225 protein-coding genes, 8 pseudogenes and 2 riboswitches (1 of these 235 cut by a window edge) are annotated in these 230686 nt (G+C 36.9%); of the genes and pseudogenes, 132 read left to right on the forward strand and 101 right to left on the reverse strand.

Annotated features, from left to right (window positions below; genetic code table 11):
- Positions 1 to 708: 708 nt before the first annotated feature.
- The 3 genes from ACOMCU_RS02305 to ACOMCU_RS02315 all read left to right on the forward strand — a co-directional run bounded on the left by ACOMCU_RS02305 (position 709) and on the right by ACOMCU_RS02315 (position 4273).
- Positions 709 to 1395, forward strand: a complete 687-nt coding sequence (locus tag ACOMCU_RS02305; protein WP_010858590.1) for a response regulator transcription factor — start codon at positions 709 to 711, stop codon at positions 1393 to 1395.
- Positions 1382 to 3403, forward strand: a complete 2022-nt coding sequence (locus tag ACOMCU_RS02310) for a histidine kinase dimerization/phospho-acceptor domain-containing protein (RefSeq protein WP_421049363.1) — start codon at positions 1382 to 1384, stop codon at positions 3401 to 3403. The genes ACOMCU_RS02305 and ACOMCU_RS02310 overlap by 14 nt, the downstream gene beginning before the upstream one ends.
- A 504-nt stretch (positions 3404 to 3907) precedes the next feature.
- Positions 3908 to 4273 carry a hypothetical protein gene (locus tag ACOMCU_RS02315; RefSeq protein WP_010858592.1) on the forward strand — a complete coding sequence of 122 codons (366 nt, stop codon included), beginning with the start codon at positions 3908 to 3910 and terminating at the stop codon, positions 4271 to 4273.
- 374 nt (positions 4274 to 4647) lie between these two features.
- Here the strand turns inward: ACOMCU_RS02315 and ACOMCU_RS02320 are convergent, their stop codons facing one another.
- Positions 4648 to 5094: a helix-turn-helix domain-containing protein gene (locus tag ACOMCU_RS02320; protein WP_010858593.1), complete on the reverse strand. Its 447-nt coding sequence runs from the start codon at positions 5092 to 5094 to the stop codon at positions 4648 to 4650.
- 449 nt (positions 5095 to 5543) lie between these two features.
- On the opposite strand from ACOMCU_RS02320, the gene ACOMCU_RS02325 reads away from it, so the two are divergent.
- The 3 genes from ACOMCU_RS02325 (at position 5544) to ACOMCU_RS02335 (ending at position 9064) form a co-directional block, all read left to right on the forward strand.
- On the forward strand, positions 5544 to 5984 hold the full coding sequence (locus ACOMCU_RS02325) for a cell wall hydrolase (protein WP_219361112.1): 441 nt from the start codon (positions 5544 to 5546) through the stop codon (positions 5982 to 5984).
- Between the two features lie 633 nt (positions 5985 to 6617).
- A complete protein-coding gene (locus ACOMCU_RS02330) occupies positions 6618 to 6869 on the forward strand; it encodes a phage holin (RefSeq protein WP_010858595.1) in 252 nt (83 codons plus the stop codon).
- A gap of 107 nt (positions 6870 to 6976) precedes the next feature.
- Complete coding sequence (locus tag ACOMCU_RS02335) at positions 6977 to 9064, forward strand: DUF2339 domain-containing protein (RefSeq protein ID WP_421049364.1); 2088 nt, start codon at positions 6977 to 6979, stop codon at positions 9062 to 9064.
- 57 nt (positions 9065 to 9121) lie between these two features.
- Here the strand turns inward: ACOMCU_RS02335 and ACOMCU_RS02340 are convergent, their stop codons facing one another.
- Genes ACOMCU_RS02340 through ACOMCU_RS02350 form a run of 3 tightly spaced genes read right to left on the reverse strand, consistent with a single transcriptional unit; the run spans position 9122 to position 11563 of the window.
- Complete coding sequence (locus tag ACOMCU_RS02340) at positions 9122 to 10666, reverse strand: DUF7305 domain-containing protein (protein ID WP_421049365.1); 1545 nt, start codon at positions 10664 to 10666, stop codon at positions 9122 to 9124.
- Positions 10666 to 11100, reverse strand: coding sequence for a PilW family protein (locus ACOMCU_RS02345; RefSeq protein WP_010858598.1), 435 nt, complete (start codon positions 11098 to 11100; stop codon positions 10666 to 10668). Before ACOMCU_RS02345 ends, ACOMCU_RS02340 begins: the two co-directional genes overlap by 1 nt.
- Before the next feature lie 10 nt (positions 11101 to 11110).
- Positions 11111 to 11563 carry a prepilin-type N-terminal cleavage/methylation domain-containing protein gene (locus ACOMCU_RS02350; RefSeq protein ID WP_155242380.1) on the reverse strand — a complete coding sequence of 151 codons (453 nt, stop codon included), beginning with the start codon at positions 11561 to 11563 and terminating at the stop codon, positions 11111 to 11113.
- A gap of 350 nt (positions 11564 to 11913) precedes the next feature.
- Between ACOMCU_RS02350 and ACOMCU_RS02355 the strand changes: the two genes are divergently transcribed.
- The 10 genes from ACOMCU_RS02355 to ACOMCU_RS02400 all read left to right on the forward strand — a co-directional run bounded on the left by ACOMCU_RS02355 (position 11914) and on the right by ACOMCU_RS02400 (position 21724).
- Positions 11914 to 13239 (forward strand): VanW family protein, encoded by a 1326-nt coding sequence (locus ACOMCU_RS02355; RefSeq protein ID WP_421049366.1) that lies wholly within the window; start codon positions 11914 to 11916, stop codon positions 13237 to 13239.
- A gap of 18 nt (positions 13240 to 13257) precedes the next feature.
- The gene (locus tag ACOMCU_RS02360; RefSeq protein WP_421049367.1) at positions 13258 to 14928 is read left to right on the forward strand and encodes a GspE/PulE family protein; all 1671 of its coding nucleotides are present in this window, start codon (positions 13258 to 13260) and stop codon (positions 14926 to 14928) included.
- A 12-nt stretch (positions 14929 to 14940) separates the two neighbouring features.
- Positions 14941 to 15987, forward strand: a complete 1047-nt coding sequence (locus ACOMCU_RS02365; protein ID WP_010858602.1) for a type IV pilus twitching motility protein PilT — start codon at positions 14941 to 14943, stop codon at positions 15985 to 15987.
- Entirely contained in the window at positions 15984 to 17189 is a 1206-nt protein-coding gene (locus ACOMCU_RS02370) for a type II secretion system F family protein (RefSeq protein WP_421049368.1), read from the forward strand. The genes ACOMCU_RS02365 and ACOMCU_RS02370 overlap by 4 nt, the downstream gene beginning before the upstream one ends.
- Before the next feature lie 146 nt (positions 17190 to 17335).
- A complete protein-coding gene (locus ACOMCU_RS02375; protein WP_010858604.1) occupies positions 17336 to 17794 on the forward strand; it encodes a prepilin-type N-terminal cleavage/methylation domain-containing protein in 459 nt (152 codons plus the stop codon).
- A 110-nt stretch (positions 17795 to 17904) separates the two neighbouring features.
- Complete coding sequence (pilM, locus tag ACOMCU_RS02380) at positions 17905 to 18879, forward strand: type IV pilus biogenesis protein PilM (RefSeq protein WP_421049369.1); 975 nt, start codon at positions 17905 to 17907, stop codon at positions 18877 to 18879.
- Positions 18879 to 19472, forward strand: a complete 594-nt coding sequence (locus ACOMCU_RS02385) for a PilN domain-containing protein (protein WP_421049370.1) — start codon at positions 18879 to 18881, stop codon at positions 19470 to 19472. The genes pilM and ACOMCU_RS02385 overlap by 1 nt, the downstream gene beginning before the upstream one ends.
- Positions 19469 to 20158 carry a hypothetical protein gene (locus ACOMCU_RS02390; protein ID WP_421049371.1) on the forward strand — a complete coding sequence of 230 codons (690 nt, stop codon included), beginning with the start codon at positions 19469 to 19471 and terminating at the stop codon, positions 20156 to 20158. Before ACOMCU_RS02385 ends, ACOMCU_RS02390 begins: the two co-directional genes overlap by 4 nt.
- 58 nt (positions 20159 to 20216) lie before the next feature.
- Positions 20217 to 20969, forward strand: a complete 753-nt coding sequence (locus tag ACOMCU_RS02395; RefSeq protein WP_421049372.1) for a prepilin peptidase — start codon at positions 20217 to 20219, stop codon at positions 20967 to 20969.
- Positions 20970 to 21001: 32 nt separating this feature from the next.
- A complete protein-coding gene (locus ACOMCU_RS02400) occupies positions 21002 to 21724 on the forward strand; it encodes a gamma-glutamyl-gamma-aminobutyrate hydrolase family protein (protein WP_421049373.1) in 723 nt (240 codons plus the stop codon).
- Positions 21725 to 21766: 42 nt separating this feature from the next.
- Here ACOMCU_RS02400 and lexA read toward each other — a convergent pair whose 3' ends face one another.
- A complete protein-coding gene (lexA, locus tag ACOMCU_RS02405; protein ID WP_010858610.1) occupies positions 21767 to 22384 on the reverse strand; it encodes a transcriptional repressor LexA in 618 nt (205 codons plus the stop codon).
- Between the two features lie 163 nt (positions 22385 to 22547).
- Between lexA and yneA the strand changes: the two genes are divergently transcribed.
- Together yneA and ACOMCU_RS02415 are read left to right on the forward strand one after the other, a co-directional pair.
- Positions 22548 to 22862 (forward strand): cell division suppressor protein YneA, encoded by a 315-nt coding sequence (yneA, locus tag ACOMCU_RS02410; protein WP_010858611.1) that lies wholly within the window; start codon positions 22548 to 22550, stop codon positions 22860 to 22862.
- Positions 22859 to 23524 carry a YneB family resolvase-like protein gene (locus tag ACOMCU_RS02415; RefSeq protein ID WP_421049374.1) on the forward strand — a complete coding sequence of 222 codons (666 nt, stop codon included), beginning with the start codon at positions 22859 to 22861 and terminating at the stop codon, positions 23522 to 23524. The genes yneA and ACOMCU_RS02415 overlap by 4 nt, the downstream gene beginning before the upstream one ends.
- 28 nt (positions 23525 to 23552) lie before the next feature.
- On the opposite strand, the gene ACOMCU_RS02420 is transcribed toward ACOMCU_RS02415, so the two are convergent.
- Positions 23553 to 24062: a GNAT family N-acetyltransferase gene (locus tag ACOMCU_RS02420; RefSeq protein ID WP_421049375.1), complete on the reverse strand. Its 510-nt coding sequence runs from the start codon at positions 24060 to 24062 to the stop codon at positions 23553 to 23555.
- A 244-nt stretch (positions 24063 to 24306) separates the two neighbouring features.
- Here ACOMCU_RS02420 and ACOMCU_RS02425 point away from each other — a divergent pair, with 244 nt between their 5' ends.
- The 4 genes from ACOMCU_RS02425 (at position 24307) to tkt (ending at position 29186) form a co-directional block, all read left to right on the forward strand.
- A complete protein-coding gene (locus tag ACOMCU_RS02425; protein WP_421049376.1) occupies positions 24307 to 25176 on the forward strand; it encodes a GNAT family N-acetyltransferase in 870 nt (289 codons plus the stop codon).
- A gap of 773 nt (positions 25177 to 25949) precedes the next feature.
- Positions 25950 to 26522 (forward strand): aminoglycoside adenylyltransferase domain-containing protein, encoded by a 573-nt coding sequence (locus ACOMCU_RS02430; protein ID WP_421049377.1) that lies wholly within the window; start codon positions 25950 to 25952, stop codon positions 26520 to 26522.
- Between the two features lie 309 nt (positions 26523 to 26831).
- Positions 26832 to 27065 carry a DUF896 domain-containing protein gene (locus tag ACOMCU_RS02435; protein ID WP_010858616.1) on the forward strand — a complete coding sequence of 78 codons (234 nt, stop codon included), beginning with the start codon at positions 26832 to 26834 and terminating at the stop codon, positions 27063 to 27065.
- 126 nt (positions 27066 to 27191) lie between these two features.
- Positions 27192 to 29186 carry a transketolase gene (gene tkt, locus ACOMCU_RS02440; protein WP_010858617.1) on the forward strand — a complete coding sequence of 665 codons (1995 nt, stop codon included), beginning with the start codon at positions 27192 to 27194 and terminating at the stop codon, positions 29184 to 29186.
- 41 nt (positions 29187 to 29227) lie between these two features.
- Here the strand turns inward: tkt and ACOMCU_RS02445 are convergent, their stop codons facing one another.
- Positions 29228 to 29575 (reverse strand): hypothetical protein, encoded by a 348-nt coding sequence (locus ACOMCU_RS02445; RefSeq protein WP_010858618.1) that lies wholly within the window; start codon positions 29573 to 29575, stop codon positions 29228 to 29230.
- Positions 29576 to 29821: 246 nt separating this feature from the next.
- Between ACOMCU_RS02445 and ACOMCU_RS02450 the strand changes: the two genes are divergently transcribed.
- On the forward strand, positions 29822 to 30805 hold the full coding sequence (locus tag ACOMCU_RS02450; protein WP_421049378.1) for a serine hydrolase domain-containing protein: 984 nt from the start codon (positions 29822 to 29824) through the stop codon (positions 30803 to 30805).
- 33 nt (positions 30806 to 30838) lie between these two features.
- Positions 30839 to 30970 (forward strand): annotated as a pseudogene (locus ACOMCU_RS02455) (HAD family hydrolase); the annotation flags it as partial.
- A 243-nt stretch (positions 30971 to 31213) separates the two neighbouring features.
- On the opposite strand, the gene ACOMCU_RS02460 reads toward ACOMCU_RS02455, so the two are convergent.
- The 5 genes from ACOMCU_RS02460 to ACOMCU_RS02480 all read right to left on the reverse strand — a co-directional run bounded on the left by ACOMCU_RS02460 (position 31214) and on the right by ACOMCU_RS02480 (position 34658).
- The gene (locus ACOMCU_RS02460; protein ID WP_010858622.1) at positions 31214 to 31846 is read right to left on the reverse strand and encodes a response regulator; all 633 of its coding nucleotides are present in this window, start codon (positions 31844 to 31846) and stop codon (positions 31214 to 31216) included.
- Positions 31821 to 32858 carry a sensor histidine kinase gene (locus tag ACOMCU_RS02465; RefSeq protein ID WP_421049379.1) on the reverse strand — a complete coding sequence of 346 codons (1038 nt, stop codon included), beginning with the start codon at positions 32856 to 32858 and terminating at the stop codon, positions 31821 to 31823. Before ACOMCU_RS02465 ends, ACOMCU_RS02460 begins: the two co-directional genes overlap by 26 nt.
- Entirely contained in the window at positions 32855 to 33535 is a 681-nt protein-coding gene (liaF, locus tag ACOMCU_RS02470) for a cell wall-active antibiotics response protein LiaF (RefSeq protein WP_421049380.1), read from the reverse strand. Before liaF ends, ACOMCU_RS02465 begins: the two co-directional genes overlap by 4 nt.
- Positions 33536 to 33650: 115 nt before the next feature.
- A complete protein-coding gene (locus ACOMCU_RS02475) occupies positions 33651 to 34289 on the reverse strand; it encodes a PspA/IM30 family protein (protein ID WP_010858625.1) in 639 nt (212 codons plus the stop codon).
- A 15-nt stretch (positions 34290 to 34304) separates the two neighbouring features.
- Complete coding sequence (locus tag ACOMCU_RS02480) at positions 34305 to 34658, reverse strand: hypothetical protein (RefSeq protein WP_010858626.1); 354 nt, start codon at positions 34656 to 34658, stop codon at positions 34305 to 34307.
- Between the two features lie 229 nt (positions 34659 to 34887).
- Between ACOMCU_RS02480 and sirA the strand changes: the two genes are divergently transcribed.
- From sirA to ACOMCU_RS02495, 3 genes are all read left to right on the forward strand, one after another.
- On the forward strand, positions 34888 to 35313 hold the full coding sequence (gene sirA, locus ACOMCU_RS02485; protein ID WP_010858627.1) for a sporulation inhibitor of replication protein SirA: 426 nt from the start codon (positions 34888 to 34890) through the stop codon (positions 35311 to 35313).
- A gap of 100 nt (positions 35314 to 35413) precedes the next feature.
- Entirely contained in the window at positions 35414 to 35632 is a 219-nt protein-coding gene (locus ACOMCU_RS02490; RefSeq protein WP_010858628.1) for a YneF family protein, read from the forward strand.
- A 164-nt stretch (positions 35633 to 35796) separates the two neighbouring features.
- Positions 35797 to 36267 carry an S-ribosylhomocysteine lyase gene (locus tag ACOMCU_RS02495; protein WP_010858629.1) on the forward strand — a complete coding sequence of 157 codons (471 nt, stop codon included), beginning with the start codon at positions 35797 to 35799 and terminating at the stop codon, positions 36265 to 36267.
- Positions 36268 to 36357: 90 nt separating this feature from the next.
- On the opposite strand, the gene ACOMCU_RS02500 is transcribed toward ACOMCU_RS02495, so the two are convergent.
- The gene (locus ACOMCU_RS02500; RefSeq protein ID WP_010858630.1) at positions 36358 to 37329 is read right to left on the reverse strand and encodes an alpha/beta hydrolase; all 972 of its coding nucleotides are present in this window, start codon (positions 37327 to 37329) and stop codon (positions 36358 to 36360) included.
- Between the two features lie 272 nt (positions 37330 to 37601).
- Between ACOMCU_RS02500 and ACOMCU_RS02505 the strand changes: the two genes are divergently transcribed.
- Both ACOMCU_RS02505 and ACOMCU_RS02510 read left to right on the forward strand, forming a co-directional pair.
- Complete coding sequence (locus ACOMCU_RS02505; protein ID WP_421049381.1) at positions 37602 to 38786, forward strand: acetyl-CoA C-acetyltransferase; 1185 nt, start codon at positions 37602 to 37604, stop codon at positions 38784 to 38786.
- Between the two features lie 137 nt (positions 38787 to 38923).
- Positions 38924 to 39190 (forward strand): YqkE family protein, encoded by a 267-nt coding sequence (locus ACOMCU_RS02510; protein WP_010858632.1) that lies wholly within the window; start codon positions 38924 to 38926, stop codon positions 39188 to 39190.
- A 76-nt stretch (positions 39191 to 39266) separates the two neighbouring features.
- On the opposite strand, the pseudogene ACOMCU_RS02515 reads toward ACOMCU_RS02510, so the two are convergent.
- Together ACOMCU_RS02515 and ACOMCU_RS02520 are read right to left on the reverse strand one after the other, a co-directional pair.
- A pseudogene (locus ACOMCU_RS02515) lies at positions 39267 to 39404 on the reverse strand (DUF3888 domain-containing protein); the annotation flags it as partial.
- Between the two features lie 361 nt (positions 39405 to 39765).
- Positions 39766 to 39966 carry a hypothetical protein gene (locus ACOMCU_RS02520; protein WP_010858634.1) on the reverse strand — a complete coding sequence of 67 codons (201 nt, stop codon included), beginning with the start codon at positions 39964 to 39966 and terminating at the stop codon, positions 39766 to 39768.
- Positions 39967 to 40171: 205 nt separating this feature from the next.
- Here ACOMCU_RS02520 and ACOMCU_RS02525 point away from each other — a divergent pair, with 205 nt between their 5' ends.
- Entirely contained in the window at positions 40172 to 40699 is a 528-nt protein-coding gene (locus tag ACOMCU_RS02525; protein ID WP_421049382.1) for a GNAT family N-acetyltransferase, read from the forward strand.
- 213 nt (positions 40700 to 40912) lie between these two features.
- Positions 40913 to 41416: a GNAT family N-acetyltransferase gene (locus ACOMCU_RS02530; protein ID WP_421049383.1), complete on the forward strand. Its 504-nt coding sequence runs from the start codon at positions 40913 to 40915 to the stop codon at positions 41414 to 41416.
- 330 nt (positions 41417 to 41746) lie between these two features.
- On the opposite strand, the gene ACOMCU_RS02535 is transcribed toward ACOMCU_RS02530, so the two are convergent.
- Together ACOMCU_RS02535 and ACOMCU_RS02540 are read right to left on the reverse strand one after the other, a co-directional pair.
- Positions 41747 to 42226, reverse strand: coding sequence for a VanZ family protein (locus tag ACOMCU_RS02535; RefSeq protein WP_010858637.1), 480 nt, complete (start codon positions 42224 to 42226; stop codon positions 41747 to 41749).
- On the reverse strand, positions 42223 to 43122 hold the full coding sequence (locus tag ACOMCU_RS02540) for an aldo/keto reductase (protein ID WP_421049384.1): 900 nt from the start codon (positions 43120 to 43122) through the stop codon (positions 42223 to 42225). Before ACOMCU_RS02540 ends, ACOMCU_RS02535 begins: the two co-directional genes overlap by 4 nt.
- A gap of 76 nt (positions 43123 to 43198) precedes the next feature.
- Between ACOMCU_RS02540 and ACOMCU_RS02545 the strand changes: the two genes are divergently transcribed.
- From ACOMCU_RS02545 to ACOMCU_RS02600, 12 genes are all read left to right on the forward strand, one after another.
- Positions 43199 to 43735 (forward strand): NUDIX domain-containing protein, encoded by a 537-nt coding sequence (locus ACOMCU_RS02545; protein ID WP_421049385.1) that lies wholly within the window; start codon positions 43199 to 43201, stop codon positions 43733 to 43735.
- 74 nt (positions 43736 to 43809) lie between these two features.
- Positions 43810 to 44322 carry a hypothetical protein gene (locus tag ACOMCU_RS02550; protein ID WP_010858640.1) on the forward strand — a complete coding sequence of 171 codons (513 nt, stop codon included), beginning with the start codon at positions 43810 to 43812 and terminating at the stop codon, positions 44320 to 44322.
- Between the two features lie 124 nt (positions 44323 to 44446).
- The gene (locus tag ACOMCU_RS02555; protein ID WP_010858641.1) at positions 44447 to 44911 is read left to right on the forward strand and encodes a Fur family transcriptional regulator; all 465 of its coding nucleotides are present in this window, start codon (positions 44447 to 44449) and stop codon (positions 44909 to 44911) included.
- A 252-nt stretch (positions 44912 to 45163) separates the two neighbouring features.
- Positions 45164 to 46066 (forward strand): site-specific tyrosine recombinase XerD, encoded by a 903-nt coding sequence (gene xerD / locus ACOMCU_RS02560; RefSeq protein ID WP_010858642.1) that lies wholly within the window; start codon positions 45164 to 45166, stop codon positions 46064 to 46066.
- 86 nt (positions 46067 to 46152) lie between these two features.
- On the forward strand, positions 46153 to 47334 hold the full coding sequence (gene deoB / locus ACOMCU_RS02565) for a phosphopentomutase (protein ID WP_010858643.1): 1182 nt from the start codon (positions 46153 to 46155) through the stop codon (positions 47332 to 47334).
- A gap of 13 nt (positions 47335 to 47347) precedes the next feature.
- Positions 47348 to 48598, forward strand: coding sequence for a thymidine phosphorylase (locus ACOMCU_RS02570; RefSeq protein ID WP_010858644.1), 1251 nt, complete (start codon positions 47348 to 47350; stop codon positions 48596 to 48598).
- A 412-nt stretch (positions 48599 to 49010) separates the two neighbouring features.
- Positions 49011 to 49364 carry an anti-sigma F factor antagonist gene (spoIIAA, locus tag ACOMCU_RS02575; protein WP_010858645.1) on the forward strand — a complete coding sequence of 118 codons (354 nt, stop codon included), beginning with the start codon at positions 49011 to 49013 and terminating at the stop codon, positions 49362 to 49364.
- Positions 49357 to 49797 carry an anti-sigma F factor gene (gene spoIIAB / locus ACOMCU_RS02580; protein ID WP_010858646.1) on the forward strand — a complete coding sequence of 147 codons (441 nt, stop codon included), beginning with the start codon at positions 49357 to 49359 and terminating at the stop codon, positions 49795 to 49797. The genes spoIIAA and spoIIAB overlap by 8 nt, the downstream gene beginning before the upstream one ends.
- 10 nt (positions 49798 to 49807) lie before the next feature.
- Positions 49808 to 50599 carry an RNA polymerase sporulation sigma factor SigF gene (gene sigF / locus ACOMCU_RS02585; RefSeq protein ID WP_010858647.1) on the forward strand — a complete coding sequence of 264 codons (792 nt, stop codon included), beginning with the start codon at positions 49808 to 49810 and terminating at the stop codon, positions 50597 to 50599.
- 15 nt (positions 50600 to 50614) lie between these two features.
- Entirely contained in the window at positions 50615 to 52057 is a 1443-nt protein-coding gene (locus ACOMCU_RS02590; protein ID WP_010858648.1) for a spore germination protein, read from the forward strand.
- Positions 52058 to 52272: 215 nt separating this feature from the next.
- A complete protein-coding gene (gene lysA, locus ACOMCU_RS02595; protein ID WP_010858649.1) occupies positions 52273 to 53592 on the forward strand; it encodes a diaminopimelate decarboxylase in 1320 nt (439 codons plus the stop codon).
- A gap of 200 nt (positions 53593 to 53792) precedes the next feature.
- Positions 53793 to 54164, forward strand: a complete 372-nt coding sequence (locus tag ACOMCU_RS02600; RefSeq protein ID WP_010858650.1) for a GNAT family N-acetyltransferase — start codon at positions 53793 to 53795, stop codon at positions 54162 to 54164.
- A gap of 213 nt (positions 54165 to 54377) precedes the next feature.
- Here ACOMCU_RS02600 and ACOMCU_RS02605 read toward each other — a convergent pair.
- Positions 54378 to 54679, reverse strand: a pseudogene (locus ACOMCU_RS02605) (IS5/IS1182 family transposase); the annotation flags it as partial.
- A gap of 480 nt (positions 54680 to 55159) precedes the next feature.
- On the reverse strand, positions 55160 to 55663 hold the full coding sequence (locus ACOMCU_RS02610; protein WP_010858652.1) for a DUF309 domain-containing protein: 504 nt from the start codon (positions 55661 to 55663) through the stop codon (positions 55160 to 55162).
- 169 nt (positions 55664 to 55832) lie between these two features.
- Between ACOMCU_RS02610 and ACOMCU_RS02615 the strand changes: the two genes are divergently transcribed.
- The 13 genes from ACOMCU_RS02615 (at position 55833) to ACOMCU_RS02675 (ending at position 70880) form a co-directional block, all read left to right on the forward strand.
- Positions 55833 to 56612, forward strand: a complete 780-nt coding sequence (locus ACOMCU_RS02615; RefSeq protein WP_010858653.1) for a segregation/condensation protein A — start codon at positions 55833 to 55835, stop codon at positions 56610 to 56612.
- Positions 56584 to 57177: an SMC-Scp complex subunit ScpB gene (scpB, locus tag ACOMCU_RS02620; RefSeq protein WP_010858654.1), complete on the forward strand. Its 594-nt coding sequence runs from the start codon at positions 56584 to 56586 to the stop codon at positions 57175 to 57177. Before ACOMCU_RS02615 ends, scpB begins: the two co-directional genes overlap by 29 nt.
- Before the next feature lie 215 nt (positions 57178 to 57392).
- Positions 57393 to 58463 (forward strand): D-alanyl-D-alanine carboxypeptidase family protein, encoded by a 1071-nt coding sequence (locus tag ACOMCU_RS02625; RefSeq protein ID WP_421049386.1) that lies wholly within the window; start codon positions 57393 to 57395, stop codon positions 58461 to 58463.
- Between the two features lie 451 nt (positions 58464 to 58914).
- Entirely contained in the window at positions 58915 to 59646 is a 732-nt protein-coding gene (locus ACOMCU_RS02630) for a pseudouridine synthase (protein WP_010858656.1), read from the forward strand.
- Positions 59647 to 60012: 366 nt separating this feature from the next.
- Positions 60013 to 60546 carry a thiol-disulfide oxidoreductase ResA gene (resA, locus tag ACOMCU_RS02635; protein ID WP_010858657.1) on the forward strand — a complete coding sequence of 178 codons (534 nt, stop codon included), beginning with the start codon at positions 60013 to 60015 and terminating at the stop codon, positions 60544 to 60546.
- 13 nt (positions 60547 to 60559) lie between these two features.
- Positions 60560 to 62233 carry a cytochrome c biogenesis protein ResB gene (gene resB, locus ACOMCU_RS02640; protein ID WP_010858658.1) on the forward strand — a complete coding sequence of 558 codons (1674 nt, stop codon included), beginning with the start codon at positions 60560 to 60562 and terminating at the stop codon, positions 62231 to 62233.
- Positions 62230 to 63411 (forward strand): c-type cytochrome biogenesis protein CcsB, encoded by a 1182-nt coding sequence (gene ccsB / locus ACOMCU_RS02645; protein ID WP_421049387.1) that lies wholly within the window; start codon positions 62230 to 62232, stop codon positions 63409 to 63411. Before resB ends, ccsB begins: the two co-directional genes overlap by 4 nt.
- A 114-nt stretch (positions 63412 to 63525) precedes the next feature.
- Positions 63526 to 64242, forward strand: coding sequence for a response regulator transcription factor (locus ACOMCU_RS02650; protein ID WP_010858660.1), 717 nt, complete (start codon positions 63526 to 63528; stop codon positions 64240 to 64242).
- The gene (locus tag ACOMCU_RS02655) at positions 64235 to 66007 is read left to right on the forward strand and encodes an ATP-binding protein (protein ID WP_421049388.1); all 1773 of its coding nucleotides are present in this window, start codon (positions 64235 to 64237) and stop codon (positions 66005 to 66007) included. Before ACOMCU_RS02650 ends, ACOMCU_RS02655 begins: the two co-directional genes overlap by 8 nt.
- 169 nt (positions 66008 to 66176) lie before the next feature.
- Positions 66177 to 66710, forward strand: a complete 534-nt coding sequence (gene sigX, locus ACOMCU_RS02660; RefSeq protein ID WP_219361062.1) for an RNA polymerase sigma factor SigX — start codon at positions 66177 to 66179, stop codon at positions 66708 to 66710.
- Positions 66707 to 68014 (forward strand): RNA polymerase subunit sigma, encoded by a 1308-nt coding sequence (locus ACOMCU_RS02665; RefSeq protein WP_421049389.1) that lies wholly within the window; start codon positions 66707 to 66709, stop codon positions 68012 to 68014. The genes sigX and ACOMCU_RS02665 overlap by 4 nt, the downstream gene beginning before the upstream one ends.
- Before the next feature lie 207 nt (positions 68015 to 68221).
- Positions 68222 to 68420: riboswitch (FMN riboswitch) on the forward strand.
- A gap of 226 nt (positions 68421 to 68646) precedes the next feature.
- Positions 68647 to 69234, forward strand: coding sequence for an ECF transporter S component (locus ACOMCU_RS02670; protein ID WP_010858664.1), 588 nt, complete (start codon positions 68647 to 68649; stop codon positions 69232 to 69234).
- A gap of 299 nt (positions 69235 to 69533) precedes the next feature.
- The gene (locus tag ACOMCU_RS02675; RefSeq protein WP_010858665.1) at positions 69534 to 70880 is read left to right on the forward strand and encodes a sodium-dependent transporter; all 1347 of its coding nucleotides are present in this window, start codon (positions 69534 to 69536) and stop codon (positions 70878 to 70880) included.
- 62 nt (positions 70881 to 70942) lie between these two features.
- On the opposite strand, the gene ACOMCU_RS02680 is transcribed toward ACOMCU_RS02675, so the two are convergent.
- From ACOMCU_RS02680 to ACOMCU_RS02695, 4 genes are read right to left on the reverse strand one after another with little or no spacing between them, the layout of a single operon-like run.
- Positions 70943 to 71329, reverse strand: a complete 387-nt coding sequence (locus tag ACOMCU_RS02680; RefSeq protein WP_010858666.1) for an STAS domain-containing protein — start codon at positions 71327 to 71329, stop codon at positions 70943 to 70945.
- 48 nt (positions 71330 to 71377) lie between these two features.
- Positions 71378 to 73072 (reverse strand): methyl-accepting chemotaxis protein, encoded by a 1695-nt coding sequence (locus ACOMCU_RS02685; protein ID WP_421049390.1) that lies wholly within the window; start codon positions 73070 to 73072, stop codon positions 71378 to 71380.
- 21 nt (positions 73073 to 73093) lie between these two features.
- A complete protein-coding gene (locus ACOMCU_RS02690) occupies positions 73094 to 73513 on the reverse strand; it encodes an ATP-binding protein (RefSeq protein WP_421049391.1) in 420 nt (139 codons plus the stop codon).
- 6 nt (positions 73514 to 73519) lie between these two features.
- Positions 73520 to 74650, reverse strand: a complete 1131-nt coding sequence (locus ACOMCU_RS02695) for a SpoIIE family protein phosphatase (protein WP_421049392.1) — start codon at positions 74648 to 74650, stop codon at positions 73520 to 73522.
- A 510-nt stretch (positions 74651 to 75160) separates the two neighbouring features.
- Between ACOMCU_RS02695 and glnA the strand changes: the two genes are divergently transcribed.
- Entirely contained in the window at positions 75161 to 76495 is a 1335-nt protein-coding gene (gene glnA / locus ACOMCU_RS02700) for a type I glutamate--ammonia ligase (protein WP_421049393.1), read from the forward strand.
- 212 nt (positions 76496 to 76707) lie between these two features.
- Here the strand turns inward: glnA and ACOMCU_RS02705 are convergent, their stop codons facing one another.
- Together ACOMCU_RS02705 and ACOMCU_RS02710 are read right to left on the reverse strand one after the other, a co-directional pair.
- Positions 76708 to 77868 carry a DUF418 domain-containing protein gene (locus tag ACOMCU_RS02705; protein WP_421049394.1) on the reverse strand — a complete coding sequence of 387 codons (1161 nt, stop codon included), beginning with the start codon at positions 77866 to 77868 and terminating at the stop codon, positions 76708 to 76710.
- A gap of 516 nt (positions 77869 to 78384) precedes the next feature.
- Positions 78385 to 78951, reverse strand: a complete 567-nt coding sequence (locus ACOMCU_RS02710) for a GNAT family N-acetyltransferase (RefSeq protein ID WP_010858672.1) — start codon at positions 78949 to 78951, stop codon at positions 78385 to 78387.
- A 616-nt stretch (positions 78952 to 79567) separates the two neighbouring features.
- On the opposite strand from ACOMCU_RS02710, the gene ACOMCU_RS02715 reads away from it, so the two are divergent.
- Positions 79568 to 80431, forward strand: coding sequence for an AraC family transcriptional regulator (locus ACOMCU_RS02715; RefSeq protein WP_421049395.1), 864 nt, complete (start codon positions 79568 to 79570; stop codon positions 80429 to 80431).
- Positions 80432 to 80533: 102 nt separating this feature from the next.
- On the opposite strand, the gene ACOMCU_RS02720 is transcribed toward ACOMCU_RS02715, so the two are convergent.
- The 3 genes from ACOMCU_RS02720 to ACOMCU_RS02730 all read right to left on the reverse strand — a co-directional run bounded on the left by ACOMCU_RS02720 (position 80534) and on the right by ACOMCU_RS02730 (position 82600).
- The gene (locus ACOMCU_RS02720) at positions 80534 to 81064 is read right to left on the reverse strand and encodes a GNAT family N-acetyltransferase (protein ID WP_010858674.1); all 531 of its coding nucleotides are present in this window, start codon (positions 81062 to 81064) and stop codon (positions 80534 to 80536) included.
- Positions 81065 to 81217: 153 nt separating this feature from the next.
- A complete protein-coding gene (locus ACOMCU_RS02725; RefSeq protein WP_329600434.1) occupies positions 81218 to 81484 on the reverse strand; it encodes a Parvovirus coat protein VP1-like protein in 267 nt (88 codons plus the stop codon).
- A 579-nt stretch (positions 81485 to 82063) separates the two neighbouring features.
- Positions 82064 to 82600, reverse strand: coding sequence for an NAD(P)H-dependent oxidoreductase (locus ACOMCU_RS02730; RefSeq protein WP_421049396.1), 537 nt, complete (start codon positions 82598 to 82600; stop codon positions 82064 to 82066).
- A 159-nt stretch (positions 82601 to 82759) separates the two neighbouring features.
- On the opposite strand from ACOMCU_RS02730, the gene ACOMCU_RS02735 reads away from it, so the two are divergent.
- Entirely contained in the window at positions 82760 to 83119 is a 360-nt protein-coding gene (locus ACOMCU_RS02735) for a winged helix-turn-helix transcriptional regulator (RefSeq protein WP_010858676.1), read from the forward strand.
- Positions 83120 to 83225: 106 nt separating this feature from the next.
- On the opposite strand, the gene ACOMCU_RS02740 is transcribed toward ACOMCU_RS02735, so the two are convergent.
- Entirely contained in the window at positions 83226 to 84107 is an 882-nt protein-coding gene (locus ACOMCU_RS02740; RefSeq protein ID WP_421049397.1) for a LysR substrate-binding domain-containing protein, read from the reverse strand.
- 97 nt (positions 84108 to 84204) lie between these two features.
- Between ACOMCU_RS02740 and ACOMCU_RS02745 the strand changes: the two genes are divergently transcribed.
- From ACOMCU_RS02745 to ACOMCU_RS02765, 5 genes are all read left to right on the forward strand, one after another.
- On the forward strand, positions 84205 to 84972 hold the full coding sequence (locus tag ACOMCU_RS02745; RefSeq protein ID WP_421049398.1) for a sulfite exporter TauE/SafE family protein: 768 nt from the start codon (positions 84205 to 84207) through the stop codon (positions 84970 to 84972).
- Positions 84973 to 85149: 177 nt separating this feature from the next.
- Positions 85150 to 86193, forward strand: a complete 1044-nt coding sequence (locus ACOMCU_RS02750; RefSeq protein WP_421049399.1) for a DUF418 domain-containing protein — start codon at positions 85150 to 85152, stop codon at positions 86191 to 86193.
- A 529-nt stretch (positions 86194 to 86722) separates the two neighbouring features.
- Positions 86723 to 87244 carry a YwhD family protein gene (locus tag ACOMCU_RS02755; protein WP_421049400.1) on the forward strand — a complete coding sequence of 174 codons (522 nt, stop codon included), beginning with the start codon at positions 86723 to 86725 and terminating at the stop codon, positions 87242 to 87244.
- Positions 87244 to 87480, forward strand: coding sequence for an indolepyruvate ferredoxin oxidoreductase subunit alpha (locus tag ACOMCU_RS02760; protein WP_010858682.1), 237 nt, complete (start codon positions 87244 to 87246; stop codon positions 87478 to 87480). The genes ACOMCU_RS02755 and ACOMCU_RS02760 overlap by 1 nt, the downstream gene beginning before the upstream one ends.
- Positions 87481 to 87609: 129 nt before the next feature.
- Entirely contained in the window at positions 87610 to 88560 is a 951-nt protein-coding gene (locus ACOMCU_RS02765) for a rhodanese-related sulfurtransferase (RefSeq protein ID WP_421049401.1), read from the forward strand.
- Positions 88561 to 88616: 56 nt separating this feature from the next.
- Here ACOMCU_RS02765 and ACOMCU_RS02770 read toward each other — a convergent pair whose 3' ends face one another.
- Together ACOMCU_RS02770 and ACOMCU_RS02775 are read right to left on the reverse strand one after the other, a co-directional pair.
- On the reverse strand, positions 88617 to 88736 hold the full coding sequence (locus tag ACOMCU_RS02770; RefSeq protein WP_080647716.1) for a 4Fe-4S binding protein: 120 nt from the start codon (positions 88734 to 88736) through the stop codon (positions 88617 to 88619).
- Positions 88737 to 88908: 172 nt separating this feature from the next.
- Positions 88909 to 89385 carry a YbaK/EbsC family protein gene (locus tag ACOMCU_RS02775; protein ID WP_421049402.1) on the reverse strand — a complete coding sequence of 159 codons (477 nt, stop codon included), beginning with the start codon at positions 89383 to 89385 and terminating at the stop codon, positions 88909 to 88911.
- Positions 89386 to 89520: 135 nt separating this feature from the next.
- Between ACOMCU_RS02775 and ACOMCU_RS02780 the strand changes: the two genes are divergently transcribed.
- From ACOMCU_RS02780 to ACOMCU_RS02790, 3 genes are all read left to right on the forward strand, one after another.
- Positions 89521 to 90660, forward strand: coding sequence for a PstS family phosphate ABC transporter substrate-binding protein (locus tag ACOMCU_RS02780; RefSeq protein WP_421049403.1), 1140 nt, complete (start codon positions 89521 to 89523; stop codon positions 90658 to 90660).
- A gap of 31 nt (positions 90661 to 90691) precedes the next feature.
- Positions 90692 to 90789: riboswitch (guanidine-I (ykkC/yxkD leader) on the forward strand.
- Between the two features lie 274 nt (positions 90790 to 91063).
- Positions 91064 to 91405 (forward strand): DMT family transporter, encoded by a 342-nt coding sequence (locus ACOMCU_RS02785; protein WP_010858687.1) that lies wholly within the window; start codon positions 91064 to 91066, stop codon positions 91403 to 91405.
- Positions 91405 to 91719, forward strand: a complete 315-nt coding sequence (locus ACOMCU_RS02790) for a DMT family transporter (protein WP_010858688.1) — start codon at positions 91405 to 91407, stop codon at positions 91717 to 91719. Before ACOMCU_RS02785 ends, ACOMCU_RS02790 begins: the two co-directional genes overlap by 1 nt.
- 65 nt (positions 91720 to 91784) lie before the next feature.
- Here the strand turns inward: ACOMCU_RS02790 and ACOMCU_RS02795 are convergent, their stop codons facing one another.
- The 4 genes from ACOMCU_RS02795 to ACOMCU_RS02810 all read right to left on the reverse strand — a co-directional run bounded on the left by ACOMCU_RS02795 (position 91785) and on the right by ACOMCU_RS02810 (position 95807).
- The gene (locus ACOMCU_RS02795; RefSeq protein ID WP_010858689.1) at positions 91785 to 92657 is read right to left on the reverse strand and encodes a glycine betaine ABC transporter substrate-binding protein; all 873 of its coding nucleotides are present in this window, start codon (positions 92655 to 92657) and stop codon (positions 91785 to 91787) included.
- A gap of 136 nt (positions 92658 to 92793) precedes the next feature.
- Positions 92794 to 93648, reverse strand: coding sequence for an ABC transporter permease (locus tag ACOMCU_RS02800; RefSeq protein WP_010858690.1), 855 nt, complete (start codon positions 93646 to 93648; stop codon positions 92794 to 92796).
- Entirely contained in the window at positions 93641 to 94840 is a 1200-nt protein-coding gene (locus ACOMCU_RS02805) for a quaternary amine ABC transporter ATP-binding protein (protein WP_010858691.1), read from the reverse strand. Before ACOMCU_RS02805 ends, ACOMCU_RS02800 begins: the two co-directional genes overlap by 8 nt.
- A gap of 331 nt (positions 94841 to 95171) precedes the next feature.
- A complete protein-coding gene (locus ACOMCU_RS02810) occupies positions 95172 to 95807 on the reverse strand; it encodes a TrkA C-terminal domain-containing protein (protein WP_010858692.1) in 636 nt (211 codons plus the stop codon).
- A gap of 272 nt (positions 95808 to 96079) precedes the next feature.
- On the opposite strand from ACOMCU_RS02810, the gene ACOMCU_RS02815 reads away from it, so the two are divergent.
- Genes ACOMCU_RS02815 through ACOMCU_RS02830 form a run of 4 tightly spaced genes read left to right on the forward strand, consistent with a single transcriptional unit; the run spans position 96080 to position 99597 of the window.
- Positions 96080 to 96811: a GTP cyclohydrolase II gene (locus ACOMCU_RS02815; protein WP_010858693.1), complete on the forward strand. Its 732-nt coding sequence runs from the start codon at positions 96080 to 96082 to the stop codon at positions 96809 to 96811.
- A 15-nt stretch (positions 96812 to 96826) separates the two neighbouring features.
- On the forward strand, positions 96827 to 97936 hold the full coding sequence (gene ribD / locus ACOMCU_RS02820; protein WP_421049404.1) for a bifunctional diaminohydroxyphosphoribosylaminopyrimidine deaminase/5-amino-6-(5-phosphoribosylamino)uracil reductase RibD: 1110 nt from the start codon (positions 96827 to 96829) through the stop codon (positions 97934 to 97936).
- Positions 97933 to 99018, forward strand: coding sequence for an FAD-dependent monooxygenase (locus tag ACOMCU_RS02825; RefSeq protein ID WP_421049405.1), 1086 nt, complete (start codon positions 97933 to 97935; stop codon positions 99016 to 99018). The genes ribD and ACOMCU_RS02825 overlap by 4 nt, the downstream gene beginning before the upstream one ends.
- A 15-nt stretch (positions 99019 to 99033) precedes the next feature.
- Positions 99034 to 99597: a 5' nucleotidase, NT5C type gene (locus ACOMCU_RS02830; RefSeq protein ID WP_421049406.1), complete on the forward strand. Its 564-nt coding sequence runs from the start codon at positions 99034 to 99036 to the stop codon at positions 99595 to 99597.
- A 100-nt stretch (positions 99598 to 99697) separates the two neighbouring features.
- Here the strand turns inward: ACOMCU_RS02830 and solA are convergent, their stop codons facing one another.
- Together solA and ACOMCU_RS02840 are read right to left on the reverse strand one after the other, a co-directional pair.
- The gene (solA, locus tag ACOMCU_RS02835; protein ID WP_421049407.1) at positions 99698 to 100816 is read right to left on the reverse strand and encodes an N-methyl-L-tryptophan oxidase; all 1119 of its coding nucleotides are present in this window, start codon (positions 100814 to 100816) and stop codon (positions 99698 to 99700) included.
- Between the two features lie 1007 nt (positions 100817 to 101823).
- Positions 101824 to 102456, reverse strand: a complete 633-nt coding sequence (locus ACOMCU_RS02840; protein ID WP_036130001.1) for a nitroreductase family protein — start codon at positions 102454 to 102456, stop codon at positions 101824 to 101826.
- A gap of 132 nt (positions 102457 to 102588) precedes the next feature.
- On the opposite strand from ACOMCU_RS02840, the gene ACOMCU_RS02845 reads away from it, so the two are divergent.
- Positions 102589 to 102930, forward strand: a complete 342-nt coding sequence (locus ACOMCU_RS02845; RefSeq protein ID WP_010858700.1) for a winged helix-turn-helix transcriptional regulator — start codon at positions 102589 to 102591, stop codon at positions 102928 to 102930.
- Between the two features lie 211 nt (positions 102931 to 103141).
- Here ACOMCU_RS02845 and ACOMCU_RS02850 read toward each other — a convergent pair whose 3' ends face one another.
- The 4 genes from ACOMCU_RS02850 to guaD all read right to left on the reverse strand — a co-directional run bounded on the left by ACOMCU_RS02850 (position 103142) and on the right by guaD (position 108445).
- A complete protein-coding gene (locus ACOMCU_RS02850) occupies positions 103142 to 104317 on the reverse strand; it encodes an MFS transporter (protein ID WP_010858701.1) in 1176 nt (391 codons plus the stop codon).
- A gap of 841 nt (positions 104318 to 105158) precedes the next feature.
- Complete coding sequence (locus ACOMCU_RS02855) at positions 105159 to 105470, reverse strand: ArsR/SmtB family transcription factor (protein ID WP_036132006.1); 312 nt, start codon at positions 105468 to 105470, stop codon at positions 105159 to 105161.
- Positions 105471 to 105644: 174 nt separating this feature from the next.
- Positions 105645 to 106997 carry a uracil-xanthine permease family protein gene (locus tag ACOMCU_RS02860; protein ID WP_421049408.1) on the reverse strand — a complete coding sequence of 451 codons (1353 nt, stop codon included), beginning with the start codon at positions 106995 to 106997 and terminating at the stop codon, positions 105645 to 105647.
- 77 nt (positions 106998 to 107074) lie between these two features.
- The gene (guaD, locus tag ACOMCU_RS02865; RefSeq protein WP_421049409.1) at positions 107075 to 108445 is read right to left on the reverse strand and encodes a guanine deaminase; all 1371 of its coding nucleotides are present in this window, start codon (positions 108443 to 108445) and stop codon (positions 107075 to 107077) included.
- Between the two features lie 690 nt (positions 108446 to 109135).
- Here guaD and ACOMCU_RS02870 point away from each other — a divergent pair.
- The 3 genes from ACOMCU_RS02870 (at position 109136) to ACOMCU_RS02880 (ending at position 111534) form a co-directional block, all read left to right on the forward strand.
- Complete coding sequence (locus ACOMCU_RS02870) at positions 109136 to 109885, forward strand: class I SAM-dependent methyltransferase (protein WP_421049489.1); 750 nt, start codon at positions 109136 to 109138, stop codon at positions 109883 to 109885.
- Positions 109886 to 109915: 30 nt separating this feature from the next.
- Entirely contained in the window at positions 109916 to 110437 is a 522-nt protein-coding gene (locus ACOMCU_RS02875) for a DUF6886 family protein (protein ID WP_421049410.1), read from the forward strand.
- 641 nt (positions 110438 to 111078) lie between these two features.
- Positions 111079 to 111534 (forward strand): DUF523 domain-containing protein, encoded by a 456-nt coding sequence (locus tag ACOMCU_RS02880; protein WP_010860753.1) that lies wholly within the window; start codon positions 111079 to 111081, stop codon positions 111532 to 111534.
- A gap of 151 nt (positions 111535 to 111685) precedes the next feature.
- Here ACOMCU_RS02880 and ACOMCU_RS02885 read toward each other — a convergent pair.
- Positions 111686 to 111902 (reverse strand): annotated as a pseudogene (locus ACOMCU_RS02885) (transposase); the annotation flags it as partial.
- The gene (locus tag ACOMCU_RS02890; protein WP_421049411.1) at positions 111857 to 112012 is read right to left on the reverse strand and encodes a hypothetical protein; all 156 of its coding nucleotides are present in this window, start codon (positions 112010 to 112012) and stop codon (positions 111857 to 111859) included. The gene ACOMCU_RS02890 and the pseudogene ACOMCU_RS02885, both read right to left, overlap by 46 nt.
- 764 nt (positions 112013 to 112776) lie before the next feature.
- Here ACOMCU_RS02890 and ACOMCU_RS02895 point away from each other — a divergent pair.
- The 4 genes from ACOMCU_RS02895 to ACOMCU_RS02910 all read left to right on the forward strand — a co-directional run bounded on the left by ACOMCU_RS02895 (position 112777) and on the right by ACOMCU_RS02910 (position 118335).
- On the forward strand, positions 112777 to 113820 hold the full coding sequence (locus tag ACOMCU_RS02895) for a Fic family protein (RefSeq protein ID WP_010860754.1): 1044 nt from the start codon (positions 112777 to 112779) through the stop codon (positions 113818 to 113820).
- A gap of 752 nt (positions 113821 to 114572) precedes the next feature.
- Positions 114573 to 115892 (forward strand): HBL/NHE enterotoxin family protein, encoded by a 1320-nt coding sequence (locus tag ACOMCU_RS02900; protein WP_010860755.1) that lies wholly within the window; start codon positions 114573 to 114575, stop codon positions 115890 to 115892.
- Positions 115893 to 115947: 55 nt separating this feature from the next.
- Positions 115948 to 117192 (forward strand): HBL/NHE enterotoxin family protein, encoded by a 1245-nt coding sequence (locus tag ACOMCU_RS02905; RefSeq protein WP_421049412.1) that lies wholly within the window; start codon positions 115948 to 115950, stop codon positions 117190 to 117192.
- 30 nt (positions 117193 to 117222) lie between these two features.
- A complete protein-coding gene (locus tag ACOMCU_RS02910; RefSeq protein WP_010860757.1) occupies positions 117223 to 118335 on the forward strand; it encodes an HBL/NHE enterotoxin family protein in 1113 nt (370 codons plus the stop codon).
- Between the two features lie 183 nt (positions 118336 to 118518).
- Here the strand turns inward: ACOMCU_RS02910 and ACOMCU_RS02915 are convergent, their stop codons facing one another.
- Both ACOMCU_RS02915 and ACOMCU_RS02920 read right to left on the reverse strand, forming a co-directional pair.
- Complete coding sequence (locus ACOMCU_RS02915; RefSeq protein WP_421049413.1) at positions 118519 to 120903, reverse strand: ABC transporter permease; 2385 nt, start codon at positions 120901 to 120903, stop codon at positions 118519 to 118521.
- A 3-nt stretch (positions 120904 to 120906) separates the two neighbouring features.
- Positions 120907 to 121665: an ABC transporter ATP-binding protein gene (locus tag ACOMCU_RS02920; RefSeq protein ID WP_010860759.1), complete on the reverse strand. Its 759-nt coding sequence runs from the start codon at positions 121663 to 121665 to the stop codon at positions 120907 to 120909.
- Positions 121666 to 121863: 198 nt separating this feature from the next.
- Here ACOMCU_RS02920 and ACOMCU_RS02925 point away from each other — a divergent pair, with 198 nt between their 5' ends.
- The gene (locus ACOMCU_RS02925; protein WP_010860760.1) at positions 121864 to 121971 is read left to right on the forward strand and encodes a DUF4184 family protein; all 108 of its coding nucleotides are present in this window, start codon (positions 121864 to 121866) and stop codon (positions 121969 to 121971) included.
- Positions 121972 to 122002: 31 nt separating this feature from the next.
- Positions 122003 to 122458, forward strand: a pseudogene (locus ACOMCU_RS02930) (DUF4184 family protein).
- 282 nt (positions 122459 to 122740) lie between these two features.
- Here ACOMCU_RS02930 and ACOMCU_RS02935 read toward each other — a convergent pair.
- The 6 genes from ACOMCU_RS02935 to ACOMCU_RS02960 all read right to left on the reverse strand — a co-directional run bounded on the left by ACOMCU_RS02935 (position 122741) and on the right by ACOMCU_RS02960 (position 128539).
- Positions 122741 to 124180, reverse strand: a complete 1440-nt coding sequence (locus tag ACOMCU_RS02935) for a sensor histidine kinase (RefSeq protein WP_010860763.1) — start codon at positions 124178 to 124180, stop codon at positions 122741 to 122743.
- A 13-nt stretch (positions 124181 to 124193) separates the two neighbouring features.
- Positions 124194 to 124901: a response regulator transcription factor gene (locus ACOMCU_RS02940; protein WP_421049414.1), complete on the reverse strand. Its 708-nt coding sequence runs from the start codon at positions 124899 to 124901 to the stop codon at positions 124194 to 124196.
- A 62-nt stretch (positions 124902 to 124963) separates the two neighbouring features.
- Positions 124964 to 125674 (reverse strand): hypothetical protein, encoded by a 711-nt coding sequence (locus tag ACOMCU_RS02945; protein ID WP_036131997.1) that lies wholly within the window; start codon positions 125672 to 125674, stop codon positions 124964 to 124966.
- A gap of 22 nt (positions 125675 to 125696) precedes the next feature.
- Positions 125697 to 126575: an ABC transporter ATP-binding protein gene (locus ACOMCU_RS02950; protein WP_421049415.1), complete on the reverse strand. Its 879-nt coding sequence runs from the start codon at positions 126573 to 126575 to the stop codon at positions 125697 to 125699.
- 222 nt (positions 126576 to 126797) lie between these two features.
- Positions 126798 to 127814, reverse strand: coding sequence for an ABC transporter permease (locus ACOMCU_RS02955; protein WP_421049416.1), 1017 nt, complete (start codon positions 127812 to 127814; stop codon positions 126798 to 126800).
- Positions 127811 to 128539: an ABC transporter ATP-binding protein gene (locus ACOMCU_RS02960; RefSeq protein ID WP_010860768.1), complete on the reverse strand. Its 729-nt coding sequence runs from the start codon at positions 128537 to 128539 to the stop codon at positions 127811 to 127813. Before ACOMCU_RS02960 ends, ACOMCU_RS02955 begins: the two co-directional genes overlap by 4 nt.
- Before the next feature lie 149 nt (positions 128540 to 128688).
- Between ACOMCU_RS02960 and ACOMCU_RS02965 the strand changes: the two genes are divergently transcribed.
- Positions 128689 to 128916, forward strand: a complete 228-nt coding sequence (locus ACOMCU_RS02965) for a hypothetical protein (RefSeq protein ID WP_421049417.1) — start codon at positions 128689 to 128691, stop codon at positions 128914 to 128916.
- Between the two features lie 285 nt (positions 128917 to 129201).
- Here ACOMCU_RS02965 and ACOMCU_RS02970 read toward each other — a convergent pair whose 3' ends face one another.
- On the reverse strand, positions 129202 to 130104 hold the full coding sequence (locus ACOMCU_RS02970) for a hypothetical protein (RefSeq protein ID WP_010860769.1): 903 nt from the start codon (positions 130102 to 130104) through the stop codon (positions 129202 to 129204).
- Between the two features lie 296 nt (positions 130105 to 130400).
- Here ACOMCU_RS02970 and ACOMCU_RS02975 point away from each other — a divergent pair, with 296 nt between their 5' ends.
- Positions 130401 to 130979, forward strand: coding sequence for a class I SAM-dependent methyltransferase (locus tag ACOMCU_RS02975; protein WP_421049418.1), 579 nt, complete (start codon positions 130401 to 130403; stop codon positions 130977 to 130979).
- Positions 130979 to 131566: a DedA family protein gene (locus ACOMCU_RS02980; protein WP_010860771.1), complete on the forward strand. Its 588-nt coding sequence runs from the start codon at positions 130979 to 130981 to the stop codon at positions 131564 to 131566. The genes ACOMCU_RS02975 and ACOMCU_RS02980 overlap by 1 nt, the downstream gene beginning before the upstream one ends.
- A gap of 22 nt (positions 131567 to 131588) precedes the next feature.
- Here the strand turns inward: ACOMCU_RS02980 and ACOMCU_RS02985 are convergent, their stop codons facing one another.
- On the reverse strand, positions 131589 to 131978 hold the full coding sequence (locus ACOMCU_RS02985) for a hypothetical protein (protein ID WP_421049419.1): 390 nt from the start codon (positions 131976 to 131978) through the stop codon (positions 131589 to 131591).
- A gap of 216 nt (positions 131979 to 132194) precedes the next feature.
- On the opposite strand from ACOMCU_RS02985, the gene ACOMCU_RS02990 reads away from it, so the two are divergent.
- Together ACOMCU_RS02990 and ACOMCU_RS02995 are read left to right on the forward strand one after the other, a co-directional pair.
- Complete coding sequence (locus tag ACOMCU_RS02990) at positions 132195 to 132896, forward strand: response regulator transcription factor (protein WP_010860772.1); 702 nt, start codon at positions 132195 to 132197, stop codon at positions 132894 to 132896.
- Complete coding sequence (locus ACOMCU_RS02995) at positions 132880 to 134397, forward strand: sensor histidine kinase (RefSeq protein ID WP_010860773.1); 1518 nt, start codon at positions 132880 to 132882, stop codon at positions 134395 to 134397. Before ACOMCU_RS02990 ends, ACOMCU_RS02995 begins: the two co-directional genes overlap by 17 nt.
- 346 nt (positions 134398 to 134743) lie before the next feature.
- On the opposite strand, the gene ACOMCU_RS03000 is transcribed toward ACOMCU_RS02995, so the two are convergent.
- Complete coding sequence (locus ACOMCU_RS03000) at positions 134744 to 135046, reverse strand: hypothetical protein (RefSeq protein ID WP_010860774.1); 303 nt, start codon at positions 135044 to 135046, stop codon at positions 134744 to 134746.
- A 1006-nt stretch (positions 135047 to 136052) separates the two neighbouring features.
- On the opposite strand from ACOMCU_RS03000, the gene ACOMCU_RS03005 reads away from it, so the two are divergent.
- Positions 136053 to 137654, forward strand: a complete 1602-nt coding sequence (locus tag ACOMCU_RS03005; protein ID WP_421049490.1) for a Na/Pi cotransporter family protein — start codon at positions 136053 to 136055, stop codon at positions 137652 to 137654.
- Positions 137655 to 137923: 269 nt separating this feature from the next.
- On the opposite strand, the gene ACOMCU_RS03010 is transcribed toward ACOMCU_RS03005, so the two are convergent.
- Positions 137924 to 138784 carry a YitT family protein gene (locus ACOMCU_RS03010; RefSeq protein ID WP_010860776.1) on the reverse strand — a complete coding sequence of 287 codons (861 nt, stop codon included), beginning with the start codon at positions 138782 to 138784 and terminating at the stop codon, positions 137924 to 137926.
- 112 nt (positions 138785 to 138896) lie between these two features.
- Complete coding sequence (locus ACOMCU_RS03015; protein ID WP_010860777.1) at positions 138897 to 139436, reverse strand: helix-turn-helix domain-containing protein; 540 nt, start codon at positions 139434 to 139436, stop codon at positions 138897 to 138899.
- 186 nt (positions 139437 to 139622) lie between these two features.
- On the opposite strand from ACOMCU_RS03015, the gene ACOMCU_RS03020 reads away from it, so the two are divergent.
- Genes ACOMCU_RS03020 through ACOMCU_RS03045 form a run of 6 tightly spaced genes read left to right on the forward strand, consistent with a single transcriptional unit; the run spans position 139623 to position 144239 of the window.
- On the forward strand, positions 139623 to 139877 hold the full coding sequence (locus ACOMCU_RS03020) for a PLD nuclease N-terminal domain-containing protein (RefSeq protein WP_010860778.1): 255 nt from the start codon (positions 139623 to 139625) through the stop codon (positions 139875 to 139877).
- Positions 139858 to 140766 (forward strand): ABC transporter ATP-binding protein, encoded by a 909-nt coding sequence (locus ACOMCU_RS03025; RefSeq protein WP_421049420.1) that lies wholly within the window; start codon positions 139858 to 139860, stop codon positions 140764 to 140766. The genes ACOMCU_RS03020 and ACOMCU_RS03025 overlap by 20 nt, the downstream gene beginning before the upstream one ends.
- A complete protein-coding gene (locus ACOMCU_RS03030; RefSeq protein ID WP_421049421.1) occupies positions 140763 to 141542 on the forward strand; it encodes an ABC transporter permease in 780 nt (259 codons plus the stop codon). Before ACOMCU_RS03025 ends, ACOMCU_RS03030 begins: the two co-directional genes overlap by 4 nt.
- Before the next feature lie 18 nt (positions 141543 to 141560).
- A complete protein-coding gene (locus ACOMCU_RS03035) occupies positions 141561 to 142262 on the forward strand; it encodes an ABC transporter ATP-binding protein (protein WP_421049422.1) in 702 nt (233 codons plus the stop codon).
- Entirely contained in the window at positions 142252 to 143829 is a 1578-nt protein-coding gene (locus ACOMCU_RS03040; RefSeq protein ID WP_421049423.1) for a hypothetical protein, read from the forward strand. Before ACOMCU_RS03035 ends, ACOMCU_RS03040 begins: the two co-directional genes overlap by 11 nt.
- Positions 143830 to 143867: 38 nt before the next feature.
- Positions 143868 to 144239 (forward strand): GntR family transcriptional regulator, encoded by a 372-nt coding sequence (locus ACOMCU_RS03045; RefSeq protein WP_421049424.1) that lies wholly within the window; start codon positions 143868 to 143870, stop codon positions 144237 to 144239.
- A 105-nt stretch (positions 144240 to 144344) separates the two neighbouring features.
- On the opposite strand, the gene ACOMCU_RS03050 is transcribed toward ACOMCU_RS03045, so the two are convergent.
- On the reverse strand, positions 144345 to 145742 hold the full coding sequence (locus ACOMCU_RS03050; RefSeq protein ID WP_421049425.1) for a hypothetical protein: 1398 nt from the start codon (positions 145740 to 145742) through the stop codon (positions 144345 to 144347).
- A 291-nt stretch (positions 145743 to 146033) separates the two neighbouring features.
- Here ACOMCU_RS03050 and ACOMCU_RS03055 point away from each other — a divergent pair, with 291 nt between their 5' ends.
- Positions 146034 to 146828 (forward strand): nicotianamine synthase family protein, encoded by a 795-nt coding sequence (locus tag ACOMCU_RS03055; protein WP_421049426.1) that lies wholly within the window; start codon positions 146034 to 146036, stop codon positions 146826 to 146828.
- Between the two features lie 23 nt (positions 146829 to 146851).
- The gene (locus tag ACOMCU_RS03060; RefSeq protein WP_421049427.1) at positions 146852 to 148159 is read left to right on the forward strand and encodes an opine metallophore biosynthesis dehydrogenase; all 1308 of its coding nucleotides are present in this window, start codon (positions 146852 to 146854) and stop codon (positions 148157 to 148159) included.
- 289 nt (positions 148160 to 148448) lie between these two features.
- On the opposite strand, the gene ACOMCU_RS03065 is transcribed toward ACOMCU_RS03060, so the two are convergent.
- Complete coding sequence (locus ACOMCU_RS03065; RefSeq protein WP_010860787.1) at positions 148449 to 149012, reverse strand: histidine phosphatase family protein; 564 nt, start codon at positions 149010 to 149012, stop codon at positions 148449 to 148451.
- A 431-nt stretch (positions 149013 to 149443) separates the two neighbouring features.
- Here ACOMCU_RS03065 and ACOMCU_RS03070 point away from each other — a divergent pair, with 431 nt between their 5' ends.
- The 13 genes and pseudogenes from ACOMCU_RS03070 to ACOMCU_RS03130 all read left to right on the forward strand — a co-directional run bounded on the left by ACOMCU_RS03070 (position 149444) and on the right by ACOMCU_RS03130 (position 163964).
- Positions 149444 to 150574, forward strand: coding sequence for a CamS family sex pheromone protein (locus tag ACOMCU_RS03070; protein WP_010860789.1), 1131 nt, complete (start codon positions 149444 to 149446; stop codon positions 150572 to 150574).
- 299 nt (positions 150575 to 150873) lie between these two features.
- Positions 150874 to 151771 (forward strand): annotated as a pseudogene (locus ACOMCU_RS03075) (glycoside hydrolase family 5 protein); the annotation flags it as partial.
- Between the two features lie 170 nt (positions 151772 to 151941).
- A complete protein-coding gene (locus ACOMCU_RS03080) occupies positions 151942 to 152511 on the forward strand; it encodes a glycoside hydrolase family 73 protein (protein WP_421049428.1) in 570 nt (189 codons plus the stop codon).
- Positions 152512 to 152523: 12 nt separating this feature from the next.
- Positions 152524 to 153162: a response regulator transcription factor gene (locus ACOMCU_RS03085; RefSeq protein ID WP_010858704.1), complete on the forward strand. Its 639-nt coding sequence runs from the start codon at positions 152524 to 152526 to the stop codon at positions 153160 to 153162.
- Positions 153159 to 154493, forward strand: coding sequence for a histidine kinase dimerization/phospho-acceptor domain-containing protein (locus ACOMCU_RS03090; protein WP_421049429.1), 1335 nt, complete (start codon positions 153159 to 153161; stop codon positions 154491 to 154493). Before ACOMCU_RS03085 ends, ACOMCU_RS03090 begins: the two co-directional genes overlap by 4 nt.
- Before the next feature lie 730 nt (positions 154494 to 155223).
- On the forward strand, positions 155224 to 156291 hold the full coding sequence (locus ACOMCU_RS03095; RefSeq protein ID WP_421049430.1) for a sensor histidine kinase: 1068 nt from the start codon (positions 155224 to 155226) through the stop codon (positions 156289 to 156291).
- 387 nt (positions 156292 to 156678) lie between these two features.
- On the forward strand, positions 156679 to 158040 hold the full coding sequence (locus ACOMCU_RS03100) for an ethanolamine ammonia-lyase subunit EutB (RefSeq protein ID WP_010858707.1): 1362 nt from the start codon (positions 156679 to 156681) through the stop codon (positions 158038 to 158040).
- Between the two features lie 15 nt (positions 158041 to 158055).
- Positions 158056 to 158913, forward strand: coding sequence for an ethanolamine ammonia-lyase subunit EutC (eutC, locus tag ACOMCU_RS03105; RefSeq protein ID WP_421049431.1), 858 nt, complete (start codon positions 158056 to 158058; stop codon positions 158911 to 158913).
- 212 nt (positions 158914 to 159125) lie between these two features.
- On the forward strand, positions 159126 to 159590 hold the full coding sequence (locus tag ACOMCU_RS03110) for an ANTAR domain-containing response regulator (RefSeq protein WP_010858709.1): 465 nt from the start codon (positions 159126 to 159128) through the stop codon (positions 159588 to 159590).
- 702 nt (positions 159591 to 160292) lie between these two features.
- The gene (vanR, locus tag ACOMCU_RS03115; RefSeq protein WP_010858710.1) at positions 160293 to 160985 is read left to right on the forward strand and encodes a VanR-ABDEGLN family response regulator transcription factor; all 693 of its coding nucleotides are present in this window, start codon (positions 160293 to 160295) and stop codon (positions 160983 to 160985) included.
- A gap of 7 nt (positions 160986 to 160992) precedes the next feature.
- Positions 160993 to 162099 (forward strand): sensor histidine kinase, encoded by a 1107-nt coding sequence (locus tag ACOMCU_RS03120; protein ID WP_421049491.1) that lies wholly within the window; start codon positions 160993 to 160995, stop codon positions 162097 to 162099.
- Between the two features lie 88 nt (positions 162100 to 162187).
- Positions 162188 to 163111, forward strand: a complete 924-nt coding sequence (locus ACOMCU_RS03125) for a D-alanyl-D-alanine carboxypeptidase family protein (protein WP_421049432.1) — start codon at positions 162188 to 162190, stop codon at positions 163109 to 163111.
- A 247-nt stretch (positions 163112 to 163358) separates the two neighbouring features.
- Positions 163359 to 163964, forward strand: a complete 606-nt coding sequence (locus ACOMCU_RS03130) for an undecaprenyl-diphosphatase (RefSeq protein ID WP_010858713.1) — start codon at positions 163359 to 163361, stop codon at positions 163962 to 163964.
- A 162-nt stretch (positions 163965 to 164126) separates the two neighbouring features.
- On the opposite strand, the gene ACOMCU_RS03135 is transcribed toward ACOMCU_RS03130, so the two are convergent.
- The 4 genes from ACOMCU_RS03135 to ACOMCU_RS03150 form a co-directional block, all read right to left on the reverse strand.
- Positions 164127 to 165395, reverse strand: a complete 1269-nt coding sequence (locus tag ACOMCU_RS03135; protein ID WP_010858714.1) for a PTS ascorbate transporter subunit IIC — start codon at positions 165393 to 165395, stop codon at positions 164127 to 164129.
- Between the two features lie 132 nt (positions 165396 to 165527).
- Positions 165528 to 165791, reverse strand: coding sequence for a PTS sugar transporter subunit IIB (locus ACOMCU_RS03140; protein WP_010858715.1), 264 nt, complete (start codon positions 165789 to 165791; stop codon positions 165528 to 165530).
- Complete coding sequence (locus tag ACOMCU_RS03145) at positions 165791 to 166246, reverse strand: PTS sugar transporter subunit IIA (RefSeq protein ID WP_010858716.1); 456 nt, start codon at positions 166244 to 166246, stop codon at positions 165791 to 165793. The genes ACOMCU_RS03140 and ACOMCU_RS03145 overlap by 1 nt, the downstream gene beginning before the upstream one ends.
- Before the next feature lie 254 nt (positions 166247 to 166500).
- The gene (locus ACOMCU_RS03150) at positions 166501 to 167406 is read right to left on the reverse strand and encodes a LysR family transcriptional regulator (protein ID WP_421049433.1); all 906 of its coding nucleotides are present in this window, start codon (positions 167404 to 167406) and stop codon (positions 166501 to 166503) included.
- A 137-nt stretch (positions 167407 to 167543) separates the two neighbouring features.
- Here ACOMCU_RS03150 and ACOMCU_RS03155 point away from each other — a divergent pair, with 137 nt between their 5' ends.
- The 9 genes and pseudogenes from ACOMCU_RS03155 to ACOMCU_RS03195 all read left to right on the forward strand — a co-directional run bounded on the left by ACOMCU_RS03155 (position 167544) and on the right by ACOMCU_RS03195 (position 176799).
- Positions 167544 to 168509, forward strand: coding sequence for an ABC transporter ATP-binding protein (locus ACOMCU_RS03155; protein WP_421049434.1), 966 nt, complete (start codon positions 167544 to 167546; stop codon positions 168507 to 168509).
- Positions 168506 to 169537, forward strand: a complete 1032-nt coding sequence (locus tag ACOMCU_RS03160) for an ABC transporter substrate-binding protein (protein WP_421049435.1) — start codon at positions 168506 to 168508, stop codon at positions 169535 to 169537. The genes ACOMCU_RS03155 and ACOMCU_RS03160 overlap by 4 nt, the downstream gene beginning before the upstream one ends.
- Before the next feature lie 193 nt (positions 169538 to 169730).
- Positions 169731 to 171392, forward strand: a complete 1662-nt coding sequence (locus tag ACOMCU_RS03165) for an ABC transporter permease (RefSeq protein ID WP_421049436.1) — start codon at positions 169731 to 169733, stop codon at positions 171390 to 171392.
- Positions 171385 to 172497, forward strand: coding sequence for an MBL fold metallo-hydrolase (locus ACOMCU_RS03170; protein WP_421049437.1), 1113 nt, complete (start codon positions 171385 to 171387; stop codon positions 172495 to 172497). Before ACOMCU_RS03165 ends, ACOMCU_RS03170 begins: the two co-directional genes overlap by 8 nt.
- On the forward strand, positions 172481 to 173290 hold the full coding sequence (locus ACOMCU_RS03175) for a hypothetical protein (RefSeq protein ID WP_421049438.1): 810 nt from the start codon (positions 172481 to 172483) through the stop codon (positions 173288 to 173290). Before ACOMCU_RS03170 ends, ACOMCU_RS03175 begins: the two co-directional genes overlap by 17 nt.
- Before the next feature lie 353 nt (positions 173291 to 173643).
- Positions 173644 to 173814: pseudogene (locus tag ACOMCU_RS03180) on the forward strand (transposase); the annotation flags it as partial.
- 218 nt (positions 173815 to 174032) lie between these two features.
- Positions 174033 to 175328, forward strand: coding sequence for a M48 family metallopeptidase (locus tag ACOMCU_RS03185; RefSeq protein WP_421049492.1), 1296 nt, complete (start codon positions 174033 to 174035; stop codon positions 175326 to 175328).
- Between the two features lie 118 nt (positions 175329 to 175446).
- Complete coding sequence (locus tag ACOMCU_RS03190) at positions 175447 to 176262, forward strand: YitT family protein (protein WP_421049439.1); 816 nt, start codon at positions 175447 to 175449, stop codon at positions 176260 to 176262.
- A gap of 177 nt (positions 176263 to 176439) precedes the next feature.
- On the forward strand, positions 176440 to 176799 hold the full coding sequence (locus ACOMCU_RS03195) for an MmcQ/YjbR family DNA-binding protein (protein ID WP_421049440.1): 360 nt from the start codon (positions 176440 to 176442) through the stop codon (positions 176797 to 176799).
- Positions 176800 to 177285: 486 nt separating this feature from the next.
- Here ACOMCU_RS03195 and ACOMCU_RS03200 read toward each other — a convergent pair whose 3' ends face one another.
- The 6 genes from ACOMCU_RS03200 to ACOMCU_RS03225 form a co-directional block, all read right to left on the reverse strand.
- Positions 177286 to 177642: a GIY-YIG nuclease family protein gene (locus ACOMCU_RS03200; protein WP_421049441.1), complete on the reverse strand. Its 357-nt coding sequence runs from the start codon at positions 177640 to 177642 to the stop codon at positions 177286 to 177288.
- 16 nt (positions 177643 to 177658) lie between these two features.
- Positions 177659 to 178414, reverse strand: a complete 756-nt coding sequence (locus ACOMCU_RS03205) for a DUF2087 domain-containing protein (RefSeq protein ID WP_010858727.1) — start codon at positions 178412 to 178414, stop codon at positions 177659 to 177661.
- Between the two features lie 186 nt (positions 178415 to 178600).
- On the reverse strand, positions 178601 to 179476 hold the full coding sequence (locus ACOMCU_RS03210) for an ABC transporter permease (protein ID WP_421049442.1): 876 nt from the start codon (positions 179474 to 179476) through the stop codon (positions 178601 to 178603).
- The gene (locus ACOMCU_RS03215; RefSeq protein ID WP_421049443.1) at positions 179476 to 180396 is read right to left on the reverse strand and encodes an ABC transporter ATP-binding protein; all 921 of its coding nucleotides are present in this window, start codon (positions 180394 to 180396) and stop codon (positions 179476 to 179478) included. The genes ACOMCU_RS03210 and ACOMCU_RS03215 overlap by 1 nt, the downstream gene beginning before the upstream one ends.
- 5 nt (positions 180397 to 180401) lie before the next feature.
- Positions 180402 to 180806, reverse strand: coding sequence for a DUF3021 domain-containing protein (locus tag ACOMCU_RS03220; RefSeq protein ID WP_010858730.1), 405 nt, complete (start codon positions 180804 to 180806; stop codon positions 180402 to 180404).
- 1 nt (position 180807) lies between these two features.
- The gene (locus ACOMCU_RS03225) at positions 180808 to 181257 is read right to left on the reverse strand and encodes a LytTR family DNA-binding domain-containing protein (RefSeq protein WP_421049444.1); all 450 of its coding nucleotides are present in this window, start codon (positions 181255 to 181257) and stop codon (positions 180808 to 180810) included.
- Positions 181258 to 181513: 256 nt separating this feature from the next.
- Here ACOMCU_RS03225 and ACOMCU_RS03230 point away from each other — a divergent pair, with 256 nt between their 5' ends.
- Positions 181514 to 182542 carry an AbrB family transcriptional regulator gene (locus ACOMCU_RS03230; protein WP_421049445.1) on the forward strand — a complete coding sequence of 343 codons (1029 nt, stop codon included), beginning with the start codon at positions 181514 to 181516 and terminating at the stop codon, positions 182540 to 182542.
- A gap of 259 nt (positions 182543 to 182801) precedes the next feature.
- Here ACOMCU_RS03230 and ACOMCU_RS03235 read toward each other — a convergent pair whose 3' ends face one another.
- Both ACOMCU_RS03235 and ACOMCU_RS03240 read right to left on the reverse strand, forming a co-directional pair.
- Positions 182802 to 183443, reverse strand: coding sequence for a methyl-accepting chemotaxis protein (locus tag ACOMCU_RS03235; RefSeq protein ID WP_421049446.1), 642 nt, complete (start codon positions 183441 to 183443; stop codon positions 182802 to 182804).
- Between the two features lie 79 nt (positions 183444 to 183522).
- Positions 183523 to 183765 (reverse strand): HAMP domain-containing protein, encoded by a 243-nt coding sequence (locus ACOMCU_RS03240; protein WP_421049447.1) that lies wholly within the window; start codon positions 183763 to 183765, stop codon positions 183523 to 183525.
- 206 nt (positions 183766 to 183971) lie between these two features.
- Between ACOMCU_RS03240 and ACOMCU_RS03245 the strand changes: the two genes are divergently transcribed.
- From ACOMCU_RS03245 to ACOMCU_RS03260, 4 genes are all read left to right on the forward strand, one after another.
- Positions 183972 to 184112, forward strand: coding sequence for an RAxF-45 family protein (locus ACOMCU_RS03245; protein WP_010858735.1), 141 nt, complete (start codon positions 183972 to 183974; stop codon positions 184110 to 184112).
- A 103-nt stretch (positions 184113 to 184215) separates the two neighbouring features.
- Positions 184216 to 186015 carry a ribosomal protection-like ABC-F family protein gene (gene abc-f / locus ACOMCU_RS03250; RefSeq protein WP_421049448.1) on the forward strand — a complete coding sequence of 600 codons (1800 nt, stop codon included), beginning with the start codon at positions 184216 to 184218 and terminating at the stop codon, positions 186013 to 186015.
- Positions 186008 to 186799: a GNAT family N-acetyltransferase gene (locus ACOMCU_RS03255; protein WP_010858737.1), complete on the forward strand. Its 792-nt coding sequence runs from the start codon at positions 186008 to 186010 to the stop codon at positions 186797 to 186799. The genes abc-f and ACOMCU_RS03255 overlap by 8 nt, the downstream gene beginning before the upstream one ends.
- Positions 186800 to 187043: 244 nt before the next feature.
- A complete protein-coding gene (locus ACOMCU_RS03260; RefSeq protein WP_010858738.1) occupies positions 187044 to 187778 on the forward strand; it encodes a hypothetical protein in 735 nt (244 codons plus the stop codon).
- Between the two features lie 92 nt (positions 187779 to 187870).
- Here ACOMCU_RS03260 and ACOMCU_RS03265 read toward each other — a convergent pair whose 3' ends face one another.
- The 28 genes and pseudogenes from ACOMCU_RS03265 to ACOMCU_RS03400 form a co-directional block, all read right to left on the reverse strand.
- Positions 187871 to 188251 (reverse strand): hypothetical protein, encoded by a 381-nt coding sequence (locus ACOMCU_RS03265; RefSeq protein ID WP_010858739.1) that lies wholly within the window; start codon positions 188249 to 188251, stop codon positions 187871 to 187873.
- 429 nt (positions 188252 to 188680) lie between these two features.
- Positions 188681 to 189175, reverse strand: a pseudogene (locus ACOMCU_RS03270) (N-acetylmuramoyl-L-alanine amidase family protein); the annotation flags it as partial.
- The gene (locus ACOMCU_RS03275) at positions 189159 to 189455 is read right to left on the reverse strand and encodes a phage holin (RefSeq protein ID WP_010858741.1); all 297 of its coding nucleotides are present in this window, start codon (positions 189453 to 189455) and stop codon (positions 189159 to 189161) included. The gene ACOMCU_RS03275 and the pseudogene ACOMCU_RS03270, both read right to left, overlap by 17 nt.
- Positions 189456 to 189473: 18 nt before the next feature.
- Positions 189474 to 189887: a hypothetical protein gene (locus ACOMCU_RS03280; protein WP_010858742.1), complete on the reverse strand. Its 414-nt coding sequence runs from the start codon at positions 189885 to 189887 to the stop codon at positions 189474 to 189476.
- Between the two features lie 83 nt (positions 189888 to 189970).
- Positions 189971 to 190417, reverse strand: coding sequence for a hypothetical protein (locus ACOMCU_RS03285; RefSeq protein ID WP_421049449.1), 447 nt, complete (start codon positions 190415 to 190417; stop codon positions 189971 to 189973).
- 26 nt (positions 190418 to 190443) lie between these two features.
- Entirely contained in the window at positions 190444 to 192345 is a 1902-nt protein-coding gene (locus tag ACOMCU_RS03290) for a DNRLRE domain-containing protein (protein ID WP_421049450.1), read from the reverse strand.
- A gap of 31 nt (positions 192346 to 192376) precedes the next feature.
- Positions 192377 to 194689, reverse strand: coding sequence for a LamG domain-containing protein (locus ACOMCU_RS03295; protein WP_010858745.1), 2313 nt, complete (start codon positions 194687 to 194689; stop codon positions 192377 to 192379).
- Positions 194690 to 194733: 44 nt separating this feature from the next.
- Positions 194734 to 195669 (reverse strand): LamG domain-containing protein, encoded by a 936-nt coding sequence (locus tag ACOMCU_RS03300; RefSeq protein WP_010858746.1) that lies wholly within the window; start codon positions 195667 to 195669, stop codon positions 194734 to 194736.
- Position 195670: 1 nt separating this feature from the next.
- Positions 195671 to 196855, reverse strand: a complete 1185-nt coding sequence (locus ACOMCU_RS03305; protein WP_421049451.1) for a discoidin domain-containing protein — start codon at positions 196853 to 196855, stop codon at positions 195671 to 195673.
- 49 nt (positions 196856 to 196904) lie between these two features.
- Positions 196905 to 198041 (reverse strand): discoidin domain-containing protein, encoded by a 1137-nt coding sequence (locus ACOMCU_RS03310; RefSeq protein ID WP_010858748.1) that lies wholly within the window; start codon positions 198039 to 198041, stop codon positions 196905 to 196907.
- Positions 198042 to 199250, reverse strand: a complete 1209-nt coding sequence (locus ACOMCU_RS03315; RefSeq protein ID WP_421049452.1) for a discoidin domain-containing protein — start codon at positions 199248 to 199250, stop codon at positions 198042 to 198044. It lies immediately after the preceding gene.
- 23 nt (positions 199251 to 199273) lie between these two features.
- Positions 199274 to 200338: a hypothetical protein gene (locus tag ACOMCU_RS03320; protein WP_010858750.1), complete on the reverse strand. Its 1065-nt coding sequence runs from the start codon at positions 200336 to 200338 to the stop codon at positions 199274 to 199276.
- Between the two features lie 36 nt (positions 200339 to 200374).
- Entirely contained in the window at positions 200375 to 200704 is a 330-nt protein-coding gene (locus ACOMCU_RS03325) for a hypothetical protein (RefSeq protein ID WP_010858751.1), read from the reverse strand.
- 23 nt (positions 200705 to 200727) lie between these two features.
- Positions 200728 to 201324 carry a hypothetical protein gene (locus ACOMCU_RS03330; RefSeq protein ID WP_010858752.1) on the reverse strand — a complete coding sequence of 199 codons (597 nt, stop codon included), beginning with the start codon at positions 201322 to 201324 and terminating at the stop codon, positions 200728 to 200730.
- Between the two features lie 101 nt (positions 201325 to 201425).
- Positions 201426 to 202169: a hypothetical protein gene (locus ACOMCU_RS03335; protein WP_010858753.1), complete on the reverse strand. Its 744-nt coding sequence runs from the start codon at positions 202167 to 202169 to the stop codon at positions 201426 to 201428.
- Positions 202170 to 202225: 56 nt separating this feature from the next.
- The gene (locus ACOMCU_RS03340; protein WP_010858754.1) at positions 202226 to 203392 is read right to left on the reverse strand and encodes a hypothetical protein; all 1167 of its coding nucleotides are present in this window, start codon (positions 203390 to 203392) and stop codon (positions 202226 to 202228) included.
- A gap of 27 nt (positions 203393 to 203419) precedes the next feature.
- Positions 203420 to 203905, reverse strand: coding sequence for a PAAR domain-containing protein (locus tag ACOMCU_RS03345; protein WP_421049453.1), 486 nt, complete (start codon positions 203903 to 203905; stop codon positions 203420 to 203422).
- 12 nt (positions 203906 to 203917) lie between these two features.
- Positions 203918 to 207712 carry a phage tail spike protein gene (locus ACOMCU_RS03350; RefSeq protein ID WP_421049454.1) on the reverse strand — a complete coding sequence of 1265 codons (3795 nt, stop codon included), beginning with the start codon at positions 207710 to 207712 and terminating at the stop codon, positions 203918 to 203920.
- Between the two features lie 24 nt (positions 207713 to 207736).
- Positions 207737 to 208378, reverse strand: coding sequence for a hypothetical protein (locus ACOMCU_RS03355; RefSeq protein ID WP_421049455.1), 642 nt, complete (start codon positions 208376 to 208378; stop codon positions 207737 to 207739).
- A gap of 10 nt (positions 208379 to 208388) precedes the next feature.
- Positions 208389 to 209078 carry a hypothetical protein gene (locus ACOMCU_RS03360; RefSeq protein ID WP_155242385.1) on the reverse strand — a complete coding sequence of 230 codons (690 nt, stop codon included), beginning with the start codon at positions 209076 to 209078 and terminating at the stop codon, positions 208389 to 208391.
- Positions 209032 to 209643 (reverse strand): distal tail protein Dit, encoded by a 612-nt coding sequence (locus ACOMCU_RS03365; RefSeq protein ID WP_010858759.1) that lies wholly within the window; start codon positions 209641 to 209643, stop codon positions 209032 to 209034. Before ACOMCU_RS03365 ends, ACOMCU_RS03360 begins: the two co-directional genes overlap by 47 nt.
- Positions 209643 to 215681 (reverse strand): peptidoglycan DD-metalloendopeptidase family protein, encoded by a 6039-nt coding sequence (locus tag ACOMCU_RS03370; protein ID WP_421049456.1) that lies wholly within the window; start codon positions 215679 to 215681, stop codon positions 209643 to 209645. Before ACOMCU_RS03370 ends, ACOMCU_RS03365 begins: the two co-directional genes overlap by 1 nt.
- 157 nt (positions 215682 to 215838) lie before the next feature.
- Positions 215839 to 216360 (reverse strand): hypothetical protein, encoded by a 522-nt coding sequence (locus ACOMCU_RS03375; RefSeq protein ID WP_010858761.1) that lies wholly within the window; start codon positions 216358 to 216360, stop codon positions 215839 to 215841.
- A 67-nt stretch (positions 216361 to 216427) separates the two neighbouring features.
- On the reverse strand, positions 216428 to 217426 hold the full coding sequence (locus tag ACOMCU_RS03380) for a hypothetical protein (protein WP_010858762.1): 999 nt from the start codon (positions 217424 to 217426) through the stop codon (positions 216428 to 216430).
- Positions 217427 to 217448: 22 nt separating this feature from the next.
- On the reverse strand, positions 217449 to 218219 hold the full coding sequence (locus ACOMCU_RS03385) for a hypothetical protein (protein ID WP_010858763.1): 771 nt from the start codon (positions 218217 to 218219) through the stop codon (positions 217449 to 217451).
- The gene (locus ACOMCU_RS03390) at positions 218216 to 218758 is read right to left on the reverse strand and encodes a hypothetical protein (RefSeq protein WP_421049457.1); all 543 of its coding nucleotides are present in this window, start codon (positions 218756 to 218758) and stop codon (positions 218216 to 218218) included. Before ACOMCU_RS03390 ends, ACOMCU_RS03385 begins: the two co-directional genes overlap by 4 nt.
- 367 nt (positions 218759 to 219125) lie before the next feature.
- Positions 219126 to 219602 carry a hypothetical protein gene (locus ACOMCU_RS03395; RefSeq protein WP_010858765.1) on the reverse strand — a complete coding sequence of 159 codons (477 nt, stop codon included), beginning with the start codon at positions 219600 to 219602 and terminating at the stop codon, positions 219126 to 219128.
- A gap of 77 nt (positions 219603 to 219679) precedes the next feature.
- Positions 219680 to 220189, reverse strand: a complete 510-nt coding sequence (locus ACOMCU_RS03400) for a hypothetical protein (RefSeq protein WP_010858766.1) — start codon at positions 220187 to 220189, stop codon at positions 219680 to 219682.
- 298 nt (positions 220190 to 220487) lie between these two features.
- Here ACOMCU_RS03400 and ACOMCU_RS03405 point away from each other — a divergent pair, with 298 nt between their 5' ends.
- Positions 220488 to 221801: a hypothetical protein gene (locus ACOMCU_RS03405; RefSeq protein WP_421049458.1), complete on the forward strand. Its 1314-nt coding sequence runs from the start codon at positions 220488 to 220490 to the stop codon at positions 221799 to 221801.
- A 14-nt stretch (positions 221802 to 221815) separates the two neighbouring features.
- Positions 221816 to 222802: a hypothetical protein gene (locus tag ACOMCU_RS03410; protein ID WP_421049459.1), complete on the forward strand. Its 987-nt coding sequence runs from the start codon at positions 221816 to 221818 to the stop codon at positions 222800 to 222802.
- 117 nt (positions 222803 to 222919) lie between these two features.
- On the opposite strand, the gene ACOMCU_RS03415 is transcribed toward ACOMCU_RS03410, so the two are convergent.
- Entirely contained in the window at positions 222920 to 223186 is a 267-nt protein-coding gene (locus ACOMCU_RS03415) for a hypothetical protein (protein WP_421049460.1), read from the reverse strand.
- Positions 223187 to 223438: 252 nt separating this feature from the next.
- Between ACOMCU_RS03415 and ACOMCU_RS03420 the strand changes: the two genes are divergently transcribed.
- The 7 genes from ACOMCU_RS03420 to ACOMCU_RS03450 all read left to right on the forward strand — a co-directional run bounded on the left by ACOMCU_RS03420 (position 223439) and on the right by ACOMCU_RS03450 (position 228073).
- Positions 223439 to 223903 (forward strand): hypothetical protein, encoded by a 465-nt coding sequence (locus ACOMCU_RS03420; RefSeq protein WP_010858770.1) that lies wholly within the window; start codon positions 223439 to 223441, stop codon positions 223901 to 223903.
- 57 nt (positions 223904 to 223960) lie between these two features.
- Complete coding sequence (locus ACOMCU_RS03425) at positions 223961 to 224164, forward strand: hypothetical protein (protein WP_219363542.1); 204 nt, start codon at positions 223961 to 223963, stop codon at positions 224162 to 224164.
- A 290-nt stretch (positions 224165 to 224454) separates the two neighbouring features.
- A complete protein-coding gene (locus ACOMCU_RS03430; RefSeq protein WP_421049461.1) occupies positions 224455 to 224766 on the forward strand; it encodes a hypothetical protein in 312 nt (103 codons plus the stop codon).
- 18 nt (positions 224767 to 224784) lie between these two features.
- Positions 224785 to 224967, forward strand: a complete 183-nt coding sequence (locus ACOMCU_RS03435) for a hypothetical protein (RefSeq protein ID WP_421049462.1) — start codon at positions 224785 to 224787, stop codon at positions 224965 to 224967.
- Between the two features lie 165 nt (positions 224968 to 225132).
- Positions 225133 to 225786, forward strand: a complete 654-nt coding sequence (locus ACOMCU_RS03440) for a 3D domain-containing protein (protein WP_421049463.1) — start codon at positions 225133 to 225135, stop codon at positions 225784 to 225786.
- Positions 225787 to 225976: 190 nt separating this feature from the next.
- Positions 225977 to 226507 carry a hypothetical protein gene (locus ACOMCU_RS03445; RefSeq protein ID WP_010858775.1) on the forward strand — a complete coding sequence of 177 codons (531 nt, stop codon included), beginning with the start codon at positions 225977 to 225979 and terminating at the stop codon, positions 226505 to 226507.
- Between the two features lie 15 nt (positions 226508 to 226522).
- Positions 226523 to 228073: a flotillin family protein gene (locus ACOMCU_RS03450; RefSeq protein WP_010858776.1), complete on the forward strand. Its 1551-nt coding sequence runs from the start codon at positions 226523 to 226525 to the stop codon at positions 228071 to 228073.
- A 171-nt stretch (positions 228074 to 228244) separates the two neighbouring features.
- Here the strand turns inward: ACOMCU_RS03450 and ACOMCU_RS03455 are convergent, their stop codons facing one another.
- Together ACOMCU_RS03455 and ACOMCU_RS03460 are read right to left on the reverse strand one after the other, a co-directional pair.
- Positions 228245 to 228790, reverse strand: coding sequence for a GNAT family N-acetyltransferase (locus tag ACOMCU_RS03455; protein ID WP_421049464.1), 546 nt, complete (start codon positions 228788 to 228790; stop codon positions 228245 to 228247).
- Positions 228791 to 229034: 244 nt separating this feature from the next.
- Entirely contained in the window at positions 229035 to 229859 is an 825-nt protein-coding gene (locus tag ACOMCU_RS03460; protein WP_010858778.1) for a methyl-accepting chemotaxis protein, read from the reverse strand.
- Between the two features lie 636 nt (positions 229860 to 230495).
- Here ACOMCU_RS03460 and ACOMCU_RS03465 point away from each other — a divergent pair.
- Positions 230496 to 230686 carry the beginning of an MFS transporter gene (locus tag ACOMCU_RS03465; protein WP_421049465.1) on the forward strand. 1015 nt of this gene lie beyond the right edge of the window, so only the first 191 of its 1206 coding nucleotides appear in the window; the start codon lies at positions 230496 to 230498; the stop codon falls past the right edge of the window.

The raw sequence follows: 230686 nt of genomic DNA on the forward strand, positions 1-230686 counted from the left end.
AGTTGAATATGGTCTTTGTTTTATCTATTAACTATAGAGATTGATGGTCAAAGAGAAGAGAAGTAATACAATTTAAGATTAGCTTCGATGAACCGTTTCATAAGTAAGTGAAGTTTTTATTTTTCCATTGAGTGATAATCCCATGGAATAAGGGTGCCTCAGTTAAAGTTAATCGGTTGTGAATAACTAATTTGAAACTGAGGATGCCTTTAATTTTAATAGCTTTATAGAAAAAGTAATTTTGTTTGAAGATTATCTATTGCAAGTTCAATATCGTCTAAATCTTCTTTTGTAGCATTTTGGATCCGCTCTAAAAATATGATTCTTTAGCTTCGTTCATTAAAAATTCCCCATCTTGTGATAAACAAATATATTGTTTTCATTTATCTTTACTATCACTTATTTTTTTAATAATTTTCTAAGTTCACGACTTGTATTTGGCATAGACATTTGAATACAGTCATTAATTTCATTGGGTGTTACGGGTTGGCTAATTGCAATATTTTCTAGGATTTTATATTGAACTTGTGTAATTGAATCAGGAAAAACAGAATCGTCTGTTCGGCATAATTAATGTACATAGGAAAACACTAAGAAAATCTTAAGAATTGGTGTGTGGGTTTGTTAAGATTTAATTAGTATTATATCCTTATACGAATCCTATAGGGGTGATCACATGAGCCGAAAGAGATGGAGGAGTGAATGTAGTTGAACATTTTGATTTGTGATGATGATAAAGAAATTGTAAGGGCGATTAGCATTTATTTAGAAAATGAGGGATATCAAGTATTCAAAGCTTACAATGGTATGGAAGCAATCGATCTTATTCGAGATCACGTGATTCACCTCATTATTATGGATATTATGATGCCAAAAATGGATGGAATTACGGCGACGATGAAGATTCGGCAAGATCATATGATTCCGCTAATTATGCTTTCTGCTAAGTCGGAGGATTATGACAAAATACTCGGATTAAATATCGGCGCAGATGATTATATGGCCAAGCCGTTTAATCCATTAGAACTTGTGGCCCGAGTGAAATCGCAGCTAAGAAGGTATACGACATTTGGGAGTCTTGAGGTGAGTAACAATGTATTGCAAACGGGCGGGCTCATGATTGATGATGAAAAGAAAGTCATTACCATTGATAAACAAGAGGTTCATTTGACACCAGTGCAGTATAAAATTTTAAAGCTTCTCACAGCAAATGCTGGGAGAGTATTCACAATTGAAGAGATTTATGAAAAGGTCTGGAATGAAAAGGCCATTAATCCAGAAAATACGGTTTCGGTTCATGTTCGAAAGATTCGAGAAAAAATTGAAATTAATCCGAAAGAGCCGAAATATTTAAAAGTTGTATGGGGAGTTGGGTATAAAGTTGAGAAATATTAGTCATGCACTCATTACGAAAGTAGTTGTGTTTGTGATTGCCGTCGTTTGTTTAACAGGTACAGCGAAGGCAATTTTCAACATGGAATTGAATGAGGTTCATCTAAGTAGTATAAATCAAGATAATTATTTTGAAAGCCGCGCATTCGCTGATGAAAGTTACAGCCTTATTTCCTCCTTGGCGCAATTAATCGGCAATTACAAAAGTGAAGAACATATTTTAAGCGGCAAGACATTAACAGAAGACGATATTTTCAGTTATTCATACAATTATAATCCGAATTTGAGTAGAGAGGAAAATAAGCGCATCTATCAAGAACAATATGCAGATGAAATAAATAGTGAAAAAGACGAAATCATGAGAGAACAAGTAAGAGAATTTCATCGGTTACGCAGCACACTAGAAGCATATGAAGGCATCGTGTTTTATGCGAGTGACGGTGAACATGTATTCTCCAATAGTGAACTAAATACGAAAGAGCAATTTGAATCATTTGGTGCATATATGCTATTTGAGGATTTTCAACAAACGCTTTATCCAAATGAAGTGAAAGAAAGCAGATACTTGGATTACTTTACACACCATGTTGAAGAGTTGAATCCACAAACAGACGTCTTTTATGTAGCGTTTAAAAAACCTTACTTAGAACAAAAAATGAAGGAATGGGAAAATAACAAAGCGATTGCCAAAAATTTTCTTAATGAATTCATTGTATTTCTAGCAGGGTTTATTGTATCTTTTGTTTATTTAATCATTGTTATTGGAAGAACGTCATTTAAAGATAAAGAAGTTCATTTCCATGCCATTGACAAACTATATAATGATCTCAATATTGTGATAGTCGTTAGTTTAACAGCGATGTGGATAGCAATGATTGTTGAAGTGTTGCAAGAAATGTACATGCTTCTCACAGTACCTATTATTATCATTGTCTTATTGATGATTTTATCGCTCGTAAAGCATATCAAAAATAGATCATTGCTTCAGCATACACTCATCTATCAAATTCTCAAGAAGGTTTGTCTTGCGGTGAAAAATGTATTTGATAATGGCAGTGTAGGTGTGAAAACCGTACTGCTTGTCATTGGCTATCCAATCGTAGTTGCGGCAACGTTTTTCGTGTTCCCGATTACCATAGGTCTAGCTGCCTGGTTTGCGATGAAAAAGGTGAAGTCGTTTAACCGCATTAAAGAGGGCGTAGAGCAAATTAAGAATGGCGATCTTCATCATCGAATTGAAGTAGACGGAAAAGGCGAGTTTAGCCAACTTGCAGCGAACATTAACAGTATTACTGATGGGTTAAAAGAGTCGGTGGATAGTGAGATCAAGAGCGAGCGTTTAAAAACAGAGCTCATTACGAATGTTTCGCATGATATCAGAACGCCTTTAACGTCAATCATTACGTATGTCGATTTATTAAAAATAGAAAACGACCCTGAACTAATTGCTGAATATATAGACGTGTTAGATCAAAAATCGAAAAGACTCAAGTTTTTAACGGATGATTTATTTGAAGCAGCGAAAGCGTCAAGTGGCAGTATGCCTGTTCAGTTAGAACGGATTGACATCGTATCATTACTAACGCAAGGGATAGGAGAAATGGGTGAAAAAATTGAAGCGTCAGCATTAGATTTTAAGTTAGCCTACCCAACAGAAAAGGTGTATGTGCAGGCTGATGGTAAACTACTATGGCGCTCCGTCGAAAACCTATTCTCGAATATTTTTAAATACGCACAGCCTGCATCAAGGGTATATATTAATGTTGAAGATTTAGGCAATGAAATACTCGTGACATTTAAAAACATTTCAGCCTATGAATTAAATATTTCAGTCGATGAGCTAATGGAACGCTTTAAACGCGGAGATGAATCTCGAACAAGTCAAGGTAGTGGATTAGGGTTGTCGATTGCTGAAAGCCTTATACACCTCCAGCATGGAAAGTTCTTAGTGCAAGTAGATGGCGATTTATTTAAGGCGATGATTTATCTACCGAAATTTCCAAATGAATAATATAGCAAAGGAATAGGATATATGAGTGTCCTATTCTTTTTCTGTGTATAGGTGTAGCTAATAAAAGTGATAGATGTAATTTCAACGTTCTTCAGGTTTAGAAAAACATGCTTATGCTAGAAAATTAAAAATACTGAAGGTAAGTATCGACGTACAGATAGAAAATTATAATCAAATTTTAAAGGTACCTTATTCATGTGAAATGGACAGGGTGCTATTTGTTTTTATAAAAAATCTCACTTAATGTTCCATTATAAATTGAATTACTTAATTAAATTAACGGGGGCGATTGTTCAATTAGAGCAATCGCTTCTTGGGCTAACGGAGCAGCTTAGTAGAAGAGTGTTATTTAACTTGTGATCAACAATGGGCCAGATTGTTGAGAATTCCTCTCATAGAGAGTTAGTTATTTATGTTAAAATATTGCGAGTGAAATCAGGTTTTTAACGATTTTATCAAATATCAAGCAAAATAATTCAGAAACGAAGAAAGGACAGGACTATTATGGAAAACGTATCAAATGTAGATAAATTGGAATCAATAAAATCTTTACAATCGACAATCAATAAACTTGAAAATGCCTTGTCCCAGATGACTCAGAAAGGCGTAAATACTACTTTAGTAAAGAAACGACTCAAAGCTGTTTGCATCGGCTTAGCAATGCTAGAAAACGTTTGGAATCAAAGACCCCATTATTACACCCAGGAAGATTTAGCAGAAGCACGTAATGTCCTTACTGGATTATTTCCATCAATTGAGAATATTTATGCTAAGTCAAAGGCTGGTAGTCCCCAAAGAACGCTTTTAGAAAGAAGAATTAAAGCGTTGGAACTAGCTATTCAAGCGGTTGACGACCTTTCCAATAAATAACTTCTAACTAAATAGAGTAACGGTTGCAATAGCAGAAGATTAGCTGCCATTTAGAAAGCTTATTTTGCTATGGAATAAATGGAGCAGCATTCTTGTAATGAATGAACGGAATTATGTATGCAAAATCGACTGAGTTTGTGAAGTATTGCACTTAAACTCCCATGAAAGAACGTAAAAATCTTTTATTTTCTGTGGTGTCGCGTTGATTTTACGCGATATGAATGGCTAACGGGGGCGCTTGTTCAACTAGAGCAATCGCTTATTGAGCTAATGGAGTAGTTTTGTTAAGAAGATATATACTGAAAAAAAGTCCCTTCAGATAGTTTGAGGGGACTTTCCTATATAATAAGTGTATAAATCTAAATCCAAAATGATTATTTGTATTTTTTGGCTAGAGATTCGCTGCCAATCGCTCCAATGATAGACATAAAAAACGGTCCAATTTGAAATAGCAGAGAATCTTGTAAGAACACAATATTTAAATCAAATAACTTATTGCCTATTACAATGAATATCTTAGCAAGTATGATAAAAAATCCAATTATTAGAAGAATATCAAAAAACAATTTCCACCTTGGATAGGCTAATTTTTGGCTATCTTTTATGATTTGCTCTTTCAAAGAATTATCCTCCTTTACTAATTCGTCAAGAGTAATATCAAAAATGTCACTTATCTTAATTAGCAATTCAATACTAGGGTAACTTTCTCCACGTTCCCATTTGGAAATAGATTGTCTACTAATATTAAGTTTTTCTCCAAGCTGTTGTTGTGACATATTATGCTTTTGGCGTTCTTCTTTTATTTTGGTAGAAAAATACATATGATCAACTCCTATTCTTAGTATATTTATTTGCACTAAAAAACTAAAGAACCACATAGTTGCAAGGGTGTAAACTGTTAGTTGCCCTTTGAATACGATAGATTAAACGATAAAGTAAATGAAAAAAGTATTAAAAAACAATAGCTATAAAAATACTCTTATCAGTGTCTTATATGGGGTTTTCTTAATTATGAGTCCTTTTTATTATTTCATGGCATGTTAGAATTGACAAAATCCATCTATGCTTATTGTAGAAACCTGCTCCGTTCTAAGAAGAAAAAAGGCTCTACTCCTTATTGAAGTAAAGCCTCCGTTAGCTTAAGTACATTATTCACAAACTCTAGATTTCCTTTCAGTTATTACAGAAATACTGCTCTTAGTTTTCTTTAAATATGGAATAACTTTCATTCTTATTCGCTTTTTTTCATATTATATTTTGAGGTGAAAAAATGCCAAGAGTAAAATACCGAGAAGCAGATATTGACTTAATGGCAAGGATGATGAGAGCAGAAGCTGAAGGTGAAGGAAAACAAGGAATGTTATATGTTGGAAATGTAATTGTTAATCGTGTTGTAGCAGATTGTTTAGACTTTCAAGATGTAAGAACCGTTGAACAAGTCATTTTTCAGGTACAAGGAGGAAATTACTCTTTTGAAGCTGTTCAAAAGGGTAATTTATTTTATCAAAGAGCGAGATCTACTGAAAAAAGATTAGCAAAACAGAATTTGGATTATTGGAGAGAACACCCAGGGAAATATGCTCTGTGGTATTTTAATCCATATGCTCCATGCCCTCCAACGTGGTACGATCAACCTTTTGCTGGTCAATTTAGAAATCATTGTTATTATGAACCAGCAGCGGGAACATGTGAAAGTGTTTATTACGGTTAGGTTGTCCAAGGGCTGTTATTAATTTGGCGTTTTATATAACTTTTTTAATGATACAAATAGAACATTTTCAGTTGTAGGTACTGTTTGGACGACTACGTATTCATTCGAGTCAACTCTTGTAGGTAATGTAACAGTTATCGTTTGAAAAAGCTTCAAACCTATACCTAAAGATCTTTAAAAAGAACTATGCAGCCATCTGGTGTCGATATTCAATCGGAGCCAGGTGGCTGAGTTATGTTTGAAAACGTGGATAGCTGTAAAAATAAATGTATTCTTCGACAGCTTGTATCATTTCCTCAGCTGATTCTAAATGAGAGAGATAGAAATAGTCAGTATCAGTAGCCTCAGAATTTTTAGAAGTTTATCATTTACTTGATAGTTCATAGATTGTTTCCTCCACGATTCTTTCATAAATTATTCTCTAAAAGTGTGAAAGTCGCCGCTAGGCCAGTGAAAATCGCTGGTAAAACAGAGAAAACCGCTGATAAAACCATGAAAACCGCCGCTCGCTATAAATATAGTCGAATAGGGTTGTACTGACGCTTGTAAAATCACCGTGAAGCTCCATTTTTGCATATGTACTATGTGACACCCGGCATATACTGTGGTGAGGGAGGGGGGAGGTGAGCATTTATGAGAATTAACTGGAAAATAAGGTTAATGCATAAACCATTTTTATTGGCGTTGTTGTCCTTACTGCTATTACTTGCACAGCAAGTGGCAGCTCTTTTTGGCTATGAATTAACAGGTGTGATGAGCGAACAGTTAACATCCATCATTAATACAGGGTTATCGATTTTCGTTTTAATGGGTGTTATTGTTGATCCTACTACACAAGGTACCCGGGATAGTGAACGTGCACTCATGTATCGAAAACCGAGGTAGTGACTAAAGAGTATGAAAATAATTAAATGGAACCAAAAGTGTAATTTTACAATAAAGGTGTATGTGTTATAATGTAAGAAAATTGAAACAGCAGGGAGGATGATTGAATGTCGCTAGAATTGGAGCAGCGAATCGCCAAACTAGAAAAAGAGGTTGTGGATTTGCGGCAAGAGATGGATACATTGAAGCGGTTACAGTCCCTTGAAAAGACAAGTACGCTAAGTGCTGAAAAATCCATTGTAAAGCAAACTGCATCAACACTAACAACTGCACCAACACAAAAAGCTAAACCAATGCCAGTTCAAGAAAAAAATGCGCAACCCCAGCGTTCTTTAGAGGAACGTATTGTGTGGGCGCTCCCGAAAGTATTCATGGTTATTTTAGTGTTGGGCGTACTGTGGGGGCTAAAACTCGTGAGTGATTACGGCTACTTGTCGAACGAGGTAAAAATCATCCTCGCCTATATGTTATCCATTTGCTTAGTGGTTATCGCTTATGTAATGGAGAATAAAAAACTCGGATCATCAGCAATCATGATTTCCTTATACGGTGGAGCATTTATTATTGGAATTTTAACTACAGCGGCTGGTGCTATTTTATACGAAGTACTGGGTTTAACATTAGCACTTATCATTGCCTTTGTATTCATCGGCTACGGTATAACCATCAGTTATTTAAAGAAAAATGAGGTACTGACATCATTTGTTGCCTTTACGTCACTATTACTGCCTTATTTGTTAGAATATATGGATTTTAGCCCGATCATTATCTTTATCTTTGTTATCGTTCTATTTACAGTGTTGCAAGTCGTCATTTTACAGCATAAACAGAAAGTTGCTTTGTATGTAGCGACCTTTTTCTCTGTGCTAGCTGTTAGCATTGTAGCGTTTATGAACAGTGACAATCAAGTTGTTTTTGCGCTAGGTATGCTCATTATACTCGCAATCTATTTCATGAGTTGGTGCAAGTTATACAATCCTGAATCTACATGGAAACATATCCATGTTGGATTACAATTTAGCCTCGGGACATTTAGTTTATTACTCATGAATTTAATTGTTAGTTCAGTTGTTTATAATGAGGTACTATTTCTTGTATTATTCAGCTTGTTTGTAACTGTAGCGAGTTATGGCTATAAGCAAAAATGGCAGGAGGCATTTGATAGTGCCATAACGCTCGCGTTTATCACTTTATGTAATGCGCTACTTGTTATGAATATGCCAGAGAAAGTGGATGAGTTGCTTCTTCCGTTCATGGCCTTTGCAGGTGTCATGGTCAGCTTACGACTCCGTGCCAGTATGATGAAGGTCGTCAGTTCGCTATTATTTACTATTGTGCTATTGCTAAGCTATACCGTTCATGAACCGACGCCATTTTTTAGCATGGCGCATATAAGCTTGTTGATGCCGGGGATCTATCTGCTAATCATTTATCTGTATGGGCTGCGTCCAAAGAAGAAACTGACTGCATTTGAAAAACTTATGAAGGATATGTATGCACTCGACTTTCTAGCTGTTATCACGACAGGCTACTTCCTTGCATATATCAGCAAGCTTGATACAGCCTATTTTGCAGGTGTTAACAATATTCCACATCTAACATGTTTACTCCTTGCCATAGTATTTACCGTATTACTTTTAGTGCCAGTAAAATACAAGGGACGCGCATTAACACCCGTACTTGGGGCATTTTTCCTTTTCTTTACACTAATGCTTACAATCGTTCCATACAATATGCAAGGTGTTGAATGGCTAAATATAGCGACAAGGCTCATTTATATTGCCGTCATTGTGGCAATGGTTGTTGATTTGCTGATGAAGGGCCGTATCTATCAAATATATCAAGAGCACATGGAGAAATTTTTAGATGTAATTGTGAGTACTGGCGTTGTGCTCATCATGCTAGGGGCTTGGGGCTTTGTTTATCAGCTAAGTTACAACAATCTGCTCGATTGGAAGCTGGGTATTGCGTTATCGACAATTACACTATTCCTCACAGCCAGCACGTCACTTTGGCTCAGCACTGTACATCATTTACGAATACTGCGACTTACTGGTTTTACAGTATTAGCAATTGCTTTTGTCAAACTCATATTCTTTGATTTGTCCGCACTAGATTTACTGATAAGAGCCGTATTGTTTATAGCGATTGGTGGCATAGGGATGCTGTTGTCGGGGCGACTGTTACGGAAATAGCAGAAAAGAGATTCCGCTAGTAGATGGGAATCTCTTTTCGATTAAATTGTGTTACCATTATTTTTCTAACAATTCATTTTCTTTAATTAATGATATTGGGTCTCCAAACTCTGGATAACCTGATGAAGGAGGCGTAACAGTACTTTCGGTAAATGTTACAGATGTACCACCATTAGCTATTAAATTATCTGCAAGAATAGCTCCCTTGATGTGTGCCCCACCTTCTAATGTCACAGTTGCATTGGGTGCAATAATATATTGACCATTGGCATTCGTACCACCGTTAAATGTCACATTATCTGAACCAGTATAAATATTGCCGGTTATACCTATACCACCTGTGAACGTAAGGTCTGCTTGTTTAGAGTAAAGGGAAGCTGCCGTTTGAGTTTCGCCTCCAATTGTAATGGCAGAAGAACCATTGTAAAAGAGGTTAACTTGATTGGCGTTTCCATTCTTATTTAAGGAGCCCTTTAAATTAAATTTATTATTTACAAAGATGTTTAGTCTTCCTGAGCCAATAATATTCACATGACCTTGTAAAATACTTAAATCTTCAATATAGAGATTTTTATCTGTATTGCCCACGTTGATGGTCAAAGTATTGTTTTGATCGACTTTAAATTGTTTAAAATGTGTATCATCAGTTAAATGTAATATAAAGTTATTGGTCATCCAGTTATCTGCTAAAAAATCCCCATTATTTATGATTTGAATTTTATTGTAGGGATCTTTGACAACCTCTTGATTGGCAGGTACAGGTAACGTTGATAATTGTTGCATCTTCTCGTCAGGAAACGGGGGAAGGATACTTGCCCCTGGATAGTTACTGCTTTGTGTCAGCTTATCTTTTAGATTTCCCATCCAACTAGGATATATAAAGTTATCGCTAGATGCGCCAACAGTACCTGTAATTGAAGAACCTCCATCTATTGAAATGATGCCAGTATCTGTCGCAACATTCCCCTTAATCGTCGCACTTCCAGTTAAAGTTATGTTTCCTTGTGTTTGTACTGTGAATTCAGGCGTAATTGTGTTGATATTCCCGTTCCCATCGCCTGTATTATTGTTAGTAGTTTCAGCCTTTAATACAAAATCAATTGTTTGAATAACTTCTCTATTTTGAGAGGGGGTATCAGAAAAATAACCAGTTGATGTAATGGAAAAACGCAAATGGTTATCGGGATCTTGATCTATAGTAATTTCAGCGATTGGTTGTTTGCCTAATTGTGTTTCAAAAGTATCAATTATCGTAGGTTCAGCTTGTATAAGCGGTTCCATAAGCGCTAGGATGTGCGATTCATATAATGCCGTAAATTTGCTTGTTGTTTTTTGATTGACAGGTAAGCTATTGTAATCTTTTTTAGCTAATTGATAGGCATCATTTGCCTTTTCGTATAATTTTGCTTTTTCGTAATTAATACCTGCTTCTGCGATATAAAAGATTGATTGATTTTCTCGTTCGTGTGTAGAGGTTTTTAATGAATTTGAAGATATTACAAGAAGTCCTAAACCTAATATGGTAACTAATATAATCGCTAAAAAAACTAATAAGAAGGAAAAACCATCTTCATTTAAGCGGAATTTTTGCCATTTGTTCATCAATCACCACTCCTAAATGATAGTTGTGTCGTAATTTTGTGTCCATTAGTACTTTCAATATTAAATTTAATAGATTTTGAATTCGTAACAGGAATTATTGAAAATGTATCAATGTTTATAGCGATAATTTCTCCATTACGGGTAACTGTGTTTGCTTCCATATCAAATAAATAAGTGTACTGTGTTGTATTGTCATTATTTTTAAAGGTTGAATCTGTCGTATCAAAAGTTGTTGTTCTCCTCATATCCTTCGTAATTATTTTTAAAACGTAGGACAATTCCGTGAGTTGTTGATTATTGGCAAGCTGTTTTTTATTGGTTTCGGAACTAGAAACAAGGATGTTCATCAGTAAAGTAGACACGATGCCTAAAATCACAATAACAGCAAGTAATTCAACAAGTGTTAAGCCACGATTATTCTTCAGTATCTTCATTGTTCTAAACTCACTTCCGACTATAAATATTTTCCATCTTACTTTTTAGCACTTCATCTTCGTATACTTCGATAATAATGTTATCTAATAATTCAAATTGACAACGACGTTTTATAGTTAGTTTGTAGAGCACATTGTTTTGCTGTTTTTCAAAAAACCACACAGTAGAATAGTCATTTTCAGATGGGTTATAGCAAAGAGAGGTTTGCTGTGAGCCTGTACTTATGTAATTTAATTTTGTAGCTAGCTGTTCTTCTGTGCTTCCTTTTATTTCTCTGTAAACGTTCTCCATTTCATTTTGTGCTAAATAAGTGGAATCGACAATCGTACTAGAGGTTTTAGAAGTTTTATTTGACTGAACAAAAAGTCCGAAAAATGAAAGCAAGATAATTGTGATTAATATAAGTGAAGCGACCACTTCAAGTAGAGAAAAGCCATTTTCATTTTTTAATATATTTTTCAAATACATCAGCCTTTCCATATGTATTGAGTTGATATAAATTCTCCCGATTAACTGATTGCGTTAGTAATGGTTTTTCAATATCGATTGATTTTTAATATATTGATAGTGAAAAAGTGTAATTCTTATAGACTAGTAAAAAAGGAGTGTATATCGATAATATATCATTTATTCAGTTGTAAAGTAGTCTATTTTTCGAATTTTTTCGGTTAATTTTAAAAATAATATTAATAAATAGGTTTATAGTAGTGTCATAACCATTATTTTGTAGTATCCTTTAAAAAAGATGAGTATTTAGTATTAATTAAATGCAATGCAGTAAATTTGATAAAAAACTAGATTGGAGGCAGGCTATGAAACGATACATACAAATAGCATGCTTGTTGATAGGTGCAATGTTAATAGTAGCAGTTTGTCTGCCAAATTTTGTGTTAAATGGCACGGTTTTCGCCAAGGAAGATAGCAAGGGATCCTCGATTGGTGGTATTGAAATCGAGGGCTTAAAAGCTTCTACGTTAGAATCGACCTTACAGACAGCAATTACACAATGGCAATCGACAGCTGTCGTAGTAAGTGGCGGAAATACTTCTACAATGATAGACACCAATCAACTTTCTTTTGATATTTCAGCAGCAATCTCACAATATGAGTTACTGACAAAAAAACCATGGTATGCGTTTTGGCAGAAAGATAAAGTAGTGCATGTCCCAATTCCCGTCACAATAAATGAGACAATTATTCATCAAATTGAGTCAGTAGACATTTGGGAATCAGAAAAAACACTTCAGACGATTACGTCGCAGGCAAGTTATTTGCGCAATCATGAGATCGAAGCGGTCGTCAACGATACATTGATGCAAGCAGAGGAAAGACTTGGCTTTCAAGTAGCTGAAATACCTACGGATGTGCGTGGGATACGTGAAATTATTGCCTCTATCGAAGAAGTGGTTTTAGTACCAGATAAACCAGTGTCTTTTCTGTCTTTGTTAGGGGAACAAACAGGTGCAGTAAATGGAGCTGCTCTAAACTTCCTAGCGTCAACGCTTTATAGTGTTGTGCTTCAAACGGACTATGAAATAATTGAACGTCATTCACAACAGGTATTGCCTAGTTATTTGCAAGAGGGTATTGAGGCCGATGTCAATGTTGCGTTAAACAAGGATTTGCAATTTATAAACCGTTCTAAACATACTAGTAAATTGAAAACAACACTTGAAGGCAATCAACTAAAAATAGAAATGTTTGCTCAGACAAAGGACAAAGAAATTACCGTACGTGTTAGCAAAGATAAAATTGTTAAACCTCGTATTGTTTATCGTTATTCGGATGACTTAAAAGTAGGCCAAGAGCGGGTGGAGCAAGAAGGTCAAGAGGGATTTCGAATTGAGGTTTACCGTTCCGTTGTAGAGAATGGTACAACGGATGAACAGCTTGTAAGTAAAGATTATTATGCGCCTGAAAATCGGATTGTTACACGATCGACCAAGGAACCAGTTCCAGTGACTACACCGACACAAAATATCGCTGCAGATCCAGATTTACAAATCGATTTAGACGGTAATGGTTTGTCCGATACAGAAAGCTCGGCAAAGACAAATCATGATACGCAAGTAGACGGTCCAGAAATTGTTAATGGTTATTACGATAAGGGTGGCAATTTTGTGCAAACGAGTCCGTGATAAAAGGGAGGTAAGTAAATGGCTGTAAAGGCGGGACGTAAACGTTTAGGGGATTTACTTGTAGAATCGGGTGTCATTACAGCAGAGCAGCTGAACTATGCGTTAACGACGAAAACGAAAGAGGAAAAACTCGGTGATTTTCTTATTAAAGAAAATTTCTTAACGGAACAGCAGCTCATTGAAGTACTAGAATTTCAGCTGGGCATTCCGCATATTAGCTTAAACCAATTTTCGATTAGCCCAGAGTTGCTACAGTTAATTCCTGTTGAGCTAGCGAAGCGAACGAATATTATGCCTATTCGTAAGGAAAAAAATAAACTATTTATTGCTATGGCAGACCCGATGGATTATTTTGCGATTGAAGAAGTGCGCATGACCACTGGCTGTCAAATAGAGACGAGTATTGCGGCCAAGGACGATTTGTATCGTACGATTACGAAATACTATGATTTGCAGGAATCAATGGAAGCGGCGCTACAGGACTTAGGCGCTTCAGGAACAGAAACGCAGGAAGAAATTGAGAACGAAGATTCGCCGATTGTCCGTTTAGTGAACCAAATTATTGCGAATGGTGTGGCGCAGCGTGCAAGTGATATCCATTTTGACCCACAGGAAACTGAACTGCGTGTCCGCTATCGGGTGGATGGGGTGCTACGTACTGAGCGTTCATTGCCAAAGCACATGCAAAATGTTGTACTAGCACGTATTAAGATTATGGGCAATTTAAATATTACTGAAAATCGTATTCCACAGGATGGTCGTATTAAAACCAATGTGAATTTCAGACCAGTCGATATACGACTATCTACGCTACCCACTGTTTACGGTGAAAAAGTCGTCATGCGTATTTTAGATTTAACGAATGCGGCAAATGACATTGACAAATTAGGTTTTAGTAAAAGTAATGAAGCACTTTTCCGAAAAATGATTGCTCATCCAAACGGCATTATGCTGATTACAGGTCCGACTGGGTCGGGGAAATCCTCCACTTTATACGCTGCACTGAGTTATTTAAATCAAGAGGGCGTCAATATTATTACGGTAGAGGACCCAGTTGAGTATCAGTTAGATGGCATTAATCAGATACAGGTTAAAGAAGAGGTAGGTTTAACATTTGCGGCTGGTTTACGATCCATTTTACGTCAGGATCCAGATATCGTCATGGTCGGTGAAATACGTGATCTTGAAACAGCACAAATCTCCATCCGTGCTTCACTAACAGGCCATTTAGTGTTAAGCACTTTGCATACAAATAGCGCAGTGGAATCCATTTCACGATTACATGATATGGGGATTGAACCATTTCTTCTGTCCTCTTCGCTTGTAGGAATTATGGCGCAACGGTTAGTACGAAAGGTATGTCGAGATTGTGTGGAAACGTATGCATTTACTTCACGTGAACTCGAAATACTTGAGGAAAATGGAATCGAAGGGGTAACACATGGCAAGAAAGGCCGTGGCTGTCCAGCTTGCAATCAGACAGGTTTCCGAGGACGTATGGCAATTCATGAAATTTTACCTGTTGATCGGACATTAAAAGACATGATTTTAAGTCGTATGGGAGATAGTGTTTTACGGGACTACATGAAGCAAAAAGGTTATCATACGCTTTTAGTGGATGGGCTATTAAAGGTCGTAGCTGGCCAAACGACCACATCAGAAATATTACGCGTAGCAAGCGCAGACTAGGATGTGACATGAATGACAGCATATTCAATTGTAGAGCTATTAACCCGCTCATTTGAGGAAAAGGCATCTGACTTACATTTAACAAAAGGCATTCCCCCTGTTTATCGTATCCATGGCAAGCTGGCGCAATATGGAGAAACGCCACTAGAAACCGAAGATTTACAGGAAATGGTGAAGGTTATTTTACCAAAACATAAATTACAGGAATTTGAGGATAAAGGCGAGACGGACTTTAACTTTTCCTTGCCTGGAAAATGCCGATTCCGTGTCAATGCCTACCATCAACGCAATGAAGTAACGATTGCGGCACGTTTAATCGAGGCGAAAATCCCGTCCATTGAATCACTCAATATGCCTGAAGTACTGTATCGTCTAGCAGAAAAACCGCAAGGACTTATTCTAGTGACAGGGCCAACGGGTTCAGGAAAATCCACGACGTTAGCAGCGATGATTGATTACATAAATGAAACGCGTGCCAAGCACATTATCACGTTAGAGGACCCGATTGAGTATTTACATGCGCATAAAAAATCAGTCATTAACCAACGGGAAGTTGGTGTAGATACAATGAGCTTTGCCAATGGTTTACGAGCTTCTTTACGGCAGGACCCCGATATTATTTTAGTCGGCGAGATGCGTGACTATGAAACAATTTCAACTGCAATTACTGCTGCTGAAACAGGTCACTTAGTCATGGCGACGCTGCATACTAGCAGTGCACCCACAACCATCGACCGCATTATTGATGTGTTTCCACCACATCAACAAAGTCAAATCCGTGTGCAACTGGCTAATGTACTGCAAGGTATCATTTCACAGCGGCTATTTGTACGCAAAGATGTAAAGGGACGTATAGCGGCAACTGAAATTTTAGTACAAGCACCTTCGATTGCAAACTTGATTCGCAATGAGAAAATTCACCAAATTCCAAGTGTAATGCAAACAAGTAAGGCATTGGGCATGCACACATTGGAATCATCAATGCAACATTTAATCGCTACTGGGAAAATTTCATTAGAGGATGCAAGACCATTTATGAACGCTGGTGATTATAGTTGACGGTATTTCGCTATAGTGGCCGCACGAAAACGGGCGCACAAAAAAAGGGCATCATTGATGCACCCAACAAAAAAGTAGCGATTGAAAAACTACGTGCACAGGGCATCAATGCACGTGATTTACAAGAATCCAATAGTATTTTGCACAAGGATATCGCCTTTGGTACAAAGGTCAAACATCAGGATTTTGTGATTTACTGCCGGCAATACGCCACGTTAATTCGTGCAGGCGTATCGGTAGTTGAAGCCACTCATATTTTAGGTGAACAAACAAGGAGTAAACCGTTAAAGCGAGCATTGATGCAAGTAGAGGAAGATATTCGAAGTGGTACGTCGTTTTCAGATGCTTCTGCCAAGCATCCAAAAGTGTTTCCTGTGTTATTCATCAATATGATGCGAGCAGGTGAGGCGACCGGCAACATCGATGACACGCTAGAGCGTTTAGCAGGCACACTTGAAAAGCAGTATAACATTAAGAAGAAAATCCAGTCTGCCATGACTTATCCAGCGGTATTATCAGTCCTGACGTTAGTCGTGGGTATGTTTTTAATGGTCTTTATTGTGCCAACCTTTATGGATGCCTTTAAAGATATGGATTTAGAGATGCCCCTGATTACGGTTATTGTCGTGGGCATCAGTGACTGGCTCATTAAATTTTGGTATATCGTTATTTTGGCATTACTTATTGTAGTCGTCGGTTTTAACTTTTTCTATAAAAATAACAAAAATTTTCATTATACAGTCAATGTCATGCTTTTGCGTATGCCTATCTTCGGTCAGCTCTTGCAAAAAGATGTGATTGCACGTATGACGAGAACACTAGCAACACTATTTAGTAACTCTGTCCCCATTTTACAGGCACTGACGATTGTCGAAAAAGTGGCGGGGAACCCCGTTATCGGCAAGGTGGTGCTAGAGGCACGCGATAATTTAGAAAAGGGTGGCAATTTATCGGAACCATTAGAGAAAAGTTGGCTATTTCCACCGCTCGTCACACAAATGACGTCAATCGGCGAACGAACAGGCTCGCTGGACTACATGCTTGAAAAAGTGGCAGATTTTTACGAGGACGAGGTTGATCGTGCTGTTGATACACTGAAGTCTTTGATTGAACCGCTGATGATTGTTGTGCTCGCCTTAGTAGTTGGTGTGATAGTTGCAGCGATATTCTTACCGATGTTCCAGCTTTATGAGAATATGTAGGGTTCGATTGTCCATTAGTTGTGTTTCGTTTGGCGTTATCAGAGTCCCTTAACTAGCTATTAATATAAAAGCTATTCACATATAAAAATTAAAGGAAGTTTGTGTAAATACACTTCATATAACAAAATTTCAAGGAGGAACCTAACATGTTCAAAAAATTAATAAACAAGAAACACGTGAAAAATGAAAAAGGTTTAACACTTATTGAGCTTCTAGCAGTTATTGTCATTCTAGCGATTATCTCTGCAATTGCAATTCCAGCTATTGGTAACATTATTGATAGTAGCCGAGTAAAAGCTGCTAAAGCAGATGCTGCCAATATCCTTAATTCAGCAAATATTTATTTTACTGAGAATCCAAGTGCTACTACATTTGATAATTTAACTAAAGATGGTAGTGGATCAGACGAAATTTACAAATCTTATATTGCAGATTTAGGAACAATTAAGACATTTACAGTTGAAAAGAGTAACGGTGTAATTACTATTGCGGCAACAGGGGAATCAAATAACAAAGGATATACTATTACTAAAACCACATTGAAAGAATTGAAGATTGAAGATGGTAAACCTGGTGGGAAATTTACTTGGTCAACTGGATCTTAATCAGTCCTCCCAACCCATTCAGAAATGCGATGTTTTGGCGTTTCTGGCTGGGAAATGGATGACTAATTGATGAAGTCATATAGCTGGATAGAAAAAGGAGGTCTTTTCACATGTTTAAGAGAAAGCGAAAATCGCATGTTTCGATAGAGTTGAAGGATTATGTGCTGCGTGCGATAGTGGCGAAAGGACCGGAGCCTAGTCAGTGGCAGGGCTATGAGTATCCTTTAGCTCCTGGCATTGTTGAAAATGCGACCATTGTAGAAGAGCTAGAATTATTTGAAATTATTAAAGAGCAGGTTGTGAAGTGGACCGGAAAAAAACAAGCAGTGCGTATGTTTGTGCCTGACACTACGGTACTTTTAAAGAGCTTTGATCATGCGAAGGATGTTAAGCTTCATGAGCTGAGGGGCTATGCAGAAATGGAGCTTGGGCATTCCATTCATTTACCATTCCAAGCCCCGTTAATTGATGTGTATGATCCTGAGCCAGACGATGGAAAGGCCATGTTATTTGCGGCTCCATCAGAGGAAATAAATAAAATGGTCGGAATGTTCCTTGATGTTTCATTGGAGCCTGAAGCTGCTGATATTCGTGCGTTGTGCAATATTCGATTACTAGAGCACTTGTCACTTTTATCGATTGATAAAACATATTTAATTGCGGATTGGTCTATCAATGAATTGTCCATTAGTATTTTCTCTCAAGGGCAAGTCGAGTTTTTGCGTTATCAATCGATTGAGACTGATTTAACACAATGGCAAGGGAAAAAAGAGGATGATTTTAGCTATCAATTTATTTATAGCGGAGAAATCGATGATTACCGAATGGTCGTGATGGATCAGGTGCTAGAAATCGACCGTATGATGAATTTCTTTAAATTTTCTTTACATAAAGGTGAAAAATCAGTGGATGAAATGATCGTCCTCGGCGATAATCCACTACTAAAAACAATTGGTCATTTATTGGAGTCTAATTTAGGGATACCGTTAACGGTAGTAAATGAAGCAATGGTGGCACAGCTTTTCCCGGATTTTAAGAGGGAATTCGCAACATTGCTGGGCTTGGCCTTAAAGGAGGTAAATTAATGGTTCCAGACATTAACCTCTTACCACAACTAGAAAAAAAGACGTCATCCCCAAAGCTTTTGTATAGCATAGTGATTGTAGCTGTGGGTATTATACTCACCTATTTCCTATTTATATTTTTTACTGCTAAAAGTGATTTAAAGGCTTTAACAACTGAAGAACAAGTGTTAACTACACAAAACAATCAATTACAGCAAGAGCTAGATATGCGACAAAGTGGCAGTCAGGGTTCGTTGGAGCAGTCAGTACAATATGTGCAAAGTGTTTCTTATCCTGTGACACCACTGATAGATGAAACGCGCAAATTATTGCCGGCTCATTCCTATTTACGTAGTTATGCTTTTGGTGCGGATACAATCAATATCATAGTAGATTTTGAATCAATGACGGATATTTCTACATATGTCGAACGACTGCTAGCTAGTAATTATTTCAAAGATACGCAAATACGTTCGATTTCAAACTTTAACATTCAACTTGGTGAGCAAAAAGAGCTAACACCCGAGCAAAAGTTTAAAGAAGTTCCTCGTTACGCGGTGACAATTACAGCGGCAATTGATTTTATGTACTTAGCTGGAGGTCGACGCTCATGAATAAGCTAACAAGTAGCAAAAATTCATCCATCCTGTTACTCGTGGCTTTAACGGTAGCACTATTATTTGCACTTTATTACTATTTGCTGTTGCCGAAACTAGATGAGGTAGAGTCAAAAAGAAGCAGTGTGGAGCAACTTCAACAGCAAATTGCTGGTATAGAAGGGCAACTTACGAAGCTAGATGAAGCGCAAGGAGAACTTGCTACAAATATTTTAACGATGCGTCGAAAAGTGCCTGAAACAAGGGCCATTGAAAAAATTATTTTAGATATGGCTGAAGTGGAAGAAGTGACAGGCACACGAGTAGAATCATTGAACTTTAATAATTATGATACGGCCGTGGCACAGTCTGAGGTCACAGAGCCCAATATGCTTGAAAAAGCGGAAGCAGAGGTAGACGGAGAGCAGACTGAAACGAATGAAAATTTACCAGTGTCATCCATAGTAAAGGAAACCTTGCCTAATGAGCTAAAGCTAGTTACATTTAGTTTAGAGGTTACTGCTTTGGATTTTCATGCACTTGAAAGCTTTTTAAAGGAAATTGAAAAGCTGGAACGTGTTATGAAAATAGATACAATGAGCTTTACCTTACCAGGGGAACAGGATCAGCTAGAGAAGGATGCAGATTTAACCCTCCAGGCAACCGTACAAGTGACGACGTTCTATTATGATGGACAACAATAAAACATAGGCGCACATACTTCAAATGTATGAGCGCCTATTGGTTTAGGAGGCAATAAAAATGGAAATGGCTTATACAGTGACAGTTTTTATCTTTGGGCTCGTTCTTGGTTCGTTTTTTAATGTTGTGGGTCTACGTGTTCCTGTGAAAGAGTCGATTGTAAGTCCACCCTCGCACTGTACGAACTGCAAGAGACAACTAAAAGCACTGGATTTAGTGCCGGTGCTGTCATATGTATGTCTAGGTGGCAAATGTCGGAGTTGCGGGCAAAAAATCTCGTGGATGTATCCGTTAATGGAGCTTATAACGGGACTTTTATTTGCCTTTGCGTATTGGCGACTAGGTTTTAGCGTAGAATTTGTTGTAGCCATTTTATTTATGGCATTATTAGTGATACTGGTAGTTTCTGATATTACGTATATGCTTATACCTAACAAAGTGCTGGTATTCTTTCTGCCGTTGCTGATTATTGGGCGTGTAGTGTCACCATTGACACCGTGGTGGGATAGTATTGTAGGTGCGGTAGTTGGTTTTGGCATACTATATCTGATTGCGGTGCTATCACGTGGTGGCATGGGTGGAGGCGATATTAAATTATTTTTTTTAATTGGTCTTGTACTTGGTACGTTGGAGACACTGCTGACATTATTTTTAGCTGCGACTATTGGAATGATAGTTGGCATCGTGGTGCTCCGACTGCGTCAACAGGGCAGAAAAACACCTATACCGTTTGGCCCGTCGATAGCACTTGCAGCGGTACTTGTATATTTCTTTGGAGACGTCATGATCGATTGGTATGTCGGATTATGGTAGACGATAAACCTTTTAGATAGGGAGGCGATTGTGTGAAACCTATTATTGGTATAACGGCATTTGCGGAGAATGATTTATCGTCAAGGTTAAATGTAGCGTATGGTAAAAGTATTATCGAAGCGGGTGGCATTCCACTTATTATCCCACTTGGGGTGGAGGCGGATGTGGCGCAGGTTTTATCGTTGACAGATGGATTATTATTATCGGGTGGATATGACGTGCATCCATTTCACTTTGGCCAAGAGCCGTCACTAGGGCTAGGACAAATTCAACCAGAAAGAGATTCGCTAGAACTCGCTTTGATTCATGCAGCTTTAATTAGACAAATGCCGATATTTGGGATTTGTCGTGGTATTCAAATGCTCAATATTGCTCTTGGTGGCACGCTTTATCAGGATATTGATAGTGAATATCACAGTAGTAAGCTGTTAAAGCATTCGCAGCAAGCAGCTCGAGGTGTTGCCACACACTATGTCAATGTCGTTCCAGAGAGTTTATTAAAAACCATTGTTGAAGAAGACAGGATTGCAGTGAATTCAATGCATCACCAGGCGATTAATGTGTTAGCGGAAAAATTAACTGTAGTAGCAAAATCAAGTGACGGTATCGTCGAAGCCGTTGTACATGAAGCATCACCATTTTGTCTCGCGGTGCAATGGCATCCGGAAGAACAGGCAGTCGTAGGAGATGAAACGGCGAAGAAGCTGTTTACAGCTTTCACCAAAGCGAGTTTGAAATACAAAAGAGAAGCATAGTAGCATGCTTCTCTTTTTTGCTGGAGCAATATTGTGAGCGCATTAATGTACTCGGCGGTATAAGCCAACAACTTGTCCTAAAATCGTCACTTGGTCAACAATAATTGGCTCCATTGTTGCATTTTCTGGTTGTAGTCGGAAATGTGTTTTTTCCTTGAAGAAACGTTTAACAGTAGCTTCGTCCTCTTCGGTCATGGCCACAACAATGTCACCATTATCGGCTGTAGCCTTTTGTTTGACGATCACTAAATCTCCGTCAAAAATACCTGCTTCTATCATCGATTCACCCATGATTTCTAACATGAATAGCTGATCTTCGCTTGTGCCATAAGTATCTGGTAACGGGAAATATTCATCGATATTTTCGATTGCTGTAATGGGTGATCCAGCTGTTACTTTCCCTACAAGTGGAACATGAATAACGCTTTGCTTTTGAATGGAATCCTCGGGCTCTAAAATTTCAATAGCACGTGGTTTTGTTGGATCTCGACGGATGAAGCCTTTTTGCTCTAAACGAGCTAAATGTCCATGAACTGTTGAGCTAGAAGCAAGTCCAACTGCTTCACCAATTTCTCGTACAGATGGTGGATAACCTTTTGCGCGCACTTCTTCTTTGATAAATGCTAATATGTCTTCTTGTCTTTTAGAAACTTTTTTCATGATTGCTCACCTCTTTTTATCTTTTGTTCTTCTTACTAGACAGTATAGCAGAATGCGAACACTTATGCAAACATAGGTTCGAAAAGTGTTTGACAAAAACGTTTGTTCGTTTTAAAATCAGAACATACATTCCGAACAAACATTCTAAAAAGGGGTTATGATGATGAATTGGATGAAGAAAAATACACATATTTCAATACTAATCGGCGCTTGTTTACTATTTGCAGGATACCTTTTTATAACCGATCCTGGGGATATTACATACACAGAAATTCATATAGAGCATGGCGATAGCTTATGGTCGTTAGCAGAACAATACCGTGGTAAAATGGGAACAGATGACTGGATAAAGATTGTGAAAGTAGAAAATGAATTAAAAAACGTCAATATCGTAGCAGGAAAATCATTAGTCATACCGGTAACAGGGGAGAACACCAGGCACACAAATTCAATTGAAATTGCGAGAAATGAAAAATGATGAATAAAAACCAATCGGCTGTCGTCTATTGCCGAGTGAGTACAGAAAAAGAGACGCAAAGCTCCTCTCTTGAGCGACAAGCGGAAGAATTAGTACACTATGCTCATCAACAAGGCTATGAAGTAAAAGATGTTTTTATAGATAAACATAGCGGTTACGATGTCGAGCGAGAGGGACTGCTTGAAATGCTAGATTTCATAAAAGAACAAGAGATACAAGCATTATTTGTACAAGACGAAACACGCTTAGGACGTGGCAATGCTCGAATGGCGGTGCTGCATTTATTGCAAAAAACAGAAACAGACGTTTATTCCATGCGTGATGCGGGGCCCGTTCAGCTGAATGAAATGGACACAATGCTCCTCGAAATTTTAGCGATTGTAGAGGAGTACCAGCGTAAAGTTCATAATGCGAAGATTCGCCGAGGCATGCGTCGTGCAGTAGAAAATGGCTATCGTCCAGAAAAAAATCTATCCTCTCGCGGCAATCCAAATGGTCAGGAACGCAAAGAATTGCCTGTAGAAGAAATTGTGCTTCTTCGTAATCGAGGCTTCACCTTTGAGGAGATTGCCACATCACTGAGAGGGCTCGGTTTCGATGTTAGCAAAGCAACTGTGCATCGACGATATCAAGAACATCAAGAAAGATTAGCGGGCAAATAATTTGCACCACTAATCTTTTTTTTCGGTTTCATTTCCACTCTTCCGCTAAAACTGCATAATAATATTCATCCCACCAGTCATCTCCGTGTGGTATGCACTGTTTGAAATAACCTTCCTTGCGCATACCGATTTTCTCCATCACTTTGTATGATGGAATATTCTGAGGCTGGCAGGTAGCTATAATTCTATGTAGTTGCATGTCCTTAAACCCATAGTTCAATAGCGCATGTGCTGCTTCAGAGGCATAGCCTTTATTGTAATATTTGGGGTTAAACACCCAACCAATTTCATAAGTATGTTTACCGAAATATGGATGAAAAACCATATGACCTATCAGGATGTTTTCATCTATCAAAACTACTGGAAAATTTTTCGCATCATCCATGTTCTTACTGACAAAGTTTTTTGCATCTTCCTCACTGAAAACACCTTCGGGAATATATTTCATAACATTCATATCTGAAGTGTACGCATAGACAGCTTGCCAATCATGAGGTTCAAATTCCCGTATTAGTATTCTTTGTGATTTAATAAACATTTACCATACCTCCCAAATTAATTTCAAAATGAGCATGCTTGTTATACTCATAATTAAAACATCCCATTATTTACATTTTATTGGTAAGCGTTGTGAAAGTACAGAATTTTCTTGTATTATTACTTGTAAATTCCAAAGTGTGTAGTTAGAATTGGAACGAATGTTCTTTTTAGCATTATTGAAATCTACAAGCAATGATAAGTAGAAATGCTACTATTCACGGGCACTTAGGAGGGAGCAAAGGATGGTTACATACAATAAAAATAACTTAGAGCTAGTAGAATTTAATCGAGATGATATTTTGGGGTTAATTGAATTGTCAGCCTCAGTTGAGTGGGATTATGATGAATTTGAAATTCGCACGGTACTGTCGTCTGGTAAAATATTTGGCCACAAAGATGCAGAAGGTACAATCGTTTCAAGTGCAGCGATCATCAAATATGATACATATTTAGCTTCTATTGGCATGGTGATAGTTCATAAAGAGCACCGGGGATTAGGGTTAGGCAAAGATGCTACACAAAAATGTTTAGACGGTGTTGCTGGAGATTTTGCTACTATGCTCATTGCCACGAAAGAAGGCGCACCCTTATATGAAAAAATGGGTTTTAAAACGGTAGATTATATTAAAAAATATCTTGCTGAAAATTATATAGTTAAAAGTAGATTAACTACCAAGGATATGAATTTTGAAAATTTTAATAAGAGTGATTTTAATGAACTTGTAGCATTAGATGAGGCAGCGTTTGGGGATAAAAGAAGAAATTTTCTTCAAAATAGAGTGAAGCAAGCCAAACAATGTTTAGTTGTTAAAAATCATCATGCAAATATTATTGGATTCGGTATTTCAATTTTAGGGTCTGTTAATTTAATATTTGGCCCAATTGTAGCCCCAGACGCCAAAACCGCAGCCTTAATTCTCAATAATCTGGCCTTGAACCATCAAGGGAAATTGCGAATTGATGTGCCAGCACATAACGACGAATTTATAGCATTGTTGGAGCAAAGTGGATTTAAGGAAGCTAGTAATCCACCTGTTATGATAATTAATTCAATAGAAATGCCACCTAGAAACAAGATGCTATTTGCTATTGCTGCTCAAATTTTTGGGTGAAAAAGAGCATTTTGATTGCTGCTTTAAACTAGAATTGAAAAAAATTCGCATTTTTAAAGCGTAATTTCTTAAGTCTCATTTAACCAGGTGAGGCTTTTTATTATTCTTTTGGTTAACATTAGTAAACGAAATTGTTATTGATAATTATGGTAAAGGAAATCCTTATTACATATTTACATACGAACGTAGATTCAAGAGTTTCACATTGAATTGTTAGATGAAAATAGGAAACCAACCTATTTAGAAGTGAATGAAGTGAAAGGATGTTGAATGGATTTAAAAAGTGAACTTGTTAACAACAGGGAAGTTCGCTACAAAATGAGGTAAATAGATTTGTTTATCAAAAGCGCTCAAAAATGTGTGAGTAACTTTGCCTTATAATCAGCACGTTCGCTTGTATATGCGTTCTGGAAAAACACACTTTATGAGTAGCTTTTTCAATATTTTCTAATTTTGTAGTGGAATTGAATTTCTATTATAATAATTTGGTAATATAAGTATTGATTCTGGGGTGAAAGGAGAATTTTTATGAATGCAAGAGTGCCTATAGTGGTTCAAAATATACTAAATGACTATATAACACGATTTAATAGACAAATTCCTAATACACTAGAAGGGTTGTATTTACACGGTTCAATTGCTCTTAACGCTTATATGAAGGTTCTAGTGATATTGATTTTATTGCAGTTATAAACAAATCTTTAACAGAATTAGATGTCAAAGTAATATCTAATCTCCATAAAATATTAAATCAAAAATATAAGGGTACAGGGATGGATGGATGTTATTTACTAGTTGAGGATGTTGGTAAAAGCCAGTATGAGGTAAAAAATTGTTTATACGTAAATGAAGGTAAAATTAAATGGAGTAATGATGGGATTAATCCGATTACTTGGTGGATTCTAAAAAACAAGGGAATACCAATTTTAGGCCCAGCTCTAGACACATACAACTTCAATGTAGATGAAAGTATTCTTGTTGACTATGTATTAGAAAATATGAATACTTATTGGGCAGAAAGATTGAAAACAATTAGAAAATATAAAACTATATCATTTCTGTTACCAAATAAAATAGTTGATTTAGAAGTAGAGTGGTCAATTACAGGGATGTTAAGGCAACTTTATACACTACAAGAACATGATATTGTTTCAAAAGTGGATGCAAGTAAATATGCTGTAAAACATTTACCTGAAAGATGGCACACTATTATTAAAGAAGCAATCAATATACGAGAAGGTTCAAACATGCGTTACTGTAACTCTAAAAAACAGCGGATTGATGAAACGATTCAATGTATGGATTACATACTAAGTAAGTGTAATAACCAAAATCAAAATGGTTAATTATATTATTAAAATGAATAAAAGCAGCGAGCAGTGCCAATAATGGCACTTGCTCGCTTTTGCATGCTGAAAAACGTCTGTTTATTAAAAACTACCCAATAAAAAATATTGAAGCAATGCGCCACAATATACTCACATGCTCGCCTTAATTAGATTAGCCCCAAAAAACATGCTTTTAAATGCATAGTCTTGCATTACCTTAATGAATAAAGTATCGCTTAAAAGGTTGATATAACTGCATTTTGAAGCAAATCATGCTATACTTTCCGTACCGTATTCATTAAGATAGGTACTGAAAGGTGTGGAATTATGTTATCAAAAGAAAAAATCAATCGAATTAATGAATTATCAGCAAAAGCTAAAACAGGTAACCTTACTGAAGAAGAAGCAAAAGAACGTACAGCTCTGCGTAAAGAATATTTGGATACGTTTAGATCATCTATGCGTGACACAATTGAAAACGTAAAAATTGTTGATGCAGAGGGCAACGATGTAACGCCTGAGAAGGTAAAACAAGCGAAAAAAAATAAATTTTTAAATTAATGTGACACAATTCTATTAAGTATGTCATAAATCTCAAATAGTATAACAAAACCATTGTTTTCTAAAGCAATGTTGACTAAACTGTAGAAGAACAATATATAGGACGAGAAAGGATGTCACAATATTATGACTCAACATACGGATCAATTAGCCATTAATGCTATCCGAACATTGTCAATCGACGCGATTGAAAAAGCAAATTCAGGTCACCCAGGATTACCGATGGGGGCTGCTCCAATGGCTTATACGCTTTGGACAAAACAACTTCGCCACAATCCAGCAAACCCAAAATGGTATAACCGCGATCGTTTCGTACTTTCTGCAGGTCATGGCTCGATGCTTTTATACAGCCTACTTCACCTTGGTGGCTACGGCTTACCAATGGAAGAAATTCAAAATTTCCGTCAATGGGATTCATTAACACCAGGACATCCAGAATACGGCCATACAGTTGGGGTAGAGGCAACAACAGGTCCTCTAGGTCAAGGTATTGCCATGACAGTTGGTATGGCAATGGCAGAGCGCCATTTAGCGGCTACTTACAACAAGCCAGGTCATGATATCGTCGATCACTATACATTCGCACTTTGCGGCGACGGCGATTTAATGGAAGGTGTTGCAGCTGAATCTATTTCTTTAGCTGGTCACTTACAGCTTGAAAAATTAATCGTGCTATACGATTCAAATGATATTTCATTAGATGGTGATTTAGAGAAATCATTCTCAGAAAACGTTCAAAAACGCTTTGAATCATATGGCTGGAACTACTTAAAAGTAGCAGATGGTACAGATGTAACAGAGATTAACAAAGCTATTGAGGAAGCAAAAAAATCAACGGGCAAGCCAACACTTATTGAAGTAAAAACAGTTATCGGTTTTGGTTCACCAAATAAATCTGGTAAATCAGATTCACACGGTGCACCACTTGGAACGGATGAAGCTGTGTTAACGAAGGCAGCATATGAGTGGGCACACGAGCCATTCAAAATTCCTGCTGAAGTATATGACACATTTAATGCAGCGGCTGTAGAGCAAGGCGCTCAACCTGAAGCTGCTTGGAACGAAAAATTCGAAGCGTATAAAGCTGAATTCCCTGAGTTAGCGACACAATTCGAAAATGCCATGAATGGTCAATTACCAGAAGATTTCGCATCAGAATTACCTGTATATGAAGTAGGCAAATCTGTCGCAACTCGTTCTTCTTCAGGTGATGCAATCAATGCAATTGCCAAGAAAACACCTTCATTCTTCGGTGGTTCAGCGGACCTTGCTGGTTCGAATAAAACGACTATGAAGGGTGCTGGCGACTTCTCAGCAGAAAACTATGCAGGCCGTAATATTTGGTTTGGTGTCCGTGAATTCGCAATGGGCGCAGCTATGAACGGTATGGCGCTACACGGTGGTGTCAATGTCTTTGGAGGTACGTTCTTCGTATTCTCTGATTATGTTCGTCCAGCTGTACGACTTTCTGCGTTAATGGGTCTTCCTGTAACATATGTATTTACACATGATTCTATTGCTGTAGGTGAAGATGGCCCAACACATGAACCAGTCGAACATTTAGCATCATTACGTGCAATGCCAAATCTATCTGTAGTTCGTCCAGCTGATGCGAACGAATCGGCTGTTGCTTGGGAGCTTGCAGTAGCATCTGAAAAAACACCCACTGTGTTAGTATTATCTCGTCAAAACTTACCAGTGCTTAACGCCTCTATCGATACAGTGCGTGAGGGTGTGACAAAAGGTGCTTACACAGTATCGCCAGCTTCTAAAGAAGTCGCAGATGCCATTTTAATTGCATCAGGTTCAGAAGTATCACTTGCAATTGAAGCACAAAAAGCATTAAAAGCTCAAGGTGTGGATGTAGCAGTTGTTTCAATGCCATCTATGGATCGCTTTGAAAAACAAGACGCAGCTTACAAAGAATCAGTCCTGCCAAAAGCAGTAACTAAACGTCTTGCTATTGAAATGGGTGCCTCATTTGGCTGGCACAAATACACTGGCTTTGAGGGTGATGTGCTTGCAATCGACAAGTTCGGCGCATCTGCACCAGGTGAGTTAGTGATGGAGAAATACGGCTTTACAGTAGAAAATGTTGTAGCTAAAGTTAAAGCGCTGTAATTTCTAGCATGAATTTAAAATACCGCACTGCTCAGGATGGGTTAATTCCCAACCGAGCGCTGCGGTATTTTTACGTTTTTTGAAGATTTATACAAGCTCATCAAGACTGTTGCACTTTGTAAAATGACCGTTGCAATAAAACAAAAGAAGTCCTTCGAATTCCCACCAAGACCCAGCTCATCGACAATAATGCCACTAAAGAAAAGTAATAGCCCAGAAATAATGACAGTGAAGCTCGCAAAGAGTACAGAAATCCAAATCGGCACTTTTTTAATCATGACAATAATGAGCATGAAGACCGAGAATAGAACAATGACTTCAAAAATTGGCTCAAGCAAAGTAAATGATTTATCATTAACGAAGTTATCGTACGTAAAACGAGTGTCCAAGTAATCCCCTCCAGTTAACAAATAACAACGATTTTGGAAACTAAAGGTTTCGGAGTTCGATACTATGCTCAGCTAAAATGAAAATGTTTATTTCCAAATTATGTACAATGCTAGTGCGGATATATAGTAAAATCTATATTAGATAATTTTTAAAAGAACTCGAACACTATCCTCTGATAAACATCAGACTATTTACCAAATCAGCATCTAAAATAATTCTTTTATGTTCGTAAAGGGAGTATGTAAATGACTACACAAATACTTACACAAGTAAAGAAAACTTTTTCAGCATTAGATTGTACGGGTGGCGGAGTTATTATTAATAAACGTGGTCACACTGTACTAGAAGAATACTTTGGTGTGCAAGGACAACAAGATGGGGCGAAAAAGGTAGGGCCACATACCCTTTTCCATCTAGCTTCTGTTCGTAAAACTTATGTTGGGTTTGCTGTTGCGTATGCAATTTATCACAACTTCATTCATTCAATAGATGATAAACTAAGTGATTATTTGGGGGATCAAGAAGTCTTTGAAAGTGTAACAATAAGACATTTACTAACACATACGCATGGTTTACGTTGGCAAAAGGAAAGAATAATGAAGGAATTCAAAGCAGGGTATAATTGGGCATATCGAGATGTTAATGTGGAGTTACTTGCTAAAATTATTTTTAAAACTACTGGAAAAACGATTGCTGAAATTGTGGATGAACACGTGTTTCAGGCGTTGTCTTTTACTGAAACAAATTGGTTCGGTAATAAATTCGATAAGCACATAGAAGTGATACATCATGACAGTCCATTTTGGTATGAAAGTGATGTATGTGACGGCAGTAAAATGAATATGTATAGCTCGTTAAAGGAGTTAGCTAAATGGGGGCAAGTCCATCTTGATAAGGGACAAGTAAACGGAAAGCAAATGATACCTAAAGAGATAATACAGTTATCAACGTCAATTCAATCTCCAAATGTTAAACCAAAGTACTCGCCTACTAACGGTTTTTTCTGGTTTATTCAGCCTCAAGTGATAGAGGGGGTTACAGAGTTAAGTCCAATATTGCCTGAAGGAAGTTTTCAATTACTTGGTTATACGAGTGTGGCGTTATTGGTGATTCCAACAGAGAATATTGTAGCTGTTAGAGGTTTTAATGGCTTTGGTTCACCACAAGGATTTGACTACCTCAAAGATATTCAAGAGTTTGGCTCAACCGTCTATCAATCTATTCGGTAAGACAATTATGGATTTTCGTAACTCTATTAACTTATGAAAAAGTATAGCGTTGTTTTATTTGATTTAGACGGTACGTTATCTGATCCTAAAATAGGCATAACAAAGTCAATGCAGTGTGCATTGCAAAAGCTGGATAATGTTGAAATCGATTTGCATAAGCTTGAACTTAAAAAAATATTTACTTAGTTTTATTTAGGACGTTTAAAAGATCCATGGCATTCATGGATCTTTTTTTAGTTTCTAGTAGTCGAAGGGTGAAACTGCGTTGTTTGGGAAAATGCAGATCGATGGAAATGCTGATAGAAGTCCGAAAACCGCTGATAGAGATCCAAAAACCGCTGATAGAGAACCAAAAAACGCTGATAACATCACATACTACGCTGAAAGCTTTGTGAAATCGAAAAAAATCTACTTCGCCAAACCATTTTGGAAGGCATAGACAACGGCTTGTGTGCGGTCCTGGACATCCAGTTTAGCGAGTATATTGCTGACATGTGTTTTTACAGTTTTTAAAGCAATGTATAGGTCATCAGCAATCTCCTGGTTAGCTTTGCCTTGTGCCATTAACAGCAATACTTCCATTTCACGGTCCGTTAGCTGCTCATAGAGTGGTTTACTCGTACCGTAACGCATACGGTGCATCATTTTGGAAGTTACTTCTGGTTCCAAAACGGTTTCACCACCGATTGTTTTTCGAATCGCGTCGGCTATTTGCTTGGCGTTTGAGGTTTTCAAAATATAACTAATGGCACCAGCCTCTAGTGCCGGATAGACTTTGTCATCATCTAAAAAGCTTGTCACCATCATAATTTTCGCCTCAGGCCATGCCTCTAGAATTTTAACAGTCGCCTCTGCACCTGTCATAATAGGCATGACATTGTCCATTAGAATAATGTCAGGGCGTAGGGCGAGCGCTCGTTCAACAGCCTCCACACCATTTTCAGCTTCACCAACAACGGTAATATCAGGCTGTGCTGAGAGATAAGCAGACACACCAATTCGTACCATTTCGTGGTCATCCACTATTAATACTTGAATCAACTTCAACAACCTCCTTGTGCAGTGGGACTTTAACCTCCACTATTGTACCTTCTCCAGGTACAGAAACAATTTTGTACGTACAGCCAATTTCAACCGCACGCTCAGCGATATTTTGTAAGCCATAAGAAGTTGATTTATCCGCTTCAACATCAAAGCCGAGACCATTATCCTGAATACGTAAGATGGCTAAATCATCTCGAGCAACGAGTAGTAATTCAACCTCAGTGGCTTTAGAATGGCGCAATGTATTTGATAGAGCTTCCTGCGCAATGCGGAATAAATGATCTTCTTCTGCTTTAGTTAAAGCCATTTCCTCTAGATCATACTCAATATGGAAATATACCTTTTGCTGTAGCTCTATAATTAGTTCCTCTAAGCCCTGTGCGAGGGTTTTATTATGCAGAGCAACAGGTCGTAAGTGTAGCAGTAAGGCACGCATTTCAAGCTGAGCCTGCTGCACGACTTTTTCGACCTGCTTTAGACTTTTAGCATTTTCATCGCTTTCCGTTAAAGCCGAAAGCAACATCGAAGCAGCGAATAATTGCTGGGATACTGAGTCGTGGAGCTCGCGGGCAAGACGTTGACGTTCAGCGATAATACGCTCTTGGATAATTTTATCATTGGCTTCAGCACGTTCATTGGAAAGACGCTGTAGGCTTTTCCGCTGTGTATCGATTAGCTCGCTTGTTTGCACGAGTGCTTTTTTCAGTGGTTTTGGCAGTGCCTGTTTTTTTGGTAGCATAAAATCAGGTTCAACTAATTCCTTCACAAATCGGGTCGCTTGCGCTTCTCTTGCCCTTGCCGTCATACTAATCCAGCTCGCTATCAGTAGACTAAGTGCAAAAAGACTAAGTAAAATTACGCCGCCTAACGGAATATTATCGTAATTTTGTTGCCATAAAGGTTGCCAAACTTTCTCGTTTGGTTCGCCCCACACTGCAAACAGGAGACCGAATGCAGCACCTATTAAAATAAAGAACAAGGTAAAAACTCTTGAAAGAAAGGCAATCATTTTCGCAACACCTCCAAATCCCCAAGCCATGTAGCCACATGAATAACGAGTGTACGTTTTGCATCCTCAGGGTTTCCGTCAGAGAAAACTACACTTTCATTAAGGAGCCGCTGCGGACCAGCATGCAAGCAAGTTAACTCACCAAACAACGTCGTATAATGTAAACGGAAGGGAATTTCATATGGGACATAAACTTGTACTTTGCCGATACCTTGTCGAATTGTAATTAGATTCGTGCCAGCTGGTAAAATCGTTTGTGTCGTGTCTATTGTAATATCACCTGCAAGTCGTTGGATTTGTACATCCTGCCATTTATAGGCTTCTACAGGTGCAGGCATTGTGCCAAATATATCATTTTTACTTGCGGGAAGCTTTTCAAATTCTAATGTTACGACTTTAGGTTCGTTTTCTTTTTGCAAATAATGATACAGCATGTATAAGAGCAGTAAGACGATAAATAGGCGCAAACTCCACATCGTAAAGAGTGCGATCGCAATAAAGAAAATTCCTGTCCATTTGAAAAATCGTACATTTTTTGAAAAGCTTAAATAAAGAAGTACAGCCCCAATCAATAAACAAAAAGCACCGCCGTTATTAAAAATTGTGAGCTCCACAAAAACGAGTAAAAAGAAGCACAGTACCCAAAATGTGAGTTTATTTGTTGTGAAATTTTGCAAGAGGGTCACCCTTCTTTCTACTTAATAGTATGAGAGAGGGAAATAACATCCCTCTAATACAAAACGTGAAAGAATGCGCCGCTAAATGTGGCGCATTTCTTTCCATTATAACATGTTATTTGTTTTCGATTAGTAGTGGTGAACTAGCATCTGTCGCATTTTTTTCTAATGCTGCAAGGCGTGCTTCAAAAGTAGTCACTTCATGATCTTTATCAATTTGGAATGCCAGCTTATCGATGTATGATTCCAAATCCTCGAAATTGGCTTTATTGTTTTTGGCAAGCATACCATCCATTTGATGATGTGCTCTTGTCACATTTTCTTTGCCCATCAGTTGTAACTGACGAACCTTCATATCTTTAATTTTGTGCTTCATTGTTTCGAATTTACGCTCAAGCTCAAAGTATTCGCGTGTGCTTGCTTCAATGCTCGATTGTAATGTGTTTTTGCGAGCTGTGTATGCTGCTACTTCATCTGTAGCGAATTCAATTAAATCCTGCTCGCCACTTGTATTTGCTAATTGAAGCTGAGTTTCACGTTTTGCTAGTAATTCTGCATTTTCCTTGAATTCCACTTCTAGCTTTTCTTTTAGCTGACCCTGACGCTCTAATAATTTGCCTGTTTGTTCTGTTTGTTTCTCCGCCTCACGAATGTATTGGTTTAACATCGCAATTGGATTTTTTTGTTCCTTCTTATCAAATACTTGATGTAAGTCTGCCTCAATTGTGTATCTAAAACGTTGGAATAAGTTCATGTTAATTCGCTCCTTTTATTTCGTTAAATTTGACCATTCTTTTTCGAAGTTAGTGAATGGGTCTTCCTCTTTTGCCTCAACTGTTGGAATTTTAACATCTTCGCCATTCCATTTTTTATAGATGACATAGATAGTGGCAATAGCTGCTAGACCAATCATTGCTGGAATGTTGGATACTGCTGAGAGAACACCGATAAGCCCAACCGTCGCCCAAATAATTTTAGCGAATGTCGATTTGCTTGCGATGTAGAAGTGCATACCAAGTGCTACCAGTACGCCTGAAAATAATAGACCTGCAAGTGGTCCGATTAAGGCTAGTGCGACACATGCTGCGATAATGCCGCCAGTTAGTAAAAGAAATTTTTTCATATGGATTAGCTCCTTTCGTTTGTACCTTTATACTACCTGTTTGAAAGCTCTCCCAAAACGGACTGGAAATGGATTTTCTTCTAGGTCTAGAGGCTGAGTGAATTCTAAGAAGCCGAAACTAGAAGGTTTTCGACAAAAATAGAAGATGAATGCCTCCTTCTTTTGACAAATTAACGACTTTGAATAGGCTATACTTACGATAAAGAAACTGAGCGAAGGGGGATTTCTGGTGAGAACCTATTCCATATATAAAATAAAAGAAGAGCATTTAACGTTTATTTTCGGTAGAGAACGTAAGTTATTAGAAATGATGCAGGGCTGTGAAGATGCCAATGAGAAATCCTTGAAGGAACTCGCATATATATGTGAAACAATTCACTTCGATGAAATTGCTGCCATGCTAGAGGCGCAGCTAGATTCAAAGTATGCACATTTAGAGAAAACCCGCAATGCCTTATTTTTAGAACACCCGATAAAAGGGAAAATGGCTATTTATTTAGTGGAACGTAAAATCTGCGTCTATTGTGAGGGATCACGCATGTTAGATTTGGATCTATTTCAAATGCTGGCAAAAATGAGTGAGCGCTTTATTGCTTTTAATAAACAAGAGAATGAGTGCGGTTGGTTGAAGCCGATGAAGTACACAATGCACTAGGAAATTTCACGACAATATATAGTAACACGCTACTAATTTGTGTATAATGGAGCGTGGAGAGTTTTTTCTCGGTATATTGTTAGTGGAGGAGGTTGGCAAGATGGCAACTTGGATTTGGATTATTATCGTAATTATCGCTTTAGCAGCAGGGGCAGCGCTTGGTTTCTATTTCGCTCGTCAAGCTATGATGAAATATTTAAAAGAAAACCCACCGATTAACGAACAAATGATTCGTATGATGATGGCGCAAATGGGTCGTACTCCGTCTGAAAAACAAGTACGTCAAATGATGGCACAAATGAATAAAGTCCAAAAATAAATGGGGATTTTTAAGGAGCAACAAGTCCAAGCCGGGCTGGTTGCTTTTTTTTTATGAATTTAGTTAAGTTCTGTAGTTATTTTTTGTATAATTCATAAAAATCATATAATTCTATCGGAAAACTCGTTATAATAGAAATAATATAAAAAAAGGAGTTGTTCGTTTTGCAAAAAGAAAAAACAAATGTAGAGAGCTTTGATTTAGATCATACGAAAGTACAGGCACCGTATGTTCGTTTAGCGGGAGTAAAAGCAGGAAAAAATGGCGATGAAGTATACAAATACGATATTCGCTTCAAACAGCCAAACAAGGAACATATGAACATGCCGGCTTTACATTCCTTAGAGCATTTATCGGCGGACATTATCCGAAATTACTCAGATAATATCGTTGATTTTAGTCCAATGGGATGTCAAACAGGCTTCTACGTTTCATTAATAAATCACAATGATTATGAGGATTTGTTAAATATTTTAGAAAAAACATTTACGGATGTTACAAAAGCAACAGCGGTACCTGCTTGTAATGAAGTACAGTGTGGCTGGGCAGCAAGCCATAGTCTTGAAGGTGCACAAGCACTAGCACAAGAATTTTTAGCAAAACGCGATGAATGGCATATCGTTTTTGCCGAATAAAAACAATAAGAGGAGCTGTCTCTAACAATTCTGAGACAGCTCCTTGCTGCATGTAAATCGAATTTACATTGTAATCTAAGAAAGCATCCCTTAAAAATGAAATGGAATGACATTTGAAGACGAAGACTCATGATTAATTTTTTGGTAGATAAAACTTTCTAAAAATTCATGTATCAATTCCTCATATTCAACCATATTTTCATTAAAGGACTGCGCATGTGCCCCCGCATCGAAAAGTTTTAATTTTTTTGGACCCATTTTTTTATTGTATAAGTCCAGTGACATGGCAGCTGGGATAAATGTATCGGGGATACTATGGATAAAGAGCACCGGTTTTTCAATATGAGTTACAGCTTCAGCAGGCGTAATGCTTTTAAACGAATAGCCATCACGAAGGCGTACAAAAAAATCCGCAAATCCAATTGGAATGATTGAGCCATACTTAAATTCCGTTTTGGCAATTTGTTTAAGCAGCATCGAAAAATCTGAAAATGCACAGTCAGAAATGTAAAAATCAGCGCCATCCTCTACGCTTCCTGCATACAGTAACATTGTGGCAGCACCCATTGATTCGCCATGAATACCCAGAATGGCATTTTCCCCAATCATCGCTTTAACGGTTTTGACAACCGCATCAAGGTCATTTTTTTCATAGTAGCCATAGCTCGTAGTTTTACCACCTGACTCCCCATGTCTACGGTGGTCAAAAATAACGGAATTATAGCCAAGCCTTTCAAAAAGGCGTGCATATTTGACGGAGTTAATTTTATTTTCCGTTACACCATGGCTGATGATGATGGTATTATTCGTTTGCAGTGGCTGAAACATAATTCCTCGAATGGAATAGCCATTGGGAGAATCGATATTTAATTCGCATTTGAAATTTTGATTGTACCAAACCTCGTCGAAACGTTTGGCAGATGTTTCACGTTCACGAATAAATTCTGGATCTTTTTGCTGAATGTACATTAATTTATTGGAAAGCGCAAAACCGAACAGACCTGTTGCTGCAGCGGCAAGCGTCGTTGTAATACCTGAAAATAACAGCATTTTCTTTTTCATCTTCAACACCTCCACGTCCTATTTCATTTGTTGTCTAGACATTCGCGCCACACGAACAAGGTAGGTTGCTCTTAGCCGCGAAAGCATTTTCTTACTTGTAATGTTCCCAACAAAGATTGTTTAAAACACGACAACATTTTACAATAACTTTTAAAAAAGTGCGATTATTTCTGTTATCGAAAATCGTCAAAATATTTGTTAAAATATACATATCTGCTAGTAGCATATGCATGCAGTGTTGATTTTTGAACGGGGAAAAGGGGAGAATGGTTATGACAAACGAGGTAGTAATTGTAAGTGCCGTGCGTACTGCAATTGGTTCATTCCAGGGAACATTAAAGGATGTGCCGGCAACAACTCTTGGTAGCATCGTTATTAAAGAGGCATTAGCACGTGCTGGCGTAGCAGGTGAGCAAGTCGACGAAGTCATTATGGGGAATGTTTTATCGGCAGGGCTTGGACAAAATCCAGCACGTCAAGCAGCAATTGCAGCAGGCCTACCACATGAAGTGTCTGCATTAACAATCAATAAAGTTTGTGGCTCGGGATTGAAGGCTGTCCATTTAGCAGCACAGGCAATTTTAGCAGGTGATGCCGATATCATCGTGGCAGGTGGCTTTGAAAATATGAGCCAAGCACCCTATGTCTTAAAAAACGCACGCGAGGGTTTCCGTATGGGTGATCAGAAAGTGGTTGATACAATGATCCATGATGGCTTATGGTGTGCATTCAATGACTATCACATGGGTATCACAGCAGAAAATTTATGTGACGCTTATGAGATTTCACGCGACGAGCAAGACACTTTTGCTGCGCGCTCGCAGCAACGTGCAGCAGCGGCGTTAGCGGCAGGGAAATTCAATGATGAAATCGTAGCTGTTGAAATTCCTCAACGCAAGGGAGAACCTATTATTTTTGATAAAGATGAATTCCCGCGTGCAGGCGTTACAGCCGAAGCATTATCGAAAATACGTCCAGCTTTTAAAAAGGACGGCTCCGTGACAGCAGCAAATGCTTCTGGCATAAATGATGGTGCTGCAGCAGTTGTTGTCATGTCGAAACAAAAAGCGGCAGAGCTTGGTATTGAACCACTGGCACAAATTACAGCGAATGCAAGTTCAGGTGTGGACCCATCGATAATGGGCACAGGCCCTGTAACTGCGGTGAAAAAAGCATTGGCAAAAGCTAATGTATCATTAACAGATGTCGATTTAATTGAAGCAAATGAAGCGTTTGCGGCACAATCAATTGCTGTTGATCGCGAATTAGGCTTCAATCATGATAAACTAAATGTGAACGGGGGAGCAATTGCTCTTGGTCACCCGATTGGTGCGAGTGGTGCACGCATTTTAGTTACGCTACTACATGAGATGGCAAAACGCGATGCTAAAATGGGTCTCGCTACACTATGTATCGGTGGTGGGCAGGGCGTAGCAACAGTTGTACAACGCCCGTAATCGTCATTTAATTTAGTAGTCGTTCATACGTCACTAAATTAAATGAAAAAACCTCTAGCTGATGTCACAGACGCTTACTAAAGCTAATCTGGACGGAATTACGCTAAGGTGTAATAGATATATAGAAGGTGAATAAAATGGGAAAAAAACGAAAACAGCAACAGCGAGTAGACGATAGCTTAACAGCAGGTTTACCAAAGCAGCAGGCAGTTACATTAGCCGATCAGTTAGGTGGTGACGTGCTTGCCAAGTTAAAAGCTGCTAAGCAAGATCTAACAGCGAAAGAGCAGGCAGCAGAGGAAGAACGCCAAGCTAAGCAAGCCTTTGAGCGCAAGCAACGTGAAAAAAATAAATCGTTTGAGGAATTACTAAACGACTACGGTGATAAAGGCTCGAAATTCTAATGAACGCAGTGAATCCACATGTGGGGTTCACTGTTTTTTTATTTCGCTTAAAGTGTGAAACGTGTCCTTAATATGCTTAAAATGATTTCATTTCAATGGTTACTTGATCGACTCCAAAACTATTGTGTGGTCCAAAATAAGTATTTATTTCTAATGTGACTTCATATGCCCCGCCAATACCATATAATTGTTTAATTTTTATTATTTTTGTATCCCAAGCTGCCCATTGTGGTAAATCTGAGAGGTTTTATATAGTTCACCAATGGCTTCATCAATTGTTGAACGAAGACTGTTTATTAAAGCTAGTTCTAATGTATGACAATAATCTGTACCTGCTTCAGATTTTCCGTTTCAGCGTAAGTATTGGGAAGTGGCATAAAAAAAGATAAGAGCAACAATACAATGTTAATCTTTGCAAAATAGACCCCGTACAGAGCGTGGTGAAGGAAGACTAGACGGTTCATCGGTGGAAAGTGAGTGGCTTTTTATAGACGAAAGAAATATGACTGTAGATAAACTCGTTTTTGCTAAGAGTTTATCTACAATCTAAGTCGAGCCCTTATCATTTTTGAATACTATTTTCTTTTGTTGGATTGTGGTGGTGTGTCCTGACTAGATAGATCAATTTTATTTTTTACTTTTGCATCCCATTCAGCAGAGAATTCTTCATTTGGGGTATTGTCAGGCTTACTGTCATTACTAGTATTGTTGTATTTGAAAATTTCAGAAGGGTTGTGCTTTTTTTCGCTCATCGTCTTTTTGTTATTTTTATGCATGGATTTTCACCTCCTAGTAGTAATGTGTGCACTATAGATGGTTTTATGCTCAATGGCGTAGCATTTGATCATGACGCGAACTGTATATAAAGCTTTGCAATTAAAATGATTGTTCAGTAATAAAGGTTTTTGGATTTATTTGTAGAATCAGTATCCTTAACTAGTGAAATAATAAACTCTTATAAATTACATAAGGAGAGATGAAATGTTTCCTACATTAGAAACAGAAAGACTACTATTAAGGGAAATTAAAAAAGAAGATGCACAGGGGATTTTTAATTGTTTCTCCAACAATGATGTCACCCAATTTTATGGGCAAGATACATTGGAAAGTGTGGAACAAGCAGAACAGTTCGTTGAATTCTTCTCGAAAATCTATATGGAAAAAAGAGGCATTCGTTGGGGGATAGAAATAAAGGGCAGTACTGGAATCATTGGTACAATCGGCTTTAATTCATGGCTACCTAAACATAAACGTGCCGAAATTGGTTATGAAATACATCCAGATTACTGGAGAAATGGTTATACTACGGAAGCAATAATAAGCGTTTTATCGTATGGTTTTAAAGAACTAGATTTGACGCGCGTTGGTGCTGTTGTATTTATTGAAAATGAGGCATCGAACAAATTATTAACGAAAATTGGCTTTCAACAAGAGGGCATATTGAGGGACTATATGTATCAAAATGGGAAAGCTCGTGACACTTATATTTATTCATTATTAAGTAGATAATAGGGTGTAAGTAGCATCTATTTTTCGAAAATATTTACAGGTAAACTTGCGGATGATAAAATGAATTGACTTCTAATAGGAGATTTACAAGGTGTTTCCTACCTCCTGTATGTAAGAAAAAATTACTAGGAGAACTGCCAATAACATATAACTCTTTATAGAATAGTTTTTAGTCTTTGTTACAGACATTTAAATTATGATAGGAGAGCAAAAATGATTGAATTAAGCACAAAAAGACTAAGATTAATCCCATTAAACGCTAACAATCTGAAATTACTAATGGATCATCACAAGGAACTGGCAGTAGAGTTATCATTAAGTAATGAAGAGGTACTTCTTGATGATGAAATTAGACATGCTTTGAAATACAGACTTTCGAAATTATTGGCAGATGAGCACAATTATATATGGCACACGAATTGGTTAATCGTGTCGAAAGATAATAACAGTTCTGTTGGCGGTATCATGATTAAAGGGCTTCCAAATGACAAGGGGGAAGTCATAATTGGTTACTATACCTATCCATCATATCAGGGAAACGGCTATATGACAGAAACGATTGATACGATGAAAAGTTGGTTATTAAGTCAGCCGGATGTCACCTATGTCATTGCGGATACTGAAAAAGACAATATAGCCTCTCACAAGGTGTTAGAAAAAGCCGGAGCAGAATTATTTAAAGAAACGGAAGAATTATATTTTTGGAGATTTTTTTGAAATATGTTGCCGACATGATGGATAACATTACAATTTTGGTCGCAATTAGAATCGCACCTACTAAAACAATGAATCTTTAAAAAGAATTTAAGAATAAGAGCAAATGGGCCAGTCAGAAAAATTCTTTCAAACAATTAACTTACGATATAGACTTTTCGCTTTCGCCCCATAAAACATGGGAGTCTACTCGGATTTTTAGTTTGATATCAAAAAAATAGTATACTAGGAGTATTGAACTGTACTTCTAGTATACTATTTATATTTTAAGACTTTATTATTAAAAGTGAGCAGTGCTTCACACTATCTATGATACATTGCGAGTTGAGCAGCTTATCGACGGCGTATCCCCATAAATGCCTTGCGAATTTTTCCCACTAGCACGACCATTCCAACAAAAACAATCGCGCCAGCTGTGTCGACTAATACATCTTGAGCGCTCATCAAGCGACCGGGTGTAAAGCTTTGGCGAAATTCATCCAACAAAGCTATAAGCATTGTGCCAAGGATAGCAACACCCGCAGCATGTCGACGTTTCCCCCATGCGAAATAGAGTCCAAGTGCTATACAGCCAAACCCAACAAAATGTGTAAGCTTGCGGATTAAAAACTCTACAAATTTAAAGTAGCCACGCTCTTCGATAGAAACAACAGTGTCCCAATAGGGGATATGTAGTCGAGACAATTGTTGCTCAAAAGGCTTATTGGCCAAAATTTCCTCTAATTCAGGAACGATAGACTGTTGTTCGTACGTCATGCTGGAGGATATGATAAGTATGACTAAAAATGTAAGTAAGATAAGCCATTTTTTCATCGGTGATCTTGATATTGTTCGGCTTTTGTCAGTTCATTGGCTATTTCAAAATTCAATATACCTATAGATTTTTCATAGGCTGCAAGTGTTTGTGCAAGTTGCTCCTGTGAGCTGGCACCAACCACGGTTGAGGCGATAGCCGATTCTTTCAGATTAAAAGCTAATGCGAGCGCATGTAAATCGTCATAATGTCTTGCTAAACCTGTTAATGTTGTCGATAACTCATCTGTCGTGTAGGAGTTATAGCCATTGTCACCCTGCAAACGTTTTTCCCAAGTATTTGTCAATAAACCTTTTGCAACGGTACCTCGTGTAACGACAGAAGCGCCATTGCTTGCGATAAAATCTAGCCACTCTTCTGGACGACGGTCGAGCGCACTATATTGCATCATGACACTTTTCGCTGAACTTGTTGGTAAAAACCGCTTCAATACATTTGGTCGAATGGAAGAAATGCCGTATTGTCGAATTAGCCCATCCTTTTTTAAGTCTTCAAATGTACTGATAATGCCAGCCCATTCATCCTCTATCGTACCTCCGTGTAGCTGATAGACATCAATATAATCTGTACCTAGCCGTTGTAAGCTTGCATGTAGTGCTTTTTTTATATACGAAGGAGAGGCATCCCAGTGCCAACCTTTCACTCCTTCTGTCCAGCGATTGCCGACCTTTGTCGCTAAAATAATATCCTGTCGGCGTTTTCCTAAAGTTTCTCCGATGATTTCCTCGTTGACGCCCAAATCATATAAATCAGCTGTATCGAAATAGTTGATACCAGCGTCTAGCGCCATGTCGACAATGCCAGCTGCTTGCTCCTTATCTGTCGAAAGAGACATACCCCCTAAGCTAATTTCTGATATGAACAAATCACTCGAGCCGAGTTGTCTTTTTTTCATGTCAATAACCTCCTTCGAATCTTCTCCTTGTAATGGTACAATGAACGTATCTGAAGAACAAGCGAGGTTGGAGCAGATGAAAAAGTTTGAAGAAAAAACGACACAGTCAACCGCTATTTTTTACGGGAAAATTGTGAAACTACAGGTAGATGATGTTATATTACCGAATGGTAACATGGCTAAACGGGAAATTATCAAGCATCCAGGTGCAGTAGCGGTCATTGCCATTACGCATGAAGGCAAGCTGGTGATGGTTGAGCAATATCGTAAAGCACTTGAACGTTCAATTATCGAAATTCCAGCGGGGAAGCTTGAACCAGGTGAGGAGCCGATTGTTACAGCACGTCGAGAATTAGAAGAAGAAACGGGTTATGGTGCAAAGGAATTTACGTTTTTACAAACTTTTGCAACGTCACCAGGCTTTGCGGACGAGGTCATTCATCTTTTTGTAGCGAAGGATTTATACAACATTGAAAACAAAGCAGATTTAGATGAAGATGAGTTTGTCGAATTACTAGAAGTTTCGTTGGAAGAGGCACAAGCGATGGTCGCTGATGAGCGTATATACGACGCCAAGACTGCGTTTGCAGTACTTTGGCTTGCGCTACAATAAGTCAAACAAACTTTAGCATAATAGAAGCGGACGAGCATAAGCTGTACAAACCTTGATAGAAAAGGAGCATGCTTATGTCTCGTACGGTTTCTATATTTTATCACGCATCGATTGTTGCAGTGAGCTTCGTTTGTGGCGTCATCTGCTTTCATATTATTGGTGGGGCGAATGCAGAGCCTTTTATTTTGTTTATAGAACCACGTTTAGCAGATGGGGACAGGCAGTCCATTTTTCGGTTAGTATTGCCTGTTGCTGCTTCCGTTGTCATTGTGCTATTGCTTGCAACACATAGCGTGCTGAAAGTTTTAGTGCGCGTCACGGTCGCTATGCGCGCAACTTTTTTTGGCTTTAGCTCGGTATTTTTACTCCAAAAACTAGAAGCATTTTGGCTTTATACGATTTGGTGGTTCCCATTTCAACTCATCTATTGTATATTGTTGCTAGTCCTTTGCAATTTACTTGTTCCCGCTTGGTCGAAGCGAAAAATCGGGAAAAAGATGAATGGGCGGACAATTTTGTTGAATTTTATTGCTTTTTTCATCATAATAGTTGCTGAGTTTATTGTAATATCGTATGTATTAAAATGATTAATAAATTTGTAAAAGTGTTGCCACAGGTAAAAATATGAAATGACATATTTGAAAACTAATCACTATCTTGTAATAGGATTTACTCCTTTGGTATAATGGAAAGAGTTTAGGGGGGCGTCACATGGAAAGCCGAATTGATCGTATAAAAAAACAGTTGCATAGTGCTAGTTACAAGCTGACGCCGCAGCGAGAAGCAACAGTTGCTGTATTGCTTGAGCATGAAGAGGACCATTTAAGTGCGGAAGATGTTTATCTTTTAGTAAAAGATAAAGCGCCTGAAATTGGTTTAGCTACTGTCTATAGAACGTTAGAGTTACTAACAGAGCTCAAAATTGTCGACAAAATCAACTTTGGCGATGGCGTATCACGCTATGATTTACGTCAAGAGGGAGCTGCGCATTTCCATCATCATCTTGTTTGTATTGAATGTGGTGCTGTTGATGAAATCCAAGAAGACTTACTTGAAGATGTGGAAGCCGTTGTTGAAAAGCGTTGGAACTTTATCATAAAGGACCACAGACTAACTTTCCACGGTATCTGCTGGCGCTGTCATGATAAAATCGACGGAAATGATGAAGAACAATAACGAGAAGCTGTCTGATGAAATCTAGGAATGGATTAAATCAGACAGTTTTTTTGTTTTGTTAAAAATTGAGTCGAATATACTGTCTGTCTTCTCGAATGGTAGAGGAGGCAAGTTTTTTGATAAAGAACGAATCATCAACAGCAACGCGCATAGTTGGGAGTATTAGCGTGACAACACATGGAAGGCGTTTTTAGCACTTTTCTTAGTATGCGTGCTAAAATAGAGAATAATTGACAGTAAGGGGGCGTTGTGATGAATGAATTTCACTATGCAATAGAGGATTATATCCATTTTATCCAAGTTGAGCGGCAATTATCTATTAATACATTAGCATCCTATCGCCGAGATTTAGAGAATTATGTGCGATTCTTACAGGAAGCTGAAGGAATGTCTGATTTCGGTAAAGTGGAACGAACAACTATATTACGCCATTTAGAGCAGCTACGCATGCAAGGTAAGACGAGTCGTACTGTAGCGCGCCATATTTCCTCCATTCGTAGTTTCCATCAATTTCTTCTACGTGAAAAACGTACGGAAAAAGACCCAACTGTGCATTTAGAAATGCCAACTATTGAACAAAAGCTACCGAATATCCTTTCTATCGAAGAAATCGAATCCTTACTGACAGCACCGAATCGTAGTAAGCCTCAGGGTGTTCGCGATGTAGCTATGCTTGAGCTATTATACGGCTCAGGGATGCGTATTAGCGAACTAATTGCGCTTGATTTAGCCGATATCCACCTAACAATGGGGTTTGTCCGTGTGTTTGGCAAGGGAGGTAAGGAACGTATTATACCGCTCGGCAAAAGTGCCCTGACAGCATTAAGTGCTTATTTGGACGGCGCACGAGGTCAATTGCAAGGGAAATACCCAAAAACAGATGCATTTTTTATTAATCAAAGAGGGAAACGTTTAACAAGGCAGGGTTGTTGGAAATTAATGAAGGAGCATGCTCTAAAGGCAGGCATCCAACATGAGTTAACACCGCATACATTGCGACACTCTTTTGCAACACATTTAGTGGAAAATGGGGCGGATTTACGGGCGGTTCAGGAAATGTTGGGACACGCTGATATATCTACAACACAAATTTATACACATATTAGCAAAACACGACTATCCGAGGTATATAAGCAATTCCATCCACGCGCGTAATTATTTTTACCTTAGTCGGATGTCTGACCTTTATTTTTCACTGGTTTTTGGTAAAATAGAGTCGTGAGATTAGGAGGCAATATATGATGAATAATACATTTAAAAAAATCCACGTCGTGGTGATGGACTCAGTCGGTATTGGTGAAGCACCAGACGCTGCAAACTTTGGAGATGTGGGCTCCCATACATTGGGGCATATCGCTGAAAAAATGAATGGGCTTACAATGCCGAACATGGAATCATTCGGTTTAGCAAATATTGAGCCACTACAAGGAATGCAAGCAAGCAATGCCCCGAAAGCGTACTTCGGAAAAATGCAGGAAGCCTCAGTTGGTAAAGATACAATGACTGGACACTGGGAAATCATGGGGTTGAATATTGATAAACCATTTAAAGTGTATCCGGATGGCTTCCCTGCAGAGCTTATTGCGGAGCTAGAAAAGCGTACTGGCCGTAAAGTACTGTGCAATAAACCTGCAAGTGGTACACAGGTTATTGAGGATTTTGGACAGGAGCATATGGAAACAGGAGCATTGATTGTTTATACATCTGCTGACCCTGTACTACAAATTGCTGCACACGAAGAAATAATTCCACTTGAGGAAATATATAAGATTTGTGAAATCGCACGTGAATTAACGTTGCAACCAGAGTATTTAGTTGGACGTGTCATTGCTCGTCCGTTTGTTGGTACACCTGGAAACTTTACACGCACGTCAAATCGTCATGATTATGCATTAAAACCATTCGGTCGTACAACGATGAATGCATTGCAGGATGCCAATCTAGACGTTATTGCCATCGGAAAAATTTCTGATATTTTCAATGGTGAGGGTGTAACAGATGCAATACGTACAAAAAATAATAATGATGGTATGGATAAATTTGCAGAGGTTGCACGTCGTGATTTTCACGGTATAAGCTTCTTAAATTTAGTAGACTTTGATGCAAATTTCGGGCATCGTCGTGATCCACTTGGCTATGGCAACGCTTTACAAGAATTTGACGCACGTCTCCCAGAAATTGTACAGGCAATGACAGAGGACGATTTACTAATAATTACGGCAGACCATGGCAATGATCCAACATTCCCTGGGACAGACCATACACGTGAATTTGTTCCCCTAATTGTTTATTCACCTCGTTTTAAAGGCGGCAATGAGCTTGCTTTACGTGATACTTTCGCAGATATTGCCGCAACTGTCGCTGAAAACTTTGGTGTCGAAGCACCACCATTTGGTAAAAGTTTCTTAAATGATCTGAAATAAGGGGGATTTTCGTATGAATATGACGCAGCTGTTTGAAAAGAAAAAGCAAGGCGAAGAGCTTACGCAAGCTGAAATAAACTACTTTGTAGAAGGCTACACAACAGGTTCTATTCCTGATTATCAAGCGAGTTCCCTACTAATGGCCATTCGTTTAATTGGCATGACGGATGAAGAAACATTTTATTTAACAAAGGCCATGATTGACTCAGGTGATGTGATCGATCTAACATCCATTGACGGCTTTAAAATTGATAAGCACTCCACAGGCGGTGTGGGTGATAAAGTAACGCTTATCGTGACACCAATTATTGCTTCACTAGGTATTCCTGTAGCGAAGTTTAGTGGCAAAGGCTTAGGTATTACTGGCGGTACAATCGATAAATTAGAAGCTATTCGAGGCTTTAAAACGGAGCTTTCGTCACAGGAGTTTATCGATAATGTCAATAAACATAAAATTGCGGTTGCAGGTCAAACAGGTAATCTTGTACCTGCCGACAAAAAACTCTATGCATTACGAGATGTGACTGGTACTGTCGATTCAATTCCTTTAATAGCCGCATCGATTATGAGCAAAAAAATTGCAAGTGGTGCAGATGGTATCGTGCTAGATGTGAAATGTGGCTCAGGTGCGTTTATGAAGACGGAAGAAGAAGCGAAGAAATTAGCAGATGCGATGACAGCAATTGGCGAAAAGCTAGGGCGTAAAGTAGTCGCGCACATTAGTGATATGGATAATCCGTTAGGGAAAATGATTGGTAATAAGCTTGAAGTAGTGGAGGCACATTCATTGCTTAGTGGTCGCATGGGCGAAACACACACAGATTTACTTGAGGAATGCATCATTATTTCTTCTCTCATGTATCAAGTGGCAGCTGGAGAGGATGAAGCGGCGGCAACTGCTGCTGTCAAGCGCGTGTTAGAGGATGGCTCTGCTGTGGCAAAATTTGAGGAATTTATCGTGGCACAGGGCGGTGATTTAGCAGATATCATTCAAAATGACACAGCCAATAAGGTGGCTGTGAAAGCCACTACTAACGGCGTTGTAGAAACGATTAATGCTTTATTAATCGGTGAGGCAAGTGTTGCACTAGGCGCAGGGCGTTTAACGAAGGAATCTACACTCGATTATGATGCAGGCATTCAACTTGTGGCAAAAAAAGGCGATGCTGTGAAGTCAGGCGAAACCCTTGCTTATTTATATTCAAATCGTGAAATTGATGAAGAAACAATCAATAAAGTACAGAAAGCCTATTCAATTGCATAACTAATATTGAACGAGAACTCTTCTTAACTTAGAAGGGTTCTCTTTTTTTGTGATTTGACGGTATTCGCTTTTGCTCCGCGAGTTCGCGGGTAAAAGGCACTCTTCGCGGGAATTTACCCTAATTTCGCGGGTAAACAGTCTCCCTCTACAGGTATTTCACAGTTCTTTAAAAGTCTTCTTTCCTTCATTAATATCAATCCTTGAACGCAATGAAAACAAACCTCAAGACCAGTGTGCACGCAAAATGTGTGACCTACGTTTAAAAAAAATTCATTTATCCCATACTGCACATAACCTAAAAAGCCATAAGTATGTCGATTTGACACTATTTCGGAAGACTTTGCACTAGTTCTGTCAGTTGCAAGGATTCACAGCATAGAACGGAGAATTGCACGAGGAGGAGGCGATGTTCATGCATTTTCAATTTGAAATGGTAACAAGAGAGACAGTAGTTATACGTTTATATGGGGAGCTCGATCATCATGCAGTAGAACAAATTCGAGCAAAAATTTCATCAGCGATTTTTCAAGGTGCGGTATCGACTATCATTTGGAACTTAGAAGGACTGTCCTTTATGGATAGTTCGGGAGTCGGCTTAGTGCTGGGGCGAATGCGTGAGTTAGAGGCTGTCGCAGGACGAACGATTTTATTGAATCCATCGCCGACAATGCGAAAAGTATTCCAGTTTTCAGGCTTAGGTCCGTGGATGATGGATGCAACCGAAGAAGAGGCGATTGAGCGAGTAAGGGGGATTGTAAATGGATAACGAAATGACATTAACTTTTTTAGCAATTAGTGAGAATGAAGGCTTGGCACGTGTTGCTGTGACAGGCTTTATCGCACAATTAGATCCAACGATTGATGAGCTATCGGAATTTAAAACGGTTGTCTCGGAGGCTGTTTCTAATGCCATTATTCATGGTTATGAAGAGGATGGTAAGGGTGTTGTTACAGTTCATGCAAAACGTGAGGACGATATTGTAACCGTGTCTGTTATGGATAACGGAATGGGTATAGAGGATGTGAGTCGTGCGATGGAACCGTTGTTTACAACGAAAAGCGCGATGGAGCGTTCGGGTATGGGCTTTACAATTATGGATAGTTTTTCTGATCAGTTGACAGTTATGTCTAAGTGGCAAGAAGGTACAACTGTAACGTTTACGAAGAAATTTTACTCGGTTCGTACAGCGGTCATGTGAGGATGCGAACATGAAGCCACTAGAACAGTCGTCCGATAAGCTATTGTCACAGGAAGAAATGCGTGAATTAATTGCGCTTTCACAGCAGGGCGATCATGAGGCTCGTAAACGAATGATTGAAGGGAATACGAGGCTTGTGTGGTCCATCGTCCAACGCTTTACAACAAGGGGCGTAGAGCTCGAGGATTTATTTCAAATTGGCTGCATTGGGCTCATGAAGTCGGTAGATAAATTCGATTTAACGTATGATGTGAAGTTTTCAACATATGCGGTACCGATGATTATCGGAGAAATTCAGCGTTTTCTAAGGGATGATGGCATGGTGAAGGTTAGCCGTTCCATACGGGAGCTCAACTTTAAAATTCGCCATGCAACCGATGAGTTTATCAAGAACAATGAACATCCGCCGACTATTCAGGAATTAGCACAGGTACTAGGTGTCACGGCTGAAGAAATTGTGACAGCTTCTGATGCCCTAAGGGATCCCGCTTCCTTACATGAGCAATTGTATGAGAGTGAAGGGGATTCCATCACCTTAATGGACCAAATGAAGGATGAAAAATCCGAGCAGCCGTTTGACTATATACCGTTAAAAGAAGTGCTCACACGACTTGATCCAAGAGAGCAATCCATTATTTATTTACGTTATTTTTCTGATTGCACGCAAACAGAAATTGCAAATCGGCTAGGTATTTCGCAAGTGCAAGTATCACGTTTAGAGAAAAAGATACTGGCACAATTAAAGAGCTGGATGGCCACAAGTGCCACAGTCGAGGAGTACGTAGTTAAAAAAGACATCTAAGAAAATGGTGACAGCATGACAAATAAACTATTTAGCAGCTTAGAAGAAGCCGAAGATTTTCTTAAAGAGCAATTTGGAGACGGCGAATCATTTGACGTAGGCATCAAACATTTATTTGTCAAAGATTTGCCGGTCCTTTGTGCCTATATAAGTGGACTGGTGGATGGAGAAGCGTTAACGCAATTACTTTCAAGTATGTTGCCTGATGAAGAGGTAGACATAGAAGATGAGAAGGAATATTTTGAAGCCTACTTCAATTTTCATGGCCGTTCTGAGGAAACAGAGCGCAAAGCCTATTTGTTGGCCATTTTAAGTGGGCAAGTAACATTTATAACGAAAAGTGGTTTCTGTTATGTTGCAGAACTTCGAAATTATCCAGGGCGTTCACCAGAAGAACCTGATAATGAAAAGGTTATCCGTGGTTCAAGGGATGGCTTTATTGAAGGGATTTCACAAAATACGGCTTTAATTCGTCGGCGAATTCGCAATAGTAATTTACGTTTCGAGCTACATAAAATATCCAAAATCGGCCAAACGGATGTCGCACTGGCGTTTATGAAGGATATTGCGAATGATGAAATACTCGAAAAGTTACGACAGCGTCTCGGACAAATTAATCATGATGGCCTCACAATGGCTGATAAATCACTAGAAGAGTGGCTATTTAAGCAAAAGTTCCACCCAGTTCCATTCGTACGTTATACAGAACGTCCTGACATTGCAGCAGCGCATTTACTTGAAGGGCATGTTGCTATTTTGGTGGATACCTCACCATCTGTTATTTTAGTCCCGACAACGGTTTTTCATTTACTACAGCATGCTGAGGAGTACAGGCAGGCACCTGCTGTAGGGACATTTATCCGATTTATGCGCTATTTCGGTACGATAATGGGTTTACTATTATTGCCTTTGTGGTATTTATTTGTAACAAATGAATCATTATTACCTGAATCACTTTCATTTTTAGGTGCTGAAGAAAAATCTCATGTGCCGATTTTACTGCAAGTGCTTATTGCAGATATTGGGATTGAATATTTGAGGATGGCCGCCATTCACACCCCGTCTCCTTTATCCACTGCGATGGGTTTAGTTGCGGGTGTAGCTATTGGTCAAATTGCGATTGATGTTGGCCTATTTTCATCAGAAGTTGTGTTATATACGGCTGTATCGGCCATTCTTACGTTTATTATTCCGTCCTATGAGTTAAGTATTTCTATCAAGCTTTTGCGGTTAGTGTTGTTAATTATGACAGGTATTTGGGGTGCAGATGGTCTATTTATTGGATTTTTTATTTTATTTACGTATTTATGTTCACTGCGTCCATTACAAGCGCCATATTTATGGCCACTTATCCCGTTCTTCCCAAATGCGATGCTTCGTGTCCTTGTCCGTTTCCCAATGACAGCCGATGCACTACGACCTTATATCGTCGCTTCCAAACAGCGAAAAAGGTCATAGGAGCCGTTGCACTCGTTTTTTTCATATGATAAAGTTCTCATATAGTATTTTGTGATTTTTGCAAAAATTATCTTTATTCAATAGATGTTTTTGCGTGCGAAGGCAAAGTCTCAGCATATATTATAAATTGTGCTAGCATAATTCATAATTTAGACGCAATGACGCCGGACCGCATTGATCACAGGATGGAACGATGTGAAAAGGGAGAGATGCACATGCATTTATATGGAACACAAGCGATTTCTGAAGATGGTCATTTAACAATCGGACAGGTAGACACACTAGAGCTTGCGAAAGAATACGGTACACCATTATTTGTGTACGATACGGCGCTTATTCGTAAACGTGCCCGCTGCTTTATAGATACGTTTAAAAAACTAGGTGTAAAAGCAGAAGTAGCTTATGCTTCAAAAGCATTTGCATGTGTGGCTGTGTATCAATTAGCGGCAGAGGAAAATCTATCATTGGATGTTGTCTCAGGTGGAGAATTATTTACAGCGTTAAAAGCTGGATTCCCAGCTGAGCGCATTCATTTCCATGGTAATAATAAAAGCATTGAAGAATTAGAGCTAGCTTTTAACTCGAAAATTGGTTGTATCGTCGTGGATAACTTCTACGAAATCCAGCTTTTAAAAGAAATTTCAGAGCGCCGTCAGCAAAAAATGCGCATTTTATTGCGTGTTACACCAGGTGTTGAGGCACATACTCATGATTTCATTACGACAGGACAGGCGGATTCTAAATTTGGCTTTGACTTAAATAATGGTCAGGCAGATGAAGCATTCCAGCAAACATTTAATCATGAATACTTAGAGCTTCTGGGCTTGCACTGCCATATTGGCTCTCAAATTTTCGATACAGCTGGCTTTGGCTTAGCAGGTGAAAAATTAATCAATAAAATTTCTGATTGGCACAAGGCTCACGATTTTACTTGTACTGTGTTAAACTTAGGTGGGGGCTTTGGTATTCGTTACACAGAGGAAGATGCACCGCTTGAGCCACAAGTATATGTAGAGGATATGATTACAGTTGTAAAAAACAAAGCAACTGTACTTGGTCTAACTATGCCTGAAATTTGGATTGAGCCAGGTCGTTCACTTGTTGGCGACGCAGGGACATCACTTTATACAATCGGTTCACAAAAAACAGTACCAGATGTGCGCAAGTATATTGCGGTCGATGGCGGGATGAGTGACAATATTCGTCCAGCGCTATATGATGCAAAGTACGAGGCAGTTATTGCCAGTAAAGCACATGAACCGAAAAGTGAGACGTACACAGTTGCTGGGAAGCTATGTGAATCAGGCGATAAATTAATCATCGATGCAAAACTTCAAGATGCAGCTTCTGGCGATGTACTAGCAATCTTCTGTACAGGCGCGTATGGATACTCAATGGCGAGTAACTACAATCGTGTTCCACGTCCAGCGGTGGTATTTGCTGAAAATGGCAAGCACCAATTAGCGATTAAACGTGAAAGTTATGAAGATATTGTACAAAACGACCTCCCGCTAACGTTAAAAAAGGGTGAGTAGAATTTGAGAAAAAATAAATGGGTATTACTTGCGTCCATTTCAACTTTTATTTTGTTGTGGGGCGTTGTTTATTGGGTGTTAGCTTCAAAAGGTATTCTCGGACCTGGTTCGTAAGACAGAAATTGACTTGCGGTAAAAGTACAAATCGTGTAGGATAGTCAAAGATTATGTACAGCTAGAAAAAGAGGGAATAGACAAATATGTTAATTCGATATAAAAAAGCTTTCGAGAAAATAGCGATGGGGCTACTCTCGTTTATGCCTAACGAAAAAGACATAAAAAAGCTCACTGAGACAATCCAATCTTATGAAAATAATGATAATTGGGTGTTATATTTATGGAAAAAAAATGAAGAATATGTGGGGATCGTTGGTCTTGTAACAGACAATGATACAGCAACAGTTCAACATGTTTCCGTAATCCCTTCTTACAGAGGAGAGGGCGTAGCGAAGGAAATGCTACAAGAAGTGGCAGAACTTGGCCAATACGCAAATGTGCGCGCAACTGATGAAACACGTGAATTTGTTCAAAAATGTATACAATGTAATGATGAAAAAGCAGACGAGTGTTAACGTCTGCTCAGATTGACGACAAAAGGTATTCGGGAATGATCACATTCCGAATACCTTTTGAAATTTTTATCAGAAATATTCGTTACAAATAACCCCTATTAACAAGAGTAGTATGCTACAGCAAGCATGTCCAATTAGCTAACTTCTTCCAACTCATGGCAGCTAAAGTAAGCATCGCCTGAATGGACAATTTTGTAAATCCTTCGAAAGGTTGTCCAACGTACTCACCTTAATTTCTTTCATTTCTTCTTTTTCAATCGGCTCTGGTGAAAAAGGTTTCTTTCCATGGTCCACTCGGTCTTGATTCAGCTCTTCTTGACGTTTTGCCTCATATGTACGCGTTTCCTTACGCACGATTTTCTTTTCAAATTGACGCTTGTTCGCACGCGCTTTCACATGTGTCGAATCAATAAAGACATGGTCAGCGCTCAATAATCCTTAATCAGCAATTTCTTTTAAGATGCGATAGAAAATCTAGCTGAGTCTTGAAAGCGACGTTCATAATTTTTACCGATAGACGTACACTAGTTGATTGAATCGCATACGTTGAAGGCCACGCAGGAGCGAAGCGACGAGGAGACTGAAGCCGTGCCCGCGAAAAGCGTCCGCCGTAGCGGAAAGCAACAGCTTCATAAAGACACTTCTATTTTAAAAGAAAAAAGACTGTAAACATTAGGTATTTTCGAGATCTGAGATGCTACTAATGGATATAAAATAGTAAAATCAATAGCAGTTGTTCGTCCTCCTATCCATCATCTCAATCATTTATAGAGGGTCACTTGTAGTTGGAGCGCAGGCGGCGACTTCTGCGGGAATCGCATGCGCTGAAGGCCCCGCAGGAGCGTAGCGACGAGGAGACTGAAGCCGTTGCCCGCGAAAAGCGTCCGCCGTAGCGGAAAGCAACTGCTTCATATAGATACTTGTATTTGAAAACAAAAAAATGTAGACAAACTACTCAAAAAATTGAGTTTGTCTACAGTCTGAGCAGACGAGCATTAACGTCTGCTTTTTCTTTGTTTACTTTCTTGTCGCTCAGCAAGAATATGTGAGCGATCACGTAGCATATGTTTATGAAGAAGATAGTCGTGATTATTTGACGGTAAAAGTTGTATACGTACAACGGTTAGTTCTTGCAATGTTGGGCTGATCGGTAGTTGAAAAGCTTGAAAGGACTTGCCCTTTTGAATAGTAGCGATTGTTTCCTTTAGTAGTGTGAGAAGCTTTTCATAGTCAATTTCAGTAACAAAAATATGACCAACATTGTCCTGAAGATTATGCAATGATTTTTGCAGGATTCGAACTGCGCCAGTAAAGTTGCCACGTCGCCAATGATAGAGACCAGTTGCGAGCTGTACATAACCAACAAGTGGATGGTTTTTATCACCTGGAGCAATGTCTTTCCAATACTCCTCTAACACTTCGTGGCATTCGAAATAATCCCCATTGCCATTGAAATAGGCACAGTAATCGATAAATAAAGTATGATGCTGTGGATGCATTTTGAACTCCTTTCCACTATACTAAAACGTGAACTTAACTTTATGCAGTTGGTTTTTAGGCACGTATTGCATAAAATTGAAGCTTCCAACTGATGTCGTAGTTGTTTTTGCTCCGCAAGGACGACAACTAAATGGAGGCGTAATTGAAAGAATGTCAGGGTGGTAAACAATGTCTTATGAAGTAAAATTAGAAGCCTTTTCAGGGCCTCTTGATTTATTATTGCATTTAATTCACAGATTGGAAATTGATATCTATGATATTCCAATGGCTGAAATTACACAACAATATATCGACCATATACATGCTATGCAGGTACTAGAGTTAAATGAGGCGAGTGAGTACTTAGTGATGGCCGCAACGCTGTTGGCCATTAAAAGCCGTATGTTATTACCGATTCATGAAGGAGAGCTAGAGGATGCCGATTTAGAAGTTGACGGACCTGACCCTCGTGAAGAACTTGTACAACGATTAATAGAATATAAGAAATACAAAGAGGCGGCAAGTAACTTGCAAGAGCTTGAGTCCGATCGGGCACAGGTGTTTACGCGACCACCAGCAGACTTATCTGGATTAGCTTCAGATGAGCAAATGGCGTTATTTGATTTGAACGTCAATATTTATGATATGCTCGGGGCTTTTCAAAAGCTGATGCGCAGAAAAAAATTAAAAAAGCCACTAAAGACGACTGTTGCTAGGCAAGAGCGTTCAGTGAGGGATCAAATGCGTTCTGTTGTTCATTCATTACGTTCGACAGGTGGACGTGCGTCATTTTTCGAGCTTTTCCCTTATGAAGATAAGCCAACGCTTATTTTGACGTTTTTATCCTTACTAGAGCTGATGAAACGCCAAGTGGTCATCGTACAGCAGGACGGTAATTTTGAAGAACTAATGGTCACATTACAGAAGGAGGAATGGGATGATGAAGAAAACAATGATACTACAAAGTAGAATAGAAGCTTTATTATTTGTCGTTGGAGATGATGGCTTAACTATAAAGCAATTAGCGCAACTATTGAGTGAGGCAGAAGAATTTGTTGCACAAACAATGGAATCACTGCGTACAACATACGACGAAGATTCGGCTAGAGGCATTACCATAAAAGAAATTGCAGGGGTGTATCAGTTAACGACAAAGCATGAGCTAGCTGATACAATTCAAAGATTAGTAGAGAATCCAACAGCGCAATCATTATCCCAGGCCTCACTCGAGGTATTGGCTATTGTGGCATATAAGCAACCAATCCCACGCGTTGCTATTGAGGATTTACGCGGCGTGAAATGTGAGCGACCATTGCAAACACTGGCCTCAAGAGGGCTTGTCAAAGAGGTCGGCCGTTCAGAAGGAACAGGACGTGCCATTTTATATGGCACAACAAAAGAGTTCTTAAACTACTTTGGTTTAAATAGTATTGAAGAAATGCCTCCTTTACCTGAGGAGGAACAAGGTGAAACAGAGCAAGAAACCGATTTATTTATGACAAAATTCCAAGAAACATTTAGTGGCGTAAAGTAACGTTAGAAAAAAGGCATAGTGCTCCGTTATCTTCTACAAGCGTTGACCACAAAAATAGTTGTTATGAGGAAATGATCTTTTGTGTGGAGCACCCAAAGCGAGTGTAAGTTCTTTGACTTTCATACGAAATTCTATACGACCTCAGGTAGATGTGCTTTGATTTAAACTGAAAATAAGAACCAATAATTTCAAATCATTTAATAAGGAGTGGCTCGTTGCTTCGGTTAGTACGTCTTATGGTGTTGATGTTGTTAGTTGGGTTTTTGATGTTTCCGGCAACCGGTTTGGCAAGAGGTGGTAGCGGACATGTCGTCTTGGATGGTGATACTGGTCGTGTTTTAAAAGGTGTAAATAGTGATGCACGACTGCCAATCGCAAGCTTAACAAAAATTTGGACGGCACTTGTCGCTATTGAAAATAGTGACCTTCAAGATGAGGTGGTAATATCACCGAACGCTGCGATGGCTGAGGGATCATCCATTTACTTGCAGGCAGGTGAAACAGTTACTGTAGAAACACTGTTATATGGTTTAATGTTACGTTCAGGCAATGATGCGGCAACTGCATTAGCTGAGCACGTAGGTGGATCTGTTGAAGGATTTGTACGTTTAATGAACGAACGAGCTCTGATTGCCGGTCTCACAAATACAGTTTTTATGAATCCGTCTGGTTTACATCATGACCAGCATTTATCATCTGCGAGGGATACGGCTGAAATGTTACGGGTTGCACTTCAAAATAAAACCTTTGAAAAGATTGCTTCAACGGTCTTATATCGAGCAAATACAGTAAATGGCATGTTGTGGGAAAATAAACATCGGTTACTACGAGAAGGTTCAGGGGTTGCAACTGAAATAGATGAGAAGGCAGAGCAGCCTGTCAGTTCATTGAAATCTGCAACAGGTTCTGCCTTTGCAGGAAAGACTGGCTTTACAAAGGTAGCAGGACGCACACTCGCAACCGCCTTTCAAAAGGACGGGCAAACCTGTATCGTTGTCACATTAAATGAATCGGATGACTGGAATATACACCGAGGTTTAGCCAATTCAGTGTGGCAAAATTACAACATGGAGACGGTTGTGAAGAAGGGCAAATATAATGTGAACGATAAACTGGCCATTCGTTTAGAGCAACCGATTCGTTTGCAGTTAAACAAAGAGGAAAAAGCGGCAGTAAGGCAAGTGCTACAGGTTTCTAGAAAACGCAAGGAAGCTGTACTTTCCATTTTTATCGGCGAAGAACGTATTTATGCAACTCCTGTAATTGTAGAATCAGCGGATCGTTAAAAGCGATGCGCTGTTTTTTTAATTCCTCTCAAGCGTAATGGCACCCTCATTGAAAATAAATTTGCTCCAAAATGAATAATCTTGAACAGTTACCATAGTGGTGGCTTTTTTGCAGTGAATGCTATTTCGCAGGCCATTCATTTTTTAACGGTGCTTTTCACAATAAAAATTAGCCTATTTACGACAGCAATGTGTTAAAGCATCTTTCGATATAAATGGAAAAACAAGGGGAATATAGATCAACGTCAACTACAAATTAGAGAGAAACCAGTAAATGATAAACAATTTCGAATACTCGTATTACTTGTGTATAATTAGTTTTCCTTTAATAATGAACAAAAGTATGACATAATTTTCACAGATTAACGGGAAAAATAACCTTATGCTTTATATGAATGAAAGTGAAGGTTTTTGGCGGATGCCAAGGTGAATTTAAACTAGAGGTGAAACAATGGAAAGATTACAAAAGGTCATTGCTTATGCAGGTGTTGCATCAAGGCGTAAAGCGGAGCAATTGATAGTAGAAGGTAAAGTAAAGGTCAACGGTGTTGTGGTACGTGAGCTTGGCACAAAGGTGGCTAACTCAGATACAATTGAGGTTGAAGGCGTAAAACTTGAAAAAGAGGATAAAGTATATTATTTACTCTATAAACCACGCGGTACGATTTCAGCTGTGACGGACGATAAAGGACGCAAAACTGTCACAGATTTATTTAAGCATATTCCGCAACGTATTTTTCCAGTAGGACGTCTTGATTATGATACATCTGGGTTATTGCTATTGACAAATGATGGTGAATTTTCCTATATGTTGACACATCCTAAGTTTAAAATTGACAAAACGTACATTGCACGTGTCAAAGGTGTGCCAACAATCGAAGGCTTAAAAAAGCTACAGCGTGGTATTCAGTTAGAGGATGGCAAAACAGCGCCAGCGAAAGTGAGTATGACATCTTTTGACGAGCAAGCGGGTAAGGCAATTTGTGAAATTACTATTCATGAAGGGCGTAACCGCCAAGTACGTCGCATGTTCGAGGCAATCGGTACACCTGTTGTCAAGCTGAAACGTGAGCGCTTTGCCTTTTTAGATCTTTATGCCCTAACACCAGGAGAATACCGTGAATTGTCCAAGCATGAAGTGAAGCAACTACGTGTGTTAGCTGAAACTGGACAGCTCGGCTAAATGAACATTTGATGAAGAAAGTGAACATACCGCTATACGTATAGTGTGTTTTTCACTTTCTTTGTGGTGAAAACGTTCATAAATCATTCATAATAAATAGCTAAGCTAATTTGTATCATTTTGCTATAATAGGTGAGAATAGTACACCTTATTTAATTTCGTCCAGCATCAATGCTGAATAAAATTAAATCCTCGCAGCTGTCACAGATATTTTTTTTGCTAAAAATAGTGGCAGCAGTAATTCTTTAAGACCGAAAGCGAATCGGTAGGTACGTAATTTATAATGTGGACGCGTGTTTTTCAGTGTGAAAGCAAGAGCGTCGGCGGAAATTACTCCGAGGGGTAATTAAGAGGGAGGTTATTAACTTGGAGAAAAAGAAGAAACGTCTCGTAACACGAACAGTTATTTTAGTAATTTTAGCGCTAGCGATTGGTTACACAGTATACGGAACGGCAACAAAGGAGAAAGTAGAGTTAGTAGCAGTTGGCTCTGAAGCACCAGACTTCACGTTAGTAGATTTAAACGGTGAAAAACATAAACTGTCTGATTATAGAGGACAGGGGGTATTTTTGAACTTCTGGGGAACTTGGTGTAAGCCTTGTGAAAAGGAGATGCCTGCAATGGACAACCAATACCAAATCTATAAAGATCAAGGTGTACAAACGTTAGCTGTGAACATTGCACAAACAGATTTCGAAGTGCAAAGCTTTGTTGATAAATATGAATTATCATTTCCAGTAGTTATCGACAAAACGAAGAGCGTTATGACTGCGTATAACGTCGGAAATTTACCAGCTACCATTATGATTGATCCAGAAGGTAAGGTAGCAAAAATTATTACAGGTGAAATGTCGGAGGCGAATATCGCTTCTTACATGGAATTAGTAAAGCCAGAATAAGGAGTAAATGACGATGGAAAATATCACTTGTGCTTGTGGTCATAGTAACCCATACGGCACGAAGCTATGTGAAAAATGTGGTCGTCCTTTAACTGAAGAAGAAAAGCAAAATAAAGTGGTCGACATGCGATATGATGGTACCGCTATTCGCTCTAAAACTTACAACAAATCGATTGTTGATAAGATTTGGAATTTCTTCTCAAGTGTAAAAGTTGGGATATCGTTAATTATTATCACATTGATTGCTGCTTCAATCGGAACATTACTACCGCAAGAGTTTTACGTAAATGCCTCGGACGTGAACAAAGAGGCTTATTACGAAGACGTATATGGAATATTCGGTAAAGTTTATTATGCATTAGGGCTTTCTGATTTATATAGCTCTTGGTGGTTCCAAATTTTGGTTGGGATGCTTGGCGTATCCATTATTATTGCCAGTCTAGACCGTGGATTACCACTTTATAAGTCATTAAAAAATCAACGTGTCAAACGCCATGAAAGTTTCATGAAGCGTCAGCGTATTGTTGCAGAGGGACAAGTAACAGCAAGCGCAGCAGACACGCTTGATAAGGTTGAAAAGAAAATGACCGAGATGAAATATAATGTTCGACGAGATGGCAGTGCACTTCTTGCAGAAAAAGGTCGTTTTTCTCGTTACGGTCCGTACATAAACCATGTCGGCCTAATTCTCTTTTTAGGCGGGGTTATGCTACGTTTAGTCCCTGGTTTCTATGTCGATGAATCGATATGGGTTCGTGAAGGTGAAACACGTGCAGTTACTGGCATGGACGGTTATTTTATTGAAAATCGTGATTTTATTTTAGAAACACATGATAATACACCACAAGGTGAACAGCTTAAGCAAGGCGTGAATGTTGTTGCGAAAAACTTCCAAACAGATATTACATTATACAAACAACATGAAAACGCGATTGCTGGCGATACAGAAAATCTTGAAAAAGTAAGAGATTATTCGATTCGTGTCAATCACCCATTAAAAGAAGAAGGGTTTGCTGTCTACCAAATGGACTATCGTCTCAACGAATTGAAGCAAATGAATTTTCAATTAATAAATAAAGCAACTGAGCAATCATTTGGTACTGTAGAAATTGATTTAACCAATCCTAAAAAAGAGTATGATTTAGGAAATGGTGTATCTGTAAAACTACTTCTCTACACACCAGACTTCTCTGGGTTTGAAGATGGTGTACCACAAACGGCAACGTCCGTTCCAAATAATCCGGCATTTTTATTTGATATGACGACACCAGAAACACCAGAGGGCGAAACAAGCTTTGTTGAGATAAAAAATACAATCGAGCCACTTGGTGAAAACCAATACAAAATGAAATTTGTAAGTGTGGAAACACGTGATATGTCTGGATTTACAGTTCGTAAAGACCGCACAATTCCTATTTTATTTGTTGGTGGAATTATTTTCATGATTGGTGTAGCTATTGGGTCTTATTGGAATCACCGACGTCTATGGCTACAAGTAGAACCTGATGGTCGTGTGGTAATGGCTGCGCATGTAAACAAAAATATGTTTAGCATGAAAAAAGATTTAGATGCCGTGACTGCCTTTGCTGGTCTACCGCAATATATAGATCAGTTAGAGAAGACAGAAGAAGGCGAACAGTCCACAGATAGTGGCATTAATGAAAAGGAAGGTGACAACACCTTATGAGTTTGATTGACTTAAGTGGAAATCTATTATTTGTTGCATTTATAGCCTATCTAGTGGCAACATTACTGTTCGGTGGTGCGATTAAACAATCGAATGCGACAGGCAATAACACTGATAAATGGGGCAAGCTCGCGATAGTCGTAACAATACTTGGATTCCTTGCACAGCTTAGCTATTTTATTACACGTTGGATTCATACAGGGCATGCGCCTGTAAGTAATATGTTTGAATTTACGACTGCCTTCGGAATGTTCATCGTGGCAGCATTCATTTTAATATACTTTATTTATCGTATGACGGCTCTTGGTTTGGTGGCATTACCTGTAGCATTGTTAATCATTGCTTACGCAGCGATGTTCCCGAATGAAGTTAGTCCACTAGTACCGTCATTGCAAAGTCACTGGTTAACAATTCACGTAATTACTGCCGCTTTAGGACAATCGATACTAGCAATCAGTGCGGTGGCAGGGCTTATATATTTATTAAAAGTGGTTGATGTGAAAAAACCTTCAAAGCAACGCTTCTGGCTTGAAGCGGTCATGTTTGGCATCATCGTTGTTGTTGGCTTTGTGCTTGTCACAACGATATTTAGTGCTATGGATTATGAATCAACGTACACTTATGTAGATAAAGAAGGTAAGGATCGTCAAATTACCTACAATATGCCACCAATTTTTGGCATGAATGAATTTAAGGCAGTAGAAGAACACGGTATGTCGCCATTCGTGGAAATGCATGGCATTATCAATGCAAAAAAATTAACAACGGTTGTTTGGTCATTGTTAGTAGGTTTAATTCTATACTTATTGATTCGCTTAATTGCACGTCGTCGAATTAGTGCAATATTCCAACCGCTTGTCAAACGAGTAAACTTACAACTACTAGATGAAATCGGTTACCGCTCGGTATTAATTGGTTTCCCAGTCTTCACATTAGGTGCATTAATCTTTGCGATGATTTGGGCGCAAATTGCGTGGAGTCGCTTCTGGGGTTGGGACCCAAAAGAAGTGTGGGCGCTTATTACATGGCTATTCTATGCAGCATTCCTACACCTACGCCTATCAAAAGGCTGGGAAGGTGAAAGATCTGCCTGGTTAGCATTAATTGGTTTCGGTATTATTCTATTTAACCTCATTGCTGTTAACCTAATTCTTGCAGGTTTACACTCCTACGCGTAAACGGGAAACGAAAAGCCTTTTCGCCGCAGCGAAAGGGCTTTCTTTTCTTTTCAAGACGTAAAGTACCATGTACAATAGAGGGTAGAGAAAGATTGGAAGAGAGGGATCGTGACAGTGTCAGAAAATATTTCAGTATTAGTAGTAGACGACGAGGATCGTATTCGCCGCTTATTAAAAATGTATTTAGAGCGTGAAGGATACCAAGTTGACGAAGCAGAGAATGGTGAAGAAGCGATCGAGAAATCTTTAGAGAAAGAGTATCACTGTATTTTACTTGATATTATGATGCCTGAAAAAGACGGGCTTGAAGTGTGTGCAGAAATCCGAGAGCGTGCTGCAACCCCAATTATCTTATTAACTGCCAAGGGCGAGGAAGCGAATCGAGTGCAAGGTTTCGAGCTTGGTGCAGATGATTATATTGTAAAACCATTTAGTCCTCGTGAGGTTGTTCTACGTGTGAAGGCAATTTTACGCCGCTCACAAGCATTCTCACCGACGACGAGTGCATCTACTTCAAAAGATTTAGTTGTATTCCAACACTTAATGATCGATCATGATGCTCACCGTGTAACGGCAGAGGGCATCGAAGTAAACTTAACACCAAAAGAGTATGAACTACTGTATTTCCTAGCAAAATCTCCAGACAAAGTATTTGACCGTGAACAATTACTTAAAGAAGTTTGGCATTATGATTTCTTTGGGGACCTACGTACAGTTGATACACATGTAAAACGTTTACGTGAAAAGCTCAATCGTGTATCAGAAAACGCTGCGAAAATGATTGTCACAGTTTGGGGCGTTGGTTACAAATTTGAGGTTGTCAATGAATAGAATATGGAATAGTGTTGTCGGGAAGCTATGGGTAACCATATTGCTTCTCGTTTCATTTGTATTATTTGTTTTCACGGTTTTAATGCTTGAATTTCTTCAAAACTATCATATGCAGCAAGCAGAGATTTCACTTCGTCAAACTGCTGCAACAGTCGCGAGTATAGTGGATGATAATGAAACAGCTGAAACGACTTCGGAATTATTAACAGATATTTTACCAGATAGCACGAATGCACTCATTGCAATCAATCATGTCGAAGTATCATTTGCTATGCAAGAGGGCGTCAACAAAAAAGAAATTCAAGATACGATATTAGCCAACAAAACTTTCCATGAAATTTTTCAATCAGATGAACCTGTCATTAAGGAAATGATGATGCCATCCTCAACAGACAAAGATAAAATGGAGTCGTATGTCGTGCTCGGCTTCCCTCTAAATGTGGAAAATGAAGTACACGGTGCAGTCTTTATTTATCAAAGTCCGGATGCACTACATAAAACATCGAAAGAGACGACGAAAATTGTCTTTTTAGCGGCATTTATAGCCTTTGTCTTAACGACATTCTTTGCATTTTTCCTATCTTCACGTATTACTTCGCCATTGCGTAAAATGCGTGAATTGGCCTTTGAAATCTCCAAAGGAAACTTCGAAGCGAAAATGCCTACCACACAAAATGACGAAATTGGTCAGCTCGCCGTTGCTTTTAACCAAATGGGCCGCCAGTTGAAACACAATTTAGAGGTCATCAATCAAGAAAATGAACAATTGTCCAATATTCTGACTTCGATGACGGATGCCGTTATTACGTTTAATCGTGATCGTACAATATTACTGAGCAATCCACCTGCTGAGCGTTTAATGCAAAAATGGTTTATCAATAAGGGTTCACAAAGTGCAAAGCCTATTCCACCTGAATTGTATCATATGCTCGATCATGTACTGATGTTTGAAGATAAGCTTGAAGAGGAAATTGAAATGGATGGGAATTATTACACGTTTACGATTAGCCCGCTCTATAGTGGGGAATTGATACGTGGGGCGGTGGCAGTTATTCGTGATATGACAGAGCAGCATCGTCTAGAAAAGCTGCGATCAGATTTTATTGCCAATGTGTCACATGAGTTACGCACGCCGATTGCGATGCTTCAGGGCTACTCTGAAGCCTTAATGGATGATTTTATTCAAGATCAAGAAGAACGCAATGAAATGACAAAGATTATTTACGATGAATCAAAGCGGATGGGACGTCTAGTTACAGACTTATTGGACCTTGCGCGTATGGAATCTGGACATATGGCGCTCTACAAAGATGAGCTACCCATCAACTCGACATTTGAGCGTATAACGCAAAAATTTGCGCAAGTCGCAAAGGAAAAGCATGTTCAACTAATTTTTGATAGTGAATTTAATGATGATGCCATTATTAGCATAGATGAGGACCGCATTGAGCAAGTGTTAACCAATTTAGTTGATAATGCACTGCGTCATACGGATGAGGGATCAGTAACAGTGAAAGTGGAGAAAGAGCCAACCTTTGCCAAAATTTCTGTACAGGATACAGGACATGGTATTCCTCAGGATGACTTACCGTATGTCTTTGAACGTTTCTATAAGGCAGATAAGGCACGTACACGTTCAAAAGGGGGCACAGGCCTTGGGCTCGCTATAGCTAGAAATATTGTCAAGGCACATTCAGGAAATATTATGGTTGATAGTGTATTAAAAGAAGGTACGACTTTTACTTTTTATTTACCATTCGATTAACTTTTCACTGTGGAATGGAAAACAAAGAAACAGCACATAGATTTGTGCGCAACGGCAGCTACTAATAGTTTATTATAGTGAAAAAACAAAATGGCAATATAGAGATAGATGAAGTGTAACTTCTGTGAAAGTTAGACGACAAATACTATAAGAACGGGGGTGGAGTGCTTTGAATGACTCCGTGTTCCATCGACTATACGATGCATACCATCAAGACGTGTTCCAGTTCCTTATTTATTTAGTGAAAAACCGTACACTTGCTGAAGATTTAGCGCATGAGGTGTACGTTCGTGTGTTGCGCTCATATGACAATTTTGCAGGGAATAGTAGTGAGAAAACATGGCTATTTGCTATTGCAAAAAACGTCGCTATCGACCATTTTAGAAAGCAGGCAGTACGGCAAAAACATTCACTTGATTTTTTTGACTGGGAAACGGAACAGCTACATTCAACCACACCATCACCGGAAGAAATGCTACAGGCCAGTGATGAATTTTTGCAGGTAGAGTCAGCACTTGAAAACTGTACGGGCGATCAAAAAATGGTCATTATTATGCGCTTCTTTCAAGACTTATCCATTGCTGAAACAGCGCAAATATTAGATTGGACAGAGGCAAAGGTAAAAACGACCCAGCATCGTGCTATTAAGTTTTTAAGACAACAGTTACAACCGGTTAGTGAACAGGAGGCGAAACGGCAATGACTCATAAACAGTTTGACGATGACCAACTTGACAATGTATTGAACAATGCCCCTAAGCTTTCTGACCACCGTTCGAAAGACGAAGTGTTGAAACGTTTGCTGGCAGATGCACGCTTGCAGGATAATATCCATCTTCAAGAAGCCGTGCAAGAACCAATTGAGACTCAAATAACAACGCAAGGGCCAAATCAACAGCATGAACCTATACAAGTAGCGAGCAATGATTTGCCCATTAAAAAACGTAAAAATAGAAAAATGCCTATATTTATGAGTGTTGCGGCTGTTTTTGTCCTGACTTTAATAGCGGGGTACGTGTTTGTTAACAATAATGAATCGACTAATAATCAGGCAACTCCTGATAGTGCACCGTTCTCTACCATGCAAGCTGACCAAGCTCCAAAAGATGTTGAAAGTAACGACAATGTAATGGATTCCAGTATCGTTGCCGAACATACTCGGATGATGTCACTCCGTACATCCGTTTACGAAGAAGATTTAACAGATGCTGTCGTCTTCCGTATTGGTTTAGCTGGTGGAAAAGCAGCGGAGAGTGTGCCCATGACGTATATTATTCCGAATGAGCGCGTTGCCGCTGATTTTGGCAAGGAAAAGCCAACATCTTTACAAATGTATGAAAAATACGCACCACAAATTGATGAGGAAGCAAACGGCTTTAAAAACTACCATCCTTACAAGGGTGAGTTAAAAGAACAAGGTGATACGCTTGTGCATGTATTACCCGAAAAAAATGATTACGATATCGCTTCTGCATCGGTAAGTAAATATTTAAGGTCTTTGAAGGATACATTCTCAGATTCTGATTATAAGGAAATTGCTTTTGAAAATGCAGATGGCACGGCATATGAGTTCTCGCAAGCTGGTGAATCGAGTGAGCCAATGACATTGACGCAAAAAGAGCATTATAATTATTATTTATATACGGAAACAAACGGAACGCAATATTTAGCGCCAGACTTCCGTAAAACGTATTCAACTGTAACAGAGGCACTCACGGGGATGCGTCAAAAAAACGATGATGTCTATGTGCCAGCAGTACCAGAAAATGTGACTTACACTGTGAAGGAAGAAGCGGATGGTGTCGTCGTAACTTTTGATGCGCCACTTGATCTAACGACACTGGATGCACTTCGTGCGACGCAATTAGTTGAGGCGATGATGCTAACTGCTGCGAGCTTCGATAAAAAATTGCGCTTAGATAATGTTGTACAGGATAGTTGGGAGGGATTTGATTTAACAAAGTACTTACCAATGCCTGTCGGAGCAAATAAACAGTATATGCAGTAATGACTGAACAGCTATCCAAGAATGGGTAGCTGTTTTTTATGCCAAAGGATAAAATATTGAAAACGGTGGGGTGGGAAAACACAAGATGTTAGCCTATCGACAACGCACTGCCTTAATACATACAAACTTAATCGGATTTTTTAAGCAGAAGTATTTACTTTTTGTTAATAATTCATTATAGTAAAGCTGTAAGATAAAATAATATTGATTCATCTTCGGGGCAGGGTGAAAATCCCGACCGGCGGTAATAGAATGGTAAATCGCTATTGTAGCATAAAACTACAGTAGCTCGAATGATTTACTCCAACATTCTTCAGCCCGCGACCTGTGCAAATCTTTTTTTTGCATGGCTGACTTGGTGTGATTCCAAGGCCGACAGTTATAGTCTGGATGGGAGAAGATGGAGGTACGATCGTCATTCGGTGTTGCGAATTTTAGCTATATACGAGCGTTTTTTCAGTGTGGGATTCTGCACAAAGGGCGCAAACAAATAGCTAATAATGGCGTTTTTTAACCTTGCCTATTCTCCCTTATGCTAGTTATGCATAGGGGTTTTTTCGTGAACAGGAATTGATAGCATCGTTGCCTTTCTTCTTGCGAGATTGAATCAGCAAAGAGGAGAGAGCTTTACAATGAAGAAAAATGTAAAACTTCAATCGTTTATTACGATTGGTATGCTGAGTAGTATTTCGTTTTTACTAATGCTTTTTAATTTTCCAATTCCACCATTTCCAGCGTTTCTAGAAGTGGATTTCAGTGATATGCCTGCGCTTATTGCAGCGATCACAATGGGACCGGTAGCGGGTATTTTAGTAGAATTATTTAAAAATGTACTAGATTGGATTTTCTCGGGCACACCAACAGGAGTACCGGTTGGTCATCTTGCAAACTTTGCGACAGGCATTCTATTTATATTGCCAGTAACGTTTATCTTTAATCGTTTTAAAACAGTTACAGGTCTTGTCGGAGGTTTAGTTGCTGGAACAATTGTAATGGCAGTAGGGATGAGTCTTCTAAACTATGCCGTATTTTTACCAATGTATACTTACTTCTTAGGCATGGAGCCAGTCGTTGGAGATTCTCTATATACAATGATTGTAGCAGGAATTTTACCGTTTAACATTGTAAAAGGTATTTTATTAACCGCAATTATGGCATTACTATTTACAACAATGCGTAAATGGATTGAACGTCAACGTCAAATGTATTTACCAAAATAATAGATTCAACCTCGAGTATGTAGATGCTCGAGGTTTTTTTATAGGCTGTGTGGGCGTGACGGATAGAAGGGAGAAGCGGCGGATAGAAAGTGAAAAGTGACGGTTAAAAGGGCTAAAGTGACGGATAAAAAGTCCAAAGTGATGGATAGGGCGCTAGATGTAACAGATAAAATGCTCGAAAAGACGGAAAACAGTGCAAAACAATGGATAATTTGCTGACCGACTTTACATTGTCTAGTCGTAAATCTTAATTTCATGTACAATAAGTGTGAGTTTAGAATGTTGAGGAGTTTGAAGAGATGAGTCAAAAGAACGGACAGTGGTCCAGTAAGTTAGGGTTTATTTTAGCATCGGCAGGGGCGGCAATTGGGCTAGGTGCAATCTGGAAGTTGCCGTATGTCACAGGTCAAAGTGGCGGTGGTGCATTTTTCCTTATTTTTGTGCTATTTACATTGTTAATTGGTTTGCCGATGCTTTTATCGGAATATATATTAGGGCGTGGTACACAGTCAGAGGCTGTAACGGCGTATAAAAAAGTGGTACCAAAGAAGCGAGGCTGGGCATGGATTGGCCGTATGGGTGTGCTTGGTTGTTTTCTGCTATTAACTTTTTATAGTGTAGTAGGGGGCTGGATTTTTATTTATAGCGGCCTTGGTGTGTCGGGGGCAGTTATTGAACCTACACTTAATCCGAGTGAGCTATTTGGGAAGATTATTGGTACGCCTTGGATAACATTGCTCGGTTTAGGGTTGTTTACGCTGGTAAATGTACTGGTCATTTCACTCGGTGTGCAAAATGGAATTGAAAAAGCAAATAAGTGGATGATGCCATTATTATTTGTAATGTTTATTGTACTTGTCGTGCGTGCGTTAACGTTAGATGGGGCGATGGAGGGTGTTAAATTCTTCTTGTGGCCGGACTTTTCACATATTACAGGGAAGGCGCTCCTAGAGGCTTTAGGTCAATCATTCTTTGGCTTAGCCGTCGGATTTTCATGTCTTGTGACGTATAGCTCATATTTGAAAAAGGATGTGAGCCTACCCAATTCAGCGGGGTCTGTTGTTATACTGACTGTGCTCGTGTCATTTTTTGCCGGACTCGCGATTTTTCCTGTTGTTTTTGCCTTCGATTTAGAGCCAGCATCAGGACCAGGATTATTATTTATGGTGTTGCCAACAGCCTTTAGTCAAATGCCGTTCGGTGAAGTATTTTTAGCGATATTTTTATTGCTGTTTTTATTTGCTACGCTAACATCGTCCTTTAGTTTATATGAAATAATCGTTGCGGCATTGATTGAGAAATGGCATATGTCACGTACTTCATTGACGTTGTTACTCGGTGTGGTTGTATTTATAGCTGCAATTCCATCAGCTTTATCTTCGAGTCTTTTAGCAGATGTATCGATTTTTGGAAAAACAATTTTTGATGCGACAGACTTTTTAGTATCGAATTTAATGCTGCCATTAGGCAACTTATTAATTGCGATTTTTATTGCCTATGTGGTTGATAAGGAATTTGTGAAAAAAGAATTACTGATGGGCAGTCAAATGGGACAAGGGTATTTTATGACATACCGCTTGCTAATGCTCATTGTCGTTCCGATTGTCATTGTGGTTGTCATGTTAAACATGCTGTTGCAATATTAAATTAAAAATGCAGAGCGTACTCAATAAGTTGAATACGCCCTGCATTTTTGGTTTGAAAAAGATTAATACTCACTTAGCGATAATTCGCCAGACCAGCCTTCTTTAATGATCTGTTTGGCTTCATCCTCGCTTTGTGCAATCGGAAAGATTTTGTCACATTGAGAAATAGCAAATAAGTTACGAATAAAGTCATCAACGACAATGATGGCAATTCTTTTTTCTTTTATCGATACTTTCTTGGCGAAATTGACAATCATGCCAAAGCCTGTACTATCAACATTCGTTACTTTTTGCATATCGATAATGTATCCATGCATTGTTTCTAATTTTAGAGCCTGAAGATCTTTTTTAATATCCTCGATTAGCCCATATTCCAAATCACCAGTAAAGGTAATGACAATATAATTAGCCTTTGTGTTAATATCCATTGAAATTTTCTTTTGAGCCATACTATAGCGCCTCCATCTTTCTTTTCGTGTTTGGTTTTTTTCTTAAGACTAAAATTTGAATTTATTCACTTCATTCTGTAATTGATTGGCGATTGAAGCTAATTCGTCTGAACTTTGAGTGATTTCTGCAACAGTTGCGTATTGTTCTTCCGATGTTGCTGCAATTTCTTCAGTAGCAGCTGCTGAATCTTCAATAATTCGTGATATATCTTGAACAGCTTGCTGGACCCCTAGAGAATTGTCGTTTACTAGAACGAATGCCGCTTTCATTTGCTCAACGCCTTCTTCGGTTTTTACTACCTTTTCAACAATCTCTTTTAAGGCACTTCCCCCTTTATTAATGATCGTCACTTGCTCCTCTACGGCAAGTAAGTTACTTTCCATTGTACGAACAGTCACAGATGTTTCTGCTTGAATATCATTAATTAAGTTCGTTATCTGACCTGAAGCCAAACCAGACTGCTCTGCTAACTGGCGAACCTCTGATGCTACCACTGCAAAGCCTTTCCCTTGATCGCCTGCTCGTGCTGCTTCAATAGCTGCATTGAGGGCAAGGAGATTTGTTTGCTCGGCAATGCCTGTGATAACTGTGATAATACCGCCAATTTCTTCTGAGCGCTTTCCGAGCTTTTGAATAGAGTCAGTAGCATAAGAGACTGTTTGTGTCACCGCGCTCAAATGTTTGATGGCATCATTGATAGCCTCGTCCCCTTTACGAGCAATATGTGTAGAATCTACTGCGTTATTTAAAGTTTCCTCGGCCTTTTGTAAACTATGAGCTACTTCATCAATCGTTTTTTGCATCATACTGACTATTCTCTCGGCTTGATCGGATTGTGTAGTGGTACCAACTGCTATTTCATTCATAGTTAAGGCAATTTGGCTAGCTGCCTCACTTGTTTGATGTGATGATTCTGCTAATGAGTGAGAAGAGCTTGCTATTTGGTTGGCGCTACCAGCTACAATTGTTATCATTTCGGTTAAGTGGTTTTTCATATCACTGAAGGATTGTGCTAAATCAGTAATTTCATCTTTTCCTTTAGGATTTAATAATTTAACGTTTAAATTTAAATTGGCAAGGTCTTTGGCATTTGCACTAAGTATATTGATAGGTGTAATAATCTGTCGTTGTAAAAACCAGCTAATACATACAATAATTAAAATAGCAATTCCTAATGAAATTACGACATTACTTAATGCTGATTTAGTAGCAATAGTTATATATGGTGCAGTCGGGACAGCTGTTGCCCATACACCAATAACATCCCCTTTGCTATCTAAAATAGGGTCATAGGCTGCTTGATGCAAGCTTCCTAAAACATTCGCTGAGCCAATAAAACGCTTTTTTTGCCCGAGTACAACGCTAGCTACCTCGTCGGAAACTTTTGTATTGAGAGCTCGTTCCCCAGATTCCACAATATTTGTACTAATTCGGGTATCGTTTTGAAAAATAGAGACGACGTTTCCGTTTGTTAGCTCACCAACTATATCAGCAACTTCAAAATTTTCAACCATGCTGACATCACCTTTGTATAATTGATTGTTGACAATTTTCCATTCTCCAGGTATTTTCGCATCTAAAAATTGATAGCTTAATTGAACATCTGATAAAAGTTTTGTATTGGCACTTTCTAATAGATTTTTTTTCGAGCCATAATAATTAATTCCGGCTAGAAGTGAAGTGAGAAGTAAAATGCAAGTGAATGTGAGCAAGGTCATTTTTTTTCGGATTGTCAATTTCATTAGAATTCCTCCTATTTTACATTACGCATGAATTTTCTTTGAAATACCAACTAAAAATTTTGTTTCTGTTACATTTTCAAACCAAATAGCATCGACCATATTTTTTACAAAAAATAAACCTCGTCCCCGATCTGAAGAGGTGAGATCGTGTAAATCAAATTGAAAGACCTTTTCCCAATCATTCTCAGCGATTCCTTTTGCTTCATCCATGACTGTTACCTTGATCTCTTCGTTCGTTTGGGTAACGTGTACTTGAATTTTTTCTTGGGCATATGCGTCGTTCATATTCATGGCTTCGACAGCATTAATCACTAATTCATGCACAACAAATCGTAATTCTTTTTGATAAGGAAGATTATAGACATTCATATAATTTTCCATTACTTGATCAACAAATTGGATAGCCTGCATATTAGGTTTTACATTGAGCGTGAATTCCAACTTCAATCACCTACCTTGTAATGTTATCGTTACTGAAACGACTGTTATATCATCGCTATAGTCATTTTCAAATAAATCGTATTTTTGTGAAAATTTTAGTAGGGCATAGGCATTGTCTTGAGATGCATAGGAATGAAAAAAATCAAAATCTACTAATTGCTCTTCGTTGAGTGTAAGTAAACCATCCGTATAAAGAATAATACGATGCCAACCAGATAAAGGGATCGTTTTTTTGTTGACTTGAATAGTCGGAAAAAGACCTAAGATTGGCGTACTAGCTGGCAGGAACACAGTCTCTCCGTACTTGCCAAATAAAAAACCAGATGGGTGAGCCGCGTTGACATAATGAAGAGTGCCGTTTTTTGTATCAATTAGCATGTAAATAGCCGTCATTAAAAAACGGTCCATATCCTCATCTGAAAATAATTCATATATTTGATGGTTGAGTTCGTGAATAACTGCAACAGGATCGATTAATGTAGGTATGATTCCTCTTAGTAACGATTTAATGGACATAGTGACGAGTGAGGCAGCGATTCCATGTCCCATCGCATCATAGAGGAGTACAGCTGTTAAATCGTCGTTGATGTTAAACCAATAATACATGTCACCGCCTAATGTATTAGAAGTAACGTATAGTCCATCTATTTGAATTTGTTTGAGATTTAGCGATGGCGACAGTGCATTCTTTTGGAATTTTTTTGCGATAAATAAATCCTTCTGTATACTACTTTCCTGCTGCTTGCGAAGTTTAGCTTCTCCTCGATATTTTAAGGCAACATGAATTCTTGTCTTGAAATGGGTGAAATCAAATGGCTTCAAAATGAAATCGAATATGCCTGCCTCGAAGACCCTGTCGATGGTAATTGCTTTTTCATATGTAGTGGAGAGAAGAATGGGGGCATCAATCCAACGCTGTAATTCTTCAATTTGCTGACAAATTTCCTCGCAATTTTTAAGTGTTAATTTTGTATCCAAGATGATTAAATCGAGTTCTTCTTTCAATTCGTCTAATAAATAATTTGTTGCCGCTTCTGTTGTTGTAAAGCAATGAATATTTTTGATGTCTAAACGATGAAAATACTTTTGCATTCGCAATACATCATTACTTACGTTTCCGATAATTAATACTGACATGCTTCTTTGCTGTCACCGCCTTATGTATCGTTAGTACTAGCTGCACATGAAAAATATACGGCTTTTTTTGTTAGTAATCCTATAAATGAACGAGCAATTTCGAAATTCTAATTCGCTATAAATTTACCAATAAATAAGATATTATACAAGACTATTGTGATATAAAGTATGGAATTTTTAGTGTTAGTTTTAGTAGAAGGGAACTGCATATTCTGCTACTTATTTCTTATATATCGTGACTTTATAAGTTCTTATAATAATCTACTTGCGGATTGTGATTTAAAATAAGGGAAAATTACCAATATTTAAGTAGAAGGTAAGAGTCCTGGCAAGTATGTTTTAATTTTAAAATATCAATAATCTATATATCGAAAATAAAGATGATACTATTCGAAAAAAACTATGTAAGAAAACATGACATAGTTATTGCTTTTTAATCAACGGTTAGTGTATTTTATAATTAAGTTATAAATATGATGTAAGGAAAAATGACAATCGGAGTGGTGAAGAATGAAACATTATACAAAAGAAGATATTGTCCGCCTGGTGAAAGAAGAGAATGTGAAATTTATTCGCCTACAATTTACTGATATATTGGGAACAATTAAAAACGTTGAAATACCCGTTAGTCAATTAGAGAAGGCGTTGGACAATAAGGTCATGTTCGATGGCTCCTCAATCGAGGGTTTTGTGCGTATCGAGGAATCAGATATGTATTTACGACCAGATTTAGATACTTTCGTAATTTTTCCTTGGACAGCTGAAAAAGGGAAGGTGGCGCGCTTCATTTGTGACATTGCAAGACCGGATGGAACGCCATTTGAAGGGGACCCGCGCTCTAACCTTAAGCGTGTGCTAAAGGAGATGGAGGAATTAGGTTTTACCTCGTTTAATCTAGGGCCGGAGCCAGAGTTTTTCTTATTTAAGCTCGACGAAAAAGGGCATCCAACACTTGAGTTAAATGATAGTGGAGGTTACTTCGATTTAGCACCGACCGATTTAGGCGAGAATTGCCGCCGTGATATTGTCCTAGAATTAGAGGGGATGGGCTTTGAAATTGAAGCATCCCACCATGAGGTTGCACCTGGACAGCACGAAATTGATTTTAAATACGCAAATGCCATCGAAGCTTGTGACAACATTCAAACTTTTAAACTTGTTGTGAAAACGGTGGCAGCTCAGCATGGTCTACACGCAACTTTCATGCCAAAACCATTATTCGGCGTCAACGGTTCAGGTATGCACTTTAACCTCTCACTTTTTGAGGGGGATAAAAATGCTTTCTTCGATGCAAATGCAAACTTGCAATTAAGCCAAACAGCTCGCAGCTTTATGGCAGGAATTATGAAGCATGTGCATGGCTTCACAGCAGTTACCAATCCATTAGTAAATTCCTATAAGCGTTTAGTGCCTGGCTATGAGGCACCTTGCTATGTGGCATGGTCGGCTCAAAACCGCTCACCACTTATTCGAATACCCGCAGCACGTGGCCTCTCAACACGTATTGAGCTACGTTCCGTCGATCCAGCAGCAAACCCGTACTTAGCGATGGCTGTAATTTTAGCCTCTGGACTCGATGGGATTCGGAAAGGCTTAACACCACCGGACGCAGTGGACCGTAATATTTACAAGATGACTCGTGTGGATCGCGAAATGAATGGCATAGATAGCTTGCCGTCCTCACTGGAATATGCACTAATTGAGCTAGAGATGGATCAAATCGTACATGAAGCATTGGGAGACCATATTTTTGAGAAGTTTACAGCAGCAAAAGAAATTGAATGGAATAAATACCGCACACGCGTCCACGACTGGGAACGTGATGAATATATGAAGATGTATTAGGGAGGAAGGAGTGTTGGGGTTGCAGGGCTCCGCACTTCTTTATTATTTGCCCATATGACTTAATTTTCTTGTCCACAAATTGTCCACAAGAATTATTTTTATTTTCAGTTTGATAAGAACAATATTAATAACTTGATAAATGAACAAATTGAAAGAGCATGTTGCGAAAAAAATTGCTCAAACATGCGCTCTCTTACTGTTTCATTATTCATTTAAACGGACTCCTTTTGTTTAATCTGCCCATCTAGGGACCAATTCGTCCAGATTCTAAGTACATTTTCAAATGGTCCACGGTTAAATCTTTTTAGATAATAAACGCTAAACACGCATTGTAAGCTATAGAGTGTTATGCCGAATATAATGCCCGAAAATACACCTATTTTTCCATATAGACCAAGTCCGTATCCGTAAAATACAAATGTACAAATAATGGTTTGCAATAAATAATTCGTCATCGATAGTTTCCCAACGCTTTCAAAGCCATGTAAAAGGAATGGTACGAATCGAGTACTGATTAGTAGGGCTGCTAAGCAGATGTAGCCAATTGACAATAATAGAGAGCCACCAATTAGTAACATGCCAGAAAAAATGCTGTCTATAAAACTGACACTTTTACAGATAAGACCTAGTGGAACAAACAATGCTCCAAGCGCATACCATCTTCGTTCTATTTCCATATTTTCGAAGGCGCGTTTTTTCGCAAGCCCCATGCCGAGTAAAAATAGAGAAATAAACATTAACGGTGCTAATATTTGGATTATACCTACATCAACAGGATCATCGAATCCAGGAGGCATGTCATTTAAACGATAATAATAAACGTCCAAGTAACTCCCATCTGCGTAAACAGCATTGGACTCTTCAATATAAGTATCCATTTTTAGCTGCTCTTTCTTCGATAGCTCCACCACAGGAATGAAAAGTAAATTTATAGTGGAAAACACAAAAAATATCCCGCTCCAAATAAATAATGTCTTTGCTTTACGGTTAATAAAAGGAATTAAGAAAAAGATTATAATGCCATAATACGATAAAATATCACCTTCCCAAAAATACCTTGAGTGGAGCCAACCGATTGCAATTAGCCCGATTGCACGACGTACAATTGACCATCGACTCCTATTTTTCTTCTTACGGATAGACTCTATTAATTTTATAAGAGAATAGCCAAATAAAATGGAGAAAATGGGCATAGAAGAGCCTTCAATGAAGACTTTTACAAAGTACAGGGCCCCTGAATCAAGTGTTGATAAATTTTTTAGCTCATCCTTACCGTACATCCCAAACTGAAAAATAAGTAAATTTGCAAGCGAAATCCCAAGTAAACTAAATCCTCGCATACCATCAATAAAAGAAACTCTCTTTGTCATCATTTGCTTTTATCTCCTCTGTTGGTAAAATTAAACGTACTATAACTTGTAAATCTTACAGAAAAATAACGAATATCTTATAATAATTAAAAGTGAGTGACGAGAGGCAGAATGCAATATTAGTATTGGAAGATGAACGTGCAATTGCAGATGATTATTTTACGAAATTATTTAATCCGTAAGAACTAGTTGTGCTTAAATTCTTTTATTTTATTAAAAATGATCCTGAAAAAAATAAATAAGATTTTGTTTTCCTACATGGCGTTGCAGTGTACTAATGAACGGACAAGATTTTCAAACAGGTGAATAATAAACCTTTACGGAAAATACCGGAGGCAACGACAGATAGGGAAAAACCCTGTTTTGTTGGAGTCTCTTTTTCTATTTCGTTTAAAAGGGGTGAGGCATTTGCAAACGTAACTGGTACATAATGGGATAGGTAAGAACGAACAAGGGTAAGTATCAAAAAGACGACAGCCAACTAGAACTAAACCTATCGAAATGACTACTATTCAACCTTTACCCGTGCTTTGAAAGGAATGTCTCGGCATCAATCGTGTAGTTTAGTAATCCTTCGAAATCATGCAACGTTGGATCGAGATTGTTATATGTAAATTCATAGCTCATCCCAAGCTTCTCAATGATACAGATAGATGCCAAGTTTTCTGAATGAACGACAGCAATTATTCGGGGTAAAGCGATGACTTTAAAAGCATAGTCCATTAAAGCATACGTTGCTTCAGAAGTAATACCTCGCCCTCGATATGCCTCCGAAATACCATAATAAATTTCGACTTCTGTTTGCTTGACATCATCTGGGCCAAGTCCGCAAAAGCCAATTACGGTTTGGCTTTCTTTTTCAACAATGGCTAGATTAAGTTTATGAATGTGAGTTGGCGTGTTTTTTTGATTACAATTAATGGACCATTGAATTATTCGTTGTACTTCTTCTCGACTAGGGATATCCTCGGGAATGAATTGATAAAAGTTTGGCTCAGAAACGACGGCATATAATGCGTCTACATCTGTTAAGGCATATGGACGAATCACGAGCCTTTCAGTTTCGATATGTAAGTTTAAGAACATTTTAAATCTCCTTTTGTTAGTACCTGACATTGAATTTTCACTAATAATATTCAATGTGGTAATTGTTGTAAAATATAGGTTATCACAGGATATTAAACAAAACTAGCATTTTTAGAAAATTTTTGATTAGTTAATATTTATCAAATACCATTGCTTGTTTCATTATTTAAATACTGATAATAAAAATTCTCTATCTTTAGGGAATGAAAACGTTAACTCGGCTAGTTCTTCTTTTGATTTTCAGGCCACGAACATTCACTACATCAGTTTCTTTTTGTAAATCCTCTCTTTTAATGGTAGCTTCTTCTCCTGTTTCTTCAAATATCTCATGAATTCAGTAATCCTTAAAATTCACATGATCTTCTTTACCACCAGATGGTACGACTCATTTCTTTTCTTCTTCAGCAGTACCTTGCAATATCTTTAATAATTTATCCCGCATTAACGGTCAGTAAGACGGCCAAGTGGAAAGATGAGAACGTTTTAACTTAAATACCTTTATTTTTATCAAGATCAACAGTAGAAACTTCTTTCAATTTTACCAGTCCAAAGTTAGCATAAAATGACAGGATAATAAAATCTAGATACTTTAATCTATAAACAAGGAGTGAGGGCATTGAGTTGGATAGAGTCGATTAAAAAAGCAATTAATTATATGGAAGAAAATTTATTAAATGATTTAACAATGGAGCAAATCGCACAAGAGGTAAATTCTTCAGTCTTTCATTTTCAACGGATATTTTCTATTTTAACGGATATGTCGATTGCAGATTATATTAGACGTAGAAGATTAACTTTAGCTGCACAAGAGTTACTGAATACAGAACACAAAATTATCGATCTCGCCTACAAATATGGCTATGACTCTCCTGAGGCTTTTACAAAAGCGTTTCGCAAGCAACATAACGTAACACCTAGCGAAGCAAGAAAACAGCAAGGATCATTACAATCATACAACCGCCTGATCATTCAGGTGAGCTTGAAGGGAGCAGAACCAATGAAGTACAAAATTGTAGAAAAAGAAAAGTTTCAAGTTGTTGGGGTGAAAAGAACGTATAATTGCCAAAATGGGGAGAATACGCAAGGTATTCCGCTGTTCTGGGACGAAATGAACAACAAAGGTATGGACGATGCATTATTTAAATTGAACAATGGGGAAATAAAAGGGGTGCTCGGTGTTTGTGTACCAGATAAGAACTATAAGGAAAACAGCTTAATGGATTATTGGATTGCGACTGATCATACGGGGGATGTACCAGAAGATCTGTTAACAATGGAAGTACCAGCATCAAAATGGGTAGTTTTTGAAGTACATGGCCCAATGCCAACTGCTATGCAAAATACATGGAAGCAAATTTACTCTGAATGGTTCCCATCTAATCCTTATGAGCCTACAGGTTCGGCAGAGCTCGAAGTGTATACCGATGAAGATCCATCAAGTCCAGATTTATATTCAGAAATTTGGATTCCGATTAAATAAAAAAAGTATTTAAACAAGCTAAGGCTCATCAAAAAGTGAAATGACTTTTGATGAGCCTGTTATTATATATTAAACGTACCGCAACTATCTAAAATGACTGAATCAATCACTTCTTAATAAGGAATAGCTATTGATGTCCTGAAAAATCTCGTCAGACTTTTCGTACTGTCGGAGAGTGCCTTCAAATGTGAAACGGAGCTTTTCTAAAACTTTTATAGAATTCACATTTCCTGGCTCTACTTTCGCTTCAATTCTATTTAATGCTAAAGTCGTGAAAGCATAATTAATCAATGCCATAATTCCCTCAGGCGCATAGCCTTTCCCCCAATAGGCTTTAGCAATATCATAGCCAATTTCTGCTCTAGCGTTTGCAAAGTCAATGGAATTAAATCCACAAGAACCAATGATTTCATTCGAAGCGGTTTCAATAATAGTGAAGCGAATTGCTTTATGATCCAATGCTAATTCATTTAGTAATTCAATCATCTCTTTTGCTTGTTGCTCATGTGTAAAATTAGAAATATTCATGAATTTCGTAACGTCTGGGTCAGACCAAATTTTAAATAAAGCCTGTGCGTCCGATGCTTCCATTTTTCTTAATAGTAATCTTTTAGTACTTAGTTGTTCTATCAATACTTTTACCTCCAAATTTTTTATTGAGTTGGATGAAAAATATTGCTATCTGCGCATAATTCAGTCCCTTCCAGTTCGTCTGTATTTATTATACAAAAAATAAAGCTTTAAACAATATAAACATTTCCTTAAACAGGATTCACCCTAAATAAATTAAAAGAACTTATTGCGTAATGCAAAAATATTGTAGAACAACCGAGCGTCTCGGCCCATTTGGTGATGAGGGTTGATTTTTGGTAATAAACATTTTTGAAATAATTCATCACAATACTTTGTTCTACCATGTCGTGAATAACATTCATCATGTAACTTACAGCATGCATCAACTGGATTAGTTGGTTCGCCAGGCCCGGAACATCCAGGTCCGCAGTATCTATAGCCAGGATAACAAAAACCTAGTTTGCTACGTCTGTTCATCATTTTTTCCCTCTTTTCTAAAATGTTCTCGATACTATAAAATATGTAGTTACGGCTTTTGAAAAGGGATTAAAAACTAGTAAAAGCTTAAAAAACTGCAGCATGTGACAAAACTACATGTAAAAATTTGTCTATGCCCTTTGGTAGTGACAAAATCCCTATTTAGCAAAAGGTTTTCTGCTAAAGAAAGCGAACAGAATGAAAACAATCTGATATTTGGAATGAATTTGTAAGTCCAATTAAAAAGCGCCTAAGTCCAGTACAATACCGAACTCAGGCCCAATAAGTTGCCAAGGAAATATCCGTTGCCCAATTTTGACTGAACTTTATTTTTCTTGGCTTAGAGTAATGACAATTTATTTACTAGCTAGTTTTGAACAAATTTTTAGCTTCAATCGTGTAGTTTAGTAAGCTATCGAAATCAGGAATCGTTGGATAAGATTGTTATATGTAAATTCATACATCATCCTGAGTTGTTCTTAAATGAGTAGATGCTAGATTTTGTGAATGATTATCCGAAATAAACCAATGTAGTTGTGACAGTTATTGATGACATTCATCTAAGATAAATGGCCTTGTTTTTTACACTTTTGCTTGATTAAAAATATGACGAACATAATCTGGCGCACTTTGTTCAACTTCTTGATCAGACAATTCATTCTCTGCTCCATAAACAGCAAAAGTGGGAAGAAAAGTCGCTCCAGTATATAGTGCTGTGGCTTTAAATGGTACTGTTATTTCTTCTAATGTAAATTTATATTTTCCTTCTTCGTGGAAATCACGCTTTCTTATTCCTGCTGATATAGCTAAGCCGATTTTTCTTTCAACCAGAGCTTTTCCTGTAGAACCATAAGCCCAACCATAGGATAGTACATCGTCAAGCCATTTCTTTAACAAAGGAGGCGTGCTAAACCATTGTAAAGGGAACTGAAAAATTATGGAGTCATGTTCTTCAACTAACTCTTGTTCTCTTGCAACATTTATATTCCCGTCTGGATATTCTTTGTAAATATCATGAACTGTAATTTCCTTATTGTATTTACTTAATTCTTCCACCCACCTTTTATTGATTCGTGAATTTAATAAATTTGGATGGCTAACAATGACAAGTGTTTTCATGAATAAAACACTCCTTTCAAATTTAAAAAGCATGCGGAATGCTTCGAATAATTATGATGGTATACTATACTTTTACGGTTGTTTAGTACCCACTTTAAAGTAACCTAGTTACTATTAAGTAACAATTTATGAAAGCCTTAGATTTGGAGGATTAAAAAAATGAAAAAATACAATTTTTCGATAGAAGCAACGCTGGACATAATTGGTGGTAAATGGAAAATTGTGATTCTGTGTATTCTAATGATGGATCAAAGAAAAAGAACGAGTGAATTAAAAAGAATGATTCCAAAAATCACACAAAAAATGCTCATTCAACAGCTACGGGAACTAGAAAAAGATCATATTATACATAGAAAAGTTTACAATCAAAGCCCTCCAAAAGTTGAATATTCATTAACAGAATATGGTGAAAGTCTAACCCACGTTATTGATCTAATGTGTGATTGGGGTGCAGTTAATATCAAAAAAAGAATAGAAGAGGGGGAAGAAATACATTTATCATTAGAGGAAAATGATTGAATCATGTATTAACTTCATTTGAAATTAAACAACTTTAAAGAGCCTAACTACAATAACATGTAGCAAGGCTCTTATATTTTTATATCAAAATTAAATAAACGTATTATCACTTCACATCTAAGTTTTCTTTTAGATATTGTATAAAAGGGTGTTCAATTGTTTCATTTTTTCTCGTACAAATAAATAAGCTTTGTTTAATATTTATTCCATCAACATAAATCCGAGCCAACTTTTGATTTTCAATGCTACTTGTCACACTAATAGAAGGGGCAAGCATTATGCCATAACCAGCTTCTACAACCTTGATCGATTCATGTAAGCCTTGCATTTGTAAGCCCATTTTAGGTACAGGACAATCATATGTGTAAAATATAGCTTCAAGTAAATTTAAGGTGGCACTACCTTGTTCTCGATAAATTATTTCTTCTTTTGATAAGGTATTCAGCGGTACAGTTTGGTTCGCCAGTTTATGCAATGGATGCACGACAAAATAAAACTCTATTTCTAAGATTTTTTCAAAGTTTAAATCTTCGTGTCCTAGATTGCTTTGAACCAAAAATCCAAAATCAGCTTGATAATTTAGTATTTTTTCTTCTACATACTTCACATTTCCTAATGAAACAAAAAAATTTACGTTAGGTTTCATCAATTTATATTCTGCAATATACGGAGGCAAAACATAATTAATCGGAATATAGGATGAGGCAATTTGTATTTTTTCTTCTTTTGTTATAAATACTTTTATCTTCTCAGCCATCTGTTCTTCTAAATAAAATAAGCGTTGGCCTTGTTCGTAAATATATTGACCTTCTGTTGTAAGTTGTATACCACGCCCTTTATTTTTGATTAATTTTAGATTTAATTCTTTTTCTAAATTACGTATTTGAATTGTGACAGCAGGTTGACTTAAGAGTAGTTCATTTGCAGCTGCCGTAATACTACCTAGTCTAGCTACATTAGTAAAAATTCGTAAAGCATGTAAGTTCATTAAACACCTCTTTTATAAAAAAAATTTATGAATTAGCTAAAAATATTAAATTGTTTTATATGCATTATATCAGTATTTTTAAGGTAGAGGTGATTTTATGGGCGTTTTATTAAGTGAATGGATTTCATTAAATGGATTGCAACTATTTACTATTGGGGTAATTGCCGCAATCATAGGTGTTATGTTTGGTGCAGCTGGATTTATTTTATTACCTGCCATGTTGTTAGTTGGAGTTCCTATTCACACTACTGTTGCAGTCAATAAATTCGCAACAGGTGTATCTGCTTTATCAAATGTTATAACATTTATATTAAAAAGAAATATATCAATTCAAACTGTTATGCCACTTATTATAATTTCCAGTTTTGGAGGCGTAATGGGCGCATTTTTGGCTACTCGCTTATCAGAGCAATTAATGAATGTTGCCGCTTGTGTCATCCTTATTTTTACCTTTTTCATTGTACTTAAAAGCAATAAATTTCTAGCAGCTAATGAAAAAGAATCAGAAGTACAGCAGACATCCTTAACTATTCCATTTCTCATTAGTATGTATGATGGGGGTTTTGGACCAGGATCAGCTTTGATGAATATAACGTATTATTTGAAAAAGCACTATCTCTATATAAAAGCAGTTGAGTTTACACGAATTATTTCATTTTCAAGTTGTTCAGGAGCATTTGCCTTTTACTACTTTCTAGGCATTATGAATTGGGAAATTGCTATACCTGTAACTGTTGGTTCAATCCTTGGATCGTTTATTGGATTAAAAATTTTACCTTATATAAAAGGTAAATGGATTCAAACACTTTTACCTATTATCTTTTTCTTATTAATTGTACAAGTAGTTTCAGATTTGTTATTCTAATAATTTTTTATAGAATGTAGTGTAAACCTTTACCTACTTACTCTCCTAAAAATCAAAATACATGCAAATAATTCAAATCCTTAAGGTTTATGTAAGCTTTAAATTAAACAGCTGTAAGGGTGGAAAGTTAAGATAATCCTAGAGAAATTAAGTATTTAAGATAAGGAGTTTTAAACAATGAATCCATCCGTTACACAAAAAGAAAGAATCGTTTCCTTGGATATTATTAGAGGATTAGCGTTATTTGGCATATTGTTTATAAATATTGCTGCGTATCAAGTAATAATAGAAGGGGGACCAATGCCTGATTATAGTGGATTTAATGGTATTATTGATAGATTAATCGATATCTTCGTCGAGAAAAAATTCTTTTCCATTTTTTCATTTTTATTTGGAGTGGGATTTTATATTTTCGCTTCTCGTGCGGAAAACCGTGGTGATAAACCGCGATTACGTTTTGCAAGACGTTTATTCGCTCTATTACTTATTGGTATCGTTCACGTTTTTGTTTTTTGGGGGTCAATTCTTGCAATATATGCAGTGATAGGCTTTTTCCTTATACCATTTTATGGCGCAAAAGTTTCAACGATAAGTAAATGGTTGTTTAGCATTATTACTGTCCATGTTATCGCTATACTCATGCAGATTTTTATGCCGAACACAGGCGTATTATTGAATGTTAGTGGTCTATTTGGAAATGATACAGTTGCCATTTTTATTATGTTTTTATCAGGTTTTTTAGTAGCAAAAGCAGGTTGGGTTAGCCACGTAAGTGAATTTTCAAAACAAATAAAATGGATACAACGCGTTACATGCCTATTATTCATTGGTTTCTCCATTTGGATTTGGTTTGCAGCACAAGGGAATGACCAAAATCTTCATTTAATTTTAGGGTTAGGGCTAATACCAACAACTTATTTTTATTTAACTAGTTTATTTTTATTGTTAGAAAATAAGAAAATGGCAAAGCTTCTTCAGCCTATCGGTCGTGTTGGCCAAATGGCATTTACAAATTATTGGGCTCAGAGTTTTATCGGTGTAGCAATCATATCATTGATGGGACTTGAAGTTGTTTCACCTAATAACATCGTAATCATTGCAATATTAACTTTCTTAATTCAAATTATCTATAGTGTCATTTGGTTTAAGTTCTTTAAAATGGGTCCATTAGAGAAGGTATGGAGATTTATGACGTATGGTAAAACAATAACGACAAAATAAGTATTCCAAATCCCTAACAGTTTGTGTAATCAGGCTGTTAGGGATTTTAAATTTTATGACATCCGTTTACTCGAGTGTTGCACCGCCTTAATCCCATGAAAGCGTAGTCGCACCATAATTACATAATAGTTCAGACCTAAGTCGGATGACAGGGAATGACTATAAAATGTATATTTTATTTATACTTTTTAGTTAAAAAAGTATAGGGAGCAATCCTAGACAACCATTACGTATAGCTTAATAACTACTACTAATACGTTTAATTACATTAATTTGTAAATGCTATACGTAATGTGTTGGGTGTATATGCGAAAAAGTAATCCATCATATTCTGTATGCAGCATCTTGTACAGCGTGAGTACGATGCTGTTTTTTGATGAGATTTTAGCAATGAACAAGCTATGTCCTTTTGTCAGACTATTGACTGATTTTAGCTGAAGGCTATTGATGTATTTAAAATTCATGAAATCCTGTATTTATTGATTTTCAAGATATGTTTCCTCAACTTCAACCGTGGAGGTGATTTTACATGAAGGAAAAATTACATTTTACTATTTTAAGCAATGATTCAAGTGATGGAGACGGTGGTTACGGAGTAGGCACCCTTGATTTGAATAATGTGACGCCGCTTATTATAGATTGTGAAAACGAATGCGTGTATATTGACTTAGAAGCCTTACATGGGCGCAGTATTATCGAAAAAAAAGTTCGTTTTTCCCCTGATTTAACCCATGCTAGCGACAATTATCATCGATATTGGATTGTTTGGGTCGCTATTCAAATTGCTGAAAATGGCCCTTATTATGCGGGATGTACTGCCAGTGAAGTGCGCGTGTCAAAAGAAGAACGTCGCATTAAACTGGGCTACAAATCGTTGCCAGAGCAAGTGAATTATTTAGATAAGGCACTTAAAGGTAAATTTATTTTGAATCATCTCGATGCAAAGTCGAAAAGATTACTTTATCAGTTTTTAGCTGGCTTTAACGAGCAGTACTGGCAACAATCACCTGAGGAAATAAAACAACAACTTTCTATATTGGGGGATTTATAATGGCTTTTGTTATTACAGAATTATGTAAAGATGAAAAAGCAGCCATCTGTTTAGATGCCTGTCCCGTAAATTGCATTGATTTAACAGATACACAATATGTCATTAACCCTGATTTATGTATTGACTGTGGTGCTTGTGAAGTGGTTTGTCCGGTAGAGGCAATTTTTCACGAGGACGATTTACCCGCTGAGTATCATTCAGCAACCTTACTAGCACTTAATCATTATCGAAACTAAAATGCGATCTGGTTATTGTTGCGATTAACTATTTATGCTAGTTTCTATAGTATTTTTAACATACTGAGTTATTGAGGATAGTAGCTATCAGGTATATCCTGCAAATATAAATGATAGGTGGAAAATGAAATGAATTATCGAGTTTTATTGTATTACCATTATACAACCATTCAATCACCAGAGGACTTCGCTGAGGAGCATTTACAATTATGTAAAAATATGAACTTAAAAGGTCGTATTTTAGTGGCTTCTGAAGGCATCAACGGTACAGTATCTGGAACAATTGAAGAAACAAATGCTTATATAGAATGGATGGAAAATAATCCATTATTTAAAGGCATAGTTTTTAAAATTGATGAGGTAGATGGTCATGCCTTCAAAAAAATGCATGTGCGTCCAAAACCTGAGCTAGTGAATTTAAATTTAGAGAATGATATTGACCCGCTCGAAATGACAGGTCGTTATGTTGCACCCGCTGATTTTTATGAGCAAATGCAACAAGATGACACAATTGTTATTGATGCTCGAAACACATATGAATTTGATGTTGGTCATTTTGAAGGTGCGATTCGCCCAGAGATTGAAACGTTTCGTGAATTACCCACATGGATTAAAGACAATAAGGAATTATTAGAAGGGAAACGTATTTTAACGTACTGTACAGGTGGTGTACGTTGCGAAAAATTTTCTGGTTGGCTAATAAGTGAAGGTTATGAAGATGTAGGTCAACTACATGGCGGCATTGTAACGTATGGTAAAGATCCAGTTGCAAAAGGCCAGCTTTGGAATGGGCAATGTTACGTATTTGATGAACGCCTAGTTGTTCCGATAAATCAAGTAAGCCCAACTATTGTTGGTAAGGACCATTTTGACGGCACATCTTGTGAACGTTACATTAATTGTGCTAATCCTGAATGTAATAAACAGATTTTGAGTTCACAAGAGAATGAAGCAAAACATTTAGGTGGCTGTACAATAGAATGCACAAAGCATTTACGCAATCGCTATATAAAAATTCACGGCATTTCAAATGAAGTGGCTGCTGAACGAATTGCTATATTGGAGAAATCAATGCGTTAACCTAAACGGAAAAAAGCGTAGTTTTTATAAGAGCAGTTATACAATTGCTGTTCTTACTAACGAAAGTGATTTTCTGTTAATAATTTAGCCTGTTTATCTTCATCTTCATGATAAATTGCCTCTACCGGGCAAACTACTACGCACGCACCACATTCAAAGCATAATTGTTCTATTATACTGAGACCCCTTCAAATTCTAGAAAAAAGGTTCTGTAGCAGATCGTAGCCAGTTAGACGCCGCCGCACAGCGTTGCGAAGCAGGAAGTTAACTGTTTCCTCAGCGGAAAGCGAGTGGCCTTTTTTCTAATGTACAGAAAACAACAAGTCGCTATAGGCTTGTTGTTCTTTTTCATTCATCGTTCCAATCTTTACAGACGTCGATCCATTCCTTATAGGGTGTATATTGTTCTAATTCGTTAATTGTCAGCTCGATAGCGGAGTTACTGCTACCACAAGCAGGAAATACTGTGGTAAAACGTTTGAGCGATTCATCTAAATAAACTGCGACGCCTGCTTTTATGCCGAATGGACAAACGCCGCCAATATCATGTCCTATGCGTTCATTGACCTCTTCTTTTGCCAGCATCTTCGCTTTTGTTCCAAAGAGTGCCTTGTATTTCGTGTTGTCGATTTTAGCATCGCCTGCGGCAACGATTAGAATTGCTCCGTCGTTGACAACAAACGATAACGTTTTTGCAATTCGCTCAGGCTCGCATCCGAGTGCTTGTGCTGCCATTTCAACAGTTGCTGAGCTTTCGCTAAGCTCTTGTATTTTATGTTGTAAATCCCATTGAGCGAAATGTTCACGTACTTTTTCAATTGCCATATGTACATACCTCCTTACAGTACTATATACATTTTAACATAATCTTCAGAAAATGGAGTTGCTTTTCTATGTGAAATCAACTATCGTAAAGATGAAGAGTGTAAATTTACACCTTTGTATGAAGGAGGAAAGCACATGAAAATTATGCAAACCTTATTTGTCTTCATCTGTTTATTATTTTTCGCAGGAATTGTCGCTTTTATCACATTATTAAATGGTTTGATGCATTATAAGGGACTTCTCCTTGTTGTACCAATTAGCCTGTTTTTACTGTTTACTTGTCTGATATTTGAATGGTTTACGACAAAGAAGCGTAAGGCATGGTTTGCTGGAATAATTGGAGTGGCGCTTGTCATTGCTTCAATTGCTCCGATTCAATATCATTATAAAATGAAAATTCCAACAGTTGATGCCGAAATCGATGTGTTTGCCTATGAACCCTTTGTATCGCAAAATAAAGTTGTGAAGTCTCAGGGTTCATTACAATTAGAGGAGCCTGTGCCTCGCATAGATGGGGCTACTGCAATGTATCCATTGTATGCTGCTTTTGTGGAAGCGACTTATCCGAAAAAAAGTTACCCGCCTTATGAAAGTGAAGTAATGGTAAATCGTACACCTGTGGCCTATCATCATTTAATTGAAGGGGATGTTGACTTGATTTTTGCAGCAGCTCCATCAGAGTCACAGCAAAAAAGAGCAGAGATGAGGGGACTTACATTGGATATGGTACCCATTGGACGCGAGGCATTTGTCTTTTTTGTGCATCATAAGAATAATGTCGATAATCTAACGCTTGAGCAAGTAAAACGAATTTATGCCGGTGAAATTACAAATTGGCGAGAGGTCGGAGGAGATAATATTGCTATTCGCGCATTCCAACGTCCTGCGGATAGTGGCAGTCAAACGACACTTGAAAAGATAATGGTGGATACACCCATTATGGAGGCTCCTGTAGAGGATGTGGCGTCAGGGATGGGAGATATTATTCATGAAGTCTCGAAATATCGCAATTATAAAAACGCAATCGGCTACACGTTCAGGTATTATTCGACCAACATGGTGGGGAATAAGGAAATAAAATTGCTGTCCATTGATGGTGTTGCTCCCACAAAGGAAAATATTCGCAATGGTACATACCCATTAACTTCGGAATTTTATGCTGTGACAGTGGGAATGGATAATCCAAATGTAACGAGATTTGTCGATTGGATTGTTTCTGAAGAAGGGCAGACATTAGTCGACAAAGTTGGCTACGTTCCAGTGGAAAATTTCTAAGTTATTTGCTATACTAAAATGACAATCAGATATGAAAGTTTTCTAGGGTTCCGTAGCATATGCTAGCCTGGTCCGAGAGAAAACCACAAAATTTTTTTTGTGACACGGAAGGATAAAAGCCTGGGAGATACTGTTTTTAACAGTGTTTCCGTGGGCTTTTTTTGTTTGGCTAAAATGTGGCTATGTTGCCAACGCTAGGGGTGAAAGTTTTGTGTTCTGGTTACTTATTAAATGCGTTGGGTAGTGGGGTTTAACGCTCGGGTACAAGGGAGTGCAGCGCAGGTATCAGGCGTTACCACTCGGGTACAAGGTAAAACTGCTCGGCTAAAGGTCACCGCGGCCTAGGTACGAATATTTATTACGCAATGCCAACTGTAATTACAAACGAATGGAGAGATACGAAATGAACAAACAATGGTTCAGTGTTATTGTAGCAGCAGTTTTTGAAGTCGGTTGGGTAATTGGCCTAAAGCATGCTGGAAGTGTGTGGGAATGGCTGGGTACTGCTATTGCTATTTTTATTAGCTTTTATTTATTAATAAAGGCGGGCGAAACTTTACCAGTTGGGACGGTATACGCGGTGTTCGTGGGTTTGGGAACAGCTGGGACGGTGTGTGCAGATAGCTTGCTATTTGGGGAACCATGGAAGTTGGCCAAAATCTTATGTATCGTCGTTTTACTAGCTGGAGTCGTAGGCTTAAAGCTATTAACGGGTGAACCAAAAGATAAAGAGGTGAAGGCATAATGGCATGGATTGCATTAGTTGTCGCAGGGCTTTGTGAAATGATGGGTGTTTATATGATTAGTAAGTATAATGACAGCAAGAGTATGAAAAATTTAACGCTACTGATTGTTGCGTTCACGCTTAGCTTTGCTGGGCTAGCTTATGCGATGGAAACTTTACAGATGGGTACAGCATACGCAATATGGACTGGAATTGGAGCTGCTGGTGGCGCACTGTTGGGGATGCTATTTTTCAATGAATCGAAAGATTGGCGTCGGGTTGTCTGTATTGTTCTAGTTTTAGGTGCCGCAATCTCTTTAAAATTGATATCTTAAATAGTGCACAATCGCATTAAAATAGCACTGCCGTTAGCTTATAACGACAGTGCTATTTTTACTGTTTATTTTTCAATATCCTTCGTCCATTCAGCAACTTTGTCTGCATTGTCTTTAACCCAGTCTTTAGCCGCATCTTTTGGATCTTTGCCATCCATAATTTCTAGCATGATACTTTCTAAATCTTCTGATGTCCAGTGGAAGTTATCCAGAACTTTATAGACATCTGGTTTATCTTCTTTCAAACCTTTACGTACGAATGTGTTAATCGTTTCTTCTCCGCCAAAGACACCTTTTGGATCTTCTAAATATTTCAGGTCATATGAGGCAAATTTCCAGTGTGGTGACCAGCCTGTTACGATAATTTCTTCTTTATTATTTATCGCTTTAGAAAGGGCTGTTGTCATGGCACCAGAGGAAGACGTTAATAGATTCCAATCTGCTAGGTTATCATATTCCTCTAACGCTTTTTCAGTTGCAGCAGTAATTCCAGCACCTGGTTCAATACCTGTAATCGTGTGGTCTGCTTCATTTTTTAAGTCTTCAATCGAGTTGACATTCATATAACTTGGTACCACTAGACCGATTTTAGCACCTGCAAGGTTTTCTCCAAGCTCATCTAGATTGTCTTTATATTTTTCATATTGAGAACCATGTGTATGTGGTAGCCAAGCAGCAACCAAGCCGTCTGCTTCACCTTTTGAAACAGCTTCCCACATAATAGCGTTATCAAGTGGTGTTAACGTAACATCATAGCCTAAGTCCTGAAGAACCTGACCAACGACATGCGTAGAAGCGATTTCTGTATCCCATTCAACGTAAGCTAAATTTACTTCTTTGGAATCCTTGTCCTTACTAGAATCATCCCCACTACATGCAGCGAGCATTAAGCCAAGTCCTAATGCCATTCCTAATTTAGATAAAGTTTTCAGTTTCATCGAATCTTCCTTTCTTCTTTCATTATTTTCACATTCGGCCAAACATATACAGATTGCGTTTGGATCTCCTTTGGCCAAAGTTCTTAATCTTTACCACTGCTTCCCAAACAAGCCGATGATGCAGGCGCGAACGTTCTTACAATTCTTTCTTTTTATTGAAGCTTTGAGTTAAGCGATCGATTATAATCGCGAAAATCACGAGTCCTAGACCTGCAACGAAACCATTCCCAACCTGTGTGCGTTGCAGTGCTGTTAATACTTCACGTCCTAGGCCAGGTGCACCAATCATTGAGGCAATAACGACCATCGAAAGTGATAGCATAACAGTTTGGTTAATGCCTGCCATAATGGTTGATTTGGCAAGGGGAATTTCCACTTTGAATAGCTTTTGACTAGACGTACTACCGTAGGAATCAGCAGCTTCAGCTAATTCTTTCGGTACTTGTCGAATCCCTAAATTGGTCATACGTACAGTTGGTGGTAAGGCAAAAATAACAGATGCAAATACACCAGGTACAATACCAATGCCGAAAAATGCTACGGCAGGGATTAAATAAACGAAGCCTGGCATTGTTTGCATGAAATCGAGAATCGGTTTGATAATGTTTTCAGCAACACTTGATTTGGACATTAGGATACCTAATGGAATACCTATCACGATTGAAATGATACTTGAAAACAGCACGAGTGTAGTGGTTTCCATAAGATGTGTCCATAGGCCTTGATTATAAATAAACAACAAGCCTATTAAAGAAAATGTAGCAAGCCCATACTTTTTGCCCGTTACAAAAAATGCAAAAATGACAACAAGTAATATTAGAATAATTGCAGGAATGCCAATTAATAAATCAGTGACCTGACTCATGAGTAGTTTTCCGGTTTTTTGAATCGCACTAAAGAATACAGAAAAATTACTCGTCAACCAGTCCATAGCTGATTCTACCCAAGGGGCAAGCGGTAATGTTGGTATATTGTCTAAAAAATTATTCATGTACTTCGGCCTCCTCATTGAACGAAGAAAGTGCTTCAATGACTACGCCTCGGATGAGAACACCGAGTAAGCGTTCATCTTTCACAACTGCAATTGGAGTAGGGGAATTATAAATCATTCCTAATATATCCTGTAAAAGCATGTCAGGGGGTACTGTTAAAATTTCTGACTGAACAATGGAATGCACAGTTTGTTCATGTCTTTTAGCAGCAGCTAGTGCATCGTCTGCAGTAATAAAGCCCTTCAACTTACGATTTTTATCTACTGCCATTAAGATACTAACAGTCTCTTCGCGCATTCGTTTAAGCGCAACTGTAGGTCCATCTAGGTCGACATTGACATATACAGGTCGAACCATAGCATTTTCAGCAGTTAATACTTTAGAGCGATCGACATCTTCTACGAATGTTCGGACATAGTCATTTGCCGGATTCGTTAGAATTTCTTCACCCGTACCAATTTGAATAATGGAGCCGTCCTTCATAATGGCGATGCGGTCACCAATTCGAAGTGCCTCATTCAAGTCATGGGTGATAAACAAGATTGTCTTTTTCAATGATTGTTGAAGATCAAGTAGCTCATCTTGCATTTCTTTTCGAATAAGAGGATCCAGAGCAGAAAATGCCTCATCCATTAGTAATATTTCAGGATCATTTGCAAGTGCGCGGGCTAAACCAACACGCTGTTGCATTCCCCCAGATAATTGATTTGGATACTGGTCTTTATAGGCAAGTAAGCCGGCGTTTGCAAGAGCTTGTTCCGCTTTTGTTTTACGTTCTTCTTTTGAGATGCCTCTAATTTCAAGACCGTATTCGGTATTTTGTAGTAGTGTACGGTGAGGAAATAAACCGAAGTTTTGGAAAACCATGCTCATTTTATTACGCCGAACGGTTCGTAAAGCATCTTTTCCCATTTTAGAAATGTTTTCTCCATCGATAAAAATATTTCCGCTTGTCGGTTCGATAAGACGATTTAGTAGTCGTATAAGTGTTGATTTACCACTGCCTGATAAACCCATAATGACAAAAATTTCACCTTCATTTACGGTGAAACTAGCATCATAAACACCCACGGTTGCACCTGTTTCTTTTAAAATGTCTGTCTTGCTCTTCTGTTGCTTAACGAGTTCTAACGCTTGAGGAATATGTTTTCCAAAAACCTTAGAAACATGTTCTATTTTTATTTTTTCCATAGAACCACTCCTTTCGTAAATTTATCTCACAATAACAAGCAGTAAGACACTCACCTTAAGAAGTAAAGTGGGTAGTTATCTTCTGCTTATAAGTATGATAAAACGACACCACATGTATACGTGACTTTCATTCTGCCGCTCTTGCCTATACATCATGAGATAAGAGAAATACACTCCCTGTAGGAAGTTTAAATATATACTATTTGAGGATAATGACATCCAAAAATGAACAAGTAACAACTTAACGTTAACAAAAGGTTGTTACTTTTGTCAAATCAACAAATAAGAAAAAACCCGCTTAAACGCTGTTATATCAGCGCTTAAGCGGGTTTTAATTTGGATATAAAAAGCTCTGCACACGAGCTAAACTTTCGTCATTACCGATAAAGTAAATAATATCTCCATCTTCAAATGAAAGATACGGTCCAGGTGATAGTAATAATTCATTACCACGCCGAATACCGACAATTGTGCCAGATGTGTTTTGCCAAAAATTCAATTCTTGCAGCGTTTGGTGAATACAAGGACTTTCTGCTGTCATTTCAATTTGATAAGGGATAAAAGGATTGACAGAGCGGAAATGTTCAGTTCGACTAATGAGTTGTTTTGTTTTTTCCTGTAAATTCAACAGTTCATTTTGTTGCTTATGAATACTCGTTAACAGCTCATTTTGTAGCTCGTGAACGGATTGGACATCATGAAATTGCCGTACAAATCGCGCTGCTTTTTCATATGATTTAATGAAGACACCACTGCCTTTGGAAGCTTCGACGATTTCCAAATCTTGCAACACCGCAATCGCTCTCCTTGCAGTTTCAGCCGATACATTATACTGGCTTGCAAGCGAAGATCTTGCATATATTTTATCGCCTATTTGATATTTTTTTTCTACAATTTTTGAGGCAAGATCCACCGCAATTTGCTGGTATTTTGGCTGCTTTACCTGAACATTTTTTTCTAAGTTCATTCTAAACTTCCTTTCGTCATAACAACTAACCTCAGCTTATTATAGACTAGCCTGCACAGAAAAAATAGCATCTCCATAAGCTATTAGTATATGATTGTAACGTCATCTAACAGTTTACGGTTCATAGCTATTTTTTTCATAGAAATAGAAGCTGTTAATTTGACAGTTTTCAGTTATTATTATAAACTAAGTTACGTTATGTAAGTAATGTAAATACAAGCGCTCAGTTAGCCAATTTGGTTAGCTGTTTACAATAGAAAGTTGGAGAAAAAATGACAATTACTACAAAAGTTATGGATATAGTGAAAGACAAAATGACAATCATAAAGCATTCAGAATCAGAAAATATTTGTCTAGTTGGTCCGGTAAAATTACCAATTAAACAAGGTGGATTTTCCGCAACATTTCAATGGTATAACTGGTTAACAGTTGAGGCGAATCTATCAAAAGAAGAAATAATTGATGGTCTAGCATCTGCAAATTTAGCATTTTTACAGCAATCCTCAGTTCTTGTTTTTGGCGATTTTGCGAATGCAGATGATGCTTTAATCCGAATGCACAGTATTTGCCATACAGGTGATATCTTTGGCAGTCAACGCTGTGATTGTGGTTATCAATTACATGAATCAATGAAAATGATTGCACAGCATGGTTGCGGCGCTATTTTCTATTTAGCAGATCATGAAGGGCGTGGTATCGGGTTATTCTCAAAATCTCTTGCTTATTTATTACAAGAGGAAGGATTAGATACTGTTGAAGCAAATCATGCACTTGGCTTCGCAGATGATACACGTTCTTATGAAGAGGCTATTTCGGTATTAGCTGCACTTCGTTCGAAGCCTGTAACACTTATTACAAATAATCCGAAGAAGCTGGCAGCATTACAGTCACACGGTTTAGCTGCAGAAGGACATGTCCCATTATGGGGTGGTTTAACGGAGACGAATAGCTTTTATTTAAATACTAAAATAGAAAAATCAGGCCATATGCGTGAAACGAAGTAAATGGGGGTTGCGAAGATGATGGCAGATGAAAAATATATGCAATTAGCACTGGATTTAGCAGCGAGTGCGAGAGGCAATACAAATCCGAATCCACTTGTAGGGGCTGTTATTGTAAAAGATGGCGTCATTGTGGGAACTGGTTTACATCGAAAAGCGGGTGAGCCACATGCGGAAGTGCATGCTTTTCGTATGGCCGGTGAACACGCAAAAGGAGCTACACTTTTTGTAACGCTTGAGCCATGTTCACATTACGGTAAAACGCCTCCGTGTGCGAACTTAGTGAAAGAATCAGCAGTGAGTCGTGTGGTAGTAGCGATGCAAGATCCAAATCCATCTGTAGCAGGTCGCGGCATAAAATTACTACGTGAGGCAGGTATTGAAGTAGAAGTTGGCGTACTAGAAGACCAATCGCGTCGTTTAAACGAACGTTTCATTCACAATATGCTGACAAAACGCCCGTTTGTCCTTTCAAAATATGCGATGACTTTAGATGGGAAAATTGCTGCACATACTGGCCATTCTAAATGGGTAACAGGTGAAGCTGCGCGCGAGGACGTTCATCATATACGTCATGAGGTAGATGGAATCTTAGTGGGTGTTGGCACAGTTATAGCTGATAATCCTACCTTAACAACGAGACTAAAAAAAGGTTACGGCAAAAATCCGGTACGCATTATTATGGATAGTACGCTTCGAATACCATCGCAGGCCAATGTACTAAATGTAGCAGAAGCAAAAACGATTGTAATATGTAGCGATGATGTGGCGCAAGAAAAAATTACTACATTAGAAGATAAAGGTGTAACCGTCATACCAGTACGTCATGAGCAGGAAGGTCTTGTTATTGACGAAATGCTTGAAAAGCTCTACTTACTTGGTATTACAGATATTTTAGTCGAGGGTGGTAGTGCTGTGAACGCCTCGTTTTTACAAAGTGGTGCCATCAACAAATATGTCATTTACGTTGCGCCAAAGGTTTTAGGTGGTGGTCTATCACTAACGCCAATTGCAGGTCATAGCCCGACATCTATGGATGAGGCAAGGGATGTGGAATTTGATTCATTTGACAAAGTAGGCCAAGATTTACGTATTATTGCTTACCCGAAGAAAGGTGAGGAAAAGTGAATTATCAAGCGGATGTTTGTATCGTAGGGGCTGGACCAAGTGGTGCACTGCTTTCGCATTTACTAGCGAAAAAGGGTCTTTCTGTCATACTGCTAGAACAAAACGCAGCTCTTGGGCAGGCATTTCGCGGCGAGCATTTAAACGAAGAGGGCGAGGCAGTTTTAACAAGTCATCATCTTTTTAAAGCTGTCGAAGCTCTTGGTATATTACGTATGAAAAAGGTAGAGTATTGTGCAAAAGGCAGCGCATTTAAAACGATTTTTCCGGATGCAGCTGTTGGTCATTTAGGCATTCATGTGCCACAATCACATTTACTAAAGGGGATACTGCAAGAAACACAACAATTTCCACACTTCACTTGCATGTTAAAGACGAAAGTGACAAAGCTTCTTTCTGATCAATCGGGGCGTTTTATAGGTGTTGTTGCCACGAGGGATGGAGAAGCAATTGAAATCGTGAGTCAGCTTATCATTGGAGCTGATGGGCGTTATTCTATAATTCGCAAGCAAGCTCACATTGACACGCAGAAGCACAAACACGGCTTTGATTTGCTCTGGGCAAAAATTCCTGCACCACAAGGATGGGAGCCCTCCATTAAAATGACGTTAATAGGAGATAAACAATTGTCACTTTTCACGCAGACAGGAGGCTTTATTCAAATTGGTTGGAACATTGAGCAAGGTAGTTTTCCACAGCTCAGAAAACAAGCATTTACGCCGTTTATCAATCAGCTTACTGAAGCATTTCCTATGTTGGCCGAAACAGTGACGCATCATATTCAATCGTGGCATGATTTTGTCCTGCTTGATGTGTTTAGTAGTCATTGTGACTGCTGGGGAACAGACGGACTTGTGTTATTAGGTGATGCAGTCCACACGATGACACCTACTGGAGCATTTGGTTTAAATAGTGCGCTAAAGGATGCGGATTGTCTTGCATCGATGCTAACAAAAGCGACGATTGCACAATTTAACGTACAAGATTTTCAACAAATGCGAGAGCAAGCCATTGCGAAAGTACTGGCCACACAAATTGAAAAAGAACAAACTTTTGCATCGAACTTTGTAGATTGGGCCTCTTGAAAGGAAGAAAAAAACATGAAATTTGGTTTTGATATAGACGATACACTCATTGATTTACGAGCACATGCTTTCGCACTTTACAATAAAAAGCTAGGGAAAAACATCACCATAGAAACCTTTCAAGCATTGCAAAGAGTTGAAATCCATGAGCCATTTGGGTTAACTGATTCACAAGGTTCAGCAATGTGGAATAGTTCTTTAGAAGAAATTTATTTTACGGATTGCCCAATTTTTGAGCATGCACTTGAAACCCTTCAAGCCTTAAATCAGCAGGGCCATGATATTTATTATATTACGTCACGCCCTAAAGAGTATTGTGCGCAATCACAGGAATGGATGAAAGCACAAGGCTTCCCAATCAAAGAGGGGCATTTTTTCTGCGGTATGCAAGATACAGAGAAAGTCGCTATTATAAAAAATCTCGCTTTAGATGTTTATGTAGACGATAAGCCTGCTGTGCTTGAAACCCTTCAAGGTGTAGAGACAAAAGTGATACTAAAAAATCAATCCTACAATGAGCATGTGACATTGCCACGATTGCATTATTGGCATGATTTTGAAGCGCTCATCAAAGCATAAAGGATTGGTGCAACGTTTTTTTTCGTTGTACCAATCCTTTTTTCGTGTTGTTTCTTATGAAAAATCACTTTTTTCTAAGTGAATATCAGATTTCTACTAATTACGCAAAACGCTCAAGCTGAAAGAGTGATAAGTCGTGTTTGCTTTCTCCGTGTATTGTAAGGTCTGCTAATACTTCACCAACCGCACTACTAAATTTAAAGCCATGTCCTGAAAAACCTGCGGCAATTACAATATTTTGATGTTCAGGTAAAAAATCAATGATGAAATCCTCATCGGGTGTCATGGAATATTTGCATGTTTTTCCGAATTTAAGTGCGCCATGTTGAGGCATAAAGCGATTGATGAAGTTTTGTAAATCTTCTGTATCCTGTTCGTCGTATGGGCGAAGTGATTCGTTTGGATTAATCGCCTCACCGCCATCATGTCGGCCAAGCTTTAAACCAGCACCGTTAATGCTTGGGAAGCCATAATAAGCACAATCTGCAAATTCGAAACAGTAAGCAGGGAATACATCACTACCATAAAGGGTTTCGTCAGCTTCATACCAAGCAAATGTTTTTCGTGTTGGCGTAACGGGTAAGGAAATATCCATTGTTTGAAGTAACTCTGTTGCCCAAGCACCAGCTGTCACAATCAGCTGTTTCGCTTCATAAACACATTTTTCTGTATGTACATGAACGATATCACCGGCTTCAATTGACTGCACTTTTTCGTTTGGATGATAGGATGCACCAGCCGTTAGAGCTAACTTTTTATAGGCGTTAATGCAAGCCTCCACATGAAGTACACCAGCGGTAGGCTCAAAACAGGCTACAAAGTTTTCTGGTAACGCTAAGCCTGGCCATTTTTCCATTGCTTCAGCAGCTGAATATTGTTGTAATGGTAAATCGTAAAGACGGGCACTTGTTATGACATTTTGAATAAAGGAATGAGTTATTTCACCAACATTCATAACACCTGTTTGTAAAAATAATGTTTCATTTGTTTGTGTTTCTAGTTCACGCCATAGCTCGCCGGCGCGTTTGACAAAAGGTACATAGCTAGCACCTTCACCGTATGCAAAACGAATAATTCTTGTTTCACCATGATGACTACCTTCTTCATGGGGAGGATCAAAGGCATCAATCATTAAGACATTTTTTCCAGCTTTCGCTAAATAATAGCTTGCTGCCATTCCCATGGAACCAGCACCGATAATAATACAATCATAAATCATCTAAATCCCTACCTTTTTGCTCAAGTATAACAAAAAATAGCAGGATTAGACAGAAATTTTGGAAAAATACATTATTTAATCATATAGAATGCATTTGAAAAGTCCGCAAATTAAATTGCGGGCTTTTTTCTTTTAAAATAAAAGTATCTATATGAAACCGTTGATTTCCACTACGGCGGACGCTTTTCGCGGGCACGGCTTCAGTCTCCTCGTCGCTTCTCTCCTGTGGGGCCTTCAGCTCATGCTATTCCCGCAGAAGTTGCCGCCTGCACTCCAATCAACTAGTGGTCGTCTCTAAATGAATGAGGTGATGGATAGGAGGACGAAACTTTTAAACAGAGGAGCATCTATATGAAACCGTTGATTTCCGCTACGGCGGACGCTCTTCACGGGCATGGCTTCAGTCACCTCGTCGCTATGCTCCTGTGGGGCCTTCAACTCATGCTATTCTTTGCAGAAGTCGCCGCCTGCGCTCCAATCAACTAGTGTATCCTATTCAACGACAACGAAAGAAGGTAGAAGACAGTATAAATCCTATCCATTTCAATGCGCAAGTTCTCCGTTAGTGAATCCGTGTACAACGAGTAAGGATCATCTGAAAATCATTGAACTTCCTATTTGGGCGCATCATGTGGAAGAAACAGATCATTTACGTCATTAAAGTGACATGAAACAAATCTATGCATGTCAAAAAGAAACGATTGAATGTGTATGTGGGGATGCGACAGAAAAGCATGGTATACGTTGGACAACCTTAGGAGGGATTAGAAAATTGTCCATGCGTGTGACGGCTTACTTTTGCTGGATTTGAAGAAGCTAGTTAATTGGACATGGCAAAGTCCAAAACGGCAGAAAATAGTTGCTCGTAGCGTACTACTGTCGTTAATAGGAGCTATTTGTAACGAATATTTCTGATGAAATGACAAAAGGTATTCGGCATGTAATTATTCCGAACACCTTTTGTCATCAATCAGAAGCCCGCAAATTAAATTGCGGGCTTTGTATGTTTAGATAAAGCGAGCAATATCTTCTAATGGCAAACGTGATGAGCCGTACGCTGGTGCTGCAGCTTTACCGATAGCAATTAATACGACAGGGAAGATATGTGCTGGTAATTCGAATCTTTCGGCAAATTTCACTTTATCAAATCCACCCATAGTCACTGTATCGTAGCCTTTTTCTTTTGCAATCAGCATGAGTTGCATGGAAATTAGACCTGCATCAAATGTTGCAATGTTTTTTCTAACCTCTAATGGGGCAGATGGGTAAGTTTGAAGTGTATTATTAATCATCAAATTCTTTTGTGCTTCATCCATATGGCCTTCTTCTACATTTTGCGTATAAATCTGTTCAACTTGATTATACATTTCGGCATTACCTAAGACAGCAATTACAGCAGATGAAGTTTCAACTTGTGCTTGATTGTTGGCAATTGTACGAAGCTCAGTTTTTGTGGCGTCGTCTTGAATCACAAGAAATCTCCAAGCTTGCAGATTACTAGAAGAAGGTGCACTTGTAGCTTCTTTTAGGATTTCCTCAAGTTCTACTTGTGGGATTTTGAAAGTGGGGTCATATACACGAACTGATTTTCTTTCTTGCATAATTGTATATAATGGTGAATCCGTTTTAGTTGTCAACATAATTTCCTCCTTAAAACTTACTAATGGTAAGTTGATAATTAAAATATTACCATTAGTAAGTTAGTTCGTCAAATAAAAAATATTTTTATGTTACAATAGAGGAAAAAGAATTCACAGGCGGGAGGTTATTTTATGACGCAACCGAATTGTTCACATATTTGTAGTAGCTATCATCAGGCGATTGAATTTATAGGGAAACGTTGGATGGGTATGATTATTTATACGTTGTTACGAGGGCCGAAAAGGTATCATGAAATTCACGCTGCTATCCCTGGGATTTCAGATCGCTTGTTAACAGAGCGCTTAAATGAACTTGTAAATGCTGGACTCATCAAGAAAAAATTCATTGATTCCTCCATAAAAAAAGTAGAATATGAACTGACACCCAATGGCTTAGCGTTTCAGGAAGTCATTCAGTCAATTCAAAAATGGATAGATTTATGTGATTTTGAGAAGACAACAAAGAAATTATAACGAAAAAAACTAGCTAGAATTTCTAATCAGTTTCAGCCTGTAGACAAACTCAAAAAATGAGTTAGTTAACAGGCTTTCTTCTTTTACAATAGAAGTATCTATCGCAGTCATAGCTTCAGTCTCCTCGTCACCAACAGAAAGTAAGGCGGTTTTTACTATCTAGAAAGACGGCATTTTTTGAAGGGCTTTTTCGTCAACGATTCTTGATAGTTTAACGTATGTTTCCTCCTGGTGCATTCGGTTTAAAAATTTGTATTTTTAAAATGATTAGTAAGAAAGCAAGCAGTGAAAATAGAATGCCAACCCAAATTAGATTATGTATACCGAAATGGGAGATAGACCAAGCACTGACTGCGGCTCCAAGGGCAATACCAAGATTGGAAAATGACACAAACAAGCTATTGCCGAATTCTGGGGCTTCACTTGCTTCAGTTGTTAACCATACTTGACTGACAATCAGCCCCCCAGAATGCACAGCTCCCCAAATAAATACGATTACAAACATCGGAATGAAATATGAACCCAGATAATAAGTAAATAAGTACACTACTGCAAATAGCAGAGGGTACATGATAACGGTCTTTGTCATACTTTTGTGTAACAAATTTCCAAATAAAAAGTTTCCGAAAATCATGATTGTACCAAAGGCCATCAACATGATACTAATCCATGACCCGTTCATTTTCGTCACTTGACTTAAATATTCAGCAAAATAACTGTACACAGAAAACATTGCTGCAAAGATAAAAATAACCGTCACGATATTTAGCCACAATTGTGGTTTGCGCAATATTCCAAGCTGCTTGCCATAAGATAATTTTTCCGTAACAGGCAAAGAGGGGAGCCAAGCGAGTATGCCAATAAAAGCAATTGCACTAACAACAGCACCAAACAGAAAACCTGCTTCTAATGAAATCTTTTCTGCTAGATAAGAAGTCAATGGTACCCCAAACGCAAATCCGACCGTTATACCAGAAAAAACTTTCGTCACGGCCTTACTACTTTTTTCCGGAGAGACAAGTTTAGCTGCTGTTACAAGGGCAACTGAAAAAAAGACAGGATGAAAAATAGCAGGGATGATACGGAAAACTAACATTACATCGAACCTAGTTGTATAGGCATAAACAACATTGGAAATCGCAAAAAGAAGAACAGCAGTTAACAGAATGACTTTACGGTTAATACTAGAAGCAAGTAAAGTCAGGAATGGACCTGAAATGGCAACGACTAACGAAAATATACTTACAAGCAATCCAGCCTGTGAAGTCGATATATTGAATTTTTCAGTAACTTGTGGTAGTACACCTATAATACCCATTTCTGTGGTAATAATGCCGAACACGCCTAGCGCTAGAATACTAATAAGTAACGGGTTAATTTTTTTCATTTTAATATAATCCTCCATTCATATATACATATCTATAATTGTAGATATGTTAAGGCGAAAAAAAGCCTCCCTTCTTTTTATCCCGCATTAACGGTCAGTAAGACGCCTACCTCAAGTGGATAGGCGAGAACGGGTCAACTAGGTGGTCGATCAACTGACCGTAAAAGCCCGATTGGTTCAACTAACAATCAGTGGGGATGAAGAAAACCCCCACTGATAGGAGTTTCACTTTATCCCGCATTAACGGTCAGTAAGACGCCTACCTCAAGTGGATAGGCGAGAACGAGTCAACTAGGTGGTCGATCAACTGACCGTAAAAGCCCGATTGGTTCAACTAACAATCAGTGGGGATGAAGAAAACCCCCACTGATAGGAGTTTCACTTTATCCCGCATTAACGGTCAGTAAGACGCCTACCTCAAGTGGATAGGCGAGAACGAGTCAACTAGGTGGTCGATCAACTGACCGTAAAAGCCCGATTGGTTCTACTAACAATCAGTGGGGATGAAGAAAACCCCCACTGATAGGAGTTTCACTTTATCCCGCATTAACGGTCAGTAAGACGCCCACCTCAAGTTGATAAGCGAGAACGAGTCAACTTGGTGGTCGATCAACTGACCGTAAAAGCCCGATTGGTTCAACTAACAATCAGTGGGGATGAAGAAAACCCCCACTGATAGGAGTTTCACTTTATCCCGCATTAACGGTCAGTAAGACGCTACCTCAAGTGGATAAGCGAGAACGAGTCAACTAGGTGGTCGATCAACTGACCGTAAAAGCCCGATTGGTTCAACTAACAATCAGTGGGAGATGAAGAGAACCCCTCTGGTTGGAGTTTCACTTTATAGGTTGTTTTTGATGTATTCAGAAAATGCTTGTATGGTTTGTTCATTGCGACGATAGTATGTCCACTTGCCAATTCGCTCAGATTCCAACAAACCAGCTTTTTGCATAGTCAACAAATAACCGGAAATAACAGACTGGGCAAGGCCAGCTCTCGCTTGAATATCGCCTACGCATACACCAATTTTAAAATTAAGGTTTTGCTCTAAATACGGTTTTTCATCAAAGTATTCACTAGGATCTTTTAACCATAACATGATTTGACTCCGAGTTTCGTTAGACAAAGCTTTATAAATCAATAAAGGTTCCATGTACATCATTATATCTAATTTTCTAGATTTGTAAATATAAAAAGGGGAAATGGCAAAGAGAGCGAAGAGGGAGGCGAGATGGTTCGTTCGCGTTACTTCCTCCTGTCAAAGAAAAAAGTCTGCAGGATAAAACCTCTGCTAAATTTATTTTAAGCAGAGGTTTTACATTTATATTTATTTAACACTCGGTAATATTTTGTTCAACAATATGGCGACGATGGCAGCTGTTGCTACGGGTGAGCCAAATAAATATTGCACTGTTGATGGTAATGAATATAAGAAATCGTCAGGAAGTAATGTTAACGCTAATGTCAAAATCATGGGCACAGCGATTACGTACATTTCTTTTTCACCAATTAATTCGTTTTTCATCACTTGTAAACCGCTAATCGCAATAATGCCACAAACGATGACGAAAATACCACCGATTACAGCTGATGGAATGGCAGAAATTAATGCAGCCAATTTTCCTGAAAATCCGAACAATATAAACCAAGCACCCGCAGCAACAAAGACACGGCGGCTGGCAATACCTGTGATAGAAATAACCCCTGCATTCGTTGAGTAGCCAGTTACAGGAGTTGAGCCTAATAATGAAGCAATAAAACAGCCTATGCCTTCTCCAATAACACCACGATTAATTTGTTTATCAGTTAATGGTTTGTCGATTACATTACTCACAGCAAACCATGTACCTGTTGTTTCAGCCATTAATACAATATAAATAATAACCATGGTAATAATGGCAGAAAAATTAAAAGAAAAACCGAAGTCTGCAAAAGGAATTTGTGGCATGCTAAACCATTTAGCGTGTGAAACAGCTGATAAATCTAATACGCCCATAAGATTAGCACAAATACTACCTACGATTAAAGCAAGAATAACAGAAGCGATACGGAATACGCGTCCTTTTTTATGGAATACCGAACCGAGCATCACACAGATGATTAATACACTAGCTGAAATAAGTGCTAAATAAATGTTTTGATTAATCGAAGCACCAGCACCGTTATAGATGTTAGAACTTAAACCAATAGGCATTAGTGAAAGTCCAACGACAAAAATAATTGTACCCCCGACAACAGGAGGAATGAAGGTTTTCACAATTTTATTGAAAACACCAGTATAGCCTAAAATAATAACTAAAATGGCGCCAATCAGGCTGGCACCTAATACGGAGCTCCAACCGAGTTCGCCGCTACCACTTGCTGCATAGATGCCTACAATGGCACCAAGAGGCACATAGGAAGGGCCTTGGGCAATCGGCAGTTTCATACAGAAATGAGTTTGTACGATTGTCGCAATCCCTGCAGCGATAAAAGTCGATTGAATTAGGGCAGTAGATTGTCCAGATTGTAGACCTATTAACATGGCAATCAGAAAGGGCACTACATAGACGTCCATAGCCATTACATGCTGTAAACCGAGCAGGGCTGATTGACCGAATGGAACTTTTTCATCAGGTAAAACGGTTAATTGCGAGGGATTATTTTTAACGTTACTTTGTTTGTTTATTTGCGTTTCCACTAAGATGCACACCTCAAAATGTTAAGTTTTTGATCAAAGATTTGATTGTAGTTTTTTATAAACACATGATAAATCGTTTATTTTGCTCGATGGTGTACTTTATTGCCTTGTACCCAAACTTCACGGATGTTTTCTGGTCGAACCAGATACATGATTTTTTGGAAGATATCGTGTAAATCTTCATTATCATCATAAATGGGTAGTTTGGCAGATGCTAATTTCGTATCGATAATTTGTACGTCCCATGTATAGTTTTCTTGTAAACGGCCAATGGGCAGGCTTAAACTTTCGCCACCACCAGCTGTTGCTAAATAGAATGCTTCATTGATGGTGATCCGAGAATTTGGTACACCTCGTTTACCTGCCGGAAGGGATGTATCCACACCGTCTTCTAACATTCTGGATGACATAACTGCTTGTCTAGCATTATCGAAAAGACTTGGTGAAAAACCACCTGAAATATCTGAGCCTATACCGATGTCAACACCCTTTGAATGGAAGTGAGCAATTGGTATGACGCTGTTGGCAAAATAAGCATTTGAAATCGGGCAATGACCAATGGCAGTGCCTGTTTCAGCAAATAATGCTGCATCTTCATCATTTAAGAAATTACAATGTGCCATGATGGATTTATCGCCTAATAGACCGAAATCATGTAACGCATAGGCATCGTTTTTTTTGAATCGCTCTTGTACGTAACCATGCTCCCAATCACTTTCACTACAGTGAGACTGGATATGCGTATCGTACTTCGCGGCCAGTTCCCCTAAGCCCTGCAAAGCGCCATCCGTACAACTTGGTATAAAGCGTGGCGTGACAACCGGATAGACTCCTTGTTTAGTCGATTTTGCTAATTCTTTCACAGCTAAGATAAATTCCTCTGTATCTGCTAATGCCGTTTGCGTATCGGCATCACGATAAAATGCTGGGTTTTGTTCAGGGTCATCCATCACGACTTTACCCACTAGGCCGCGTTGCCCTTTTTCAGCACATATTTTCGCTAGCAAAAAGCTTGCCTCTTTATGAACAGTCGCAAAATAGAGTGAGGTAGTGGTGCCATTTGCAAGTAACGTGCTAACTAATTCTTCATAGACCTCTTGGGCAAACTGTAAATCAGAGAATTTGGATTCAATTGGGAAGGTGTATGTGTTTAGCCAGTCATATAGTGGAATATCTAATGCAGTTCCAGCTTGAGCCCATTGTGGTGCATGGACGTGTAAATCAACAAAGCCTGGTAAGATATACTGGCCATCAGCTAAAGGGTGAAAATTTTCTTTACCTTGATATGTATGTAGTAAATGTTGATAATCGGCATGATCAGGTGCTACAGCTTTTGCTATCATACCGTCAGCGTTGATGCAGAATAGATAATCTTGAAAGATTTGTACTTCGTGGGATGACTTACTTGAAAAAGCAGTCCCTTTAAATATTTGCGTATATTCAGACATATAATCCACCTTAATGTTCGTGTTTTGATAATTTCATTGATTATTATAGGATATTTTAACTGCGAAGTCTATAAAAAAACGAATTATGCGGTCGTGCTATACTGTATCGGTCAATTTACTCATCTCAAAAATACCGAAACACAACATGCCAAAACGTTGTGGAATATATAAGCAAGTTGTCGTTTCATCCCGCTTGGAATGTCGGGATAGCCATATGTAGTACACTCAGTTGTGAGGGGAATATAACAGATTGCAATCAGCTCAATAACCGCCTTACCTAGCAAGAAAAAAAGATAGACTACATTTAGATTCGTTCGACAATTTACCGAGGTGACAAAGTCTTTGTAAAATCGAATCCAATAGTAGTCTGAAATATAATTTATGAAATTGAGTTATTTATAGAGTAAATATCAGGCTACATTAGAAAATAGAATCGCTATTGACAACGAAGCGAGTCCTTAGTTTACAAGGGCAAAACCTAGATATTTAGAGCAATTTGAAAAGCCAGAAATCCATAATCGGATTTCTGGCTTTTCAAATTGCTAAAGATGGCGTGCCTCTATCTACATGATATAAAAAAACAAATTAAAAGTCTAGTTCTTTTTTTAAGAATATGAAAAAATAAGGGAGTGCACAAGAAACGTAACGTTACGATTAAAATAGAAAAGAGGACGTACAGTGGAAAAAATAATGACGACTGATGAGGCAATTAAACGTTGGAATCGCTACGCAGAAAATTACACAGCAAGCTATGATGAGCAGGGTGGTCTTCACCGTGAAGTACTGTTAAATCCTGCGATTTTTTCATTATTGGACGATGTAAAAGGAAAAAAGCTCTTAGATGCAGGATGTGGCGAGGGCTATTTAAGCAGAATACTTGCTAAAAAAGGGGCTATTATAACTGCTGTTGATTATGCAGAAAAGATGCTTGAAATTGCCAAAAAACGGACGAACAGCGATGAGACAATTGACTATAAACAGGGGAATTGTGAGAGACTCGATTTTTTAATAGATGCACAGTACGACATAATTGTTTCGAATATGGTACTTCAAGATTTGGAAAATTACGAGGCAGCATTAAGCGAGATGTATCGTCTTTTACAACAAGGTGGTTCTTTTATATTTTCAATTCTTCATCCATGTTTTGTTACACCTAATAGTGGGTGGGTTAGAAATGAACAAGTGAATAAACAATATTGGAAGGTCCAGCGTTATTTCTATGAAGGCGTGTATGATCAAAGATTCCCGATAGATTCAGATGAAAAGGTTGTATTTTATCATCGGACATTAACGAGCTATTTAAAAGCAATTATCAAAGTAGGGTTTACCGTGGAAGACGTGATCGAACCTATGCCTTCTAAGGAAATGCTAGGTAAATATCCTCAATTCGAAGAGGATTTACACTGTGCGGATTTCATCGTATTCAAATTAAGAAAATAGAGAAGAGTATATATTTTAGGAGGGAAGCATATGCGGATTTTCCATGTAAGTGAAGAAAGTGATATACAAGTGTTCCAGCCTCGACTACCTACTCGAACGGATTTAGATCCAACGAAAGGACTTGTATGGGCTATAGATGATAAATGTTTACCTAACTTTTTAACGCCTAGAAATTGTCCGCGTATTTGCTATCATATTGGCACAAATACAGCTGAAATCGATAAACGAACATATTTAGCATCAACATCATGTTCACATGTAGTCGTTATTGAAAACAAATGGTTTGCTTTGATGAAAAATACTAAATTATTTTTATATGAATTTGATATCAATCAATTCACTCTGCAGGATGAAAATGCGGGCTACTATGTAAGTGAAACAACACAAACACCTATTGCTAAATTCGAAGTGGTCGATTTATTTCAAGAACTATTTACACGAAATATCGAATTGCGGATAGTGGATAACTTGTGGGATATTTATGATGATATTCAAAAAACAACGTTTAATTGGTCTATGTGCAGGATGCATTTTGCTCAGCCAAGGAAATAAATTTGGTGAATTTTATAGACAGTGCAAGTATATCAAATCTAGAGGCTGTCCTAAAGAGTAATAACAATATGCTTTGAAGTACTCTGTTATGATATTTTCATGATATAAAGGTAAAAATCCGCGTAGACGTCTGCAAATCGTAAACACGGATTTTTACCATCTATGAACAAGGGCGTTATGGTTTAAACTTCCTTGCTGTTTTTTTCTGAGCTAAATAGTAAAAGACTGTTCTAATGGAGCAGTTGTTAACCCTATCAATTTGTTTTCATTATAGGTAAACGTGTATTCGTAATTTACTGACTCATTTAGCATAATTGGTAAATAATATATTAAATTGGCTATGCCTAAATTGTTGGGGTGTAGTATCCATGATATATCCTTCAAAACCGATAGATGGTTGTGCTATGATTTTAGTTGATAATTGAATGAGCACGAAATTTTCAATATAAAATATTCTCTATTGCTATCGACTAAAGTATTTCTACATGAATTGTTAAATATCCTATTCGTTAATAGAAATTGGGCAAGTAAGCATCCAGACCAATATAGAAAGTTTGTGTAACAAGCTGTTGACGGATTTTTTGATTAAAGTTTATTAAACATATTACATAACTAAGGTGGCAAGGAAATGAGGTACATGTATGATTTTAATAAGTGCCTGTTTAGCAGGGTTAAAGGTTCGATACAATGGGACAGATAGTTTAGATGAAAAAATCCAACAGCTTGTGAGTGAAAATGCAGCTGTGACAGTGTGTCCCGAATTAATGGGCGGCTTTTCTACCCCACGAGAACCAGCTGAAATTGTTGGAGGAGACGGCGAAGATGTCCTAAACGGTAAAGCATTTGTGATAGAAAAATCTGGTCGGGATGTCACAGAGCTGTACGTAAAAGGTGCCTACGCGACTTTACAAAAAGCAATAGAAGTAGGCGCTTCTACAGTCATATTAAAAGAGTATAGCCCTTCCTGTGGTAGTGCTGTGATTTATAATGGTGATTTTAGTGGTACAAAATTAGGTGGAGTAGGTGTTACGACTGCCTTACTTAGAAGAAATAATATAACAGTGCTGTCAGAAGAAAATTATAGCGATTTTTTTTGACAAACCCCTAAGTCATATTTGATGCATACTTAAAATGTCTCTACAGTTGTACATACTTGATACCTCGGATATATAGATTCGTAAGTGTTTGATAGCTTCCTTCCCCATTCAGACATGCACTATTTTTATTTTAAATTCAGTTGAAAGGACTTTATTTTTTTGCTCCTAGCAAAAGCACCCTGAAGTAGGTCATGTAATTGACTATAATTATAGTCTGTACAGATTCTGTTTGTGTTGCTCGCCATGAACAAGTAGCGAGTTTCTTCAAATTCATGGCAGCAAAAGTAAGCATCGCCTGGCATGGACAATTTTTTGAGACCTCTTAAGGTTGTCCAACAGCTACCATGCTTTTCTTTTGCATCGGCAAATGATGTCGTTCATAATTACTATTTTTCGTCAACCTATCCATCCCCTCAATCATGTATAGACGACCACTCGTTGATTGGAGCGCAGGCGGCGACTTCTGCGGGAATAGCATGAGCGAAAAGGCCCCGCAGGAGCGTAGCGACGAGGAGACTGAAAGCCATGTCCGCGAAAAGCGTCCGCCGTAGCGGAAAGCAACGGTTTCATATAGATGCTTCTATGTTTAAAAGAAAAAAGACTGTAAACATTAAGTATTTTCAAGACTTGAGATGCTACTATGGATATTAAAATCAATAGCAGTTTCTAATCTGCATACTAAATGGTCTTTAGACACTATTTGGTCAATTGTCAGCATGTCGTTCATAAGTACTATTTTTCGTCAACCTATCCATCCCCTCAATCATGTATAGACGACCACTCGTTGATTGGAGCGCAAGCGGCGACTTCTGCGGGAATAGCATGAGCGAAAAGGCCCCGCAGGAGCACTTCAAATATGTGATTATTCCCTTAAAGTACAATGTGAAAAAAGACATAATGATAGTCAATTCAGACTGTAGACAAACATTTGCTAAAAATCGAGTTTGCCTACGGTCTGTTTTCTTTTAAAAATAGAAGCATCTATATGAACCCGTAAATGTATAGGTCTATTTATTATTTTTTGTGACATTTTAATATTCAAACAAATTTGCCGATAACAATTATGCGTATTTATCTTACATTTGCGATACATTAATACGCTGAATTAACAGATACAGAATAATAAACGATATTATTTTTGGTATTTTTGTTTAATTTATTGAAGATTCGCATTTGAAAATAATAATATGTATGATTGTAACTAAGGAAAAACAAAATGTTTTCTAAGAAAGGAGGAACCAAATGAGAGATTTTTTCGAAGACAAGTACATAAATAGTGAGCAACAACTAATAAACTTAGTCAGTGAAATTAGTGAATATAAAGGGAGGTTAACTGCTTATGAAGAGCAAAGACCTGAGATATTCACGAACCTAGAAAAAACCTTACCCCTACAATACATGAAAAACTATATTTCAGTTTATAAGGATATAAAAGTTTCAAATAAGAGATTAAAAGAACTTATTTTAGGTAATATGGTACCCCAATCTATCTCGGAAGATGCGATATTTTGTTATTATGAGACTCTGACTCTTGTACATAAAAAATCTTGTACTTTTTCTATTAGTCCAGAAACTATACAAGAATTGCATTTTCAATTAATCCATTATAATACCTCTGACAGTGCAAAATGGCGCCAGAAACCATTTTCTATCCCAGGAATTCCAGAAAACGGGATGCATACGATAAGTTATCGTCCTCTTCCACATGAAAATATTCCACAGGCTGTGGAACAATTATGCTACCAGTACAATTCATTAAATAGTAATAAGGAGCTACCTACACTTCTATTGATAGCTCGTTTTATATTGAATTTTTATTGCATAGTCCCTTTCAGTCAAGGTAATGGCAGACTAACACTTATGTTAATGCAATTACTTTTAGTAAAAAGCGGACATACATTTGTAAAATATGTTTGTTTAGAAGAATTTATAAAGAAAAATGAATCAGAATACTATGGTGCCATCTATAGATCTTCGGTTAATTGGAATTGTAATGGGCATAATATTAGCTTCTGGTTAAAAATGTTCTTAATTATTATATTAGAGGCTTATAAAAACCTGCATAACAGAGTACTGGATTGCGTATGTAAACATACTAAGTTAGAGCGAATTCAGAATTTTATACTTAGCCAAAAGCAACCTTTTACAAAAGAATACATTCGAAGTATTTATCCAGATATAGCTGAAAGTACAATTAGTAAAGCGTTGACCGCTTTGCAATTAGTAGGAGAAATTAAACTGATTTCAAAAGGGAGAAATGCGCGCTGGATGAAAGTCCAATCCTGAAAAGGATTGAATTCTCACGTGATCAAAAAGGTTTTATTTTTCCAGAACATGTCGCTGCAGATTCCATTATTAAACCATTGTTTGAAATCGTAACTAAGTAATGGCTGTTAATTTTAATGGAATAGGATTTAAGGAACCGTACGCAACATACCAAAAATCTATGAACCAATTGCCACTCTTTAATCGGCAATTGGTTCTTTAGTTTGTTTCTATCCAAGTATCTACATAGATTTTTTGAAAAGTGCTTTGCATCATTCCAACTTACCTTTCACTTATGTTGCTTCAACTCTCCTCGTTCTTCTACTTCGTACGGATGGATTCAACCACATAGCTGAATATTATCAGGCTGATAATATTTTTATTTGATTTCCATACGTCTAGAGTGACTAGTATCAGTATCTCTAAATTTATTTCAGTTTCTCTAGTTTTTTGCACTAGAACCAATAATATGTCATTTTTCAATCATCAATCTGCTGATTTTCCCCATATTGTGGCATATTCATATTAATTTTGTTTATATTAATCTATTTTAAAATCAAAATTACAGTTAAAATACTCTATTTTGTACATAAAATAGAGTATTTTAACTATAATTTGCCAAATAATGTGACTATATCTAAAATTTACATTATAGGAAAATGTTATTCTAACAAGGCTCTTTCCTAAAATTATAAGTATATTGGGGTGCTTAAAATGTATAAAAAATCGTCTGAATTATTGTGAATAAATATCATACAGAGGAGGTAAATAGAATGAAAAAGAAAATAATTACAGGATTGATGGTTACATCCATTGTTGCTACAGGAGTTATTCCTATTCATACTTTTGCAACGCCTATAGTTCATGCGGAGATTCAAGAAGAGAACATGGCTCTTTCCTCATCATTAAGAAAATTAGGTGCACAATCTAAATTGATCCAAATGTATATAGACCAAGCTTTAATGAGTCCTAATGTACAGTTAGCGGAAGTACCAGCTTTAAATACGGAGCAATTCCTTATAAAACAAGATATGAAAGAATGGTCATCGGAACTTTATCCAAATTTAATTCTACTAAATTCAAAAAGTAAAGGATTTGTCACTAAATTTGATAGCTATTATCCAACATTAAAAGAATTTGTAGATAATCAGGGAGATAAAGAAGGTTTCTTGGATAGACTGGAAGTCCTTCAAGGAATGGTGATGACAAACCAAGACTACGCCCAACTTCAAATTAATGAGTTAACAGATCTAAAATTACAGCTCGATAAAAAACTAAAAGACCTTGATACTGATGTGACAAAAGCGCAGGGGATACTAAGTTCAGAGGGAACAGGGAAAATAGACAAGCTTAAAGGTGAATTACTAGATACTCAAAAATCCATTCAAAATAATTTACAGCAAATAGCATTGGTGCCAGGAGCTTTAAATGAACAAGGACTTAAAATATTCCTAGAGATTTATAGTCTTTCGAAAGATATCCTTGAACCAGCTGCTCAAACAGCTGCAGCAGCATATAACAAAGGAAAAGAAATTAACAACGCCATTCTAGAAGCAGAGAAAAAAGCAGAGCAAGAAGCAAAAGAAAAAGGTCTGTCTGCTCTAGAGATTGAAGCTGCCAAAAAAGAAGCCCGTGAAGCAATTGAGAAAAACAAACAAGGTGAAATTGCTGCAGCTGCAGCTACAAAAACGCAAGAGTATGACCTTATGAAAGCAATTGACCCAGAAAAAATCAAAAAAACATATAGTACCTTCGCTGAAGTAAATAAACTAATGGCAGAACAGCGAGCATATTTAGATGATTTAGAGAAGCAAAACCAAAAATTATATGATTTAACAACGAAATTAACCATAGCAGATTTACAACAATCAATGCTTCTTCTTATGCAACATGATTTGCATACATTTGCTAGCCAAGTGGATGTAGAACTTGACCTAATGAAACGCTATAAAGAAGATTTGAACCTAATAAAAAATAGCATCACAACTTTATATACTGATGTTGATACTGCTAGTAATCAGTCTCAAAAAGATACTTTAAGACGATTAAAAAATGTAATAAGTCAACTTGAGGAACAGGTTAATAAGTTTTAATAGTTAGCATTTGAGAAAATTATATTAACCTATCGAAAAATTGGAGGAAATAAATGTGAATAAATTTCCATATAAAGTGTTGAGCGTGGTCACTCTGGCAACGGTTATAACTGCTACTAACAGTAGTTCTATTCATGCACTTGCACAAGAACAGAATGTTCAACAACAGATTGCTCAAGTACAGAACATAGGAAATTATGAACTAGGACCTGAAGGACTGAAGAAAGCGTTGGCTGAAACAGGTTCTCATATACTTGTCATGGATTTGTACGCAAAAACAATGATTAAACAACCAAATGTAAATCTATCCAATATTGATTTAGGTTCAGAAGGGGGAGAATTAATCAAAAATATTCACCTTAATCAGGAACTATCTCGAATCAATGCAAATTATTGGTTAGATACCGCGAAACCAAAGATTCAAAAGACAGCACGTAATATTGTCAATTACGATGAACAATTTCAGAATTATTACGACACATTAGTAGATTTTGTACAAAAGAAAGATAAGGAAGGCCTAAAAGAAGGCATAAGTGATTTAGTCAGTACAATTGATATAAATTCAAAAGAAGTGACAGAAGTAATTAAAATGTTAGAAGCCTTCAAAACAAAACTGTATACAAATACTATAGATTTTAAAAATAATGTGGGTGGTCCAGATGGGAAGGGTGGATTAACAGCCATATTAGCGGGAAAACAAGCACTGGTTCCACAACTTCAAGCTGAAATTGAACAACTACGTTCTACTCAGAAAGCACATTTTGACAATGTATTAGCATGGTCAATTGGTGGTGGATTGGGAGCAGCCATTTTAGTTATTGGCACTATTGCAGGAGGGGTTGTAATTGTTGTGACTGGCGGCACAGCGACACCAGTTGTTGTGGGTGGCCTTACAGCTCTCGGTGCAGCGGGCATTGGTTTAGGTACAGCAGCTGGTGTTGTGGCGTCTAATCACATGAACTCCTATAACGAAATTTCGAATAAAATCGGAGAATTAAGCATGAAAGCCGATCTTGCTAATCAAGCAGTTATTTCACTTACTAACACAAAAGACACTCTGACATATCTGTATCAGACAGTAGATCAAGCGATAATGTCTCTAACAAATATTCAACAACAATGGAATACTATGGGGGCAAATTATAAAGATTTATATGATAATATCGATCAAATGCAAGACCATAAGCTCTCTTTAATACCTGATGATTTAAAAGCTGCCAAACAAAGTTGGAATGATATTCATAAAGACGCAGAATTTATTGCAAAAGACATTGCTTTTAAACAAGAAGAAATGAACTAAAAACTAAAATATATAGAGGAGGCATATAAAATGAAAAAAAAATATCTATTCAAATTACTAGCTGTATCGACGATGTTAACCTTGACAACAACTTCTGTTGTCTCTCCAGTAGCTACTTTTGCAAGTACAAGTGAAATTAAACAAACTAACAATGAGGATACGTCTCTTTCAGCAAACGAAGTGAAGATGAAAGAAACCTTAAAAAAGGCTGGGCTTTTTGCTAAATCTATGAATGCCTATTCTTCTATGTTAATTAAGAATCCGGATGTGAACTTTGAAGGCATTAATATTAATGGATATCCAGATTTGCCTGGTAAAATTGTACAAGATCAAAAGGATGCAAGAGCACATGCTGTTACATGGGATACAAAAGTAAAAAAACAGCTGATAGATACATTGACAGGCATTATTGAATACGATACAAAATTTGAAAATTATTATGACGTAATTGTAGAGGCAATTAACACAGCAGATGGAGAGACTTTAATAGAAGGGATTACTGATTTACAAGATGAAATTCAACTAAATCAAAAGTATGCACAACAATTAATAGCAGAATTAATTAAATTAAGGGACGCTATTGGACAAGATGTTCGAGAATTTGGAAGTAATAAAGATCTCTTACAGACGATTTTAAAAAACCAAGGGGCTGCGGTTGAGGACGATCAAAAGCGTCTAAATGAAATTTTAGAATCAGTAAACTATTATAAACAATTAGAAAGTGATGGCATCATCACAATATCTGTGCCTACTATTCCTACGTGGATTGCCGGTGGAATAATGCTGGGAATAGCAAGAGAGCAATTAAGTCAATTAGAACCGTTATTAGCACAATTAAGTCAGACAGTTGATTATAAAATAACATTAAATCGTGTAGTTGGAGTTGCACATAATAATATTAGTGAGATGTATGGGGCACTTGATGATGCTATTAATGCACTTACTTATATGTCTGCGCAATGGAATGACTTAGACTCTCAATATACGGGCGTGCTGAGACATATTGAGAATGCAGCTGAAAAAGCCGATCAAAATAAATTCAAATTTTTACTACCTAACTTGAATGCAGCTAAAGACAGCTGGAAGACATTAAAAATAGATGCAGACACATTAAAGGAAGGTATAAAAGAATTAAAAATATAACCTGATGCCACGCAGAATAGAGGCATATAGATTGACATAAAAAAATCTAGAATCCTGTAATCTCAAACTAAATAAGGCAATAAAAGATACACATGATTAAAACACAATACTTTTTTACCTTTAGTAAAATCGGATTACACATTATTAAAGTGCCCCATCACTAGGAAGTGAGGGGCACTTTTTTTATTCAACAAGCAAAATACGAGGTGAGGTTTTAGCTATAACTTTTGTTGATAACCAGCAGCCAATGCATGAAGCAACAATGCTTAAGCTAGCTACTGCCATACTTAAAGGCCAATGGATAACAAGTGGTAACTCGATTAATCCATATTCCAAAATAATGTTCTTTAGTGCAAGCGGAATTAGCTTTATGCCGAAAAAAATACCGAGTAAAGCACCTGATATCGACAGGATCAAAACACCAAAAGTAATGGACCATCTAATATTGTTTGAAGTCATACCAAGGGCTTTGTAAATGCCGTAAGTGCTACTTTCTTTTCTAACATTTATTCGAGAAACACTGAAAATAATTATACATGTAACGGTCATTAAGACTATACCCATTATGGATAGCGGAATGATTAAAACGGTAATTACCTCTTTGAAAACGGAGTCCAATAATGTCTGTTGCGTTACAGCTGAGATAGAGTCTGTGAATTTTTGGTTTAAATCATCTACTACTTGGTCTGCTAACATTTCATTTTGTAAATTAATCATAGTGATTTCCGATGCAGAGTAATGCACATTGTAAACCTCGATGACTTTAGCTGTAATTCTTGCAGAGTTAGACATATTGGCTATCGATTGATAAATGCCAGTAATGATTAGGCTATGCTGTTGACCTTGAATATAAACGTCTATAACATCACCTAAACTTTTATTTAAAGTTCTTGCAACATTTACACCGATAGCAATCTCATTTTTATTAGAAGGGTTATGGCCCAATATATTTTCATAGCCTAAGTCATCGTAGCTACCTTCTACAACATTTATACTGATGTTTAAAGGTTGCTGGGTGTCGTTTGGAACAACGCCTGTTAATTGATCTAACCATGCGTAATTTTTAATTCTTCCATCAGTATGGATTTGCTTTTCAAAGCTTTCTTTTGAAAAAGCGGCCTTATTAAATACGGTCACTGCTATATTCGATGAATCATAGCCCCAAGCCGGTGAAGTTTGTTTGATGGCAACAAAGCTATTTAGAATGACAACACTAAAAACTAAAATAGCACAAGTGAGCGAGGTGAGTAGAATGATAAGAATGGAGCTTTTCACATTTCTTGTCATATTTTTCAAAGCAAGTTTTAATTGAATCGGTAATTCTATAACATGTAAAATACGATTTGATTTGTTTAAGCGCCTATTCATTTTACTGTTAGTGCGTTCAGCCATGCCGTACTTGATTGCCTGTACGGGCTCTACATGACGAGCCTTATTCGAACAGAAAAAAGCAGTAATAATAATAATCGTAAGTAACATCAAGCCTAGAAGGATATTCGTGCTCCAATTTTGGATAATGGCTAAATGATTTCCTGCTTTCAAAAAGGCTAACGAGCTTTCAATGATGATGCGAGATAGTATATGACTGGCTAGTAGACCGGGGATAATGGCCAGCACGGACAGCAATCCATATTGCAACACATATGTGGCGATAATTCCTTTTGATGTTAACCCGAGTGATTTAATAACACCGATCGTTTTGTAATTCGATAAAATGGCATCAGAAATACTAAAACCTATAATGAATAATGAAATAAAGAGCATTGCTATGCCTAGAACAATCATCATGAAGCCGATGATTTTATTGATAATCAAATAAAAAGCGGCAATTTCTTCATAGTCCATTTTTGATTCAAGATAGGGACTTTGTAAATATTGTTCAAATGCCATCCAATATTTTGCACTCTGTTGATAGTCATCAAATCTCAACGCCATCATGTATTGATCGGTTCCTGTCATTGTTGCGAATTGTACTTTGTAATCTTGCTCATTCATCCATATACGTGCATTTGTTGTAAATGGTCCACCATAGGGCATATCTATAACAATCGCTGAGACACGTAGTTTGAAGCTAATTTCATCTGATTGGAATTCCACAGAATCACCAAGTGCTATGCCTGAAGTTGTAGCCATTGAGGTTGGAATCCAAATGGTACCTTGTTCTGGAAAAGACTTTTTTTCACCTTGTGAAAATACAAGTTGGTCGATGACTAAAGGTGTCTTAGGTGTGTTCATCATTAATAAGTATAAATTCGGAATTTCAGTGCCATTAAACTTTATGCCCGATAAATTCCTATATGGGATAAGTTGTGAAGCAGTTACACCATGTTGCTGCTGCCACCAGCGATTCGCTATCACGGGATTGTGAATATCATCGCCCATCGTTAAAACTTGGTGGGCACCCTTAGATTCTTGGTGCGCTTTTTCGAACATATTATGTGTATTGTTAATAATTGTAACTGATGTGACTAGAAGTAACGTTGACAACATTATCAGTATTGCAATAAGTGTGTTTTGAATTTTTCTTTTTCGTATATGGGCGATACAAAGAGTAGTGATTGCGTACATAGTCTACTCCTTTCTCGAAACATAAGAAAAGATAATATGTTCACGTTCTTGCATATCCGTATCATCAAATTTTTCAAAATTTAAGATACCATCTAACTTGCCATCCTGAATAATTATAAGTCGGTTTGCCCGACAAGCAGCTTTTATATCATGTGTAATCATTACAATGGACTGCCCTTTATTATTCATATTTGTTAAAGTATCTAATACGGCAACTCCTTGATTATAATTTAAACTACCGGTGGGTTCATCAGCAAAAATTACCTCTGGGCTATTAACTAATGCCCTAGCGATTGCAGCTCTTTGTTGCTGGCCACCTGATGTTTGAGAGGGCAGACGGTTACGTTGCTCTTCCAAGCCCATCGTTTGTAGAAGCATCTCTGCCTTTTTTAGCACTTTATCTTTAGCTATTTTTGCAATATATCCTGGTAGGGCTATATTTTCAAGCATCGTCAAGTCAGGCACCAGATTACTATTTTGATAGATGTAGCCTATCTTTTTTGAACGAAATGCTGCTAGCTGTTTTTCAGTAAACCGATCAATCCTGTCTCCTCGAAAATAAACTTCGCCAGCTGTAATTGAATCCAGTCCACTTAATAGATAAAGAAGAGTGGATTTTCCGGAACCAGAATTCCCCATAATAACTGTAAAATCACCATCAAAAATGTCCAAATCAATATTTTTTATTGCATGGTATTGTTCACTTCCTGTTGAATACGTCTTACATAAATTTCTGGCATGAATTAGTACCTCTTTTTCCAATCTAACACCCCCTAAATGCTTTGTATTATTAGTGTAAGGGCTATTTATTACAATGTTCTTATCGAAATATTAATAAAGTATTACATCAACTGTAGCAAGTACTATTCGTAGTGATTTTTTAGCATACTAGTAACTTTCTGAAAGACAAGACGTTATATAAAACAACTAAATAGCAATTTAAAATAGGAGCTTCGAAATATGCCATTAACCTTTGCACATCCAGCAGCCATATTGCCTTTCTCAAGAAAAAGTAACTATATTCATTTTTCTGCTATGGTTTTAGGAAGTATGGCTCCTGATTTTTGAATATTTTTTAAGAGGTCAACCATTGGGGGAAGTGGGGCATACCTTTACAGGGTTTGTTTTTTTAAATCTTCCCTTGGTAATAATTATTTACTTTATATATCATACTTTTGTCCATCAAACATTAGAGAATTATTTACCCGCGTTTTTACAAAATACATTTAGCAATCCATTACATGGTCGTAAAGGATGAAAGGTAGTCGTATTTTGTTATTCAGCGCTTTTTGGCATGTTAACGCATGTAGTGTGGGATTCTTTTACACATATAAATGGCTTTATGGTACGGAATTTTCCTATGTTTATGCAATCGTATAGTCTTTATGGCTTTGGCATACCGTTCTATAAATTTTTACAGCATGGCAGTACATTATTTGGAATAACATGCATCATTGTTTATATGATTTATAGAGCCTTCCGTGACAAAAAACAAAATATCTCGACTATTTATCCAAAACAAAAACTCGTTTTTGGTGTATCCTTTTCTTTTTAACATGCGTAAACGTATGTCTCTGGTATCTACTTTCCTATGTTTCGATTAGCGATTATGGTGTAATGGTTGTCCGAATAATAGATTCCTTTTTCGTAAGTTTGTTCACGATTTCTTTGTTGGTCAGCTATCGACAACAACAATTCACTTCACAATAGCGCAAATATCGATGTCCTCGAGGTTTCTGCAAGCCTCGACAGGCCCTTTTACGTCTAGCGAGGTCTTGCCTAGCTTACTTTCCCTCAGCAGTCGCAAACCATCATCTCTAAATTCGGTAGTAGGATTTTACCTAATAGGAAGTAGCAGGGTAAAGGCTGTTCCTTCATTGTGCTTACTTTTAAATGAAATGGTACCATGATGGGCCTCCATAATATGCTGACAAATCGATAATCCGAGACCTGCTCCTTCATTCTTAATAGCCGTTCCGCCTGTAGCATGAACGCCTCTGAAATAACGTTCAAATATAAAAGGCATATCTTGAGGAAGCATGCCTTTGCCACTATCAATGACCATGATTTTAAGAAATTGTGCCTCAACATCAATCGAAACGGTTATTGAATCCCGGGAAGTTGTATGTTTCAGCGCGTTCGTTAGAAGATTCGTAAGGACTTGTTCTAAGCGCTGCTCGTCAACATGAATCAGTACATTGGGTATGTCTAGAGGCTCTATAAAGTGAATGCCGGTTGTTTGTACGTAATGACTCATAGGACGAAGGATGTTTTCCAACATCTCTTTACTGTATTGCTCTGTTAAGTTCACAGGAATATGACCAAGTTCTTTTAATGTATGAATAAATAAATCATCAAGAAGTCTCGACATTTTTTCCGTGTTTGTCTGCATGACGTGAATATAGGCCATGACCGATTCCATGTCAGGACAAATACCATCAGCAATGGCATCTAAATAGGCTTTTATGGTGGTAAGAGGTGTTTTCACATCATGCGAAATGCTAGATACAAGCTTTTTTTGGTTCTGTTGTTGTGCATCGCGTTGCTTATTAAGATTCATAATTTCTATTCGCATTTGTTCAAATACAGCATATAAATCACCAATTTCGTCAGCTTTTACATAGGCTGTTTTCTGTTCATAATTGCCTCTTACGATTTCTACTGTACTCTTTTTTAAATTGTCTAAAGGAGATAGAATATCTGTTTTCGTTTTATAATAAATGCGATAGACAAGACCTATGATAAAAATGGCCAGTATGCTAATAATCAGCAATATTAGGTAGTTGTTTGAAGTCGTTTGCTGTACAGGTATGAGTGTATCTTGATCGATCGTGAAAATGGCATTACCTATTTGACTTTGTCTGTCTTTGCCGACAATAGGAAAGGCAATTTTAATAATGCCAGGTTCCTGTTTTGATGTATATAAATCAAAATGTAAATCATTTTTTAGATTGATGTAGGTTGGGGAATCTTTGGTTGAGCTGAAAATCACTTTGCTATCTAGTTGAACAACGGTGACGTCTATTTTCTGCTTGTTGCTCATTGCTTGTAGGGAACTTTGTAAATCAGAATTTTTTTCAATATTTATAAAATGTTCTTCTATGTATGATAAAAGATGGTTTACATTGAGTCTGATTTGATTGATTACATCATCATTACTAGATTTCTCAATAGGTTTTGAATTACAAAAAAATAAATAGAGTACACATCCATATAATAGCAATAAAAAAACTAACATGGCTCTTAACCATTTCTTCATCCACTTCTTTATATACATAGCGCGCTCCTATTTAGTTGTTTTGAGTAGTAAATTTATAACCGACGCCCCAAACGGTTTGGATATAAACTGGGCTGGATGGATTGTTTTCAATTTTCTCTCGAAGCCGTCTAATATAAACAGTAATTGTATTTTCATCTCCATATGCATCGTAGCCCCAAATAGCATCTAGTAGCTGACTTTTTGAGAAAACTTGATTGCTACTTTCAATTAAAAAATATAACAATTCGAATTCTTTCGCTGATAGGGCAATTTGCTGTCGGTCGCGTTTAAAAGTATGCTCTGTTTTATTGATCTCCATATTGTCGATTTGAATTATTTCTTTTTTCTTCGTATGTTCTTGTAATAATCTATCCTGTTTACGTAAGTGTGCATTTATCCTTGCTACAAGTTCGCTTAAGGAGAAGGGTTTTGTCATATAATCATCAGCACCGAAACCTAATCCAAGTACTTTATCTGTGTCACTGCCCCTCGCACTTAATATAAGAATCGCAACATTACTTTTCTCACGAATCTGACGGCATAACTCAATACCATCACAATCAGGAAGCGTAAGGTCAAGAATAATGAAGTCAGGGCTTTGTTCTTTCAGAAAGCGCATAGCATCTTCGCCAGTCCGCGATATTATAGGCTCGAAATGATGGACACGCAGATAATCTTTAACGATATTCGCAATATTATGTTCGTCTTCAATAATTAATACTGTGGCTTTCTTACTCATGATTCGTTCAGTCCTTTGTATGAAAATTTACTAACTATAAAAAAGTGACAACGTTTACGCCATTACACTTTATGTTTGTGATTCAAGATGAAAAAGAATAAACCAATCAATAGCAGACTATAAATAAAAATCCAAGCAAATTGCCAGTAAAAAACAATGGGTATATATTTCAAACTGTCGTCTGAGCTCATCATTTCTAAAACTAGATGAACAGGGGGGAGCAGCCAAATAAGACCTTTCACTTGTAGCAATACACTTTTTAACGTGGCAATTACAACAGCTATGATGAGGGTACTAAGAACGCCCCACCAAGTATTTTGCCTGTCTCTCACGAGTTCTCTTGTAAATATTGCGGAGAGTGCTATAGCTAGGACAGACAGACTAAAGTGAGATAGAAAGCCCATTATTAGATGTAATACGCTTGGCTGTTCACTAAACGCTCCAATCAGAATAGGGTAAATCACGGACACCGTGCTAAGACAAAAAGCGATAGCTACACAAACAATAAAAAGTGCTCTGTTATACGCACTTTGCCCTTTAGAATGGAGTATGGTAATGACTTTTTGACCTTCGTCTTCCGCGTGAAATACGGTGATTGTAAACCAACCCATAAGAAAGAACAGCATGATCGATGTAAAGGAATAACTATCTAATATCGGATTAGGCACAAATGTATAATTCACCACAATAAACAAAATGAAAATTGAAAAAGGTGGAATATAGTTATTAGTTCTTAAATAATTGATACAGTGATAGCGCAATAAATTTTTCATCTCGGTTTATAGCCCCCCTTATTTAGAAATGGGTATAGAATTCTTCTTTTTTCCGATTTGTAGGCAGTAGTTGTTTAATGGAGGCATTTTGATGAAGCAATGCCAATAAGAGTGTGTCTGTATCCTCTTGATTAACAGTCACTATTAGTTCATTTACGTCATTATTCAAGGAACGCTGTTGGTGAATTTCAATAAAAGGCAATAGTTCTTCCAGTGACTTTTGACTGGAAATCTCAAAAATTATTGTATTGCTATGATTCTCTATATCGTGTAATGAATCCGTTTGACTGACTTGACCACTTTGTATGACTAAAACCCGATCTACGAGATTTTCTAGTAATTTTGTTTCGTGGCAAGTTAACACGATACTTAAGCCATTGTCTTTTAGAGAGGCCAGTGTATCTTCTAAGTCACTTTGTGCTTTAGGATCAAGACCTGATAATGGTTCGTCCAATATGAGGAGATCTCTTTCTTCAAGCATGGCCTGCATAATCATGACTTTTTGCTTCATGCCTTTAGAAAAATGGACAATCCTCGTATGGCGAGCCTCTTGCATATTAAAAATAGTCAGTAAATAATCGATTCGTTGCTGTAATGGCATCTTAGACATGCCACTAATTGTGCCCATATGATACAGATACTCTTGTGGGGTAAATAGAATTTGAGAAGGGGTTACTTCTGGCACGTACCCGATGTTTAGAGATGGTAGATGCTTGTCAATTACACCGGCGTCTGGATGCGCTAAGCCTCCTATAATTTTTAGTAGCGTGCTCTTGCCTGACCCATTCTTTCCTACAAGTGCCATGATCTGATGAGCATAAACAGACAATGACATGTTCTCTAAAACTTTCTTGCCTTTATATTGTTTAGAAATGTTTTGCAATTCTATAATAGTCTTCATGTTTACACCCCTTTTTTTTATGAATGACCCTTTATGCGGTCATGACCCGATACAAAAATTCGAATGGTTTTTTCCGATTAACTTGTAAGATTATTATAAATTAATCTGTAGTCAATTGCTTTTGAAAAGTGGAACAATTTTCTATTTTTGTTTATAAACACGTGTGAAATGACAATAAAAAGGTCCTGCTCAGTGCGAACTGGCAGAACCTGTGAAGATTTATTACAATGAACGATATTTTTTTAGGCTAATAATATTTAAAAGGATAAAAAGGAGGGCAAAGCCTGCAAGTACCAATAAGTCAACTAGAATTTCACTAAAGGTAAATCCTTTGTACATCACGCTATTTAAGGCATCTGCTGCATAGTAAAGAGGCATGATACGACCAATATTTTGTAACCACTCAACCATACTATCGAGCGGGAAGATGCCAGAAAAGAAAACTTGCGGCACAATGACAAGCGGGATAAACTGCATCATCTGAAACTCCGAGGCAGCAAAACTTGATAGCAGCGCCCCTAATGATAATGATACTAAGGCTACTAAACTATTAATAAGAAGCACGAGCCAGATGGAACCCACATGAACAATATCGAGTACATAGATGCCAAAAAGTACAATAATAATCGTCTGAATCAAGGCAAACAGACCATATCCCACCAAATAACCAGCGACAATTTCTGAGCGTTTAATGGGGGTCGCCAATAAGCGCTCTAATGTTCCAGAAGTCCGTTCTTTTAATAATGCGATGCCTGTAATTAAAAAGACGAAAAAGAAAACGAAGAAGCCAATGAGCATAGGGCTAAAAATATCAAAAATGGCTGTGTCTTCGTCTCCATATACATAGTCGGTGACGAATGTCATCGACGAAGCCTGCTCGGGCTGTAAAGCTTGTGCTAGCTTCATTTGTAAAGCTTTGGCAGCGGAAGGATCATCATTTAGTAATGTCAGCTTTATTTGTTTTTGCTGGATATCTAGCCATGCATCATATTTATTTTCTTTTAATTGAGCGATAGTTACATCATCGTTTTGAATAACATCAAAATCCTCAGCTTCAAGTTTTTCAATCAGCTGTGATGGACCGTGTGATACGATGAGCGTTACTACAGACTCATCACTATTAAAAATAAAGTACATTAAGGATAGCACAAGAAGCGGTGCACAAAACAACAGGGCAAGTGTACGTTTATCGCGCTTCATCTGCTGAATAATTCTTGTCACAATGGCGCCAATTCTCATACGATAGCACCTCCAGCCTTTAAAAACACTTCGTCAAAATCTTGTGCCTGATAATGTGCCTTTAATTCTTGCGGTGTGCCCTGTGCCAATATCTGTCCACTTCTTAGCATGGCTAATCGATCACAGCGTTCTGCCTCGTCCATCGCATGCGTTGTCACTAAAATGGTTTTATGCTCTTCTTCTTTCAGGCGAATAAGCTCCTGCCAAATTTCTTTTTTTAATACTGGATCGATGCCAACTGTTGGTTCATCTAAGATTAACAGCTTAGGATTTTGTATTAAGGCAATCGCTAGTGACAGTCTTCGCTTCATACCACCGGAATAATTCACTACCTTATTATTTAAATCCTCTGTTAAACGCACAAGATTTGCAGCATACGCTACACGTTCCACACGCTCATTTTTCGATAATCGGTATAGCTTGGCAAAAAAATGAAGATTTTCAGCGCCTGTTAAATCGATATAAAGCGCATCCGATTGTGCCATATAGCCAATGTCTATGAGAAGCTGCTTATGAGGTACTTCATAGTCTAATACTTGGATACGCCCATTATCGGGTTTTATCATCCCCATGATCATTTTGATTAACGTCGTTTTCCCACAGCCAGAAGGACCAAGTAGACCGATTAGTTGCCCTGTTGGAACTTCTAAGGAAAGGGGGGCAATGACTTGTTTCTGATGAAAACGTTTTTCGATGGCGCTTAACGTAATCGCATTTTCTCCCATATCCATCTCTCCTTTACTGAACACCGTGTTGATACAATTAAAATTTTACTTTAGCATATACGCAAATACAATAAACACAGTGACAAAAAGTGTTAAGCGAATTGTGTGGAAATTGTTTGCGTGCCAGGCACCAAAAGGAATTTGAGGTAATGGAGGATTTACAGCAGGAGCTATTAAGTGGACTGGAGAGTAATGTAAAAAAGGTTCAACCACTAGAAGCCTTTCATGCCTTACAGAACGGACAGCTTTACCAACCATTTGTCATTGTCATTCAGTTTATTAAAGAGCATGCAACAGCCTTACGCGTAATACTTGGAACACAGGGAAGTCCCGATTTTAACAAGAGGATGAAGAAGTCTTTAGTGATGGCTTATTAGAGAAACTCTCTTTAATTCAGGCTGAAGAGTTAGATCCGGTCTTTAGGCAATATTTTCAAGCCTTTCTGACATCCGCGATACTAGGTGTGATACAGGAATGGTTAGAAAGTGATGAAGAGGATTTTAATGTAGAAGAACTAGCGACTATCCATTTTCGCATATTACGCTTCTTCCGTCTTTTGACTAACTTATAGCAATGTAAGAGCCAGTTGGTTGGGTGCCAGGCAATTATGAAATGATTAAATTGTGTGAAAATTGTTTGGGTGCCAGGCACCAATAACCGGCTTATTTTTCATAGTAAGCACTTAAAGCCTTCTCTAATCGTTCTTCTAAATGCTGCGAAATATAGCCTACAACAAATTGCTCTTTTTCCATGTCGATTTGGGAAGAACGGAAAACTTTAGCGAAAAACCCCGCCTTACTTTGCGTTGAAAATTGCTGTAAGGCTTCTGTACGTAATGTAGAAACAATTTCATTTTCTATATGACGTTCACGAATTTTTTTGACAATATCCTTCACACTACCCTCTTGAAGTTCTAAGATTTGCTTTTGCAAATTTTCGTTTTCATCTTTAAGTTCTGCTGTTTCTTTTTGAATTTCCGTAATTTGATGATTTGACTCGAAGGCAAGAGATTGCATATTTTGAGCGAGAAAATCTTGGTTAATCGAAATTTGAAAAATACCTTGTTTATCACTTGTTTGCATATCAAAAAGTCCTGTTTGCATCATTTGCTGCAAAACATTACCTAGCACATCGACTTTATTTGCTAATTCGTCGGTAGAAGCGAGTGTTGTTGCCGTGATTTGATGTTTGAGAAGCTGTCCATCTTCATCAATACCTAAAAGATACTTTAAACCTTTCACTCGGTATTCGTCCTTCAACAGGAGGATCATGCGTAACCTTAATATGGCAGGAAGATTTAAACGAATATTAGTGATTGGGTTAATCGTGGTGTTATCAAAAATATATTGCTCAAAAGGTTTGATGTAATAACGGAGCATGGCATCAGTGATTTCAAACCAATTGGCAACCTCTGAAATGGAGTAGTGTTCTTTTTCTTGAATGTGTGTTAAATAGACATCACTATAAAGGTGTTCTTCTAAAGGCGTATGTTGTATAACGACGAAAAGTGGATCATGTTGCACTATTTCAAGTACCATCTCTTTTGCATTACTTATTTCTAGCATTCCTTTACACCCCACTTTATTTTACTTTAGCTAGATTGCTATTACTTCTCTATATAGGTTTCTATTCAATTGGATGCAATTGTATGCCTATTTTAAGAGGGAAATAATTTCTAGCTTTTTTAAAGAAAGAGATAATGCAATTTCTTAAAGTGTATAGATAAAATGACCCGTTTATGATTACAAAAAATTGTTATTTTTGGCACTTAAGAAAAACTTAAGAAATCTCCCCGCTTTTTATTAAGAAATACTCCTTATAGTAAGAGTTAACTTACAAGACACAAAACGGGAGATATTAAATGCAATATATAACATTCCTTACTGAATTCATTAAACATCCGAAAAATACAGGAGCAATTTCACCAAGTTCAAAAATATTAGCAAAAAAAATGGTAGAAGCCATTATTTTTGAAGAAGCACACTGCATTGTTGAATTAGGTCCTGGAACAGGCTCTTTTACGAAAGAGATTATGAAGAGAAAACAGCAACAAACAAAACTCGTTCTAATCGAAAATAATGAAATTTTTGCTAGTGCATTAACGAAGCAATATCAAGATGATCCGAGTGTTTTTGTTATACATGGCTCGGCCGAAAATCTTAGTTCGTACTTGAAGTCATTACATATTAAAAAGATTGACTATATATTATCTGGCTTACCTTTTACATCTCTGGAACCAGCAGTATCATCACGAATTTTAAATAATGTAAACGAGACATTACATGAGGATGGCGAATTTATTACCTTTCAATATTCACTCGTTAAGAAATCCTTTATCCAAAATTTTTTTGACGATATTACACTGAAAAAGGTTTGGGTGAATATTCCACCTGCCTATGTGTTAAGTTGCAAAAAAGGAAGCCAGAGGTTATGTCAGTAATGGACTTACATGAATTGATGGGCTTTATTGAACATTATGGTTATTTTGCTTTATTTTTTAGCTTATGGCTTGGTATCGTTGGCATGCCTATTCCTGATGAAATGATCGTTATGAGTGGCGGATTTTTGTCATCTTTAGAAAAAATGGGTGTCATTCCAGCTTTTATCTTAACTTACTTAGGTGTTGTGTCAGGGCTGTCATTAGGGTATGTCCTAGGAAAACTGTTTGGACATAAAGTGCTCGACAAATTGGTGAAAAAGAACAAAGCGAAATATCTTTTACAGTCGAAAGACATGCTCAGTAAGTACGGGCATTTTGCTTTAGTGATAAGTTATTTTATTCCAGTGGTTAGGCACATTATTCCTTATTTGGTTGGAATGAATAACATGTCATTTAAAATTTATGCTTTGTATTCGTACACAACAGGCTTTATATGGACAATGATTTATTTTACGCTTGGTTTTTTCTTTGGCAAACAAATTGAGCTTATAGGAAAACTTGCCACGCAATATGGTTTATATTTTGGCATAATCGTTATGATTGCGTGCATTTTTTATTATTTTAATAGACGAAAGTTAGTTAAATGAATTAATTCCATAAATAGTTTTTCTATAAAAAAAACGCCAACATTTTTGGTAGGAGCGTAAGGCGGCGACTCCAGCGGGAAAGTGAACAGAAACCCTGGACTGAGTTTTTGGGAACGAAGGTAACACCATCACGTCCTGTGACAAAGCCTTCGTAACCAACAACCTGTTGCTGACGCTTCGCTTTCGTACATAAAAACACCAGTTGCTGACGCTTCGCTTTCGCACATAAAAACACCAGTTGCTGACGCTTCGCTTTCGCACATAAAACATTTGTTGCTGACGCTTCGCTTTCGCACATAAAACATTTGTTGCTGACGCTTCGCTTTCGCACATAAAACATTTGTTGCTGACGCTTTCGCTTTCGCACATAAAACATTTGTTGCTGACGCTTTCGCTTTCGCACATAAAACATTTGTTGCCCCGAAGCGCTCGATGCTTGCCCGCAGAAAGCGTCCCCCTGTAGCGGAATTTAACGATGAACAATTACTTTATTTTCATTAATAACATTCGCCTTTATTAGTATGAAAGTGAATTATGAAATTGATTTAAATAGTTAAAAATAATGAGAAATAATGGTTAAATATAAAGTATTAATATAATATATTTTGCGGAAAATTGGTGGGATAATATGACTAAAGAAACAATACTAGTAGTGGACGATGAAAAAGAAATAAGGGATCTTATCGCCATTTATTTAAAAAATGATGGATATGAAGTATTACAAGCAAGTGATGGAGAAGAAGGATTATTGCTGTTGAAGCAACACAAGGTACATTTAATTGTCTTAGATATTATGATGCCTAAAGTGGATGGTATCCAAATGTGTATGAAAGTAAGAGAAATAGCTGAGATGCCGATTATTATGCTGTCGGCAAAAACACAAGATATGGATAAAATTGTTGGTTTAACGATAGGTGCCGACGACTATGTAACAAAACCCTTTAACCCGTTGGAGCTAATTGCTCGCATAAAATCACAGCTTAGAAGGTATTTGAAAATGAGCAATGCGGAAGTAGCTGATGACAATGAAATTGAAATTGGCGATATGCAAATTAATATAGCAACACATGAAGTAATCGTAAACAATCAAAAAGTTAAGCTTACACCAAGGGAGTTTTCAATTCTTGAATTACTCGCACGAAATCAAGGAATGGTGCTGAGTGCTGAGCAAATTTATGAAAAGGTTTGGAAGGAAGAGGCTATACAGTCAGAAAATACGGTCATGGTACATATTCGTAAAATTCGAGAAAGAATTGAGACAAATCCTAGAAATCCTCAATATATTAAAACCGTATGGGGAGTAGGTTATAAAATTGAGAAAGATCAGTAAGCTATTTCTTTACTTATTAAACAAACTAAAAAAGCTCATTGTAAATGCGATAACAAAAGTTCGGCAAAGCATTAGAATTCAACTATTGACGACTTTTATTCTTTGTGCTTTTTTGGGTTTACTTGCAGCTAGAGCAACCCTTCCGTTTGTATTGAATATTTATCAAACAGCTACAATTGACTATAGTCAAGGGATGCAGCAAATAAATTTTCAAGCGCAGCGTGCGGCAGATATAGCTATCAATGAAAATAGTGTAGTATCTTTACAGCAAATGATTGAAGCAGAAAATGTAAAGCTTGAAATGAAACAGAGTGCGTTGAATGTGATAGTAACCGATGAGAGTGGAAAGGTTATATACAAAACCAAGCAAGTGGAAGAGGAACACATCAATTTGCATAATAAAATTCGTCATGTAATGGATTTTGCGATTAACCATCCACTCTATAATTATGAGATACCGGCAATCGAACAATTGCAGCAAGAATTTATTGCATTTTATCCATTAACTATAGAAGATAAAAACTTATATTTGTTTGTCAGTGGTATTCCGGAGGGCGTGGTTATCGCAAGTTCGACAGAAGGCCTTATCCCATTATTTATTGCAATTGCTGTTTTTACCTTTTCATTCTTCTATATAACGAAACGAAAAATGAATCAAATTGAGGCATTGGCGAAGGGGGTTATGGAAATGGCTAAAGGGAACTTAGCCTATCGAATAGAGAAAAAGGGCATAGACGAAATAGCATTATTAACGGAGAATGTAAATCATATGGCTGAAGCGATAATGACAACTATAGCAAAGGAACGAAGAATTGAAAAACAAAAAAATGAGCTAATTACTAATGTATCGCATGATTTGCGGACACCCCTTACGTCTATTATGGGGTATTTGCGTTTATTAAGAGAGGGGAGATATGACACGAGAGAGCAATATGAGGATTATATAAAAATAGCATTTTCAAAGTCAGAGCAGTTAAAAAATTTAATTGATGATTTATTTGAGTACACGAAACTAACGAACGAAAATATTGTATTAAACCAGCACAATGTATGTATCAATGAGCTACTTGATCAACTAATAGAGGAATTGGTACCGCAAGCAGAAGAGCGAAACCTTTTATTTGAAAAAAATTACCCTGAAGAACGCATATATGCTTCTGTCGATTCGGAAAAAATTGTACGAGTATTTGATAATTTATTGATGAATGCGATCAAATATAGTACAAGTGGAGGAGAAATTAAAGTCTCTTTTAAAAAACAACAAAATAGCCTGCAAATCTGTGTCGCAAATCACAGTGAACAGTTTACCAAAGAAGAATTAGTGAACTTGTTTGAACGATTTTATAAAAAAGATCAATCTAGAACAAATGTATCGGAAGGATCAGGTCTTGGTCTTGCCATTGCCAAAAGTATTGTTGAACTACACGGAGGGGAAATCGGTGCAAATTATGAAGATGGGTTGTTGCAATTTACAATCTTGTTGCCGATTTCAGCACAATAATTTTTATAGCACTAAACAATTTTATTGATAGAAGGGTGTATTTTAAAGAAGGATTATGTAACGATTTTTCCGACAGGTGCAGATTTCAAGCGAAGAGATTGTGCACTTTTCTTTCATACAACTTGTTGAATTTTTTGCTTCATTGCAGCGGGGCTACAAGGAGCTAATGAGCAGAGGAAATCCATAGGCAGAGCAAAAAAATCTAAGATAATTTTAAAAAACTTTAGCTATTTATGAAAGCAAGCGATATATACTGCTGGAAATTAACAATCAAACGTAAGTCCATTTTATATTGCTACTTAGATGGAATCGACAATATTGAATGCTGGTGAAGAACCGACTGCTGCTACAGTTTTTCAATTTTTAGAAGGTGATTAGATGATAGACTTATAGGGAAATTTTCTAACATTTCTACTAACATCGTTGTGTCCCTAATTAGTATTTGTATTTCTGTATATTTATACTGCCTTTGAAGTTCTAAAACGTATTCTGTGATTATTTGTAAATTCAAAGTGTTCTTGACTTCTACCTCTACAAAAAACGGAAGTGTTAACTGAGGAAGGTAGCAACAACCGCGACGAATCCAAATCGCTTCATTAACATAATAACGGATGGGTAATTGACGATTACTAGCAATAAATAGATCCATTTCAATCTCCTCTTTTTTAAATTTAGATAAAAAAAGGATGGCACTAGTCATTTGCCATTAAAATGCGAAGGCACAGTTTAGGTATTCATCAAATAACTAGGCTTGTCAGCCCCTTTATGTTTTAGTTAGTATTCAATAATATCATATAAGTCATAATAGAGCCTATTGTAATACCTGTGGGAAATTTACTAGAGCGGTAACTAGGTTTACCCGAGCGAAGAAGCGGCTGACCGGAGCGCCAAGTGGGTTGACCCGAGCGAAGAAGCGGTAGACCGGAGCGTCAAGTGGACTTACCCGAGCGAAGAAGCGGCTGACCGGAGCGCCAAGTGGATTGACCCGAGCGAAGAAGCGGCTGACCGGAGCGCCAAGTGGATTGACCCGAGCGAAGAAGCGGCTGACCGGAGCGCCAAGTGGATTGACCCGAGCGAAGAAGCGGTAGACCGGAGCGGAAAGTAAGCTTACCCGAGCGAAGAAGAGGTAGACCGGAGCGTCAAGTGGACTTACCCGAGCGAAAAAGAGATAGACCAGAGCCGCAACTAAGCTTACCAAAGCGAAATTGGCTACGCCTAATAATCTTGTTAGCTCTACTAGCAATATACGGTTAGCTGCTTTTCATACTTATTTCAACAGTAAAAATAATTTGTAAAGTTACTGTGTGAAATTGCTTTTAAGTTTCCTATGAGAATTTTGAGAACGGCTTCTTGATTTAGGACATCCTTAAACCTTAAAACGAGATTAATTTATAGTTTGCTTAGAAAAAACATGGGAAGACTATTGAATAGCTTCTACATGTTTTTTTGAGTTGTTATGTTTAGTATTGCTAAAAAATATTTGTTTTTAAGTATAATCTAGCGAATATGTCGTTTCTTTGGATTAATTGTAAAGTGTATGTAAACATTTGTTTAATGCATTGTAAACGATATTTACAAACAATTAGAAACTATTAATAATAAAGTCTGACATCAAGTGAAAGGGTTGAGAGTGTTTGGATATCAACGTACAAGAAATGATTTTCCAATTTCTCGGAGGTTTGGGCTTATTTTTATTTGCCATTAAATTCATGGGGGATGGCTTGCAAAAGGCTGCAGGTGATCGCCTACGAGATATTTTAGATAAATTTACAACGAATCCTTTAATGGGCGTATTAGTCGGAATTGTCGTTACAGTTCTGATTCAATCGAGTTCAGGTACGACAGTTATAACAGTTGGTTTAGTGAGTGCAGGGTTAATGAAATTACGTCAGGCAATTGGCGTAATTATGGGCGCAAATATCGGTACTACGATAACGGCCTTTATTATAGGAATTGACGTAGGTGCATATGCTTATCCCATTATGGCAGTGGGTGCGGTTTGCTTATTCTTCTTTAAGAAAAGCATGGTTCAAAATATTGGACAAATATTGTTTGGATTTGCGGGTTTATTTATCGGTTTAGAGCTGATGAGTGGTGGGATGAAACCGCTACGAGATTGGCAACCATTTTTAGATTTAACTGTGCAAATGTCTGATGTACCTATTTTAGGTGTGCTAGTAGGTACGATATTTACATTGATTGTTCAATCATCCTCGGCTACAGTCGGCATTTTACAAGGGCTATATGCAGAAGATTTAATTTCATTGCATGGTGCTTTACCTGTATTATTTGGTGATAATATTGGGACAACGATAACAGCTATCTTAGCTGCATTAGGTGCCTCGATCGCTGCAAAGCGCGCAGCAGCAACGCACGTTCTATTCAATGTTTTTGGAACGATACTGTTTATGCTTTTTTTAGGAGTGTTTACGAATTATGTGGAATGGATAGCAGGTGTATTAAATTTAGAACCGAAAATGCAAATTGCCTTTGCGCATGGGACGTTTAACGTTGTGAATACACTTATTCAATTACCATTAATTGGATTTTGGGCTTACGCTGTAACAAAATTAATCCCAGGTGAGGATTCAGTCGTCGAATATAAACCTAAATTTTTAGATAAAAACTTAATTGTTCAATCACCTTCTGTTGCACTGGGACAGGCAAAAATGGAAGTGTTACGCATGGGTGAATATAGTATTCAAGGACTTGAAGATACACTGACAATTTTAAAAACATCTGATGGAAAATTAATGGGGACTGTAGGTCAGTTGGAAGAAGCCATTAACAATTTAGATCGTAAAACAACGGAGTATTTAGTCGAGCTGTCCAAGCAATCATTATCAAGTCATGACTCTGAAGTGCATCATGCTTTATTTGAAAATATTCGAGATATTGAACGAATTGGGGATCATGTGGAAAATATTATCGAGCTGCTACTATACAAAGATAGTAATCGTGTTCGCCTAAGTGATCAAGCGCTTAAAGAATTGGAGGATATGTTTATCTTTACTTTAGATACAGTTAAACTGGCGATTGAAGCTCTTGATAAGCGTGATATCTCTTTAGCGCAGCAAGTATTAGAAAAAGAAAATGAAATCGACAACATGGAGCGTCGATTACGCAAATTGCATATTAAGCGTTTAAATGAAGGTACATGCTCAGGTTCAGCAGGAATCGTTTTTGCCGATATAGTCAGTAATCTAGAAAGAATCGGTGATCATGCCTCGAACATAGCGGAAACTGTTATTGCCTAAAATAAGCTGTTCAGCGAAGATTTATTTGCTGAACAGCTCTTTTTTATAGCGTGACGGATAGACCTGGTGAAGTGGTGGATAGAACTCTCGAAGTGACGGATAAACCCGGCGAAGTGACGGATAAAACTCTCGAAGTGACGGATAAACCCTTCAAATCGACGGATAGTAATGAGCGAGCTTAATCCTATACATGAGTGCAAAAACCTAATTACAAAGAGCAATCAAAAAACAAGTAAGCAGACCATTGAGGGATCTGCTTACTTGTCGTTTTAGTGAATATCGCGTTTTTTAAAGTTACCGCCGCGTACTTCTGAAACGTCTGAAATGACGACGAAAGCCGCTTCGTCGATATCTCGAATGATGGATACAAGCTTATTTTCTTCCATGCGGTTAATGACACAGTTTAAAATTTCCGTAGGCTCGTTCGAAAAACCGCCTCGTCCTTGTGTATAGGTAACACCACGACCTAAACGGGATTGAATAGCGTCCCCAATCTCCTCTGATTTAGCACTAACAACACGCACATCTTTTGATTTTTCCAAACCAACTTGAATAATATCAATAACATTTTTCGCAATGTAATAAGTTAAGGCGGAGTATAAGGCACTTTCAAGGCCGAAAATAAAACTAGCGCCAATAAAAATAAAGGCATTGATAAATAAAATAATATCGCCGACTGAAAACGGAATTTTACGCGATAGTAACACTGCTAAAACCTCAGAGCCATCTAAAGCGCCACCATTACGTAAAACAATCCCTATTCCGACACCAAGCAAAATACCACCAGATAACACGATTAATAAGGAATCATCAGGTCCTAATATCGTCTTTACATCGTGTAAAAGTACGGTTGAAATGGATAAAGCTGCAATTCCGACAATACTCATTAGGGCAAATGTCTTTCCAACTTGTTTATAGCCTAAATAAACAAATGGAATATTTAATACAAAGAGTAACACGCCTAATGGTAGCCCAAATAGATGCGCACCCATAATACTAATGCCTGTGACACCACCATCGATCACTTCGTTAGGGATTAGCACAGCCTCTAGTCCATAGGCTGCAATGACTGCACCGATGACAATCATAATAGCTTTACGAATATTTTGTAGTAATTTTCCTTTTTTCATAAATCTTCTCCATTTCATCTTACCAATAAGTTATTTCTCAAAAGAGACTTTACTATTGTAATATTTTTTTTAGGTAAATTGAAAGCAGTAAGTTCGATAATGGCAGATAAAGTTAAGGCTTTGGAATAATGTTGAACGCAATCGTTTTTGTTTCAGTCTGTTCATTTAGCGTGCCCATCTTATAATATTTAGTCATTAAATTATTTAGGTCTTGTTGAAAAAGATGAAATTGTTCGTTCGATAACGTTAAATCTACTAATGAAAATGTTGCGGTGTCTTCAACGTGTTCGGTCTCAGCAATCGAGGATAGATAATGTTGGTATTGCGTTAGTAAGACTAATTGATAGTAGGAAATATAGTTTAATTTTTGCTCCTGGGATAGATGTTGCCAGTCCTCATGATTCAGTCTAGCAGCATCCTCATTTAAAGCATAAAATTTTTCAACGACTGAACGTACTTTTCTTTCTTTGACAACCTTAATAATACTTTCATCCGTTAAAATTTGAATATGTCGGTATAAGGTTGCTTGCGGAACATCTTTAATAACTTTATTCATCTCTAATGTACTTAAGCCATCTTCTTTGTTTTGCATGAGCGCCTGTAAAATTTTCATTCTCACAGGATGCATTAAAATTTCTGCTTTGTTGCGCATATTTAACTCCTCCATTCAGCTTGAACGTTGTGTAATTAAGAAAAATACAACTTAATTATATAAGTTGAGAATGTTATCAAAAAATATAATATAAATTAATTCAAATGTATAGTGTAAAAAAGTAATGCAATTCGTTAGGTCTTTTGTTATCATTATCGATAATGATAATGAATGAGGTGAACAGTTTTGAAGTTACATTATGGTATCGATGAATTAAGTCACATTGATTGGGCAAGTATTCTACCCATCTTGCTTCCATTTTTACTAGTTGGATTTTTATTAATTTTGATTGCTCTAATTGATTTATACCGTTATCGAAAAGTAAGAGAAAACGTACTTATGTGGACGATTGTGATTGTGTTATTTAATACAATTGGACCGATTTTATATTTTACGATAGGCAGAAAGGATGTAAATGAACGTGCGCTTAGAAATCAATAATGTAACGAAAAAGTTTAAGCATAAAACGGCTGTTGATCATTTTTCGATGGTCATTGAAGAGAATGAGTGTGTGGGATTAATCGGACCAAATGGGGCAGGAAAGTCGACGTTAATTCAAATCATTGCAGATATTCTCTATGCAGATGAGGGGAGTATTGTTCTGGACGGACAAAATATATCCAAGAAGAAAAATCAAATCGGCTATTTACCTCAATACCCCAACTTCTACTCTTGGATGACAGCATATGACACTTTATTATTTATGGGAACACTGTCTGGCATTTCAAAAAACCAATTGCAGAAAGATATTCCGCTAATCTTAAAAAAGGTGGGTCTCTCGAAAGAAGTGCAGTCAAAAGTCGGCGCATTTTCAGGCGGGATGAAGCAGCGCTTAGGCATTGCACAAGCGTTGTTACATAAGCCTACCTTGATTATTATGGATGAACCCGTATCTGCCTTAGATCCAATAGGACGAAGAGAAGTGTTGAATTTACTGAAAGAAATAAAAAGTGAAACGACGATTTTATTGTCTACACATATATTAGGGGACGCAGAAGAAATCTGTGAACGTTTTGTTGTCATCAAAGATGGACAGAAAATTGAAGATGCTACAAAAGCGCAGTTGCTTCATAGGAATCAAGAATCAGCTATTTATCTAGTGATTGAAAAAGGTGATTTGAAATGGCTTGAAGAAGTTGAGCAGCTACCCTATGTAAAGAAAATTGACAACTATGAAGAGGGCTTTAAAATACATGTCAAGCAAGTTCAAATAGATGCCTATCGATTATTACAAAATGCTATGGATCAAAAAATAGCTTTTACAAAGTTTGAAATAGGCGTTAAAGAAAGTCTAGAAGATACATTTTTGACATTGGTGGTGGATGTATGAATACTTTTGCAATATTAAGTAAAAAAGAATTCAGTCAAATGGTGAAAGAATATAAAATACTGTGGTTACCTATTGTTTTTATGTTGCTAGGGCTTACGCAACCAATCATGATGTATTATCTTCCCATGATCTTAGAGTCACTTGGTGGAGTAGAAGGGATTATGATTGATCCAACGATGGCAAAACCAGAGGGACGAGAAGTACTAGCCTCGACATTAAATTCACAGTTTGACCAGCTAGGTATCATCATCGTGATCGTTGCGGTTATGAGTGTAATTCAAGCAGAAAAAGCGAATGGCATGTTGGCGTTTATTTTAACAAGGCCTGTATCGATTTCTAGTTATTTGGGCAGTAAAATCGCCTCGCATTATTTATTGGCAGTTCTAAGTTTAGCGGTTGGTTATGTAGCGTCGTATGGTTATACGGTGTTCCTATTTTCACCTGTACCCATTACTCAGGTAATTTTAGCATTTGTTCTGTACTGTATATGGTTGTTATTTATCATTACATTCGTGACGATGCTAAGTACATTTTTTAATAGCCCTGCTGTTATTGCATTAGTAAGTATTGTCGCATTGCTACTATGTCGTTTAATTGCTGGACTGCATCCCGTCTTGGATATATTTAATCCAGCTGGTTTTAGTTTACGTGCATCGAGTGTTCTAATTACAGGTAGTGTTGGTGCTTGGTGGGAACTTAATTTACTAGTTACTTTTCTTGTTATTTTCGGCATGATATTGACAATGCATTATTGGATTGCGAAAAAGAAATTTTAATAGATAGTAGGTGTGAGCTTGTTAACTATACGTAATGTTAAGAAAAAGTATGGGCAACATGAAGTGCTAAAGGGCGTAGAATTACAGCTTCAACAAGGTGAGGTATTAGGGTTTGTTGGTGCGAACGGTGCAGGTAAAACAACAACACTACATTGTATTACGGGATTAGAAGAGCAAGACGATGGAGAGATAGCCATTAATGCTATACCGAAATCACATGATATTACTTATAAAAAGCAGTTTTATTTTATCCCAGATACTATACAAGTTTTTAACAATATTTCTGCATATGACTGGATCAGCTACGTCTTAACATTATATGAAGTGGACGACAATGCAAAGCTCAATCGCTTGATTAAGGCATTTGATATGGAGAACAGTATTTATAAACCAATGGGGACGTATTCTTATGGAATGCTTCATAAAATGGCTCTTATTACGGCTTTTACAATTAGTCCACCTATAGTCATTATGGATGAGCCATTGAATGGTTTAGATCCTCTTGCTGTTGTCACATTTAAAAATTGTATGAAAGAGTATACAGACAGTGGGGGAACCGTACTTTTCTCCACGCATCTATTAGACGTTGCAGAAAAAATCTGTAATTCAATAGCCTTTTTAAAGGACGGACAAATTATATTGCATGAGTCTCTAGAAAAGCTTTTACAAGAAGGAAACTTAGAAATGATTTTCATGGAAAAGCAAGCCTATGAAGCATAATTTTCAGCTAGTAAAATTTTTTATGACATCTATTTATACAAGGCCGCAGCAACCGCTGCTACAAGTAATGTTACTTATCGCTGTCTTTTATTTAGCAGTACAGTATATAGGGCTTAATGGAATAATTTATTTTTTAGGAACTGCTGAGGCGTACTTATTTTATAATGTTATGCTGTCAAACATGGTTATGTATGTATTAACAGCTTATTTTGCAATTTCAATCGTTTATAGCCAGCGTGACTTTTTGATACTAACAGGGCTACCAATTGCATCAAAAGAAATCGTCATAGCGAAACTAATAAGTGGTCTAGCATTACCTTCGATAGTAATATGTATTCTCCACATCCCGACAATTGTAATAGTACTGATAAATTATAAACTGACTGTAGCGATTAAATTTTTAGCATTTTTACCATTAATGAATCTCTTTGTAGCGCTATCCCTATTGTTTGTATTATCCATCCTAAGCCGATTGCGAAGCCAATTTTCTAATGCATTATTGTATTTATCTACAAGGTTTAGCATTGTTTTAATGATGGGATTAGCTCCCTTCGTGTACTTTTTAAGCGATAAATATGAGGCAATGACAACGATAATAACTAGCTTAAATGTCTCAACACTATCAACGCTAGCTTCTTCGTTTGTAGATTTCCTGGATGTAGGGTCTAGCTTCGCCACGCAACAGTCACTAATTAAGGGGATAGTAATGCCATACGCAAAGGAAAATAGTGTTAGTATTTTCTTGCTATTACTAAGTATTTGTATTGTGTTATTTATAGCCAGTGTTAAGAATTTAACGAAGAATTATTATAAGAACGGTTTATTCGTAAATAGCGTGGAACATAAGTCCAAAGATAGGTTGTTTCATGTGAAAAGTAGCTGGGGGTTTTATTTGCAGCGTGAGTATTGGGTTATCCAATCAGAACCGTATTTTATGATGCAAGTACTGTTAGGGTTGCTATTATCACCAATCTTTACAGGTATATATCTAGCTCTTATTCAATTGAATTGGGCAGGGGTGCCACTTAACCTAAGAAACGATATTCCCATTTTTGCCTACATGATTTTATGTATTAGTTGTATTAATAATATAAGTGGAACACCCTATTCAAGAGAAGGGGTACATTTTACAACGAGCATTGCGCTACCGTTAGATCGAAGAAAAGTATTTTTAGCCAAAGTCACTATCTCTTCATTCATTAGTGCTCTATCCGTGCTATTCAGTTATGGCATTTATTTAATATTTAGTGAGATTAATATCGTAGACATCTTCTATTTGTTCATAACGTTGTTGTTAATTATCAATTACAATTTATTAACGCCCATCTATGATATGCGACATCCGTTACTAAATTGGAAAAATCCATCCGATGCTGTGAAGACAAATCCAAACGTTTTAATTAGTCTACTGTATGGCTTTCCATTACTGTTATTAATTTTAATCATCCATTTTACACTACTTTCTATTGGTGTTTCACAGTGGGTGGCGACAAGTGTAATAGGGATTTTAGCATTGGGAAGTATGAAAATTTTACTCTCTAGAGTAGGGAAATATCATAGTATATGAGAAAATGTGAGGATGTGTAAAAAATAGTAGAGATATCATTGCATACAAATAGTGCGGTTCCACTCTATAAACAATTAGTTCAGCAACTGATTGTAGCAATTGCTCAAGGCTCTATTAAGCATGGAGAGACAATGCCCTCTATCCGTGATATGGCGAAACAAACGGAGCTCAATCTCCATACGGTACATAAAAGCTATAAAGAATTACAACTGAAAGGGCTAATAACAAGAAAAGCAAATTCTAAAGCCTTCATTATCAATCATCATTTAGCACCTTTAAACGACAGAGACCTACAACAAATTTCAATCGAACTTGAGCAAGTCCTAGTAGAAGCATATGTTTTGGGGCTGAGGAAAAATCAATTACAACAAATAATGAATAATATCTCGCAAAAATATTCGTTTTCCTAATCGGCAATGCTAGTTTGAACAGCTTACCTATACAAGAAATGATACAGCTATTATACCTAAAAAACCCATCTATCAACTTTTTTGATAGAAGGGTTTTTTCCATGGTTAAATCAAAAACATCGCTACAATGATTGTGACAACAAGTCCTATGAGGACAGGGATTAGATTGCGCCGTGCAAGTTCGAATGGACTAACATTACAAATAGCGGCAGCTGGAATTAACGCCCAGGGAATTAATGTACCTCCACCAATCCAAATTGCTGTAATTTGACCAAGTGCTGTTAAGGTTGCTGTACCTTCACCTATCGCATTACCAAACAAACTACCGACAGAACCTGCCAAAGAAATGCCAGAGAAGCCAGAGCCATCTAATCCTGTAATGGCGCCAACGACAGCTAACGTAACGACTGCTATTTCCTTTGTTAGTGGCACAACCGCAGCTAAGCCGACACCTAGGTCATTGACGATACCGTGTGAAGCAGCAGGTAAAAAATTACCAATAATTTGCTTAAAACCAGAGTCTCCGAGATAGAAGAAGGCTGCGATTGGAATAACGGGTCCAAATACTTTAAAACCAAATTGGAACCCCTGAATTAAATAACTTGTCGACTTCTCAAACCCTTGCTTTTTGTGCGCTACCAAGCACAGGATGAGCAATATAAAGACAGCGGTTCCGCCTATTAATGCAGTGGCATCTCCGCCCTGTAGTTTTAAAATTGACATGGCAATGACATCAAGTAGAAAGGCAATTGGGATGAGTATAGCGAAAAACCGTTTTTGTCCACGTGTTAGTAAATTTTCCGCCGTTACGCGCTCTAGCCCATCACCTGTTTCAGTGGTTTCCTTCAAAGCCAGCGTACCCCGCTTCATATCCCGCCGTAATAAGAAAAAAGCAACAAGCGTTGTGACCAGGCCCATCGTAATCACAAGAGGAATACTAGCAGAAACAACATCGCCTACTGGAATACCAGCAGCATCTGCAGTGAGCTTCGGAGCCCCTTGGATAACAAAATCACTAGATAACGCAATCCCGTGACCAAATAAGTTCATAGCCATAGCAACGCCAAGTGCTGGCAGACCTGCACGTATAGCAACAGGCAACAGAACGGCCCCTAATAATGCGACAGCAGGTGATGGCCAGAAAAACCAAGAAATAATCATCATTAAAATCCCAATTGTCCAATAAGCTAACGTTGGTGTTTTAATGAATTTTGTAAATGGCGCAACCATGACCTCGTTAATACCAGATGTCATTAACACGCGACTCATGGCAACAATAATGGAAATAATGAGGATGGTCGACAAGAGCTCAGTAATTGCATAGATAAAGCTGTTAAAAATCCCACTTATCGACGAAGTTAAATCGCCAGTAGCTACGATGGCTAGCATGAATATGCCAAGTATACAAATGAGGGTGGTATCTCGACGTTTAACCATAAATCCAATAATCAATACAATGAATACTACATAAATCCAATGGAGAGCAGTGAATTCAAACCCCATACGTTTCCCCCTCAAAAATAGGTTTGGTTCTATAGAATATGAAGAGAAATAAAGTTGGTGATGGTTTTGGAGAATTTTTACTTAAGTAGAATGGCAATATGAATTGATAATGAAAAAGTATAAAGGGGGGTAATATGAAGATTGTTATACCAGCAGGAAAGGTAGCTGATGCGGTGAATCTCCTTTAAGTAAACAATGTGAAAAGTATGCGCATATCGAGGGAAGCGTTGAAATAGTATTAAAGGGTACGGCATATATTAAACTTTAATCCACAAGCATAGGAGTGGGCAAGTGAAGGATATAGATGCGTTTTTAAAGAAATTACATTACTTTGATAAAAAATTTAAGTTATTTATCAAACAAAACAACAATCACCTAATAGTTGAGTATTCAGAGTTGTGTGGAATAATCGATGATTATTCTTCCTTTATTATAAATCATGACAATGATAAACAATGGAATAATTTAGAGCAATCAATTGAAATACTATTATTAATCGAGAATCTAAGAAATAACTCTTCTATTTGTGTCCAAATCTTAGAAAAATATCAAGCTTTAGTATTAAGACATGAAAATGAGGAGATCACTGATTATTTTCGAAACATAGAAGACTGCATTGAAAAGGAATTTGGAGGTTTTCAAATTACCAGTCAGTCGAAGGTGCTCTTAGTAGGATCTGGATCTTTTCCTATAACATTATTAATGATTGCGGAACGAACAGGCGCAGAAGTTTTTGGAATTGATATTGATGATGAAGCGATTCAGTTGGGAAAACATGTAGTAAATAAATTTGGAAATCATTTACCGATTCAAATTAACAACAAGTCAGTAGGGGAACTCGCAGTTATTAAACAGATTAGTCATATTATATTTAGTTCAACTGTTAGCTGTAAATATGACATATTAGAGCAATTATATGATTTAACAAATAAAGATGTGCTTATTGCTATGCGTTATGGAAATGGGTTAAAGTCTCTTTTTAATTATCCAATGCAGAAAGTAGACGAAACCAAATGGCATATAGTAGAGAAAATTATGCACCCTCAATGTGTATTTGATGTTATTTTATATCAAAAAGTACAATGACTTAAATAGACGAGGAGAAGGTTATGACTTATTTTAATAAGGTTTTACTGCTAGGAACAGGGCCCACAGTAATTCAATTAGCTGTGAATTTCAAGAATTATTATAATGGTAAAGTAGCTATTGCTGGTCGAGAATCTTTACGCTCCAAAATTTTCTTTGAAACTATCGTTCAGCATCAACTTGCACTTAAGGTAAATATACAAAATACACAACATCAGTCTGTTGCAGGAGAATGTATTATTGATGAGTTTTTTAAGGGTTACCATGCAATATCTGGCAACTGGGATACCGTTGTACTTAGTGTTACTACAGATTCTTATATAGCAGTATTAGAACAAATCGATACCAAAGTGTTGAAGGAGGCTAGCTGTTTTATATTAATTTCACCTACATTTGGTTCTAGTCATTTAATAACTAATTTTCTAAAGAATCTATCTTCCAAAGCTGAGGTAATTAGTTTTTCAACATATTATGGAGATACTAGATGGTTAGGTGAAATTCCATCAAATGAAGTATTGACAACAGGAGTAAAGAAAACAGTTTATATTGGTTCTACTTACTCAAAATCGGGTAGACTGGATAAATTATCTGAATTATTTCATCATTCGGGGATTCATTTGAAAAAATTGGCATCTCCTCTTGAGGCAGAAACAAGAAATATTTCTTTATACGTGCATCCTCCCTTATTTATGAATGATTTTTCATTAAAAGCAATATTTGATGGGAACAATATAACAAAGTATGTGTATAAGCTTTATCCTGAGGGTCCCATTACTTATACAATGATTCGTCATTTATTAAATTATTGGAAAGAAATGATGGTAATTGTGAAACACTTCAATATTCAACCTCTAAATCTATTAAAGTTTATGGTAGATGATAATTATCCATTACAGCCAGCAAGTATAGCCCGACAAGAAATAGAGAATTTTACTAAACTTGAGTCCATTCATCAAGAGTATCTGCTCTATATTCGTTATGCATCCTTATTAATTGATCCATTTTCTATGCCAAATCAAGAAGGAAGATACTTTGATTTTTCAGCAGTTCCTCTTAGAAGGATTTTTAAAAATCATGATGGAGAATGGGATATTCCTAGAATGCCAAAAGAGGATTACTATCGTGTGAAAATCATTCAAGGGATTGCTAGTGCCCTGAAATTGAAAAGTCCAACGCTAGATCATTTTGTACAAACCTATGAAGAAAAACTGCAACAAGTAGTGGCTTCATCTGAGAATAAAATATATTCAGATGCCTTCCAAGTAAAATCCTTTACACAAGAAATCGAGATGATATGTAAGGAATTAATATTAAGTAAAAAAACAAAATAATAGATATAAAATAAGGAGCTAACGAATTTGGCTAAATAGAGATACAATGTGATGAAAGAAATACAAATACTATAAGTAATGTATATAGTTCCCAATGATGCTTCGTTTTTATCCATATGATGATTGGCATATAGATTCACTTAAGAACATAACAAAAACTAAATGCTATTCTCATTGTCACGGCAAAAAAGGCTATACTCCTTAATGAAGTAAAGCACCAATGATTGCAAGAGTAGATTTAACAACCAAAAGATGGAGAGGAATTTATTTTACATTTACACGACGATATTTACCATAGTCTATTAACCTCAATTAATTCCTGTCCATTAAACTCCATTCTATAAATATCAGGTTTAGATGTGCTATGTAAAAAGGACAAATCATAATTTGAATCATAATATCCCATCATCAAAGTCATTACTAATCCGTGAGTGCCAATTACTACTTTTTTCCCTATATAAGTATTTAATATTTCTGCTAAAACTTTTACAGCTCTTTTTTGACAATCAGTATTCGTTTCTCCTCCGTCTAGAGCGAAATTTGGATCCAAATATGATTTTTCTAATAAAGGAAATAAATCCTTATCAGACATTCGCTCGCCTTCAGCCGAAAAGATTCTTTCCTTAAAATCTTCAACTACTAAAACTTCTTGTCCAATTTGTTTAGCTAACGGCTCTACAGTTAAAATTGATCGAGTGTATGGACTTGATATAACAATGTTAATTCCTTCATCCTTTAAAACATCAGTTATTCTTTGAGCGTCTAATTTTCCTTTTTCAGTTAAACTTCTTGTTCTTTCATTTCCTTTTCTTGGTGAATCCCCGTGTCTCACCATATAAATAAAAGTTCTCATATTATCCCTCCAATAAATTTTTAATACAATCCTTCCTTACATAACCTTCACTTCGATACAATCCTAGTTTCCCACGCCTAAATTTTTGGTATTAATAATATCGACGAAGCAACAATAAATAAAGATCCAATAATAAGTTCCAATAACAAATATACCAGTAGCTTCGATGACTAGTATGAATATGCCAAGTATACAAATGAGGATGGTATCTCGACGTTTAACCATAGATCCAATAATCAATACAATGAATACGACATAAACCCGATGGAGAGCAGTGAATTCAATCCCCATACGTTTCCACCTCAATATTCGGTCTGATTCTATAGAATATGAATATATATAGGTTATACTGTTAAAAGTAGTAAAATTTGGTATGATAATTTTATTAAAGTTTTTTAATCATACTAGAATTAGTAAGGGGAATCTAATAAATGGACAGAAGGAAGAGTATGTTGTTTTTTATATCACCAATATTTTTTTTAGTTTCTTGTAGTGGTGAAGATGAAGTTGTTAAAAAAGATGAACAAATGTATATATCATCAGTTCAAAAAAAGGAAATATATGAAATAAAACAACCTGCAAAATTTAATATTTCAAGAGGTTTGATACTAAGCAATATGAACAATACATTAAATATAAACGAAATTGAGAAAGGACTAATGGATTTATCTGTAAATCATTTTTCTACAAAGAAGTTTTATATGCAGGAAGGTCAATATTTAGATAAAAAGATTATTAATCAATGGTTAGATAGAAAATCTACAGAAGGTGTTGGTTTAAACCCCTCTATAAAAAATAGTACGGGACATGTTTTAGAGGATGAAAAAAATAATCCTAAGATATTATCTCATGTATTAGAGCAAAATTTTATTAACAAAGAAACTGGACAAGTAGAAGGAATATCTTTAGCCATATCCTTAAATGAATTTTATGACATTAGAGTAAGCGATGACAAAGGTTTAGTTTATACAGACCAAGTAAAAGTCGATCATAACGATGATGACGTTAATGATGTGGAAAATTACGGTAAAGAAATAGCTGGGATGATAGTAAAAGATATTAGAAATAATGAAAACATACATAATGTTCCTATTTATTTAACCTTGTATCAAGAATCAAATAAAAATGATATCATTCCAGGCATATTTTTAGCTGAAACATATATTCCGGAGGGAGGGGAAAGGATAGATAAATGGACTGATATAGATAAGAAAAATTATACATTCCCTTCAGATGCACTATATAGTTTAGACAAAGATACTTATGATAAATTATTGACTTTTAAAGAGGATATACAAAAAGATTTTATTCATTTAAATCCTAAAATAATTGGTGAACTTCAATATGAAAACGGTAAATTAGCCGATATAAAAATAAATGTGAATGCGCCTTTAATAAAAGATACTGAATTGATAGGTCTTTTACAGTTAATTAGTACTAAATTAAGTGCTGTTTTATTTGATTATGTTCCTGTGACTATTCGTATTATCAATCAAAAACAAGATGTCGGAATTGTCCTCTGGGATCCAACAGAAAAACAGATTTTTTCGACACCACTTTAATTAAACCTTTTACAATGTAAGAGGTTTTTTTATTTGTTATAATTCAGTTTTTTAATAATTACTCCGTCAACAACATATTAGGTTTTATTAAAGTATTTATTTAAAAAAGTAAAAACTTGTCTTACCTCTCTTTAAAATTGTTCCCCTTACTGTGCCACCCCATTTATCATGATTAATGAAATAGATAGGTATTTACATTTAGCTCTCAAACAAAAAAAGGCAGGGGTACAATGCATTTTATTGAAAAAGAGAGGCTAAAAAATAAATTCAAATTAATAGTCACTCTAGGATGCGCATGGATGATACTACTAGTTGCTGGTTGTAGTGCAACAAAGCAGGAAACGTGTCGTGATAAACAGGAAGAAACTGTCATAAAGAATGATTTTTGGGATGAACAATGAAAAGGAACAAATTTTATGAATTCTACTTCTTTACCAGATAATTATGAAGAAGCAAACGAATTTAATATTGAATTTGTTCGTTTAGCACCGGATAAATGGGCAAAAGACAGAGATTTCTTGTTTAATGATCAACCAGATTCAAATTCACAAAAAGATTTTCTAATAGGTAATGCAGATAAATATGAAGGAATTGTGGAAGAAGATTTTAAAAAGTTAAAAAAAGATTTGGATGCTGCATATGAAAGAGGTTCAAAGGTTGTATTAACTGTTCTTAGTCTTCCAGGAAATAGATGGAGACAATTATGAAAATGATGATCGTATATGGCGAGATTTTAGCTATCATGAGCAAGCAGCACTTTTTTGGAAAGATCTTGCCACTCGTCTGAAAGACCATCCAGCCGTTGTTGGTTATAACTTAATAACTGAGCCGCATCCTGAAACAGCTACTGGATTTCATGACTTTTGGGCAGAGGATTATGATGAATGTTATAGCCAAGTGGAAAATACTCCAGCAGATTTAAACAAGTTATATAGTACTATTGTCGAATCAATACGTAGTGTGGATACGAATACACCAATAATTTTTAAAATTCGTCTATATGCAACACCATGGGCTTTCGAATATTTAAAACCTATTGAGGACGAAAACGTGTTATATGCTTTCCATATGCATGAGCCATATGAAATGACAAGTCAAAATCGCAATAAAGGCTTCACATACAGTTATCCTGGTAAAGTGAAAGTTGGGGGGAAAACCAAGAAGATTTGGAGGGTCAATGTATTACTATATTTTCTTTTTGTTACTATTACTCAGAGATTTCTTTTTAACATGAGGCCTGTTCAGTGTAGCTTTCAATTCTCTATAAAGCATTTAAAAAACTAATCCCCCAAAAAATTTTGTCAAATGAATGTAACATTCTTGTTTTAAGATACAAGAAATTAAATCATTTGAAACGAGGTTCAACAATGAAAATAATTAAATTTAAAAAAGCTTCACTAATTCTACTAGCAGTCGTGTTAGGTATACTATCTGTTTTTTGTATGATGAGACTTTTATTAAAAGACAGTAGAGAGGAAATCCATTTTATAGATGACATTGGACCAATAGCTGTGGAAATAAACCAACAAACAGGTGGCATGTTTCCTAGTGTAACGATAGCACAGGCTATTTTAGAATCGAATTTTGGCAAAAGTGAATTGGCTGTAAACGCAAATAACCTTTTTGGCATAAAAGGACGGTATCAAGGAAAGTCTGTAAAAATGCCTACGATTGAATATAAGAATAATAAAAGTTATACAATAGAAGCTGAATTTAGAGCTTATCCAGATTGGAAAAATGCGTTAATTGACCATAGTAAATTAATTTTAGAGGGAACGAGTTGGAATGAACAACAATATTATGAGGTACTTGCTGCAACAAATTATCAAGAGGCAGCCTATGCATTGAAAAAAAGCCACTATTCCACAGATCCTTTGTATCCCGAAAAATTAATTGCTATTATCGAACAGTATAATTTAGGGAAATATGACAAGTAGGAGTTAGATAAAATGAATATCCTTATTGCAGATGATGAACTAGACATGTTAAAGATTTTGCAGAGCTATTTTCAAAGGGAAGGATTTACGGTATTTACTGCTACAAATGGAGCAGAGGCCCTTGATATTTTCTATCATGAAAAAATTGATTTGGCCATTTTGGATTGGATGATGCCAGAAAAAGATGGCATTACAGTTTGTCGCGAGATGAAGGAGACACAAAAAATTAAAGTATTAATTCTAACGGCTAGAGACACAGGAGAAGATGAATACCTTGCTTTATCTGATGGTGCAGATGATTATGTAAATAAACCATTTTATCCACAGGTGTTAATTATGAGAGTGAAAAAATTACTGCAAATGGAATCCGTTCAACGACTAAATGATGTTTCATTCGATATCTCAAGCCAACGCGTTTGGCGAGAGGGAAAAGAATTAGATTTAACAAAAACTGAATTCCAACTTTTACGTGTATTTAGTCAAAATAGAAGACAAATATTAACTAGAGATCAACTGCTAGATTTGGTCTGGGGTATGGATTATATGGGTGATCCACGAACGGTAGACACACATATTCGGCGCCTGCGGGAAAAAATTGGAGAGGATATTATCCAAACGCATCGAGGTGTTGGATATAGTACAAGCGAATGAAACATAAAATTGGAACAAAATTGACTATTTATATCACGCTTGTTGTAATCATCACTTTTAGCATTTCTCTTGTGGTGAGCCAGTTTTTTCTACCAAAATTTTATCTCTATCAATTGAACCAAAAAGTAACGAATGCTTTGGTCGCTTATCAGAATTATGATGATGAAAGCTTGGTGGAGCGTCAATTTGATGTAACGATACTTTCAGTATCGCTTGATGATAATATAAATGACCTTAATGAAAACTTAAAACAACAACTGTCAAGAGAACATATTGCCCTTAATAAATTTTGGGTTTCTGATGAAGTATTACAAAAAGTGGCTGAAGATAAAATTGTGGGCAAGCTTTATGATCAAGGGAAACAAAAGTCTAGTTTTATTGTGCATTATGCAAAAGAAGGTAACCAGCTAATGATGATTGGGTCCTCTATGGCTAAATTTACTGACATTGCTTATTTTATTAATCGATTTAACCTAATTCTTTTAGCCATTAGTATATTCGTGATTATGGTAGTTACAGCCATTCTATCTCGAAAACTAACAAGTCCGCTAAATGAACTTAAAAAAGTGGCAAAAGAAATTGGGGAGTTGGATTTTAAGCAGGCTGAAATTCGAACAGGTGATGAAATCGAGGAACTTGCGAGAAGTATCAATAAAATGAGTAAGGCACTTGAATCAGCGCAACAGATATTAACAAAACGCAACATTGATTTAAAGCAATTTATGATAGGTTTAACACATGAGCTTAAAACGCCTCTTGCCCTGATAAAGGTGTATTCGAGTGGAATAAAAGACGGTTTAGATGATGGGACTTATCTAACAGTTATTAATAAGCAAGTTGATAGAATGGAAAAAATAATTACAGATATGCTTTATTTTGCTAAAACGGAAGAAAACGATTCTAAAAAAACCAGTTTTGATTTAATTGAGTTAATACAAGAGATAGTGAATAGTTATCAACCGATACAAGGGGATAAAATAATTCAACTTAAAACGGATGCTACTGAATTCATACTGAAGACAGAGCAGGAAAAAGTCCATTTTATTTTAGAGAATATGATTAGTAATGCAGTAAAATACACTTCAGGAGATGATATAGATATTTCCCTTGAAGAAAATGGCGTGTTTGAAATTAGTAATGCTACAACTCTTATAGATATTTCTAGAATATGGCTACCTTTTTATGTCGGAGAAAGTTCTCGTGACAAGCATTTTTCAGGTACTGGGCTTGGACTTGCAACCGTTAAAAGTCTTGCAGAGCAATTAGGCTATTCTGCTGAAGCTACACTCGCAAACGGAAAAATAACTTTTAAAATAGGATTTATCAAATGATATGAGTAGTAATTTAACGAGGGTTTTCGTTAATCAGTCTAAGCTCATTTCAGATTGATGACAAAAGGTATTCGAAATAATCACATTGCGAATACCTTTTGAAACAATTTTTGTATCCCTCGTAAGGTTTTTCAACATATACCATGCCTTCTTTGGCACCCGCAAAGACAGGTTCATTCTAGCCATCACCGCAATTATTTATAGACGTACACTAGTTGATTGGAGCGCAGGCGGCGACTTCTGCAAAGAATAGCATGGAATGAAGGCCCCGCAGAAGCGAAGTGACGAGGAGACTGAAGCCATGCCTGCGAAAAGCGTCCGCCATAGTAGAAAGCAACGGGCTCATATAGATGCTTCTATGTTGAAAAGAAAAGAGACTGTAAACATTAAGTATTTTCGAGACCTGATATGCTACTAATGGATAGATAAAATTAAGATCAATAGCAGCTTACAATTTGCGTACGAAATGGTCTTCAGGCACTATTTGGTCCATTGTCAGCACTTCTAATTGTTGTCGTTCATTATTTATATTTCTTATCCTATCCATCATCTTAATAACCCCCGTATATTTGTTGATTGGAGCGCAGGCGGTGACTTCTGCAAAGAAAAGCATGGTCTGAAGGCCCCGAGGATGTAGATATGTTAAATCGATTTACTAGTTTGTTACATTGAACACACTTTTTGTTTTTGCTATAGTGTTTGAAAACTAGAAAAAGGGGACGTATAGGTCATGAAAGAAATTTTAGACTTAAACCACTTAACCGGTTTATCAAATGAACAGTGTGAAATTATTTTAGTTGCGGCTCAGAACCTGCAGATAATAGCTGACCTTTCTCAAGCAGATATATTTATTAATTGTCTGTTGAAAAAAGACAATGCATCTTTAGTTGTAGCTGAAGCAAAACCTACTACGACGCCTACTTTGTATAAAAAAAGTATGTTAGGGCATATAGCATTTGAAGAAACGGAACCAGGTGTAATATTTAGTTTAAAAACTGGCAAACCAATTTTTAAATCAAGAGGGATAACGGAGGAGCGTGGAATCATGCAACAAGACATTATTCCTATAAAAGACCTGGGTGGGGAGACCATTGCCGTGTTAATTAAAGAAAGGGATATCTCCCAAGAAGTACAGAACGAAAAAAATATGGAGCAACTTATAAATGCGACCAATAGTGAGGAAAAGCAAAGTGTATTTCAAGCCATTGTTGTTCAGGAAATCCATCACCGCGTCAAAAACAATTTGCAAGTTATTTCTAGTTTACTGCGATTACAAATGCAACGGTGTCATTCGGTGGAAGTAACGGAGGTATTTCATGACAGTATATCGCGTATATCCAGTATGGCTTTGGTTCATGATTATTTGGCACAGCGCGGCATTGAGGAAGCAGATATTAAATTTTTAATACAACAAATTTCTACATTGCTAGTCTCTTCATCCATTATTCCAGGTCAAGATATTGCTGTGTCTGTTGAAGGAGAATCGGTATTCTGTTCTCCCGAGAAAGCAACAGCTGTTGCACTGATTGTCAATGAGTTGGTTCAAAATAGCATAAAACATGCTTTTCCTGCGTTGAATCGCGGGAATATTGAAATAATTTTAAGGCAACGAAAACAAATGGCCACTATTATCGTAATGGACGATGGATGTGGGATAGGAGATTCTTTTTCCACAGGCGATATGTCTTCTTTAGGATTACATCTTGTGAATATGTTAGTGGAAGAGAGGTTGCAAGGGGTTCTGTCATTCCCACTGTCCGACAAAGGCACAAAAGTTTCGATAACCTTTCCGATTTAATAGCTATCAACGTTAGTTAATACTATCAGTTAAAATAAATTAGTAGTAGCTACTAGTGAAACTAATTCATTGTAGCGTAGAGAATTCAAAGCAAGTCACCCCAAAGAAATTTAGTTGTACAAGATTTCGAGGAAGCTTTTGTCTTGTCCGTAGCGAGCAATTCGAGCGGAAATGAGCAGAAAAGGATTGAGCTCTAATCTAACAGGTATTTATTTTCGAAAAGAGGAAGCTCTCTTTACAAAATCCTTACGAATAGTGTAAAATGAACCAAAATAATATTTGAGGCAAAGGCGCCTTTCACGCCTGAAGAAAATTTCTTCAGGGAATTGTGAAAGCGCTTTTTTTTTCGTTAATTGCAATCTTTAACATAAAAAGGGGTGTTAAATGATGAAATTGTCCTGTGTTGTAAAAGGAACTCACTATACGTTTTCGTCGGTAAGGGAGGTACTTGCAAAAGCAAGTGAAATGAAATCTGGGGACGTGATGGCGCGTATAGCAGCACAATCATCCCTAGAGCGTATGGCAGCAAAAGTAGTACTTAGTGAGATGCAGCTGAAAGAGATTTATGAGAATCCGGTTATTCCATATGAGTTAGATGAAGTAACACGCTTGATTTATGATGATATTAGCGACACGATCTACAAAGATATTCAAAATTGGACAGTTGGAGAACTGCGAAATTATATCTTGTCATCTGATACAGGTGCGTATCAATTATTAAGGCTTTCGAGGGGATTGACGAGTGAAATGATATCAGCTGTTGCCAAGCTTATGTCAAGCATTGATCTTGTTCTTGCATCCCAGAAAATGAAATATCAAGCACATTGTAATACTACAATAGGGGAGCCTGGCCGCTTGGCATTTCGTTGTCAGCCAAATCATCCAAATGATGTTCCAGAAGGAATTTTGTATTCAATTAAAGAAGGGTTATCCTACGGAGCAGGTGATGCGGTTATTGGTATTAATCCGAATGTAGATACGGTTGAATCCGTGAAAAGTCTTTTGACAATCTCACATGAATTTATTGAGAAATGGCAAATCCCAACGCAAAATTGTGTTTTGGCCCATATCACAACACAAATGGAAGCACTAAAACAGGGGGCACCTATCGCCCTTATGTTTCAAAGTTTAGCAGGCACACAAAAAGGCAACGAAGCATTCGGTATATCGAAAAAAATTCTTGATGAGGGATATGAGATGATGGCTCGTTATGGTACATCAACAGGCCCGAACTTTATGTATTTTGAAACAGGCCAAGGTTCGGAGGTATCTTTAAATGCCGACTATGGTGTAGATATGCAAACGCTTGAATCAAGAAGCTACGGCTATGCACGCCACTGGAAACCTTTCATGGTCAATACTGTTTCCGGCTTTATAGGACCGGAGACACTGTATGATGGTCGCCAATTAATTAGAGCGGATTTGGAAGATGGGTTTATGGGGAAATTGCATGGCTTGCCAATGGGAATTGCGCCCACTTACACAAATCATATGAATGCCGATCAAAATGATCAGGAAGTGGCTGGAATAATAACAGCAGTTGCAGGCGCGAATTTTTATATGGGCGTACCAGGTGGGGATGATGTTATGCTTAATTATCAAGATACAAGCTATCACGATGATGCTAGCTTACGCGAGATTCTAGGACTCCGACCACTTCGAGAATTTGAAAAATGGCTGGAAAAAATGGACCTGATGGAAAATGGCAAGCTAACAAAACGTGCGGGAGACTTATCAATTTTTGATTAAGGGAAGGGGGATACAATGAATATTCAAGAAATTGTTCAAAGAGTAGTAGAAGAAGTACAGAAAAACTTGAATTCGCCAAATGCCAATAGCCATCAAAGAACGGAAGAGATAATAGATTTTCCAGAAAAAAAGATAAATGGCGTTGTAGAACCGCATAATGCTGCATCTATTGAGCGAGCACAAAGTATTACACCTGCCCGTATTGGTATTGGTCGAACTGGCACCCGCACGTTGACAACAAGCTATTTACAATTTTTAATTGATCATGCAGCTGCACAGGATGCTGTATCAAGAGGTGTAAGTGATGATTTTCTTCGGGAGATAGGGTTGCATAAGCTGGAGACAAATGCTCGTGATATGCAATCTTACTTAATGGATTTAGATTCTGGTCGAAAGCTGTCAGATGAATCGGTTAAGTTTCTTGATGAAAACGGAGATAAACGAAAAGATGTGCAAATTATTGTTTGTGATGGCTTGAGTTCTTCGGCTGTGGAAGCCAATGTAGGTAATTTATTGCCTGCTTTAATACAAGGGTTAAAATTAAAAAATATCAGCGTCGCTAAGCCATTTTTTATTAAGCGAGGACGTGTATGGGTGCAAGACCAAGTAGCTGCTATTGTTGATTGTGACCTAGTGATTTCATTGATTGGTGAAAGGCCAGGTCTAAATACAGATGAAAGCTTGAGTGCATATATGATATACCGACCTACTGAAAAAACGGTTGAAGCCGATCGGACGGTAATTTCAAATATTCATAAAGATGGACTGACACCACTTGAAGCTGGTGCCTATTTATCTGAGTTGATTGAACAAATGCTTCTTGCTAAGTGTACAGGCGTTTCTTTTGCGCAGCAAAGAAATTTAAACATGTAAGTAATGACAACATGTACCCTATGTTCGATTTATTTACTATAAATCAAGGAGTTAAGAATCAAACTGTTCCTTTTTGATAATGGCAGTAGCGTAACATGAGGTAGGGATTCATGCCGAGCCGTTAAATAGGACTGATTAATTCAAGCAAAACAATGTTGATGACACTAATTATACTATAATCATTTTTCTGTTCAGAAAGGTTGTGGTGTTTTATGAAAAAACGGATACTGATTGCTGAAGACGAACCAATTATCAGACTGGACTTGAAAGTAATGCTTTGGAATCACGGTTATGAGGTAGTCGGAGAAGCAGGAGATGGGGATCGAGCGATTGAACTTGCTTATAAATTAAAACCAGATCTTGTGTTAATGGATATAGACATGCCAAAACTAAATGGTTTAAAAGCAAGTGAGGTTATTGGTCGTCAACTGGATATACCAGTGTTGTTGATTACTGCATATAGTCAAAAACAATTTGTAGAAAAGTCTAAGCAAGATAATGTTATGGGTTATCTAGTGAAACCAGTTTCTGAAGTTAGCTTAATTTCAGCAGTCATCATTGCACTTCAACAAGCTGAGAGGACACAGAAGCTAAAGCTAACTTTACAACTCACACAAGAACAGATTCAAAAGCGAAAAATGATTGAGCGCGCCAAAGGGCAACTTGATGGAAAGTAATCAGCTATCGGGCGACTTGCGGGACCAAAATAGAAACAATGCTGCAATTGAATTTTTTAAATTGCAGCATTGTTTTTTTGCCTCATAGAACCTGCAATCCATTTGTTGGACACTGAAGTGATACCAAATAAAATTAAAGGTTTAAATTTTGAAACGACTTATAGATGAAAATAATAAAGCTAAAGTTGAAGTAATAACTTTGAATCCATATGAAAGTATTGTAGCTGCTGTACTGGTTAACGAAGAAACAAAGATACAAGAATGACAAATATAAAGTTGAAATTCCAATCCGTTGGGATCTTCTTCACTGTAGCCGTTTTGATTTTTCCACATGGAGCAGGCATCTTGATTGTTAACGTTGGGATCAAGATTATCTTAAGAAGTACTTAAGAATTTCAAAATAACTATGAAGATTTATGTATTAACTTAAAAATTTTCAAATTATTTGGTTTAATGGATGTGGAAAGAGGATAGGGGGTATTTATTTTTTAACTGGATAATTACAAAAAATGGATGAATCCAGGGTGTTGCTTTCGGCAAGCCATAAGAAGAAAGTGATTAAATGACAAGTATATTGAAAGCAGTGATATACTTCGATGTTTATGATAATATGTCACGGGAGATGAATAGAAATAATAAGGTCAGCACCTACTTATATTAGAGTGAATTCTTGGTTTAAACTATTTTAAGGAGAACAACATAGTGAGTATAAATATTTTAGTAATTGATGATGAGAAGGAAATTGCCGATTTAATAGAGGTTTACTTAAAAAATGAAAATTACAACGTCTTTAAATTTTATACAGCAAAAGAAGCCCTTCATTGTATTGACACAGTAAAGTTGGATCTTGCCATTCTTGATATCATGATTCCTGGTATTGATGGTTTTACTATTTTGCGGAAAATTAGAGAAAAATTTAATTTTCCGGTGATCATGCTAACTGCGAAGGAAGAGGAAATTGATAAGATAAATGGTTTTTCGTTAGGAGCAGATGATTATATAACAAAACCTTTTCGCCCATTAGAATTAATTGCTCGTGTAAAAGCTCAAATTCGGAGATTTACTAAGTATAATCAGGATACAAAACAAAATGAAGACATTATTGACTTTGCAGGTCTAGTCTTGAATCACAATACACGGCAAGTTTTCTTAAATGAGAGACAATTAGCTCTTACGCCTACAGAGTTTTCTATCCTTTGGTTTTTAAGCTCAAATCGAGGTAGAGTCATTAGCTCAGAAGAATTATTCAAAGAAGTTTGGAAAGAAAAATATTTTAACAGTAATAACACGGTGATGGTTCATATTCGACATTTACGAGAAAAAATGAACGATTCTGCTGAAAAACCAAAATTTATTAAAACCGTGTGGGGGGTGGGCTATACAATTGAAAAATGAGTTTGGAATGTTAAAAAGGAAAATTATTCTACAAATTATCTTCATATTAGTACTGACCATGATTATTGGTTATATTATCAACTACACTTTAATTGATGGTATGTTACAAGCACCTTTTGCGGACTGGTTTATAAGATTTTGTGAGGATGTACTTCAGTTAGACTATTACGCAGCACGAAATGCGTACAGAATATTATTTCAGCAGAATAAACATTTATGGTTAGCTATCGGACTCATTATTTTACTTCTGGTCATTTTTTATGTAGCTCTTTCTCGTTTTACCCGTTATTTTATTTTGATTAGTACAGGTGTAACGATGCTTTCTGATGAATCAGATAAAGAGATACGACTCCCTTCAGAGCTTGAATTCATGGAAAAGAAGCTAAATACTGTGAAAAGTAAATTAGAAAAACGGGCAAAGGATGCGCAAGAAGCTGAACAACGAAAAAATGATCTTGTTGTTTATTTAGCGCATGATATCAAAACACCTCTGACATCCATTATTGGATACTTGAGTCTGTTGGATGAAGCGAAGGATATGCCTGTCGAGCAAAAAGAAAAATATGCAAAGATTACATTAGATAAATCATATAGACTTGAGCAATTAATCAATGAATTTTTTGAAATTACAAGATTTAACCTGCAGTCCATTATTTTAGATAAGGAAGCCATTAATTTAAACTATATGTTACTGCAATTGGCAGATGAATTTTATCCTTTGTTAGCGCCAAAAGGACAGCAAGCCGTTGTGAATATTCAAGGGGATATTCAGATTTTAGCTGATGCCAATAAGTTAGCAAGGGTATTTAATAATATTTTTAAAAATGCCATAGCATACAGTGATGATAACAGTACCATTGAAATTAGTGCTGAAAATGTAATAGACCAAACAATCATTACATTTACAAATAGGGGAAAGGCAATTCCTCCTCAAAAGTTAGAGATGATTTTTGAAAAATTTTATCGCTTAGATTCTTCCCGGTCTACACAGACAGGTGGTGCGGGGCTGGGACTGGCGATTGCCAATGAGATTATTGTCGCCCATGGCGGAAGTATATCTGCAACGAGTAACGATGACAACACAGTGTTTACAGTACAAATTCCACATTCTTAAGAAAACTTAAGATTTCTATAATGGATTATTAAAAAAGGACTCCTTTTTCTATGTTTCAATAGAGACAATGAGAAAAGGAGTTGTTTTTATGTTAAAGAAAAAGAGTATATTTAGTCTCTTGTTAAGCATAGTCATTATTTTAATGTTTATTTTATTTGTAAAAGAAAATTCGAAGAATCCAATGGAAGACATTTTGGACTCGCCTCAGATGGAGATGCCAACGAAAAGTGATGAAAGTTTGGATATTGATTTACACAGTTCAAATGCTGTATTAGTCAATTTGGATGAAAATAAAATTTTACTGGACAAGAATAGTGAAGAAGTCATTTATCCGGCTTCTTTAACAAAAATAATGACTGTACTTGTAGCAATTGAAAATATAACGGAATTAAATGAAAAGGTTTTTCTTCATCAAAGTATATTTGCAGATTTATATAAAAAAAATGCTTCAATGGCAGGCTTCCTTGCAAATGAAGAGGTAACCGCTAAGGATTTACTTTATGGTTCGATGTTGCCATCTGGAGCAGAAGCATCTATTGGTTTAGCAAATTTTGTAGCAGGGTCAGAGAGAAAATTTGTCAAACTCATGAATGACAAAGCACAACAGTTAGGGATGAAAGACACGCATTTTACGAATGCAACTGGCCTCCATCACCATGACCATTATACAAGTGTTAAAGATATTTCAATACTTCTACAATATGCATTAACAAACAACATATTTCGTGATGTGTACACAGCACAAAGGTACTCTACATCCCCGACCAATCTGCATCCAGAAGGCATAACATTTACAAATCGCATGTTCAAAAATATTAGTTCAAGTGACTTACCTAAAGGAAAGATTATCGGCGGCAAAACAGGCTATACAGAAAAAGCTGGCTTATGTCTAGCAAGTCTAGCTGTCATAAATGAGCAAGAATATATCCTCGTTACAGTAGGAGCTGAGGGTGACCATCATACCGAACAATTTAATATTACGGATGCATTTTCGGTGTATAGTGGCTTGTAAAAGCATTAACTATATTGGATACATGTGAATGTGAATTATGGAAACAAGCATTTGAGAATGACAATGGAGGGTCTCTTTTTTCCCACATTAACGGTCAGTAGGACACCTACCTCAAGCAGAAATAAGCAAGTTTCGAGTCAAAGTGACAATAATGTTAGACTAAACTTTTTATTGTCATCCTAAACGATGGTTCATCGATATCTTTTTCCTTAACATAGCTGTATAAAGCTTAAAAGGAGAGAGAATCTTGAATATATCGGAAATAAATAATAATTTATTCAGAATGATTAATAGTCTAGGGAAAGAATTTCCATACATCAATTTACCAATGATTATCATTGCTGAATATACAGTTTTTTTCTTAGCTATTTTTGTTATACTGTTGTGGTTTACGAAAAATAAAGAAAATAAAATAATGCTTATTTGCGCAGGTATTGCGTTCATTTTGGCTGAAATTATAGGGAAGTTTGCAGGATTATTGCATTTTAATCACCAACCATTTGCTGTGCTTGCAAATACCAATCAATTAATCGAAAAAGCAATTGATAATTCTTTCCCTAGCGATCATACTATTTTATTTTTTTCATTTTGTATGACATTTTGGTTGTTTAAAAAAGGAAGATGGATTGGCTGGATTTTGTTAGCGATATTAGTTGGCGTTTCACGTATTTGGGTAGGCGTGCATTATCCATTAGATGTTTTTGTAGGTGCTGTTATTGGTATTACTTGTGCAAGCATCATTTACTTTACAGTGCCAAAATTAACATTTATAACAACCGTCATCACTAAATACGAAGCCATTGAAAAAGTAATCATCGCAAACTTCAGCAAGCTAAAAAAATCGAAAGTCTAGATAATATGAACTAAAATTAAAGTTACTATATTAAGAATAATTAATCTGTGCATTAAAAGTCACATCTAATCCACTTTAAAAAGGGGCTACTAAGGCCCCTTTGTCTATTTAAACGATTAACATTTGATGCAAAAAATTTGTTTCGTTTCCTAACCAATTCATTTACACCGCTCCAAATAATTTTAGAATATTAATAATGATAATACCTACTACACCGAAGTCTGAATCGCCAAAAGTTGTTCCTTCATAACCAATATCCCCCATAAATATCAGCAGGATGGCTGGAATAAAGCTAATTATTAAGCCATTGGCAAAGGCACCTGCCATGGAGCCGATTCGCCCCCCCGTTGCATTCCCGAAGACCCCCGCAGCTGCACCAGTGAAGAAGTGGGGTACGAGACCAGGCACAATAACTTTTAACCCAATAAGAGGGAGGGCAAACATAGACAATAGACCAGCCAGGAAGCTAAATAAAAAGCCGATAATCACGGCGTTTGGCGCGAATGGAAAAATCGTTGGGCAATCTAATGCAGGTTTGGTATTCGGAACGAGCTTATCTGCAATCCCTTTAAATGCAGGGATAATTTCTGCAATGAGCATGCGTACACCTGCTAAAATGATGTATACTCCTGCTGCAAAAGTAATGGCTTGAATAATTGCGAAGACGATGAAGTTAGAGCCGCCTGATAATTCTTTTTCAATATAAGATTGACCAGCAAACAATGCCACAATGATGAAAAATATGCTCATTGTTAAGGAAACGGCAACCGATGTATCTCTTAAAAAGCCTAGAGATTTTGGTACTTTAATAGCTTCAGTTGATTTTGCTTTATTTCCAAAGAGTTTACCAATTTTAGCCGATACATAATAGCCAATGCTACCAAAGTGACCGACAGCAAAATCATCGCTGCCTGTAATTTGACGTACAGTTGGTTGTAAAATGGCAGGGAACACCACCATACATATCCCTAATAGTATAGAGCCAACAATAATGAGCGGAGCACCACTCATACCACCAACAGAAAGGGAAGCTGCGATTAAACACGCCATAAATAATGTATGATGCCCAGTTAAAAATATATATTTTAAAGGCGTAAATCGCGCTAACAGTAGGTTCATGATCATACCGAATACCATAATCATTGCAGTGGCAGTACCAAAATTCGTTTGAGCCGCTGCTACAATGGCTTCGTTATTTGGAATAACCCCTTGCACATTGAAGGCAAAATCGAACATTTTACTAAAATGCGTTAAAGAGCCAATTAACACGGCTGCTCCAGCACCAAGGATGACAAAGCCCATAATTGTTTTTAACGTACCTGAAAGAACGGTTGAAGCGGATTTCTTTTGGATTAGTAAGCCGACAAAGGCGAAAAGGCCGACTAGTATTGCTGGTGTACCTAAAATGTCATTCATCATAACATCTAACATACCAACACCTCATTCTATCCAAATATTTTTTAAAATCCCTTACTAACGGATGCCAAGCCACTTACTACAACATGTAATAAATGGAGGCAATGTCATTTTTGAAGTCACAACCCCACAGATTAACGTTGCACTTTATAACAACGGTGCAAGCTTTGATTTAATTTCTGAAATGCTCATCATATTAACGATACGTACAATTTTCCTCATGCCATCATCTAATTGATCCATAATATCTCCTGCGCCAATATACAGATCTGCTTGTTCTGCCGTTGCGGTTGATAAATCTGTATGTGTTACCTCGGCTTCTTTTCCGAGTTCAGTCAGTGCCTTTTTAACAGTTAATGCCATCATGAAGCTACTGCCTAATCCATTTCCACATACGACTAAAATCTTCATTATATTTGCTCCTTTGTAGCGTAGTGTTTTATTTTTTCAACAATGTTTTCTGGATGCTGGCAAGCGATAATGCTGTCGATTTGGGTGGGTTCCTGTAAAACTTGCGTTAAATCGACTAATGCCTGTAAATGAGACGCATCATCTATTGCCGCTAAGACAATGATTAAGTAAACGGGTTGATCTGGTGCGAAATGTACAGGGTTTTGTAAGCTTAATAAGCTCATTGATAATTCATTGACCCCTTCAGTTGGTCGCGCATGGGGAATCGCAACTTTAGGTGTTAGCACTACATAGGGACCATGTTCTTCAATAGCCTGTATCATCGCTTCTAAATAGCGCTGTTCTATTTTCTGTTGCTGCAATAATGGCGATGAAGCTAAGCGAATCGCATCCTTCCAGCTGTCTACCTTGTGAGCAATTTGAATCGTTTCCTTATTCAATAACTCGGAAAGCAAATTGTCATACCTCCTTCCCATTGGTATCCAAAAGACTTCTATCTATGTTATTAATGCAAGTTAGGTAATTATGTCAGGCTGGGGAAATTTTTTAGAGAAATTGTTGAATGCTGGCGGGTGTGGTTTTTACAATGACCAAGATGTGTCAAAGGCTATCAATAGTAGTATGATGTACGCGCAATCCTAACGAGCAAGTGATCTCGCAGTTGCTTGAGCACCTGCGAGTCTTGTGGAACGAGCGTAGAAAGAGGGCATTATGAATGAATGGCATTCATTTTTCTAGCTATATCGTAGATTGATTCTTTTACAAATTCATCGATTTTATTGTCTAATCTTGATTTAGGATAGACGAGCTGAATTTTTCGTGTCAGTGTCATGTCATGCAAATCTTTCTTCATCAATAGGCCAGATTTTAATTCATCCCCAAGAAGAGCAACTGATAGAAAAGCAATGGTTTTTCCAAAGGTAAGCATCTTTTTAATGGTACTGACAGAATCAAGTTCAATCGTATAAAAGGATGGCTGGAAAGGATCCATCCATTTTTCGATAAAATGATTAGTTGAACTGGATGAAGTGTGCAATAATACTTTGTTTTTAAGGACATCTGACTTTGAGATGTCTTTTTTTGTTGCCAACTCATGATTAGGGCTTAAAGCTAATACGAGCGAATCTTCGCCAATCGTTTCATAGACGAGGGATGGATGTTGTTGTTTTGTTTCCATGATCAAACCAAAATCGAGTTCCTGAAGGGCCACCATGTTTTCGATTTCAGGTGCTGTTTTTACTTCTAAGGAAATTCGAATGTCTGGATAAGCCGTGGAAATTTGATGAATAATATCAGGCATAAAAATATGCGCAGGTAGTCCACTTGCACCTAGTCGGATGGAGCCAATATGTCCGGCCAAAAGCTTTTCAAAGAAGCGATCCATGTCATGTTGTAATTGCACGATTTGGCGTGCATAGTGATAGAGCCCTTCACCTGCTTCCGTTAAGCGATAGCCGCCTGCATTCGTACGAAATAAGCGCACGCTGTATTCTTCTTCAATCGAGCGAATATGGAAGGATACAGTGGGGGGTGTAATCCCTAGCTCTTTAGCGACAGGAGCTAGTTTTTTAAAATCTACGAGTAGGCAAAATGCCTGTAATTTTAGATGATTCATTTTAACCTCCTAAAGTAAATTAGATAAAGTATTGCATTTGCTTTAGTTTATTAGAATTTTTTTAACGACATGTTAATAGTAGGTTAATATTTTCTAAATATCTGGAATTTATAGTAGAGATAGATGAGGAGGATACGATGAAAATCTCAATGACAAATATAGAGAAAAAATATGGCCAGTCACAAGCGCTGTGGCCAATTAATGTGGAGTTAGATAGTAAGTTCATCACCATATTGGGACAATCAGGCTGTGGAAAGACAACATTATTAAAAATATTAGCAGGTCTTGAAAGACCAACAAATGGTGAAATCACATTTGATGACACGATTATTTATTCTTCTAAGCTGCGCAAAAATGTGAAGCCAAATAAGCGCAATATCGCCATGGTCTTTCAGGATTTCGCCCTTTGGCCACATATGACCATTTTCCAAAACATTGCATTTGGCTTAAAGGGAATCGTGCCAAAGACAGAAATCCCTGGACGGGTAGCGTATGTGATGCGATTGGTGAACATGGAGGGGTTTGAAAAACGAAAACCGGGAGAATTATCAGGTGGACAGCAACAGCGAGTAGCGCTGGCACGGGCACTGGCCACAAATCCAAAGCTAATTTTATTTGATGAACCATTATCCGCTTTAGACGCAGTGCTAAGAGAAAAAATGCAAGATGAAATTATGCATATTATTCATGAACTAGATTGTCAGGCCATTTTTGTGACCCATGATCAAACAGAGGCAATGACAATGTCAGATCAAATTATTGTGATGGAGTCAGGTAGAATCGCACAGGTTGGTTCACCTGAAGAAATATATCATGCACCTGCAACACCGTATGTAGCGGATTTTATTGGGAAAGTTAATTGGTTGGATAAAGGTATCCATATTGTGCGACCAGAAGGTGTATCGAGGCATCAACACCCAGGAACTATTGCCAAGCAAGCGATGATTGTGAAAAGTACTTTTGTTGGAGATCGTTATTTGGTGCAGGCGCAAGTAGAAGGCAAGCAATGGAGCTTTTATGAAGCTGTGCCACTTGAACAGGGCAAGCAACTTGAAGTTTTTGTAGATAAAAAACAAATCTATCAATTGGAGGGTTTACAGTGAAGAAACGTTTTAACTTACTAGCAACAGCAGGCGTTCTTTTAGCTTTAACATTGGCAGGTTGCGGAAATAATCAATCTGCGGGAAGTATCAGTAATGATGCAGCGAAAGCAAAGCCGCAAGAAGTTCAAACATTAACGGTCTATTCCGCTGGTCCAGATGGTTTGGCAACAAATATTCAGCAAGCCTTTGAAGAGAAAACAGGTATGAAAGTAGAAATGTTTCAAGGGACGACGGGGAAAATTTTATCTCGCTTAGAGGCAGAGAAAAATAATCCTGTGGCAGACGTTGTTGTATTAGCTTCCGTTGCATCAATGGACGGATTAAAGGGATCAAATCAGCTACAAAGCTATAAAGAAGCTGAAAATGCAACTAAAATTAATAGCGATTGGTCAGATGCAGACGGTTATTACTTTGGCTATAGTGCATCGGCCTTAGGGATTGCTTACAATACGAAAAATACAAAAGAAGCTCCGACAGAATGGGCAGACTTAGCAAAAACGGAATGGCAAGATAAGATTAATATCCCCGATCCAAGTTTGTCAGGTTCTGCGGTAGATTTCCTGTACGGCTATGTGGAGGCAGAAAAAACTGCTTGGGATACAATCCAATCATGGAAAAAGAATGGACTACAAGTGAATGGGGCAAATAAGGAAGCGCTAGATGCTGTGATTACGGGGGATAAAAATGCAACTATCTCAGGTGTAGACTATATGGCCTACAAAGCCAAAGCTAGTGGTGAGCCAGTAGAAATTGTTTATCCGAAGAGTGGAACAGTTGTATCTCCGCGAGCAGTGGGCATTATGAAAGATGCTAAAAATGTTGAAGGAGCTAAAGCTTACGTGAATTTCTTACTGTCAGCTGAAGGACAAAAACTGGTCACAGATGCTTATTTACTACCCGGCAATAACGAAATTCCTGTGAAAGACCGTGCAGCATTGGATGAAATTCCACAGTTAAATGTGAACTGGAAAGGTGCAGAAGCAAAGCAACTTGATATTTTAACTAAATTTAATGATATTTTTCGATAAGAGGCAAATGTAAAGTTCAACAATTTCCATAGAAAGAAAGCGCTCATTTTCAGCGGGGGATGGCGAGTCTGCACGATGCAACCACATCTGTGGGATCTTGCCAGTTTGTTGTCCCTCAGGGGGCGTGAATTTTTCACTTACTGCTAATAGGTATAGCTCCACCCATGTTTTCTTAGGAAGGAATGAAGCAACAATGATAATGGAAGGCAGACGCACTTTTGGCTTATTACTGACGATTGTCGCAACGTTTGCTATCGCGCCATTAATAGCTATTGTCTATTATACATTTGTCAATGATGGGCATTTAGATGTTTCGCAGATTAATAGAATGTTTGCTAATGATAGATTATGGCATACGCTGGGCAACTCCTTATTATTAGGTTTGTTAGTAATTTTGGGCACAACGATATTAGCCTTGCCAATGGCATTGATTCGTACAAGAACGAGTTTACATAAATTTGAATGGTTAGATATTATTTTAACTATTCCTTTTATGACACCACCTTATATTGGTTCTATGGGATGGATACTGTTTATGCAGAATAATGGCTTTTTACAGCAATTAATGCCAAGTGCAACATGGCTGTCCAATACCTTTTTCTCCTTATTTGGAATGGTCATGATTATGAGTCTACATCTGTTTCCTTTTCTATACTTAATGTTGAAAAATACATTGTTAAGGATCAATGGTTCATTTTTAGATGCTGCACTAATTTTTGGACGTAGCTCTTGGCGCAATTGGACAAAGGTTGTTTTGCCTTTACTGGTTTCAAGCTATGTTCTAGGCATATTGCTAATTTTCATCAAAACGTTAGCAGAGTTTGGGACGCCTGCAACCTTTGGAAGTCGCATAGGTTTTCAAGTTTTTACGACAGAAATCCACTCTTATCTTTCAAGATGGCCGGTAGATATTAGTATGGCGACATCACTTTCTTTGTTTTTACTATCAGTGTGTCTAGTTATCTGGTATTTCCAAAATCTCATAGGACGTAAATATACATACAGCGTGCTTTCTGGCAAAACCCCTGCTGTTCGCGACATGAAAGATAAGTGGTATATCAAGCTAGGCTCATGGCTATTTGTAGGAATGGTGCTGCTGTTTTCAATTGCTATTCCGTATTTTTCAATTATTGTAACCTCGTTGCAAAAAGTACGAGGAGATGGTTTGAGTGCCGGTAATTTCAGTCTAGCATCTTATCAGGCAGTGTTTACAAGTGGAAGTGCTGGCTTATCGGCATTTCTAAATAGTGTTGTTTTTTCAATACTTACAGCGGTCATTACGGCAATTATTGGATTATTTATTGCACTCTATATTAAAAAAGGCGAAGGGAAAAAGCAGCAAGCGTTAGATTTCTTTAGTCTCATGCCGAATATCATACCAGGAATTGTCTTTGTCGTCGGTTTAATAATGTTTTGGAATGCACCATGGTTGCCAGCGACTATTTATAACACGAAGGCGATGGTAGTTGTGACGTATTGTGTGCTGTTTTTACCCTATTCTGTGCAGTATACAAAATCATCTTTATCGCAGTTGGATCAATCGATTTTTCAATCAGCCGCTATTTTCGGACGTAGTAGTTGGGACATGTATCGTTCTATTTTTATTCCATTATTAATGCAGGGAATTCTTGCTGGCATGATGATGACTTTTATTATTTCAATGCGTGAGCTCGTAGCAGGATTGCTTATTTTGCCACCCTCTGTTGAGACGGGTGCAACATTTATCTACAGCCAATTTGAGCAAGGAAACGTTGGCGTAGGGATGGCTGTTGCAGTTATTACAGTCGCTATGACAGTAATGTTTATGTTCGTATTAGCTTGGCTTCAAAAACGGGGAGGACATGCAAGTGCTTAATGTTGAAATTTTGGGGGGAGTTGGGGAGTATGGTCGTAACTGTTTTTATCTCGAAAATGAAGGGCGGGCCATTCTTCTGGATTGTGGTGTGATGAATAATCATGAGAAAACGCCCCCGGATTTAACCCATGCCCATGTGGCTAAGCTAGATGCTGTGTTTATCTCTCATGCGCATATTGACCATGTAGGTGCACTCCCGTTACTTGATAAATGGGGCTACAACGGACAGATATTTATGAGTAAAATGACAGCGCATCAACTCAAACAAACGTATGAAAATATAACAATATTTCAGCCAGAGTCAAGTGGTAACTGGTTAACTATTAGCGATAGTCTGTCCTTTCAATGGGGCTATAGTGGTCATGTAATTGGCAGTGTATGGTACAAAATTCGCTTTTTAGAGGAGGTGATATTTTTCTCAGGAGATTATGTCGTGGATTCCTATCTATTAAAGGCCACTCTCCCGACAGAGGATGATAGGGGGTATGATTTAGCATTTATCGATAGCGGACATATTGAGAAGTGCATCAAGAATGTCGAAGTGTTGCAGCAAATCACGAACTTTATCAATGCCAATTCAAGTTGCCCGATTATTTTTCCATCTTCTTTTTCAGGAAAAACCGCGGATATTGCGACTTATCTTTTTCAGCATACGGTAAGAGAACTAAGTGTAGACAATGCATTCTTGACCTTTTTTGAAGATTATGTCGATGCGCCAGAAAATCTATTGTTTTCAACGTATAACACAATGTTGAAAGTATTTAACAGTGATTGCTTGCAGACTAAGGTAGTCAGTGAGAACGCCATCTATTTTGTCCTAGAGCGTGACGAGTCGATAATATCGAAACTGCTGACCGATTTTCCAACAGCAATTGTTATGTTTACTGGGTACTGTAAGAAAGCCCGTAATATAAAAAATTTAGCGCAAGATCGAGCGAAGCAGTTTTTTTACAAAACACATCCTGATTATCATGACATCATAGAGCTATCGAAAAAAATAAACGCTCAAGAAATCATCTATTTTCACAGTCAGTTAACAACTAAAGAAACTACATTGTTAAAAATTATAGGAAATGAGGATGACATATATGATGAACCATGTTAAGAAAATGGCCCTGAAGCTAAGTCTAATTGGTCTTGTATTACTAAGTATTGGCGTGATGGGTGTCACACAGGTGAAAGCAGCAATCGAACCTGGTCATGAGATTAAATATAATATTAAATCGGAGCTATTCAATGAAGCTAACATCTTAAGTACTTTTAGTGCCACTAAAAAAGATGAAGTGAAAATTTACTACTTCGATACACCGAGTAAGCACTTTCAAAGTGCAGACTATAACAACCGCTTACGTGTCTATAAAGATAGCAATAAAATCGATATTACGTATAAAAAAAGATTGCTAAATACCCCGCTAAATGAGGCAATTGCCATCACCAAAAGTCATGGTTTCACAGGCTCGGAATCTAACTATAAATTTGAATTGGATATTAAGGGCGGTAATCGTACGTTCACAATAAGTAGAAAAGAGTCATTAAAGGCAACCTCTAAAGTTTCCTACGATACAGTGGATACTAGTGCAGCAAAGAAATTAATTTTAGAAAACGTTCCGAAGAAAATTTTAACTTGGGATTCGGAAGCATGGTATAACAATACATTATCACAGACTATATTTTACGGTCCTGCAAAGGCGACAACGTATAAAGGAAGCTATGCCGGTTATGAAGCAGATATTGAAGTTTGGAACTATCAAGGAGAAATCATAGTAGAACTATCTACGAAAGAAAGCGATGCTGCCAAAGCAGCTATCATTGAAAAATTATGGCATGACCAATTACTAACAGCTGGCTATTTAAGTGCAAATCAGCGTGGCAAAACGGCCTTTGTCATGGACAAATAATGCAAGAAGAGCTTTGTCAATGGGGTGACTGTAAATGCTCTGAACAAAACGATTTTTTATGAATGATAAAAGCTCCTCACTCTGTAGACAAACTTAAAGAAATTTGAGTTTGCCTACAGTTTTTTCTTTTTAGCATAAACAGTAAGAAACCGTTGATTTCCGTTCCAGGCGCTCCCTTTCCGCAGGCACGGCTCAACTAATTTTTTCGGCAGGTCGCCGCAAAAATGGATTTCCCGCACGTGCTGTTCCTGCAGGAGTGTCGCGCCTTTCGCTCCAATCAACTTGTATGGCTTTAAAAATACTTGAGGGGATGTTAAACATGGGACGATAAATCAAGAACTGCTTGCAATGATGCAATTGATCTTAATTTCAATTATCCATTAGTAGAACATCTTTACGCTGCTACTGGGCGATCAAGTATTGATCCTGTTGTGTTATTTAAAATGACGTTTATTCAATATAAATGTGGATCCGTTCGATGCGTTAAAACAATAAAAGAGATTGAAACGAATATGGCGTATCGTACGTAACTGAACACGTGCTTACGAGGAAAAGCTTCAAGAAGAGCTATATTTAGATCGTGAAGAAAACTGAAAAAGCCGTTTCCCCCGGAGAAGAGCACTCTTATACGTGGCATGGTGTATGTGGTGGCATAAAAACACAGAAAAAATAGTTCTAACTTTTTCAATTTAGCTTACACTTACTATAGGACGAACTTAGCATGGAGCAAGGAGGAAATGACATAGCTAAAAAAATGGGAATTGTCGCGCTATTCATATTTGGTGTTTATGTTCTTTGTATGTATTGGTATATTTTTCATGGTGGTGGTGGCACAATACCGCAAGCATTAAAAGGAACAGTTGCGGACCCAGCGATGTTTATGTCTGAACGAGAACTATACTTAAGTGGTGAATATTCAAAAATACGGAATTTCTTATTTTTTGTGGCTACACCTTTTGAATGGCTTGCTTATCTTGTTATATTGCTGATAGGATTATCACGCTATTTTGAAAAAGTTTCGACGGCACAAACAAAATGGAAACTAGCGCAAAATGCAGCCTATTTGTTTTTATTATCGATTGTGCTATATGTAGTACTATATCCAATTGAATATTATCGGTATTATCTAAGTAAAAGCTATGGCATTAGTACACAAGGTTTTTCTTCGTGGATGCGAGATGGTGTCATTGATTTTTGGGTGAACTTTGGTATGACCTTTATCATTGTGTCCGTACTGTATTGGCTCATCAGAAAGAGTGCTAAGAGATGGTGGTTGTACGCATGGCTTTTAACAATCCCATTTACCATTTTTGTGATGTTTATCCAACCAGTTGTTATTGATCCGTTATACAATGATTTTTATCCGCTGAAAAATAAAGAGCTGGAAACAAAAATCTTAGCTGTTGCGCAAAAAGCTAATATTCCAGCAGAGCATGTTTATGAAGTCAATATGGCGGAAAAGACCAATGCTTTAAATGCCTATGTGACCGGGGTTGGTAGCAATTCAAGAATTGTGCTGTGGGATACAACTTTAAATCGCCTTTCTGACAATGAAATTTTGTTCATCATGGCACATGAGATGGGGCATTACGTAGAGAAGCATATTTATTTTGGCATCGCAGGCTATCTTCTCATGACATTGATAGGTCTGTGGCTGACATCGAAATGTATGAGCTGGTTGGTTGCACGTTATGGACACATATTAAAAATAAATAAAATCAGCGATATACAGTCGTTACCACTGTTTTTACTCATTACATCTGTTTTATTATTTGCATCGAGTCCTCTTTCTAACTATATTTCGAGATATCAGGAAACAAGAGCAGATCAGTATGCAATTGCGTTAATGGGGGATCAGGAGTCAGCGGTGACCGCATTCCAAAAGCTAACAAAATCGGGCTTAAGTGAAGTCAATCCGCAGCTTCTTGTAAAATGGTTCCGATATACCCATCCACCTATGCTTGAACGTATTTATAAAGTAGCTGAAAAAGAGGGACAGAAAAAGCAAGTGCCGATAAAGGAAGAACAGAAGAAATAAATGTCCGATGGGCTTGCGATGGTGCGCAAGGATTCGGGTTTTTCAGGCGAAGAAGTTGGGTATCCTAAGGGTAAGATGTATCAAAACTTGTTCGTTTAAGAATAGTGGGGGACTTTTTATGCGCAATATTGTCATTATTACACTTGCATCCATATTAGTAGGCTTTGCTTATAATTTTTTGTTAATTCCCCATGAAATTTTGAGTGGCGGACTAAGCGGGATTGCGATTATGCTTGGTATTGTCACACCATTGAATACAGGGGTATTGAATCTTTTATTAAATTTACCATTGCTAATTATAGGTGTTATGAAGTTGGGGAAACATTTTATAGGGTATACGATTTTGTCAGTCGTCGTATTGTCAGTAAGCCTATATATTATTCCAATCTATAAAGCAACACAAGAGCCAATTCTTGCTTCTTTATTTGGTGGAGTTATTGTGGGCTTTGGCGCTGGCATGATTTTTCGTGCTTCGGGTTCGTCAGGGGGCTTCGATATTGTAGCCATGTTGTTAAGTCGCAAACGAGATTTTCCATTGGGTGTGTTACTTTCGGGGATGAATGCAGTCGTTGTTGCTATCTCGGGATTTGTTTTTAGCTGGGATGCGGCTTTACTTACGCTCGTATCCATATATGCGACAGGAAAGGTTGTAGACACAATTCATACAAGCCATATTAAATTAACACTGATGATTATCACAAGTAAAGGTGAAGAAGTAAGGCAACAGCTCTTAACGAAGCTTCCTCGAGGTGTAACGATTATTGATGCCAAAGGAGCCTACTCAGGCGAGGGACGTAAAGTATTAATTACTGTGATTACACGCTACCAGCTAGCCGAAGTAAAAAGTATGATTAAAGAAACGGATGACAAAGCATTTGTGAATATTCTACAAACGACCGAAGTCATCGGTATGTTTGATCGTAGCTTCAAATGAGCTACGCAAGCGAAGTTTCAGCTATAGAAGGCATTGGGAATACAAACGCTTACGTAAAGAAGACTTCCAAATTCGAATTACGTCGAACCGCAATTGATTAAACACACGTTACTGGTTATAATGTTGATAACCGAACGTGTGTTTTTGTATTAACAATTATGAAATGGAGATAATCAAATGGACAAGGACATGATACATAGTTATTGTATGAAGCTTACAGGCACTACACATGATTATAAAGAAGAGTGGGGGGCACATCGCTATCAAATTGGTGATAAGCTGTATGCCATGATAGGCGGAAATGCCACAGGAAAGCCCGTTCTAACATTAAAATGCGAACCTAATCGTGCTGAGGAACTAAGAGAAACATATGAGGATATTATCCCTGGCTATTACATGAATAAAACACATTGGAACTCTATTTACATGAATTCCAATATACCGATGGATGTAGTTGAAAATCTCATTCAGCATTCATATGGTTTAGTGTTCGACAAGCTGACAAAAAAAGTTCAACAACAAATAACATCACAATAGCAACATTATTTTATAACAGCAGGATCGAGCTAACTAACTCAGACCCTCAAAAAATTCAGTTTGTCTACAGACTTTTTTCTTTTAAGATAGAAGTATCTATATAACCCCGTTGATTTCCGCTACGGCGGACGCTTTTCACGGGCATGACTTCAGTCTCCTCGTCGCTACGCTTCTGCGGGGCCTTTGCGCTCATGCTATTCTTTGCAGAAGTCGCCGCCTGCGCTCCAATCAACTCGTGTTCGTCTATAAATGATTGAGATGATGTATTGGTGATAAAATTTCAAAAGGTATTCGCAATGTAATCATTACGAATACCTTTTGTCGTCAGTCTGCTAACTTTCATTTCCTTTATAAGGAAATGAAAGTTAGTATGGTTTTCCTTGGTCGATTCATAAGCCTGCTTGTTTGCCATCCGTAGGAATAGTGCGAAATTCTTTTGTAGAATCCCCACCATTTGTGCCTTTACACATTTAGAACCGCTCCAGGTTACTTATTTTTGGGAGAATTATAACCCCGTTCGCCATAGGGCTGTAGTTCGTCGAGCCATTTTTGCTCAAGCTTTTCGAGTTCTTTTTTGGCATCGAAATAGCCCTCTTGTTTTCTCTTTAAATACTCAACTACGTCAATTTCGAAAGTGTCCTTACCGAAAGTATTGTAGTCAGCCTGTAATGCTTTATTGCTGTGTGTATTAGTTTTTAGCATAAACTGGAAACCGTTTAATCGTTTCAAATTATTGAAGCTACTGACAAACACTTTACCATTCTGTTTATTGGTCATCGTGAAAACACCTGCTTCAATTTCCATTTCTTTATAGTACTCTTTCAACTCTTTTTTATGATCCACATTAAACCCTACTCTCTTATTTTTTTACCCAATAGGCACTGCCATCATCTGTACGATTCATAAAACCATATTCGATTAAATAGCGACGAACTTGCACATAGTCTTCGTAGATGGGGTGGATCATCGCATTTAGTTCTTTTTCTGTATACTGCTTTGACTCATCCAAAAGTTTTGTAATGGCACGAAGTACTACAATTTTATGCTTTTCCCGTTTTGGGAAGCGGACAAGCTCTTGGCCAATACCATTAGGAAAGTATTTTTCAAGTAACTGTTGTTCTTCCGTGAGTGTAATATTATAGCGGTCATCCACCATCGTTGCCGTTTTGTGAATGGGCACAAAAGAATCGACTTTTTGATCTTGGTCTTTTAATAACTCCATCATTGCAAGAAATGTTTTTGCCTGACGTTCTTTTTCCTTTAATGCAAAGCGATGGTGACGAATAGTTGTCGCACTGCCTATCTCCAACTCTTCTTTGATTTCTTGATCCGTCTTACCTTCATAAAATAGGCGCAAAATATGACTTTGATGATCCGTTAAGCCTGTCATTTTTTTATTCAATCCATTGAGGTAATGAAAAACAGATTGATGCGTAGCCATTATATGATGTTGCATATATTTTCCGGCCTCATATAATACATCCTCGTGCGGATAAATAATCCCTTTTTCTATCGTCTCGCCACAAAGCAAGCAAGTGAAGTGTGATCCTTCTTCCGTATAGCCTTGCTTTATATCATCAATTGAAGCTTGCAAAAATAATTGATTTACATCCATTGTAAAACCCCCTAAAAACAAACGTTTATTCATTTTGTTTGTTTATTTATATATAATTTATCAAATTGTTTGCGAGAAATCAATAAAAAACACATCGTTTCTGAAAACGATGTGCCATATTATAGTGAATGCATTCAGAATCAACGGTTCTATCAGCCATTCTTCAAAATGATATTTTAGAAAGTATTACTTATTTTTCTTTTTAAACATAATAACTGATAAGACCGCTAGCACGACTATTGTTGCTAAAATAACGATAAAACTTGTTGTCGGACTAAGTAAATGTCCATTCAGTTCATAAACAACACCGTAATTCACTTTATATGCTTCCACATGTGAAGCTGGTACACCTTCAAACACCTTCGTTATCGAGTTTTCCATAAAGGCATTCCGTAATAATAGTGTTGTATGACTGATTGGAAAGTACATGACAAGGTTTTGCGCGAAGCCTGGTAACACGCCAACAGGTACGTAAACACCGCATAAAAAGCCGAGTGCTGTACCAACAATTGTAGTAAGGGTGGAAAAGGAGTTCTGTGTGTGTACAAAGAGTACGAGAACAACATTAAAAACACTGGCAAGTAACACGGATAATAACAAAATGCCAATTACTTTCATGAAACCACCAATACTAAGTAATTCGCCACCAGTCGCCACAATGAAAATTTCACAGCCGATAAGGGCGATGAAAGCGAAGATACAGCCAATGACAAAAGCATTTAATACATAGCTAAACTGAATTGTTGCTCGAGAAATAGGCGCAGTTAAAAAATCTGCCGTTGCCTTCGATTCCGTATCTTTTACAGCAATGCCAAAGGTGGCCAGTGTGGATGTGACAGCAATCATAGATAATAGACCTGCCACCAGCCATTCATTGACCATTGTCACCATTTCAGGTGTCGCTTCCGCCATTTGCTCAATGGCATCTACTTGCATTTTTTGAAGGAATACGGCGTATAGAACGATTACGATAATAACGGAAAGCAGTGAAAAGAAGACTTGTGTTTTATCTCGTCTGAAAACTTTATTGTTTCGCAGTACTAAGCTGGTTAATGCTTCCATTAGGTTACATCTCCTTCCGCCATTATATGAATGAAGACATCATCCATTGTACCTTTGATGACCTCGAATGAAGCCAACAGAGGTTCCATGTTTTTAAGTAGGGTAAGTGCATGAAGAGTAGATTCCACTCGCACGGAGAAGATCCCTTGTTTTCCTGTGTAAATGATGTCATTTTCTTGCAGCCATTTTTCGCCTTTAGAAATATCATGAAAAACAAGTGCCATTTGATCGTAGGCATATATTGTCTTCAGTGCATCTGGTGTGCCCTCAGCCACAATGTGACCTTCTTTTAACACAATGACTTGATGAGCGACTGCCGCTTCCTCCATATAATGTGTTGTAAGAAATACCGTCATATTCGTTTCAGCCTGTAGCTGTTTAATGGCTTGCCAAACGAATTGACGTGTTTGTGGGTCGAGTCCTGTTGTGGGTTCATCTAAAAATAAAATTTGTGGTCGATGAATGAGTGCTCGAGCAATGTCAGCGCGTCTCTTTTGACCACCTGACAATGTGCCATATTTTCGTTTTTCAATATCAGCTAAATGTAAATAGGTGGAGACGAAGTGGTAATTTGCGTCAAGCGTAGCTTTTGATAGACCGTACGTTTTACCACGGTGGATGATATTTTCACGAACTGTTAATCGTTCATCGAGTAAGCTTTGCTGGAAGACGACACCGATGGATTTTCGGATTTCGGCATTATAATTATTTTCATCGAGTGTAGAGCCGTTAATACGAACGGTACCACTTGATTTTTTTAATAATGTACATAATATTTCGATGGTCGTTGATTTTCCGGCACCATTCGCACCTAAAAAGGCGAAGAGAGAGCCTTGCTCGACAGTAAAAGAAATGCCCTTTACTGCCTCATGTTCACCATATTGCTTGCGTAAATTATCTACTTGTATCGCAAAGGTCATAACGTTTATTCCTTTCTTTTTTGAATTGCATGATTGATTTCTTTAATATCAATTTTTTGAAGTACATATAAAATACACCAGACGATGAAGTAAATGATTACCTCAGATACAAACACATAGAAAATGCCCGAATGTTCAAACCAACGACCAAAATAGCCTGCTGTGAAAACGCAAAATGTAACAGCACTAAAGTGAAGAGCTAGCTGAATAGTAAATAATAAACGCTCTAATTCAAAAATGAGGGATAGTAGGCCAATGACAATGCCAAGTATGGCGGCGATTATAATTTGCTCTAGCAATTCTGGTCCTGTTGCCACAGCATTATTAGAAACGATACTAATCGTTACGAGGACGTAGGAAGAGCTAAGTGAAATGAGTAGACCGATAATCATCATGCTTAAAATTCTCATGTTATGAATCCCTCCCAATACCTAATTGGCGCTTTAATTCTTTTAAATACTTACGGCTGACATGAATGGACACATCATTATCGAGGAGTAATTCTGTTGCGCCAATTTTGCCCATTTGAATGGAGGCAATTTTATTAATATTGACGAGAGTCGATTTACTAACCCGGGCAAAGTCCTTTGCCAGCTGTGTTTCGAGTTCATATAATTTGCGCTTGGATTCGAATTCCTGCTCTTCTGTCTGTAAAAATACTTTCGCACCCTCTGCATAAATTGAATAAATGTCAGTGATTTTTAATAGATGGATTTCCTGCTGTAAATAGCCGTCAAGCATTGTCGTTTGAGTTGCTTGCAATTGTTTCATTAGTTTTTCAATTTGCTCATTGTATTCCTTCGCGTGAATATGAATCTCTGTTTCTTCTAGCACGCTGTTAATCGTTAAATGAATTTTCATAGGTGGCCCCCTTACAATCAATTACATCTAAACGTAACTGTTCCCACATTCTTATCGATGGCGTCCATCTACTGAATTAGGATAATATTAATGTAGCATAGAAATTTTTGGATAGGATAGATTCTTCAATAAGAGGTTGTAATTAATTCATAACAGGTTCATTTATACACATATAGGGACTTGAAATGTAGTGGAGTGATAAATTGACTTCGTTCACTGCATAATTGAATTATTCATAAGTAAGGGGGTGCTTGGTATGTATGAATTTTTAAAGCCAATATTTATGACATTATGTATTGGGTATATAGGGGCGCTGTTATTTCAATTTTTACATATTCCGATGCCATGGTTACTTGGGGCCATTACCGCAGTGCTTTGTGTCCAGCTATTTACAAAAGTTCAATTGAAATGGCATAAATATTTTCGCAATTTTGGTTTAGTCGTTGCGGGCTATTCCATTGGCTTTGCTTTTACGCCAGAAGCGGTTCAGGATATTAAGCAGTTTTTAGGCAGTATGATTGTGCTGAATGTGATCTTTATCGTGTTGTTTCTTGCTATAAGCTTTTTAGTAGCAAGACGTACAGATTTAGATTTCCCGACGGCCTTGACATGCTGCGTACCTGGGGGAATGGCACAAGTTGTTGCTTTTGCGGAGGAACAAGGGGATATGGATATTGCCGTTATAACGTTCTATCAGGTTTTGCGTGTGCTGCTGATTGTTGGCTTTGTGCCATTAATGGTGGCAGGCTCTAGTGGGAATGCCATGATTGTAGATGGCGACTGGACATGGGGACTAGCAGGCTTTCTTGTTATTTGTGGTCTAGCAGGGTGGCTAGCACAATTGATGAGAATTCCGACAGGCTATATGCTTGGACCAGTTTTTTTATTGATGGGGTTGAATTTAGTTGGGCTTGATGTGCCAAAAATGCCAGTGTCTCTTCTTCATATTGCGCAACTATTTATTGGTATTTATATTGGGCTTTTATTGAAAAAAGAAGATTTACATTTGTCGAAGAAGCATGTGTTTTATGCATTTGTCTCAGCGGGGATTTTTATCGGTACTGCCTATGGTTTAACTTTTGTCTTGAAGAGATTATACGAACTTGATTTTCAAACAGGTTTTTTAAGTATCGTACCAGGCGGCCTTGACCAAATGGGGATTATTGCCGCTTCCGTTCACGCAAATGTAACCGTAGTCACAGCATTTCAGCTATTCAGGTTACTGATTGTCTCCATTTTACTTGTACCTTTAGTGAAGGTGTTCGTGAAAAAAGTAAAAACCTGAGAAGGCTTGTTGCGTATACATGCTTGAATGAAATGGATCCTAACGACGATGTAGACTTACACGCAAAAAAGATTGCTCATGAGCAGATTACCTGCGTGATGAACAATCTAATGAAGAATTAAATTTAAATGACTGACAGTGAATCGCTGAAAGAACGACCTGAATCGCTGAGAAAACCGTAACTTCCGCTGATAGAACGACGTGTACAGCTGATCGAGCCATTACTTTCGCTGATTGAATGCTGAGTTCAATGAAGAAGTTAGTATTTAAACTGATGAATTAAATTTTGCAGCGTTTCTGCATTTTTTGTGAGCTGTGTTGCTGCATTGTTAATATCCTCCATGGAATAGAGGTTGGCCCCAGCAATCTGTGTAACTTCTTTGGACTGCTCACGTGCATCGACTGCAATTTCAGCCATAATTTGTGTCGAGGCATTCGCTTGCTCAATGCGTGCATATAATTCCTCCGCAATGCTGGAAACCTCTTGAATTTTATTTGTGACAAGTGAGACTTTTGTTGTAATATCATCTAATGCAATGCTTGTTGTATCGACAACTTCAACACTCGAAGTGGCTTCCTTTTCACTTTGTTGCATATGTTCGCTCGCTTCTTTTGATAGCTGTTGCATGGTATGGATAGTATCAGTAATTTGAGCAGCAGATGTTTTAGATTGTTCAGCTACTTTACGAACTTCATCTGCTACGACAGCAAAGCCCTTCCCATGCTCACCAGCTCTTGCCGCTTCTATAGAAGCATTGAGTGCAAGTAAGTTTGTTTGGTCCGCTATGGCATGAATGACTTCGACGATTTCCCCTATTTTAATTGCGTGCGTGTCAAGGACTGCAATAGAATTTGCACTTTCTTGGACTGCTGCGGTCATGGCATGCATTTGTGTTTGCATCGCTTGAGCAGTTGCCTCACCGTGCTTTGCCGTATCAAAGGCATCTGAAGCATAGGTGATACGTCACTATTCGTCTCTGTTACAAGCTGAATCCCACCAGCATGGCGTTGAAAGACTGTGCAAGTTCCCCAATTTCATCTTTCATATTGACGACTAGTTGTTGTGTTAAATCGCCATGTCCAGCTGAAATTGTTTCAAGCTGGCTGTTTAAACGTTTTAAAGGCTTTACGATGCCACGCACAAATAGCACGCCGGCGAACACCGCAATGACGGCAGCAATCAAAGCGATAGCCCCCATTTTTACTATCATCTTTTGAGCCACTGCATCAATTTCTCTTACTGCCAATGCACTAATAATTTAACTAAATAATGAAATATTTAAGGAAAACATTTCGATTTCTATCTAGTATATAACTACTAAAAATGTTTGTATATTTCAAAAATGAAAGTTGGTGCAATTTTTTCCGTTTCCAAATTCTAAGGAATATGGTATTATTAATCTAACTAGATGAACGGAGGTGAAAAGGAATGAATCAAAACGCTACGAGAACAGGTGTAAAAGTTGATACAGCTATGTATTTTGCACGTGTACTTACTTTCGATTTTGCTAACAACGGGATAGGTCTGTCCATTTTTAAGCAAAATCAAATACTAAACGTAGCGGATTAACCATTCTTTTTCACAAATAATGAGGAAAAAGACTGCTTGTTAATGGAGCAGTCTTTTTTGTCGTACAGAGATGTTTTCCGCACGTTTCATGGAGGAAAAAACGATGCAAATGAAAGCTGAACATATTCAAAAAGTTATGGGTGGTAACGTATTATTTGAAGGACTTCAATTGGAAGTCAATACAGGAGAGCATGTGGCAATTGTTGGTGTGAATGGCTGTGGAAAAACGACATTATTACAGTTGTTAGCAGGCGCAGATACACCAGATGCAGGACGTATTATTAAAAGTAAGGATGCGACAATTGGTTATTTACATCAAATCCCAAGCTATCCTTTACTCACAGCAAAAGAGGTACTTGAGGAGGCATTTGCTAATATCTATGCTTTAAAAGCAAAAATGACAAAGCTAGAGCTGGAAATGCAAGTTGAGGTTACTGACAAAGTGTTGCTGCAATATGGTCATATTCAGGAGTTATATATGCAACAGGGGGGCTATGAGGTTGACGCACAATTAGCGAGGATTGCAAATGGACTTGGTATTACGCCATTGCTCACACAGCCCTTTGCGAATTTAAGCGGTGGTGAAAAAACAAAAGTTATGTTAGGGCAAATCCTTTTAAGTAACCCCTCAATCCTACTATTAGACGAACCGACCAATCACTTAGATATGCAAGCGATTGAATGGCTAGAAAATTATGTGCAAAACTTTGCTGGAATTATTATCGCGGTATCGCATGATCGCCAGTTTATGAATCAAGTAGCGCAGAAAATTATAGAAATTGAAGATGGCGAGGCGTTTACTTATCAGGGAAATTACGACGCTTTTGTTGCACAAAAAGAGGCGAAAATTGAACAGCAATTTGCGGAATTTGAAGAACAACAAAAGAAAATTAAAAAAATGCAGGAAGCCATTAAACGTTTAAAACAGTGGGCAAATGAAGCGAATCCTCCTAGTGCATCCTTGCATCGCCGCGCCAAAAGCATGGAAAAGGCACTGGCACGTATAGAACGTGTAAAAAAGCCAATGACAAAAAAGAAAATGAATTTGGCCTTAACAATGGCTGAACGTAGTGGCAAGGAAGTGGTACAGCTACAAGAAATAAGCCATACATTTGAAAAGCCATTATTGAGGGATAGTAATATGTCCGTTTATTTTGGGGAACGCTTGGCGATTGTAGGGGACAATGGTAGTGGTAAAACAACACTATTAAAAATGATATTAGGAGAGATTGTGCCAAATAAGGGCAATTGTAAGGTCGGGAGCAGTGTGAAAATTGGGTATTTATCGCAGCAATTTGAGCATGACAATCCAGCAGTTCGACTAATCGATGCCTTCCGTGAGCACGTAGCTGTTTCGGAGGCAGAGGCACGCCACCTACTTGCTCAGTTTCTATTTTACGGCTATGACGTGTTCAAAAAAGTAAAGGATTTAAGTGGCGGTGAAAAAATGCGACTGCGTCTAGCACAGCTAATGCACGAGGATATCAATTTACTTGTACTTGATGAACCGACCAACCACTTAGATATCGAAGCACGAGAAGTGTTAGAGGATACGCTTGAAACCTTCGAAGGTACGATTATTGGTGTATCCCATGACCGTTATTTCTTGCAAAAGATCTTTACTAAAATTGCGTGGATTGAACATGAAAATATCAAGGTATATGAGGGTGATTATGAGTGGGCGCGAACGAAACGACTGTCGGCAGTGAACGTACCGATCATCGAAAAAGCACAAGCGAAAGTCCAACATAGTAAAAAAGAAATACCCATCGAAGAGCAAATCGAGAAGCTAGAAATGAAATTAACAGAACCGAAACTTGCCAAAGAACAGCGTCATAAATTAGAGCGACAACTAGAGGCTTTATATGAAAGATGGTTAGAAGGGGGAGCTGAACATGCATAAGCTGGAACAAATAATGCAGCTAGACATTGATTATATAAAAAGTTTTAGTGAGATGGAAAAGTGTTCAGCAGGTGTTTACTTTTATAATCAGGAGATGCCGACATATTATGACGCCAACCATGCGCATATTTGGCAGAAGATTGCGCACGCAGATTCGTTTTTAACGGACCTGAAGAAATTTTATGTTGCAAAAGGTCTTATACCAAGAATGTATCTATACAATGTAGAGGTAAATCAACAATGCATCGAGAAATTATATGCACATGGCTTTCAATATGAGACCTTTACAGATGACGTGCAATGCTGGAATGGGGAATATGTTCAGCTCCCCGCAAATCCAGCGATTCATATTGAGCATGTAACGGATAGTAATGTACAGGAAGCATTAGCAGTAGAAATGAGTATTTCCACATTCGGTGAGCCAGCTTTAATAAAAGAGGCTTTCTATAAAACGTATTATTCACCGCTCTTTACGTACTATTTATTAAGAGTTAACGGGGAGGCCTGTTGCACGGCCAATGTTTTTGTAGCAGGTAAGCAAGGTAGAGTGGAGAGTGTAGCAACTATTGAAAGTTACCGTGGACGTGGATTGATTGGCTATTTGCTGCAGCATATCCAACAACAATCTGTCAAAGCAGGAATAGAGGACCTTTGGATTATGCCTGTTAGTGAGCCTGTGGCAAGGGTCTATGCAAAGGTGAATTTCAAATCATTGGGAACAATAACTTCGATACACGCATTTACAGAAGGAAAAAGCATTGAAGAAATACGACGAGGTGAATAAAGGCAAAAGACTGTCCGGGAACAATGGAAAGCACAAAAAAGAGCATTTTTTTGAGGTTGTCATAAATACGTGATGGTGGAAGGCGTGAAAACCTGGAATGTTGCTCAATATATTGAATTTGGTGCATGCTAGACTACCTCTGAAAAAAAGATTTTGAAATTTTGAAAGTTTTTTACTTGAAAAAAAGCTGTATTCGATTTATTGTCTTTAGAGATACTTGTTAAATGGACTTGGAGGATATGGAATGCACGGAATTTATATACGCTACAATGTCTCAGAAGAAACCCCTAAAGCACAATGGCCCAAAAAATTGGATGCATTTGCATATGTTCAACGAGGTAAACCACAACAAGAAAATGACAACATGCTTTCGTTGGATGAGCTAAGAAATCATGCAATCCGCTATATTAAAAGTTTGAAAGAAAATGCTAGTTCCCATTTAGTGGAACAACGCAATGGTGAAATTGAGCATTTCGATCGACGCTATATGGAATCGTTAAAGTTAAAAGAAAATATCGATGCGCAACTGATTAACCTTGAAGAAATTCGGCTGCTATTGCAATTGATGAATGTACTGAATTTATCGCACGGATTTGGAGAAAATGCTGGGAAACTACTACGCCAAATTACCCCATATGCAAAAGAGGTGGAGCACCCAACATTCCAAACGACACGAGTGGAGCGTCATTTTTACACGGAATTGATTGAACATATTGAAACAGTGTATACGCGCATTATGCGTCAGCACAATCCGTCTACTAATGAAATGCAGCATTCGGAAAAGCTCTGGACAACAGTTTGTGAGCAGACAATTGAAAAGGTAGAGTCACGCATTGAACGTTTGTCTTCGATAAAATTGAAGCATGAGAAAAATTTGTTAGAATTTAGTCAATTAAAGCAGCAAAATGTCGAGGCGAAGGAACGTTTAGATCACGCTGTAGGTGAACTCGATGTCATATTAGGTGCATTAGAATCTTAGTACCGAACCATCGATGTCGCTCCTTAATGAAAATAAAAGCATGTTGCCGGTTGGGCTCAAGTGTAGAGCTCCAATCGGCAACATGCTTTTTATTATTGTTTTGCTTTTTTATCCGTTTCTTCATTTTTCGACTGGCGATAGACGCGTAATAAATCGAAACCAAGTAACAAAACGATAATATAAAAAATAGGGCTGTTAAAAGATAACCCGAATTGGGACTCGCCCCCAAGTAATGTTAAGACAATCCAAAGACCGACAGTATAGAGGGTTACACCCACATATGCTTTTTTAGAAAGCCTCTTATATGTACCCTTTGCCGTCGTAATTTGAATAATGACGAGGACTATTAATATGACAAGAATAACTTTCTTCGATAATACCTCAGCTAGAGTCGTTGCAGGAAAAAAATCATTGACGAATAGTAGCGTGAAAAATACAAGAATACAAAAATTTAAAATGCTTGAAAGCTTCATGTAATGTCTCCTTTGATGCCAAATGTTCCTTTCTATTGTAACATGGTTCTTCGTGTTAAGAATAAAAAGCCACATTTAAAATGATGAAAATTTATTTGTCTGTGATTCCTCAAATAGAAGGAGAAGCCAAAAAAAGTTCCCTCTACACCATTCGCTATAAAGAACAGTGAGAGGGAAAAGTAAGTTCTATTTTTTATTCATCTGTCGATACAAGACAGTTGCAAATTGCTCTCTAGTAAGTGGCTTTTGTGGATCAAGCCCATTCAGTAGGCCTTGCTTTTTAGACCATTGCCAAGCCGCTTCATGAGAATCACTAACAGGCCGTTCTACTAATCCTAACGACTTTTTAATGAATGCTAATTGTTGTTGTATAGTTTGGTATTCCGCTTTTAATTCTTCATATTGTGACACTGTAAAGCCTCCCTTGTTGCCCGTCAGTAGATTCAGTTCCTTCTGTACTCTATGTAAGAATGAAGACCATCTTCCTTCATCAAGAATACGATGGGGGCAGTATTTTCCATTCCAATCCTGATGCTTTCTCACTCGATCCATTTTCCAACCACGTTCATGCAAAAGCTGCGCTGTAAGTTGAACAGCTAATTCTTCAGCCCTTGCATAGCGTTCACCACCTGATTTAGAGTAGCAAATCTCAATACCAATGGATTTCATGTTCCCGTAGCCTTTACCATCTCCACAATGCCAACCAATGCGATTTAGGGGTAATCCTTGGATAACTTCTTGATCATCCACAGCAAAATGGTAGGATACCTGATTGTGATTACTAATCATATACCGAATTTCGTTTGAGGCTGCTGCATCATTAGCTGTATTATGTATGGTGATAAATTGTGCATCCATAGAATAAGGGCACTTTATACTATATTTTGTGGAGGATACTAAATTTTGTTTAATGTTTATAGTCAATAAAATCATCTCGTTTCGGTTTCACATAAGCCAGAGCTCTTTTTGAATCACTAACATTGGCCGTGGTCGGATCTAAAATTGCGTTATATGTACTGACTGCCATTAAAGCTAATATGTAAGGGTTAGCAAGCGCATTGACAATTAGGGTCCAGACACTTTCCCAGGTAGTCAAATCAGCGCCAGTGATGCCGTAGTAGGCAAATAGGGGGGTAATAATTGATAATCCTAGGGTAACCCAGAATTGTGGGTTGCAAATGCGAACTTTCCAGTTAATTTTCATATGTATCCATTCCTTTCTTTATAAACCTAGCCATTTTAGTATGAGTGCACCTACAACTGTTGCCGGAATGAAAATCCACCAATGTAAATATTGTTTGATTGTGTCACTAATAGAGAGGCTATCTTTAGCGGATTCATATTTTAAATCCTCTTCAATACTATCCACTCGTTTTCCAATACCCTTTACATCATCTTGTAGTTCAACTTGGGACATGTTTAATTTAGTTAGATTAATATTTATATTATTGAAGGTTTTATCCATTCTATTTAACTGTATTTGTTGGTGTTTATTCATCTCCTGTTGTTGTTCCGACACGACTGTTAAGCGATATAATAATTCATGATTACCTTCAAGTTTTGAAATACGGCTATCTTGATTCTTTATTTCCACTTCAACACTAGCTAATCGTTCACCTAGCTTGTCATTTTGCAATTTAATCACCGACTTTATATAAATAATAAAAGGACAGGAGGTACTCGATGTCCCTGCCTATCCTAATTAAGCGTTCGTTTCATTTAATTTTCTAGTAATCGGATGTCCTCGAAAATTTCGCAGAATTTGTCATATAGAGTTGCTTTCTTACCTGTGAATTCTAAATCACAATTTAACACAATATCCTGTAGAATATGCAGCATGTCAATTTTTTCTGCGGTTTCTTCAATAATAAAATCTTCGTGTAGTAGCGTTAAAATTTGTTGTTGGACTTCTTTTTCAGCTTCTTCACTAAAGAGGGGCATTTCAATTTCTTTTCCATCAACAATTTCTGTAGTATATAAAATCTCTCCATTTCCATCTTTTTCCGCATACTCATCAACTAATTGTTGTCTTTCTTGATTTACTTGATTCAATTGCTGTTCTAACAATTTGATAAAGCGAGTTCTCATTCGTGATTCTTTCCCTTTTAAAATGAGGTTAAAAAGAAAAGCTTGTAATTCACCGATTTCGTAATTTTTTATAATCATCTCTATTTCTCCTTTTGTTATATTGTTTACATAATAAATGCATATCCGGTAACGCCACCATTTACCACAATTACTGTGTCAATGTTATCAACCATTAGTATACGGGGTTCGATAGTCGTTACAATATCAGAATCGTCCCAAGTCGGAATAGTAATTTCAACAAGGATCTTTGGCTTCGATACAGATAAATCAGTGTTGATTTGACTGACTGCTTTACTAGTAATCTCAGTATTAATTTGACTTACTTTACGTGCAATAATTTCAGTGTTTAATTCACTTACGTAGGCTACAAAAATTTCAGCATCCGAATCAGCTTCTTCATTTACTCTAGCAGTAACTAAAGCTTCAACAGTAGGCTTAGATACAACGAGTTCGATTGGTATATCACTCTTAATATTCGGTTCAATTTCAACCCAAATATCGCTGCGATATTTCACTTCAATTTCAATGTGAACTTTTGGTTTTGAAACTGCTATTTTAGTATATAAGTTATTATCTTTAATAACTCGTGGAGTAATTTCTGCTGGGATAGTTTCCTTGCTTACTATAATCTCAATGTCAACAACACTTGCATAAATGGTGTTAATATCAATTTCAGTTTTAATATCGCTATTCCTATAAGTTGGAATAGTAATTTCAACATGTGTGCAAGGTTTAGTAATAACTAACTCTGTGTCAAGTTCGTCCTCTTTTCTTCTTGAAGCTGATATCTCAATAGGAATAGTAGGTTTGTTAGTTATTATTTCAATCAAAATGCGACTATCTCTTGGATTTCTTACACTAATCTCTGTTGTAATATCGCTATCTTTCGGAATAGCTACTATTAGCTCAGTTGGCACACAAGGCTTATTTGCTGTGATTTCAACGCATATATCTTCATCTAAAGGCACTTCTGATCGGTGAACGTAAAGATATGTTTTTTGATCAGAAGAATCAAATGTTGAATGAACAGTTATTTCAGTGTTTTTATCTGAACTTTGCCGCTTATATACGAAGATTTCAGTAATATGTTGACTTCTACCAAAACTAAATATCCTGGAGTCATAGTATTCTACCACTAACTCTGGAGGGAGTTTGGATTCTCTAGTTTTAAATGTAACTTGCCCATCCGTTATTTCATTAGATACACGAATGATAAAGCCATTATTTAATTGAGTAAGAGCCACCCAATTTTTTACGATATCAAATACATTAAATTCAATGTAACCTGCTTGCTTATTGACAGTAAAATGATTGGTAATTAGCTTGATCGGAGTGGGTCTATTTAAGTGTGTTATACCATATTCAGACCATGAATTATTAGCATTTAAAAGCTCTAGAGTAATATTTTGTGGGATACTGCTACTGTAGTACAATCTTAAATTTGCATCCGTAAGTACATAAGATGGATTAATGGAAGACAAGTCAAATTGTACAAATGAACGCCAAATATCCTCGTGACTACGACCAACTACCATAGAAGAATAGCCACCGTAGTTAATTGTTTGATAGTCCATTTTTTCACGCGTGAAAGCGTCTTGAGTAGGGTTGAAAATGTCTGTAATAATGGGCGGTTGTTGAATTTGGTAGAGAGCTGACATCCGATTATGAGGAGGTATTTCTATTTCAGCTTCTAGGTTGTTGTATCCAATCGGTTGAATTTCAGTTAGAATTTCTGAATTACCACGATACATAATGTTTATGTAAATCTCTTTTGAAGTCTCATCATAGGCCCGAGGGATAATATATGTATTAATATCAGCGTTTTCAGCAGGTCTCGCAATAATTTCTGTAATTACGTCATTGTTTCCAACAGCGATTAAAGAATATTTGGCTTTAAAGCTGTTGTGAGGGGGTGAATCAGTGTGTAAGGATGCTATTACTATTTCACCCGTATTCTGTTGTAGCAGGGGATCCGTAACTCCTTCATTAAAATTATTTTCCTCCATAATTTCACTTCCTTATCACATTGTATTGTGATTAGGCTTTGTCTGCTCTCACGATTATGTCAAATGAACCGTTAGCGTCAGGCGTTGCACCTAATTCAGATTTTAGTCGAATGAAGAATGGCATTTCTTCGTTATTTTTTAACACACCACTTAGTCTTAAATCAGGATGTGGTGTAAATGGAGATGAGCTTGTACTGAATTGACATGTCATTCCTGTAGGGAAATTTGCTGTGTTAGCGTATAAATGTACATTCTTAACATCATAGCCATATTGGTTTTTAAGTATTACTTCATGTTCAATTGTAGTTTGACCTGCAATGATAATACCGAAGTCAAGATACTGTAGAACCTCACCAATCTCACTAGAGAAGTATTGACCATACACATCCTTGAACATAAGACCTGAATATGTTCCTATGAACTGAGTTGACCAATAATCAGTAGTTCCAAAGAAATCTTGAAACTCTACTTTTAGAGTGTTCCAATCATCAATTCTAATATCTTTACTACCGATTACTAACTCAATGTTCTGAGGTGAGTCACCTAGCTTAGTGAAGCTTCCATCAGAAGGGTAGAAGTGACCGTTGTTTAACAACACACGATATTGAACACGAGTTAAATCATCATCACTTAAAACACCTTTAAGAACATTACCATCAACATCAAACGAAATATCAATCTTTGCAGTAGTGTTTAAGATATATAAACTTGTGTCTTTAATTGTTGTAGTGTGTCGAGGAAGATAATCTTCATAAGAAATGTTTTCAGCAATTGAAGTAATCGTATCACGAGGGTTGTCTTTCAAGAACACACCAATGTTCAAGTATTTTTCTTTCCATGTACGCCACTGAGTATCAGCGATGTTGTTTAAGTCTGTATGTTTCATACCGTTAGCTGATATTGCTTGCTCCGTAGAAGCATCAGAGACAACAAACTTTTCTAGTTTTTTATCCCACACATACCATTTATCAGGTGTTTCTCCACCAACAAAGTAACGAGCTTCATCACGATATGATTGAGATATATCATTGACGAACACATCATCTAAAGAGCCATATAAGCGTTTAGGATTGACCAATTTGATGAACTGAGGTTGTGGTATAGCTTTCATATCAAGAACCCTCTGAGCAGTATCAGAACCTTCCTCAGTCCATGTTACAACCTCAAAGTCACCTTCAAGTTCGTCAATAGGCGACCAATTAGCTTCAAGAATTAAATCAGCTTCATTTACAGCTTCATCATCTGTGTAATAAAGAACCTCAACACTGTCGCCAAATTCATCATAAATATCAAATGGCTCAGTAGTTGTTGATACGATAATATCGTCTGTTGTTTCTGTGTACACTAGAACCTCAGGAAGTTCACCAATGTAATCATAGACACTATAAGGTTCAACACCTGTTTCAAATGACACTAGCGAAGTGTCTGAATCAGTGTAATAAACTGCTTGAGCTGTATCACCTAAGAGGTCTTGAGCTTTGAAATCCTCTTTGTTTAACACTACAGAAGCAAATTGCTTGTCTTCAAAATCAGACCACATAATCACTGACTTATTCCCTGTTAGCTCTTTCCATTGAGCTTCTGTGATATGGTCTAGATTGTTCATACCATGTTTAATGAAGTTTTCTTCTGAGTTTGTTGTTGTTTGCCAAGAAGTGCCATCATGGTATTTGTATTGTGAGTTGTGTTGAACAAGGTATTTATCAGTGATAGGGGAGATTACTCTATCGTAGATTTCTATTGAATCTAGTTCTCCATTGAAGAACTGACCTGTTTGTAAGTCTGGGTAGTTGCCTAATATAAAATTACGTGTGCTTGCTGTAACTTCTAAGCCTGTTGATGTATTTTTATTAGCAGGCTTTGTCATATCATCTATATAGAGCTTTGCCCCATCAACAGATGTATCTCCTGTCCAAGTAAATAAAATATCATGCCATTTATTATCATTTGGTATCGTTGCTCCGAAGTTAATTAGAGTTCCTGTATTTTGAGATACACTAAATCCTATTGCTCCATTATTTCTCAATAAGACATTGAATGAGTTCTGTCCATTATATCCATTCGCCATAACCCAAGAGTAATTTGTTGGTAATGCTCCTAGTTTTATTTTGAAGCGTATGCTTTTTTTTCCTAATGGTACGAAAGAAGGTGGGAAAGAAGCTGTTTGATTAGTACCATTAAAGCTCATAGCATAACCTTTACCATTCCAACCTGTTACACGAGTAGGGGTGTTATATATAGTGCCTGTATAACCACCAATAGAATCCATAGCATTACCACTAGGTTCATCAAAACCGATAAAGGCTTTACCATATTTACTTAAATTATCTTTTGTATTAGCCATTGTATTGACCTCCAATATTTTTCCATATTAAAAGGACAACCAAATTAATAGTTGTCCTCAATCATTGCTGTTTTAAAATCATCACTAATAGGAATAGTAAACATTCTACCTTTTCCTAATGGGGTTCTGTTATTAGTCACAAACTCATATTCAGTTGTAGGCTTAGTGAAATCAATTGGTTGTCTATCAACTGCTGAATCAATCTCTTTTATTACGCCACCTTGAGCTAACATCCTATATTCTACTGTGCTAGGAATCTCTTTTACACGATTTGAAGTAGGGGATAAAACAAGGTTTTTATTGTCTGTTGTTTTGACTACTAAGCGCTTTTGTTCGAAGTCAGAAGGGGTGAGAGCTTTACTGTAGATTTGTAAATCATCTAATTGACCTAAATACCATTCTTGATACCCACTAACATTTAAGTATCCCAGTCTCAGTGGGTTCTTAGGAGTGATAATATTTGCAATAGACCGATATATTCCAATAAAGGTTTCATCAATATATAATTGAATCACATTACTTTTTTGAGTCAATATTAGCTCATGCCATTTATTATCCCTATAATCATAATTTAGAATTTGATTTGTAATTATTGCACTTGTACTGTTAAGCCAATATAAGACTCTTAAATTACCGTCTGTTTTATTGATAATTACTCCAAAACCATTGATGTTTAATGCCGAAGAATCTAATTGACGCCCTGCTGTAAATAAATATCCTCCACCATTTGTTGGACATTTAAACTTTATCTTTATTGTAAATTCTTCCAAAGTAGATGGAGTGTAGTCTGTTACGACATATTGACTACTTCCATTAAAATTTAACGATGAGTCTTTACCATCCCAACCCATAGCTCTCGTTGCACCTGTAACAGTACCAACATATCCCCTACCTAATTTATCATAAATATTTCCACTTATTTCATCAAAACCGAACCATGCGAAACCATATTGTGCCATTAATTGCTCTATTGTTGCCATATTATTTCACCTCTCTCTTATATCCAAATCTCATCTCTCTTATTCCTGTCCAAGTAGCTCCACTATTTTCAATGATAAATATTCTATAATATCTATATTTTTGAGTGTTTTTAAAATCAACTGTCTTTATTGTCTCTGTATCCCACGTTTCATTGACAGCTACCAAGTCTGTGAAGTCAGTATTGTCATTGGAACCCTGTATTTTAAACTCTTTAGGATGATAAGTAATTTTTTTAGTTGTCATAGGAAAAATATTGACAGCGTTAAATGTCTGTGGGCTATTAAAGTCTAATGTAAGCCAACAATTAGATTTTCCAGATGCTGTTGTACACCAATAATTATCTGTTGTAGAATCTCCATCAAACGCTTTCCAAGCAGTATATGTGGTATCAAACTCACTACTAGCACTAGCTATTAAAGGAGTAGGAGTGTTGTGAGATGTCATCTTAGTTTCATACCAAGTATAAAGAGGTTTAAAATTATCATCTTTTGCTTCTTTAATATTTAATGAATTTACTCTATTGATAGTCTGTGTAAATATTTTTCCATTAGGAGAAGGAGTATTATTTACGTAGATTATCTTGGTGAAGGGTACATCTAATTGAATATACTTACCTTGCTCAATCCCATTCTCAATAATGCTTTCAGTTGTGTTGTCAGGAAGATGAATTAGAGTATTATCTAACAGAGAATAGTGTTTATTTGTTGTTGGGTTTTTTGTAATTAACTTCTTATAAGGCAATCTCAACTCTCCATTGTCATTAATATCAACTGCATCAAGTCCAAATGATGCATATGTCGATGTTATCCCTGTGTTCAGTGTGAAATTTTTAATTACAACCTTGTGTATTTTATCTTCTAAATCCACCTTCTCAAAAGATAATACAGTGTAGTCATTGCCAAAATTACATCGTCCATTAAACTCTACATCATCAATATATACACTGAATTGTGAAGTTCTAATCGTAGGATGGTTTGGTGATAAAATCCTCAATGAAGTACCTTTAAAATAAAAATGGATTTCTCCAGCAGTGGATATTTTAGGGTTAAAAGAGGTGGTGCTGTTATACGCACCAGAAACATTCTCGTGAGTGAAAGCTCCTATATATTCAATTGCGCTGTCTATGTCGTCGTATCTTCTCCAACCATTCTCAGGTTGTAGTAGTTGTTGACCAATTATTTCCATTAGTTACCATTCCTTTTGCCTAATTTATTTTCCAAGCAAAAACTCAGCACTAATTAAAACCAATGCTGAGTGGTTTTCTATTTAGTTTTTTCTCCCAAAGACCTGATTCATTCTCTGATACAGCGTCTTGAAGAATATAGTTTTTAGTTGCCATCGGTTGATTCGTATTTAAAAATGACGGACTACCGTAATTCATGAAGTTTTGTTTAGAAAGAGAGGGTATTTCATAGGCTACTATACCATTGCCACTATATCCTACTCTAACTTCGCTAATCCCTATATATGGAGCACCATTATTAATCTCTACGAAAATTCTAACATACCGATATGTTCTAAGTGAAAAAGAGAATATTTTTATTTCTTCTACTGTCCAAGATAAGTTAGTAGCAACATATAAGTCATTCCAAACAGTATTATCATTAGAACCTTGAAGTCTCATATTTTTTGGATTAGCTGTAATTGCATAAGAACTAGTAATAGCAGATGATATTCCTTGGATACTAATAGAATCAATTCGTTTCTTTTCTCCTAAGTCTATAGCAAGCCATTCATTTGCGTTGCCTAGTGAGAGCCAAGATGTCGTGAGGTTATTGTCGAATGCTTTCCAAGCGGGGTAGGTAGTATTGTAAATTCTACTTGCGCTAACAACCAATGGAGCAGGAGATGTATTAGATGTCATTTTAGTTGCATACCACATATCATTGAATTCTAGCGAATGATAGCTATTGTTCTTTTTAAATAGTGTCTTATATGCTGGTTTTTGCACCGTATATACTAAGGTTCCAAAATAACATCTCTTTCCAGAGAACCAAGAACTCAAAGAGTCAAATCTGTAATATTTATATATAGTATCATTGTTAACTGTAATATTTATGGGGTTTCTGTCATTAGCCTTAGAACCTGTGTATATAACATTGAATGATACATTATCATGAGAGCCAGATATTTTATAGTCTCGCAATCCAGAAGCTAATCCTGATATATAGTCTATACCACCAATCTCAAAACTTTTTAGTATAGCAGGGATTTTCAACTCTGCTGTAACATAGACATTACCTTGTGCATCTACTCCAGAAGCGTTCCATCTATTGTTATTATTGCCATCGAACACTACTTCTCCACTATTGCCACTTGTAAAGGTTTGGGAAAAGTCTTCCATATATAATTTTTTAGTGTTACTATCCATTTATTTCACCTCAATGCTTTTAATATCAAAATATTTTTTTAAGTTTATAGATGCACTAAAAATCTTGCCATAGCCCTCTATAGTATCACTTATATCTGTCATGGGTAAAGGTTTAATTTTCACTGTCTTACGATTCAATATTTCTAAGTTGTCCATGCCTTCATCTGCGAATTGCAGTTGTACTGGAAGTGTATTAGACACTGTATTCCATCCTGATTCCGTAGCTTCTTTTTCTACTCCAAAGAACTCTATCTCACCAATAGCTACATACAAACCCCCACTAATTTCTGCAACATTCAGGCGGTATGCTTTATAGCTGTTTGCATTATCAAAGTAGAACTTTTGCTTGACACTTTGCACAAACACTGTAGGAATAGTTCTATCATATATCGTAACCCATTTAGTGCCATCATAACCCTGAACTTGCCACAACCGAGGCATTTCACCCATGCTATTGGTAGGCTGTCTACTTATCATAGATATACCTACAACCCTCTTAGGCTCTGTGAATTCATATGAAATCCATCCAGTTTTAGTTTGTTCAGGTGTAATCCACCCTACATTATTATTCCCATCGAAAGCTCTAAAAGCCTGATAACTGGTATTAAATACACTACTAGCTTTAGCTTCTCCAGACGGAGCAGTATTGGAAGTCATGATTGGAACTATTGTCCCAACTGTTGGAACCAGTGGTTTTTCCTGAATTAATATTTTATAATTACCATCGTGATAAATCATTGTTCTATTATCTGGCACGTGCTTGAACATTGCTAGTTCTCCTACTGTAACAAAGTTTCCAGATATAGTTTCTGTAATATTTAAACGATACATTAAGTACTCATCTGCATTAGTAAAGGTAAACTCTTTGATATTATCTTGAGCTAAAATCCAGTCTGATATATTCTTCCTAGTATCTAATATTGTCCAATTATTGCCATCCATACTTCCTTCAAACGTCCAACTTTTGATACAATGATATACATATGATGCATAATATTTTACTGAATACTTGTTTACTACTGTAGTAGATGGAAATTCATAGCTGAGAGTAGCTTTCCCTCCAACGTCAACAGCAGTAATCCATCTAGTATCTGCTCTATCGAATGCTAAGTGTGGAGAGTTGCCTTGACTAGAAGCTGAGCATTTTCCACTTGGAGATGTTGGAGATGTCATAGTAGGTATTAAATTCTCTGTATAATTTTTAAACATGCAATGTCTCCTTTCTTAAACTTTTATTTAACATTAATATTATCAATTCTAACCCATTCATCACGAGTAATTTTCTTTCTGTGTAAACTTCCTGTATCAGACCAAGTTGAATCAAGTGTAATATTATGTTGATATTCACGTTTAAGTTGTAATGACGTTGTTCCATCTACATAGAAATCTAGTTCTCCAATTCCTGTGTATGAATGACCATTATTGTCAGAAAAATTGATTCTGTAAGCATGAAACCTAGTTTTGTTTGATAATGCATATATTTTATCGGTATTTAATGTAGTCCAAGTTTGATTAGTTTGAGTATCTAAAACTTCCCATGTTCCATTAATACCATCTGTAGTATCATTGCTTCCTTGTAGAACCCAATTCTTAGGCATAGAATTTAAGTATGAACCTGCCATGCTTCTCACTTTATATTTCGTTACTGTTATTTTATTTTTGAAACAAAATCCTAAAAACCCTGTTTTTGTTCCACCAATTGCAACATAGCCCTCACTTGTATCTACTTTATCAAAAGCTTTCCAAGCAGGATAGTTGGTGCTAAATTGACTTGAAGCAAAAGCAAAACCTTCTTGCGAAGAAGTATTAGATGTTAATGTAGGAACAATGTAACGTCCTTGCTTGAGTTCTTTTTCTTCAACAAATTCATTGACTTCAAAGTCTGAGTTAGAGATGATAAAAACATCTGTAACAAACCCTGCAAATAAATCAATTCTGACTTGAATGTACTGCTTAGTGTCAGACTGAATTGTTCCATCTTCCGCAATTGCAGTCCAATCAGACCATTCTCTACCATTGTTTGACACTCTTGTTAATATAGCGAATGAGCTTGCTCCGTTGTTTGTATTAGTTGTGAATATTTTTTCGAAGTCTTGAAAAATATCTCCTAAATCAATAACATCAGAAGTCCAAGAACCTTCTTCTGCATAAATAGGGTTTCCGCTACCATCAACATCAACCTGAGCTAGCCTTAGATAGCCTGTTGATTTATCGATCTCTGTGTTTTCGTAAGTCCCAGAAACACCGATTTGTAAGCCTATTTCTTTTTTCTCTAAATTACCGCCTACAATAGTCATAAGAGCATGTTCCTTTCTTAATTATTCATAAATTGATTAAATATAAATTACACTACTGTCTTTCCTGTCTCCCGTGTCGATAGATTCTATCCCACCTAAAAAAGTTATTAAGTTACCATTTGCGTTAGTAAATGAATCTTTTAAAAATAGAACAATAAATGTTGCTTTTTTATCAGCTTTAAGCTCACCAATTCTAGCGGTTATGCCTTCGCTAATTAATATACTTACAAGTTTTTCTAGTGTGTATTTTCCTGGGGCCAGTGTGTAGCTAGTTTCTGTCGATGATTCGTATAGTGATAATTTATTATTAGAAGTGTTTATTTCAAACTCGTTTTTATCAGGGGTCTGTAGCCAAAATCTTTTCATGAAATACTTCCTTTCTTATAAAGTTATTTAATAGTCCAATTAATTAGCCCGGTTATGTTTGCATCTAAAGGAGCTTCAAAGCGTTCTACCTCGATTCCACTCGACTTAAAGATTAAGTGACCATTCAGGGACTTATTAGAAGTGAGCTTGACTTCAATAAATGCACTAGCATTGAAGGGGAGAGATACTACAGGTTGAAAGAAGAGTTGAACATCATTTTTTTGATAAACTGTTTTGTAACCAAAATTAATTGATTTAATATTCGAGCGTTGTATTCCTTGCGTATTACTATAATCGGTGTACGCTTCTTTATATGTGATAAGGTCTTTGTTTTCAAAGTTTGTTGTAAGATGATAAACTTCGCCGTTTTCATCTTCATAGGCAATGTCGATTCTGCGGCCATGAAGGTTAAATGAACCATCTGCGTTTTCATAGAAGAATTTCATCCCTTGACCAAACAAACCAAAACGAACAACCTGATTTTTCTGAATTAAATAAAAATCATTTTTTTTATGCGTAAGTAGGTCATACTCAGCGTAATTTTTTCCATTTGCATAATCAGCATTCCAGTTAAAAGGGATGTCGATTGCTTGTAAATTACCTGAACTTGAAAATAACATTACTGTTCACCTCATTGTATTGAGTTATTTTTTCATAAAAAGAGGGTAGGGGACAGCCCCCATACCCTGTTAAAAGATTGTTTTATTACATGTCTATAATCTTACACGTAACGGTAAGAAACACGTTGCACTAATAGGTTTTTACCTGCGCTTGCTGTAATTGGTACATCTGCATAGACAGTAACTTTTACAAAGTTACCGCCTGCAAAATCGGCATTGCTTCCATCATCTAATGTGTCATGTGCCAACCCTAATATTTCCTTAGCAGCAGGTGTTTTATCAATTTTAATTGCCATATACTCAATGTCATTGTCAGGTACTAAATTGCCTTCCACTTTTACCCATGAGGGTTCTGTTATATCTGTTGTACCAGCTTTAACTACTTTATAGATAAAACCATTTGCTACTGTAGGTTGTACATAAGTATCTAAAACTAAAATCGTGTTTTTTGACCACACAGAAGCATTTTTAGCGTTTTTGTTAGTTGTAGTACCATTTGTACCTAAATCTTTAGTACCTAATGGATTTTCAGTCCCACCTTTACCTACAGGCGTAAATTTAGTTTCATTTAAAGTGTCAACTCGTACATGGAACCAGTTATCACGTACAGCTTCAACAACTTTACCAACTGAATCCCCTGGACCACCTTCTCGGTCGCGAGTTGTAAATGTCACTTCCTCCATTTTTGAACAATCAGATTTACCCTCTCTATTATTCCAAATATAGAATGTTTTATGTGGGGATTCTGAATCTGCGTCAACAGTACCATAGTTTACTGTGTTGTTTACTTTGCTTGTCAGTTCGTTTGTTCCTTCATACCATGATACGATTGGTTCGTTTGTCATTATAAAATTCCTTCTTTCTAGTTAAATTAATTTTTTATAATAAAAAACTCTCCGAATCAATGAAGATTTAGAGAGTCGTTTAACACTATTTTTACATTGACCGATAAGTTTTGTGCATCGACAGAAAAAGAGGGGATAGTTAATCTGAAAATATCTCCTTTTTTCACTTTACGTTCTGTTAAAGCGTGTGCTTTATCATCAAGATAGTGGTTTTCGCCAATCACAACTGGGTTATCCGTGATATCGAGCCAATCCGTAAAATTAGCAGATTTTTGAATTTTAACGGGAGTTGGTTGAGCGCCTTTTGATGAGACAGAGGCTTTTACTTCTACAATTTCACCTTCGTAATCAAAGATAACATGAGGGTCTTGAACGCCTTCTAAGATATCTTTTGGAATGATGAATACAATTGTTTTCTCATTAACAAATTCAGTAATACCTTTAAGTTTTATATAATGCTCTTTGCTCATCAATCCGTTTAAAATTTCACTTGCTAGAGGAATGTTGCCCCCCAATGCATCGATAGGAATCCAGTCTTTTCCGTTCCATCTATAGCGGATGCCTGTATCAAAAACTTGCGTAGTCCATCCAACTTCAGGGTAAGGGAACTTTTTCGCAATATCGTTATATGTATTGACAAAAGGCTGATAAATTAGAACGGTTGTTTCATACGCGTCTTTTACTAATTCTGTAGCAACCTTTGCTTGCTGTGTTGCAATTAAAGCTTGGTCTGTGGCGTTATTGGAATTGTTAATAGCGATGACAAGACGTTTTAAGTACTCTTCATAAGTGTCTGTTCGATCTATTAATTCTTGTACTTGCGCTTTACTTTTTTCAATGATTTCATGCAATGATTCAGTGGCAGTTGTTCCATCATAATGAATGATACGAGTAGAAGGGTAGAGGATAAGGCCTCTTCCTTTATATATAATGGAAAGGGTCTCCGCTTCTTTTGACTCATGGACATAAACAAAGCCGTTCGTATAGTCAACATAAAATTCATTTTTATCGAGGTTGTGTTTTATAAAGGCCTCGTAGTTTATCTCAAACATGCCTGCAATACGTACTTTAAACATCTCGTCAGGAATTTCTAATAAGAATACTCGTTGATTTACTACTCGTGCAATATCAAGTCTATCGATAAAAGGATCGTTGGGCGTACCTTTTCTCCAAACGATATGGATAGGATTATTAAATTCTAAATAGTTAATAGGTAATGACAATTACTCACCTTCTTTCTTCATTTTTTTTCAACCTGAGAATACGTTGCTGGAACCTTCACTTATTGTAGGTGTAGAGCCTCCATGAGTAGTCACTTTGTCGCTTTTTCTGGCTAGTGGCTTGCCATTAACGAACACAGTCGAACTTCCTCCAGTAACAGAACCAGTGGCATCTGTATGAGAACCACTGTCATAAGACCAACCACTCGGAACTGAGTAGGTGTCTTTTTCTGACGTCTTTGCTCCTGAATATACTACTTCTTTTCCATTAACGAACACAGTCGAACTTCCTTCGTTTATTTCTCCTTCAATCGTTGCACTAATGTAATCGTATGAGTGAGAGGATGAAGGGGGAGTTAGAACACCGTAACACACGCCACCTGACCAAAATCCTGAATAATACTCACCGTTCATATAACCTGCTTCACAAGTATATTCATTCGGTTTTTTTACCTTGATATGACCCGTTGCATTGCTATATTGAATTTTATTTCCTTTCACTGAAACTTCAGGCATGTTACTTCCTCCTTAATTGAGGTCGATTCGAGACCCATTTACCTTAACTCCCGAAGTGCTGATGACAATTTTATTTTCTCCTACCGCTAAAGTAATGGCATTGGAAGCTTTGAAATTAATATTTTTGCCATCGAAGTTCATGGAGTGAGGTGTTTTCATTAGAATGGATTCATCGCCATTTTTAAGAGCAATTTCTCGTTTTTGGCCATCCGTGCCCACATAGTCAAAATAGAAGCCATCACTTTTTTTGTATTGGTATCCGACATTGTTTCCTGCGCCCGCATCTCCGCCTGCCCCCCACGTCATGTGAGGGTAAGCAGCATCTCCAGTTTCTTTCACTGTGATCGTGAGCTTATCTTTTTCAGAACCGCCATAATTTGTTTTAATTTTAAAGAAATTATCCTTAATATGAATAAAGTCTTGTGGTTGGTTGGAATTCAGTGTCTTTAATTTATTGACCGTTAAATCGGAAATATAACTTCCATCCACATCTTTTATCATTTCATCACTATCATTACCCATTATAAGAAGTTTTTTAGCGTAGATAAGGCCATCTTTACCAATCCAAATGCGCTTTTCACCTTTAACATCAATGGCGATGCCTTCATTGGCATTTAAGCGTATTTCTTCGCCGTTATTGCCGTTAATCGTAATACCTTTATTGTGGTCGAAAGTTATTTTCTCTCCTAAAAAACCGTCAACAATTTTTAAATTATGGGTCGTAATATCTTTGGCATAAAGCCTACCATCTGTGTCAACGTAGAATTTTCTATTGCCGTTAACATAAATTGAAATGGCTTCGTTTGCGTTTAGCCTTATCTCTTCGCCATTTCTACCAAAGATAGTGATGCCACGTTCCCAATCAAGAATAATGGCGTCGCCTAAGTTGCCATCTACAATGCGTAAGTTTTTTGTGACTAAACCTTCAGCATACAGTGTGCCATCTTCCCATTTGTCGTCATTTAATGTAGCAAATAATTTACTGACCCATTTATCATTCTCCCACTTTTGCAGAGCAAGACCATTAGTAGCATTCAGAAAAGCTCGGTATTTTCCATCACTGCGCACAGCTATAAAACCAAACTCATTCATAATTAAATTATTATTATACGCACCCATGTGAATACCTGAATAGAACAAGGAGTCTTCAATAGCTTGTCGAAGGCGAGTAGCTTCATCATAGTAATTTTTAAATTTTTGCACAAAAATACCACGATTCTCAATCGGACTCGTGGATTCAGTCAGTGGGTCAGTCATATCAATATTTAAATTTTGTGCATCTAAAAAGCCATTATTAAGAATCCTAATATAGCTTGAAATATAATTCATGAGTGCTAAATAAGCATCTTTTAAAGCACTTGTAGAGTACCTATCAGTTATAGAATAGACAGTACGGAACGTTTGAGTATCTGTATAAAATTTGCCATCAACATCTGTTTTATTATCTCGTTCACTTCTAATATACTTTTGCGCTTGTTGGAGAAGCAGCTTGTAGTCTGAATGTATTTTATATAATTCTTTAATAAGCTCTAATTTTTCAAGCGTAGTCAATTTTCCGTCTGCCACAATTTTGTCAAATAAGCCAATATCAAAGTAATTATTTTCTGCATCTAAAATTACTTGGTCTAGGTTATTTACGATTTTAATATTTTCGGCCACCATATTTCGAGAATACAACGTACCATCTGTATTAGCCCATAGTACTTTTTTCCAATCATCGCCGTCTTTTTTGCTGACTGAAAAACCTTCACAAGTTGTCAACGCTACTTTTGTTATCGTATTCCATGAAACAAGACCAAAACATTCAGCTTCTTGAGGAATTAAATTTCCTTCCTTATCTTTTTCATTGTCTGATACAAGCCCTAACCGCATGACTTCATCACCATTACGATTATAAATAGTGGTCCGTGAGCCTTGTGTCAGCCAAACACCTGATTCGTCTTCAATGATTAAATTCACACCCGAAATTATTTTACCGAAAATTCTCTCGCCAAAAATACCATCCTTCGAAATGGCGTGCTTCCATGAGTTGCCGTTATCGTTTGTGATAGCTAAAAATCCATTTTGTATCACTAGCCAACTTAAAGGGTCGGTTAAATCTTTTACTGTAATGCCGCGCTCATTGATTTCAATTTGCTGATTATAACCAGCCATTACGGCATTTTTTAAAGAGTCCCATTTATTGTTAATGATGTCGTTAATGGCCCCATTGTTTTTTTCGGAAAGATTCCATTTCCATTTTTCCATTTGGACGAGAGTAGAGGTATTGCCAGCCTTACTAAGCTGCTCTAACCAGGTGTTTTTTTCATCAATTTCGTTGGTGATAATAACTGAAATACTTTCTCGTTCAAAATCATAGGTAATTTCCGTTATTTTAGCTTTAATATCTACCTGCAATCTGTCATAACGAACGCTGACAATATCACCTAAATTGAGTTTGTCCCAATCATTTTGACATTCCACGACTGCTAAAAAATCAATCATATTCATATCTAATTTAATTTTTGGTTGTAAGTATTGTTTGAAAATTTCTTGTGCTTCTTCTAACAAATCTTGATCATCGACAATCGAGTCATTTGTATATTCTTTATCGATTTCGAAATTGGATAATTCAGCCAACTGCTCTTTTGAGAAATTATTTTCTCGTAGTAATTTACTTCTTAATCGTTCTAACTCATCTTGATAATTGCTTAATTGATAGTTTAAGTCTCGAATAAAGGCTTCTTGATTGGCAATCTCAGCTCTTTTTGCTTCTAGTCGGTTAATGATATCCAGGTGAGAAGGGGAGTTCGATTGAAAGTTAGCATTGGATAAATCTAATTCATCTTCTATGATAATTCTTTGTGTTTGTAGACTGCTAAGACGCTGTTCTTCAGTTTGAATAATGGAATTCTGCGTAGTGATAGAACTCGTTAAGTGAGTGAATTTTTCTGCTAATGACTCTACTAATGCATGATAATTTTCTAATGCAATACATAAGTCATCACTTAAGTACTCCGAATGGCTAATGACGACCCCATTTTCACGTTTAAAGGGGTAGAGGTAGAATCTAAAATCTTCTAAATAAGCCTGACCTGTGGGGTTTAACCGATGTATTGTCAGTCCATCTTGACCATAAACCTTTAATCGAGTGATTGTATCAATCGTGTTAGTAGACAAATTAAAGCTTTCTAAATATTTGCCATCACGGATATAAAACCCTTTATTGTTGCCAATATTATCAGGTCTATAGTAGTTTATTTCACATTTAAGTGTGTCCCAAACAATTAGAGCATTCCATAGGTTTGCTAAATCATAAATAATTTCTAGAATATTATTTGAGGATACTTCATAGCTGCGATAGGTTTCGAAAAAGCTATCGACATAACCAATTTTCCAATTAGTATTTGCTGAGGATAATATTTCGTTTGTAATTTGTGCGAGCGTTTTACTGACTACTTCAAAATCTCTAATATTTTTGTCGCTCAGTTGTACACCCAGCGATAGGGCGGAATACTGAATATACTCATCATCGCTATACGATTTGGTGGATTCATTCAATAAGAAGTATTCCGTTACAGGACCGAACTTCAGTTTAAATAAATATCGATTTTTAATCGTTTGGATATTCGGATTGTCCGTGGGAACACCATCTTGCAAAATAACTGTCGGTATTTTGAAAGATAATTCATTTAATACATTTAACTTCGTATTATAGCTAATATCATAAGCTTCACTAAGAAGTGCGATTGTTTTTTTATCGGGTCTACAGAGGAAAATTCTCGGTTGTGCAGCTTTTAAATCATAATTAATGTCACCTAATTTCACTTTATCACCCCCTTTCGCTGAAATTTATTGTTGAATAAATACATGTTGGTATCTAACATGCATATCGAAATCTCCATCTGCTTGAATGTAGTTTTTCCCAATCGTTAGTTCCAAAAATTCGTCATTGTGGTCATCATAGCGATAGACGCCTAAATATTGTCGATCTGATACTATTTCTTCTTTCTGACAATGAATAAAAACTTCTTCGTTATCAATTAAATTATGTAATTGCATCTTTTGATTTGTCATAGTATTCGTTATTTCTACGTTTCCATTGCCGTTCTTTTTTCTAATCCATACTTTAGGTTTTACCGTAAAATCACCTAAGTTTTCTAAAACAGCACATGGATCAAAACTAATAGAGAATGTTTGGATATAAGGTTTTTCATGCTCTTTAGTAGCACTCATGACGATTTTATATCTAAAGGACATTCCTTTGAGGCTGTATTGATCTAAAAGACCAGTATCATTGAAATTTATTGGCTGCCATGCTGTCCACTTAAGCGTATCGTAGGATACTGAATAATAAAATTCGACTTGCTTAGCATATACATTTACGGTAGTAGCGGCAATCGATGTCAAATATTTTTGTGCATTAGTAGAAATAGAATGTATGTTGGAGATATACGAGCCTTTTACCGTTGAAATGGAACCCCAATTTGTCATGTAAGCACCTCTATTCTATTTTACCAAATGGCCTAAATTCACAGCTGTTTCCAATACGTTTCCATTTAATGGTCTTCGCTTTTCGCCAAACGACAGAGCCATCAATGGAGGCAGTGTCATTTTGAATAGAAGACCATACGGGTTCATTTACTGAAGATAATCCTGCTGTTTCACAAATGTAGTAGTATTGTTTGCTACCATTAGTAGGATAAACAATATCCCCGACTTCATAGTTATAGTCCTTGCGCCAATTACTACCATTAACATCATAAAACTCTTGATGTAACCCTGTAAGGAAGGTAGGGGAGCTAGTTGAACTTTTGCCATCCACAACACACTCATATAAACCAACATTATCAGGCACAGCCTTTATTAAATCTCCTACGACATAATTCTTGTTAGGTTTCCAGGTTTTAGCATGGGTGCCTTCTCTCGTGGCAACCCAACCTATATGGCCGCTAATAGCGGGTGTTTTGTTCCATACAATATAACCAATCGGATAAAACGTGTTATCATGTAATTCTTCAATAGATTGAGCAGACGATTTTAAGTATTTTTCAAGTTTACTAAAGTTTTCACCATAGTTAACAATGGTTTCCTTGATATCATCCTGCTCAAATGTGGTCTCTGTTACAATTTTTAAGCCTAGTTTATCAGTAGTTTCCATTGCAATTGTCACCCCAATTCGTAGTGTTGGCATACAATATGCCCCATGTGTTATTCATTGCATCAATTGTTAACCCATTTGAAGTAATTTTCATATTATGACATTCTCCTTCCGCAAATGTAGTGATATCATCCTTTAATAAGTAACTTTTATTCGATTCTCGAAACTCTATCTTATCTAGTATATGTTCATGCGAATAGGTATAAGGTGAGTCACATCGAATCTTTAATTCTACATAACCTTGTTTGAGCCCATTATGTATGAGTGTTGAATCACCTTCTACAAGTGCATACATGACTCTATTAGGATTATGATCAAACACTAGTGGTTTATAATAGGGTTGGAGGAGCCAACGTGCAATTTTTCTTAAATCACTTTCATTTACCCAATCATCTAGATAAAAAGACAATTTAAAAGAGAGTGGTTCATGTTCCACTCTCTGAAAGTAAGGTGTTTCATTATTAGCGATTTTCTTTTCGATAATTCGCCGTGTTGGTAAAAAATTTTCTTCAAATAAATTACCTGAAGACCATCCTATCGTAACGCCCATATCTTTTGATGAGATATTATCATACATAAAATGAATAGATTCTAACACTAATTTCTCATCCCCTTCTTACGTAATAAGTCATCGTTAATCATTTTGCTAAATTTATTGAGATCATTCATATCGCCATTCATTTTATCGATGTTAAATTCGATGTTGATGTCTCCGTATGTTGCAGCAGAAGCGGCTTGAACTGTACGGAAGGTATTGCTAAATTGCGGCATTCTATCTAATATTGGTCGGAAGAATACGCTAGCTCTATCCATTATATTCGCCATTGAAAGTAAGTTTTTTGTGTCGATAGGGGAATGAATTAATTCATTTGGATGGACAATCATCGCTTTCCCACCTAAACCGTCAATACCATTGCTAGAAAAATTCGTCATTCCTCCTTGTAAGGCCGAAGCAGAGTTATTAAAATTGTATTGAGTCCCGGCTATTCTTAAGGCATTTGCTTTATCTATGATAAGATCCTGAAGTTGGGGAGTTATTACTACTTGCTTCGCTTGCTCCATAAAATAGTTACTTAATTTAAGTAGATCTTCTTCAGATAGTTTATTTATGTAATTATTAAAATCGATATCTGTGGGGATCTCAGAATTATTTTTTCTGCCTTCTTGGGCCAGATTGTGAGCCTTTTCTCTAATACTTGCTTTACGTACAGAGTTTGGTTCTTCTTCAGCAAGAACATCGGTCATAAACTTCCCTAACAGTACTTGCATATCACCTTCAATCAGTGAAGATTTGTTTTTATTATTGCTAATATCATCCGAAGAACCATACTCACCATTTTCTATTTGTGATGATTTCTCAACCTGATTCATTAAATCTAATGCTTTTTCTAATTCCTCAATAATATTTTGTCTGATAGAGGTTCCAACTTTATCGAATGTTCCAGTTAGTGTTTTCTCTAAATCGGGCATGCTTTCGGTTAACCAATTTTTAAAATCGCCAAATTCCTGTTTTAATGAAGTGAATTCTCCATCGCGAATTTTCTTTCTAATTTCTTCGAATTTACGTTCATCATTTAGTCTATCAGTATAGAACTGTTCCCAATATTTCTTTTTCTCATCTATTAAGTTTAATTCTTTTTCATGATATTCGTTCTCTAGCTCTTCCTTTTGACTCATTTCAGTTTCTTTTGCTTCTAATTGCTCATTTAATGATTCTTTCCGTAATTCTATTTCACGGTCATGGCGTTTCTCTGAAATTTCCTCGTCAATTTGAGCAAGTTGCTCTTGTAAATTTTTTCGTTTAGATTTAGCCTCGTGAGAATTATCTAGCAGCAATAAATTGTATTGTCCTTGGATATCATTGCGCTCTTTTTCAAGTTTAGCAATATCCTGATCATAATCACGCTGGGATTCTTGCTGGTCAATTAGTTTCAATTTATCTTGGATATTTTTTCTAAATAAATCCATTTCATCTTTATAATTGTCCATGACAGTGTCGTGACGGTCATTTTCCCGCTGTATCTCGTCATCGATACTTTTTATATGTGCATCCCGTTTTTCTTGTATGTATTCTTTATAGGCATCAATTAATTTATTTGCTAATTCTTCTTGTTTTTTCTTTTCGTCTGCTGCAAGTTCCGCTGTTAAACGAGCCCTTTTAAGATCCAAAGCTTTAAGGTCTGCCTCTGCTTTTTTTAAATCCTCAGGAAGCAAACTGAGTTGTAATATATTATTTTTGGTGGTGTTTATTTGGTTTTTAATACTTTCTATTAAATTTTTTTGCTGTTCTTTTTGGAATTTACTTTCACGAATATATTCATCGGAGACTTCATCAAACATGGACTGGATAATTTTACTTCGCTCGATTGAAAACTCAATATTATCATTTTTCTCATCATATTGAGTCTTAATATTAATCAATATTTCGTAATTCTTTTCTCGAATTTCAATATCTAGCAATTTTATTTCAGTTGTAAGCTGTGCATATCGCTCTTTAAGCTGCTCTAAAACTTCGCCTGAATGCTTGCCACCTGCAATCTGCTGTTGTAAATATTGTAACTCGCTTCGATTAACTTTTTGTTTTTGATTCATGTAAATGGTCATCAGTTGCAATGTCTTGGCATATCTAGCAGAATTGGTATCTAATTCTTTTATTTTAGCATTTTCATATTCTAGCTGTGATTCTGGCATGCTGCGTTGATAGTCAAACGTATCGAGTTTGTTCAAAGCCAATTGTGAAATGGCATTATTGGTGTCTAACATTTCGGTTTTCAATTCCAATAATCTACTTTTCATTTCATCTAGCGTGATTGCAGAAAGAGAGCCATTTTTAATTAATCCTTCTAAATAGACGAGTTCCTGATTATTTACGGTTTGTTTTTGCTCTAAATATTTCGTTTGTAGATCGATTGTTTTCGTATATCGACTCGAACTTTTATCAACCAATTTTAGCTTGGAATCCTCATAATCCAAATTAGATTGTATATTTCCTCGCTTCCAATCAAATTGAGATAACTGAGAGTCTATAATGTCTTTTTCAATTTTAGCAATTAGCTCTTTTTGATTAAGAATGTCACTTTGTATTTTGAGCAACTCGGATTTTGCTTGGTCGATTGCTTGTTGCGTTGTTTCTACAGCAGTCGTACTGCTTGAGCTAATAACTCCTGATTTTGCATTGTTCAGGTATTCGGTAGGATTAATCGGTGTGTTCCTATTTTTATTAATTTCATAATGTAGATGGGAACCTGTACTATTTCCTGTTGAGCCAATTGTACCAATTTGTTGTCCCGCTTCTATAGTAGTTCCTATTTTAGCAATACTTTGTTCAAGGTGGGCGTAAATATGTTTTAGATTATTAGCATCTTGTATAACGACGATATTACCGTAAGATGAATGATAGTCGTTATCATCTTTACCTGCTTTTCCGCTAGCGATTACTTTACCACTAATATTTGCATCTAATCGCGTACCTTGTGGCATAGCGATATCAATCCCACGATGATTGTCTGCTTTACCATTTAAAACTCTGTTGCCGTAATTACTGGAAATTTTACCTGACCAGCCACTTAACTTTTGAGCAGATGTTGTTGCGGAGGAGGTATTTGAAACTGTCCCTGTTTTATTAATCTTCCTTGCAGCAATTTGAGATTTTATTGATTTTTCTTGACCCTCAATTAAAGAAAGCTTTCTCTTTTCAAGTTCTATTTGTGCTTGAAGTGATTTTCGATACGCTTCGGAATGCTTTGGTAGGGAAGATTGGACTTTAACTTGTTTTTCAATCTCAAGATTTAAGTCCTCTAGGGTTTGTTTGTATTTGTCTGTAATATAGATGGAATCTTTGGTTGTTTTATTGGAAGACTTTGATGTCTTTGTAGAATTTTTTGTAGATGAAATAGATTTATCTAAACTATTTGTAATTGAGCTTAACTGTTCACGCCATTTATTCAATTCTGTTGTTTTTAAAGCTATTTCTGCCTCTGGTGGGATCACAAAAGAATGCGCCTGAGGCTTTATACTTCCATCTTCAATACCATCGAGAAACCCTTTGTTTGTCATTTTAACGCTTTGTAATAGGATTATTGCCTGTATTTCACCTTCGATGATTTTAATTCTTTTTTGAACTTCTGAAGCCAAATCGAGTGTCGTTTGTTGTTCATTAGTTAATTTTCCTTCGCGAGCTAATTTATAGGCATTTATTAGTGTCTCGTTTACTAGGTTTTCAGCCTGTATGGCTTTTATTTTTTCTTCACTTAATTTTATTGCTTTACCGTCTTGATCAAAAAGAAAAGGGTAGAGTGTATTCAAACTACTCATGATTAAATCACGAGCTTGTAATGTATCTACAAGTCTTTGTTCTTCAGCCGTTAAATTACCTTTTTGACTAAGATTGCGAATTTCTTCTTCAGTATGTCCTTTTAATTGATTAGTCAACATCTCATATTGGAATACTAAATCAGAAGTTTCATTCACTTTATTTTGTGATACTCTGGCGAGTTTTTCGGACGTAGTAGTAAGTTTTTCTACTTCACCCTTGTAGTCAAAAACTCTTGCTTTTGCTTCAGCATATGTTGAATTGTGAACCTTCATTTCAAGGGATAATTCTTTTTGAGTTTTAGTAGTATCTTCGAATTGTTGATTTAATGATTTCATTATGCTACTTACTTCATCTTCGCTTAATCCTAGCTTTGACAGTTCAGCAGTCATGTTTGATATTTTATCTTTAGTTTCATTAGCCATTGAGTCAAAAGTGTCAGATGTAGCATTCTCCATGTTTTGGAAAGAACTCACCATATCATTTATTAATGTATTGGCGTTTTCATTTGAAAATAAAGATGTTAACGATTCTTGTAAAGTATCTAAATCACTTGCATCTGTTACGTCGATTAATTGTGCAGCAAAACCTTCAGCATTATTTTTGACACTATCAGTTAATGCCTTATTTTGTTCTATTATATGAGCTATATTAGAGATATAGTCGGATTTTTGTCCTAAGACTTGCTGTTCCAGTTTAGAATCGATCTCAATAATTTCATCCATATGATGTTGAATAGCGATACTTATATTCTTATAATAATCTTCAAAGGGGTTTTTATAATCTTTTTTATATTCTTTTTTATATTCTTTTTTATATTCTTTTTTATCTTCTTTTTTAACTTCTTTTTTCGCTTTAGACTCAAGATTATTTAATTCTTTTATTTTGTTTTCATAATCTTCAACTGATTTTAGGGCAGATTTTCCATTTTCCAAAAAATTGATATTGTCGTCCGAAACAAATGAACGTTGTGCATTATCTTGTAAGCTTTTAGCTATTTCAACTTTTCGATTTTCTAGTTCGGAAATAGTCTTTTTTCGTACTTGAATATCTTCATTACGATCTTCCTGGGCTACTTGCCCAGCTAGTTGTGCTTCAATTGCCTGTTGTTCTTTCAATAGACCTATTTTTATCTTTAATGCTTCCGATGAACCAATGATTTTATTCCCAAATTCGTCTTCACCTGTAACGATATGAGGTAAAATTTCTCCAAGTTGATTAGAAATTTCACGATATTCGGCAAGTACAGACAAATCTGTATTTCCTAATGACATAGCATTTTCTAATTCAGCGTATCTAGTGGATAATGTATTAATTTCTGTAGCATTTGAAGTAAAAGTATCCAAAATATTCATTTGTTCAGCCGCTAATTCTGCTGTTTTTTGTTTTGCTTTCTCACTGCTTTCAATTATTTTTCCAAGCACGAAATCGATACCTGCTAGAGCTAAGCCAGGTCCAATCGTTGAAAGCAGACCTTTCCCAATAGCTGCTATACTTGTTCCAGCTCCAGTAATCTCTCCATATGCATCCTTTGCTGTTTTTGATACCTCATACACGCTCACTAAGTCATCTATAAGAGACGTTGAACTTTGTGAGGCTTCTTTAGTATTCTTGCCAAACTCCACAATAGCTTGATTAATGCTTTCTAGTTGGCTTGGGATTTCAGAGATGCCTGCAATTTGTATACCTTCACCAAATTGAATATTATTGATTTGAGTATTTAAATCTGAAATTTGGTAGGTTAATTGTTCGAAATTGGTGTTGTTTGCGTAGGCTTTATTTAACTCATAAATGTTATATAAATTTGCTTCGAGCGCTTGCAGGTTTTGTTGTGTTTCTTGAATGCCATTTAGTTTAAATTGGTTAAAATTGATTGTTTCTATTTCAGTTTTCAGTTGTGTCAATAGCTGCTCTAGTGATTGTAAATCGCCGCTAGGAATGCTTGCTAAACGCTTGTAAAATGATTTTACATTTAGATTTGCATCACCGATGGCTTCATTTAGCTGGTCTATCGATTTTACTGAAGTGGTCACTTGCTGTTTGAATTCATCGAATAGTGAAAGGGTAGGAGATGATCCAGTTCCAACATCCTGTAATTTTTGGTTTAACGCGTCTAAATGTTGTTGTAGTGCATTAATTTGTTTTTCGTATTCAAGGAATAGTTGCGTATTGTGACCTTTTACATCTAAGTTTATCGTTAGAGCGTTTATATTTTTTAATCTCTTTATATATGTATGTATATTTTTTCTTGAAACCGCGTCATTGACTCCTAGAGCGACTAATAAGTCCATTGGTTTTTTAGTTTGTCCACCACCAATACTCAATCGATTTTCCCTCCTGATTTATAGATAAACATAAAAAAACAGCAACTTTAACAGTAGCTGTAATCATCTGTTTATCGTTTTATTTTTTTCGAATATGGTTGAATATCCTAAAATGTTCAAGTACCCACCTAAAAAGGTAGGGGAGTAGTTCAAAATTTTAACGATTGCTAAGTGAAGGCTCTTTTATTAGTTTGTCTTTGTCAGTAGACTCGATTTTATTGATTAGCTCTTTTTCGAGTTCTAAAAACTGCATACTTAAATTGAGTCGTTTACTAATTTCTTCTAGCACTTTTGAGATTTCCTGCATCGTAAACATTTCCGTTAAGAATAGGTCGTACCAACCAATCTCTACTAGATTATTCATAGTAGCAAAATGACTTTCAATTGGTTTATCTTTAAGTTCAGTTTTTAAATCAGTAAAATGCTTGATCACTAAAAAGAGGACATAGTGTTGTAATTCATGGTCATTCTTAAAGAAATCTAGGTTATTTTGCTGCACATAGTCAATGGTACTTGCTAAGTCATTTATTAATATCGTTACTTTACGTTTACTGAATTTAGGATAGTAATAAATGAATTTACCCTGGTCTTTATCAATGTGAAATTTTTGTTTTTTATTGAGCTCATCCGCATTTTGTTGAATATCTGCTAATGTTAGTTTCGTTTCACGTTTAGCCATTTTTAGACTCCTTCTTTATATTAAAGAGGGTAGAGAATGACTCTCTACCCATTTTAAATTAATTCGCTTAAATTACATCAACAACGATTGTTTCAAGGTATGTACCGTCAGTTACTTCAATAATTGTTTGATCATTGGCAGCGGCAGAGGCACCTAAAGTAATGACACCATTTGCATCAACACTTGCGATTGTTGGGTTCTTGGATGTCCAAGTTAGATCACTATTTTGTAAAAGTACATTACTGTAACCTGCGCCTCGGATACCTAGTACTGCGATGCGTTGAGCATCTCCTGCGACAGCAGAATCAAGAACTAGACGAGAAGGATTTGAAGCTAATGCTGTAACTTGTACTTTTTCATCTGCAAGATTACGAAGTTTAATGTAGGCATAGTTTCCTTTTTTGTCGGCTAGTGAGCTACCTGCAAGAGAAGAAGAAGCTACACCTTCATGTGTCATAGAAATTTCTACTGCGCCATTTGGTTTAAAGTTAGGCACCTCGATAATTACTTCGCCTGTTTTTCCGTTATTAGAGCGAATATCTACATTTAATTCCATACGTACGGCTTTCGGGAATGAATCAGCAGAGATTTCAATTGTATCCATCATTTCCTGAACAGCATAGACAACTTGGACTTCTTTACCAGCTAATGCTGGAACAGAAATCTCTTTGCCAGTAGGAGCGTATTGAGAGAATGTACCATTAACTTGTTCTACATGCACTTTGCCAATAGGCGTGTCAGCTAATGTTCCTTTACCACTCGCATCAAGTAAAATGATTTCATCCGTATAGAATTCGGCTAATTGGTGATTGATTTCTGTACCATTTTGTAAGGCAATATAAGCTGTATCGAATGCAGCATCTTCAATTGAGAATGTTAATTCTTTTTGGTAGTTAAGTTCGTATACTTTTTTCGAGCCTTTACCTGCATGAATAGCCTGTGTTTGGATTGCTTGTGTCATAGATGAATTCAATAAAGTTTTACCGTTAAGAATTAATTCATCCGTTAAACGATCAAATAAACGTACATTTGCTACTGAAGTTAAAAATTGATTTTGTTGTGTCATAATAAATTACCATCCTTTTAAGTTATTGTTTTTTATTTGAACTAGAATCAAGTCCTAGCTGTTTCATTTGTTTGTCAAATGCTGACTTTGTCATAATGACATCCTCATTTTTCTTCGGCTCGTCAATATGGCCTAGCCAATGGGGAAGATCTTGATCATTTTTAAATTCAACCATTCCAGAGTAACGTGCATTCAGAATGGCATCACTGCTGACCATATAATCCATACGAATTAAACCTTTATGAAATTGATAGAGGGTTAGATTTTCTATTTCATGGTAGGGGAGACCCGATTTGCAATGATAAGCGACTATTTGCTGTTCTAAATCTGCCTGTTTCGTTTTTCTTTTTGCCATAAATGCTCGTGCTTCTTGAATGGCCTTTTTAGTGCCTGGATCGATAAATTCATCGTCTAAATCGATGAGGTTTTGCTCACTGATGATAGTTTTAATTTTATCGAAATCACGTTCATGCAATGAAATACCGTCGACAATTATAAATGCCATACCTTTTTCATTGATTGTGAATTGAATGTCTTCCGTTTTGAAAATCAAACGATATAAAGCAATTAATTTTGCTAATAAATCAGGGCCATCTTTGTTTTGAGAGAGGGCAAGCAAAAACATGAAATAAGACATTCTAATTACTTCTGGTTCTTGAAAATCACTTTTAGGCAATAATAAGCATTGCACGTAATCATAAAATTCATCTGCATCCATCATGCGAACAGGATAAATATTCAATCCTTTATAGAGAGTGGATTTGCCAAATGCTTTTTTTGTTGAAATACTCATGATTTAAAGCTCTTTGGTCCTTGACCGGAAGGAACAACATAAATCCAGCGATATCCGATAAAGCCTTCAGGTGTATTTAAAAGGGGAATACCACTGTGAAATCTCAAATCTCCAAATTCTTCAATATCCTCTTGAAAAAGGACTTCATTTAACATTTCACCTAGCCAATCGAGTCGAAAATCTATATTATTGATAGCGACCGGTGTATAGATATCAAAGAAATATTGTTGCGTGCTAGAATAAGGATTATCAGTAAATTGATTTGTGTTTTTAAGATAATGCTTTTGAGGCGCTCGTGGACCAGTATATAAACAAATGCGAGAAAAATGGGTATCCATTTTTAAATCGCTTGTTTTATCCCCAATCACCAATATGTTGTTCATAATAATGTCTTTTTCAGGTAACTGAGAAATGTCCATTTTCGACTCATCCAGGGGATTATCTAATGAATCTTTTGGCAAGTAATACAGTAATCGAAGTAATTTCTCATCTTCTTTTAATGATTTATAAAACTGCGCTAATTTATTTACAATTCTCATTCTCCTTTGTCCTCACTTCCTAAAGAAGGCTGCATTTTTGAAGGTTTTGCTTTCATGATTTAAAAGAGGTTATTATAATATTTTTTACATTAATTCATCTTTAATTACGATTGCTTCAACTAACAATCAGTGGGGGCTACTGATTGAGTTTCACTTTTATACATCCAATGGTCATCACCTACTATAATTTTGATTTGAGAGTCAGGCATTTAGCAATTTACGATTAAGTCCCAGCCTGTTCTCATTTTATGTATACTCTTTATAAACCTCTTTTGAAGTACATGAAACCTTCATGATGTATCCATGCCTTCACATAGATACATTAGAAAATTTCATTTAAATTATGTATTTTAAATTAATTCATTTATTAACCGTGATCTTCTTCAACTTCTTCAATTCCGAAGGTGATCGCTTCTAGATAAGAAGTATTTGAAAATGTGTTATGTCTGATTGACCCTTTTTTGATTTCTTTTTGTTTATGATGAGATAAAACATAGTTATCTTGCAATTGATGCTGTGCACTTTGATTTCTAAGTAATTTTGTAATTTCTCTACGTCTGTTATTACGTTTTTTAGTTTCCTTAATAAATTTTAAATTCTCTTCTTCTAATAACAATTCGGCTTTAGTAAAATAACCTTTTGTAATGTAATAACCTATCATATCTAATAAAATAATCGTATTGTATGCATGTGAGGTTATACTGAAATATAATTCTAAAGTTATCTCTTCACCTTGATAAACAATTTTTTCATTTTCTAGCATAAAGCTTATATATTGAACTCTTTCCTCTATTGGGAGGTCTAACTTCAATTCTACCATTCTGTGAGGTAATTGTAGTTTCATATTATTGCTCCTTCTACTTATTAGGTTGACTAGTGTATCTAAAAAGCTACTATTTCCGCCCAAGTGATTTTTTGAAGCTACTTTTTACATTTCTTACACTGTGAATGATATAAATCTTTACTGCTACTATTTAAACTGAAAAACTCGTCGGTTGCAGGTAGTCGTTCTTTACATTTACTACATCTTTTGGTTTTTAAGTTCAATTTCTTTGTATATACTACTTTTCTCCATTGTCTATCATTTTCTTGTTTTATTTGAAGACAAATTGTATGAAACCTTCGCCCCACCGTTTTTACTGGAATCCCTAAAAGCTGTCCAATGTTATAATTAGTATAGTCTTTAGCGATGTATTCAAGTAATTTCAGCTGTTCCTCATTTAAACACTTTTTCATTAATTCATCTAAATCGGCAAATAAACTAATTACATCCGTATTCATTTTTAAAGTATTTGTTGCACACACACCATGACTGCCATTTAACATTGTATCATCTATTGAACCTCTAAACGTCAATAATTCTTTAATTACCGTTTCATCTGATAATACTAAATGTTGATATTTTGAATCTTTAGCTGTTTGAAAGGCCATTAACTGTCATCTCCTTGTATGTAAGTATTCGATTACACTTAACCCTATTATAATTGGTATTTTTTATAAATCAATATATTTTTAATTAATTCACTTATTAAACTCCTTTCATCTACAATTTTTTATTGTTTCTTCCTATTTAATAAACAAATTAATATTTGTTGCTAAAAATAATATTTCGTTTCAAAAATAAAACTGTTTATATGATTAATTCATTTATAATAGTTACATTTTAATTTTACGTATGGTACTATTGAAATAATCATATTTTTAATGGAAAAACAAGGGAGTGTATTGTTTGAAAATTGGTAAAACCAGAGAATTATTAATAGAAGATATTAAAGCTAAAATCCCATTGTTAGTTCAAAATGATTTAATCTTAGATGAGATATCGATCCAACTGAATAGATATAACATTAATATAGGAAATATTTTAGAAATGATTAATGATGAGGATGTCCTAAGAGAAACAAATTTACATGAACTATTATTATTGGGTGAACAACTTAATGTAAAATTTGGTGAAAGTGATATTGAGTGGATAAATGAATGGTTAAATCTTTCTGAAATCAAAGAATTAAGATTTTATAAAAGAGAATCTCCATATGAAGACATTATAACTCTGCCATATACTTTTGAACATGTTATAAAAACAGGTCATCATGAGTTTGCAGTTGTGATTCCAAACGTAATTATTGGTAAACTTTGGATGAGTGGCATTTCTATGTATAACCCAAATATACAGCGGCAAGCAAAAAAGAAAAAACTAAAAAATGAAATTATCGAAGTGATGAATTTAAATCCAAAATCATTACGTGAGATTGAAAAACAAACATTAAATGGAGATTTAATCACTTCTACTTTAAGATACAATGCAAAAGTAGGTACAGGTAATGAAGGTTTAGAATTATTTTATGATGAAAAGGACAAATCCCTCACTGTGTTAGAGGGAACTACACTGGATGTTTTAGATGGAGCACATCGTACTTTTTCTATTTATAATGCTTACATGAAAAAAACTGATCTACCAGGCAATATGATCGTTATTTTTTCAAATATGACAGAGGCTCAATGTAAACGAGTGCAAGTCGATATGGCAAAAGCTAACCCTATCCCCAAACCAAGGCTGCAAGAATTAGCAAAAGACAAATTATCAGATGAAGTTGTGATTGAATTAAAGGTTGATGGGGAGTTAAAAGGAAGAATTACTTCTAGTTCGAATGTTAAATATTCATACGGTGAAGTGGTCACTTTTTCAGAATTATCAAATGCCATCGATAAAAGCTTTAAAATAGAGAATCGTTTAGACGTAGGTAAGATAGCTAAAGTGATTAACGAATATATGATGTACCTGTTTGCTTATTATAAGGATAGTTTAAATGATAAAAATTCATTAATGTTTAAAAATAGAATGTTTATTGGTCATATGGAATTAGCTGCAAGGATGCATGAAGAAAAAATTCCATTTGAAATTTTGAATAATTACTTAGATCACATTGACTTCTCCATCCATAATTCCTTATGGGAGGAGCTTGGCATTCTACAGTTTGGTGGGTTAAGCGCTCGAAATAGAAAAAGACTTCAAAAAATATTTGAAGATTTCATTAAATAACGAGGTGTACAACGATGCTTAAAGATAATGTATTCAATAAAGATATAAAAGAATGGTATTTACAATCATTAGATGTAAAAGATAATAGTTTAACTACATATTTATCTCTGTTCAATAAAGCAACTATGATAGAAAACCAAAACAATAAAGATATTTTTGATATGAATAAAGTGGAACTGGAAGAATTATTTTTTAGTTTAAAATCACCAAGTCCACAACCTATAAGTGCCTCCATTGGTTTTATTTCAAGGTATATAGATTGGGCAATTATGAATGGTTATACAGAAAATCGTTCACAAAGGTTACCGAGTATAATCGATATTGAATATTGTAGCCGATTTATTTATAAAGCTTCCATAGTCAGGTATACCAGAGAACAATTGATTACTTACATGCGTTTGTTTGATGATCAAAGACATGCGGTATTCTTATTATGTTTATTTGAGGGGATAAAAGGAGAGGGCTATAGCGAAATTTTAAATTTGAAAATGGAAGATTTGAGTAATGACAAGGGGGGTTGCTTTGCAAGGTTGACCAATAATAAAGGCTATAGAAGGAAAATAGAAATAACCGAGGATCTATATTGGAAACTTGAAAAATTGGACAAAATATCATCCACTAGTTTGACACCGAAACAAGGCCAAAAATACTTTTCTGATAATACCTATATATTTAAGAAAGCAAATTCAAACAGCAATGATATTCAACTGAGAGCATCTTTTGGGAACAGAGCATTGGATTTAGCCAAATCAATCTTTGACAATAGTAATTTAATAGCCAGCACGATACAGACTTCAGGAATGATGTGGTATTTATGGGAGTTGTTAAAGGATAATGAAATGAAAATCCTAGATAAAGAGCTATTAGAAAAAGTAGCAAATAAATATGATACAGGTTATGTGAACAAAGATAATAAGTATGTAAGTTATTCTATACTCAAACATAAATTAGATTTTGATTTTATGAAAATGAATTATGGAGATTTTAATATAGAGTTATAGAACTGGTGAATACCAGTTTTTTTTGTTTTTCCCGCAGTAACTTTCAGTAATACGACTCCTTCAAGTAAAAAGAAGACAACGAATAAAACTAGATCGTCGAACAACAGCCCGATTGGTTCAACTACCAATAATGGGGCAACCCCCACTGAAAGAAGTTTCACTATATCCCGCAGTAACGGTCAGTAAGCCACCACTCACCTCACGTGGAAAGAAAACAACGAGTAAAACTAAATTGTCGAACAACAGCCCGATTGGCTCAACTACCAATAATGGGGCAAAACCCCCACTGAAAGAAGTTTCACTATATCCTGCAGTAACGGTCAGTAAGCCACCACCCACCCCACGTGGAAAGAAAACAACGAGTAAAACTAGATTGTCGAACAACAGCCCGTAACAGCCCGATGGTTCAACTACCAGTCAACGGGGCAAACCTCCCACTGAATAAGTTTTTACTTTATAAATCAAATAATGAAATATTCAAAAATTAAAGTTGGGGAAATTGTAAATATTCTCTAAAAATAAACTTGAAAACGAACGTCTGTTCGTGATAAGATAAGAACAAATCTAATAGGTTAAGAAAAATAGCTAGGATAAGTTAGAAGATTATGGAACAGTGTAATACTAGGAGGTTTTAATGTGGATGCTATACAAACAACAGCTATTTTAGAACTAGTTATTTACAAAGATAGAAATATCTCAGATGAGTTAATGAAAGATTTTAACGGTGGTATTACAAATGTCATTCTACGAGATGAGGGAGGTCGTATTCTTGAATGTACATGTATGGACAGCTCAGTTTCTAGTTTAATCCTTATGGATACATCGAATGAGGAGGAAATAGAATTAATGAAAGAGCTTAATGATACAAAATTTATCTATCAAAAAGCACAGGATATCGATATCCAGTATGATAGTTTAATTCAATTAGATGACAGTCAGGATAATATTTATTGTGTTGTAGAGCTTAAAAATATAATTTATTTATATAATGGGCTATTAAGAAAGTCGATTAATGATGATAGTATTACTTCATTAAAAAGTCTAAAAGAATATTTAAATACCAATTATCCAACACATAAAATTTTAGAGAGGATAAGTTAAAGCCACGAAAAGAATAATGATATGTCGTGCTAAAAATTATTTAAAGGTGGTGACAAAGTGGAAAAAGTTTTAGTTAAAGAATTTGCATCTGAAATAATAGGACAATCGAAAGGAAGGGTGAGCAATATTGATGCTGAAGCAATTGCAATAATTTACATAGCTAAGTTAGAAACTTTTAATTTGTTAAAAACTAATGGTATTAAGAGAGTTGTCCAGGGGATGATTGGAGATAAACAAATTTTAGACTTAATGAAAGGATGAAGTGAAGAATAACTATATAATTTGCATGAAATAATCAAAAAAGAGAGGTGTGAATGGAGATATATATGCAATTCTCTAAGGAAATATATAATAATAAAAGATTCAAAGCAAAGTAGGTGGTTATTAATACATACAAAAGATAATTTTAATTATTCCCCAAAATTCCATTCAAAGAAATCTGCACAGAACTATTTAGATGAAATAATTAAAAATATAATAATTGTATCAAAGAATTAAATTGTATCAAAGATTTTAGCAACAAAATAACAAGGATGAAAGTTGGAGCGACTATGGATCATAAAGTACTAAAGGCATTGGTGTTAGATTTTGGCTATATTTTCGGAGCTATAAATCAAGGAAAAGTTTTTGAAAATGAATCTACTATGAAAGAATTTTTGCGAAAAAGTAAAGAGTTTCAAATAAAGTTAGTGGATATTTCAAAGCAAGTAGAATTAACTTTCTTGGAATTAGAACATAAGCGTGAGCAGGCCCTACTAGAAAATCAACTTCAGTCAGAGAAAGAAAAAACAATACAAAAACTTAATGAACTCATGACAGAGGTTGACAAACAAATCATCAAAAAACAACCATTTAATTTGTAACGAAGGGTAGGGGGTTATGTGAAAGCTTTCAAAGAGGGTAATTCGAATAGAAGTAAAATTGATCGTTATGCGATGGCTTTAGCTTACCAAGAAATGGGGAATATAAATTTGATCATTTCAAAGGAAATGGAGCATTTAGAAATAGAAGCGATAAAATCTGTTGAGGCATTTTTAAAAAAAATAGACTTTTATAAGTGTTAATCATGAGTCATTACATAAAATTTTATAGGTAATACATAATTTTAGATAAATTAATTAAAAAAGGTTAAATTCCTCATTGTGTTGATGTGATAAAGCTAGGTCGATGATAATCATGTTTAACTTGAAATAATGAAGAATTACAGGTGTTTTATGAAGGCAGGTAAAGTGATTTTTATATTCATAGTATCACTATTTTTTATGTCTGTTATTTTTTCAGACGAAGATGACAATGACAACAAAAATAGCCATAGTTTTAAAGGAGTAATTCAAAATTCTGCAAAGAGTAAGTTTGAGGCTGCGGTACCAAAGATCCGTAGTAAAGCACTTCAATTAAAGGAAGAAAGGCTACAAAGACAACTAGAAATACAACGGTTGAAGCTTGAGGAAAGAATACAAAAAGAGCAACTAAATAAGGATACATATAAAACAGACAATAAACAATTAATCGGGAGTCAAAACAAGATTAAGGCGAATCCTAATTCCAATCAAACAAAGTGGATGCAATTTAATGCTTCCTACTACGGTTCTGATTGCACAGGCTGTAGTGGAATAACAGCAACTGGTATTAATGTTCGTGAAACGATTCACTATAACGGCTTAAGGATTGTTGCGGTTGACCCTACTGTAATCCCATTAGGAACAATTGTAGAAATTAACACGCCCTATGAATCTTTTAGAGCCATTTCTGCTGATACAGGTGGTGCCATCAAAGGTTTCAAATTAGATATTCTTGTTGAATCAGAAAGAGTTGCAACACGATACGGTAGACATAATGTTCAATTACGTGTTGTCGAATATTCAACTAAAATAACAAAGTAATCATACATAGAGTAGTGAAAATCAACAGATAAAATATCGAAATTTCGTCACTATATAAAAATGGTAAAATATTTTAAAATATGAAGTTTTATAATCATACCCTTCTATTTTTGAAAAATGTAAAATATTTCGAAACTTTCCGTGAGGTTTATCCGTATAGTAGGTAATACGATGAAAAGAGGTGAACAACTTGACGCTATTTGGCTACTCACTTGAACAGATTTATTTAGTGGTGTTAATATTCGCTGGTCTTGCTACAATTTTGTTCATGTTTTTTGGAGATGCTGTGGAAGGCATTGGCGATGGACTACCGATTTTAAACCCAAGTGTGATTTTATCATTCATCACGATGATGTCAGCAGCAGGCTTTATTTTAGAGAAACTAGCCTTATTTTCTAGCGGATGGAACATCGTTGCTGCAATTATCATCGGAATTATTTTAAGTGTACTATTTTATTTATTTATTCTTGTTCCGCTGAAATCGGCTGACGTCTCGTTAGCTTATACGGAAGAATCGCTTGGTGGTCAATTAGGGAGGGTTATCGTACCCATCCCAACAGACGGCTTTGGGGAAGTTGTGATAGAGACGGCGAGTGGCATGATTTCAAAGCGGGCAGTGGGTTTTGACAATGAGACAATCGACTATGATACGACGGTACTTATTGTGGAAGTGAAAGAAGGTACTCTCCTTGTGAGAGCCTATGAAAAGAAATTTATCTAAAGAGGAGAGGATAATATGACAGGCATCTTGATAGTAGTAGGAGTTGTAGCATTTATATTAATCGCCATTGTGGGAATGTATGTGACGAAGTATCGTACAGCAGGTCCTGACGAAGCACTGATTGTGACAGGAAGCTACCTTGGCTCAAAAAATGTACATAAGGATGAGTCAGGGAATCGCATAAAAATTATTCGTGGAGGCGGTACTTTTGTCTTCCCAATTTTCCAGCAAGGACAGCCACTAAGTTTATTATCAAGTAAGTTAGAGGTGACAACGCCGGAAGTGTATACGGAGCAAGGGGTTCCGGTAATGGCAGATGGTACAGCTATTATTAAAATTGGCGGCTCTATTTCGGAAATTGCAACAGCGGCAGAGCAGTTTTTAGGGAAGCAAAAATCAGAGCGTGAAGGTGAAGCACGTGAGGTATTAGAGGGGCATTTGCGTTCAATTTTAGGATCAATGACTGTTGAGGAGATTTACAAAAATCGTGACAAATTCTCACAGGAAGTTCAACGTGTAGCCTCTCAGGATCTAGCAAAGATGGGGCTTGTGATTGTGTCATTTACGATTAAAGATGTACGCGATAAAAACGGCTATTTAGATTCACTTGGTAAACCAAGAATCGCACAGGTGAAACGTGATGCGGATATTGCGACTGCAGATGCGGAAAAGGAAACACGCATTAAACGTGCAGAAGCATCAAAAGAGGCGCAGAAAGCAGAATTAGAGCGTGCCACTGAAATTGCGGAAGCGGAAAAAGAAAATCAATTAAAGGTAGCTGAATTCCGTCGTGAGCAGGATATTGCCAAAGCTCGAGCTGACCAAGCATATGAGCTTGAAACAGCCCGTGCCAAACAGGAAGTAACGGAGCAAGAAATGCAAATCCGTATTATTGAGCGTCAAAAACAAATTGAGTTAGAAGAAAAAGAGATTTTACGTCGTGAGAAACAATATGACTCGGAAGTAAAGAAAAAAGCAGATGCTGATCGTTATTCAGTGGAACAAAATGCGGCAGCACAAAAAAGTCGTGAGCTTGCACAAGCAGATGCTGAGAAATATCGTATTGAGTCGTTAGCAAAAGCGGAAGCAGAGAAAATTCGATTAGACGGTGTTGCCAAAGCAGATGCTGAACGTGCACAAGGGGAAACAGAGGCAGATATTATTCGTCTGCGTGGTCTTGCTGAAGCCGAGGCGAAACGTAAAATTGCCGAAGCCTTTGAATACTACGGCCAAGCAGCTGTACTCGACATGGTTGTGCGCATGATGCCAGAATATGCGAAAGAACTGGCAAGTCCACTAGGCAACATAGACAAAATTACAGTTGTCGATACTGGCGGTGGCGAAGGTGGAGGCGGTGCCAATAAGGTGACGTCTTATGCAACGAACTTAATGTCAACACTTCAGGAATCATTGAAAGAAACTTCGGGGATTGACGTCAAGGAATTGATTGAAAGCTATGCCGGCAAGCATACACTACGTCCCGAGCTTGAGCAAATTGCAGTCGGTCTAGGGCAACAACAAGCGCCTAAGATTACAGAAGAAATAAAAGAACCTGTTGAACAATAACGCAAAAAGCTACCTGATACTTCGGTGTCAGGTAGCTTTTTTTAGGGTACGCCTGCAACTTCTAAGTGCACAAGCGTATTAATAAACAGGTTAAATCGCGATGTAGTATGGTTAGCGGCGATATGCATATAAAAGCGGCGAAAACGGTCAGTCTATCGGTGCTAGCTACCATTATAATAATTTCTTCCATTCCTTTGCGAGCATGCCATAAACCACGTGGTCAACATAGTGATCGTACAGCCATTCAGCGGCGCGAATCGTTCCTTCTGTTGTAAAGTTTAGTCGCTCAGGTATAGCACGACTTTTTACATTACCTGCAGCGGCACGAATTTCTACTTTATTAAGCTGTAGTTCTTCAAATGCATAGTGCATTAAAGTTTTTACTGTTTTTGTCATAATGCCATGTCCTTGTGCGTCTTTACTAAGCCAATAACCGATTGTGGCAATTTTATTCGAAGGATTGATACTATTAAAGCCCGCAATGCCAACGATTTGATTACGAAAAATAATAACTAGCGAAAGGCTACTTTTTGCTTCGTAGCCTGCGATACAGCTTTCAATATAAGCCTTGGAATCGGCTACCTCTTTTGTGAAATCAAGCCAAGGCAACCAATCACGTAAATATTCTCTCGATGTATCAGTTAGGTTAAAAACTGCTTGTGCGTCTTCTACAGCAACAGTTCGTAAAGCTAATTCTTGATCAATGGTAATTTGCATGCCATTCACTCCAATTCTTTAGGTTTTCCCGCTTTAACGGTAAGAAAGTCGAACAACTGACCGTTAAAGCCCGATTGGTTCAACTAGCAATCAGTGAGGTGATGAAGAAAGCCCCACTGAATGAAGTTTCTTTTTATCCCGTATTAACGGTAAGTAAGTCGAACAACTGACCGTAAACGCCCGATTGGTTCAACTAGCAATCAGTGGGGTGATAAAGAAAAACCCCACTGATTGAAATTTCATGTTATTTTAGGGCATTATGCATAAAGCTCTTCATATCTTGACTTAAAATGGTTAGCTCTTCGATAATTTCACTAAAATCTTGTACAAGCTGTGCTTGTTCATTCGTTGCATCGTTGATTTGCCCCATATTTTGTCTTAAATTTTCGAGATTTGAATTAATGTTACGAAGGGATGTTTCAATATTTTCAGTGGCACTAGATGTTTCAAATGACAGCTTTCTAACCTCTTGTGCCACGATATTAAAACCAGCGCCATGTTGTCCCGCACGTGCAGCTTCTATGGATGCATTTAAGCCTAATAAATTTGTTTGGCGAGAAATGCTTTTTATTAAATTTGTCACGTCATTTGTTTTTTCGGAATCTTTAAGGGCATGTTGCGCCTGTTTGTTTATTTCCTCACTTGTTGCAGCTAGTTCTTCAGAATGTGAGGCAATGGTATGTACTTTATCTTGCAAGCTATTTACAATGTTATCCATTGTATTCATATAGTTTTCGAGCTTGAGCTCGCTATCAATTGGAAGACCGAAAGCAAGAGCACCGATGACTTTGCCATTTTCTCGAATTGGAAATGAAAATGCATTGATGGCAATGCCATATACGTCTTCTGGGATAATGACATCGGCATTTTGTCCGCGAAAGGCAATAAAAACGTTTTGATCATTTGCATTTACTTTTTGCCCATCATGATAACCTGAGTCAACACGTTTGCCAGCTAAATATTTTACAACGGTTTCACTTTCTTTTTCAACGACAGCCACGATGGCTTCTTCTTTTAAAGCAAGATGGATGTAAGGTGCTGAAAGTGCTAAAGCTTCAATAATACTCATAAAAACGCCTCCAATTTTGGTGAAGAAAATAGTCTAGTCATCCAACTTGTATATACAGTGATTTCTAGATGTATCGTTTCCAGTCTAACACAAAATTTTCCAAGCCAAAACAGTTGGTCTATTATTTTTACTGAAAAAACTGTGACAGTTGTAGTCACAGTTCAGATTGACGACAAAAGGCATCGAGAGTGAATTCCTTTATGCCTTTTGCTCAAGTTTTACTACCAAATTGAACATACTTTTCGAGTAGCTTCTTTTTATTAAGCTGCACTTTTCTAGTTGTTCATGTTTCTTGATTCTTTGTCATCATGGTTCATCAACTCAACAATTTATTTTAGCATGTGTTACATATGAATTTAGTTGATTGGAACAGAGGGCGATGACTCCTGCGGCTCGGCCCAGCCCAGCCCGCGGGAAAGCACTCGCCCGAAGTGGAAATAAACGGTTTTATCTATATTTATTTGGTCAGATTTTGCGATCTGTATGAACCTACTTAAAAAATGTCAAATAAAATCATTAAGAATAATAGAAGAAAGAAGATATATTTGTCTATTTTTTGACAACTTACAGTGTTTTTTGAAGAATGTTGTATTAGAATAATAGATAGAAATGGGTTGTTAATAGGGAGAGAAGGAAATGGATTATATACAAAAGGGAACAAAAGCATTTAACAAAGCAAATTGGGCCCTATTTTTAGCGGGATTTATTACCTTTGCAAACTTATACGTATCGCAGCCATTGTTACCGACATTTGCAGAGGAATTTCATGTATCGCCAGCAGTTGCAAGTCTTTCTTTATCGGTGACGACATTTGCGCTGTCGATTAG

This window comes from Lysinibacillus sp. UGB7 (assembly GCF_049058285.1).
In the GTDB taxonomy this organism is placed as follows: domain Bacteria; phylum Bacillota; class Bacilli; order Bacillales_A; family Planococcaceae; genus Lysinibacillus; species Lysinibacillus sphaericus_B.

Excerpts from the sequence above, each read along its gene's own strand:
- ACOMCU_RS02670 (WP_010858664.1), top strand. The coding sequence starts at position 68,647 with ATGAAGAAAAATGTAAAACTTCAATCGTTTATTACGATTGGTATGCTG.
- ACOMCU_RS02740 (WP_421049397.1), bottom strand. The coding sequence starts at position 84,107 with ATGAACTTACATGCTTTACGAATTTTTACTAATGTAGCTAGACTAGGT.
- ACOMCU_RS03120 (WP_421049491.1), top strand. The coding sequence starts at position 160,993 with ATGTTAAAAAGGAAAATTATTCTACAAATTATCTTCATATTAGTACTG.
- ACOMCU_RS03190 (WP_421049439.1), top strand. The coding sequence starts at position 175,447 with ATGCGCAATATTGTCATTATTACACTTGCATCCATATTAGTAGGCTTT.
- spoIIAA (WP_010858645.1), top strand. The coding sequence starts at position 49,011 with ATGCATTTTCAATTTGAAATGGTAACAAGAGAGACAGTAGTTATACGT.
- ACOMCU_RS02555 (WP_010858641.1), top strand. The coding sequence starts at position 44,447 with ATGGAAAGCCGAATTGATCGTATAAAAAAACAGTTGCATAGTGCTAGT.
- ACOMCU_RS03290 (WP_421049450.1), bottom strand. The coding sequence starts at position 192,345 with ATGGAGGAAAATAATTTTAATGAAGGAGTTACGGATCCCCTGCTACAA.
- ACOMCU_RS03000 (WP_010860774.1), bottom strand. The coding sequence starts at position 135,046 with ATGGATCTATTTATTGCTAGTAATCGTCAATTACCCATCCGTTATTAT.
- ACOMCU_RS02775 (WP_421049402.1), bottom strand. The coding sequence starts at position 89,385 with ATGGCAATTGAAAAAGTACGTGAACATTTCGCTCAATGGGATTTACAA.
- ACOMCU_RS03275 (WP_010858741.1), bottom strand. The coding sequence starts at position 189,455 with ATGAAAATTAACTGGAAAGTTCGCATTTGCAACCCACAATTCTGGGTT.
- deoB (WP_010858643.1), top strand. The coding sequence starts at position 46,153 with ATGAATAATACATTTAAAAAAATCCACGTCGTGGTGATGGACTCAGTC.
- ACOMCU_RS02630 (WP_010858656.1), top strand. The coding sequence starts at position 58,915 with ATGGAAAGATTACAAAAGGTCATTGCTTATGCAGGTGTTGCATCAAGG.
- ACOMCU_RS02915 (WP_421049413.1), bottom strand. The coding sequence starts at position 120,903 with ATGTACGCAATCACTACTCTTTGTATCGCCCATATACGAAAAAGAAAA.
- ACOMCU_RS03210 (WP_421049442.1), bottom strand. The coding sequence starts at position 179,476 with ATGGAAGCATTAACCAGCTTAGTACTGCGAAACAATAAAGTTTTCAGA.
- ACOMCU_RS03265 (WP_010858739.1), bottom strand. The coding sequence starts at position 188,251 with ATGAAGCTTTCAAGCATTTTAAATTTTTGTATTCTTGTATTTTTCACG.
- ACOMCU_RS02910 (WP_010860757.1), top strand. The coding sequence starts at position 117,223 with ATGAAAAAAAAATATCTATTCAAATTACTAGCTGTATCGACGATGTTA.
- ACOMCU_RS02525 (WP_421049382.1), top strand. The coding sequence starts at position 40,172 with ATGTTTCCTACATTAGAAACAGAAAGACTACTATTAAGGGAAATTAAA.
- ACOMCU_RS03140 (WP_010858715.1), bottom strand. The coding sequence starts at position 165,791 with ATGAAGATTTTAGTCGTATGTGGAAATGGATTAGGCAGTAGCTTCATG.
- ACOMCU_RS02705 (WP_421049394.1), bottom strand. The coding sequence starts at position 77,868 with ATGATGACAAAGAGAGTTTCTTTTATTGATGGTATGCGAGGATTTAGT.
- ACOMCU_RS03095 (WP_421049430.1), top strand. The coding sequence starts at position 155,224 with ATGAAAGAAATTTTAGACTTAAACCACTTAACCGGTTTATCAAATGAA.
- ACOMCU_RS03430 (WP_421049461.1), top strand. The coding sequence starts at position 224,455 with ATGGATCATAAAGTACTAAAGGCATTGGTGTTAGATTTTGGCTATATT.
- ACOMCU_RS02415 (WP_421049374.1), top strand. The coding sequence starts at position 22,859 with ATGATGAATAAAAACCAATCGGCTGTCGTCTATTGCCGAGTGAGTACA.
- ACOMCU_RS03380 (WP_010858762.1), bottom strand. The coding sequence starts at position 217,426 with ATGACACAACAAAATCAATTTTTAACTTCAGTAGCAAATGTACGTTTA.
- ACOMCU_RS03225 (WP_421049444.1), bottom strand. The coding sequence starts at position 181,257 with ATGAAAATTCATTTAACGATTAACAGCGTGCTAGAAGAAACAGAGATT.
- ACOMCU_RS02615 (WP_010858653.1), top strand. The coding sequence starts at position 55,833 with ATGTCTTATGAAGTAAAATTAGAAGCCTTTTCAGGGCCTCTTGATTTA.
- ACOMCU_RS03455 (WP_421049464.1), bottom strand. The coding sequence starts at position 228,790 with ATGCAAATTACCATTGATCAAGAATTAGCTTTACGAACTGTTGCTGTA.
- ACOMCU_RS02875 (WP_421049410.1), top strand. The coding sequence starts at position 109,916 with ATGCGGATTTTCCATGTAAGTGAAGAAAGTGATATACAAGTGTTCCAG.
- ACOMCU_RS02685 (WP_421049390.1), bottom strand. The coding sequence starts at position 73,072 with ATGAAATTGACAATCCGAAAAAAAATGACCTTGCTCACATTCACTTGC.
- scpB (WP_010858654.1), top strand. The coding sequence starts at position 56,584 with ATGAAGAAAACAATGATACTACAAAGTAGAATAGAAGCTTTATTATTT.
- ACOMCU_RS02570 (WP_010858644.1), top strand. The coding sequence starts at position 47,348 with ATGAATATGACGCAGCTGTTTGAAAAGAAAAAGCAAGGCGAAGAGCTT.
- abc-f (WP_421049448.1), top strand. The coding sequence starts at position 184,216 with ATGCAAATGAAAGCTGAACATATTCAAAAAGTTATGGGTGGTAACGTA.
- ACOMCU_RS02475 (WP_010858625.1), bottom strand. The coding sequence starts at position 34,289 with ATGAACTTATTCCAACGTTTTAGATACACAATTGAGGCAGACTTACAT.
- ACOMCU_RS03395 (WP_010858765.1), bottom strand. The coding sequence starts at position 219,602 with ATGAAACTACAATTACCTCACAGAATGGTAGAATTGAAGTTAGACCTC.
- ACOMCU_RS02785 (WP_010858687.1), top strand. The coding sequence starts at position 91,064 with ATGAACAAACAATGGTTCAGTGTTATTGTAGCAGCAGTTTTTGAAGTC.
- ACOMCU_RS02665 (WP_421049389.1), top strand. The coding sequence starts at position 66,707 with ATGACTCATAAACAGTTTGACGATGACCAACTTGACAATGTATTGAAC.
- ACOMCU_RS02480 (WP_010858626.1), bottom strand. The coding sequence starts at position 34,658 with ATGAAAAAATTTCTTTTACTAACTGGCGGCATTATCGCAGCATGTGTC.
- ACOMCU_RS02845 (WP_010858700.1), top strand. The coding sequence starts at position 102,589 with ATGACGCAACCGAATTGTTCACATATTTGTAGTAGCTATCATCAGGCG.
- ACOMCU_RS02755 (WP_421049400.1), top strand. The coding sequence starts at position 86,723 with ATGAAGGAAAAATTACATTTTACTATTTTAAGCAATGATTCAAGTGAT.
- lexA (WP_010858610.1), bottom strand. The coding sequence starts at position 22,384 with ATGAAAAAAGTTTCTAAAAGACAAGAAGACATATTAGCATTTATCAAA.
- lysA (WP_010858649.1), top strand. The coding sequence starts at position 52,273 with ATGCATTTATATGGAACACAAGCGATTTCTGAAGATGGTCATTTAACA.
- pilM (WP_421049369.1), top strand. The coding sequence starts at position 17,905 with ATGTTTAAGAGAAAGCGAAAATCGCATGTTTCGATAGAGTTGAAGGAT.
- ACOMCU_RS02950 (WP_421049415.1), bottom strand. The coding sequence starts at position 126,575 with ATGAAGACTATTATAGAATTGCAAAACATTTCTAAACAATATAAAGGC.
- ACOMCU_RS02340 (WP_421049365.1), bottom strand. The coding sequence starts at position 10,666 with ATGAACAAATGGCAAAAATTCCGCTTAAATGAAGATGGTTTTTCCTTC.
- ACOMCU_RS02490 (WP_010858628.1), top strand. The coding sequence starts at position 35,414 with ATGGCAACTTGGATTTGGATTATTATCGTAATTATCGCTTTAGCAGCA.
- ACOMCU_RS03090 (WP_421049429.1), top strand. The coding sequence starts at position 153,159 with ATGAAACATAAAATTGGAACAAAATTGACTATTTATATCACGCTTGTT.
- ACOMCU_RS02395 (WP_421049372.1), top strand. The coding sequence starts at position 20,217 with ATGGAAATGGCTTATACAGTGACAGTTTTTATCTTTGGGCTCGTTCTT.
- ACOMCU_RS02600 (WP_010858650.1), top strand. The coding sequence starts at position 53,793 with ATGTTAATTCGATATAAAAAAGCTTTCGAGAAAATAGCGATGGGGCTA.
- ACOMCU_RS02465 (WP_421049379.1), bottom strand. The coding sequence starts at position 32,858 with ATGATTGCCTTTCTTTCAAGAGTTTTTACCTTGTTCTTTATTTTAATA.
- ACOMCU_RS02780 (WP_421049403.1), top strand. The coding sequence starts at position 89,521 with ATGAAAATTATGCAAACCTTATTTGTCTTCATCTGTTTATTATTTTTC.
- ACOMCU_RS03375 (WP_010858761.1), bottom strand. The coding sequence starts at position 216,360 with ATGGCTAAACGTGAAACGAAACTAACATTAGCAGATATTCAACAAAAT.
- ACOMCU_RS02955 (WP_421049416.1), bottom strand. The coding sequence starts at position 127,814 with ATGAGAATTGGCGCCATTGTGACAAGAATTATTCAGCAGATGAAGCGC.
- ACOMCU_RS02935 (WP_010860763.1), bottom strand. The coding sequence starts at position 124,180 with ATGTATATAAAGAAGTGGATGAAGAAATGGTTAAGAGCCATGTTAGTT.
- ACOMCU_RS03305 (WP_421049451.1), bottom strand. The coding sequence starts at position 196,855 with ATGGAAATAATTGGTCAACAACTACTACAACCTGAGAATGGTTGGAGA.
- ACOMCU_RS02895 (WP_010860754.1), top strand. The coding sequence starts at position 112,777 with ATGAGAGATTTTTTCGAAGACAAGTACATAAATAGTGAGCAACAACTA.
- ACOMCU_RS02375 (WP_010858604.1), top strand. The coding sequence starts at position 17,336 with ATGTTCAAAAAATTAATAAACAAGAAACACGTGAAAAATGAAAAAGGT.
- ACOMCU_RS02760 (WP_010858682.1), top strand. The coding sequence starts at position 87,244 with ATGGCTTTTGTTATTACAGAATTATGTAAAGATGAAAAAGCAGCCATC.
- ACOMCU_RS03410 (WP_421049459.1), top strand. The coding sequence starts at position 221,816 with ATGCTTAAAGATAATGTATTCAATAAAGATATAAAAGAATGGTATTTA.
- eutC (WP_421049431.1), top strand. The coding sequence starts at position 158,056 with ATGAATATTCAAGAAATTGTTCAAAGAGTAGTAGAAGAAGTACAGAAA.
- ACOMCU_RS02335 (WP_421049364.1), top strand. The coding sequence starts at position 6,977 with ATGTCGCTAGAATTGGAGCAGCGAATCGCCAAACTAGAAAAAGAGGTT.
- ACOMCU_RS02680 (WP_010858666.1), bottom strand. The coding sequence starts at position 71,329 with ATGGCTCAAAAGAAAATTTCAATGGATATTAACACAAAGGCTAATTAT.
- ACOMCU_RS03015 (WP_010860777.1), bottom strand. The coding sequence starts at position 139,436 with ATGCGCAACAAAGCAGAAATTTTAATGCATCCTGTGAGAATGAAAATT.
- tkt (WP_010858617.1), top strand. The coding sequence starts at position 27,192 with ATGACTCAACATACGGATCAATTAGCCATTAATGCTATCCGAACATTG.
- ACOMCU_RS02980 (WP_010860771.1), top strand. The coding sequence starts at position 130,979 with ATGGACTTACATGAATTGATGGGCTTTATTGAACATTATGGTTATTTT.
- ACOMCU_RS03390 (WP_421049457.1), bottom strand. The coding sequence starts at position 218,758 with ATGAGAATTGTAAATAAATTAGCGCAGTTTTATAAATCATTAAAAGAA.
- ACOMCU_RS03300 (WP_010858746.1), bottom strand. The coding sequence starts at position 195,669 with ATGGCAACAATAGAGCAATTAATGGCACAATATGGTTTCGCATGGTTC.
- ACOMCU_RS03360 (WP_155242385.1), bottom strand. The coding sequence starts at position 209,078 with ATGCCAACACTACGAATTGGGGTGACAATTGCAATGGAAACTACTGAT.
- ACOMCU_RS03450 (WP_010858776.1), top strand. The coding sequence starts at position 226,523 with ATGACAGGCATCTTGATAGTAGTAGGAGTTGTAGCATTTATATTAATC.
- ACOMCU_RS02355 (WP_421049366.1), top strand. The coding sequence starts at position 11,914 with ATGAAACGATACATACAAATAGCATGCTTGTTGATAGGTGCAATGTTA.
- ACOMCU_RS02325 (WP_219361112.1), top strand. The coding sequence starts at position 5,544 with ATGCCAAGAGTAAAATACCGAGAAGCAGATATTGACTTAATGGCAAGG.
- solA (WP_421049407.1), bottom strand. The coding sequence starts at position 100,816 with ATGATTTATGATTGTATTATTATCGGTGCTGGTTCCATGGGAATGGCA.
- ACOMCU_RS02385 (WP_421049370.1), top strand. The coding sequence starts at position 18,879 with ATGGTTCCAGACATTAACCTCTTACCACAACTAGAAAAAAAGACGTCA.
- ACOMCU_RS03235 (WP_421049446.1), bottom strand. The coding sequence starts at position 183,443 with ATGCAAACACAAATGCATGCCATGACCGCAGCAGTCCAAGAAAGTGCA.
- ACOMCU_RS03335 (WP_010858753.1), bottom strand. The coding sequence starts at position 202,169 with ATGACAAACGAACCAATCGTATCATGGTATGAAGGAACAAACGAACTG.
- glnA (WP_421049393.1), top strand. The coding sequence starts at position 75,161 with ATGAAACATTATACAAAAGAAGATATTGTCCGCCTGGTGAAAGAAGAG.
- ACOMCU_RS03255 (WP_010858737.1), top strand. The coding sequence starts at position 186,008 with ATGCATAAGCTGGAACAAATAATGCAGCTAGACATTGATTATATAAAA.
- ACOMCU_RS03325 (WP_010858751.1), bottom strand. The coding sequence starts at position 200,704 with ATGAAAAGATTTTGGCTACAGACCCCTGATAAAAACGAGTTTGAAATA.
- ACOMCU_RS02830 (WP_421049406.1), top strand. The coding sequence starts at position 99,034 with ATGAAATTTGGTTTTGATATAGACGATACACTCATTGATTTACGAGCA.
- ACOMCU_RS03080 (WP_421049428.1), top strand. The coding sequence starts at position 151,942 with ATGAAAATAATTAAATTTAAAAAAGCTTCACTAATTCTACTAGCAGTC.
- ACOMCU_RS02880 (WP_010860753.1), top strand. The coding sequence starts at position 111,079 with ATGATTTTAATAAGTGCCTGTTTAGCAGGGTTAAAGGTTCGATACAAT.
- ACOMCU_RS02975 (WP_421049418.1), top strand. The coding sequence starts at position 130,401 with ATGCAATATATAACATTCCTTACTGAATTCATTAAACATCCGAAAAAT.
- ACOMCU_RS03040 (WP_421049423.1), top strand. The coding sequence starts at position 142,252 with ATGAAGCATAATTTTCAGCTAGTAAAATTTTTTATGACATCTATTTAT.
- ACOMCU_RS02810 (WP_010858692.1), bottom strand. The coding sequence starts at position 95,807 with ATGAACTTAGAAAAAAATGTTCAGGTAAAGCAGCCAAAATACCAGCAA.
- ACOMCU_RS02730 (WP_421049396.1), bottom strand. The coding sequence starts at position 82,600 with ATGAAAACACTTGTCATTGTTAGCCATCCAAATTTATTAAATTCACGA.
- sigF (WP_010858647.1), top strand. The coding sequence starts at position 49,808 with ATGAAGCCACTAGAACAGTCGTCCGATAAGCTATTGTCACAGGAAGAA.
- ACOMCU_RS03155 (WP_421049434.1), top strand. The coding sequence starts at position 167,544 with ATGAAAATCTCAATGACAAATATAGAGAAAAAATATGGCCAGTCACAA.
- ACOMCU_RS02925 (WP_010860760.1), top strand. The coding sequence starts at position 121,864 with ATGCCATTAACCTTTGCACATCCAGCAGCCATATTGCCTTTCTCAAGA.
- ACOMCU_RS02540 (WP_421049384.1), bottom strand. The coding sequence starts at position 43,122 with ATGAAAAAAAGACAACTCGGCTCGAGTGATTTGTTCATATCAGAAATT.
- ACOMCU_RS03165 (WP_421049436.1), top strand. The coding sequence starts at position 169,731 with ATGATAATGGAAGGCAGACGCACTTTTGGCTTATTACTGACGATTGTC.
- ACOMCU_RS03460 (WP_010858778.1), bottom strand. The coding sequence starts at position 229,859 with ATGAGTATTATTGAAGCTTTAGCACTTTCAGCACCTTACATCCATCTT.
- yneA (WP_010858611.1), top strand. The coding sequence starts at position 22,548 with ATGAATTGGATGAAGAAAAATACACATATTTCAATACTAATCGGCGCT.
- ACOMCU_RS02795 (WP_010858689.1), bottom strand. The coding sequence starts at position 92,657 with ATGAAACTGAAAACTTTATCTAAATTAGGAATGGCATTAGGACTTGGC.
- ACOMCU_RS02390 (WP_421049371.1), top strand. The coding sequence starts at position 19,469 with ATGAATAAGCTAACAAGTAGCAAAAATTCATCCATCCTGTTACTCGTG.
- ACOMCU_RS03220 (WP_010858730.1), bottom strand. The coding sequence starts at position 180,806 with ATGAGAATTTTAAGCATGATGATTATCGGTCTACTCATTTCACTTAGC.
- ACOMCU_RS03125 (WP_421049432.1), top strand. The coding sequence starts at position 162,188 with ATGTTAAAGAAAAAGAGTATATTTAGTCTCTTGTTAAGCATAGTCATT.
- ACOMCU_RS02710 (WP_010858672.1), bottom strand. The coding sequence starts at position 78,951 with ATGTTCTTAAACTTACATATCGAAACTGAAAGGCTCGTGATTCGTCCA.
- ACOMCU_RS02505 (WP_421049381.1), top strand. The coding sequence starts at position 37,602 with ATGACAAACGAGGTAGTAATTGTAAGTGCCGTGCGTACTGCAATTGGT.
- ACOMCU_RS03065 (WP_010860787.1), bottom strand. The coding sequence starts at position 149,012 with ATGAGAACTTTTATTTATATGGTGAGACACGGGGATTCACCAAGAAAA.
- ACOMCU_RS03100 (WP_010858707.1), top strand. The coding sequence starts at position 156,679 with ATGAAATTGTCCTGTGTTGTAAAAGGAACTCACTATACGTTTTCGTCG.
- ccsB (WP_421049387.1), top strand. The coding sequence starts at position 62,230 with ATGAGTTTGATTGACTTAAGTGGAAATCTATTATTTGTTGCATTTATA.
- ACOMCU_RS03085 (WP_010858704.1), top strand. The coding sequence starts at position 152,524 with ATGAATATCCTTATTGCAGATGATGAACTAGACATGTTAAAGATTTTG.
- ACOMCU_RS02800 (WP_010858690.1), bottom strand. The coding sequence starts at position 93,648 with ATGAATAATTTTTTAGACAATATACCAACATTACCGCTTGCCCCTTGG.
- ACOMCU_RS02960 (WP_010860768.1), bottom strand. The coding sequence starts at position 128,539 with ATGGGAGAAAATGCGATTACGTTAAGCGCCATCGAAAAACGTTTTCAT.
- ACOMCU_RS03385 (WP_010858763.1), bottom strand. The coding sequence starts at position 218,219 with ATGAGTATTTCAACAAAAAAAGCATTTGGCAAATCCACTCTCTATAAA.
- ACOMCU_RS02970 (WP_010860769.1), bottom strand. The coding sequence starts at position 130,104 with ATGCTAGAAATAAGTAATGCAAAAGAGATGGTACTTGAAATAGTGCAA.
- ACOMCU_RS02530 (WP_421049383.1), top strand. The coding sequence starts at position 40,913 with ATGATTGAATTAAGCACAAAAAGACTAAGATTAATCCCATTAAACGCT.
- ACOMCU_RS02815 (WP_010858693.1), top strand. The coding sequence starts at position 96,080 with ATGACAATTACTACAAAAGTTATGGATATAGTGAAAGACAAAATGACA.
- ACOMCU_RS02500 (WP_010858630.1), bottom strand. The coding sequence starts at position 37,329 with ATGAAAAAGAAAATGCTGTTATTTTCAGGTATTACAACGACGCTTGCC.
- ACOMCU_RS02750 (WP_421049399.1), top strand. The coding sequence starts at position 85,150 with ATGAATCCATCCGTTACACAAAAAGAAAGAATCGTTTCCTTGGATATT.
- ACOMCU_RS02725 (WP_329600434.1), bottom strand. The coding sequence starts at position 81,484 with ATGATGAACAGACGTAGCAAACTAGGTTTTTGTTATCCTGGCTATAGA.
- ACOMCU_RS02790 (WP_010858688.1), top strand. The coding sequence starts at position 91,405 with ATGGCATGGATTGCATTAGTTGTCGCAGGGCTTTGTGAAATGATGGGT.
- ACOMCU_RS02805 (WP_010858691.1), bottom strand. The coding sequence starts at position 94,840 with ATGGAAAAAATAAAAATAGAACATGTTTCTAAGGTTTTTGGAAAACAT.
- ACOMCU_RS03205 (WP_010858727.1), bottom strand. The coding sequence starts at position 178,414 with ATGGATGTAAATCAATTATTTTTGCAAGCTTCAATTGATGATATAAAG.
- ACOMCU_RS02345 (WP_010858598.1), bottom strand. The coding sequence starts at position 11,100 with ATGAAGATACTGAAGAATAATCGTGGCTTAACACTTGTTGAATTACTT.
- ACOMCU_RS02900 (WP_010860755.1), top strand. The coding sequence starts at position 114,573 with ATGAAAAAGAAAATAATTACAGGATTGATGGTTACATCCATTGTTGCT.
- guaD (WP_421049409.1), bottom strand. The coding sequence starts at position 108,445 with ATGTCTGAATATACGCAAATATTTAAAGGGACTGCTTTTTCAAGTAAG.
- ACOMCU_RS03010 (WP_010860776.1), bottom strand. The coding sequence starts at position 138,784 with ATGAAAAAAGGAAAATTACTACAAAATATTCGTAAAGCTATTATGATT.
- resB (WP_010858658.1), top strand. The coding sequence starts at position 60,560 with ATGGAAAATATCACTTGTGCTTGTGGTCATAGTAACCCATACGGCACG.
- ACOMCU_RS03400 (WP_010858766.1), bottom strand. The coding sequence starts at position 220,189 with ATGGCCTTTCAAACAGCTAAAGATTCAAAATATCAACATTTAGTATTA.
- ACOMCU_RS02360 (WP_421049367.1), top strand. The coding sequence starts at position 13,258 with ATGGCTGTAAAGGCGGGACGTAAACGTTTAGGGGATTTACTTGTAGAA.
- ACOMCU_RS02990 (WP_010860772.1), top strand. The coding sequence starts at position 132,195 with ATGACTAAAGAAACAATACTAGTAGTGGACGATGAAAAAGAAATAAGG.
- ACOMCU_RS03320 (WP_010858750.1), bottom strand. The coding sequence starts at position 200,338 with ATGACTATTGTAGGCGGTAATTTAGAGAAAAAAGAAATAGGCTTACAA.
- ACOMCU_RS03285 (WP_421049449.1), bottom strand. The coding sequence starts at position 190,417 with ATGATTATAAAAAATTACGAAATCGGTGAATTACAAGCTTTTCTTTTT.
- ACOMCU_RS02695 (WP_421049392.1), bottom strand. The coding sequence starts at position 74,650 with ATGTCAGTATTAATTATCGGAAACGTAAGTAATGATGTATTGCGAATG.
- ACOMCU_RS02855 (WP_036132006.1), bottom strand. The coding sequence starts at position 105,470 with ATGGAACCTTTATTGATTTATAAAGCTTTGTCTAACGAAACTCGGAGT.
- ACOMCU_RS02945 (WP_036131997.1), bottom strand. The coding sequence starts at position 125,674 with ATGAAAAATTTATTGCGCTATCACTGTATCAATTATTTAAGAACTAAT.
- ACOMCU_RS02590 (WP_010858648.1), top strand. The coding sequence starts at position 50,615 with ATGACAAATAAACTATTTAGCAGCTTAGAAGAAGCCGAAGATTTTCTT.
- ACOMCU_RS02545 (WP_421049385.1), top strand. The coding sequence starts at position 43,199 with ATGAAAAAGTTTGAAGAAAAAACGACACAGTCAACCGCTATTTTTTAC.
- ACOMCU_RS02985 (WP_421049419.1), bottom strand. The coding sequence starts at position 131,978 with ATGTTTTATGTGCGAAAGCGAAAGCGTCAGCAACAAATGTTTTATGTG.
- ACOMCU_RS02675 (WP_010858665.1), top strand. The coding sequence starts at position 69,534 with ATGAGTCAAAAGAACGGACAGTGGTCCAGTAAGTTAGGGTTTATTTTA.
- ACOMCU_RS02735 (WP_010858676.1), top strand. The coding sequence starts at position 82,760 with ATGAAAAAATACAATTTTTCGATAGAAGCAACGCTGGACATAATTGGT.
- ribD (WP_421049404.1), top strand. The coding sequence starts at position 96,827 with ATGATGGCAGATGAAAAATATATGCAATTAGCACTGGATTTAGCAGCG.
- ACOMCU_RS03050 (WP_421049425.1), bottom strand. The coding sequence starts at position 145,742 with ATGGGGTTTGAATTCACTGCTCTCCATTGGATTTATGTAGTATTCATT.
- ACOMCU_RS02420 (WP_421049375.1), bottom strand. The coding sequence starts at position 24,062 with ATGTTTATTAAATCACAAAGAATACTAATACGGGAATTTGAACCTCAT.
- ACOMCU_RS03060 (WP_421049427.1), top strand. The coding sequence starts at position 146,852 with ATGACTTATTTTAATAAGGTTTTACTGCTAGGAACAGGGCCCACAGTA.
- ACOMCU_RS02765 (WP_421049401.1), top strand. The coding sequence starts at position 87,610 with ATGAATTATCGAGTTTTATTGTATTACCATTATACAACCATTCAATCA.
- ACOMCU_RS02425 (WP_421049376.1), top strand. The coding sequence starts at position 24,307 with ATGGTTACATACAATAAAAATAACTTAGAGCTAGTAGAATTTAATCGA.
- ACOMCU_RS02320 (WP_010858593.1), bottom strand. The coding sequence starts at position 5,094 with ATGTATTTTTCTACCAAAATAAAAGAAGAACGCCAAAAGCATAATATG.
- ACOMCU_RS03070 (WP_010860789.1), top strand. The coding sequence starts at position 149,444 with ATGGACAGAAGGAAGAGTATGTTGTTTTTTATATCACCAATATTTTTT.
- ACOMCU_RS02870 (WP_421049489.1), top strand. The coding sequence starts at position 109,136 with ATGACGACTGATGAGGCAATTAAACGTTGGAATCGCTACGCAGAAAAT.
- ACOMCU_RS02450 (WP_421049378.1), top strand. The coding sequence starts at position 29,822 with ATGACTACACAAATACTTACACAAGTAAAGAAAACTTTTTCAGCATTA.
- ACOMCU_RS02850 (WP_010858701.1), bottom strand. The coding sequence starts at position 104,317 with ATGAAAAAAATTAACCCGTTACTTATTAGTATTCTAGCGCTAGGCGTG.
- ACOMCU_RS02610 (WP_010858652.1), bottom strand. The coding sequence starts at position 55,663 with ATGCATCCACAGCATCATACTTTATTTATCGATTACTGTGCCTATTTC.
- ACOMCU_RS02330 (WP_010858595.1), top strand. The coding sequence starts at position 6,618 with ATGAGAATTAACTGGAAAATAAGGTTAATGCATAAACCATTTTTATTG.
- ACOMCU_RS03215 (WP_421049443.1), bottom strand. The coding sequence starts at position 180,396 with ATGACCTTTGCGATACAAGTAGATAATTTACGCAAGCAATATGGTGAA.
- ACOMCU_RS02840 (WP_036130001.1), bottom strand. The coding sequence starts at position 102,456 with ATGTTGACAACTAAAACGGATTCACCATTATATACAATTATGCAAGAA.
- ACOMCU_RS03245 (WP_010858735.1), top strand. The coding sequence starts at position 183,972 with ATGAATCAAAACGCTACGAGAACAGGTGTAAAAGTTGATACAGCTATG.
- ACOMCU_RS03355 (WP_421049455.1), bottom strand. The coding sequence starts at position 208,378 with ATGACAAATTGGGGTTCCATTTCAACGGTAAAAGGCTCGTATATCTCC.
- ACOMCU_RS03110 (WP_010858709.1), top strand. The coding sequence starts at position 159,126 with ATGAAAAAACGGATACTGATTGCTGAAGACGAACCAATTATCAGACTG.
- ACOMCU_RS02365 (WP_010858602.1), top strand. The coding sequence starts at position 14,941 with ATGACAGCATATTCAATTGTAGAGCTATTAACCCGCTCATTTGAGGAA.
- ACOMCU_RS03030 (WP_421049421.1), top strand. The coding sequence starts at position 140,763 with ATGAATACTTTTGCAATATTAAGTAAAAAAGAATTCAGTCAAATGGTG.
- ACOMCU_RS02315 (WP_010858592.1), top strand. The coding sequence starts at position 3,908 with ATGGAAAACGTATCAAATGTAGATAAATTGGAATCAATAAAATCTTTA.
- ACOMCU_RS02965 (WP_421049417.1), top strand. The coding sequence starts at position 128,689 with ATGGAGGATTTACAGCAGGAGCTATTAAGTGGACTGGAGAGTAATGTA.
- ACOMCU_RS03295 (WP_010858745.1), bottom strand. The coding sequence starts at position 194,689 with ATGGCTAATACAAAAGATAATTTAAGTAAATATGGTAAAGCCTTTATC.
- ACOMCU_RS03230 (WP_421049445.1), top strand. The coding sequence starts at position 181,514 with ATGTATGAATTTTTAAAGCCAATATTTATGACATTATGTATTGGGTAT.
- ACOMCU_RS02655 (WP_421049388.1), top strand. The coding sequence starts at position 64,235 with ATGAATAGAATATGGAATAGTGTTGTCGGGAAGCTATGGGTAACCATA.
- ACOMCU_RS02535 (WP_010858637.1), bottom strand. The coding sequence starts at position 42,226 with ATGAAAAAATGGCTTATCTTACTTACATTTTTAGTCATACTTATCATA.
- ACOMCU_RS02435 (WP_010858616.1), top strand. The coding sequence starts at position 26,832 with ATGTTATCAAAAGAAAAAATCAATCGAATTAATGAATTATCAGCAAAA.
- ACOMCU_RS02745 (WP_421049398.1), top strand. The coding sequence starts at position 84,205 with ATGGGCGTTTTATTAAGTGAATGGATTTCATTAAATGGATTGCAACTA.
- xerD (WP_010858642.1), top strand. The coding sequence starts at position 45,164 with ATGAATGAATTTCACTATGCAATAGAGGATTATATCCATTTTATCCAA.
- ACOMCU_RS03345 (WP_421049453.1), bottom strand. The coding sequence starts at position 203,905 with ATGCCTGAAGTTTCAGTGAAAGGAAATAAAATTCAATATAGCAATGCA.
- ACOMCU_RS02890 (WP_421049411.1), bottom strand. The coding sequence starts at position 112,012 with ATGCTATTCCCGCAGAAGTCGCCGCCTGCGCTCCAATCAACGAGTGGT.
- ACOMCU_RS02510 (WP_010858632.1), top strand. The coding sequence starts at position 38,924 with ATGGGAAAAAAACGAAAACAGCAACAGCGAGTAGACGATAGCTTAACA.
- spoIIAB (WP_010858646.1), top strand. The coding sequence starts at position 49,357 with ATGGATAACGAAATGACATTAACTTTTTTAGCAATTAGTGAGAATGAA.
- ACOMCU_RS03195 (WP_421049440.1), top strand. The coding sequence starts at position 176,440 with ATGGACAAGGACATGATACATAGTTATTGTATGAAGCTTACAGGCACT.
- ACOMCU_RS03310 (WP_010858748.1), bottom strand. The coding sequence starts at position 198,041 with ATGGATAGTAACACTAAAAAATTATATATGGAAGACTTTTCCCAAACC.
- ACOMCU_RS03260 (WP_010858738.1), top strand. The coding sequence starts at position 187,044 with ATGCACGGAATTTATATACGCTACAATGTCTCAGAAGAAACCCCTAAA.
- ACOMCU_RS02550 (WP_010858640.1), top strand. The coding sequence starts at position 43,810 with ATGTCTCGTACGGTTTCTATATTTTATCACGCATCGATTGTTGCAGTG.
- ACOMCU_RS03135 (WP_010858714.1), bottom strand. The coding sequence starts at position 165,395 with ATGTTAGATGTTATGATGAATGACATTTTAGGTACACCAGCAATACTA.
- ACOMCU_RS03150 (WP_421049433.1), bottom strand. The coding sequence starts at position 167,406 with ATGAATCATCTAAAATTACAGGCATTTTGCCTACTCGTAGATTTTAAA.
- ACOMCU_RS03315 (WP_421049452.1), bottom strand. The coding sequence starts at position 199,250 with ATGTTTAAAAATTATACAGAGAATTTAATACCTACTATGACATCTCCA.
- ACOMCU_RS02430 (WP_421049377.1), top strand. The coding sequence starts at position 25,950 with ATGGATGGATGTTATTTACTAGTTGAGGATGTTGGTAAAAGCCAGTAT.
- ACOMCU_RS02940 (WP_421049414.1), bottom strand. The coding sequence starts at position 124,901 with ATGAGTAAGAAAGCCACAGTATTAATTATTGAAGACGAACATAATATT.
- ACOMCU_RS03005 (WP_421049490.1), top strand. The coding sequence starts at position 136,053 with ATGATTTTCCAATTTCTCGGAGGTTTGGGCTTATTTTTATTTGCCATT.
- ACOMCU_RS03175 (WP_421049438.1), top strand. The coding sequence starts at position 172,481 with ATGATGAACCATGTTAAGAAAATGGCCCTGAAGCTAAGTCTAATTGGT.
- ACOMCU_RS03330 (WP_010858752.1), bottom strand. The coding sequence starts at position 201,324 with ATGTTATTTTCAAGTTCAGGTAATTTACAAGCAATCGACATCCCTTTT.
- ACOMCU_RS02520 (WP_010858634.1), bottom strand. The coding sequence starts at position 39,966 with ATGCATAAAAATAACAAAAAGACGATGAGCGAAAAAAAGCACAACCCT.